The 164,913-nt window shown below is 39.6% G+C and carries 117 protein-coding genes and 2 pseudogenes; 83 read left to right on the top strand and 36 right to left on the bottom strand.

Going from position 1 to position 164,913, the window contains the following annotated elements; genetic code table 11:
- Window positions 1–118: 118 nt before the first annotated feature.
- The 4 genes from OOZ15_RS11755 to OOZ15_RS11740 form a co-directional block, all read right to left on the bottom strand.
- The gene (locus tag OOZ15_RS11755) at window positions 119–1,774 is read right to left on the bottom strand and encodes a glycerol-3-phosphate dehydrogenase/oxidase (protein ID WP_265956606.1); all 1,656 of its coding nucleotides are present in this window, start codon (window positions 1,772–1,774) and stop codon (window positions 119–121) included.
- A 48-nt stretch (window positions 1,775–1,822) separates the two neighbouring features.
- A complete protein-coding gene (gene pbpC, locus OOZ15_RS11750; protein ID WP_265956605.1) occupies window positions 1,823–4,225 on the bottom strand; it encodes a penicillin-binding protein 1C in 2,403 nt (800 codons plus the stop codon).
- Window positions 4,204–9,732, bottom strand: a complete 5,529-nt coding sequence (locus tag OOZ15_RS11745) for an alpha-2-macroglobulin family protein (protein WP_265956604.1) — start codon at window positions 9,730–9,732, stop codon at window positions 4,204–4,206. Before OOZ15_RS11745 ends, pbpC begins: the two co-directional genes overlap by 22 nt.
- Window positions 9,733–9,801: 69 nt before the next feature.
- Window positions 9,802–10,869 carry an isoaspartyl peptidase/L-asparaginase family protein gene (locus tag OOZ15_RS11740; protein ID WP_265956603.1) on the bottom strand — a complete coding sequence of 356 codons (1,068 nt, stop codon included), beginning with the start codon at window positions 10,867–10,869 and terminating at the stop codon, window positions 9,802–9,804.
- A gap of 163 nt (window positions 10,870–11,032) precedes the next feature.
- On the opposite strand from OOZ15_RS11740, the gene OOZ15_RS11735 reads away from it, so the two are divergent.
- Window positions 11,033–11,575, top strand: a complete 543-nt coding sequence (locus OOZ15_RS11735; RefSeq protein WP_265956602.1) for a 3-hydroxyanthranilate 3,4-dioxygenase — start codon at window positions 11,033–11,035, stop codon at window positions 11,573–11,575.
- A gap of 545 nt (window positions 11,576–12,120) precedes the next feature.
- Here OOZ15_RS11735 and OOZ15_RS11730 read toward each other — a convergent pair.
- Window positions 12,121–14,454, bottom strand: a complete 2,334-nt coding sequence (locus OOZ15_RS11730; RefSeq protein WP_265956601.1) for a TonB-dependent receptor — start codon at window positions 14,452–14,454, stop codon at window positions 12,121–12,123.
- Window positions 14,455–14,682: 228 nt separating this feature from the next.
- Between OOZ15_RS11730 and amaB the strand changes: the two genes are divergently transcribed.
- Complete coding sequence (amaB, locus tag OOZ15_RS11725; protein WP_265956600.1) at window positions 14,683–16,236, top strand: L-piperidine-6-carboxylate dehydrogenase; 1,554 nt, start codon at window positions 14,683–14,685, stop codon at window positions 16,234–16,236.
- 161 nt (window positions 16,237–16,397) lie between these two features.
- Here the strand turns inward: amaB and OOZ15_RS11720 are convergent, their stop codons facing one another.
- Together OOZ15_RS11720 and OOZ15_RS11715 are read right to left on the bottom strand one after the other, a co-directional pair.
- Window positions 16,398–16,982 (bottom strand): PhnA domain-containing protein, encoded by a 585-nt coding sequence (locus OOZ15_RS11720; protein WP_265956599.1) that lies wholly within the window; start codon window positions 16,980–16,982, stop codon window positions 16,398–16,400.
- Window positions 16,983–17,108: 126 nt separating this feature from the next.
- A complete protein-coding gene (locus OOZ15_RS11715; protein WP_265956598.1) occupies window positions 17,109–18,098 on the bottom strand; it encodes an acyl-ACP desaturase in 990 nt (329 codons plus the stop codon).
- A gap of 307 nt (window positions 18,099–18,405) precedes the next feature.
- On the opposite strand from OOZ15_RS11715, the gene OOZ15_RS11710 reads away from it, so the two are divergent.
- Both OOZ15_RS11710 and OOZ15_RS11705 read left to right on the top strand, forming a co-directional pair.
- Window positions 18,406–19,305: an OmpA family protein gene (locus OOZ15_RS11710; RefSeq protein WP_265956597.1), complete on the top strand. Its 900-nt coding sequence runs from the start codon at window positions 18,406–18,408 to the stop codon at window positions 19,303–19,305.
- 8 nt (window positions 19,306–19,313) lie between these two features.
- Window positions 19,314–19,859, top strand: coding sequence for a hypothetical protein (locus OOZ15_RS11705; RefSeq protein WP_265956596.1), 546 nt, complete (start codon window positions 19,314–19,316; stop codon window positions 19,857–19,859).
- A 71-nt stretch (window positions 19,860–19,930) separates the two neighbouring features.
- On the opposite strand, the gene OOZ15_RS11700 is transcribed toward OOZ15_RS11705, so the two are convergent.
- The gene (locus OOZ15_RS11700) at window positions 19,931–20,662 is read right to left on the bottom strand and encodes a metallophosphoesterase family protein (protein ID WP_265956595.1); all 732 of its coding nucleotides are present in this window, start codon (window positions 20,660–20,662) and stop codon (window positions 19,931–19,933) included.
- A gap of 53 nt (window positions 20,663–20,715) precedes the next feature.
- Here OOZ15_RS11700 and OOZ15_RS11695 point away from each other — a divergent pair, with 53 nt between their 5' ends.
- Window positions 20,716–21,000 (top strand): PfkB family carbohydrate kinase, encoded by a 285-nt coding sequence (locus OOZ15_RS11695; protein WP_265956594.1) that lies wholly within the window; start codon window positions 20,716–20,718, stop codon window positions 20,998–21,000.
- Here the strand turns inward: OOZ15_RS11695 and OOZ15_RS11690 are convergent.
- Together OOZ15_RS11690 and OOZ15_RS11685 are read right to left on the bottom strand one after the other, a co-directional pair.
- On the bottom strand, window positions 20,968–22,104 hold the full coding sequence (locus tag OOZ15_RS11690) for an ATP-binding protein (RefSeq protein ID WP_265956593.1): 1,137 nt from the start codon (window positions 22,102–22,104) through the stop codon (window positions 20,968–20,970). The two genes, OOZ15_RS11695 and OOZ15_RS11690, sit on opposite strands and share 33 nt — an antisense overlap.
- A 1-nt stretch (window position 22,105) precedes the next feature.
- Complete coding sequence (locus OOZ15_RS11685; protein WP_265956592.1) at window positions 22,106–22,861, bottom strand: SDR family NAD(P)-dependent oxidoreductase; 756 nt, start codon at window positions 22,859–22,861, stop codon at window positions 22,106–22,108.
- A gap of 254 nt (window positions 22,862–23,115) precedes the next feature.
- Here OOZ15_RS11685 and OOZ15_RS11680 point away from each other — a divergent pair, with 254 nt between their 5' ends.
- The 12 genes from OOZ15_RS11680 (at window position 23,116) to OOZ15_RS11625 (ending at window position 36,937) form a co-directional block, all read left to right on the top strand.
- Entirely contained in the window at window positions 23,116–24,237 is a 1,122-nt protein-coding gene (locus OOZ15_RS11680) for a DUF4382 domain-containing protein (RefSeq protein WP_265956591.1), read from the top strand.
- Between the two features lie 153 nt (window positions 24,238–24,390).
- Entirely contained in the window at window positions 24,391–25,392 is a 1,002-nt protein-coding gene (locus tag OOZ15_RS11675; RefSeq protein ID WP_265956590.1) for an AAA family ATPase, read from the top strand.
- Between the two features lie 90 nt (window positions 25,393–25,482).
- Window positions 25,483–26,349, top strand: coding sequence for a DUF58 domain-containing protein (locus OOZ15_RS11670; RefSeq protein ID WP_265956589.1), 867 nt, complete (start codon window positions 25,483–25,485; stop codon window positions 26,347–26,349).
- Between the two features lie 23 nt (window positions 26,350–26,372).
- On the top strand, window positions 26,373–28,019 hold the full coding sequence (locus tag OOZ15_RS11665; RefSeq protein WP_416337320.1) for a BatD family protein: 1,647 nt from the start codon (window positions 26,373–26,375) through the stop codon (window positions 28,017–28,019).
- A gap of 2 nt (window positions 28,020–28,021) precedes the next feature.
- Window positions 28,022–29,023 (top strand): vWA domain-containing protein, encoded by a 1,002-nt coding sequence (locus tag OOZ15_RS11660; protein ID WP_265956587.1) that lies wholly within the window; start codon window positions 28,022–28,024, stop codon window positions 29,021–29,023.
- Between the two features lie 3 nt (window positions 29,024–29,026).
- A complete protein-coding gene (locus tag OOZ15_RS11655) occupies window positions 29,027–30,073 on the top strand; it encodes a VWA domain-containing protein (RefSeq protein ID WP_265956586.1) in 1,047 nt (348 codons plus the stop codon).
- Complete coding sequence (locus OOZ15_RS11650) at window positions 30,063–31,007, top strand: tetratricopeptide repeat protein (RefSeq protein WP_265956585.1); 945 nt, start codon at window positions 30,063–30,065, stop codon at window positions 31,005–31,007. The genes OOZ15_RS11655 and OOZ15_RS11650 overlap by 11 nt, the downstream gene beginning before the upstream one ends.
- A gap of 3 nt (window positions 31,008–31,010) precedes the next feature.
- Entirely contained in the window at window positions 31,011–32,801 is a 1,791-nt protein-coding gene (locus OOZ15_RS11645; protein WP_265956584.1) for a BatD family protein, read from the top strand.
- The gene (locus tag OOZ15_RS11640; RefSeq protein ID WP_323053888.1) at window positions 32,798–33,637 is read left to right on the top strand and encodes a tetratricopeptide repeat protein; all 840 of its coding nucleotides are present in this window, start codon (window positions 32,798–32,800) and stop codon (window positions 33,635–33,637) included. The genes OOZ15_RS11645 and OOZ15_RS11640 overlap by 4 nt, the downstream gene beginning before the upstream one ends.
- Before the next feature lie 329 nt (window positions 33,638–33,966).
- Window positions 33,967–34,203, top strand: a complete 237-nt coding sequence (locus tag OOZ15_RS11635) for a hypothetical protein (RefSeq protein WP_265956583.1) — start codon at window positions 33,967–33,969, stop codon at window positions 34,201–34,203.
- A 217-nt stretch (window positions 34,204–34,420) separates the two neighbouring features.
- On the top strand, window positions 34,421–36,289 hold the full coding sequence (locus OOZ15_RS11630; protein WP_265956582.1) for a SulP family inorganic anion transporter: 1,869 nt from the start codon (window positions 34,421–34,423) through the stop codon (window positions 36,287–36,289).
- 12 nt (window positions 36,290–36,301) lie between these two features.
- On the top strand, window positions 36,302–36,937 hold the full coding sequence (locus OOZ15_RS11625) for a carbonic anhydrase family protein (RefSeq protein ID WP_265956581.1): 636 nt from the start codon (window positions 36,302–36,304) through the stop codon (window positions 36,935–36,937).
- Window positions 36,938–36,993: 56 nt separating this feature from the next.
- Here the strand turns inward: OOZ15_RS11625 and OOZ15_RS11620 are convergent, their stop codons facing one another.
- Window positions 36,994–37,515, bottom strand: a complete 522-nt coding sequence (locus tag OOZ15_RS11620; protein ID WP_265956580.1) for a CvpA family protein — start codon at window positions 37,513–37,515, stop codon at window positions 36,994–36,996.
- A 246-nt stretch (window positions 37,516–37,761) separates the two neighbouring features.
- On the opposite strand from OOZ15_RS11620, the gene OOZ15_RS11615 reads away from it, so the two are divergent.
- The 9 genes from OOZ15_RS11615 to OOZ15_RS11575 all read left to right on the top strand — a co-directional run bounded on the left by OOZ15_RS11615 (window position 37,762) and on the right by OOZ15_RS11575 (window position 49,118).
- Window positions 37,762–38,115 (top strand): hypothetical protein, encoded by a 354-nt coding sequence (locus tag OOZ15_RS11615; RefSeq protein ID WP_265956579.1) that lies wholly within the window; start codon window positions 37,762–37,764, stop codon window positions 38,113–38,115.
- 82 nt (window positions 38,116–38,197) lie between these two features.
- On the top strand, window positions 38,198–39,217 hold the full coding sequence (gene pheS, locus OOZ15_RS11610) for a phenylalanine--tRNA ligase subunit alpha (RefSeq protein ID WP_265956578.1): 1,020 nt from the start codon (window positions 38,198–38,200) through the stop codon (window positions 39,215–39,217).
- A gap of 2 nt (window positions 39,218–39,219) precedes the next feature.
- The gene (locus tag OOZ15_RS11605; protein ID WP_265956577.1) at window positions 39,220–39,615 is read left to right on the top strand and encodes a hypothetical protein; all 396 of its coding nucleotides are present in this window, start codon (window positions 39,220–39,222) and stop codon (window positions 39,613–39,615) included.
- Between the two features lie 442 nt (window positions 39,616–40,057).
- Window positions 40,058–40,555, top strand: coding sequence for a GbsR/MarR family transcriptional regulator (locus tag OOZ15_RS11600; protein WP_265956576.1), 498 nt, complete (start codon window positions 40,058–40,060; stop codon window positions 40,553–40,555).
- Complete coding sequence (locus tag OOZ15_RS11595; protein WP_265956575.1) at window positions 40,555–41,667, top strand: efflux RND transporter periplasmic adaptor subunit; 1,113 nt, start codon at window positions 40,555–40,557, stop codon at window positions 41,665–41,667. The genes OOZ15_RS11600 and OOZ15_RS11595 overlap by 1 nt, the downstream gene beginning before the upstream one ends.
- Window positions 41,668–41,673: 6 nt before the next feature.
- Window positions 41,674–44,832: an efflux RND transporter permease subunit gene (locus OOZ15_RS11590; RefSeq protein WP_265956574.1), complete on the top strand. Its 3,159-nt coding sequence runs from the start codon at window positions 41,674–41,676 to the stop codon at window positions 44,830–44,832.
- Window positions 44,833–44,965: 133 nt separating this feature from the next.
- Window positions 44,966–46,354, top strand: a complete 1,389-nt coding sequence (locus OOZ15_RS11585; RefSeq protein ID WP_265956573.1) for an efflux transporter outer membrane subunit — start codon at window positions 44,966–44,968, stop codon at window positions 46,352–46,354.
- Window positions 46,355–46,691: 337 nt separating this feature from the next.
- A complete protein-coding gene (locus tag OOZ15_RS11580) occupies window positions 46,692–48,551 on the top strand; it encodes a hypothetical protein (protein WP_265956572.1) in 1,860 nt (619 codons plus the stop codon).
- A 15-nt stretch (window positions 48,552–48,566) separates the two neighbouring features.
- Window positions 48,567–49,118, top strand: coding sequence for a hypothetical protein (locus tag OOZ15_RS11575; protein WP_265956571.1), 552 nt, complete (start codon window positions 48,567–48,569; stop codon window positions 49,116–49,118).
- Between the two features lie 503 nt (window positions 49,119–49,621).
- On the opposite strand, the gene OOZ15_RS11570 is transcribed toward OOZ15_RS11575, so the two are convergent.
- The 3 genes from OOZ15_RS11570 to OOZ15_RS11560 all read right to left on the bottom strand — a co-directional run bounded on the left by OOZ15_RS11570 (window position 49,622) and on the right by OOZ15_RS11560 (window position 52,168).
- Complete coding sequence (locus OOZ15_RS11570) at window positions 49,622–50,536, bottom strand: 3-keto-disaccharide hydrolase (protein WP_265956570.1); 915 nt, start codon at window positions 50,534–50,536, stop codon at window positions 49,622–49,624.
- Window positions 50,537–50,554: 18 nt separating this feature from the next.
- Window positions 50,555–51,067 carry an azurin gene (gene azu / locus OOZ15_RS11565; protein ID WP_323053886.1) on the bottom strand — a complete coding sequence of 171 codons (513 nt, stop codon included), beginning with the start codon at window positions 51,065–51,067 and terminating at the stop codon, window positions 50,555–50,557.
- A 105-nt stretch (window positions 51,068–51,172) separates the two neighbouring features.
- Window positions 51,173–52,168, bottom strand: coding sequence for a YheT family hydrolase (locus tag OOZ15_RS11560; protein ID WP_265956568.1), 996 nt, complete (start codon window positions 52,166–52,168; stop codon window positions 51,173–51,175).
- A 151-nt stretch (window positions 52,169–52,319) separates the two neighbouring features.
- Between OOZ15_RS11560 and OOZ15_RS11555 the strand changes: the two genes are divergently transcribed.
- Window positions 52,320–52,796: an acyl-CoA thioesterase gene (locus tag OOZ15_RS11555; protein ID WP_265956567.1), complete on the top strand. Its 477-nt coding sequence runs from the start codon at window positions 52,320–52,322 to the stop codon at window positions 52,794–52,796.
- A gap of 234 nt (window positions 52,797–53,030) precedes the next feature.
- Here the strand turns inward: OOZ15_RS11555 and OOZ15_RS11550 are convergent, their stop codons facing one another.
- Window positions 53,031–53,930, bottom strand: a complete 900-nt coding sequence (locus OOZ15_RS11550) for a DMT family transporter (protein ID WP_265956566.1) — start codon at window positions 53,928–53,930, stop codon at window positions 53,031–53,033.
- Window positions 53,923–54,276, bottom strand: a complete 354-nt coding sequence (locus OOZ15_RS11545) for an arsenate reductase family protein (protein ID WP_265956565.1) — start codon at window positions 54,274–54,276, stop codon at window positions 53,923–53,925. The genes OOZ15_RS11550 and OOZ15_RS11545 overlap by 8 nt, the downstream gene beginning before the upstream one ends.
- Before the next feature lie 407 nt (window positions 54,277–54,683).
- On the opposite strand from OOZ15_RS11545, the gene OOZ15_RS11540 reads away from it, so the two are divergent.
- Window positions 54,684–55,148, top strand: a complete 465-nt coding sequence (locus OOZ15_RS11540; protein ID WP_265956564.1) for a DinB family protein — start codon at window positions 54,684–54,686, stop codon at window positions 55,146–55,148.
- On the opposite strand, the gene OOZ15_RS11535 is transcribed toward OOZ15_RS11540, so the two are convergent.
- On the bottom strand, window positions 55,114–55,869 hold the full coding sequence (locus tag OOZ15_RS11535) for a DUF3298 and DUF4163 domain-containing protein (protein ID WP_265956563.1): 756 nt from the start codon (window positions 55,867–55,869) through the stop codon (window positions 55,114–55,116). The genes OOZ15_RS11540 and OOZ15_RS11535 overlap by 35 nt on opposite strands.
- A 241-nt stretch (window positions 55,870–56,110) precedes the next feature.
- Between OOZ15_RS11535 and gdhA the strand changes: the two genes are divergently transcribed.
- The 6 genes from gdhA to OOZ15_RS11505 all read left to right on the top strand — a co-directional run bounded on the left by gdhA (window position 56,111) and on the right by OOZ15_RS11505 (window position 64,376).
- Window positions 56,111–57,454 (top strand): NADP-specific glutamate dehydrogenase, encoded by a 1,344-nt coding sequence (gene gdhA / locus OOZ15_RS11530; RefSeq protein WP_265956562.1) that lies wholly within the window; start codon window positions 56,111–56,113, stop codon window positions 57,452–57,454.
- Window positions 57,455–57,635: 181 nt separating this feature from the next.
- On the top strand, window positions 57,636–58,397 hold the full coding sequence (recO, locus tag OOZ15_RS11525; RefSeq protein WP_323053883.1) for a DNA repair protein RecO: 762 nt from the start codon (window positions 57,636–57,638) through the stop codon (window positions 58,395–58,397).
- 249 nt (window positions 58,398–58,646) lie between these two features.
- Window positions 58,647–62,510: an isoleucine--tRNA ligase gene (gene ileS / locus OOZ15_RS11520; protein WP_265956561.1), complete on the top strand. Its 3,864-nt coding sequence runs from the start codon at window positions 58,647–58,649 to the stop codon at window positions 62,508–62,510.
- 4 nt (window positions 62,511–62,514) lie between these two features.
- Window positions 62,515–62,895, top strand: a complete 381-nt coding sequence (locus OOZ15_RS11515; protein WP_265956560.1) for a TraR/DksA family transcriptional regulator — start codon at window positions 62,515–62,517, stop codon at window positions 62,893–62,895.
- A 93-nt stretch (window positions 62,896–62,988) separates the two neighbouring features.
- Complete coding sequence (locus OOZ15_RS11510) at window positions 62,989–63,609, top strand: hypothetical protein (RefSeq protein WP_265956559.1); 621 nt, start codon at window positions 62,989–62,991, stop codon at window positions 63,607–63,609.
- Window positions 63,610–63,734: 125 nt separating this feature from the next.
- Complete coding sequence (locus OOZ15_RS11505; protein WP_265956558.1) at window positions 63,735–64,376, top strand: lipoprotein signal peptidase; 642 nt, start codon at window positions 63,735–63,737, stop codon at window positions 64,374–64,376.
- On the opposite strand, the gene OOZ15_RS11500 is transcribed toward OOZ15_RS11505, so the two are convergent.
- Both OOZ15_RS11500 and OOZ15_RS11495 read right to left on the bottom strand, forming a co-directional pair.
- Window positions 64,364–64,927, bottom strand: coding sequence for a 5-formyltetrahydrofolate cyclo-ligase (locus OOZ15_RS11500; protein WP_265956557.1), 564 nt, complete (start codon window positions 64,925–64,927; stop codon window positions 64,364–64,366). The genes OOZ15_RS11505 and OOZ15_RS11500 overlap by 13 nt on opposite strands.
- A 5-nt stretch (window positions 64,928–64,932) precedes the next feature.
- Entirely contained in the window at window positions 64,933–65,340 is a 408-nt protein-coding gene (locus OOZ15_RS11495; protein WP_265956556.1) for a response regulator, read from the bottom strand.
- A 401-nt stretch (window positions 65,341–65,741) separates the two neighbouring features.
- Here OOZ15_RS11495 and uvrC point away from each other — a divergent pair, with 401 nt between their 5' ends.
- Together uvrC and OOZ15_RS11485 are read left to right on the top strand one after the other, a co-directional pair.
- Window positions 65,742–67,529 carry an excinuclease ABC subunit UvrC gene (gene uvrC, locus OOZ15_RS11490; RefSeq protein ID WP_265956555.1) on the top strand — a complete coding sequence of 596 codons (1,788 nt, stop codon included), beginning with the start codon at window positions 65,742–65,744 and terminating at the stop codon, window positions 67,527–67,529.
- 19 nt (window positions 67,530–67,548) lie between these two features.
- Window positions 67,549–69,777 (top strand): patatin-like phospholipase family protein, encoded by a 2,229-nt coding sequence (locus tag OOZ15_RS11485; RefSeq protein ID WP_265956554.1) that lies wholly within the window; start codon window positions 67,549–67,551, stop codon window positions 69,775–69,777.
- A 354-nt stretch (window positions 69,778–70,131) separates the two neighbouring features.
- On the opposite strand, the pseudogene OOZ15_RS20300 reads toward OOZ15_RS11485, so the two are convergent.
- Window positions 70,132–70,388, bottom strand: a pseudogene (locus tag OOZ15_RS20300) (Txe/YoeB family addiction module toxin).
- A 1-nt stretch (window position 70,389) separates the two neighbouring features.
- Window positions 70,390–70,644, bottom strand: coding sequence for a type II toxin-antitoxin system Phd/YefM family antitoxin (locus OOZ15_RS11475; RefSeq protein WP_265956553.1), 255 nt, complete (start codon window positions 70,642–70,644; stop codon window positions 70,390–70,392).
- A gap of 274 nt (window positions 70,645–70,918) precedes the next feature.
- On the opposite strand from OOZ15_RS11475, the gene OOZ15_RS11470 reads away from it, so the two are divergent.
- The 17 genes from OOZ15_RS11470 (at window position 70,919) to OOZ15_RS11390 (ending at window position 104,677) form a co-directional block, all read left to right on the top strand.
- The gene (locus OOZ15_RS11470) at window positions 70,919–72,076 is read left to right on the top strand and encodes a homogentisate 1,2-dioxygenase (RefSeq protein WP_265956552.1); all 1,158 of its coding nucleotides are present in this window, start codon (window positions 70,919–70,921) and stop codon (window positions 72,074–72,076) included.
- Between the two features lie 139 nt (window positions 72,077–72,215).
- Entirely contained in the window at window positions 72,216–73,355 is a 1,140-nt protein-coding gene (hppD, locus tag OOZ15_RS11465) for a 4-hydroxyphenylpyruvate dioxygenase (protein WP_265956551.1), read from the top strand.
- Window positions 73,356–73,831: 476 nt separating this feature from the next.
- Window positions 73,832–74,620 carry a DUF3108 domain-containing protein gene (locus OOZ15_RS11460; RefSeq protein WP_265956550.1) on the top strand — a complete coding sequence of 263 codons (789 nt, stop codon included), beginning with the start codon at window positions 73,832–73,834 and terminating at the stop codon, window positions 74,618–74,620.
- Window positions 74,620–75,588, top strand: a complete 969-nt coding sequence (locus OOZ15_RS11455) for a tryptophan 2,3-dioxygenase family protein (RefSeq protein WP_265956549.1) — start codon at window positions 74,620–74,622, stop codon at window positions 75,586–75,588. The genes OOZ15_RS11460 and OOZ15_RS11455 overlap by 1 nt, the downstream gene beginning before the upstream one ends.
- Complete coding sequence (locus OOZ15_RS11450; RefSeq protein ID WP_265956548.1) at window positions 75,589–76,908, top strand: M23 family metallopeptidase; 1,320 nt, start codon at window positions 75,589–75,591, stop codon at window positions 76,906–76,908.
- Window positions 76,880–78,520 (top strand): glucose-6-phosphate isomerase, encoded by a 1,641-nt coding sequence (gene pgi, locus OOZ15_RS11445; RefSeq protein WP_265956547.1) that lies wholly within the window; start codon window positions 76,880–76,882, stop codon window positions 78,518–78,520. Before OOZ15_RS11450 ends, pgi begins: the two co-directional genes overlap by 29 nt.
- A 165-nt stretch (window positions 78,521–78,685) precedes the next feature.
- A complete protein-coding gene (locus OOZ15_RS11440) occupies window positions 78,686–81,319 on the top strand; it encodes a TonB-dependent receptor (protein WP_265956546.1) in 2,634 nt (877 codons plus the stop codon).
- Between the two features lie 243 nt (window positions 81,320–81,562).
- Window positions 81,563–81,997, top strand: a complete 435-nt coding sequence (locus tag OOZ15_RS11435; RefSeq protein ID WP_265956545.1) for a hypothetical protein — start codon at window positions 81,563–81,565, stop codon at window positions 81,995–81,997.
- A gap of 199 nt (window positions 81,998–82,196) precedes the next feature.
- Window positions 82,197–84,653, top strand: a complete 2,457-nt coding sequence (locus OOZ15_RS11430; protein ID WP_265956544.1) for a TonB-dependent receptor — start codon at window positions 82,197–82,199, stop codon at window positions 84,651–84,653.
- 11 nt (window positions 84,654–84,664) lie between these two features.
- Window positions 84,665–90,181, top strand: a complete 5,517-nt coding sequence (locus OOZ15_RS11425; RefSeq protein ID WP_265956543.1) for a fibronectin type III domain-containing protein — start codon at window positions 84,665–84,667, stop codon at window positions 90,179–90,181.
- Entirely contained in the window at window positions 90,178–90,537 is a 360-nt protein-coding gene (locus tag OOZ15_RS11420) for a hypothetical protein (RefSeq protein ID WP_265956542.1), read from the top strand. The genes OOZ15_RS11425 and OOZ15_RS11420 overlap by 4 nt, the downstream gene beginning before the upstream one ends.
- 403 nt (window positions 90,538–90,940) lie before the next feature.
- Complete coding sequence (locus tag OOZ15_RS11415) at window positions 90,941–91,369, top strand: hypothetical protein (protein WP_265956541.1); 429 nt, start codon at window positions 90,941–90,943, stop codon at window positions 91,367–91,369.
- Between the two features lie 152 nt (window positions 91,370–91,521).
- On the top strand, window positions 91,522–91,734 hold the full coding sequence (locus OOZ15_RS11410) for a KilA-N domain-containing protein (RefSeq protein WP_265956540.1): 213 nt from the start codon (window positions 91,522–91,524) through the stop codon (window positions 91,732–91,734).
- A gap of 38 nt (window positions 91,735–91,772) precedes the next feature.
- Window positions 91,773–92,372 (top strand): REP-associated tyrosine transposase, encoded by a 600-nt coding sequence (locus OOZ15_RS11405; RefSeq protein ID WP_265956539.1) that lies wholly within the window; start codon window positions 91,773–91,775, stop codon window positions 92,370–92,372.
- A gap of 200 nt (window positions 92,373–92,572) precedes the next feature.
- Window positions 92,573–97,579 (top strand): hypothetical protein, encoded by a 5,007-nt coding sequence (locus OOZ15_RS11400; RefSeq protein ID WP_265956538.1) that lies wholly within the window; start codon window positions 92,573–92,575, stop codon window positions 97,577–97,579.
- 11 nt (window positions 97,580–97,590) lie between these two features.
- Window positions 97,591–99,657 (top strand): fibronectin type III domain-containing protein, encoded by a 2,067-nt coding sequence (locus OOZ15_RS11395; protein WP_265956537.1) that lies wholly within the window; start codon window positions 97,591–97,593, stop codon window positions 99,655–99,657.
- A gap of 10 nt (window positions 99,658–99,667) precedes the next feature.
- Complete coding sequence (locus OOZ15_RS11390) at window positions 99,668–104,677, top strand: T9SS type A sorting domain-containing protein (RefSeq protein WP_265956536.1); 5,010 nt, start codon at window positions 99,668–99,670, stop codon at window positions 104,675–104,677.
- 129 nt (window positions 104,678–104,806) lie between these two features.
- On the opposite strand, the gene OOZ15_RS11385 is transcribed toward OOZ15_RS11390, so the two are convergent.
- Window positions 104,807–105,928 carry an endonuclease/exonuclease/phosphatase family protein gene (locus OOZ15_RS11385; RefSeq protein ID WP_265956535.1) on the bottom strand — a complete coding sequence of 374 codons (1,122 nt, stop codon included), beginning with the start codon at window positions 105,926–105,928 and terminating at the stop codon, window positions 104,807–104,809.
- Window positions 105,929–105,994: 66 nt separating this feature from the next.
- Between OOZ15_RS11385 and OOZ15_RS11380 the strand changes: the two genes are divergently transcribed.
- From OOZ15_RS11380 to OOZ15_RS11365, 5 genes are all read left to right on the top strand, one after another.
- A complete protein-coding gene (locus OOZ15_RS11380; protein ID WP_265956534.1) occupies window positions 105,995–108,739 on the top strand; it encodes a carboxypeptidase-like regulatory domain-containing protein in 2,745 nt (914 codons plus the stop codon).
- A gap of 3 nt (window positions 108,740–108,742) precedes the next feature.
- The gene (locus tag OOZ15_RS11375; RefSeq protein WP_265956533.1) at window positions 108,743–111,433 is read left to right on the top strand and encodes a DUF5689 domain-containing protein; all 2,691 of its coding nucleotides are present in this window, start codon (window positions 108,743–108,745) and stop codon (window positions 111,431–111,433) included.
- 108 nt (window positions 111,434–111,541) lie between these two features.
- Complete coding sequence (locus tag OOZ15_RS11370; protein ID WP_265956532.1) at window positions 111,542–111,787, top strand: hypothetical protein; 246 nt, start codon at window positions 111,542–111,544, stop codon at window positions 111,785–111,787.
- A 2-nt stretch (window positions 111,788–111,789) separates the two neighbouring features.
- Window positions 111,790–111,990, top strand: a complete 201-nt coding sequence (locus OOZ15_RS20440; protein ID WP_416337319.1) for a type II toxin-antitoxin system RelE/ParE family toxin — start codon at window positions 111,790–111,792, stop codon at window positions 111,988–111,990.
- Between the two features lie 367 nt (window positions 111,991–112,357).
- Window positions 112,358–113,131 carry an amidohydrolase gene (locus OOZ15_RS11365; protein ID WP_265956531.1) on the top strand — a complete coding sequence of 258 codons (774 nt, stop codon included), beginning with the start codon at window positions 112,358–112,360 and terminating at the stop codon, window positions 113,129–113,131.
- A gap of 96 nt (window positions 113,132–113,227) precedes the next feature.
- On the opposite strand, the gene OOZ15_RS11360 is transcribed toward OOZ15_RS11365, so the two are convergent.
- Both OOZ15_RS11360 and OOZ15_RS11355 read right to left on the bottom strand, forming a co-directional pair.
- Entirely contained in the window at window positions 113,228–114,841 is a 1,614-nt protein-coding gene (locus OOZ15_RS11360; protein ID WP_265956530.1) for an Ig-like domain-containing domain, read from the bottom strand.
- A gap of 66 nt (window positions 114,842–114,907) precedes the next feature.
- A complete protein-coding gene (locus OOZ15_RS11355) occupies window positions 114,908–115,606 on the bottom strand; it encodes a ComF family protein (RefSeq protein ID WP_265956529.1) in 699 nt (232 codons plus the stop codon).
- Between the two features lie 40 nt (window positions 115,607–115,646).
- Between OOZ15_RS11355 and OOZ15_RS11350 the strand changes: the two genes are divergently transcribed.
- A complete protein-coding gene (locus OOZ15_RS11350; RefSeq protein ID WP_265956528.1) occupies window positions 115,647–116,567 on the top strand; it encodes a hypothetical protein in 921 nt (306 codons plus the stop codon).
- Window positions 116,568–116,871: 304 nt separating this feature from the next.
- Complete coding sequence (locus tag OOZ15_RS11345; RefSeq protein ID WP_265956527.1) at window positions 116,872–118,416, top strand: glycine--tRNA ligase; 1,545 nt, start codon at window positions 116,872–116,874, stop codon at window positions 118,414–118,416.
- A gap of 144 nt (window positions 118,417–118,560) precedes the next feature.
- Here OOZ15_RS11345 and OOZ15_RS11340 read toward each other — a convergent pair whose 3' ends face one another.
- Window positions 118,561–120,615: a TonB-dependent receptor family protein gene (locus OOZ15_RS11340; RefSeq protein ID WP_265956526.1), complete on the bottom strand. Its 2,055-nt coding sequence runs from the start codon at window positions 120,613–120,615 to the stop codon at window positions 118,561–118,563.
- Window positions 120,616–120,744: 129 nt separating this feature from the next.
- Here OOZ15_RS11340 and OOZ15_RS11335 point away from each other — a divergent pair, with 129 nt between their 5' ends.
- The 3 genes from OOZ15_RS11335 (at window position 120,745) to OOZ15_RS11325 (ending at window position 123,922) form a co-directional block, all read left to right on the top strand.
- Entirely contained in the window at window positions 120,745–121,512 is a 768-nt protein-coding gene (locus tag OOZ15_RS11335; RefSeq protein WP_265956525.1) for an exodeoxyribonuclease III, read from the top strand.
- Window positions 121,513–121,596: 84 nt separating this feature from the next.
- Window positions 121,597–122,556 carry an OmpA/MotB family protein gene (locus OOZ15_RS11330; RefSeq protein WP_265956524.1) on the top strand — a complete coding sequence of 320 codons (960 nt, stop codon included), beginning with the start codon at window positions 121,597–121,599 and terminating at the stop codon, window positions 122,554–122,556.
- Window positions 122,557–122,878: 322 nt separating this feature from the next.
- Entirely contained in the window at window positions 122,879–123,922 is a 1,044-nt protein-coding gene (locus tag OOZ15_RS11325; protein ID WP_265956523.1) for an NADP(H)-dependent aldo-keto reductase, read from the top strand.
- A 192-nt stretch (window positions 123,923–124,114) separates the two neighbouring features.
- On the opposite strand, the gene radA is transcribed toward OOZ15_RS11325, so the two are convergent.
- From radA to panC, 6 genes are all read right to left on the bottom strand, one after another.
- A complete protein-coding gene (gene radA / locus OOZ15_RS11320; protein ID WP_265956522.1) occupies window positions 124,115–125,476 on the bottom strand; it encodes a DNA repair protein RadA in 1,362 nt (453 codons plus the stop codon).
- Between the two features lie 736 nt (window positions 125,477–126,212).
- A complete protein-coding gene (locus tag OOZ15_RS11315; RefSeq protein ID WP_265956521.1) occupies window positions 126,213–128,654 on the bottom strand; it encodes a glycoside hydrolase family 2 TIM barrel-domain containing protein in 2,442 nt (813 codons plus the stop codon).
- 73 nt (window positions 128,655–128,727) lie between these two features.
- Window positions 128,728–129,978 (bottom strand): alpha/beta hydrolase, encoded by a 1,251-nt coding sequence (locus tag OOZ15_RS11310; RefSeq protein WP_265956520.1) that lies wholly within the window; start codon window positions 129,976–129,978, stop codon window positions 128,728–128,730.
- A gap of 42 nt (window positions 129,979–130,020) precedes the next feature.
- Window positions 130,021–130,989, bottom strand: coding sequence for a lysylphosphatidylglycerol synthase transmembrane domain-containing protein (locus tag OOZ15_RS11305; RefSeq protein ID WP_265956519.1), 969 nt, complete (start codon window positions 130,987–130,989; stop codon window positions 130,021–130,023).
- 2 nt (window positions 130,990–130,991) lie between these two features.
- A complete protein-coding gene (gene panD, locus OOZ15_RS11300; RefSeq protein ID WP_265956518.1) occupies window positions 130,992–131,342 on the bottom strand; it encodes an aspartate 1-decarboxylase in 351 nt (116 codons plus the stop codon).
- Between the two features lie 12 nt (window positions 131,343–131,354).
- Window positions 131,355–132,203, bottom strand: a complete 849-nt coding sequence (panC, locus tag OOZ15_RS11295) for a pantoate--beta-alanine ligase (protein WP_265956517.1) — start codon at window positions 132,201–132,203, stop codon at window positions 131,355–131,357.
- 108 nt (window positions 132,204–132,311) lie between these two features.
- Between panC and OOZ15_RS11290 the strand changes: the two genes are divergently transcribed.
- The 7 genes from OOZ15_RS11290 (at window position 132,312) to OOZ15_RS11260 (ending at window position 143,042) form a co-directional block, all read left to right on the top strand.
- Entirely contained in the window at window positions 132,312–133,121 is an 810-nt protein-coding gene (locus OOZ15_RS11290; RefSeq protein ID WP_265956516.1) for a glycogen/starch synthase, read from the top strand.
- A 23-nt stretch (window positions 133,122–133,144) separates the two neighbouring features.
- Window positions 133,145–134,776, top strand: a complete 1,632-nt coding sequence (gene bamH / locus OOZ15_RS11285) for a BamH family beta-barrel-assembly machinery protein (protein ID WP_265956515.1) — start codon at window positions 133,145–133,147, stop codon at window positions 134,774–134,776.
- Between the two features lie 18 nt (window positions 134,777–134,794).
- Window positions 134,795–136,642 (top strand): glutamine--fructose-6-phosphate transaminase (isomerizing), encoded by a 1,848-nt coding sequence (glmS, locus tag OOZ15_RS11280; protein ID WP_265956514.1) that lies wholly within the window; start codon window positions 134,795–134,797, stop codon window positions 136,640–136,642.
- Between the two features lie 90 nt (window positions 136,643–136,732).
- On the top strand, window positions 136,733–139,480 hold the full coding sequence (locus OOZ15_RS11275) for a TonB-dependent receptor (protein ID WP_265956513.1): 2,748 nt from the start codon (window positions 136,733–136,735) through the stop codon (window positions 139,478–139,480).
- 16 nt (window positions 139,481–139,496) lie between these two features.
- A complete protein-coding gene (locus OOZ15_RS11270) occupies window positions 139,497–141,023 on the top strand; it encodes an SGNH/GDSL hydrolase family protein (protein WP_265956512.1) in 1,527 nt (508 codons plus the stop codon).
- 157 nt (window positions 141,024–141,180) lie between these two features.
- Window positions 141,181–142,689 carry a F0F1 ATP synthase subunit beta gene (gene atpD / locus OOZ15_RS11265; RefSeq protein WP_265956511.1) on the top strand — a complete coding sequence of 503 codons (1,509 nt, stop codon included), beginning with the start codon at window positions 141,181–141,183 and terminating at the stop codon, window positions 142,687–142,689.
- Window positions 142,690–142,763: 74 nt separating this feature from the next.
- Window positions 142,764–143,042 carry a F0F1 ATP synthase subunit delta/epsilon gene (locus OOZ15_RS11260; protein WP_265956510.1) on the top strand — a complete coding sequence of 93 codons (279 nt, stop codon included), beginning with the start codon at window positions 142,764–142,766 and terminating at the stop codon, window positions 143,040–143,042.
- Window positions 143,043–143,139: 97 nt separating this feature from the next.
- Here the strand turns inward: OOZ15_RS11260 and OOZ15_RS11255 are convergent, their stop codons facing one another.
- Complete coding sequence (locus tag OOZ15_RS11255) at window positions 143,140–144,552, bottom strand: LamG domain-containing protein (protein ID WP_265956509.1); 1,413 nt, start codon at window positions 144,550–144,552, stop codon at window positions 143,140–143,142.
- 106 nt (window positions 144,553–144,658) lie between these two features.
- Between OOZ15_RS11255 and OOZ15_RS11250 the strand changes: the two genes are divergently transcribed.
- A complete protein-coding gene (locus OOZ15_RS11250) occupies window positions 144,659–145,957 on the top strand; it encodes a hypothetical protein (protein WP_265956508.1) in 1,299 nt (432 codons plus the stop codon).
- Between the two features lie 60 nt (window positions 145,958–146,017).
- Here OOZ15_RS11250 and OOZ15_RS20295 read toward each other — a convergent pair whose 3' ends face one another.
- Complete coding sequence (locus tag OOZ15_RS20295) at window positions 146,018–146,200, bottom strand: helix-turn-helix domain-containing protein (RefSeq protein ID WP_265956607.1); 183 nt, start codon at window positions 146,198–146,200, stop codon at window positions 146,018–146,020.
- Between the two features lie 151 nt (window positions 146,201–146,351).
- Here OOZ15_RS20295 and OOZ15_RS11240 point away from each other — a divergent pair, with 151 nt between their 5' ends.
- Window positions 146,352–148,826: a DUF5916 domain-containing protein gene (locus OOZ15_RS11240; protein ID WP_265956507.1), complete on the top strand. Its 2,475-nt coding sequence runs from the start codon at window positions 146,352–146,354 to the stop codon at window positions 148,824–148,826.
- A gap of 59 nt (window positions 148,827–148,885) precedes the next feature.
- On the opposite strand, the gene OOZ15_RS11235 is transcribed toward OOZ15_RS11240, so the two are convergent.
- Window positions 148,886–150,670 (bottom strand): M61 family metallopeptidase, encoded by a 1,785-nt coding sequence (locus tag OOZ15_RS11235; protein ID WP_265956506.1) that lies wholly within the window; start codon window positions 150,668–150,670, stop codon window positions 148,886–148,888.
- 450 nt (window positions 150,671–151,120) lie between these two features.
- Here OOZ15_RS11235 and OOZ15_RS11230 point away from each other — a divergent pair, with 450 nt between their 5' ends.
- The 6 genes from OOZ15_RS11230 (at window position 151,121) to OOZ15_RS11205 (ending at window position 158,212) form a co-directional block, all read left to right on the top strand.
- Complete coding sequence (locus OOZ15_RS11230; protein ID WP_265956505.1) at window positions 151,121–152,347, top strand: aminotransferase class I/II-fold pyridoxal phosphate-dependent enzyme; 1,227 nt, start codon at window positions 151,121–151,123, stop codon at window positions 152,345–152,347.
- A 31-nt stretch (window positions 152,348–152,378) separates the two neighbouring features.
- On the top strand, window positions 152,379–153,014 hold the full coding sequence (bioD, locus tag OOZ15_RS11225) for a dethiobiotin synthase (protein WP_265956504.1): 636 nt from the start codon (window positions 152,379–152,381) through the stop codon (window positions 153,012–153,014).
- A 180-nt stretch (window positions 153,015–153,194) separates the two neighbouring features.
- Complete coding sequence (gene bioA, locus OOZ15_RS11220) at window positions 153,195–154,463, top strand: adenosylmethionine--8-amino-7-oxononanoate transaminase (RefSeq protein WP_265956503.1); 1,269 nt, start codon at window positions 153,195–153,197, stop codon at window positions 154,461–154,463.
- A 54-nt stretch (window positions 154,464–154,517) separates the two neighbouring features.
- The gene (locus OOZ15_RS11215; protein WP_265956502.1) at window positions 154,518–155,681 is read left to right on the top strand and encodes a beta-ketoacyl synthase N-terminal-like domain-containing protein; all 1,164 of its coding nucleotides are present in this window, start codon (window positions 154,518–154,520) and stop codon (window positions 155,679–155,681) included.
- Between the two features lie 126 nt (window positions 155,682–155,807).
- Entirely contained in the window at window positions 155,808–156,908 is a 1,101-nt protein-coding gene (gene bioB / locus OOZ15_RS11210; protein WP_265956501.1) for a biotin synthase BioB, read from the top strand.
- 443 nt (window positions 156,909–157,351) lie between these two features.
- Window positions 157,352–158,212 carry a cupin-like domain-containing protein gene (locus OOZ15_RS11205; protein WP_265956500.1) on the top strand — a complete coding sequence of 287 codons (861 nt, stop codon included), beginning with the start codon at window positions 157,352–157,354 and terminating at the stop codon, window positions 158,210–158,212.
- Here OOZ15_RS11205 and OOZ15_RS11200 read toward each other — a convergent pair whose 3' ends face one another.
- Window positions 158,213–158,722, bottom strand: coding sequence for a regulatory protein RecX (locus OOZ15_RS11200; RefSeq protein WP_416337318.1), 510 nt, complete (start codon window positions 158,720–158,722; stop codon window positions 158,213–158,215).
- A gap of 243 nt (window positions 158,723–158,965) precedes the next feature.
- On the opposite strand from OOZ15_RS11200, the gene OOZ15_RS11195 reads away from it, so the two are divergent.
- From OOZ15_RS11195 to OOZ15_RS11175, 5 genes are all read left to right on the top strand, one after another.
- The gene (locus OOZ15_RS11195; protein WP_265956498.1) at window positions 158,966–160,288 is read left to right on the top strand and encodes a gluconate:H+ symporter; all 1,323 of its coding nucleotides are present in this window, start codon (window positions 158,966–158,968) and stop codon (window positions 160,286–160,288) included.
- Entirely contained in the window at window positions 160,289–160,747 is a 459-nt protein-coding gene (locus OOZ15_RS11190; protein WP_265956497.1) for a RidA family protein, read from the top strand. It abuts the gene before it with no gap.
- Complete coding sequence (locus tag OOZ15_RS11185; RefSeq protein WP_265956496.1) at window positions 160,748–161,863, top strand: D-TA family PLP-dependent enzyme; 1,116 nt, start codon at window positions 160,748–160,750, stop codon at window positions 161,861–161,863.
- A gap of 305 nt (window positions 161,864–162,168) precedes the next feature.
- Complete coding sequence (locus tag OOZ15_RS11180) at window positions 162,169–163,239, top strand: dipeptidase (protein WP_265956495.1); 1,071 nt, start codon at window positions 162,169–162,171, stop codon at window positions 163,237–163,239.
- Between the two features lie 159 nt (window positions 163,240–163,398).
- Complete coding sequence (locus tag OOZ15_RS11175; RefSeq protein ID WP_265956494.1) at window positions 163,399–164,148, top strand: rhamnogalacturonan acetylesterase; 750 nt, start codon at window positions 163,399–163,401, stop codon at window positions 164,146–164,148.
- 436 nt (window positions 164,149–164,584) lie between these two features.
- On the opposite strand, the pseudogene OOZ15_RS11170 reads toward OOZ15_RS11175, so the two are convergent.
- A pseudogene (locus OOZ15_RS11170) lies at window positions 164,585–164,913 on the bottom strand (IS5/IS1182 family transposase); the annotation flags it as partial.

Raw genomic sequence — 164,913 nt, 5'->3', positions numbered from 1 at the left:
AGCAAGGAAACAATATTTAATAACCTTATTACCAAAATGGTCAATAGTGATGTTGTATATCAATCGAAATTGATAAGTAACTAACTACTGACCTCTAATATTTTGATTATTTACAACATCACTCTCGAATTTCTGAATGTTTACGGATAAGTTGATTGAGGGTGTTTCTGTACACCTCAACTTTAGCAGTATCTGCTTGAAAAGCTTGTTGGTATTCCTTTAGGATAACAGGGATTAACGGTTTGATACTTTCTATATCGAAATATAGCCTGCCGGTTCTTCTGACAAAGAAATCGACGGGATTTTCAATACATTCATAATCTACACTGAAACGAAATTCAGCGATGGCCATGCGTTCATAGGCCTTTTGCTCAGTCAGACTGTTGTACAATGCCAAAATAGTTTCGGTTTGTTTGCCATAAGTGGTCACTAGATACCAAGCGTCGTATTCGGCGAATCCGTCATCTTTAATCTTATTGTAAACTGAATTGATATAGGTCTGTACTTCAGCAAAATTTTTCCAAGGTCCGCCACAAAGAGGGATATCATCGGTATGGCATTTTTTGGTTTTTATTCCATAATCGTCATCGATCATTTTTGTGATCTTATCCACGGTTCTCTCTGCCATTTTTCGATAACCGGTCAATTTTCCACCTGCGATGCTGACCAATCCGCTTTGGGAAACAAAAATCTCATCTTTTCTCGATAATTCAGAAGGTGATTTTCCTTCTTCGTGGATCAAAGGTCGTAATCCGGCCCATGAAGATAGAATGTCCTCCAGCTGTAAGTGAATTTTCGGGAACATGTGATTCACAGCTTCTATCAGATAGAGAGCATCTGTGATGTTGGCATAAACATCATTTTTATCTTCGGTATAATTGGTGTCAGTCGTGCCTACATAAGTGATTTTCCCCCTCGGAATGGCAAAAATCATCCGTCCGTCGGGAACATCAAAATAAACCGATTGTTTCACCGGGAGTTTTTCATGCGGAAAAACAAGGTGTACGCCTTTGGTGAGATGCAGGGAACCGCCTTTTTTCGACTGATTCACCTCCCGAAGATCGTCCACCCACGGTCCAGTGGCATTGATAACATATTTTGTATTGATGGTATAGCCCTTGTGGGAAATCATATCGGTGACATGAACGCCTTTTACCTGTCCGTCTTCATAAACAAAATCCTTTACCTGTGTGTAGTTGATGGCTGTGGCATCAAATTGCAATGCTGTTTTGATGTTTTCCAGGGTAAGCCTCGCATCATCTGTTCTGTATTCTGCATAATAACCTGCCCCTTTCAAAATGGAAGATGGTAACAGTGGCTCCTTTTCCAAAGCCTCTTTCTTCTCCAGCATCCTTCGTTGATCGTCACCCTCTACCTGGGCGAGGATATCATAAATTTTTAAACCGATGGAAGTAAGCCATTTCCCGTAAGAACCGTTTTCTACCAGCGGGAGCAACATTTTTTCCGGGATGACCAAATGAGGTGCCAACTTATGCACAACCGACCTCTCGGTGCCCACTTCTTTCACCAACCAAAAATCAAATTGTTTTAAATAGCGTAATCCGCCATGTATAAGTTTGGTGGATTTGCTACTGGTGCCTGAAGCAAAATCTTCTTTCTCGATTAACGCTACTTTGAGCCCGCGTGAAGCGGCATCCAGTAAAATTCCAGCACCAGTGATACCGCCACCAATGACCACAAGGTCAAAAGAAGTGTTTTGTAAGGATGAAACAATTTTAACTCTATCGAGGTTGGAGAATTTCTGTATTGTCATTCATGTTTTTTGTAGATGGAAGTTACAAATTTTAGCTGAATGTCAATATTATGTTTTATCAATTTCGATGACAATACTTTTTTCATTTCCGAAGGAATCAACAACACTGATCTGATGTTTTCCGGGAGCTGGAAGTATTGCTATTTCATGAAAGGTTTTTGTATCCCCGATGTAGGTGTCGTCCAGATACCAAAATACGGTCACATCATTTTTTGGATGTGCTATTTTACAGATCAATTCGTTAGTCTTCCCTTTAAGGTTTTTAGTCAGTACAATTTTACTGTTGTTTTTGGGATATATAAAATCCAATAGATTTTCGCTGCTGCTTTGACAACCGAGTTTTACAGGTGGTAAACTCATATAATCCGCATTGGTGCTTTTGTAATAATACTCCATAAGTGGAGGCAGTTTAAACCAAGCCTGGGTAATCATCTCTTCCATAGGATAGCAAGAAGCGTTGACCCGAAATTGTTTTTGCCGGTCCAAATGCACCAATTGATGATAGGGACACACTTTAAACCGACTTCCGGAATTGGGGACACTGCGTTTTTTGCTTGGACAAATAGGGGAGGCGAGAAATCCGCTATCGGTACAAACCTCTACTTGGGTTAAAGCATCAAAGGGGGTTTGGAACCACGAAGTTTGAGGCAAGAGATCAAAAACATCAAAGAGCACCGGAGCGGCACTATTTACCCCTGTTAATTGAGGTCTTCCCTCTCCGTCGGCATTCCCGACCCAAACCCCAACTGCATATTTTTTGGTGACTCCAATGGCCCAGGCATCCCTGTTTCCATAACTTGTTCCGGTTTTCCAGGCAATTTCTTTGGAAGAATCGAAAAACTCCCAGGCTTCGTCACCTTCAGGCCTGTTGACCTCCTTTAAAGCATCTAAGGTCAAAAAGAAACTTCCCGCATCAAAGACCGGTTTTTCCAGTTGAATGTTCCCTAAGTCCGCTTTTTGTTGCTGAAGAAAAACAGGGTCTACAAACTCATTTGAATAATATTCGCTGGAGGTTTGCGTAAAATGATTTACGGTAGAGGCTATTCCGGCGTAAGCCTTGCATAGATCCCATAAATTGCTTTCGGCACCTCCAAGGATAAGCGACAAGCCATAATAATTGGCAGGTTTATCGATATCCTTTTGTTTGAAACCACCTAGTTGCTCCCTAAATTTCTCCAGTCCGTATTCCTGCAAAAGACGTACAGCAGGGACATTTAGTGATTTTGCCAGTGCTTTTTTGGCTGGTACTGCCCCTGAATATTGTTCGTCAAAGTTTTTTGGGTTATAACCTGCAATTTGGGTGGGAACATCGGCCACCAATGTGTTGGGGAGCAGTTCCCCGCCATCCAACATGGCTGCGTATAAAAAGGGTTTTAAAATGCTTCCCGTGCTACGCGGGGCTTGTATGACATCTACATCTTTTTGGTTTTTTTCAGTAGTTGGGGTGTTGCCGACATAAGCAAGCACTTCCCTACTTTCGATATCCAGTACCAAGACCCCCATATTGAAAATTTGATTTTGCTTTAACAGCCCGTAATGCCTTTTTACAATAGAATTAATTTGCCTTTGAAGGCTGTAGTCAATCGTGGATTTTAATTTTCTTCCTTTGAGTTTTGAAGAGACAAATTGTAAAAAATGGGGCGCTTCCTGAGGTAATGGATATGGTTTTAAGGGAAGCTCTTCGGCAATAGCCAAGTGATAGGTAAGGGAATCAATTTGCTGCTGTTTTAATAGTTTTTCAAGTAGTTTATTTCTTTTTTTGAGCAGTTTTGCCTTGTTTTTCCCGGGATAGATTAGCGCCGGGGTATTGGGTAAAACAGCCAAGGTTGCACTTTCTGCCCAGGAAAGTTGCTTGGGAGCTACTCCAAAATAGCGCCAAGAGGCAACCTCAAGGCCTACAACATTCCCTCCAAAAGGGGCATGTGCCGTATAAAGTTTTAGGATATCATCTTTGGAATGTCTCAGTTCCAGACGCGTGGCGAGAGTTAGTTCGATGAATTTTTCAAAATAAGTGCGCTTTTTCCCCTTTCTTGAAAGCCTGATCACTTGCTGTGTAAGGGTGCTGCCACCACGTACGATTTCTCCGGATTTTAAATTGGTATACAGTGCTTTCGCAATGGAAACCGGATTGAAACCCGGATGTTTGTAAAAATAACCGTCTTCAAACTGAAGAATACACTGCTTAAACTTTTCGGGTACAGAATCACTCACGGGAAACCGCCATTGCTCATCGTCGGCGATCCTTGCCCCTAATAATTGTCCGTCTTTACTTTCCACTACTGTTGAAGTAGGGGCGTTGAAAAGTTCACTGGGCAGGCAAAAATAATAGCCGATCAGAACAATGATAATGACAAGGCTTTTTATACGATGTTTTTTAAACAAGAATTCGCTGAGATCGCTTAAAAAGCCTCTGATGTTTGTTTTCTGATTTACTGAATCACTTCTACCCATTTACCTTGTGTTCTTACCATAAAATCATTATCATACATGGCTTCACATTGTATGCCGGGAAGATAATATTTACCCAAATAGGAAGCATTCAATAGCACCCGGAACGTCTTGCTCTCATTTTTCTTCAAATCGAAATAGAAATTGGCGCGGTCGTCCCTCAAATCGGTATAGTTTGCATCATTTTCATCAAAAGATCCAAAATCGGTAAAACGCGTGTTTACAATTTCCCATCCGCTTGGGAATATTTCAGTAAGCGCCACATCTTTGATGCTTTCAGTCTTGGTATTGGTAATGGTCACTTCAGCAATAAAATTAGTGCCTTGGGAAAGCTGGTCTATGTTGATGCTATTACCGTCACGGCCTTTATAATTTACAATGGTCTTCAGGTTGCGCTGCTCGGTTTTTTCTTCTCCAACCGGTAACTTTCCGGTGGTCATTAGCCTCACAAAGACAGTTCCGTCTTTTTTGTTTTCTATGTTGATGCTGTTATTCCCCTTGCGGATGGGAAGACTCCGATTTGCCAGTGTTTTATCGGTTTCAACGGAGTTTTCACCATTATTGATGGTATAAGAAGCCGTAATGCCTTTTCCGCCGATATAGTTGGCAAATTTAGCCATTGACAACAGGCAATAGGCGGTAGTTTGAGTGCTCATCCAACTATCGGAAGACAGGTTTTTAGCTATGGTCTTGGCCAGTTTTTGTGCTTCGTTTTTATCTTTGAGGAGCACAAGCGTTTCCAAAGCCATGGCTTCGTTTCTTTCGGGGGAACCATAGGTGTGATAATCGTATTTAACAGGATCAAAACTGATATTGGCCGCGTTAAAAACCGATGTTGCTGCTTGTTGCTGACCGATAATCGCATAGGCAGCTGCCAGACGGTGTTTGGTTTCATTGGAAATATTGGGTGTTTCCCGTAAGCGATTCATGGACGATACATCTGCATTTCCTGCCATTGCCAAGGTGTACAATCGGTAGGCTTGTACGAGTCCGGAACTTCGTCCGGAGTTTCTCCATTGTTTTGCCTTTTGTTTTTGGTATTGAATCCATTTAGACTTAAATCCGATTGGGAGTACATATCCTTTTTGTTCAGCCTCCAATAGGAAATGCCCTGCGTATGATGTTCCCCATTCACTGGCACGGTTTTGTCCCATCCAATAAGAAAAACCACCATTAGGCAATTGAAAATTACGCAATCGGTTAATCGCTTTTTCGATGTTTTCTTGGATTTTCTTTTTCTTGTCGAAAGTAAGATCAAAAACATCATCCAGATACAGTTGTGGAAATACTGCAGAAGTGGTTTGTTCCACACACCCATGGGGATATTGAATGAGGTATTGTAATCTTCCTGAAAAATTCATCGGAGGAAGTGTCGAAAACTCTATTTGGGCGCTGTTGCTTCCGTCAACCCCAAAGGTTTCCATGGTCAATTCCTGTTCTGTCCCGGCCTCAAGGGTAATTTCTTTTATTGAGGTGGTATATGGATTTGGGTTGACCACATCCAGTTCTACTTGATAGGAAGCTTTTTCTCCATTGGCTGTTGCTTGAACTTCCACTTGGCCAATTCCGGTAATCTGATTTACCTGCACATCAAAATACACCATTTGTTCATCGGGTTGATCAAAAGTGATGGTTTTGCTGCTTTCGCCAATAACCTCATATGTTTTGTCTTTTTTGAGGCTTACGGTCACATTTTTGATGTTCTTTTCCATGGCAAAAACAGTGACTGGTAGTGTAACGGTTTCTTTCGGGGTAATCTTTCTCGGCGCAGAGGCCAAAACCATCAACGGTTTTTTGACTGGTGTTGTTTTTTCGGCAATGCCGTAGGCATTTTCCTGAGTGTTCCCAGCGATGACCATAGTTCTTACCGAACCAATGTATTTTGGCACATCAATGGTATGGGTGTTTGTTTTGCCTTCCTCCAGTTGAAAAGGCCCTAGATAAACCACCATGGGTTTAAAGCGGTTTGCTTTTTTGTTCTTGGCACCTGCTGCTATACCATCTCCACCAATACTGAAAATTTGATCGATACGGCCTCCAAAAGCACCGATAATATCGTCGTAAATATCCCAGGTTTTTACGCCCAAGGCTTCACGGGCAAAAAATGTATCCCACGGATTTGGGGTTTGAAAACGGGTAAGGTCCAAAAGCCCTTCGTCTACAACGGCAACCGTATAGGTCATCGCCTTTTTATTGTTTTCCCCTACTTTAATCTGGAAACTCGACTCCGGTTTTAGGCTATTGGGCATGGCGATGGTCGGCTCTAAAATAGTCTCAGGATTGTTTACGGTAATAGGAATAACCCCATACATACGTATAGGGGCATCGTTTATGGTGGAAGCATGTGGTTGTATAAGGGAGATGTGGATATATACATTTGGGGTGTACAAGGCTTCAATGGGCAATTCGAATTTGGTTTCATCTTTTTCAGGGGTTACCCACATGGATTTAAGCACTTCGCTTCCGTTTTCTACAGTGACCAAAGCCCTTCCACTTTCACTTGAGGGAAAGGTAACAATAGCTTTCTCCCCAACGTTGTATGTGTCTTTATCCGAAGAAAAAACAAGCATAGTAGCTGCTTCGGGATCTTGATTTTTGGAATTTCCTGCCCAGCCCGGCCAATCAAAATAGATGGTCTCTCCGGTGGCGTGCTTTCCTTCCGGATCTTCAACCCGAACTAGATAACGGCCCCATTCGGGGTATTCCAATCCGAATTGAAAATGGGCTTTTCCACTACTATTGGTGTTCAATGTAGTGCTAAAGACTTTATCTTGGTAATTGCTTCCGTTGTAGGAGGAAAGGTTGTCTTCTGAAGTATCCCACCACCAGCGCCAATCTATTTTATGGATGGTCACTTTTAAGTTTTTTACCGCTTTTGGCTTTCCGTTTTCGTCAACGGTTGCCACTTCAAAGTTGTGCTTTTCATCCGTGAGGAGCATGTTTCTTCTGGCATCGCCATCGGGAACCCTAATCCCTACATAGGTATTGTATGGGGAATAGGTTTTGGAAAACACATCGGTACTGAAATCACCTCCATCCTCATAGGCTTTGGTGATAAAAGTCGTTTTGAGCATTCCCGGGGCTTTGCCTTTTAGTTGCGGACTTAAACTAAAATCGGTTTTTCCTTCAGCATTAACCTTACCGTCAAAAATGGTTTGGTCTTCCGTGGTAAATTTCCGTGTAGGGTCGTCAAAAACAAAGTTTGGAAAACCCGTAAAAGATGTTTTTGTAGATGAAAAGCGAGCCTGGATATCGCTTTTTAAATTCTTGGCTATGGCTCCGTGTAGCCAGCTAATCGCCATTTTACCTTTGATAGGTTTTTGTGCACTTAGGATTTCCTCTTCAAAATCGACTTTTATTTTAAGCCGGTTGGGTTTAATGGTTTCAATTTTTAAACTTTTGGAGAAGGAAGCTCCGCCTACATGGACTTTTGCCAGCCAATTTCCGGTAGGAGCATCGGGGTCAGTCACCACATTGAAATTGTAAAAACCGCCCATGCCGTTGGTTTTAACTTCTTTATGGACCAATTTTCCATAGGGGTCAGTGAGCTCAAATTTTATGGGATGTGAATCGGGAATATGGTTGTTTTTATCGTTTAGGACAAAATTGAGGAACAAAGTATCGCCGGGACGCCACACGCCACGTTCACCATAGATAAAGCCTTTCAATCCTTTTTGAAGCTCGGCTCCGGAAACATCAAATTTACTTACCGACAATGCGTTGGCATCGTTGAGCTTGATGTATGTTTTTTGATTGTCCTTTTCGGCAATGGCAAAATAAGCTGGGGTTTCAGCATCAAAAATAGTAGTTCCCGATGCCTCGGTGATAACATTTCCGATGGGTTGCTGTTGGTAGTTGTAAAAAGTGACCTTTGTATCAGCCAAAGCCTCGGTGGTGACAATATTGTTAGTACTTACAAAATAACTTTCGTTTACACCTTTTTTTACGGTAAGTGCAATATCACTGGCTATGATATTGGTTTTTACGGTTTTGTTGTAGTAATATGAATTGCTGCAAGGATTGTCCCTTTCGTTCCAATTGTAATCGTAATAATAATTGTTGTAGTATGAATCATCGGTTGGATCCCATTCCTTGGAAGCAATTACGTCTTCTTCAAAATTATCAAAATCGTTCAGTTCGAATGCTTCAGTATCTTCAGTATCATTGCAGGAATAGGCACTGTATTTTTTTCCGAAGGAAAACTCCACGCGGTAGATGGCACCGGGCTCCGGGGCGATAAGCTCTCGTAAATCAACAGCATAGGCTTTCCATTTCCCTGTGTTTTTAGTCAGGTTGCTTTGTAGCTGAATTGCTTTTTTGGCAATAGGTCTTGCAACCGTTCTTACGTTTCCTGTTGCGTTAAGGTCATTGTTTTGAAGAAATTGCAGGATGTTGTTTTGGTATATTTTGATTACTGAAACATCGACCGCTTTCAGGTTGACAGCTTCAAAGTTGATCTTCAAATTATTGGAAGAAGGTAAAAAAGTACCACTACTCAGCAGGCGGACTTCCGGTTTTAATTGTTCGAAAGCTATTTTTTCACTGAAAATGCTTTTCAATTTATAACCATCGCTGCTTTCTATTCCTTGAAAAACACTAAGGTTGCTGACTCCTTTTATTTGTGTGTCAGGATAGGCTTTTAGCACATTTCCATCGATAATAAACTTTAACTTTTCACTGCCTTCCAGCGTAATCAAACCATCGAGATTTTGCGATTTTTTAAGCGGATCTGAAAAATTGATTTCGAGGTATTGGTTTTCCCCTTCATGGGTGCTTACATCGACAATCGAAAAGTTGTTCTTTCCGGGGATTTTAATACTGGCACTGCCTTTATCTTCAATTCCTGCATCATTTCCATCCCAATGGATTTCTATTTCGGAATCCTCTTCAAAACGCTGAATGCTGTCGATAGTAAATGGCAGTTGATTGCCTTCTTTTGCTGTTTCATCAAATTTGATGGTCAATTTTTTGTCATTCTGATTTGCTGTCACCAGGCTTTTTGCGGTTTCAAGATCCATCACGTCGCTGCTGCGCAGACTACCGTTGAGGGATTGCCAATTTTTATCATAGGATTGCAAGTGATCTGTGGTGATGTTGAATTCTTGTTTAAGGGTTTTTACCTTAAAAACAAAAGTTTCAAATTCTGAAGGGATATCATCGATAAACGATTCCAAATCCAGTTTAAAAGTGTATTCGGTATCTTGTTCAAAACTCTTTTCGGGAATAAAAGCGATGGTTTGGTTGTTTAGGGCAACTACTTTTCCTTTGGTTTTCGGGGAGACTTTTAAAATACCATCATCCAGAGGCATGTTGTCCTTTAAATCTTCACTGGGGGTTTTCAATACCACTCGCACATTAGAGTGGGCTGAAATAATTCCCTGGGAAACATCAGAAATATAGGGTCTGAATTTAAAAAGGTTTTCTCTTTGCTGTTGTATGTCTTCACCTTTATTTTTACAGCCGATAAGGAGAATTGCTGCAATGAAGAACAGGATTTTTTTAAAACTCATTATTTAGTTTTTTGATAAGTAGATGATGATTAGACTTTATTTGATTTTTATGTTGTTGAACAATCACATTTATTCCCCATATATACCGATATACAATTCGCCTTCGCTGTTCATAGTGGCTCTGTACATCCCGGCGGTGTTGAATTCCATGGCTACGTTTCCTTTGTTGTCCATAGCGATGATACCACCACTACCACCCAATTCCGGTAATTTCTTTTGAATAACAGTTACTGCGGCTTCACTTAGGCTTTTTCCACCGTATTCCATCATGGCCGAAATATCATAAGCCACTACACCACGGATGAAGTATTCGCCCCATCCGGTAGAAGAAACCGCACAGGTTTTATTGTTGGCATAGGTCCCCGCGCCGATAATGGGTGAATCCCCCACACGTCCCCAGCGTTTGTTAGTCATTCCGCCAGTAGAGGTTCCTGCTGCAAGATTTCCGTTTTTATCGAGTGCGACGCAACCTACAGTTCCGAATTTTTCATCTTTTATAAACGGATCGTAAAAAGCGGTCTTGTCATCGTGATCCAATTCTACTTTTTCCCGTTCCTGAGCACGTTTTAAGGCTTTCATCCGGTTTTCGGTATAGAAATAGGAAGGATCCACCAGTTCAAGACCTTGTTCTTTGGCAAAAACTTCAGCCCCCTCTCGGGCAAACATAACGTGATCAGATTTTTCCATCACTGCCCTTGCCAGATCGATAGGGTTTTTTACAGTAGTTACACCGGCTACGGCACCGGCATTGAGGGTTTTTCCGTCCATGATCGAAGCGTCAAGCTCGTTTTTTCCTTCATTGGTAAAAACAGCACCTTTACCTGAATTGAAAAGAGGGGAATCTTCAAGGATATTGATCGTTTTTTCAACAGCATCTATACTGCTTCCGCCGTTTTTTAGGATTTCATAACCGGTTTTCATAGCCTCTTTCAGTTTTGTTTTGTAGGCGGCTTCGAGTGAATCACTCATGTTTTTTTTCAAAATGGTTCCTGCACCACCGTGAATAACAATACCGAAGTTCCCCAAACTGTCCTGCTCTACTTTCTTTTCATTACTATCAACAACAGTTTCTACTTTTTTTTCTACACAAGAAAAACATAGTAGAAAAGCAAAAATACAGAGGATTGGATTTCTCATAGTGCTCGGTATCGATTAAGAATTTGAGTTACTAAAATACTTTTTTTCAATTGAAAATGAACAAGAACTTATTAATATTTTCTATCATTCCGCATATTTCGAATGATTATTTCATTCTTAATGGGGAGATGTTTAATTTAGAGGAGACTTTAAATATACATAGATGGCTATTAGAAAACCTTTTAATTTGGATAAATGGATAGAAGAGAACCGAGATCTTCTAAAACCGCCTGTTGGCAATAAAAACCTTTACAAAGATGCGGACGACTATATTGTGATGGTTGTTGCAGGGCCAAATGCACGTAAGGATTATCACTATAACGAAACGGAAGAACTTTTCTATCAACTCGAAGGAAATATAGAAGTACATATACAGGAAGAGGGAGAGAAAAAAACGATGAAATTGGGTCCAGGCGATATGTATTTACATCCGGCAAAGGTGCCTCATAGCCCTGTGCGAAAAGAAGGTTCTATTGGTTTGGTGATCGAGCGTAAACGAACAGATCTTCCGGGAGAAGATGGCTTGTTGTGGTATTGCGATCACTGTAACCATAAATTGTATGATGTTTACTTTCCCTTGAATGATATTGAAAAGGATTTTTTGAAACACTTCAAACACTTTTACAACAGTGAGGAGCTGCGTACCTGTGATAACTGTGGAACCGTAATGCCGGTTGATGAGCGTTTTGTGGCCGAGGAGGATTAGCTATTTCTAACTACCATAAAAAAACCTGTAATAGATAAAAATGGGCCTGATAAACCTATGACGGAGTAGAATAGTTTCCCCAAAATACCTGCCTATTGACCAAAGTATAAGGGGCTTATCATACTGTCGAATTTAAAGGATAATGATTGGGTAGCTATTTTTATAAACTTCTCTCGCTGGCTGGTTTGGTAAAATGTGTTCTTTCGTCAATCGCCCCTATGATTTATCCGGTTTTTGGATGGATAAACACCAATTTTATGGCTTCGGGACGTCGGATATTAAAGACTATGGTCTGGCCTTTTTCAAAATGAATTATACGGGTGTTCCAATTCAGATATGTTTTTTGCAGTTCGTATACGGCCCATCGTGGTTTAAGGCATCAGGGTATTCGTTTATCTGATAGTCTTTAAACAAAGCCTTATCGATATCTTGGTTGAAGACCAAAATAGAACCGATAATTCCCAAAATAAAAAGGAAACTACCGGCTATTATTCACACTTTATAAATAGGGGTTAAAGAATTAATTACCTAAATACTTGTTGACATTACAAGTTTACAGTCAAAGAAATATTAAACTGGGTTCCATTGGCTTTAATGTAATTGGAATCCCTTGCATTCCATTGCGAAATTACATTATAATAGTCATTATTGAATAGGTTTTTGATACCTAGTCCTAATTTTGTAGAAGGGCTAAGCTGGTAATTGGTGGTCAGGTTGGTGATATTAATACTGTCCACCGGCCCTTTTCCATAGGTGTAATCAGGCTCAAAACGATCTCGGTTGCCACTGTAGATGTGGGATAATCTAATATCAAATTTATCCTGCCATTGGTAGGACAAATAGGAAACTATTTTCATAGGAGGAATTCGGTCACCTCCCATATAATTGTTGTAATCCCCATCATCGTTACTATCTATTTTTCCTTCTGTATGCGATACAGAAGTACCAAAGTTCAGGTTCCTGAGAATTTCGGTATCCATTGAGAACTCAAAACCATAAACTTTTTCCGGTTGGCGCAAGATTTCAAAAGCTCCGCTTTCCGATTCCCTGTATGTGGATCCAAGGTCTGATGTACTGATAAAATAAGCCCCACTAAAACGGGTTTCCCCTAAGTGACTGTTGAATCCTACTTCATAATTGTTTGCGATTACAGCTTCGGAGTTGATTTGACTTACAGTATTTTCTGTAGCATCTCTTAGTATTCTTCCTAAATCGGCAATAGAAAAACTCTGTGAAAAACTAACAAATGGTTTAAAAGTATTCCATTTATTATATCGCAAGCCCACATTAAAGGTAGTGGCATTATAGTCCAGTTCCCCACCTTCTATGGCAACTCCACCACTATTTGGTGTGGTTTCTCCTACACTGTACCGTTCCAGGGTCGTATAATCGGGAATTTCTATCTTAATGTTTTCAAAGCGTATTCCTGCTTTAAGGACAAAATTTCCATAGCGTGTTTTCAATTGTGCATAAGGAGCTAAATTGTTCATGTCCATTTCAGGCACCCATGATCTACCATCCATTAATTCCTGAGCCGTTTTATCATTAAGAGCATCCAATCCATAGAGCAAATCTCCAGTGAGATTACCAATATTATAGGATGTTTTAAAATTAAATCGAGCTCCTTTTTTGGATGAAATAATAGAGGATTGCCCTCCATCATAACCTAATTCAGGATTGTAGAAACTATCCGTGTAACCGTAAACCGTTCTAAAGTCCTGTGAATACAGGTTGAGTCTGAAGTCCGTGTTATGGAAAATTTGATTATAGTCATAGGTCAGCTGAACATTGTGGTTGTAGCGATTCCCTTGATCTTCACCTAAATCTTCACCGAGCACACCAATAGTAGCGGTCTCTCCATACACACCCACCTGAGGTATATATCTAGAGTCTTGGTTACTGCTGAAATAGTTGTACATGAGCTCAATCGATTGGCTGTCGGTAATGGAATAATTTACTTTTCCGAAGAGACTATATTGGCTGGTTTCTCCCAAACCGTAAAATGGAGAAATGACCTCACCATTGGCATCTTTATGAACCCCAGTTTGTCTAAAGCTTCCACTGGCTACGTATCTTAACTTGTCCAGGTGTCCTGAGAAAGTTTGTGTGATTCTGGAACCTACTGTATTGTTAATCGCTACCAAGGAACCTTCTGATCCTACTATAGTGGTGCTTTCCAGTTTTTTGTTTGCTTTGGGCTTTTTAGTGATATAATTTACAATACCTCCATCGGCTCCATTTCCGTAGATGGCGGTGGCTCCTTTTATGACTTCTATACGTTCAATAGAGCTGGGGTCGATGGTGTTGATATCCCGTCCTCCTTTTCTAAGAGGTGTAGATTGGGGAATACCGTCGATCAATATCAGCATGTTTCGACCTCTTAAAGTCTGACCAGTACTGCTGGTTCGATTTGAACTTAGGGAGATTCCGGGGATCTCGGTCAGCACATCAGCCACTGAATTACTGGTTTGTGCCAGGGTCTCTACTTGTTTTGAAGAGAGTACTGAAACCGAAGAAGGCACTTCATCGAGGGTTTCCCTAGTCCTATTGGATGTTATCACTACCTCGTTGAGTTGTTCCATGGATTCATAGAGCACTACACTCAATTCCAGTTGTTGGTTTTCTTCTATCTGAACTTTTTTAGGGAGGGTTTTAAACCCAATAGCGGAAAAATTAAGTGTATAGCTACCTGCTTGGGCAATATTGAGGGTGAAGTTCCCCTGATCGTCAGTAGTAGTCCCTTTACCGGTTTCTTGTGCCAAAACAGACACATATGGAATGGGATCATTGTTTTGGTCTGTTACTTTTCCTTTCACAGTCGGTTGTTGTGAATATGCAAAGCTACTCAATAGGAGACTTAGCATCAGAAGATATTTCATAAGTTATTCTTATTTAGATTATTTAAAAATAAAGGACAAAAATAGAACTATTTCTTACTTCAAACAAAGAGTTTATAAGTATTTTTGAAAAAAATAAAATGGAGAATCTAGCTAAGATTGTGAGCTGTAGGACCTAATAAAAAGAGTTTGTGATTTTCTTAGGTGGTTTCCTTAAAGAATTTATATATTTAGTGAAATTTAAAACAAAAAACATATAAAAAGTTATAAATGATTACTGAAGTCAAAAAATCAAGGATATCTGAATCACTGAAAAAGTTGAAAGTTGAAACACTTAACCAGGGAAGTTCAACAGGGAATAAGTGGTTTGCTGAAGGAGAGGTTTTGGTTTCTGCTTCGCCGGTAGATGGAGCAGAGATAGCCCAAGTGAAAATGACAACCGATAAGGATTTTGAAAAGGTGTTGGAGACCGCTCAAAATGCGTTCAAGGAGTGGCGAATGGTTCCCGCTCCACAGCGAGGAGAAGTGGTAAGGCAATTTGGAGATAAATTACGGGAATATAAATCTGATTTGGGGATGCTGGTTTCCTACGAAATGGGGAAATCCTACCAAGAAGGTTTGGGAGAAGTCCAGGAGATGATAGATATATGCGATTTTGCTGTGGGCATATCACGCCAATTGCACGGATTGACTATGCACTCTGAACGTCCCGGACACCGTATGTATGAACAATACCACCCGCTTGGAGTTGTCGGAATTATTTCTGCATTCAATTTTCCGGTGGCAGTTTGGGCATGGAACACTGCCCTGGCTTGGGTGTGCGGTGATGTATGTGTCTGGAAACCTTCAGAAAAAACACCATTGATTTCTATTGCCTGCCAGAAATTAATTGCTGAAGTGCTTGAGGCGAATAATATGCCGGAAGGTGTTTCTTGCTTGCTTACAGGTGATTATAGAGTAGGGGAATTGTTGACTCACGACCCGAGAGTAACTTTGGTATCGGCTACAGGATCCATCAGAATGGGAAAAATAGTAGCGCAAGCTGTAGCAGCCAGACTTGGAAAATCTTTATTGGAACTGGGAGGAAACAATGCTATTATCGTTACTCCGGATGCGGATATGAAAATGACCGTTATCGGAACGGTTTTTGGCGCAGTTGGAACTTGCGGACAGCGTTGTACGTCGACCAGAAGACTTATTGTTCATGAAGATATTTATGAAGAGGTAAAATCAGCTCTTGTACAAGCATACAAGCAATTAAGAATAGGGAACCCGCTAGATGAAAATAATCATGTAGGTCCGTTGATCGATACGGATGCTGTAAAAAAATATCTGGGCGCATTGGAGAAGGTTAAAAAGGAAGGCGGAAATGTATTAGTTGAAGGTGGTGTGCTTTCCGGAGAAGGATATGAAAGTGGTTGTTATGTAAAACCGGCCATTGCCGAGGCTGAAAATCATTTTGAGATCGTTCAGGAAGAAACATTTGCTCCTATTTTGTATTTGCTGAAATACAGCGGAGGTGTTGAAAACGCCGTTGAATTGCAAAACGGAGTTGCACAAGGATTGTCTTCAGCCATTATGACCAACAATTTACGGGAAGCGGAATACTTTTTGTCACATCGTGGATCGGATTGCGGAATTGCCAATGTGAATATAGGAACCAGTGGCGCTGAGATTGGCGGTGCCTTTGGGGGTGAAAAAGAAACGGGTGGCGGACGTGAATCAGGTTCCGATGCTTGGAAAGTTTATATGCGACGCCAGACCAATACAATTAATTATACTACGGAATTGCCTTTGGCGCAAGGAATAAAATTTGATTTGTAGAACGCGGATTTTATTTAAGGAGGCTGTCTAAAAAGCTGCAAATTCAGATGTCATGCTGAGCCTGTCGAAGCATAATTTACTAAAAATCAATATAATATGTCTTCGACAAGCTCAGACTGACAAATCAGGTTCACTCAGGGCTTTTTAGACAGCCTCTTTTTTTATTTTGTTTTCTTAACGTATTGCGTGAGTATAACAATTTGTTGTCCGTCAACACGGCCTTCAATTTGTTCGGCATTGTCCCAAACCAAAGAAATTCGGTGTACAGCGGCACCTCGTTTTGCTGTGAAATTGGCTCCCTTTACGTTGAGGTCTTTGATTAAAACAACAGAATCTCCGTCTTGTAAAATATTACCGTTGCTGTCTTTGTGAACGATTTTCTCTTCCTCATCTTCGCCTTCTCCGGTAGCTTTTGCCCATTCTAAAGCCTCCTCATCCAAATACATCATATCCAATAAATCCTGTGGCCAGCCTTTATCGCGTAATCGGGTTAACATACGCCAAGCAACAATTTGCACGGGTAAATGCTCGCTCCACATGCTGTCGTTTAGACATCGCCAGTGATTTACATCCACTTTTTCCGGGTCTTCCAGCTGTGTCACACAAACATCGCAAGCCAAAATACTATTTTCAAGGCTTCCCGTTGAGGTTGGTGGAACTTCATATACCTGCAAGTCATGTTCGTTACCACACAATTCACATTTGCTGCCGCTACGGTCTTTTAGTTTTTTTTCTACTACACTCATGCTTATAGTTATTTGCGACCAAAGGTAATATTTTCCGGGATTGACAAATTTTTAAATATGTGTAGACCCGGCAGGTTTCAAAAACCTGCCGGGTCTATGCGTTGTAATTTTTATGTGTTTTTACCCCTACAAAACCCCATTTGCCTCTACCCACTTAAAGATATGTGGGTCTTGAGGAACGGACATTCGTTCGGAGATTCGTTTTAAACGATCAGGGAGTTTCATCAAGTAATCCCTTGCTTTTTCACCCTTATCGTTAAGGGAGTTTATCTTGTCGATTTGCCAATACTGGTTTAAACGTTCAAGAATGTTGATGTAGTCGAAAGTGGTATAAACACCCAAGCGTTGTGCGGCATTGGAAAAATTTTCGAATGCACTACCAATATGGTCACCCGATTCACGGATAAATTGAGCCGGCATAACAATCTTATGTTTCATCATATCGGCAAAAGCGATGATCATTTCACTGGGATCGTATTCCAAAATGGCTTTTACAAATTCTCTGTATGCCATATGGTGCCTCATTTCATCCCCCGCAATAATGTTACACATTTTTGCCAACATGGGGTTTCCTTTTTTCTTGGCCAATTGCCCAACTCTTTTATGTGAGATATTGGTCGCCAATTCTTGAAAGGTAGTATAGACGAAGTTTTTATAAGGATCTCTGTCTGTTCCGATATCAAAACCGTCGGCAATCATGTATTGGGTTGTTTTTTCTATTTCCCTCATGTTTACACGTCCGGAAAGGTAGAGATATTTGTTCAACACATCGCCGTGCCGGTTTTCTTCGGCAGTCCATTGACGAACCCATTTTGACCATCCGTTTCTTCCGTGTTGATCAACACCTTCAACATCCATTAACCACGACTCGTATGTAGGTAGAGCCTCTTCGGTAATTGTGTCGGCTACCAAGACTACCCAGAAATCATACCCTAGTTCTTTTGCTTCCCCTCTGATCTTTCTCACATCCTCAAAAAAAGTTTCACTTTGGGAATCGGGAAGGAAATCGGTGGGTTGCCATATTTTTTCAATAGGCATAAGGTATGCCTCCAGAAAAGAATCAATCCTCTTTTCTATAGTCTGCATCACCTCCAGTCTTATATTATGTAGAGACATAGTGTTCTGATTTTAATGGGGGTAAAGGTCGTATTTCTTTGCTGTAAATACGAATACTTTCCCGTTTTTCTTTTTCTATTCATATATGAAGGATATTAAAAAAAGGGTGATTTTCATGAGCCTCCATAAATATTTTAAGTTGGCTAATATAAGAAGCAGATTAGAATGGTAAAAATGGACTTTATAAGTATATTAAAGTTACAAAAAATATAAATGACTGATTTAAAGTTTTTTATGAAATTAACGCTTAGATGTTAAAATTTAACTAAATTTGAGTGTAAAACTTAATAAATCAAAACATTAGAATATGAGGTTAGTGTATTTAACCGGTATACTGCTTGTTATTTTGTTCGGTACTTTTCTCAATTGGATCTTATGCTGTGAAGCAAGAAGTGAATCTGCAATAGATGCTAAGGAGCCGGTTGCTGTGGAAGCAGAAAGCCCTGTTATTGGTTCTTTCTTTATAAAAGACAGTGCCGGGGATTTTAGCTTCGAATCCGAAGATAATTTCAAATTCAAAGAATCCAACTTTTTTATTGTCAGGCCTGTACCCGAAAGTGTAAACCAAGGTGTAGGTGAATTAAAATCATATTTGGAAAATGGTGATAACAGATTTATAGATGTTACCGGATATTATGATGCCGGCGAAGGAAACAATTCTGCTTTTCCGAATTTAGGCTTGGCAAGGGCCAATTCCGTTAAGAATTATCTGATTACCCAAGGGCTTTCTTCAAAAAAGATAAATACCTATGGAGTGTTGGAAACCGATCTGCCCAAGAAAGATAGCATCTATCTGGGACCACTTTCATTTTCATTATCTGATAAATTATCAAGTTCGGATGATGTTGCTGATATTGTAGAGCGAATCAAAGAAGAACCGATTGTTTTATATTTTGACAGTGGAAGGAGCACGATCAACTTTACCGAAGCACAGCGAAAACAGTATATGGACATTGTTCGTGCTATGGATATTTCAGATGAAACAACGGTGATGATTACCGGACATGCCGACAATATAGGAGATTATTTTGCGAATAAAGAACTGGGAAAAAGAAGAGCGGAATTTGTAAAATCATACCTCGTTGAAAACGGAATCCCGGAAGGGAAAATAGAGACCGCTTCAAAAGGTTCCATAGAGCCCATAGCTGATAATAACACAGCAGAAGGACGAGCAAAAAATAGAAGGATTGTAATCACTTTAAAATAGTAATTCATATGAACTGGTGTTTAATAATCCCATTATTAGTAGGCGCTATTTGTGCAATTTTGGGATACTTATTAGGAAAATTTTTATCCGGCGGAGGCAGCGAGACTACAGTTGCTGATACTTCTGAGATTGATGCTTGGAAGAAAAAATATGCTAAACTGGAAGCCGATCTGGCCGATTGCATGTCAAAATTGTCGGCAAGTAGTGGTACTAAAACTACTGCTGCTAAGACTGCTATTGCAGCGGCGGCCATTCCTTTTGATGCTGATTTGGCAAAATCGGTATTTGGAAAGAAAATCAAAAAAGACGATCTAAAGATTATCGAAGGAATAGGCCCGAAAATAGAAGAACTCTTTAAAAAGAACGGCGTAAAAACATGGAGAGCACTCTCTGAGGCTTCTGAAAAAAAATGTCAGGAAATACTTGATTCAGGAGGTAAATCTTTTGGTATGCATGAACCGGGGACATGGTCAAAACAGGCTAAACTCGCTTATGAAGGGAAATGGAAAAAGCTCTTGGATTGGCAAGATGAACTCTCGGGAGGAAAAAAATAGATGAGGTAACTAACCAGCCAAATCGAAGAAAAGAGACTGTCGAAAAATCTAATTTTTAGGCAGCCTCTTTTTTAATTTCTTCCGTTTTCGTCGGGGTATAATTCGTTGACATTGTTACTTTGCCAAAATTTTTTGGTATCTATGTTCATGATGGTTAGCGGACTCTTATAAGCGGCTCCGGTGTCCATATTCCAAATTCTATCAATATTTACGGGAACGGTCTTTCCGATTCGTATAGTGGGGGTATGGCCAATGTATATTTCTTTATAATGCTTCAACCGTGGTGGATATCTAATATCACTTTCTTTTATTTTTGTGTCCATTGACAGGGCCATTTCCCAAAGTGAACGATCCCAATAAAACATTTCAGGAAAAGATTCATACTCAACACCATGCATATTGGTATATCCGGCATGGATAAAAAGACGTCCCTTATCATCCAAATAATAATCGCTAAGGGATTCTATAAAACGAATATGTGTCTTGAGTGTAGCTTCTGATAGAGAGCGGTATGCATTTATTGTAGCTTGACCTCCGTGAAAAAGCCAAGCCGGATTGTCCTTTTTCTTTGTGAGCCATTCATAAAACAAAGCATCGTGATTCCCCCGTATAAAAACACAGTCGTTGGTTTTGCTCAATTCGATTAGTTTATCAATAACACCAGGGGATTCGCTCCATCCGTCTACATAATCACCTAAAAAGATCAAGGTGTCGTTTGTAGTGACTTTTGCACGTTCCAAAACTTGTTCCAAGGCCTTCAGGGCTCCGTGAATATCACCAATTACAAACGTTCTTTTATCCATGAAAGTTTCTTTTAGAGTATAATTTGAGGTGAAATTACAACTTAAGATTGGGAATGAAAAAAGTTTATTGTATTGGCGAACTCTTAATTGATTTTGTGGCCGAAAACCAAGGAGTGGATTTAACAAAAGCTAATGAATTCACTATAAAAGCAGGTGAAGCACCAACGAATGTGGCGGTGGCGATTACAAAATTGAACGGACAGAGTGAGTTTGTGGGTTGCGTTGGGATTGATGCTTTTGTGGGGTGCTTTTTATGCCAATTATCCCGTTTAAATGATGTCAATGCAGTTTGGAGTGATTTTAAGCTAAGCGTAACGTACTTTTCTAAGAATCCTTAGAGCTTCCTTAAGGGATTGATAAAGTTCTTTGTTGTGGTCTTTTACATACCAACGATAATCTTCCAACATCTGCTTGGCACCTTCAAAGCCGTTTAAATAGCAGATAAGATGTGTAGCGGGGATATTTTTAAGGTCTTTTTCGTCCCTGTTGCTCAACGGAAGCCCTTTTTTCAGTTTTTCTAAAATGGTATTGTTAGTGTTGAAAATGTGGTACAACATCTTTCGGTCATACTGCGGCGGGTCGAAGATCAGGTCACTACTTATTTTATAAGTGCCATTGTCTTTAAATCGGATCTCCATCTTTTCCAGCGGATAAAATTTCTTGTTTTTGTTGAGTCCTAATTTTACATATTCAGTAGTAGTAAAAGTGTTTTGATCATAGGTGATTTCTACTTGATCTAAAGCGGAATAGAATAATTTTACCTGCTCGTTGATCAATTCGATATCTACCCTGGAATAATAGGTCTTATCATTCACTTTTTTAACATATCCAGCCCAACACACCACAAATTGTTCTTTAAACACCTTGTAATTGGACTTCAGATCGGCATGTTTGTTACGGATAAAGTCAACAACCCCATCCAAGGTCAATTCGATATTGTTCTGTGCGTGTTGTTCAATTTCTGCAACAATAGCAGAATTAGTGTCTTTTATTTCTATGTCGAACACTTTGGGCATGCTCATGCTTCCGTCCCTAAAAAACACACTGCCGCCCCAATATTTCCAGATATTTCTTTTAAGAGCAGCCAGTTTCCCGGTAGAGCGTATGGTCACCAAACCAACGACCTTGCCTTCGGGCAGATGCGGAAAGGGGATGTTCTCATACGATACCAAAGGCGCGTTTTCAATATAGGCATTGACCAGGTTTTGGATCTTACTGTCGTCAAAAAAGTCTACCCCGACAATTTTACTGTCCTCATCTTCAACCCCAACTACGATAAAAGAATTGTTTTTTGGGTTGGAGTTGGCTAGGGCACAGAGGTGTTTTATAAATTTTGCTTTTCCTTCCTTATCTCCAATATTGATAAAGCGCTTTTTGTCATAAAAACTGTTTTCGTCATTATGAGCTAATAAGTTTTTTACCAAGAGACGTTTGTTAACCATTTTAATTCCTGTTTACAATAGTGCTGCTGGCTTGGTCGGTCGGCATAACGATCAGGTCAGCAATATTTACATGCGGCGGACGGGAAACGGAAAAATAAATGATCTCGGCAATGTCTTCAGGTTTTAGAGGGGTGAATCCGTGATATACCGCATCTGCTTTTTCAGTATCTCCTTTAAAACGCACTTTGCTGAATTCTGTTTCCACTAGTCCCGGATTAACAGCTCCAACCCGAATTCCGTGAGCGTGCAAGTCGATTCGCATTCCCTGATTGATGGCATCCACGGCGTGTTTACTCGCGCAATACACATTGCCACCGGGATAAACTTCCTTGCCGGCTGTAGAACCGATGTTTATAATATGACCCGATTTTCTTTTGACCATCTCAGGGATGATTGCTTGAGATACATAAAGTAAACCCTTCACATTGATGTCCATCATGGCTTCCCAGTCGTCAATACTCCCTTCGTTTATGGGAGCCAGTCCATGTGCATTTCCGGCATTGTTGATAAGGATGTCGATGGGTTTGAATTCATCCGGAATAGTTGCAATAGCGTTAAACACAGCTTCTTTATTCCTTACATCAAAAGAGAGCGTATGTACATTTACCTGATCTGATAGTTGGGCTTTTAATTGCTCCAAACGATCGTTTCGCCTTCCACAGAGGATCAAATCAATGCCATGTTTGGCAAATTCTACAGCAGTAGCTTTTCCTATACCACTGGTGGCTCCGGTTATAAGTGCTATTTTGTTCTTCATTTTCAATATAATAAGTCATTATAAATATGATTGAAATTTAATGAAAAAAATCGGGGAGCTTTAGACGAAATAATAATTATTAACACACGTTAACATCTAACACACCCTAAATCGGCGTACCTATTACACGACATTTTTTCTGTAATAATATCCTTACATAAAAAAAATATTTTTTTGGGGTAGGGTTTTTTTCAGCTGAAGTGTCTTATATGTATAATGTGTAATTAATTGAGTATTAACCTATAATTTTATTTATGGAAAAAGTATTTAAAAATTTGTCGACTAAATTATTAATGGCTTTTGTAGTATTATTTGCTACAACTAGCTGTAGTGACAATGACGATAATGGAATGCCTGCAGATGGAAATGCAAGGTTGGTTGTTAAACTTGTGGATGCCCCTGGGGATTACGAGGCTGTAAATGTTGACATTCAGGATGTCATGATCAATAGAGAAGGTGAAGCTGCCGAAGGAGAGGAAACTGATACTACCGGTGGATGGGAAAGCATAGGAGAAATCAACGCAGGGGTTTATGACCTGTTAGAACTTACAGGTGGAGCCAATGTGGTTTTAGCCGATAATCAACTACCTGCCGGAGAGATTGAACAAATCCGTTTGGTACTGGGAGAAAACAACTCAGTTGTGGTTGATGGTGAAGAAATTATGCTGAAAACCCCAAGTGCACAGCAATCCGGATTGAAAATCAATTTGGAAGATGCTATGTTGGAAGAAGGGTTCACTTACGAAATCATCCTTGATTTTGATGCTGATCAATCAGTTGTAGCTAAAGGAACCGGTGAATACAATCTAAAACCTGTAATTCGTGCCAGTACAGAAGTGAATTCAGGAATCATTACCGGATCAGTAAGTCCTGTAGGAGAATTCCAGGTGATGGCTTCTGTTATTAGTGGTGAGGATACTATTTCAAGTATTGCTGATGAAAGCGGTATTTATGCTTTGTATGGTGTTCCCGGAGGAACTTACGATTTGGTTTTAACTCCTGATGAAGAATCCGGTTATGCAGAGGCTGTTGTTGAAGGCGTTGAAGTTGTAAACGGTGAAATTACTGAAGTAGAAGCTGTTGAACTTCAAATGGCTGAAGCTGAAACAGGCGGAAGCATTACGGGAACAATTGCCAATCCTGAAGAAGGTATTATCGTAACTGCATCAGTAACTGTTGGAGAAGGTGAAGCAGCAACCGAAATAACTGCAGATGCAGATGAAGCAGGTGTATTTACCCTTGAAGGTGTTGCGGCCGGAACTTATACGGTAACTCTTACACCAGGAGAAGGATCGGCTTATGGAGTCAATACTGTAGCAGATGTGACAGTAGTGGATGGAGAGACCACAGATCTAGGGGATATTACCCTCGAATAAGTTAAAAAAACATAAAAAAACATTAAGAGTAGCCTAATCTGTAGGCTACTCTTCGTTTTTTAACCAATTGTTAACAGCATCAATCTAAATTAATTTTCAATTTGCGTCCTAAGATTGATGGTGTTATATTGATGCCTGAAAAAATTGACATAAATGGAGCAAAATACTACATTGGATATTAATGCGATTAATGAAAAAATAGAAAAAGAAAGTGCTTTCATAGATGCATTGACCATGGAAATGAACAAGGTGATTGTAGGTCAAAGGCACATGATAGAAAGATTGTTGATCGGCCTTTTGGGTCAAGGTCATATTTTGTTGGAAGGAGTACCGGGACTGGCCAAGACTTTAGCGATTAACACGCTGTCTAAAGCTGTTCATGGAAGCTTTAGTAGGATTCAGTTTACACCCGATCTCTTGCCTGCAGATGTAGTGGGGACGATGATATATAATATCAAGGAAAACGACTTCTCCATTAAAAAAGGACCTATTTTTGCCAATTTCGTTTTGGCAGATGAGATCAACAGGGCACCTGCCAAAGTACAATCGGCTTTGCTGGAAGCCATGCAGGAAAAACAAGTAACTATTGGCGACGAAACCTTTGTACTTGATAAACCTTTCTTGGTGATGGCTACACAAAACCCGGTAGAGCAGGAAGGAACCTATCCGCTTCCTGAAGCACAGGTAGACCGTTTTATGCTGAAAACCGTAATCGATTATCCGAAACTGGATGAAGAACAATTGATTATCCGTGCCAACCTCAAAGGCGAGTTCAATAAGGTGAACCAAGTAGTTTCACTGGACCAAATTTTGAAGGCTCAGGAGTCTGTCAGGGAGGTCTATATGGACGAAAAAATAGAAAAATATATTCTGGATATCATTTTTGCTACGCGATATCCCGAAAAATACAACCTGTCAGAGTTGAAACCGCTAATCAGCTTTGGAGCATCCCCAAGGGGAAGTATCAATTTAGCATCTGCAGCTAAGTGTTATGCTTTTATCAGAAGACGAGGGTATGTTATTCCGGAGGATGTAAGAGCCGTGGTACACGATGTATTGCGTCATAGGGTTGGAATTACTTATGAGGCCGAAGCAGAGAATATTACTTCAGAAGAGATCATTAACAAGATTGTTAATGAAATAGAAGTGCCTTAATCAGTTCGCAGTAAAGTGTATTGCTGGCGTTAAAATGCTAAGGAACACTTCATACCTGAACAATGAATACTGTAAACTGCATACTGGACTATGGATACTAAGGAGTTACTGAAAAAGGTTCGAAAGATAGAGATTAAAACCCGGAGATTGAGCGATCATATTTTTGGGGGAGAATACCATTCTACTTTTAAAGGCCGTGGAATGACCTTTAGTGAGGTGCGTAATTATCAATATGGTGACGATGTCAGGAATATTGATTGGAATGTGACAGCGCGTTATAACGAACCCTTTATAAAGGTATTTGAAGAAGAACGGGAGTTGACCATGATGTTGATGGTGGATGTGAGTGGCTCTGAACTTTTCGGTACCACCAATCAGTTTAAAAAAGAAATTATTACCGAAATATCGGCTACCTTGGCATTTTCAGCTATGCAGAACAATGACAAGATAGGCCTGATTTTGTTTTCAGATAAAATAGAACTCTACATTCCTCCCAAAAAGGGAAGATTCCACGTGTTAAGGATCATCAGGGAGCTTATTGAATTTCATCCGGAAAATAAAAATACGGATATTGCACAAGCACTTAAATTCTTATCGAGTGTGAGCAAGAAAAAAGTAATCACCTTTGTGTTGTCAGATTTTATGGCTGATGATTATGAACATACGCTTAAGATAGTGTCTAATAAGCATGATATTACCGGAATTCGTATCTACGATGAAAAGGAAGAAAACATTCCCAATATCGGATTTGTCCAAATGGAAGACGCTGAAACCGGGGAACTGATGTTGGTCAACACCAAGTCCAAGCGTTTGCGAAATCAATATGCGACACATTACAAAGATCGGGTGGACTACTTTCAAAATACGTTCCGAAAGAGTGGAGCCGGTACCTTGAGCAGTCGGGTAGATGAGAGTTATGTAAAAAAATTATTGGGATATTTCAAAAGAAGAAATTAATCGCTATGGGTTTAGGATTTGAGATGAAATATATAAAAGGCTTTAGGAGACTTCCGGCTTTGGACTTCCGATTTCGGTTTTTTCTAACGGCATTCTTTTTGTTTTTTTCCTTGGTCTCTTATAGTCAAGTAACGGCTTCTGCAGATACTACTGCCATCAAAATCGGCGAGCAGTTCACTTATGAAATACAAGTAGAGACCGATACGACCGCTCAGGTCATATTTCCGGAAGGGCAGACTTTTATGCCTTTGGAACTTGTGGAAGCACTACCTACTGATTCGGTGATCAACCAAGACAAACTCAACCTGATAAAAAAATATGCCTTGACGCAGTTTGACTCAGGGATCTATACATTGCCTCGACAACTGGTGGACATCAACGGAAAACAGTATTTTACCGATTCAATACAAGTTGAGGTTCGCACCGTAGCTGTTGATACCACTAAACAAAAGATGTACGAGATTAAATCACTGGCCGAAGTGGAAAAGAATTTAGGTAACTGGTGGAAATGGTTATTGTTTGCCATTGTTGTTCTAGCTGTGATCGGGGGGCTGTTGTATTGGTTTGTTTTTCGGGAAAAACCGCTTACCGAAGACGAAAAAATCGCATTGCTTCCTCCATACGACAGGGCGTTGATGGAATTAAAAAAACTGGACGAATCCAAATACCTGATAAAGTCGGAATACAAGGAGTATTATTCAGAATTGACCAATATTGTTCGATCTTATTTAGAAGAGGATGTTCACGTTTCTGCTTTGGAAAGTACTACGGAAGAATTGATAGTCAAAATGGAAGCTTTAAGGGATACCGGAAGCTTGAAGATCGACGATGATACCATTAAACAGTTCAAAAACGTCTTGCAAGCGGCCGATTTGGTGAAGTTTGCAAAATCGATTCCTGAAAATTCGTTAATTGACCGTGATCGAAAAACCGTCGAACAGATTGTTGTAAAAACCAAAGAAGCTCTACCCGAACCTACTGAAGAAGAACTGATGCAGCAGGAGGAATATGTAGAAGAACTCAAACAAAAAAAGAAGCAAAAACGAATAAAATATGCTATTGCTTCAGGTGTCGCTGTATTGCTCGTGGCCGGAGGGGTTAGTACCTATCTGTTTGGTTTCAGTAATGTGAAGGATACTGTTTTTGGGCATCCTGTAAAATCTTTGTTGGAAAAAGAATGGCTAGGAAGTGCTTATGGATATCCCGCCATATATCTCGAAACACCTGAAATTTTGAAACGGGAAACAGAAGTTGAAGACGGAGCCCATATTGGAACTGATAGCCATCAGGTGTTTTCCTATGGAAACATGTACAAAGGCTTTTTTATTCAGGTAAGTGCTTCGACCTATAAAAAAGAAGCCGATTTTGACGGTAAAAAAGCAATTGATGCTGCTGTGTCCCAAATAGAAGCTGCCGGAGCCAAGAATATGATTGTGAAAGATGAAGAGTTGGTAACCCCTACCGGAAAGAAAGGGTCGAAGGTGTTCGGGACGTTGAAAATTGAAGATCCGGAAGCTAAAAAAGAAAGAAATGCAGAATATGTGATATTGAGTTTTGTTCAAAACGGAGGTTTTCAGCAGGTAATCATGGTTTTTGATGAAGGTGACCGTTATGCAGACGAAATTGTAAACCGAATTACGAATTCTATTGATTTTAAAACAGAGAGCTAATCATGTTTGAAAATATACAATTTGCCAATCCACAATTTTTCTGGCTGCTGTTATTGCTGCCAGTAGCTATTGTTTGGTATATTTTTAAACGGAAAAAAGAAACGGCCTCTTTAAAAATATCGAGTATTAAAGGGTTTAAGGCATCATCTTCTGTATTGGCTAAACTAAAACCCGGACTTTTTGTTTTAAGGCTTTTGGCATTGGCAGCTTTGATAACTGCTATGGCGAGACCGCAAACCAGTGATGTTTCTACACGAACGAAAACAACACGCGGTATCGATATCGTGATAGCTATGGATGTTTCGTCCAGTATGTTGGCCCGTGATTTGAAACCCAACCGCTTGACCGCTTTGAAGAGAGTGGCTGCAGAGTTTGTAAAAGAAAGAGTAAGCGACCGTATCGGTCTGGTGGAATATTCAGCGGAAAGTTATACCAAAACCCCGATCACGAGTGATAAAGCCATTGTTTTAAGATCGCTGAGCGATATAAAGTACGGAGAGTTGGAAGATGGAACGGCAATCGGAATGGGCTTGGCTACTTCCGTAAACCGATTGAAAGACAGTAAGGCTAAGAGCAAAGTGATTATTTTGCTGACTGACGGGGTGAACAATTCCGGTTTTATAGAACCGCAAACAGCGGCAGAATTGGCCGTAGAGTATGGAATTAAAACTTACACCATAGGGATAGGGACAAATGGCATGGCATTGACACCTATTGCCTACAATCCCGATGGAAGTTTCCGCTACGGAATGCGCGAGGTGGAAATTGATGAACAGTTGCTACAAAACATTGCTGATAAAACCGGGGGAAAATATTTTAGGGCAACCAATAACAAAAAATTATCAGAAATTTACGGGGAAATCAATAAATTGGAAAAAACAGAAATCGAAGAACTTAAATATTACAACATTCAAGAGAAATTTCGGTTTTTTGCGTTGTTTGCAGTGGGATTGTTGATGTTTGAATATTTATTGAGGTATACGGTTTTTAGAAGTTTAGTATAGTCTATGTATGAATTAGATCAAAAAATATATTTCTACGTACTGGTTTTAATCCCGGTATTGTTGCTATTTTTCCTTGGGTTTAAGTTTTGGCAAAAAAGAGCCCGAAAAAAGTTTGCAACGCCCTTGTTGATGGATAAGTTGAGTCCGAACAGGTCGAGTTTAAAACCGGTGTTGAAGCTTATTTTGGCACTTTTGGCCATTGCTTGTTTGGCTGTCGCATTGGTGAATCCGAAGATTGGCACAAAATTGGAGACGGTAAAGCGTGAAGGGGTTGATATTGTCTTTGCCATTGATGTCTCTAAAAGTATGGCTGCTGAAGATATTGCGCCCAACCGATTGGAAAAAACGAAGCGTATTGTTTCAGAAATTATCAATAATTTGGCGAGCGACAGGATTGGGATCATTGCCTATGCCGGACAGGCACATCCGCAATTGCCTATAACAACCGATTATTCTGCTGCGAAAATGTTTTTGCAGAGTATGAATACCGATATGATGTCGTCGCAGGGAACGGCGATTAACGAGGCGATTGACATGGCGATCACTTATTATGACGATCAGGAGCAAACCAACAGAGTGCTGATTTTGATTTCTGATGGGGAAGATCATTCCAATATGGCAATAGAATCAGTAGAAAAAGCCAAAAAGGAAGGGATTAAAATATACACCATTGGTGTCGGAACCACAAAAGGCGGTCCTATCCCTATCAGGATCAATGGGGTTGTCGATTCATATAAAAAAGACAGGAACGGCGATGTGGTGATTACCAAACTCAACGAACAAATGTTAAACGGAATCGCTCAAGAAGGTAATGGATCGTACATAAGCGGAACGAATACGGAAGAAGTGGTCGATTTTGTAAAAGAAGAATTGGCCAACATGGATAAAATGGAGTTTGAATCGAAGCAGTTTGCCGATTTTAAAGACCAGTTTCAATGGTTTATAGGAGGAGCTATTCTGTTGCTGTTCCTCGATATTTTCCTCTTGGAAAGAAAAACAGGGTGGATTCAGCAATTGAATTTGTTTAATGAAGGAAAAAATGAAGAATAAGAAGCACATATCGATTAAGAATTTTATAAAAGGAAAAGCAATGGGAAGAAAGAGCTCCCGACGCTTTGGGATTTTATCTATTTTGCTGCTTTTTGCGTTTTTATCGGTAAAAGCACAGGAAAGTGACGGGGATAAGCAAAAAGAGAAAGCATTGTTGGAGTCGATCGACTTTACCTATGAAGGAAATAAAGAATTGACTGAAGACAACGATATTGTGGAAGCGGAAATGGCTTATCGAAAAGCCATCTCCAAAAGTTCAGAAAACGGGAAGGCAAAATACAACCTGGGGAATGTATATTACAACAATAATAGTATGGGAGAAGCTTTTATGCGTTATAAAGAAGCCGGACTTGCTTCAATTTCCAAAGAAGATAAACATAAGGCCTTTCACAATTTGGGGAATGTCTTTATGAAAAATAAGGAATATAAAAAAGCGGTAGAGGCGTACAAGGAAGCCTTGAGAAATATTCCTTCTGATGAAGAAACTCGGTATAATCTTGCTCTGGCTAAGGAAATGCTGAAAAAACAACAGGACGAACAAAAAAATAACGAGGATAAAAACAAGGATAAAAAAGACGATAAGGGAGATAAGGATCAGAATAAAGAAAATCAGGATGATCAGGATCAAAAACAGGACGAGGATTCTGAGAATAAAAAGGATGATGAAAACAAAGAAGGCGATAAAAAAGATGACCAAGGAGAGAATTCTGAAGATAAAAAGCAGGATCAAGGTGATCAAAACAAAAATAAGCAAGATCAGCAAAAACAAGAGGGAAAACCTCAAGGGCAACAGCAGCCTCGCCCTAATCAGTTATCACCACAGCAAATAAAGAATATTCTGGAGGCGATGAATAATGAAGAGAAAAAAGTTCAAGAAAAAGTAAACGCCAGAAAAGTAAAAGGAACGCCGATAAAATCTGAAAAAGATTGGTAAAAAATGAATGTTAAACTATTAATATTTACGTTTTTTATTTGTGTTTCCGGGATAGTATGGTCTCAGGAAGATGATGAAATACGGTTTGATGCCAAAGTAAGCAAAAACAAACTCGGTGTCAATGAGCGTTTGCGTATTGAATTTAACATGAACAAGGATGGCGATAATTTTGTACCGCCTGAATTTGAAGGGTTTCGGATTTTAATGGGTCCTAATCAATCCGTGAGCCATAGTTGGATAAATGGCAAAAGATCGTTTTCAAAATCGTATTCCTATGTGCTTTCTCCTTTGTCCAAAGGAAATTTCACGATCAAACAAGCAGCCGTAGAAATCGATGGTGAGACTTATAAAACCACTCCTGTAAACATTACGGTGACAGAGGCGGTAAACGATCCAAATGCTCCTCCTTCTGCTGATGATATTGCTGGAGAAAACCTGCATTTGGTAGCTGAGGTCTCAAATTCAAACCCATACCTGAATGAAGCAGTCAGTGTGGTTTACAAACTATATGTGAGTCCGCAAATCAATGTTTCCAATTTTCTTCCAAAAGACAATCCAACCTACAACAATTTTTGGTCGCAGGATATCAAAGTTTCCAGATATCAAGTGGAAACAGGCTTGTATAAAGGAAAACAATACCGTTATGTGGTTTTAAAACGGGTGGTGTTGTATCCTCAAAAAACCGGAAAGCTCGATCTAGAACCCTTGTCTTTGGATGTAACCGTGGATGTACCCACAGACAGAAGGGATATTTTCGGAGGACGACTGTATACACAAACCCATAAGGTGGTAACGGCCGGGAAAAGGACGATTACGGTAAAACCTTTGCCGGAGGAAGGAAAACCTGCCGGATTTACCGGGGCTGTTGGTCAATTCAATTTTGATGTCGTTACGTCAAAAACCGATTTGAAAGCAAACGAATCCTTAACAGCGAAGCTGCAAGTAAGCGGAAGCGGAAACCTTAAATTGTTTGAATTACCCAAGCTCACTTTGCCAAGTTCGTTGGAGGTGTACGAACCTGAATTTGAAGAAAAAATATCTACCTCATTGAAAGGAATGAATGGAAGGGTTTCGGATAATTATACCATTGTGCCACAATTCAAAGGGAAATACCCTATTCCGAGTGTGGTGTTCTCTTATTTTGATCCTAAAGCGGAAAAATATAAAACCCTGTCGTCACATCAAATGCTCGTCAATGTGTATGAAGGTCCGACAGGAGCGTCCGATGATGTGGCTTTATCGGGAAACAATGCGGTGGCTAAGCAACCTGTTTCCATCACCGGAAATCAATTTAGGTTTATCAAATTGGATACATCTTTGGTGCCGAAATCTGCTAGTATATTTTTTGGATCTACAGGATTCTACATACTTCTGTTGGTTCCGTTACTGTTAATTCCCATCGCCATCTTTACCGGGAAAAAGAGAACAGAAAGAGCCAATGATGTGGTAGGAAATAGAGTGAGAAAAGCCAATAGATTAGCTAAGAAATACTTGTCTGAGGCAAAACGAAACTTAGGGGATAAAGAAGCGTTTTACGAATCCCTGGAACGAGCATTACACAATTATTTGAAAGCGAAATTAAAGATCGTCACCTCTGAGTTCAGTAAAGAAAAGATAAGTGAATTACTCTTGTCTAAAAGTGTAGAAAAACATGTTGTAGATGAATTTATTTTACTGCTGGGAAGCTGTGAATTGGCGCGATATTCTCCAAGTACATCAGCAGAAATGAAGGAAGATTATAATAAGGCCGCCCAGGTTATTTCTTTAATTGACAAACAATTTAGTAAATCATGAAGCAAAGAGGTAAACTGTCTTGGAGCAATTCCGTCCCGATAGTTATCGGGATCAAACCTCACTTAGTGAATAAAATAGGTGGAAAAGCTGTTTTATGGGTCATAATGTTACTTTCGTTTGTTGGTTTTTCCCAAAATGAAGAACTTTTTAAAGAAGGAAACGACCTGTACAACAACGGGGAATATCAGGAAGCAGTAGAGAAGTATCTTCAGATATCAGAAAACGGACAGCATTCCGCAGCCTTATATTACAATTTGGGGAATGGATATTATAAACTGAATCAGATTGCGCCCAGTATCTATTATTACGAAAAAGCATTGTTGCTCAAGCCAAACGATGCTGATGTGAAGAACAACCTGCAGTTTGCAAAAAATATGACCATTGATGCTATTGAGGAATTGCCGCAAACAGGGATCGATAAAATAGTGAACAATATGCTCGGCACCTTTTCGTATGCTACATGGGGAGTGTTATCCATCGCGTTTATGATCTTGTTTGTGCTGGCATTTTTACTGTATTATTTTTCGAGTTATCACACCAAAAAGCGCCTTTATTTTGCACTGAGTATTCTCTGTGTTATTATAGCGCTGACAAGTTTAGGTTTTGCTTATCATCAGTATGGTGTAGCGCAAAAAAATAATCCAGCCATTATTTTTGCAGCAGAAACATCCGTGATGTCGGAACCCAATATGGGAAGTGGTGAAATTTTTCAATTGCATGAAGGAACTAAGGTAAATGTGCTTGATCAACTTGGGGAATGGAAAAAAATAAAACTGGATGACGGTAAGGTAGGTTGGTTGCCCTCCTCTGAACTGAAAGAAATAAAAGACTTTTAAAAAATACTTAGAATTCGTTTAAGCTTTTTTGATTGAAGTGAAAATTAACTATTTTGAGCCTGGTTGAAGACTTTTTTGAGTTGCATCCGCCTCAGGCGGACGGAAGGAGAACCTGCCTGCCGGCAGGCAGGAAAGGCAAAAAGCAGGCTCAAAAGAATAATTTTTTAACCAATTGGAAAAAGTTTAAACGAGTTCTTAACAAAAAAGTTGAATAAGTTGCCTTATATTTGAGGCTTCAAAAAAGAAATTGCTGGTATTTGAATACAAAACTTAAAATAACAACTTGTTTTTTTTTATTCTCTTTCTGCGCTTTTTTAATAGCTCCGTCTGTGATTACAGTTATTGAAAAAAATGCAGATATTTCCTATTTTTATAATGTAGCAGAGGAAGAAAAAAAAGATACCAGCACAGAATATAAGGATATAAAAGAACTTCCATATCCAAAGGATGCAAGTTTTTCACTTTCTGATATTTTAAATGAAAAAGAGGAAGCCCATTATTATATTCAATATAACTATGATCAATATATAGATGTAGTTATCCCCCCTCCCGAATACCGCATTTGATTTTAGCGGGTTAAAATTTTAAAACACACTTTAAATTTATTTTCAATCTGAATGATTTCCATGAATTTACCTATGTAAATTTGGGAAATAGGGAATGAATTACACTGTTTTCTATGTGTTTAGATCTTCAGATTGATTTTGATGGTATTCCTGAGAATATCATGGATAATTATCATTTAGACTAATTGCAACTTATACCAACAAAAAAAATTAACAAATGAAGAATCTATTTTCAAATATAAAAGGGGATGCCTTTGGAGGAATTACCGCCGGAATTGTAGCATTACCTTTAGCACTTGCCTTTGGGGTAAGTTCAGGCTTAGGACCTAGCGCCGGATTGTACGGTGCTATTTTTATCTGTTTTTTTGCTTCCATGCTTGGTGGGACGAACACCCAAATTTCAGGACCAACAGCACCGATGACAGCCGTGACTATGGTGATTGTGGCAGGCATCGTGGCCGCTAACGAAGGAGACGTAAACAAGGCATTGCCATACATTTTGGCCGTCTTCCTGTTGGCCGGTCTCATGCAAGTAAGCTTGGGAGCCCTGGGCTTAGGGAAGTACATACGTTACATTCCGTACCCGGTGGTGTCGGGCTTTATGACGGCCATTGGCCTTATCATTATTATCACGCAGGTATTGCCGATATTGGGCTATTATCCTAAAGAAGACACCGAATTTGTTAACGAATTTAAACCTCAGGCCGAAGAGGTTATTCTGGAAAATATCTTAAAAGAAGAAGCTGGGGAAGACATTTTGGTCTTGGAGGATTTCAAGGAGACCATTAACCGTGCCGATCAGGTTTCTGAAGCCGATATTTTAAAAGAATCTCAAACCTTGGCAGCCAATGAAGCTTCAGGTGTTATCGGCGCAGTTAAGATGATGCCTCGGGCGTTTCAAAATATCAATTGGTTAGAGCTTATTTTAGCCTTGGCCACTATCTTTATCATTTATGGTTTTAAGCGTATCACTACAGCAGTGCCAAGTACTTTGGTGGCACTTATTGTGGTATCGGGTGTGGCTTATGGCTTTGGCATGGGGTACCGCCCCATCGAGGAAATCCCTTCGGGATTACCCCTTCCCAAAATGGAAGTTTTTACCCAATTTAGTTTAAGTAGCATTACACCTTACATTTTTACGGCTTTGACTTTGGCATTGTTGGGTGCTATCGATTCGCTGTTAACAAGTGTAGTAGCCGATAATATGACCAAAACCAAGCACAAACCGAACAAGGAATTGGTTGGTCAGGGTATTGGTAACAGTATTGCGGCGTTTTTTGGTGGTATTCCCGGAGCTGGGGCAACCATTCGTACTGTTGTCAACATCCAATCTGGAGGAAAAACAAAATTGTCCGGTATGATTGCAGGGCTTCTGCTATTGGTCATTCTTCTGGCATTGGGCCCCGTTGCTTCTAAAATTCCTGCAGCCGTATTGGCCGGTATTTTGATAACGGTGGGTATTGGTGTAATGGATTATAAAGGGATTAAAGCCATTCCTAATTTACCAAGGGATGCCAAAATAGGGCCGTTTAAGGTTAGTGCCGAGGTAATTATTATGATTGTGGTGATGCTTTTGGCCACATTTTGGAACTTGGTATATGCCGTGGGTATAGGTTTGGTAATCGCCGCTTTGATGTTTATGAAAAAGATAGGGGATGAAACTGCTAAGCGTTCGGATGTAAAAGCTTTAAAACATGAAAAATACTGGGAAGATGAAAAGAATTTCCCGGAAAGATTAAAAGAAGAAGTTTTTATAAAACACATAAAGGGGCCATTGTTCTTTGGATCTACCAGTGATTTCCATAGTTTGGCCGGACAAATTCCAAAAACAGCCTCTGCAGTGATTATTCGTTTGGACAGAATGCAGTATATGGATCAGTCCGGTTTATATGCCATGGAAGATGTCTTGCAGGAACTTCAGAAAAAGAATGGCACGATCGTGTTGTTTGTTGGACTATTGGATCAACCACGCTATATGATGGAACGTATTGACATTATTCCTGATTTAATTTCAGAGAACCAAATATTTGACACTTTTAAAGAGTGTACAGATTGGATTAAAGAGAACATTAAAGATTCACATTAAAAAATCAATATTATGGCACATATAACAAAAGCATTAAATAAAACAGACCAATCATCTTTAACACCCAAGAGTGTTTTGGACGATTTGGTACAAAGCAATAAAAGATTTACAGAGAATAAGTTGAACACAACGGATAACAAAGCATTGGTAGAGCAAACTACCGGAGGACAATTTCCGAAGGCAGTTATTCTATCTTGCATAGATTCACGTGTTCCGGTAGAAACGGTTTTTGACCAAGCCATTGGTGACGTATTTGTTGCCCGCGTTGCAGGGAACTTTGAAAACACCGATATTTTAGGTAGCATGGAATATTCCTGTAAGGTAGCGGGTAGTAAGTTGGTGCTCGTGTTGGGGCATGAAAGTTGTGGTGCCGTAAGTGCGGCCTGCGATGGTGTTGAACTAGGTAATATTACGGCTATGTTGAACAACATTCAACCTGCAGTAACAAAATCTAAGACAGAGGTTTCAGGAGAGCACAACTCCAAAAACAAAACCTTTGTTGCCAAAACAGTAGAAAACAATGTGAAATTGACCATAGAACGCATCCGTGAAAAAAGCCCTATCCTCAAGGAAATGGAGGATGCCGGTGAAATAGCCATTGTTGGTGGCGTGTATATGCTTTCTACTGGAAAAGTGGAATTGCTGTAAAGAGAATCGAAAGTAAAAACCCATTAAAAAAAGGTCGTCTTTAATAGATGGCCTTTTTACATTGTAGAATCCACCTTTGTTTCTTCGTTGTCGGCTCGTTCCTTTAAAACCCATTTAAAAACGAAACTGCCAATGTCCTTTACAGGTTCATAGGTGGCTGAGGCTTCCAGGGTTTCCTTTTCAACAAATTGAATGGTGTTGTTGGTTCTGTCGATAAAGATCAAGATAGCTCCTAGGATAACTGCCATTTTCAGTCCGCCAAATGCACCGCCCAACAATCGGTTAAGAAAACCAAGTGCTGCAAAATTGGCAATTTTAGTGAGCAGTTTACCTATAAGCGATACCGCAACGATAATGATGACAAAAGTGATGGCAAAAGCGGCAAGGTTGATGTATTTTTCTTCCCAATCTACTTTTTCCTGAAGAAAACCGCCGGCAAAATAAGAGAAATGAATAGCGCCATAAATACCTATAATCAAGGCTGCGAGTGAAGCAACTTCAACAAAAAGCCCTTTCATAAATCCGCGAATCAAACCAAAAAGTATTAATCCACCTAAAACAATATCTATAAAGTTCATATGAAAATGAATTTAGACAAATATAAATCATTTGAACTTTCTATTTTTGCAGAACTCATCTTGACTTTTTTGATTGAAGTGAAAATTAGCTATTTTGAGCCTGATTGAAGGTTTTTTTGAGTTGCATAGCCGCGCTACGGAAGGAGAACCTGCCTGCCGGCAGGCAGGAAAGGCAAAAAGCAGGCTCAAAAGAGCAATTTTTTAACCAATTGGAAAAAGCCAAGATGAGTTCTAAAACAAAAACTGATGGCAAGAGACGAAGAGTTGAAAAAGAAATGGAATGAGTTGGTAGAAAAATTGTCTGACCAATTTGCCGACGGTGAAGAACTGGAACTTGATGCCATTATCTATTTGGTAGGGGTACAAGAACTGGGGCAACTGCATAGGAAATTTAAGAAAGACGAAAAATTGAACCTGATGCATATTGCTATTTGCAGACTTTTGGAACCCTATGGCTATTATGAATTCGACTTCTACGACGATGACGGGTGGCCGCATTACAAAATAAAAGAAGAATTGCCCGCATTGAAATCCGGAGAACAATCTGTTTTGATGAAAGAGGCCTTGGTTCAATACTTCGGGGAGAACGGTTTTATCTAAGGATATAGTTGAAAAAGCTTTTGCTTAAAATATATCATATTCTGTAGAATTCTGTAAATTTGCCCTTCCAAAAGAAATGGTTATGATCGATACGCTTAAGGAACATATTGAAAAAGTAGAAAGTTTTACGGCTACCACTGTAGATGAAGTAGAGGCATTCAGAATTAAATACTTGGGTAAAAAAGGTTTGTTGAACGACTTTTTTGCCGAGTTTAAGAATGTTCCGAACGAGCAAAAGAAAGAATTCGGACAAACGATCAATCATTTAAAGACAGCGGCGCAGGATAAGGTAAATACTTTGAAGGAAACTTTGGAGAACAAAGTTGCCGATGAAAATAAGTATGGAGATTTAACTAGGCCGGCCATGCCTTTGGAAACAGGATCAAGGCATCCTATTTCCATTGTAAAAAATCAGATTATTGACATCTTTTCCCGTATCGGATTTAATGTTTCCGAAGGTCCGGAAATTGAAGACGATTGGCATAACTTTACCGCTTTAAACCTTCCGGAATACCATCCGGCAAGGGACATGCAGGACACGTTTTTTATCCAAACAGATCCTGATATTTTGCTGCGCACGCATACTTCGTCTGTTCAAGTGCGGTATATGGAAAACAACAAACCGCCTATTCGAACCATTTCTCCGGGGCGTGTGTATAGAAATGAAGCCATTTCGTCCAGATCGCATTGCTTTTTCCACCAAGTAGAAGGTCTGTATATAGACAAAGGCGTTTCTTTTGCCGATCTTAAACAAACCCTGCAATATTTTACCACAGAGATGTTCGGAAAATCCAAAATACGTTTGCGTCCGTCTTACTTTCCGTTTACAGAGCCTAGTGCAGAAGTGGACGTATATTGGGGGCTGGAAACCGAAACCGATTACAGAATGACCAAAGGAACAGGTTGGTTGGAGATCATGGGCTGTGGGATGGTAGACCCTAATGTATTAGAAAACTGCGGTATTGATTCCAAAGAATATTCTGGTTTTGCTTTTGGTATGGGAATCGACAGGATCGCCTTGTTGCTTCACCAGATCTCAGATATCAGAATGTTAAGCGAGAACGATATCCGATTCTTAAAACAATTCAAGTCGGTTTTATAGCCATGAGGAAAGATATTGAAATACCCATTGCAGAAGAAGTCTATGTAGCTGCGATATACGAATGGGATGAAAAACACCTGTCAAGATCTTGGAATGTTTATCTCATCAACAACCGCGACGAGAATATGGAAGCTACCATTGTGGTTTCAAAAGGGTATGGTGATGATATAAAAACATCGACCATGCGTCATGGTTTCGGAACGATTGAATCAAAATCGTTTATTAAGGTTGAATTACTTCAGGAAGAAGTATTGAAGCTTAAAAATGAATTTTTCCTTACTTTTTTTGCTGATGGTAAATTGTTTGAAAAGAAATTTCTCTTCGACGAACACCAGATTTCAGAAAAAAATCTTGTCAAAACCCCTGTGATGGATGTAGAGGGTGTGTTAGCTGAATAGTTTTTTTGATTTATAAATGAAACAACTTTAATCCCATTAAATGGGTTTTAATTCCCCGATGCTCTGCGTCGAAATGGGTTAAGGTTTGTTCGTTTGAATACCTCGTGGGCTTGCCCCGAGGCAGTTAATTTATAGATTCATCCCGTCACTTCGAGTGTTTTTTACGAAGTGATAACGAAGTAAAAAATGTATCGAGAAGCATTTCGGAACTCCCAACATTATCCTACCGAAAATCACACCTGGCGCTATTTTTATAAGGGAAAAAGCTTAAAGAATACTTCACTTCATATTTGACAGCAAAATTCCATAATTAACACCCACCTGTTCGAAATTAACAAACAATTAACCTCTAATTGGTTCGGTAATTACCGAACCAAACGTACTTTTGTGTTTTATAATCTAATTGGTATTAGTATTCAGAATAATGACCGAAAAAAAAATAATGCAAAAGCAGAAAAAAGAGATTATTGAAGAAATGGGGGTTTATTTTGAATGTCATGGTAACCTTTCGCCTTTGTCTTCAAGAATTTTTGCCTATCTGGTTTTATGTGGTGAAGACGGAGCTACCTTTGATAAAATGTTGGAGGAGTTGGAGATGAGCAAGAGTTCGGCATCGACCAATTTACAGCTGTTACAATCCATGGGGAGGATCGGTTACTACACAAAACCGGGTGACCGAAAGCGATATTTCAAAATTTCTATTGAAAACTCCATCAACCGATTGGATGAAAAAATCAATTCTTGGGAAAAAGAGAAGCAACTTCATCAAAAAGTATATCGTTATCGACAGGAAATGTTCAAAATGGGCGATAAGCCCGTTGAAGAGTACAATGTGGAATTATCCATGAATAAGCACTTTGTCGAATTTGCCGATGAAATGATAAAGAGTTTAGAAAAATTAAAGAATAATATTTTAACAACAATCAACAAAAAGCAGTAATGAGGTCAAAACTATTTTTAATATGTGTTGCCGTAGTTTTATCAAGTTGCAGAGGTAAACAAGAGCAACAACAAGCACAGCAACAAGCAATGCCTTTTCCAACGGTCAAGATCGAAAAGCGCGATGTGACTACACAAAAAAGCTACCCTACCAGTATTCAAGGTGTGGTGAGCAGTGAAATAAGGCCTAAAGTTACGGGCTATATTCAAGATGTACTTGTAGATGAAGGTGAGAATGTAAAAAAAGGGCAATTGTTGTTCAGGCTGGAAACACAGAGCTTAAGTCAGGATGCAGGAGCTGCCAAAGCAAGTGTTAATGTAGCACAGGTAGAGGTTGAAAAACTAAAACCTTTGGTAGCAAAAGGAATTATAAGTAATGTTCAATTGGAAACGGCCAAGGCCAATTTGGCGCAAGCCAAAAGCAATTATAATAGTATTACCGCAAACATTGGTTATGCATCGGTTAGAAGCCCTGTGGATGGCGTTGTAGGTTCTATTCCTTACCGTAAAGGGGCTTTGGTCAGTGCTACTACACAAACACCGTTGACTACAGTTTCGAGTATTGAAAGTGTCTATGCTTTTTTCTCCATGAATGAAAAGGATTTTATCACCTTAATGAAAAATGTGGAGGGGAAATCATTAGAAGAAAAAGCAAAAAACCTTCCTAAAATAAGCCTCATTCTTGCAGATGGATCAACTTATGAAGAAGAAGGGACCATAGAGACCATTTCAGGAAATATCGACCCACAAACGGGAACGGTATCCCTCAGGGCTACTTTTAAAAACCCTGTCGAAATTTTAAGAAGTGGAAGCAGCGGAACGGTTAGGGTGCCACAGCATTACGAAGGGGCTTTGATAGTGCCGTCAATTTCAACTTTTGAACAACAAGGGAAACGCTTTGTCTATAAAGTGGCAGAAAACGACAGCATTTATGAATCTGCTCTGATTCCCTTAGACGAAACAGATAAGTTCGTTGTGGTAAAAAGCGGTGTGAATGAAGGAGATGCTATTTTGGCAAAAGGAGTAAATAAAGTAAGAACAGGCGCTAAAATTGTCCCACAACCTATGTCATTAGACAGTCTTTTAAATTCTTTTGAAACCGTATTTAAATAGTAAAGCATGTTAAAGAAATTTATTGAAAGGCCGGTTCTTTCAACTGTTATATCCATTATCATTACTGTATTGGGGATATTGGGGGTTTTAAATCTGCCGGTCACACAATATCCGAATATAGCACCGCCAACTGTCCAGGTAACGGCGAGTTATCCGGGGGCAAATGCCGAAACCATTCTGGAGAGTGTTATTATCCCGATTGAAGAGCAAATTAACGGAGTAGAGGGAATGACCTACCTTACCTCTAGTGCGAGTAATAATGGTAGTGCGAGTATTACAGCCTATTTTGAACAAGGTTACGACCCAGATATTGCAGCAGTAAACGTTCAGAACAGGGTGGCCAGGGCCAACTCATCCTTGCCTTCAGAAGTAATTCGGGCAGGGGTTACTACCCAAAAAAGGGAAAATTCAGCCTTGATGTACGTTGCCTTGCTCTCTACCAATGAGGATTATGACGATGTTTTCCTTCAGAATTATTTGAACATCAACGTAAAACCGGAGATACAACGTATCAAAGGTGTTGGAGCTGTGAATGTGTTTGGTGCCAAAGATTATTCGATGCGGGTTTGGTTGGATCCCGATAAAATGGCGGCCTATTCACTAACTTCCAATGATGTTATCGGAGCGATAAACGAACAAAGTCTTGAGGCGGCAGCCGGGTCTATCGGACAAAACTCAGGGAACTCATTTGAATATGTGATTAAATATAAAGGACGCTACAAAACAGCTGAAGAATATGAAAATATCATTATAAAATCCATTGGTAATGGGAAGTTCCTTAGATTGAAAGATGTAGCCAAAATAGAATTGGATGCATTTTCATATTCCTCCTTATCGAGATCGAAGGGGTATCCGGGGGTTAACTTTGGAATCTTTCAAACTCCGGGATCCAATGCACAGGAGATTATTGAAGAATTGTATGTGAAGCTGGATGAATTGCAAGAAGATTTCCCGAGCGGAGTTGAATATTTAATTAATTACGATACCAATAAATTCTTGACAGCATCCATAAACAAGGTAAAAAACACGCTTATAGAGGCTTTTTTACTGGTATTCTTTGTGGTGTTTATCTTTCTTCAGGATGTAAAGTCAACTTTGATTCCGGCCATAGCGGTTCCTGTTGCGATTATTGGTACGTTTTTCTTTTTGCAGCTCTTCGGATATTCGATTAACCTATTAACGCTTTTCGCCTTGATCCTGGCGATTGGTATTGTGGTCGATGATGCCATTGTGGTTGTGGAAGCGGTCCATTCCAAGATGGAAGAAGGATATGACGACGCTCGCGAAGCATCGATTTCTGCCATGAGTGAAATTAGTGGAGCCATTGTTTCCATAACATTGGTAATGGCCGCGGTATTCATCCCGATTACCTTCATACAAGGGCCTTCAGGGGTTTTCTATGAGCAATTTGGGGTCACCTTGATCGTTGCGATCTTGATTTCGGCGGTAAATGCATTGACACTCAGTCCGGCTTTGTGTGCGATTTTCCTTAAACCAAATCACAATGGGAATGGCAAAAAGAAGAATCTTTTACAGCGCTTTTATGCTGCTTTTAATGCCGCTTTTAGTGCGACCACAAAAAAATATACAAAAGCCTTAGGTTTCTTGTTGAAACATAAATGGATTACGGCCGTCATCCTTTTGGTTGCGGTTATGGGAATCTTGTGGACAAACAAAACAATGCCTACCGGATTTGTTCCTACGGAAGACCGGGGGGTTATTTTTGTAAATGTTGAATTGCCGGAGGGTGCATCATTAGACAGAACATTCCAAACAACGGAAGAATTATACGATATCATTGAAGGCGTAGAAGGGATTAGAACAGCATCTTTAATCGCCGGAAATAACTTCTTTTCCGGGGCGGGAAGTTCTTATGCCCTTGGGTTTATCATTCTTGAAGATTGGGAAAAGCGTACTACAGAAGCAACTTCTGTCGATGGTATTATCGGACAGTTATTCCAAAAAACGGCAGGGCTTTCAGATGCACAGATTGTCTTTTTCCAACCACCCAGTATCCCGGGATTTGGAGCATCAGAAGGCTTTGAGGTACAATTGTTGGATAGGGAATCCAGACCGCTGACCGAATTGGATGAAGTGGCGACCAATTTTGCAGCTGCTTTAACCGCAAGGCCGGAAATAGGTCAGACTTCCAACCCTTTCAGTACAGGGTTCCCACAGTTGGAATTGGATATTGATATCGCTAAGGCAAAAGAAGCAGGTGTTGGTATAAGCGATATCATTTCGACATTGCAGGGGTATATCGGAGGTTTTTATGCGACAGATTTCAGTCGATTCGGAAAACAATACCGTGTCTTTGTTCAGGCAGAACCTGGAGATAGAACCAATATCAGCAGCCTGAACAGTATTTTTGTAAGGAATGCCAACGGACAAATGGCTCCGGTTTCAGAATTTGTAAAACTGGAAAGAGTCTACGGACCGCAAACGGTAAGCAGATTTAACTTGTTTAATTCAGTGACACTAAACGGTTCCGCAGCTCCGGGTTACAGTTCCGGGGATGCCATTAGGGTCATTGATGAAATAGCCGAGGAAAGTCTTCCGAACAATTATGAGATCGCATATTCGGGACTAACACGGGAAGAAATTGCTTCTGCGGGTCAGTCCGGATTGATCTTCGCATTGAGTATTCTGTTCGTTTATTTTTTCCTATCAGCACAATACGAAAGTTACATATTGCCATTGTCGGTATTACTTTCCCTACCGATAGGGGTTATGGGGGCCTTTATCTCAACCAAATTGGCAGGCTTGGAAAATAACATCTATTTCCAGATCGCACTGATCATGTTAATAGGGCTGTTAGCCAAAAATGCAATTTTGATTGTGGAATTTGCCTTGCAACGTAGACGGCAGGGATTGTCACTGGTCGATGCTGCGATTGAAGGAGCTCGTGTAAGGTTGCGACCTATTTTGATGACTTCCTTTGCGTTTATTTTAGGGATTATGCCGCTGGTAGTGGCAAATGGAGTAGGAGCAGAAGGAAACAATTCCATCGGAACGGGAGCAGCCGGAGGTATGTTTATCGGTACTGTCATAGGAGTATTTGTTATTCCGGTATTGTTTGTGGTTTTCCAATGGTTGCAAGAACGCATTTCAGGAGTACCGGAAGCTGTTGTTGAATCTGATGATAATTTCAAATTAAAGAAATGAAACGAACATGAATTTTATTAATCATAAAATACGCAAAAGCGCATGATTAAAAAAATTCATGTGAGAGCGAAGCGGTTCCATGTGTGCAACAAATTTTTTGCACATTTTGGATATTGCAAAAAATTTTAAACACATGAAAATAAAAGTTTTATTAGGTCTTTTTATTCCGTTGATGCTACAATCATGCTTTGTGGCTAAAAATTATGAAAGCCCCGAAGTAGAAACGGAAAATTTATATAGAACCGATCAAATTGTTCAAGACAGTACTTCTTTGGGGATGGTTTCCTGGAGGGATCTTTTTCAAGATGAAATTCTTAAAAAGCACATTGAAACAGCTTTGACGAACAACTTGGACATTCGTATTGCCGTTCAACAAATCCTTGCTTCGGAGGCGTACTTGAAACAAGGGAAGGCGGGAAATTATCCTACTTTGAATCTGAGTGCTTCCGTAACACGGCAGGAAAATTCAGAAAACAGTCAGTTTGGGAGTATTTTCAGTGGTGCTGTGGAGCAATATGATATGACGGCCAACCTTTCCTGGGAAGCCGATATCTGGGGGAAGATCAGAAGCAATAAACGTGCTTTTGAAGCTACTTATCTACAATCAGTTGAAGCGCATAAAGCAGTTAAAACCGAATTGGTAGCTGCTGTGGCTTCTATCTACTATCAATTGCTTTCTTTGGATGAACAATTAGAGATCACCAATGAAACCATTGAAAATCGGGAGAGTAGCTTGGAAACAACCAAAGCTTTAAAAACAGCCGGACTGGTCACAGAAGTGGCGGTCAAGCAAACCGAAGCACAGTTATACACCGCTCAGGCGATAAAAATTGATTTGGAGAACAGTATCAAACTGCTTGAAAACTCGTTTTCCATTTTGTTGGCTGAAGGACCACATGTAGTAGAGCGAACTGACTTGGAGGATCAAGAAATTACTTCCGATTTAACCACCGGGGTACCTTCTCTCTTGCTGCAAAACAGACCGGATGTAGCTGCGGCAGAATTTAGTTTGATCAATGCTTTTGAACTGACCAATTTGGCGAGAAGTAATTTCTACCCGTCTATAACCTTAAGTGCAAGTGCCGGTTTTCAAAGTCTGGAGTTTGATAATTGGATAGATGCAAGTTCTATTTTCAACACCCTTGTTGCCGGATTGACCCAGCCTGTCCTTAACGGAAGAAGGATACGTACACAATATGAGGTATCTAAAGCGCAACAAGAACAAGCTTTGTTGAATTACAAGAAAGCTTTGCTGACAGCGGGAAGGGAAGTTTCAGATGCGCTGTATGATTATGAAGCGGCTTCAGAAAAAATAACGATTAGGGAAAAGGAGTTTGAAGCTTATAACAAAGCTGCAGAATATTCAGCAGAACTGCTTGATCACGGAATGGCGAATTACCTTGAAGTGCTCACCGCCAGGGAAAACGCATTAAATTCAGAATTAAACCTTGTCAATACCAAATTTGAACGCTTGAACGCTATTGTAACACTGTACCAGGCACTGGGTGGGGGTTGGCAATAGGAATTACCAAATATTTTTCATGATTAGGTTATGCCCTTGCGATAGCGAGGGCTTTTTTGTCTATATTGGGAACGCTTGGATAATTATCATTTATGGGTTTTATTGGAGAAGGCCTCACCTGATTCCAGCTCCGGGAAGTGTCCCCCGACATTTTTGGGAATATATTTGTTCGAAATAAGAAGGCTTCAAGTAGCAGATTCTTTGTAAAGTTGACAGAAAATTAAACCTCCATTTCATCGAAAAGGGGAAATTTCCCCTTTTATCATAAATTATATTCACTATATTACTAGTTGATTTTCAATTTAATAGCAATCAACCATAGTAAAAGTTACGTGTCATGAAACAAAAATACACTGTACTGATCAAAGGATTTCGCTTACTTTTTTTACTGTGCATAACCCTGCTTTTTACCAATTGTGAAAAAGATGATGTTTACCATAAAGAGGCCCTTTCCGAGGAAAAACTTGATATACTTGTCAAAAATGTGTCCCTAAGTGAAATTCAGGAAGATGCCCTGTTAAGTTCTGCCATTGAAAACATTGAAACAAGGTTTGACTATGTTGGGAAAAAGGGCGCTGCTTCAAAAATCAAACCATCAGATGGTGGTTTTACCATTCTTACCGATGAGATTGTTAAAATAACAAAGAACCACAAAACCACATACACATTTCGGATTGAAACACCGACAGACCAACGATCTACTTTTGAAAACTTTGTGATCAAAAAATTAAATAGCCAAAAAATACAATTCTACATTTACCGGTACAAAGAGAATACGGGCGATTATAGTAACTACATGCCTTATATTATAACCCGGGAAAAAGTAGATAGCAACCAAATTAATGAAGGCGCTTTTGACGGATACTTAAACAAGGTGCTTTATGATTCTTCGTCTGATTGTTATTTTGATGTAAGCAAATCGGGAAACCTACTCATTTTGACCGTCTTGGCGTGTGGAGATTCCGGTTCTTCCGATATGAGTGTTGGAAGTTCAGGAGGAAGCTATAGCGATTGGGTGTACTATAACCCGGACGGTGTGGGGGACTGCCTTCGGTACCGTGGTTACCTTGATGCCAATGGTGAGCCGCAATACCAGGTTGAGCCTTTTTCATGCCCTGATGACGACACTTCCTCAAGCAATGATGGACCAGACGACCCATGGTCCGATTCAGACGGTTCCAATTCTGACCCTTTGCACGACGGTGACAGTGGCACGGGCGGTGGCGGTTCTTCCTCTAATGGTGATGGTTCCGATGACTCCACGGTAGGTGTCCTTCCCCAAAAGACCACAGCGGACGAATTGGCCATAGCATTGAATATCACCGAATTTGAGTTCCGTCAAACCCTGTATTCTGATGATGAGCTTGCAGATTTATTATTTTCTTTATGCATGGCCAATAATTTTTCAAACCAAGCAAAGGCAGCTACTTTAATGACCGTTTATACCAAATCACTCGGTAAGATACAAGGCCCTTTTGACAACACTTATTACAATAAGGTCATCCAACAGTTGTCCATAACAGGGTTTACAAGCGATATAGACCTGACCAATCCGGCGATAAGGGAAATTTGGCAATATCATTATACCACACAGAGGGACTTTTTAAAAACGAAAAACCCTTCGTGGTCCAATACATGGCTGTATTGGCAAACCACTATGGATATGCTTTCCATGCGTTCAACCTATAAACAGGTCAAAACTTTTTTGGCCAATAATGGGAATAGTCTGGAAGCGAAGGCTCTTGCTAGGGAGGCAGTTGAGTCATTGATGGACAAAGTATGTTTGAGTAGTTTTCAATTCACTAATGTTGGGAGTAATTGGCAAAATGCAGGATTAAGTAATGTTAATGTACAATTTTTAACAATTGGAAAAGTTATTGCTATACAAAATGTACATTTTCCCGAACTTCATTTTGGATTACCAAAAGAATTATCAAATGGAGAGTATATAACTAACAATAATGCTAAATATGTAGCGGAAGAGATCATGACAGAAGCTGAACAACTTACAAATTCATTTCAATCAAATAACCCCACCGCAACAGCTAATCAATTAAAATATTATTTCTTAGAGCAAATGCAAAATATTAGCGCACAACACGGTGGCACGGTTGGAACCTCTCCTCCTCTTGGTTGGATAGGGCCATTAAAACCACATAAAGCTTACATAATAAGTAGCTTTTGGGAATGTGATTAATATAAAATATTTAGAATGAAGAGTTATTTACGGAATGAAGCTTATAAATACTATCCTAAAGGTGTTAATGGACTAGATGATACCTATATGAAAAGAAAAGAAATAAAGAATCTGAAAGAACAAGTAGGGCTAACATCAAAAAAGGAATATGGAGAATGGGTAACTCTAATTAATAAATTTAATAATCAAAGTCATTTAAATGCAATTGACAAAACAAATTTCACAATAAATCAATCTAGTATGGCTTTACAAATAATTTTAAAAAGTGAAAGAAAATTTTCGTTAGTTTTTAGTTGTTATTGTAGTTTTCTAATCCCATACTTTTATTTTATAGAAACAATCCATGACAGCTCAACTAGATTGATTCTTGATTACCAAAATATTAATAGAGTTACAGATAAAGACATTAAGAGATTGATCAATAACATTAAACTTCAGTTTGGTAGAAAAATAATGAATGAGGATTATTTATTTTTTAATATTCCTAATTTATCATTCGAAACAATACCATTTGGAAAGTTTAATGTCCAAAAAGCTTTTTTTAATTCAAAACACTTAATGCTGTGAAAATAATAATCTTTCTAATACCAATAGTGTTAGCATATTTAATTACATCATTGATATATCATAATTATGCATATTTTACTACTAATTTAGGCTCATTATGGATGAATATTAGTTTCTATTATTTATTGATTTTCGGTTTACTCATCTCGTCCTTAAGTTTATTAAATAATAGAAATTTAATTAAGAAAATATACATGGCCCTAAGTATTTTAGTGCTTGTTATATTAATTGTTAATTTAATAGAATCAATAGAAAATTTAAAAAATCATTCATTTTTAGTCTTTACATTATTTCTTCTAATCTTTAATCAAATCAAGATGAAAGTAAAAAACCTTCGTTAAAAACCAGCTCTCCGAACTGTCCTCACTTCGGAGCATTACTAAGCACAAAGCCTGGATTTCGCTAGCGTAAAACTGTAAAACTCTTGAACAGTTACTTTTATCGAAAGAACCCTTTCAATTCAAAGTCAGGAGACGTCGAAGAGCAGACGATATGATTTCTTATCAGTTGCTTTCAGCTTTGGCTTGTTCTTCAGCTAGGATAGCATCGATAGTAGCACTTAGTTTTTCCTTATCGTTGTATATGGGGTCAAGGTCAACAATTTCTACTTTTCTAAATTCAATTGGGTGACTTTCGCTTTGGATGGAAATATAGCCTTCGGTAAGTGGTTTTCCGTCTTGTTTTACGTTTGGATCGTGCTTGTTAACACCTCCATCGCCAATCTGTGGTTTGGTGTATTCCAAAACGGTTTTTCCTTCGGCGATGTGCTTAATAATGGAATCTTTCAACACCAAAAAAGTAGCGCGGACCCATTGGTCGCCACGATATGTTTTTGAATCGGAATTGGTGCAATGCGGAGTAAAAAGCTCGCCGTTTATGACAACATTCGTTCCCGGAGTACATAAGTTCAGGGTCGGACGTTCATCAGAACTATCAATATCACCACCCAAGAACTGTCCTTCAATACTGATGGGGAAATCTTGGTCTTTCTGCATGGTTTCCGGGGCTTGTCCGTGTAACATAGCACCGCTGTTTCTCCATGCCCAGCCTTCACCATCGGCTATTTGTTTATCTACAAAACGGTATTCTATTGCCAAAAAGTAAGCTGAAAAGGATTTGTCATAGAACAGATGGCCGTATTGCCGGTCGAAAACGTTGTTATAACCATCATAATTCACGGTGATGTTTCCGTTTTTGACCGAAAAAGTGTTGGCATAGTTTTCGCCGACTTCGTGTTTGGATATTTTTGGAATCCAGCCGGAAAGGTCTTTTCCGTTGAAAAGTTGTTGCCATTCCGGCTGGACTACAACAGCCGTATCGTTTTTCTGTATTGGTTCTTCTTCTTTTTTCTTACTGTCTTTACAACCAATAAGTATAAACAAAAGTGTGAATGCGGAAAGTAGATACGGATGTCTCATAAATAATTTGGGTGTTGGTTATTCTACAATAAATTTACCTTGCATAGAAGCAAAATGTCCGGGGAAGCTACACAAAAAGTCGTATGTGCCGGCTTCAGGAGCTTCAAATTCGATAGTTGCGCTTTCTCCACCGCCTAACATTTTTGTGTGAGCAAGCACAGCATCGGTTCCTTCAGGGATATATTCGCTATCGACAGCCGAAGCTGCTTCGGTAGCAAAAGCAACCAAATCTACACCACTATTAAGGATGACAAGGTTGTGACCCATTACTTTTTTATCAAGTTTCCCGATGTGTTTTAATGTGATGACTACTTTTTGTCCGGCTTTTACGCGAATTTCTTTTTTGTCGAACTTCATCATATCGTTTGCAGTAATTACTACGGTGTTCTCAGATTTTTCAGAAGTGTCTGCTTTCTTTGAACTTGATGCTTCTTGTTCATACTGAAATTTCTCTTCTTTCTTTTCTTTTTTAGCATCACCACAGCTTACAATAGCAACAGCAAAAAGGCATGCAGTTATTTTACTTAACATTTTCATAGTGTTGTGAAATTTAATTTTTCCAAATAGTTATTTATTGGATGCTAATATAAGTATTTCTATGGCTATTGCGATGTGTGAGGTATAGAAATACAAGTTTTATAACGCTTTTTTTGTTTGTGGTGATGAATGGGGAACCAGTTCTTTTAGGAATTCAATAGCTCTTTTTTCGGTGTAATACACATTGTTCTTATCATAAAAACCTACATGTCCGCCATATTCAGGCACTTCCAGATAGAGGTTTTGGTTTTTTTCTACTTTCTGAAATGGATAGCATTTATCAGAAAGGAAAGAATCGTTTTTGGCGTTGATGATCAAAGTAGGAACATTAATGGCTTGCAAAAAGGGAAGCGAACTGCTTTTTTCATAATAGTCTAACGCATCTTTAAAACCATGGGCTTGGGAAGTGTAGCAATCGTCAAAATCTTTTAGGGTGACAATTTTTTTGATATCGGTTTTTGAAATTTTATTCGGAAAAGATTGTTGTTTTTGTCTAAGCTTTTCTATCAGGTTTTTTTTAAAGCGTTTTGCGTAGAGGTAATTTTTGGTTTTGTGTATTTCCAACATTGACCCATAAAGATGACACGGAACAGAAACAGCGATAGCGGCTTTTATTTCTTTGGGAATGGGGTGATGCTGTCCCAAATATTTAAGCGCAAGATTTCCGCCGAGACTAAATCCATTTAAAATCACGGTATCGTATTGATATTTTTCAATGATATGATGGGTGATGAACTCCAAATCACCCGTTTCACCCGAATGATAGCTTCGGTATTGTTTGTTAGGTTCGCCACTACAACTCCGGTAATTCACACAAACAGCATCATAACCGCTCTGATTGAATATTTTGGCACTTCCCAAAGCATAAGGTCTTTGGGCGTTACCTTCCAACCCGTGTAATACAATAGCAAGTTTACGGGTTTTGGCTTTGGCATAACTCCAATCAAGGTCGATAAAATCATCATCAGGAGTGAAAATCCGTTCGCGTTCTTGTAAAATACCGTTTACCTGTCTAAGGAGAGCAGCATAAATGGTAGAAAAGTGTCCATTTCTGAAAAAATGAGGGGGATTATAAGTAGAAGTTATAACAGGCATGGTCGTTTTTAGATAATGATGAGTTCAAAGATAGAAATCATAATCATACAATTGTTATGCGCGCATAACAATTGTTTTGTAAATTTGTTGAAAGAAAAGGAGCAAAAGGAAATGATTGCGTATCATTTATAAAATATAAAACGGGATAGTTATGTATAAAAAAGAATTTGAAATACGCTGGAATGATCTTGATGCCAACAGGCATTTGGCAAATAAGGCTTATGTAGAATTTGCTGCCCACACGCGTATGTCTTTTTTGGTGGAAGCGGGTTTTGATCTACGTTTGTTGACAAAATTGAATATAGGACCGGTAGTTTTTTATGAACATATCTACTATTTTAAGGAGGTGTTTTCAGGAAAACCGGTGACCGTGAGTTTGGAATTGAAAGGAATGAGTGAAGATGGAAAGTTTTTTGAGTTCCATCATAATTACTATGATTACAAAGGCCGTAATGTGGCGCACTGTGAAATTATGGGCGCATGGATCGACCTGAAAACCCGAAAACTGATCGGTTTATCCAGTGAAGTCTTACAGCTGTTCGACAAAGTAGAACGTGCAGAAGGTTTCAGGGTGCTTACTAAGGAAGACACCCGTAAATATGCCAAAACACCAAAAGACCTGAGTTGACCTATAAAATTGAATATCTGAAAATAAAAGATTAAAATAACCATTAAGGGAATTAAGTTGCTTAATGAAACATCCATGCTTAATTTTTAAACACAAAACGGGGATGATTATATGGATGTTCTATGTGACCTTTGAGAAAACAATAATTTTGAACACATAAAATACCTTAATTCCCTTAACTTCTTAATGGTTTTACATTTTTTCACAGTATAGTATAAATCAAACTCACGTCAGTTAAGATACCGGAGCCTTTTTGACTTTGGTCACCAGATAAACTCCGGTAAACACCAAAATAGCAGCCATAATTTTCAGAATATTCAATTGGTCTGCCCCCACAATAATTGCATAAAGAATTCCGATGAGTGGTTGCAGGTAGATAAAAGCGCCAATGGTTGAGGCTTTTAGCTGCTTTAATGCGTAAATATTAAAAAGATAGGTGAGGAAGGTCGTTCCAATAACTACAAATGCCATCCGCCAAATAGCGTCAAAAGGTAGGGAAGCCCATTCTACAGCTGTAAATTCTGAAATAGTCACCGGCAGGTTGATGATTATACCTGTCAAAAACAACCATTTCATTAAGGTAATGGCATGGTATTTTTTAGTGAGTGGTTTTACCAAGACGAGGTAGACGCCGTATGATGTCGCATTGACGATAAACAAAATATTTCCCAAAGCGATATTGGGAGCGTTGTTTTGTGCCTCCCCGTTGCTAAATAGAACAAGTCCCAAAGCTCCTGCAAATCCGAGTAAAATCCCGAATGAGCGTACAAAAGTGATTTTTTCTTTGATAAGAATAGCCGAAAGGACAAACACGATAATAGGTGAAATCGTCACAATAACAGCACTGTTTATGGGAGTAGAGAGGCTTAAACCCTTGAAGAACATTAGCATATTGATTACCATTCCAAAAAATGCGCATATCAACATTCGTCCCCAATCTTTACGCTCTATTTTTTCTTTTGGACCCCAAATACTGATAACCCAAAAGAGTAGGGCTGCTCCGAGAACCCTCAGTAAAATCAATCCGAAAGGCTCAATATAAGTGGGCATCAAGTCTTTGGCTACCGTATGGTTTATTCCGTAGATAAGGCTCGCACCAAAAGCTGCCAAAAAGGCCAAAGCTCTTTTATCCATGAATGACGTTTTTTGCAGCTTCCACAGTTTTTTTAGCGTTTCCGACAAAAATGGCATCGTCAACCAAAATAACCGGTCTTTTCAAAAAAGTATAATGTTCCAGAATTAGGTTTTTATATTCTTCTTTGGTCAGGGATTGCGCTTTCAGGTTTCGTTCTTTATACAAACGGGCACGCTTACTGAATAAAGCTTCATAAGAACCAGTTAATTGTTCCATAGCCTCAAGCTGTTCAACAGTAATAGCTTCAGTTTTAATGTCTTGTTTTGCAAAATCATCCGGGAGATCCAGTTCCTTGATAATTCTTTTACAAGTGTCGCAAGTGCTTAGGTGGTATATTTTTTTCATACGGCAAATTTAAAGATAATCGCAGAGCTATACATTCCTTTTTGTCTACTTTTCTTTGTTTTGGATACTCCATGGATAAAACATAGTTATAGTTTATTTATACCGTATATATGTTGTGTATATGCCGTGTATATGTCGTATTTATAGCGTATATATAGCGTGTTTGATATATTAGAACTACATAATATAGCCCCATTATGACTACAACCCCGTCTTTTTACATCAAAATGAACTATGGTGGGGTATTTGAATTAGTATGTAAAGCTAATTGCGGAGATACAATTTCTTTTCATCAGAATTATAACAATAAAGAAATGCACACGTAATTTTTTCAAATTATCTTTGAAATATCAATCCTGTGAATCGGATTTGATGGTAATTAAAAGACATTCAAAAACAGAAAAACAATGGATTATCAATTTGAAGTTTTGGAAAAAAGCAGACAGTCGCTTTTAAAATTGATTGAAGGACTTACCGAAGAGGAAATCAATAAGATCCCTGAAGGGTTTAACAATAATATTGCTTGGAATGTTATTCATGTGTTGATTACACAACAGCTTATTTGCTATAAATTGGCGGGAGAAGAGGGTTATGTTGACGAGCAAACGATTAAAGACTACAGAAAAGGAACGGCTCCAAATCCTGAAAAACCGGTTTCTTTAGAGGAATTTGAAAAGTATAAGGAAGAATTGATGCCTAATGTTTCCCGAATCAAAGCTGATTACCCAAAATTTACCACATACAACAGTTACACGACTAGTGTGGGGATAAGCTTAAACTCAATCGAGGATGCCATTACTTTTAATAATTATCACGAAGGCATACACTTGGGCTATGTTATGGCACTTCGTCGAGCCATTCGGGTTTTATAAATTCTTTTACTTGTTCAAGCGGGATGTCGATTGTCGTAAACCCATCTGAATAGGCAGCTATTTCATATGGACTGTAGATGAGTTCGATGCCTTTTTCGTTAAAACCGATGCTGTTGGGAAGGTGGAACTGGTCGTTTTCAAACATAAATCCGGAATTATTGATATTGGCTTCAGGTTCTATTCCTTCCTGTTTTCTGAAAATCTGTTCTGCCAGATCGGTAAAAGCACCCAAATCAGTAAAAAGGTCGCTTTGTTCAAGCACTTTTCCGGTGTTGATGTCAAAGTTCAAAAAATAAATATAGCTGTAGCCATGGGCACCGCCGGTGAACATATAATTTTCAATTCGTATTGAGACGAGATGCTTATTCCTATAAACAACATCACCTGTGATGTCAGCTTGCCATGAGACAATATCATCGGGAAAACGCTTTTTTAATGTTTGATATCCATTTTTGAACGCTTCTACAGCATCATCAATAGAAGAAATTTCATTTTCTTCAGTATAATCAAAGACCCGGATGATATAATCGTGGATTTCCTGATTGATCTTTGCTACTGCTGTATCTTCACCCTGTGCTTGTGGGACGTCAATGGTCACCTGCGGACACTCTTCACAAGAGCTTTCCACCAGGTTTTGCTGTATAAAACTGATTTTAGGTTCATCTGTGCATCCGTAAAGTAGGAAAAGGAAAAGGGCTCCAAATAAGAAAAATGACCTCATAAAATAATAACTGTTAAATGTAAAATAAAGCTAAGCTGTTTGTTATGATGCCCAAAAGTAAACACTTATTTTTGTTTAAACGAGTTTTGCGCATACTTTGGACGGATTTTTTGCGGTTGAATAGATTACGGAATAGTAAAATATTAATAAATTATAAAAATAAGCCCCTTAAATTTTAAATAAATGAATATTTTTGCCTTTAAATTAATAAATCTTTAATTATCCATTTTTTATGAACGCAATGGACAAAAAAATAAAAGCATTTATGGACGAGGTTAGAGTCCGTAATTCGCATGAGCCGGAATTTCTACAGGCGGTACAAGAAGTAGCGGAAACAGTAATTCCGTATATCGCACAGCAGGAAATTTACAGCGGTAAGAATATATTGTTGAGAATGGTAGAGCCGGAAAGAGCAATTATGTTCAGGGTGCCATGGGTTGACGATAAAGGAGAGATTCACGTCAACAGAGGTTATCGAATCCAGATGAGCTCTGTTATCGGTCCGTATAAAGGGGGGCTCCGTTTTCACCCAACGGTAAACATGAGTATTTTGAAATTCCTCGCTTTTGAACAGGTGTTTAAAAATAGTTTGACCACACTGCCTATGGGAGGTGGTAAAGGAGGATCCGATTTTGATCCTAAAGGAAAGTCGGACGATGAGGTGATGCGCTTTTGCCATAGTTTTATGAGTGAATTATTCAGACATATAGGTCCGAATACCGACGTACCGGCAGGGGACATTGGCGTAGGGAGCAGAGAAGTTGGCTTCCTTTTCGGAATGTACAGAAAGATTAAAAACGAATTTACCGGGGTCTTGACTGGAAAAGGACTTTCTTGGGGAGGTTCGTTGATTCGTCCGGAAGCAACGGGCTATGGAAATGTATATTTTGCCCAAAACATGCTTGTAAAGAAAGGCGACAGTTTTGAAGGAAAGACGGTCACCGTTTCCGGTTCTGGGAATGTGGCGCAATACGCTACAGAAAAAGCAACACAGTTGGGAGCAAAAGTGGTTACACTTTCCGATTCATCGGGAACCATATACGATAAAGACGGAATTGACGCAGAAAAACTAGCGTATGTGATGTTCATTAAAAATGAAAAACGCGGGAGGATTTCTGAATATGTAAAGAAATATCCTGATGCTGAATACCACGCAGGAAAAACGCCTTGGCATGTCTCTTGTGACATAGCCCTGCCATGTGCCACACAAAACGAATTGAATGGTGAAGATGCCAAAACTTTGGTGAAAAACGGTTGTGTCTGTGTGAGTGAAGGAGCAAATATGCCTTGTACTCCGGAGGCTGTTACTGAATTCCACAATGCGAAAATATTGTTTGCTCCAGGGAAAGCGTCCAATGCAGGAGGGGTGGCCACTTCCGGTTTGGAAATGGCACAAAACTCACTGCGTTACAGCTGGACCCGCGATGAAGTGGACGACAAATTGAAAGGAATTATGAAGAGTATCCATAGTTCTTGTATCGATCATGGAGAAGATCCCGACGGATACATCAATTATGTCAGAGGAGCCAATATCGCCGGATTTGTGAAAGTAGCCGATGCGATTTTGGCACAAGGAGTGGTGTAGGTTCTTTAAGGAAAAATTATAAAAGAGGAGGCTGTCGAAGAGTTTGTTGATTTTGTCATGCTAAGTATGTCACCCTGAGCTTGTCGAAGGGCTGTCCAAGCACTGTCGAAGACTAATTAGGTGTTAATGATATACACTTCGACAAGTTCAGTGTGACATTAACTGAGCGTAAATTCTTGGGGTGACAGCCTCTTTTTCTATTTTTGTTACATCTACGGAAATATTTATGATCGTTACCACACAAGCCATTGTCCTTTCAGCAATAAAATATGGAGACACCAGTCTTATCGTGAAGCTTTACACTTTGAGTGATGGGATAAAATCATATATGCTGAAGGGAGTGCTGTCTTCAAAAAAAGGAAAGCTCAAAAAAGGTTACTTTCAGCCTTTGACACAATTGGAGATTGTAGCAAATCACAAAAATAAAGGAACACTCGAAAGTCTGCGGGAGGTGAAAACCGTCAATTTTTACCAAAGTCTACAAACTGATGTACGCAAAAGTTCGATCGCTCTTTTCTTGTCAGAAATGTTGGTGATTTCGCTTCAGGAGGAGGAAGTCAATCAGACTTTATATCATTTTATTTCAAATTCGTTTCAGTGGTTGGACATGAACGAGGAGATTGCCAATTTTCATATCAGTTTCTTAATTGAACTCACACGACATCTCGGTTTTTATCCAGATAACTCACATGAAGATTATCCGTATTTTGACTTAGCTGAAGGCGAATTTGTTACATCGCTCTACAATGAGGTTCTTTCCGAAGAAAATTTGGTGAATTTCAAAAAATTCCTCCATAGGGATTATGATACTTCAGCTAAAATAAAAATGGGAAAAACCCATCGGGCGGAATTGCTCGATAGCATGATTCGCTATTATCAACTTCACTTATCAGACTTTAAAAAACCACGTTCACTGGAAGTATTACAACAAGTTTTTGGGTGAAAATCTTGGTCTGAAACAAACTTTTATAGTTAAATACACAATAAAGCGTATTGAAGCTGTGTTATTTTTGACATTTCAATACCATTTTTTAATGCTTTTAAGGTGGAGCAATTCGCTGGAATTTAGTATTTTTGCCAACTTTAATCCCACTAACAGGATTAGTTTCAAGGCGTTCTACTTAAGAAGAAGTTATTTTTTCGTTGGAATGTTTCAAAGGGAGTTGATTACGATAAGGAAACCGAATTATAAATGAAGTTTACAGAATACAAAGGATTGGATTTGCCTAAAACTGCTGAAGAGATTCTTAAGTTTTGGGAAGAGCAAGCTATTTTTGAAAAAAGCATCACGAGTAGGGAAGGAAAAGAACCGTTTGTGTTTTATGAAGGTCCACCGTCTGCAAATGGATTGCCCGGTATTCACCACGTAATGGCCCGTGCCATCAAGGATATTTTTTGTCGTTACAAAACCCAAAAAGGCTATCAGGTAAAACGAAAAGCAGGATGGGACACCCATGGATTGCCTGTAGAACTGGGAGTTGAAAAAGAGCTGGGAATTACCAAAGAAGATATCGGTACAAAGATTTCTGTAGAAGAATACAACGCAGCTTGTAAAAAAGCGGTAATGCGCTACACGGATATCTGGAACGATATGACCCGCAAAATCGGGTATTGGGTAGATATGGAAGATCCGTACATTACCTATAAATCCAAATACATGGAAAGTGTTTGGTGGCTTTTAAAGCAAATTTACGATAAAGGCTTAATGTATAAAGGATACACGATTCAGCCTTATTCGCCTAAAGCCGGAACGGGATTAAGTTCGCACGAGCTGAACCAGCCCGGGACTTATCAAGATGTTTCCGATACAACGGCAGTGGCTCAGTTTAAATGCCTCCCCCCAACCCCCTCCCAAGGAGGGGGAGCTGAAGGTAACTCTATTGAAAAGGCATTTAATTACACTCCCCGCCTAAGGCGGGAGACGGAGGGGGCTTTCCTTTTGGCGTGGACGACCACTCCGTGGACTTTGCCGTCAAACACTGCACTTACTGTAGGGCCTAAAATTGATTATGTTTTAGTAAAAACTTTTAATCAATATACTTTCGAACCTATTCACGTAGCGGTAGGGAAACCATTGCTTAAAAAGATATTCAGCGGAAAGTATTACGAAGCCGAAAGCGAAGAAGACTTTGGAAACTATACCGAGAAGGCTAAAAAAATACCTTATCAGGTGGTAGCGGAATGTAAAGGATCCGATTTGGTCGGAATTAAATATGAGCAGTTATTGCCTTATGCTCAACCCTGTAAAAATCCTGAAAATGCATTTCGCGTTATCAGCGGGGATTTTGTAACCACCGAAGATGGTACCGGAATTGTTCACACCGCACCTACTTTTGGTGCAGATGATGCCAAAGTGGCCAAAGAAGCTATTCCCGAAGTGCCTCCTATGTTGGTCTTGGATGAAAATGATAATCCTGTGCCTTTGGTGGACCTTCAGGGACGTTTCAGGGCAGAACTTCCAGAGATCGGTGGGAAATATGTGAAAAACGAATATTATACAGAGGGTGATGCCCCCGAGAAGTCGGTTGACGTAGAGATTGCCATCAAATTAAAACAAGAAAACAAAGCCTTTAAGGTAGAGAAGTACGTCCACAGTTATCCGCATTGTTGGCGAACCGACAAACCGGTGCTTTACTATCCGTTGGACTCTTGGTTCATTAAAGTAACTGAGGTAAAAGACAGGATGTATGACCTGAATAAAACCATCAACTGGAAGCCAAAAGCTACCGGTGAAGGTCGATTCGGGAACTGGCTGCAAAACGCAAATGATTGGAATTTATCCCGTTCGCGTTTCTGGGGAATTCCGTTACCGATATGGCGTACGGAAGATGGAAAAGAAGAGGTTGTTGTCGGCTCTGTCGAAGAATTGAAAGACGAAATGAAAAAAGCAGTGGATGCCGGCCTTATGGAGGCTGATATCTTTGCCGATTTTGAAGTGGGCAATATGAGTGAAGAGAACTATGATAAAATCGATCTTCATAAAAATATTGTCGATAAAATTACTTTGGTATCGCCTTCAGGGAAACCAATGAAGCGGGAAAGCGATTTGATCGATGTTTGGTTCGATTCTGGCTCAATGCCCTATGCTCAATGGCATTATCCGTTTGAGTCCCCCTCTGACTCCCCCCAAGGGGGAGAATTGAATTCTCCTAAATATGAAACAGCAAGGAAGTCATCTTATAATTTATTAAAACAATTAAAAGAAGAGCGTAAAAAGCGTCCTACTGAAACAGAAAAGATCCTTTGGGAAGCTTTAAGAGCTAAGAAATTGGGTGGGCACAAGTTTAGGAGAGAGCATATTATAGATGAATTTATTGTTGATTTTGTTTGCCTTTCCCAACGTTTGGTTATAGAAGTTGATGGAGGATACCACGATTTACCTGAAATTAAGGAGGCTGATGAACTCAGAACAAAAATATTGGAAGATTTAGGGTATAAAGTAATCCGTTTTGCTAACGAAGAAGTAATCGGAGATATCGATACCGTTCTTGATAAAATAGAAGAAGAATTAAAAAGCCCCCTCTTTGGGAGGGGGTTGGGGGGAGGCTTTTTCCCGGCTGATTATATTGCAGAGGGTGTTGACCAAACTAGAGGATGGTTCTACACTTTGCACGCTATCGGAACCATGGTTTTTGATTCCGTAGCCTATAAAAATGTGGTTTCCAACGGACTTGTACTGGATAAAAACGGACAAAAAATGTCGAAACGACTGGGTAATGCAGTTGATCCGTTTACAACCTTGGAAGAGTACGGTCCGGATGCTACCCGATGGTATATGATTTCGAATGCCAATCCGTGGGATAACCTGAAATTTGATTTGGACGGTGTAGCCGAAGTACGAAGAAAATTCTTCGGAACCCTTTACAACACCTATTCTTTCTTCAGTTTGTATGCCAATATCGACAACTTCACCTATGAGGAAGCCGATATTACTTTGGATGAACGTCCGGAAATAGACCGTTGGATACTTTCCGAATTGAATACTTTGATCAAGAAAGTAGATGAAGCCTATGCAGATTATGAGCCTACAAGGGCGTCAAGAGCCATTTCAGACTTTGTTCAGGAGAATTTGAGCAACTGGTATGTGCGTTTAAGCAGAAGACGTTTCTGGAAAGGGGATTACGGGAAAGATAAGATATCTGCTTATCAAACGTTATACACCTGCTTGATGACCGTAGCCAAGCTGGGGGCGCCTGTAGCACCTTTCTATATGGACCGATTGTTTAGGGATTTGACAGCGGTGACCAACAAAGAATCGTTTGAGAGTGTTCACTTGGCAGATTTCCCTCAATATGTCGAAAAATTTGTTGATAAATCCTTGGAGGGCAAAATGGAAAAAGCACAAATCATTTCATCCTTAGTGCTTTCACTGCGCAAAAAGGAAATGATCAAAGTGCGTCAACCTTTGCAAAAAATAATGATTCCCGTGCTTGACGAGAACCGGCGTAAAGAAATAAAAGAAGTTGAAGAGCTCATCAAATCTGAGGTAAATGTAAAGGAAATTGAGCTAATAGATGATGCTTCAGGCATATTAGTGAAGCAAATTAAGCCGAATTTTAAGGTTTTAGGACCTAGATTCGGGAAAGATATGAAATTGATTACCAATAAGATAGCCGAATTCGGGCAACCGGAAATCCAGAAAATAGAGAAAGACGGCGATATTCTTATGGATATTAATGGAAAAAACATTACTTTAGGAATCGATGAAGTGGAAATTTCATCACAAGACATAGAAGGATGGTTAGTAGCCTCTTCAGGCTCTATAACCGTAGCATTGGATGTAACGATCACAGAAGATCTGAGAAATGAAGGTGTAGCAAGAGAATTGATAAACAGAATTCAAAACCTTCGTAAGGATTCAGGGTTTGAAGTGACAGATAAGATAGATGTGAGGTTACAAAAAGATGGTTTAGTAGAAAAAGCTGTACAAAATAACTTGGATTATATTAAAACTGAAACCCTGACAGCACAGCTTAATTTTGAAGAACATCTTGATAATGGTATGGAAATTGCTTTTGACGAGGTAAACACCAAATTAATTATTCAAAAACACTAATCCTATGGCAACAGATGTAAAAGTGAGATACTCAGATAAAGATTTAGCAGAATTCAAAGCTTTAATTGAAGGAAAGATTAAAAAGGCCTATCAAGACCTTGAGCTTTTAAAGAGTTCTTATAAAAACGACGGTAATAATGGTACGGACGACACATCGCCTACTTTTAAAGCCTTTGAAGAAGGTTCAGAGACTATGAGCCGTGAAGCGAATACACAATTGGCGCTACGTCAGGAAAAATTTATCAGAGACCTGAAGAATGCCTTGGTGCGCATTGAAAACAAAACTTATGGTATTTGTAGGGTTACCGGAAAGCTGATCAACAAAGACAGGCTTAAACTGGTTCCGCACGCAACTTTGAGCATCGAAGCTAAAAACATGCAATAAGGCCAAAAGCCTTGACTTTTATCATAATATTGGGAAACGCTCTTGTAAAAAGGGCGTTTTTTGTTGTAAATTATATCACATAAAATTAATGGTGTGAGATTCTTGTTGTTTATTCTTTTTATAGGAGTTGGTATTACTGGCTATGCCCAAAAAGAGGTTCGTAAATCCATCAGTGTAAAAGAGATTACTTTTGTTCAGGTGGATGCGGAAAATGTTTTTGAGGTCGTTATTGATACTCATAAAGCCGATCAAATAATTGCAGAGGCCTTTATGGAGGGAGAATATCAAAACGAACTCATGATCAGTTTAAAGGAAGAGGGGACTACCTTATGGATAGGAACCGAATTTAGGCCGTCGTATGCCAACCCTAATGATAAATTAAGTGCCCATAAGGTGCTTTCAGTTGCGCTCCACATTACTTTACCTGAACACATGGAATTAAATGTGCAGGGCAAGGGTACAACTATGAAATTGTCGGGGAATTATAAGGAGTTGAAAGCTGTTACCAATAGCCAATGGGTGTTTTTAAAAGATATTACCGGGGCTATTTCTGTAAAAACTATTGATGGCGATATTTTAACTGAAAATATTAAGGGGAAAATGGTAGCCGATTCCAAATATGGGACGGTAAACAGTTCGTTTGTCAAAGACGGTCACAGTTATTTTGAGTTAAATTCGGTAAATGGTGATATATACATCAATAAAAAAGAATAATATCCTTATTTTTACCGCCGTTAAAATTATCGTTCTAAGGTAATTATGCTGAGCGCATGCGTGTCGCTGAAGCTATACCGTAAGCACAGTTGAAACCTAGCGATTTTTTATATTATTTGGGAAATATGTCATTAAAGAAAGCATCATTTATCATAGTTCTGGTCTTGTTGATCGACCAAATTTCAAAGATTTACATAAAAACACATTTCGTTCTTGGAGAGCATGTCGAAGTATTCTCCTGGTTTAAAATCCTTTTTATAGAAAACGAAGGCGCTGCATGGGGAACTAAGATCAGCGATATCATCCCTTTTATTTCTGATGAAGCTGGAAAACTTTTCTTGACAGTTTTCAGGCTTATTGCCATCTGCGGAATTGGGTATTGGCTATACGACTGTGTAAAAAAGAACAGTACACGAACATTGATAGTCTCTGTCAGTTTGATCTTTGCCGGAGCCTTGGGGAACATTATCGATTCTGTTTTCTTCGGAATTATTTTTAATGACAGTTATGGTCAAGTGGCCACTTTGTTTGCCGATGAGCCTTACGGTTCATTGTTTCACGGAAAAGTGGTAGATATGCTTCATTTTCCGATGATCGATACGGTTTGGCCGGAATGGGTGCCTGTGTTGGGGGGGCGAAGTTTTAGTTTCTTTGACCCTGTTTTTAATATTGCTGATTCTGCCATCAGTGTTGGAGTGGCTATTTTAATCCTGTTCAACAAAAAAGCATTTCCGAAAGATCCTGGACTTTTAGCTCAAAAGCGATAAGTTTTTTCCGGTGTAACACAAGCATCCAATGGAATATCCTCTTCTGTGATATCATCGATATATTCTTCGGGAGGGAAAAATGAAAGTCCTATTTTGACAACATCTTTTCCACAAGAAGCCAAAAAGCGATCGTAAAACCCTTTTCCGTAGCCAATTCGATTACCTTTTTCATCATAAGCCAGTAACGGAATGAAAACAACATCAATTTTCTGAGTGGGGATTTCTATACCGTCTATGGGCTCCGGTATACCATATTTATTCACTGATATAGCAGTATTATCTGTAAGAAGAAAGTTGGTAAGTAAGCCAGTTTTAAAATCACTTTTGGGGATGAGAACTTCTTTATCCTTTCCTTGAAGAATACTCAGGATGTATGAGGTGTCAACTTCTTTTTGAGTCTCGATGCTTAAAAAGATATGGTAAAATTTTTTATTCCATATATCGACAGCCAAAAGCTGATTGGCAATGGCGATACTCAGGTCTTCAATTTGATTATCGGTAAGGGCAGCACGCTTTTTTTTATATGTTTCGCGTAGCTGGTTCTTGTCCATAAGTCTTACACTTGTTGAAACATTTCTTCCAGTTCACCCAAGGAAATAGGTTTTATCCAATAGTCAGAAACTTCTTCAAAAGCCTTGGCGCGCTGAATGTCTTCCGGGTTGATGGAAGAGCTCACTACATATAGGGTCATCGGACGTTTCAATTTACTTTTGATCTTGACAAACTCATCGAGAAATTGCCAACCGTCCATAACAGGCATATTGAGATCCAAGAGGATTACTTGGGGAATTTTATCTTCTTCAGGCTGTTCAAACACTCCTTTAAAATAAGAAAAAGCTTCACTTCCATTCTCAAAAACTAGAAATTCTTTGCAAAGTTTCTTGATGTCCAGTAGGCGGGACAGCATCTTTACATATAATTTATCATCATCAATAATGCAGGCTAAGTCTATTTTATGGTTCATTCAGTATTTTGTTAAGTTAAGGGGTCACAATCTACAATTAGATGTGGGTAAATATAGTTTTTTTTTAAAATCTAACGTTATAAAATTAGCTTGAATCCGTCTAAATTAAAAGGAAATAATGTTTTTCAGTAAATTATATTGTGTTTATTCTACATTATTTTTGGAATTGAATGTATTTTAAACTTGATGTGGATATATTTTTATATTGAACTCATTTAAGCTTTTTTGATTGAAGCGAGAATTGATTATTTTGGCTCTGATTGAAGGCTTTTTTGAGTTGCATAGCAGCGCTACGGAAAGAAAAAAAGGCAAAAAGCAGAGCCAAAAGAACAATTTTATAGCCAATTAAGGAAAGTTTAAATGAGTTCTGAATTATCTTTGAAAAGAGAATTTAATGGCTAATGAAGAAAACCCCGATAGAAATACAACTCCAAACGCTTCCTGAAAATCCGGGAGTGTATCAATTTTATAATAAAGAGGGGAAGATTTTATATGTTGGAAAGGCCAAAAATTTAAAAAAACGGGTTTCTTCTTATTTTTATAAAAACCAAGAATACGGAAAAACCAGGGTGCTGGTAAAGAAAATTAAAACCATCAAACACGTAGTGGTGCCTACAGAAACTGACGCACTATTGTTGGAGAACAATTTGATAAAGAAATATCAGCCCCGCTATAACGTCATGCTGAAGGACGACAAGTCCTATCCCTGGTTGTGTATCAAAAACGAGCGTTTCCCGCGAGTTTTTCCGACGAGAAACCTGATAAAAGACGGCTCGGAATACTTCGGTCCCTACACCAGTATGAAAACTGTGAGGACACTCCTCGACCTTATTAAAGGTTTGTATGCTTTACGGACGTGTAATTATGACCTTTCCAAGGAAAAAATTGATGCGGGAAAATACAAAGTCTGTCTGGAATATCATTTGGGAAACTGTAAAGGTCCGTGCGAAGCGTTACATTCTGCAGAAGATTACGACAAACAGATAGCGGCCATTCGGGAAATCATCAAAGGGAATTTTAAGGATTCCTTGACCGGATTTAAAAAACAGATGAAGCAATTGGCTGCAGAAATGCGTTTTGAAGAGGCTCAGGAGATGAAAGAGAAGATCGATGTGTTGGAAAATTATCAGGCGAAATCAACGGTTGTAAATCCCAAGATAAGCAATGTAGATGTTTTTTCGATCATTACGGATGAGAGTTTTGGGTATGTGAATTTCCTGCAACTCTCCTACGGATCCATTATCAGGGCGCACACCATTGAGATCAAAAAGAAATTGGACGAGAGTGATGAAGAATTGTTGGAACTGGCTGTTACAGAATTGAGAACACGTTTCAATTCACAATCCAAAGAGATTTATGTACCTTTTCCGATAGAAGTTGCAGAAGGGGTGAAAGTAACCATTCCCAAATTGGGTGATAAAAAGAGAATTCTCGAACTTTCTGAAAGGAACGCCAAGTTTTACCGGCAAGAGCGCTTTAAGCAAATCAAGATCACCGATCCGGACAAGCATGTAAAACGGATCATGGGGCAAATGAAAAAAGATTTGCGTTTGCAGGAAGAACCACGACATATTGAATGTTTTGACAATTCAAATATCCAAGGAACCAATCCGGTGGCGGCTTGTGTTGTTTTCAAGGATGGAAAGCCGAGTAAAAAAGAGTATCGGTATTTTAACATAAAAACGGTCACCGGTCCAGACGATTTTGCTTCGATGGAAGAGGTAGTACACAGACGATATAAGCGCCTTATGGAAGAAGATGAGCCCTTACCGCAGCTCATTGTGATTGATGGAGGTAAGGGGCAACTGTCATCTTCGCTAAAAAGTTTGGACAGGTTGGGATTGAGAGGTAAAATAGCCATTATAGGTATAGCCAAACGTTTGGAGGAGATTTATTATCCCGGGGATTCCATTCCGTTATATCTTGATAAAAAATCGGAAACCCTCAAGATTATCCAACATATGAGAAATGAAGCACACAGGTTTGGAATTACATTCCACCGAAATAAAAGGAGCAAGGCAGCGATCAATTCAGAATTGGAGCAGATAGAAGGGATTGGTGAAAAGACGGCCAATGAGCTTTTAAAGACATTCAAATCGGTAAAAAGAATCAAAGAAGCTCCGATGGAACGGTTAATAGCAGTTGTGGGTAATGCAAAAGCCAAAAAGATTTACGAGGCTTTTCATTGAACTCGTTTAAATAGGTTTTATGGTTAAAAAAGGATTTTTATTAATAGCGGTGATGTTACTTTCCGTTCGCTTTTTTGCGCAAGAGGTGAGTCAACACGATCCCAAAGTCGGACTAGTTTTAAGCGGTGGCGGAGCAAAAGGCTTGGCACATATCGGAGCATTGAAAGCTATAGACGAAGCCGGAATACGGGTGGATTATATCGGTGGAACGAGTATGGGAGCCATAGTAGGAGCACTGTATGCGACCGGGTATGCACCTTCACAATTGGATTCTATCTTTAAGGAAACCAATTTTGATGTACTGTTGCAGGATAAGGTGCCGCGTACAGCTATGTCTTTTTACGAAAAACAAAGTCATGAACGATATGCCTTGACTTTGCCGTTTGATAAATTTAAAGTGTCTTTCCCAACATCGCTTTCCAAGGGACAGAATCTATACAATCTACTCTCAAGATTACTTTTTGATTACAATCATACAGAAGATTTTAACGAACTTCCCATTCCTTTTTTCTGTATGGCAACAGACGTGGAAACGGGTGAGCAGATCAAATTGGATAAAGGGTATTTGCCAAGGGCCATTGCTGCTAGTGCAGCCATTCCATCTTTTTTTGAACCCGTTCCGTATGGTGAACGCCTGTTGATAGACGGTGGAGTGAACAATAATTATCCCGTTGATGAAGTGATAGCTATGGGGACCGATATTATTATAGGTATCGATGTGCAAGACTCGTTGGCGACCAGGGAAAATCTGAATTCTGCTATAGACGTACTAACGCAAATCAATTTTTATAATACGATAAACGATATGAAGGAGAAGTTGAAGAAAACAGATCTTCATATAAGACCAGACATTAAAGGATTCAATATGATGTCTTTCAGTAAAGGGAGCGTGATCATAGAAAATGGATATGAGGCCGCAAAAATGAAAATGCCGCAATTAGACAGCATTGCCCGTTTACAGATAAAGAAGCCTGAAAAACGACTTTCCATAAAGCTCAGGGATAGTTTTTTGATTGATAAATTGGCTCTGGAAGGTAATAAAAAGTATACCCGGGCATATATTAAAGGAAAGCTGCGTTATACCACAGAAGAACTTACCGCTTTTGATGATTTGGAACAGGGGATGAGTAATTTGATGGCTACCAATAACTTTAACGGTATTAAATATGAACTTCGCCCCAATCGGAAGGGCTATGCGTTAACGCTTCCCATTTCTGAAAGTCATAATGAAATGCTGTTGAGAATGGGGGTCCATTATGACGGATTGTACAAATCTGCAGCATTGTTTGGGATCACCAAAAAACATTTGTTCTTTAATGATGATGTATTGTATTTTGATTTTATCATGGGCGATAATGTGCGCTATGATTTTGAATACTACCTCGACAAAGGCTTTTATTGGAGTTTTGGTGTAAAATCCCGGTTCAATTATTTTGAAAAAGATATTGATTACGATTTTTTACCGGAAAGTTTAGCAGAACAATTCCCGGATTTGAACAGTCTTGATGTAAAATTGTCTGATGTTACGAATCAAATATATATGCAAACTGTCTTAAGGGAAGAATTTACTTTTGGAGTAGGTTTGGAACACAAATTCTTAAAAGCCCAAACAGAAACTATTACTGATGATAATGGTGATGATATGGTGTTGGAAAGCCACGATTATTTCAGTAGTTATGGCTTTTTAAAGTTTGATTCGTTAGACGATAAGTATTTTCCTTCCAAAGGTTTCTTTTTCGATGGAGACTTTCACTTATACCTCTTCGGAAGCAATTTTGATGGTAATTTTAGTCAATTTTCCATCGCAAAAGCAAAAACGGGCTTTGCGGTTCCCATCACCCATAATATTTCTTTCGACCTTTTTACTGAAGGCGGATTTAAGTTTGGAAGTACCGAAACTAGGGCACTGGATTTTGTTCTCGGCGGATATGGAAATGATTTTATAAACAACATTTCGCCTTTTTTGGGTTACGACTATATAAGTTTTGGTGGGGATAGTTATGTAAAAGGAACTTTCAATGCCGATTGGGAATTTGTAAAGAAAAACCACCTGAATTTTACTGTCAATTACGCCAATGCCGGTGAGAATATCTTTGAACGGGGAGAGTGGTTTACATTACCCGATTATTCTGGTTATTCCATAGGTTATGGTTATGAGTCTTTCGTCGGCCCCGCTCAGGTAAAATTCAATTGGTCTCCTGAAGTGGAGGAAAGCTTCCTTACATTCAGTATAGGTTATTGGTTTTAATCTAATAGCGTCCAAAACGTTTTCATTAAATTTTTTAAACATACTGAATTTGCTGAGGTTTTGATGAAATTTCAATGTTTGTGGTTTGGTTTTGGCCTACTATAAAAACATTGAAAATCAAGGAAGCAGTGGTGGCAAGAAGATAAAAATCTGTTTGAGTTCCGCCCCCAAGGCGGAATGAGTTATTTTTATCCCTGCCGGCAGGCAGGTGTGGCGGTGGGTTCCGTAGTATTTTCTTATGTTTTTATCGTCAGCCTAGATTTTTTTGGCTTGGTTTATCCTGAGCGTAACCGAAGGGTTTTTTCATCGATGGAAAAAATGAACAGGTGAAATTTATTTAGGACATAATTGGTTTTAATCATAGTGAAATCTACATTTTGCTATTAAAATCTCACCTTCATTATATTTATAAATCAACCGGTGTTCATGGTCAATTTTTCTTGACCAAAATCCGGAATATTTGTGTTTCAAGGGTTCAGGTTTTTCAATTCTTTCAAATGGATTTTGTGCAATATCTTTCAGCAGTGCATTGATTTTTTTAGTTTCTTTTTATCTGTTTTTTGCCAATACAAATAATCCTCCCATGACTCATCTACAAAAACATACTTCATTTTAGTCTTCGATTAAGTCTTTTTCAAACGCTTTTCCGCTTTTTAATTTTTTGATAGCTGAATCTAATTTCTTTTCATTTTTTCGGGATGATAATTCGTAATTTGTCGCCATCAATGAATTGTATTCGTTTATGGACATCACAACAATTCCAGAGTCTTTTCCGCGATTTATAATCAAAGTCTCAAAGTTTTTGGTAACTCTATCCAAATATGATTTTATGTTTTTTCTGAAGTCAGATACGTTTGCTGTCAGCATAATATGTTGTATTGTATATTGTACAATATATAAGTATATTTATTGAATTCAGAAAAAGTTTAACATTATTGATATTGTTATTTCATACGATTTATAACTAGATATATTTAATAATTAGTGGAAATCTCCATTAATTATTACGATATTTGTAATAGTCAACTACCTCGGGATAGGACCATGAGGTACTCAAACGAATGAACCATAGTCTATTTCGATGCAGCCCCGACGGTTCGGGGGTAATAATACCCACTTAGTGGGATCAAACGTTTTCGTTATGCCTTTTTATCATAAACTAGGTAAAATACCGCCTAAAAGACATACCATCTTTAAAAAACCAGATGGCAGACTGTATTATGAGCAATTGTTCGGTACCATTGGTTTCGATGGGATGTATTCAAATTTGTATCACATCCACCGACCTACACAGGTTAAAGAGATCAAGGGTAAAAAAAATGTAGCACCAAAGATTTCCGTAGCGAATAATATAAAATCGTATCGCTTTCACGGATTTAAGGTCAAGCCGGAAGATGATTTTCTGGACAGTCGAAAGCCAGTTTTGACCAATTCAGACTGTACCATACAATTGGCAGCGCCCAAAAAGTCGGTAAAGGATTATTTTTACAAGAATGCCGATGCTGATGAACTGATTTTTATCCATCAGGGAAGCGGAAAACTGCGCACACATCTCGGGAATTTAGATTTTTCTTATGGTGATTATCTATTAATCCCAAGAGGAATCATTTATAAAATTGATTTTGATACAGAAGACAATAGACTTTTTATTGTTGAATCGAGACGCCCTATTTATACGCCAAAAAAATACCGAAATTGGTTTGGGCAACTTTTGGAGCATTCGCCATTTTGTGAACGCGATATCCGCAAGCCGGAAGAATTGGAGTCTGTTGATGAAAAAGGGGAGTTTTTAATGAAAATCAAAAAACAGGATGAAATCTTCGATATGGTTTATGCAACACATCCTTTTGATGTGGTGGGTTACGACGGATTTAACTATCCTTATGCGTTGAGTATCCACGATTTTGAACCCATAACGGGGAGAATACACCAGCCACCTCCCGTACATCAAACCTTCGAGACCGATGCGTTTGTAGTTTGCAGTTTTGTACCGCGTTTATACGACTACCATCCAAAGAGTATTCCTGCACCCTACAACCACAGCAATATAGATTCTGATGAGGTTTTGTATTATGTAGACGGTGATTTTATGAGTAGAAATGATGTAGACAAAGGACATATTTCCCTACATCCGGCAGGGATTCCGCACGGGCCTCATCCCGGTGCCGTAGAACGCAGCATAGGAAAAACAAAAACCGATGAGTTGGCAGTGATGGTAGATACGTTTAAACCGTTGCAACTAACGAAAGAAGCCATGAAAATTGCCGATGAATCCTATCACAAGTCGTGGCTTGAATAAGAAAAAGATATGTATTGATGCTGAATTTCAGAGTTGACATAACACCCCATTTAAGAGCGATGTGGTAAACGCTATACAAGGAGAATTTGAGGGAGTATAAAGGAGTTAAATTTATGGTAAACTTTTAAATTTTGAAAAAATGTCTTTAGATACAACATCATTAAAATTAAATAAAGAAGTAGAAGATGCCGCCGATTTTCTGCCACTTCTCGGGACAGATTATGTGGAATTATATGTTGGTAATGCAAAACAGGCGGCACATTATTATCAATCGGCTTGGGGATTTCAACCTATGGCCTATTCCGGTCTCGAAACCGGGGTAAAAGACCGGGTGTCTTATGTGTTGCAACAGGATAAAATAAGGCTTGTTTTGACTTCGCCACTTACAGAAGGAGGAGAAATCAACAGGCATATAGAAAAGCATGGCGACGGGGTAAAAGTGATTGCTTTATGGGTAGACGACGCTGTTAAAAGCTATAAAGAAACTACAAGCAGGGGAGCCAAAAGCTATATGGAGCCCAAAACCCTGAAAGATGAAAACGGTGAAGTGGTCTTGTCGGGTATACATACTTATGGCGAGACAGTTCATGTTTTTGTAGAGCGAAGCAATTATAAAGGAGCTTTTATGCCGGGGTTTAAAGCTTGGAATCCTCAATACAAAACTGCTGAAACCGGATTGAAATTCATCGACCATATGGTGGGGAATGTAGGTTGGGACGAAATGCGGAAATGGTGTGAGTTTTACGCCAAAGTAATGGGGTTTGCACAATTGGTGTCTTTTGACGATAAGGATATTTCTACAGACTATACCGCGCTGATGAGCAAGGTGATGAGTAATGGTAACGGACGCATAAAATTCCCGATTAATGAGCCGGCTGAAGGGAAAAAGAAATCCCAGATTGAAGAATATATCGAATTTTACAACGGAGCCGGGGTACAACATATCGCATTGGCTACAGATAATATCATTGAAACCGTAAAGCAATTAAAATCACGAGGCGTTGAATTCTTATACGTTCCGGAAACATACTACGATACAGTTTTGGACAGGGTAGGCGAAATTGATGAGGACTTAGCTCCTTTAAAAGAGCTGGGAATTCTGATCGATAGGGACGATGAAGGTTATTTGTTGCAACTTTTTACCAAGCCTGTATTGGACAGACCGACAATGTTTTTTGAAATTATTCAGCGAAAAGGTGCAAAATCGTTTGGAAAAGGCAACTTTAAGGCACTTTTTGAGGCCATAGAACGTGAGCAAGAAATGCGAGGTACGCTATAAAAGGTTTTATTTTTTATTAAATTATTAATTGTCAGGAGGCCAGTTTGCGTTCTCAGTTATAAAAAAGTTAAACTTACTTGTTATGCTTGCATAACATTTATTTTGACGTATATTTGCACTTGCAAAAGGGGTGGTGCCCTATTGCAGACTTTAAGTAAAGTTTTCATAATTTAAAGTTTTGGTTGGTTAATGAAAAAAACTCGGCTTCGGTCGAGTTTTTTGCTTTTATGTAGTTTTGGAATAATAATTGTTAATTCTCGTTATAGGAACGGTAATATAATTGATTTTATTATTTTTACACTGGACTCACTAAAACGGGTTCACAATTAAATTGAATGATGAAACGAACATGAATTTTTTTAATCAAAAAATACACACAGCGTGTGTGATTAAAATAAATTCATGAGAGAGCGAAGCGATTCCATGTGGCAGAAATTTTTCTGCAAATTATGGTGTCGCAGAAAAATTTCAAACACATGAAAAAGACAATTTTAGCCCTGATCGTATTTTGGTTATCGGCCTTTACAAACCAAAACGGAGAAATGGAATCGAGTGCTTATCAAGCAGGTGAATGGTTTCAATTCAGAATACACTATGGAATATTCAATGCGAGTTATGCGACACTTCACCTTAAAAATGACTATTTGGGTGGGAAAGAGGTGTATCATGTCGTAGGACACGGACGAACTACCGGTTTGGCGAGTTTGTTCTTTAAAGTAGAGGATAACTACGAGAGTTATTTTGATAAAGAAACAGGAAGACCTTATAAGTTTATCAGGCAGATAGACGAAGGAGGGCATACCAAGGATCTTGAGATAGATTTTTATCACAACAAAAATAAAGCCGTGGTGAATGACCACAAGCACGGTACGAAAAAGACATTTTCTACCCCTGATGATATACAGGACCTACTTTCAGCTTTTTATTATTTAAGGGATCATTATGATACCAACAATATCAGGGTTGGTGAAGAAGTTGTGATGGATCTTCTTTTTGATGATGATGAGACCTTTAAATTTAAATTGAAATTCTTGGGAAGACAAACCTTGAACACTAAATTCGGAAAGGTAAAGTGTTTGAAGTTCAGACCTTATGTGCAGTCCGGACGTATCTTTGAAGAAGAGGAGAGTTTAACCCTTTGGGTGTCTGATGATGAGAATAAAATTCCGATGAGGATAAAAGCAGAGATACTCGTAGGATCGATAAAAGCAGACCTTAATGCCTTTAAAGGACTTAAGCACCAATTTAAAATCCAAATGAATTAATGGCAATAAAAAAACCTGAAATCGAAGCGCAAATAGCTAAACTTGAAGAAAAGTATAAGAATTCAGGTCAGGACCTTAGCTCATATTTAGACGGACTTTTATACGAACGTTACCTTACTTATTGGGATTATATCCATTTGGATACACTTCTGAGTTTGCAGATTCCACGTACACACTTCCCCGATGAGAAAGTTTTTATCATGTATCATCAGATCACGGAGCTTTACTTTAAGCTGATTATTCATGAGCAAAAACAAATCATAGACGATAAGGTTCAAAAAGCGGATTTTATCATTTCTAAAATAGAACGCATCAATAATTATTACAAAATATTGATCAATTCTTTTAATGTGATGATCAATGGGATGGAGCGCGCACAATTCCTTAAATACAGAATGGCTTTATTGCCGGCAAGTGGTTTTCAGTCGGCCCAATTCCGTATGATCGAGTTGTATTCTACCCCCATGTACAATTTATTACCCCCTTCAGCACAAGAAAAACTCTCCCCGGAGAGCCCTTTGGAGACCTTATATGAAAATATTTATTGGAAAAAAGGAGCCGTAGATACTAAAACGGAAGAAAAAACGCTTACATTAAAGCAGTTCGAGTATAGATACACACCTCGATTTATGAGAATAGCCAGGGAAGTTGAAGGCACAACGATCTATGAAAAGTATCTGCAATTGCCCGAAGAGGTTAAAATAAACAAGATGCTTGTATCAGCGATGAAGCAACTCGATGTAAATGCGAATGTTAACTGGAATTTGATGCATATGGGGGCCGCCTATAAGCATCTAAGCAAAGAAAAAATGACCATTGATGCTACTGGAGGCACCAATTGGAAAGAATATTTGCCTCCAAGTTTTCAAAAAATCATATTTTTTCCTGAAATTTGGAGCGAAAGTGAAAAAGCCGACTGGGGAAAGCAGTGGGTAGAACATATGTTTAATCCTGAAATGAAAGAATAAATGCCCAAAAATGTTGTTGCACTATTGCTCTTGACCGTTATTGCTGTGGTGTCGTGTAAAGAGCCGAAGGAAGAAAAAGAGCCGGTAGCTGCGCTGCCGGAGAAGATTGAGCCTGTTGAAGTTAAGGAATTCGGATATAATTTAAATGATTATTTGGTGGTGAGGGATACTGTCAAAGCGGGAGACAGCTTTGGAGAGATATTGCAGCGCAACAACTTGAATTATCCTGAAATATACAATATTGTTGAAGGAGCTAAAGATTCTTTCAATATCGCAAGCCTACGGGCAGGGAAACCTTATACCTTGCTTTGCAAAAAGGAAGATACACTTCAACTTCCAAAATGTTTTATCTATCAACCCAACAGTATAGACTATGTGGTGGTCGATTTTACTGATTCCACCAAGGTCCGAAAAGGGAAAAAAGACGTAAAACTTGTAGAGCGTGAAGCTACTGGTGTTATCAACAGTTCGCTATACGTAACCTTGCAGGAAAAAGGCTTGAGTCCGATAGTTGCCTATAAAATGTCTGATATCTACGCATGGACGGTTGACTTTTTCAGGATTCAGAAAGGTGATAGGTTTAAAGTAATTTTTACTGAAAAATATATAGATGATTCCATTTATGCAGGAGTTGATAAGATAAAAGCAGCCTATTTTGAACACAAAGACGAAGCTTTTTACGCATTCCCTTTTGAAACAGATTCAACCAAACATATTGTTGATTTTTTTGATGAAAATGCTAAAAATTTAAGACGTGCCTTTTTAAAAGCACCGGTTCAGTTTAGCCGTATTTCCTCACGTTATAACTTAAAACGACGCATTGCCTATTACGGAAACAGGATACGTCCTCATAAAGGAACCGATTTTGCAGCACCAGTGGGTACTCCTATCTTGTCGACGGCCAACGGTACCGTTGTAGAGTCAGCTCGAAGGGGAGGAAACGGAAATTATGTAAAAGTAAAACACAATAGCACTTATGCTACCCAATACCTGCACATGAAGAAAAGAAAGGTGAGTGTAGGCGAATATGTGAAGCAAGGAGACGTTATCGGTTGGGTAGGAATGACCGGAAATACTAGTGGCCCTCATGTGTGTTATCGTTTTTGGAAGCATGGCAGGCAAGTAGATCCATTCAAACAAGACCTTCCAAAAGCAGAACCGATAGAAGATTCGTTAAAAGTAAAATACTTGGATTACATCCAGCCTGTTAAACATCAATTAGACGCTTTGGTGTTTCCTTCTGAAGAAACGATTAATGATGAAGAATTTTTAACCGAACTAAACGAAAAAAATGCCACTAGCAGCAATAAATCCAACTAAGACCAAAGCCTGGGAAAAACTTCAAGATCACTATAACCAATTCAGTAAAACTACAATGAAGGGCATGTTTGCCCAAGATCCGCAAAGAGCCGAAAAGTTCTCTATTCAGTGGAATGATTTTTATGTAGATTATTCAAAAAACAGGATAAACGACACCACGGTAGAACTACTGTTGGGACTGGCCAGTGAAGTAGGACTTCAGGAAGCTATCGAAAAATACTTTACGGGAGATTTAATCAACGAAACCGAAGGCAGGGCCGTTTTACATACCGCTTTACGTGCTGCATCCCATGAAAAAGTATTTGTGGAGGGTGAAGATGTGATACCTGAGGTTTTTGAAGTGAAACAAAAAATAAAAACCTTTACCGAAACTGTTATTTCCGGAGAAAAGAAAGGATATACAGGAAAGGCTTTTACCGATGTGGTAAACATTGGTATTGGAGGTTCTGACCTTGGTCCGGTTATGGTCACTGAAGCCTTGGCGTATTATAAAAACCACTTGAACGTTCACTTTGTAAGCAATGTGGATGGTGATCATGTTCAGGAAGTCATCAAGAAATTAGATCCGGAGACTACCCTGTTTGTCATTGTTTCCAAGTCGTTTACTACACAGGAAACCTTGAGCAATGCACTGACTATTAAAAAATGGTTTTTAAAATCAGCTACACAGAAAGATATAGCTGCACATTTTGTGGCCGTATCGACCAATCTTGAAAAAATTGACGAATTTGGGATCGACTCGGCCAATGTTTTTCCTATGGAAGACTGGGTAGGGGGAAGATTCTCGTTGTGGAGTGCGGTAGGACTTTCCATTGCCTTGGCTGTGGGCTATGACAATTTTGAAAAATTACTGAATGGCGCTCATGCCATGGATGTTCACTTTAGGGAAACCCCGTTTGAAAAGAATATTCCCGTATTGTTAGCCTTGTTGAGTGTATGGTACAACAACTTTTATAGAGCAGAGAGTGAAGCCATGATTCCATATACACAATACCTGCACCGACTACCTGCCTATATGCAGCAGGGAACCATGGAAAGTAACGGGAAAAGCATCGGACGTGACGGAAAAGCAGTTGGTTATGAAACCGGAACCATTATCTGGGGAGAACCTGGAACCAATTCGCAGCACGCCTTTTTTCAGTTGATCCATCAGGGAACTAAATTAATTCCGGCTGATTTTATTGGTTTTGTGGAGTCTTTACACGGCGATAAAGACCATCACGATAAATTGATGGCTAATTATTTTGCACAAACCGAAGCCTTGTTGAACGGCAAGGAAGAAAAAGAGGTTAGGGAAGAATTGGAAGCAAAATCCCTATCAGAAGAAGAAATAGAAAAATTGTTGCCGTTTAAATTGTTTGCCGGAAACAAACCTACCAATTCAATTCTTATTGATAAGCTAACACCACAAGCCTTAGGTGAGATTATCGCCATGTACGAACATAAAATATTTGTTCAAGGAGTGATATGGAATATTTTTAGTTTTGATCAATGGGGTGTTGAACTTGGAAAACAGCTAGCTTCAACGATATTGAAGGATATCAAGGCCGAAAGCGTTAGCAATCACGATAATTCTACGTTAAATCTTTTGGAATATTATAAAAATAGGTAGTATTCTTTTGTGAGAATATAAAAAATACCCTGTTAATTCAATGTGAATTAATTTGTTATGATTTTTGTTTACTTTTGTTAAGGTGTTAAATTATTTAACATTGGCTTAATGCAGGATTCTATTTAATATAAGACTTTTGCTACGTTAAATTAAATCAAACAACAAATGAAGACAATTTACAATTGGATTTTTACGGCAGTTATTGCTTTAATTACTACTACAGCCTTTTCACAAGGAACAGTAACGGGTACAGTAGTAGATGCTAGTCTGGGCGAACCTTTGCCCGGCGCTAATGTAATGGTAAGAGGTTCTTCCTCTGGAACATCAACAGATTTTGATGGAAACTTTACATTGGATGTTTCACAAGACTCAGGAACCATTATGGTTTCTTACATTGGATTCATAGCTAAGGAAGTTAGCTATACATTAAGCGGTGGCACAGCAAATATCGGTACTGTTTCACTTCAACCCGACGCTGAAGAATTGGAAGGTGTTGTGGTTGTAGGTAGTGGGGTTATTGACCTTGCTCGCGACAGGCAAACACCTATTGCGGTTTCAACTGTAAAAGCTGAAGAAATTGCATTGAAATCTGGAAATCAGGAATTTCCTGAAATTTTGAAATCAACTCCATCTATTTATACAAGTAAAGGAGGCGGTGGATTCGGAGATTCAAGAATGCAAACCAGAGGTTTTGATCAATCCAATACAGCATTTCTTATCAACGGACAGCCAATCAATGGTATGGAAGATGGTAGAATGTACTGGTCAAACTGGCAAGGTGTTATGGATGTTGCCAATGCAGTACAGGTTCAACGAGGTTTAGGGTCTTCTAAACTAGCTATTTCTTCTGTCGGAGGAACTATAAATATTGTTACCAAAACTATTGATTCAAAAGAAGGTGGGTTTTTACAAACAATGGTCGGGAATGACAACTATTTGAAAACAACAGGATATTATTCTACTGGTCTCAGTGAAAAAGGATGGTCGTTTTCAACTTTGTTAGGACATTGGCAAGGAGATGGGTATAACCACCATATGGAAGGAAATGGTCAGACATATTTTATTTCAGCAGGATATGTTCCAAATGATAAACATTCATTCAATTTCTTAATTACCGGAGCTCCTCAAAGGCACAACCAAAGAAATAGATATACTTTAGCTACTTTATTGGAAAAAGGGGCTAAATATAATGATCAGTGGGGATATCTTAATGGCGAAATTGTTAATACTTCTGGAAACTATTATCACAAGCCTATAGCCAACCTAAACTGGGATTGGAATATTAGTGATAGAGCAGAATTATCAACCGTGCTTTACGCTTCTTGGGGAAGAGGTGGCTCTATAGGGTTAAGGAATTATGGTTCTCAAAGAGAAGATAATTTTGATTTAACAGGTCAATACAATTACAATAGGTCAATAACACCAAACGCAGATGGTTTAATAGTTGGTGAGAGAAGAGCTGATGACAGAAGAGCTGATATACTAAGATCTAGTGTAAATGAGCATAGCTGGTATGGAGTAGTTTCAAACTTTAATTATGAAATTAACGATGTGTTTAGTTTTAATGTTGGTTTTGATGGCCGTTCTTATCATGGAGAACACTACAGGAGAGTCGTTGATTTCTTAGGCCTAGATGGCTGGGATGATGATACTAACAACGAACAGTTGGGAAGTGATTATGTAGTAACCGAATCTTATAGTGTGAACCCATGGAAAGCAACATTTCACGATACACCAAGAGATCAAAGAATAGCATATGATAATCCTGAAGATATAAGATATTTTGGAGGATTTGGACAATTTGAATATGCAACAGAAAAGCTTTCTGCCTTTGTGCAAGGAGCTGTTTCAACTCAATCTAACCAGAGATTTGATTATTTCAATTATGTAGAAGGTAATGAAAAGTCAGAGAAAGTAACTAATACCGGCTTTAATGTAAAAGCAGGGGTTAACTATAATATTAATAATCAACATAATGTTTTTGTAAATGCAGGGCATTATTCCCGTCAGCCCTATCAAGACAATATGTTCTTGAACTTTAGAAATGATGTTAATCCATTATTGACTAATGAGAAGATTACAGGTTTTGAAGCCGGTTATGGCTTTAGAAGTTCTGTATTTGCTGCAAATGTAAATGTATATCAAACAACATGGGATGATAGAGTGGTTAGTGGCTCGTTAAGTACAGGAGAAGGCTTTTACCAATTTCAGGGAGTTAAACAAGTCCACCAAGGAATAGAAGTAGACTTTACAGCGAGGCCAGCCCAAGGTCTTCAGTTTAAAGGTTTTACATCTATAGGTCAATGGGAGTATGATGGAAATGCATCGCAAACTGTATATGATGACAATCAGAATGTTGTAGCTGAAGGGGATCCTTTATATTTAGACGGTGTTAAGGTGGGTGATGGAGCTCAATTTACCATTGGTGTTGGTGGTCAGTATGAATTTTTAAGAGGATTAAGTGTTGATGCCAACTATTTGCACTATGACAATTTATATGCTGGTTTCTTGCCAACTGATGCTGAATTTTCAACACCAGATAACAGAGGGTCTGTTAAATTACCATCATATGGTTTGCTTGATGCCGGTTTAACCTTTGATTGGAAAGTTAAAGATAATCACAATCTTGTGCTTAGATTTAATATGAATAATGTTTTAGACGAAACATATATTGCGGAATCATTGACTAATAGACATGTTGAGGAAGGTGTTGAAACTTATAAAGGAATAAGTGTAGAAAATCAAGTTTATTTCGGTTTCGGAAGAACATGGAACTTTAGTATAAGATATAAGTTCTAATCATTTGTTAAGACAAATAAATCATAAAAACCCCGCAAATCGCGGGGTTTTTTGTGCTTAAAGATCAAAAAATCACTATTTTTGATGACGATGTCTAAAAAGTATTGAAAACCATTGTCACACTGAGCCTGTCGAAGTGTAATGTAATGAAGGTTAAATAGTCTTCGACAGGATCAGACTGACAATCTGTATAAAAACAAACTTTTTAGACACCCTCATTAAACTCACAAAACAAACACATTCATGTATTCAACAATCAACGTATTACACTCATACTGGGCTTATTTAACGGTTCTTATTTTGGTTCTAGCGGTTATTAATGCTATAGTAGGCTATGCAGGTAAAAAAGAATTTGCCATGGGAAAAGACTTACGGATTAGTCTTTTTGCACTTATTTGTACACATATTCAGTTCCTTATCGGTTTGATCCTCTATTTTGTCTCCCCTCGGTTCGCTTCCTGGCAAACAGGTGGTGTGATGGGGGATAGTCTGCTGCGATTGGTACTGGTAGAACACCCTGTTACCAATATCATTGCTATTGCTTTGATCACCATAGGCTGGAGCAAACACAAAAAAGAACAAACCTCACAGAGAAAATTTGGAAAAATAGCCCTGTTCTACGGAATTGGCCTGTTTTTGATCCTGCTTAGGATTCCTTATATGCTTTGGTTTGATTAAAAACTCAGACCTTGAAGGTTTTCCAGACGATAAATGTCCGGACAAGTAAAACCTTCAAGGTCTAACTTCAATACTTTTCGGAAGACCTCAATCCCCTTATAAACTGGGTAAATTTAAAAAAAAACATATATCCGTAGAAAAAAATAACTATTTTACTATATTTATGGTTCCTAAAATCATGTAAACGAAAACAGGGCTATTGAGAATACTACTACTCTTTTTACTGCTTTTTTCGGGCTTATGCTATGGTCAAAGCTTTGATCTGAATCAGTTTGATAAGAAAAAACCTTTCCGTTATAGTGGAGGGATTTCTGCTAATGGTGTTTACTATTCGGGGAGCTCAAACAGGCAACCTTTTACCTATTATGTAAGCGGGAATATAAATTTTAATATCATAGGCCTTTATAATATTCCACTGTCGTTTACCTATTCCAATCAAAAATTCGATTTTCCCAATCCGTTTAAATTTAACAGGTTGAGTTTACACCCATCCTACAAATGGGTGACGGCCCATATCGGGGATGTATCGATGAATTTTTCGCCCTACACCTTGAGCGGCCATCAGTTTACGGGGGGCGGGATAGAACTGTCGCCACCAAACAAACCTTTTAAGTTCAGTGCGATGTACGGACGCTTTTTAAAGGCCACCGAATACGACCCCGAAGTACCGGAAGGAATGGCAGCATACAAACGGATGGGGTATGGTCTGAAAGCATCCTATGATTTTGGTCCCGTGGGTGTTGGGGCCATCTTTTTCAGGGCAAAGGATGAAGAAAATTCCTTGTCCGAACCTTTGCCGGCCGAATCGGAGTTGTTGCCCAAAGAAAATGTGGTGGTCAGTTTTGAAACTGATGTAAAGCTTTTTGAAAGGGGTCAGTTTCATGTGGAATATGCGATGTCGGGAGTAACGGAAGATACCCGTATTGCTGAAGCCGGGGAAGAAGGTGTGCTTTCTTTTTTACTAAATGAAAATTCGAGTACCGAATACTATTCAGCTTTTAATGCAGCTTTTAATTACCCAGCCGGAAATGGATCCGTAGGGGTGGGGTATGAAAGAATCGATCCCGATTATAAGACTTTGGGAGCCTATTATTTCAACAATGACCTTGAAAACATCACCGTGAATGCCAATCAGACGGTATTTGACAACAAACTGAACGTGGGGGTCAATGCCGGTTTTCAAAGGGATAATCTCGACAAATCAAAAAGTTCGGAATTACAACGTGTCGTAGGATCGGTCAATTTGGGTTATACCCATTCAGAAAAATTATCCTTAAACGGATCCTATTCCAATTTTCAGTCCTACACCAATATACGCGATCAGTTTGATTACATCAATCAGGTTTCAGACTATGAAACCCTGGACACACTGAATTATCGACAGGTTTCCCAGAATGCAAATCTGGGGGTGAATTACGCACTATCCACTTCAGAAGAAAAAAGAAAAGATATCAATATAAACATGGTCTATCAAAATTCGGTAAACGAACAAGAAGGGGAGACCATGGAAGGGGGCGACAATAGCTTTTACAACGGATCGGCGGCTTACACTATTGGATATAAGCAGTTGGCGATGAATGTTTCTTTGGCGGGAAATGCTTCCTACAATACCGTTGGGGAAGACAAAAACTTGACATTGGGGCCAACACTTTCTGTAGGGAAACAATTTTTTGATAAAAAACTGCGCACCTCTTTTTCGAGTTCATATAACACCACCATGGCCAATGGCGAACAGCAAGGCAGTGTGTACAACTTTAGGTTGGGGGGAAATTATGTCTATCTCGAAAAGCACAACTTTAGCCTTAACCTTTTATCCCTTTTCAGAAATGGGGCGACCAGTAGTGGCAACGATTTTACGGCGACGCTTGCTTATTCCTATACCTTCGACAATTTCAAGGTGAAATTTAACCGTAATCGGAAGGTTCGCGACCCGATTTACAACGAACCCAAAGTGCGTTTCAGGTATAGGGATGTGACCTATAGCGGGACGCTCACGGAGGTAATTGAACAATTAGATAATGTGCAGACGAGTAGCCAGTTTGAAAACATTCCATTGTCAAAGACCGGTACCCTGCAATTGCTTTTTGAAACGGTAAAAGAACAGGAAAAAGCCAAGCCGTTCAAGGAAAATGCCCTGATTTTTTTAGAGGAATTATACAGATTTGGGGATTTCCTGGAAGTGTACGATCGATTGGTTTTTGAGGTGATCAACAAGCTGAAAAGGGACATGCGCAATATTGATTATCGATTGGAAAAGCGTTTTGTGAATCAAAAAACAGAATTGGATGGACATGAGCTGAAAAATAAAGATCTCAACAACCTGACCGAATCGGAAAAAGAATTATTGCCCGATTTCAGGGCCCATGAAAAAGAATTGCTGGTAAGGCAGCAAAAAATGGTCGGTCACCGCTGGATGGAAGTGCAGATCTATGGCTACAATTCCATACAGCACATAAAAGAACCAGACGCTTTACTAGAGGAGTTTAAAGAGAAGGAATCCGAAAAAGCATATAAAATATATGAAGAATATTCTGATTTAGAGGAAATTAGTGTATATTTAGAGCTGCAAATGATTGACTTTTATTACAAAAAGTCATTAAATGTAGTCGACCCTAATGATTTTGAATTGAAATATATAGAACAAACCAAGAACTAAAAACCTACTCAATGAAGGGATTTTTACGCCTTTTAATTTTATTATTTGCTACATGGACGGCCGGTGCACAGACCTATCCTGTGAGTGTGACACCACAAGTAAAGCAACCGGCGCCCATTTATTTGTCTTCCTATGCCGACGCTTCCACCATCAATAGTCCGTTACAAGTACAACTGTTGCTCAACGACCTGAGCGTAGCCAACAGGGAAATCCGTTTAAAAACCTATTTTGAAGGCAATGGCCTTTCTTTTGAGAGTAATTCCATAGTCAGCGGAGCCCCCCAATTGTTTCTGGAGGGAGGGATTCCCTTGGTGCTTACTAATGCAGAGTTGGCGCCCTATTTTGAATTTTCCAATATCAATGGGATCAGTGCGGTAGACTACGGCCGGGCCATTCCCGAAGGACTCTATAATTTCTGTTTTGAGGTTTACGATGCCGTGAGTGGTAACCGCCTTTCGCAAAAAAGCTGCGCCACGGCCTATATCTATCAAAATGAACCCCCGTTTATCATTGCTCCACAAAACAAGAGCAGCCTTGAAGAACGGAATCCACAAAACATTGTTTTTCAGTGGACACCGAGGCATATCAACGTGACCAATGTTGAATACGAATTGAGCCTTGTGGAGATCTGGGATAATTATGTAGACCCGCAAGCTGCTTTTATGGCTTCGCCACCGGTATTCCAGACCACGACCCGTAGCACCACCTATGTTTACGGGCCTTCCGATCCACTTTTGTTGCCCAACAAACGCTACGCGTGGCGCGTACAAGCCAAGGCTATGCAAGGTACAGAAGGAATAGGCTTGTTCAAGAACAACGGCTACAGCGAAATATTTTGGTTCAACCATACCGCTCCGTGTGACACCCCACAAAACGTAAGCCATGAAGTAAAAGGCATGCGGGAGGCTAATATCTATTGGGATGACGCGTCCACGGAGATTTCAGAATATACAGTGCGCTATCGTGAACGGGGAGAAGGAAACCAGTGGTTTACCTCCCGCTCTACGGCCAATTGGGTGACCCTTTGGGACCTGCGCCCGGGAACGGTCTATGAATATCAGATAGCTAAAAAATGTGAATTGGTTAATAGCGAATATTCACCTGTAAAAACCTTGACCACCTTTATCGCCGATGATGAGGCCGGACTCTATAATTGCGGAATCCCGCCGGCTATCGATATTTCGAGTCAGCAACCCTTGGAAAACCTACAAAAAGGCGATGTCTTTAAAGCCGGGGATTTCCCGGTAAAAGTACTTGAAGTAAGTGGAAGTAACGGACGCTTTACCGGAAAGGGTTATGTCACCGTTCCCTACCTGAGCAGTATAAAGGTAGCTGTAGAATTTACCAATGTCTTTGTCAATGCCGATAGGCAACTGGCCGAAGGGATGGTGGTGACAAAGTATGACCCCAGCCTGAAAAATATATTGGATGTGGATGAGGCCATTGATGATGTGGCAGATGCCGTGGAAGCCACCGGCGAAATGTTTGAAGGGGATAACGACTTGGATGAGATCCATGTGAATTTTGAGATTCCTCCCGGAAAAGAGAATGAATACATTACCATTGAAGATGGGGAAATCGTGGTAACCAATCCCGCAAACGGAGCAACGGAAACGAGTCCATTAGGGGATGATAAAGTTATCATTGATAGTGAAGGAAACACCTACCACGTCGATGCCGGAGGAGAAATAACCCAAGGCGGACAAATAGCCGAAGGTGGTGCCGTAGTAGCCGATAATGTGGAGGGCGTTGGCAATAACGGACAACTTACCTCTTTGACATCCGAAGATGTATTGGTCACTTTTGAAGACGACCAGGGTAGCAACTATGGATTTGATGCCCTGCCCGATGGGGAAAAAGACGCCCTGAAAAATGAATATACCATTATTAAGGATGCCGATGGCAACGACTATGTGTTGCCACATAAAGCTGTAGAAAATGGGCAACCGGATAACATTGTAGCCCATATTGAATTCAAGAACAGCGATTACGACCAATCCGATATCCTTTTTAAGACCCAACAAGGAGTGGAAGTGCCTGCTGAAAGTGTTTCCTCTAACATGATGCGCCTAAACCTGAAAGGACATTATACCTATGAAAACGAGATTATCTATGCCGTTGTAAAGGCTAAGGACAGCACCCAAAAACAACAAACGGCCGGAGCGTTTACCCTTTGGCATATGACGGACAGGGAAGTAAATGTAGAACTGATACGCGTTAACGATGCCGAAATAGGCGGTGATGTAACAGAGAAGGTATACAAAATCTTTAAAAAAGGAGTGACCACGGTTAATGTGAGTATTGCTCCTGACCGTTTTAATATTGACCCCGGGCAATTTGGCGCCAATGGTATCGATATAGCCGACAGCCCGTGGTTGGCCAGCTATAACGACGAACAAAAAGCATTTATAAGCCAATTTAAGAACAGCGGCCAAACCGAAAACGATAAATATTACCTCTTTGTCTTTGGCGGTGATATACAACCAAGTAAGGATATAGCCGGTTTTATGCCTTTACAAAGGCAGTTTGGCTTTGTTTTTAACGCCAGTGCAGAAGAGGAAGGGAAAGGGACCCTGACCAAAACCATAGCCCATGAAATAGGCCATGGTGTGTTTGCACTAAAACACCCATTTACCGAATACGGTACAAAACACACCCCTTGGTTGATGGACTACACCTCCGGGGACGGCCTAAGCCATATGGACTGGGCACAGATGCATAATCCTGACCTGAAATTTTATGTTTTTCAGGATGATGAGGAGGGGCAATATGAAGCCTATGAACATTTAATAGGGTATAATGTTGTGCCTGGTGTGTTCAACCAACACGATGAACAAATTGATGATAACCCTATTTCATTCATTTCAAGTGCCGGTAAAATAATTACACTACCAAACAATGTAGAAGATATAACATTTGATAGTGGAAGATTGTGGGCTTTTACCGTTTATGAAAACGGAAAGAAAGAAAGATATGTTTCAACTAAATGGACAAATGACGGCAGTTTTGCAGGTTATCTTAAACAGGTGGGTAATAGCAAGAACTGGAATGATGTAGTATACCGTGATGATATATCAAGGAATTTATCTGAAGAAGTGACGGTATATTCTGGAATATTATCAAGTGGAGATGGAGTATGTGGAATTGACCTATACAAAAGAAGTTTTCCAAACGAAGCAGATAAGAATGAATGGAACAGTGGAGGTAATAGAGAGCCTATGAGTAGTGCAAACTACGTTGCCGGATTAGAACCAATAGTTTCCAATATAAGTTCACCTCAAGCTTGTGATTTGTGTGAGAATGGGGAGGAATTCTACAACAAATATGCCTATCTAGCAGAAACCGAGCCCAGCAGGGAAGCTTTAATGAATACTAGTCGATTAGTATGCGAGGATCCACAGTATTATGAAATTCTTGTTTCTCAACTGAATAAAGATTTTTCAAATAAATTGGATGATGTTTTTTGGTTGAGTAATTCAACAGAATACGAGAATGCAAGAGATATATTTTGGGAAGCAGAAGATGCATTCGAAAAATATTATGATGCTTTAGTTGCAATAAATGATAAGATTGGTCAGTATAATACCAATTTAACAGCAGATGTTGAAAAAGAGCAATTATATGCTGCTATATACTATTTAAATAATGACTTTATTAAGTCTCTATCAGTAAGTCAAAAGGTAAATATATTAAACAAAATTTTTGAGAAAGACTTTTTTATAACTTCAAGTTTTCTTGGATTGTCCGATAAGGATGATGAGTCTATGGTAATGAAGGTGGTTAACTCAGTTAATGAAAATAAAAGTGAAGCTACAGAATTTCTTGATTCATTAAGCCAATCGACAGAACTTTTTAATGATTTATCAAGCGGCCTCGACGATCATTTAGATGCAGAAAATTACACAAACTTTATTTTAAAGCTAACAAAACTTTCCAAACTAGCATATGATCCGGGAGAGGATGGCGAGGTTATGCCTTTAATATGGGGTGCAGAAAATAAAGAATTCATACTGAAATTTACTATCCCTATTAATGACTACCGTTTTGATTATTCAGATGGAGAAGTATTAGTAACGGGAATGTGTTATAAAGAGACACAAATAACAGAATTTGGAGGTTTTGATGTAAATATTTGCAAAATAGATAAAAAGCCTCTTCATCCTTTTAAAGATTTTGCACAGGTAACAATTATAGATAAAGCAGGAATATTACCGGTTTGTAATAATAATCAAAGTCAATTTTGCGGTAGAGCAGTTATTGTACCAGCTATATTTCTTGAATATATGCAAACAAAACTGAACAACCAAAAGCTTGAAAATTTAGGTTTTAATGTCATAACTATAGCCGGAATTGTTTTGTCAGGTGGAGAGCTTGCAGCAGCTAGGGTTGGTTCTGCAGCATGGTATTGGGCTGCTGCTGATTTAACATATACATTCTCAGATCCTATTGCCCAAAACTTTAAAGATGAAGTTAAAAATTTTGTAGGAGAAGAAGCTGCGGAATATATCTATATGGGGTGGAATGGGGTAGAATTAATTTTTGCTGCAAAGGATTTAAACGATCTTTCAAAAATTAACAAACAAGATATAGCTAAAACAGTTGCTTCAAAAACCGTATTAGGAGAAGATGAGTTTTACAGGCTTTTAAGAAGGAGCATCAAAAAAGACAGACCTGATATTTCCGATGCTGATTTAGAAAAACTAATAGAAAACACCAAAAATTCTATAGGTCAGATTGAAACTGAGCTTTCACCTGAGCTTCTAGAAAGTGAGATTTCAAAAGCAGGGCAAAAGTTTGACAAATTCATAAGTAATACTTGGTCAAGTGCCATAGGAGAAAGAATTGAAGACTTGACAGAAGCACCAATAGGATATGAGTTTTATATTAGGGATGGAAAAAAATGGATAAGAAGGCAAAATGGTAATGTTGGAAACCCAGAGTATCCTCGCCTAACAGTTAAAGAAGGAAAAATAGTAAGATATTTTTCAGAATTTGATGTAGCTTATAAACAAGGGTGGTCTAAAAGTAAAGTGCTTTCATATAATAAAGGAAGTAGGCCAAACCCTTCTGAATATTTAGAAGCCGATTACATTCAAAATCATATAAATAAATTTAATGAAGAAGGAGGGGCGTTTATTGTAGTTAAAAGTTGGATAGAAAATGGTGCCCATAAAAAGTTTCCTTTAAGGAAATATGTGATGCTGAAATCTGATATGCAATCAGCGATATTGAGATATAAGCATACTAAAAATATTAATGAATTAGAAGATGCTTTAGGATATTCAAGAGGTGATCTTAGTGGTTTAGAAGAAGGTCTTTTTGTTTTTTATCCTAAAAATGAAAAATATAGGTTTGATATACCGAACGGAAATGAAATTGGTGCTAATAGTTTATGGGAGCCAGGAGGTAAAACATCGGGGGATTTTATGGAAGCTGTTTTAATTAATGAAGCTGACCCAGCTGAACAAATTTTGCATGACAAAAATATAGAAACTTTAAAAAATCAATTTGATTGGGATAAGTTATGAAAAAAGACACAAAAACAATCAGTCCAAAGGAATTGTTAGAAATGTTACCCAGTATTACAAAAAGCAAGAAGTACTTAGGATGGAGGAAACTAATAGAAGAAGATCTTGAAAAATTTAATTTGGAGGGGATTCTTAACATAATTGATGGAATAGAAAATGAATATAAGACAGAAAAAAATTATTGGGATATTGATTATCCTATTGCTTTAAATTTTTATCCCAATTGTGGAAGTGAGATTTATTTTGATGGTCATGATTATTATTTAGTTTACCGTGATTTTGGCGGACATGTTCCAGAAAAAAGATGTCGTTTAATTAGAAAAGAATTAATAGTAAATGATAAAAGAAGTACATAAACGAAGTTGGGATTACACTGTATAACGTTGATGATTATTATGTAATTACCGTAGTTTTTACTGGAATAGTAGATTGTTTTAGAAGCTTTAGGTTAGCTGAGGATGAGATTCCATCTGAAGAAAAAATGGATTTATTAAAAACCATTTCAGAAAATATAAGGCAAAACTATGAAGATTATAAGGATAGGGAAATTTTTCCAGCTATTGTAAAGGCATCATTATAGGGGTTAATGGTAGTTTTCAGTATCGGAGAGGAAGAATGAAAAATATCAAATGAGTTTTATAATTAATTATGGTAATACTTTCAAAACAGACATACTATGGAAGAAGGTGGTTAAAGTCTATTGTGTGGTTTTTATTTAGTGCCATGTTAATAGTGTACGGTATAATTGGGCTTACTAGTATGAAAGAACGAGATGAACTTAAGGTTCTTAAAGAAACCCCAATTAGCTTAAAAGCGGAAATAACAAAAGAAGACAACTTTTATATTACTATTAATACAGAAACGAAAAAAATAGGTGGGTTTGTTGCTGAAAATCGATTAAATGATTTATGGGATGAGTTTGATCCTAGCCTAAGACCTTTAAACCCATATGCTGTAAAATTGGATTATAAAAAATTAAAAGGTTTAGAGTTTAAATGCCTGTATTGGAGAGATATATTGTATGAAATGGAAGTGAATGACAAGATTATAATACCTTATCAAAAGAGAAAAGCATCTGTTGGTATAGTAATGTTGAGTATAGGTATGTTGTCATTGGCGTTTCAATCATGGATAGTATATACTTTGATAACAAAGGGGAAAAAAGGATTTTTCAAAATGTTTAAATAAAAACAAAAAACTATCAACTAGCAACGAATAAAAAAACAACACCCGCTCCGCAAAGTCTCCCGACTTTGAAAGGAAATGCAGCTAAAAAGTTAAATAAGACGTAAACAATAAAAAGTGAAGCGGGAAGAACGAAGCGAAAAATTTAAAAACAATTGAAAACAATAAAAAATAAACAAATAAGCGTTCTGGGAAAAACCATAACCATAGACAAGACCGACTATATTTCATTGACTGATATAGCAAGGCACAAAGATCCGAGCCGGACTGATTATATCATTCAGAACTGGTTGCGAACCCGCTCCGCAAAGTCTCCCGACTTCGCGGGGAAAATGCAGTTAAAAAGCTTAAATAGAAGTAAACAATAAAAAAGGAAGAATAAAGTAAAAAAGCATAAAAACAAAGCATGAAAGAAGGCTACATCATACGGGATCAAAGTAAGGCACATTTTATAACGGCTACCGTTGTGGATTGGATAGATGTGTTCACAAGGAAAGCCTACAGAGATGTGGTTATAGATTGTTTTAAGTATTGTATAAAGAACAAAGGGATGATACTGTACGGTTATGTGATAATGAGCAACCATGTACATATGGTCGTGCAATCAGAAAAAGGAGAATTGTCCGATTTGATAAGAGACTTTAAGAAATATACGGCTAGGATGATATTAGAAAAAATACAATCAGAACCGGAAAGTCGTAGGGAATGGATGTTGGAGCACTTTAAAAAAGCTACAGAAACACATGGCAGGAACAAGAACTATCAATTTTGGCAGTATGGCAACCATGCAGAAGAAATATATTCGAGTGGGTTTATGTGGTCAAAGCTGGATTATATCCATTTCAACCCGGTACAGGCCGGGATAGTGGAAAAAGCATCACATTATCTGTATTCGAGTGCGCGGGATTATGTGGGCAATGAAGGCATGGTCGATATCGAACTTATGGATAGCAAAGTTGTGAATGTTTTGAAACCATCGTCAATGAACAATTATGATAAGTACTAATGGAAGGGCATATGAACACGGGAATTCCTCAAAGTCGGGACTTTGCGGAGCAGTTTTTAATTATGGTGAATTCGCCACAATTAAAAACTGGTCGAATTCGACCAGTTTAAAAGTGATACTGCCTTTGAGTCAAGGCTTAAAGAACATACAAACATAAAACTAAGCTAAAAAAATGACAAAGAATTAAAATACTAACCAACATGAACCAAAACTACCCAACATTACTGTTTATACTACTGTTTACATGTTCGGTATTTGCCGCCCCAAACGGAAACGGCTCGAACAGTCCCGGTAAAGATAGTTTGTCATCTGCCCACTTGCCTGTAGGTAAAGAAAACCGCACACCTCCCCCCTTCGGGGGGAATGAGGGGGGATGGAAAACCTCCACCGACTCTATTTCCTCCCCCTTGGGGGGAGGTCAGGAGGGGGCTTTCTCCTCTCCGCCTCGGGCGGAAGGACGGAAGAGGGACTCCTCGTTGCAAAAACAACTACACTATTTGCAGCAAAGGGCAAACTATTCAGGGGGCATCCTGGGGACAGCACCAAGAAAGGAGGCTGAGACCAAGGTTTTTAAAAGCTTTCCCGAGTTGGATGCCACTCTTATCGAGAACGAGGGTTTCCATAAGTCTTTTCAGGATATGAGCCCGGAGTTTGATAAGGAATTCCTGGAAGCCAATTTCCCGAACAACCCCAAAGTGGACACGCTCATCAACCAAGCCAAAAAGGCCTTTGATAAAGTACAGGAGCTTCAAAATTTTGTGGACATCATCACAGGCAATGAATTGTTGGAGTTACCGGTGGGGCTTAGCAAAAAAACAGATTCCACCTCGGGTAACAGGGTAGAACTGGTGATAAGTGAAGTAAAGTTCCTGCCTGAATACGCAGAGTTTAAAGCCTGGGCACGCTTGACTATCCCGCAAAAAGAAAAGCAACTGTATTTTGGTGCCGAGGGGATTAAGCTCTCGCACGACGGTGCCCTTATCGGCGATATGCGTCTGGTGCTGTTGGGCGATGTACCTATTCCTATCAATGGGGATAACTGGCTGTTGACCCTTAAAGGGGGTATTGATCTTAAAACCGGGGCCTATGGCGAACAATCCTATGTGGATTTTGATTGTAGCGGCCTTAAAGAAATTTCATTGGAGGGCGACCTGCGGGTGTCCCGTAAAGTGTTGTTGCCCATAGATAGTGAGGGAAATTATGTTTGCGGTGATGGTACGGATAACGAAGGCCTTGATGCTAAATGTTATGTAGGGACATCCTTTAGTATCAAGGCTGAAGGCTGGAACGACTTGCTCATGGAAGTGTCCCTGCCCGATTTTGAAGTCACCGGATTTAAAGGCTGGGGCTTCCATGTGGATACGGCAGTGTTGGATCTGAGCGATTTTAAAAACTCGTCCAATTTGACCTTCCCCAAAGACTACAACGATGTTTTTTCGGCTTCTGATCCCAATTTATGGCGCGGGTTTTATGCAAAAGAAGTTTCGGTGATGCTCCCGGAAGGGATCAAACGAAAGGAAAGCGGACAAGGACGGGTCACTTTTGGAGCCCAAAATTTGATAATCGACAGCTATGGGGTCTCAGGATATTTCTACGGAAAGAATATCCTTCCCATTGAAAAAGGTGCTGCCGATAAATGGGCCTTTGGAATAGACTCTGTAAGTGTGAATTTAAGTATGAATGCCTTGCGCGGAGGTTCGCTAAAGGGTGGGATCCAAGTGCCGACTTTTGAAGAGCCAATGGGTTATCATGGTTGGATAGCACCACAAGAATACGGACTGGCAGTCACGCTGGCAGAAGATAAGGATTGGGATGTTCCCGCCTTTTCAGGGACCATGACCTTAAAAGAGAACTCCAGCGTTGGGATTAAAGTAAAAGAAAAACATGTATATCCTTTTGCAAACTTAACGGGCGGGCTTACCATTGGTGCCGATATAGGCCAGGAAGCAGCCCCTGCCGATGATGGCAAGAAAAAAATGATCGAATTTGTAGGGATAGAATTTCAGGAACTGGAATTACAGACTGAACCCGGGAAACCCATTATAAAAGTGAGACGGTTTAAGTTTGATCACGAATTCAATTTGATGAATTTCCCGGTAAGTATAGATAATTTAAACCTTGTCACCCCGGCAGATAATCAGGCCGGATTGGCCTTTGATCTTACGGTCAATTTCGCTTCGGATATCAGTGCAACCACTTCATTGGCTGTTTTGGGTGAGCTGGAACCGGGTGCAGGTGTCCATAAATGGAAATTTGAAAAAGTAAAACTGGAAGGCGCGGCAATAGATGTTGATAAAGCGGGGATGACCCTAAAAGGAGGGTTAAAAGTCATGGAAGACGACCCTACCTATGGCGACGGATTTGCCGGGGAATTGACCCTGTCGATAGACGCTTTAAGTATGACTGCCAATGCCAAGGCTATGTTTGGGGCCACCGATTTCAGGTATTGGTTTGTGGATGTTTGGACGGATAGCAATAAAGGCGGAGGAGGTAAGTTTTTGATCAAGTCGTTCTTGGGAGGACTTTCCAATAGAATGCGAAGGGAAATTGGTGCAGGGGGCAATTTCACCCCTTCGGAAGCTGTGTATTATCCCGATGAAAACTACGGACTCGGCCTGCGGGCAGGTGTGGAGATAGGAACACCCAACGGAAGTACATTTAGTGGAAAAGCCTTTTTGGAAATGCAGTTCAATAACCATGGCGGACTGAATAGAATTGGTTTTACCGGAGAAGGATCATTTATGTCAGGAGCTAGTGGAGGTGGTTCTGATTCTGGTGGTGAAGGTGGCCCGGCTGGTTTTGGTGGTTTGGAAAAAACACTGAAAAAAGTAAACGACTTCTACGAAGACAATAAAGAACGGGTAGAGAAACTCATGGGCAGCGGAAACTTTATGAATGTTAGCCAAGAGGCCATACCCCTTGCTGAAGTAGCCCAAAGTGGGATGATAGGAGTCTATGTTGGAATTGAAAAAGATTTTACGACAGATACCTTCCACGGCGAATTTGAACTGTACTTGGATTTAAAAGGAATACGCGGAGCCGGCCCTTCCAACCGTGCGGGCTATGCCGTAATCCATGACAGCCCGGAAGAATGGTACCTTTATGTGGGTACTCCGGTCAACCGTTTGGGGCTGGTGTTCTCCATTCCACCGGTGGAAATCGAAGTTGGTGGCTATTTTATGACCGGGGACAGGCTGCCAGACCAAATACCGCCCCACCCAAGGGTAATGCAGATCCTTGGGGATGATATCTTGAACAACAACAGAAAGGATAATCAATTGGCAGCCGGAAGGGGTTTTGCCTTCGGATTGAATTTTGTGTACCGCTATAATTTTGAATTTGCGATCTTTTATGCTTTTGTAGAGGCCGGTGCCGGGTTTGATGTGATGCATGCCTATTATCCCGATACAAAATGCCGTGGACGGAGCGGAGCGGTAGGGAACAACGGCTGGTATTCCATGGGACAGGTGTATGCATACCTCTATGGGGAATTTGGGGTCAAGGTCGATCTGTTCTTTATAAAAGGGAAGTTCCCGATTCTGCAAGCCGGGATAGCGGCTTTATTGCGGGGGCAGTTCCCCAACCCGGTTTATATTGAAGGCTATGTGGGGATGTATTACAGTATTCTCGGCGGTTTGGTAAAAGGAAGGTACAGGATGCATGTCGAGTTTGGGGAAGAATGTATTATGGAGAACATGGCCGAAAGTGTAGGGGTGCCCATAATCTCTGATGTGAGTCCAAAAAACAATGCTGCCAAAGTAGATGTGTTTACCGCACCACAAGCGGTGTTTAATTATGCTGTGAACCAGAATTTCACGGTAGAAAGCGAAGACGGGCCCAAAACCTTCAGGATAAAGGTGAAGGAATTCAAAGTGTCTTCCGGAGGAAAAGCTTTAGAAGGAAAATTGGAATACAACACGTCCAACGATGCCGTAACCTTTGTTTCCGAAGATGTACTGCCTTCAGAAAAACGTGTGGATGTGCTGGTGGAAGTAAGTTTTGACGAGTACAAAAATGGCTCGTATACAACCCTAACGGATAACGGGAAATTAGTGACCGAAAAAAGGGAAGTCTCTTTTACAACTGATAAAGCACCGGATTATATCCCACTAGAGAACATAGCTTATATGTATCCGATAAAAGATCAACAAAACTTTTACCCGGAAGAATACAATAAGGGCTATGTAAAATTAAAACGGGGTCAGCCTTATCTTTTCGACGGTAGTTATACCATCAAGGCTGAGATGGCTGCACAAACAGGAATGATACGCCGTACAACACTTAGTTACGACAACAGCAAGAAAATGGTTCATTTTGACCTTCCCGAAATGCTGACCAATACCAATTACCAGATGAATGTTATGGCATTTCCTCCGGGTCAAAATGTGGAAACGGAAATTGTTGTAGAAGAAACCGAGATGAATTTCGATCAGGAAGGAGGAGATACGAATTGGTACAATCCGGATACGGAAGGAACAGAGAACGTAGAAACGCAAGGGGCGACTGCTACTGTATCAAATAAAAAAGCGGCCAATGTAAAATTGGCAACAGGCAAACCAAAATCTTTGCTGGATTATAATTTCCATACCAGTAAGCATGAAACTTTCGGCAGAAAAATTAGGGCGATAAACAGCACTAGCTATGTGACCAATTATATCTATGCCAATGTACATTCATTGTCGATCGTGGTTGATAACTATGAAATCTTTGAAGAAGCTGAATTAAAAGGAGTGAAATACAGCGGGGGGCAAGCCCTTGTTTATGGTCAGGCTACTATAGGGGAATCCTATTATAGAAATAAAATAAAGCCTTTGATCTATGAAGAGTATCCTCTGGATGGAAACATAACTGTCAATAGGGACGAACAAGTGCTCGGTCTGCCACCGGTACGGGCTTTTTATTTGTCAAACAACTATATGGCAAACTATTTAAACAACCCGAATTCGTATTGGGTAAAAAACAGGATCCCTTTTGTGTACAACTTGCCTTATCAATTTAATGAAGATTTTGTGTATTTGAGGGACAGGATAGTAAACCGCTATGTTAGTGGCTCAACTGTCAACCAAGCCATGTTTGATAAATATGACTATATCATAAACGGAACATTCCCGCCATTACCTTTAGGCAAGTTCGAAGCAAAACTGATATACAGGACTCCGGGCGGCCTCTATAAAAAAGGATATGATATCGATTATAAAAATGATTAAAGATTGAATTGATGCGTATAAAACACATACATATAATAGCTTTTTTACTTCTTGGAAAATTGATGTTTTCCCAAGAGCCGGAAAAACCTGCGATAAAAGTCCTGGCCCGTTCTTTGGAAGACAAAGTGTTGCTCCGTTGGGCGCCAACCACCCCTTATGCATGGAATAAACTGAATACCATTGGGTATTATCTCGAACGGGTGACTGTTTCGAGGAATGGAGAAGCGGTTTTGCCCCTGGAAACCATTACGCTCAACCAAACCCCTATAAAACCGGCCCCATTGGAACAATGGGAAACTATTGCCAATGCGGACAATAACGCTGCGGTACTGGCACAAGCCCTTTATGGCGACAGTTTTGAAGTAACCGCACGGGTAGGGCTCGATGCCGTTATGGAAGCCAATAGCCAACAACAACAGCGTTTTACCTTTGGTTTGTTGGCTGCGGAACAGAGCTATGAAGCGGCTAAAATGGCAGGTTTGGGCTACGAAGATGCCTCCGTGACCCCCGGGGAACGCTATTTATACCGGGTAAAAGTGGCCAACCCGGAAGCTTTTCAAATAGAAGAAGGAAGCGTATATGCAGGAACAGACATGTATGAAGCTCTACCAAAACCGGTGGATTTTGCCGTGGTTTTTGGCGATAAAGAAACACAGATAAGCTGGAATTTTAGCTTGTTGAAAAACACCTATACCAGCTACCAAGTAGAACGATCGAATAATGGTAGCACTTATAAAAAACTCAACAAGCAGCCCATTTTTAATGCTGAAAAGAACATCGATGACCCTACACTGTCCCTTTTTATGGTAGATTCCATCCCAAATAATAAAACTTACCATTATCGGGTAAGGGGAATCTCTTCTTTTGGGGAAACAGGACCACCGACAGAACCCGTAAAAGGGCAGGCACGAGAGCTGTTAAAGTACAATCCGCATATTATTTTTAAGGATATTCTTGACAACAAAACAGCCATAATAGAATGGGAATTCCCCAAAGAAGGAGAAGAAAAAATCAACGGATTTGAACTGCGGAGGGCTAATACAGCTACCGGAAATTATGAAACAGTATTCGATAACATTTCACCGCAAACAAGAAAGGCCACCTATGATAAATTACGACGTATCAATTACTTCAAAGTAGTGGCCATGGGCAAAAACGGAAAAGAGAATCCTTCCTTCGCCGCCATGGTACAGCCTGTGGATTCCATTCCCCCTAAGGCTCCATTAAATCTTCAGGGGACAATCGATACCACCGGGGTCGTAAATTTAAGTTGGGACAAGAATACAGAACCCGACCTGTCCGGGTACAGGGTGTATCGCTCCAACAATATAGAGGCCGAGTTTGCCCAGATAACCAATAAAGTTTATACGGAAACCACATTTGTGGACACTATTTCGGTAAAGAACCTAAATGAAAACATTTATTATAAAATATTGGCCCAGGATCAACGCTACAATGCCTCCGGTTTTTCTGAGATATTGACATTGGAAAAGCCGGACATGTCTGCGCCTTCCCCGCCCGTCATTGAAGATTACGAAGTAACTGAAAATGGGGTCGATCTCCGTTTTATCCCGAGCTCTAGTGAAGATGTGTCAAAACATATTGTTTACAGGAAAAACTTGGGTGTTACCGATGGGTTATGGGAGCAAATAGCCATTATTGATACCCTAACGCCTAATGAATATAACGATACTGAAATAGAAAATGGAAAGCCGTACAGCTATACCGTAACGGCAATAGACGAAGCCGATCTGGAAAGCAGCCCGGCAAACCCGGTCTCGGTACGTACCCAAGCGAAAATAATTAAGGCAGGGGACATACGCTTTAGCGGATTTGCTAATAGGGAAATGCGTTTTATTACCCTGACCTGGAAGGCCAAAGCAGATGAAATCGTGGGGTATAAAATATACCGGGCACAAGACGATAAACAATTAAAGTTGTATAAAACTTTAGATGGAACCGTAAACCGTTATGAAGATAACGCGTTGGAAATAAACACCCAATACCGATATGGATTGCAAGTAATGACCAACGGAGGGGTGTTGTCTGAGATTAAAAGAATAAGTATAATATATTAAGGAGTTTGGAATGAAAAGAATATACTTTATAATAGCATTTGTATTTACTCAGTTTGCGATTGGACAGAATTACTATTATAAAATAGAGTATGATATAGTTGAGACTGGCAGCTATCCTTTTGAATTTCCTGAAATAAATCAGGTGCTTAGCTTACTGTCTGATCAGAGTGCAAGTAATGGATATTCAGATGCTTTGCTTCGTTTTACCATTCCGGGAGGAAATCAGTTAGGGAATTATAAAGAAGATTTTATATTAAGTACTAACGAAGAGGCTAATTGGAAATTGATGGGGCATAGTGCAGAGAATGTTCCTTCTGAATATACAACTTGCATGGATATACCAGAATCTGGAACGGTTACGCAAACTTGTGAACTTAGTGCATTATTTGAGTGGACTGTAGATTGTAGTAGTCCTTCGGGGGGATATTATGAAAAAAGATTCAATTATTTTAATGTAATTCAAATAATTGATTTTGCCACATTAAATAATTATTCGACAGAAACAAGCAATTTAAAAAAATGTGAGTCACATGAGTTTATGGCTTATCCAGCTTGTTTTGATAATTCTAAGATGGGTTATTCTGTAGATATAATTTATAATAATGGCAATGTTTATAATCTTTTGCCCTATGCAAGACATCCTAAGAAATTTACACTCAATTATAGTGATATTCCAAATTTGCCAGATGAAGAAGCATTTACGATACGTTTGAATTATGTGGAAAATCCAACACTTAATTATGAATACTCAACTGCTACATACGACTTTATCGCTTGCTCCCCCGAACTCTCATCTATATCAGAAAACAATTACACCACCTGTTCCGATAGTACAGATGGTACTGTAACTTTTACTTTTGCAGAAGATTTAGAGGAGGGTTATGATATGCGTTTTTACATTTATGAAGAGACTGAAGCCAATAGAGCCTTCTTTGAAGGCAATCCAAACAATTTGGAAGAAGACGGGGACAACCCGGGTTTTCCGGATGTGGCAAGAGATACCATTATAGGAGATTTTAATGCTTCCAATCAGGCAACCATCACTAATCTAGCTTCAAATATAGACCCGGATATACCGGGAAATTCCCAAGATTACTTTGTAGTCTATCAGTCTATTCAATATGATGGAAATAATGTAATAGTAAAAAGCGGGGAGATTTCAGAGACTTTTACGGTGGAATCGCCGAGTCCGGTTATCTTCTCCACTGATGTAACACAACCGATATGTGGAGATGATACAGGGACGATTACAGTAACTGCTTCCGGGGGAGATGATTTTCAGTCGGGTGAATACGAATATTCAATCGATAATGGTGTTACTTGGCAGAATTCTAGTGTGTTTACAGGATTACCCCAAGGGAGCAGTCATACCATCAATGTTCGGATTAATTTGGAAGATGGAATTCAGTGTGTTTCACTGGATATGGAAACTGTTGAGATAGAAACTGTTTCCAATCCGTTGAACATAACAAGTGTTAATATCACTCAACAACCCACCTATGAAGGGGCAACAAATGGGGAGGTTCAGGTAACTGTTAGCGGTGTAGGGCCATTTACATATCAGTTGTTGGATACCAATGGTAATTCAGTTGTGCCTGAATTTACCGATACGTCAAATTATGTGACGATAAGTGAAATTCCCGAAGGAAATCATACCCTTCGGGTAACCAATAATGGTGGTGCTTGTAGTATAGAACAGGGAGGGGTAAGTTTTTCAGCTCCAACTAAGATAAGTATTGCAAGTTCATCTGACACCCAAATCAGCTGTTATGATGTTAATGATGGTAGTATCACTGTAACTCCACAAGATGGTTATTCAGAAACAACAAATGGCCCAAATTATGGATATAGATGGATGAAAGATGGAAATCCATTTTTAGAAGAAGGAATGGGAGATAGTCATACAATAGAGGGGCTTTCCCCTGGGGAATATACAGTAACAATTACTGATGATAATAATGATTTTACTAATCCCGCAGCTACAGTTTCTCAGACTTTTGTAATAGATGAGGTAACTCAAGTAATTATAACTGATGTCACAATCAATGACATCACCTGTAATGGAGCCCGTGACGGAGAAATAAACGTAACCGTAAGTGGGGGAACAGGAGGTTATAAATACAAGCTGGATGGAATGAATGAATTTGAGGAAGTTGGACCATCTCCTTTCACTATTCCGATAGAAGTTTATACTGACAATACAACATTGATTGTGTCGGATACTAACGGTTGTGAAGTTACCTATGAAATTCCCATTACGGTAGACGAGCCTTTCGCTCTCGAAGTCTATGAAAATCCGGATGCCCATATTGACAACACCATCTACGGAGGCAATTCTGGAGCATTAGAAATACAAGCTGAAGGGGGAACATTAGCAAATGGAAGTGACTATACTTATTCTTGGGAAAAAGACGGAGCGGCTTATCCCGGAAATACCAACACATTATCAAACCTCCCTGCCGGAAGCTATCAAGTAACCGTTACCGATGAAAATGGATGTACAGGATCACTTTCAGCCCCTATCATCATCACCGAACCCGATGAACTTTTGATAACCAATATTCAGCCAATCCATATAAAATGTAACGGTTTTTCCACAGGAAGCATTACCGTTACGGCAGAGGGAGGGATAAGACCATATCATTATGAATGGGAACAAGATGGCAATGACCAATTCACTTCTGTTGATAGCCCGGTGTTAGACAATATTCCTGCAGGAAACTATCGAGTTACTGTAACAGATGAATCGGGCTCAACAGCCTCATTTACTACTGAATTCATAGAAATTACCCAACCTGAAGCGATTAGTTTGGAAGCTATAGTAGAAGACAACCTGTGCTATAGCGATAACCAAGGGAGTATTGATATTGCAGTCAGTGGAGGTGTTTCGCCCTACCGGTACAGTTGGGATAATGGTGCAGAAACAGAAGATATCATGAACTTAACATCGGGAGATTATGAGGTTACCATTACTGATTCCAATGATTGTGAATACACAGAAACCATAACTGTAGGTCAACCCGATGGTGCTCTTGTTATTGAAGATTCCTTGGTGAGTAACAGTACGGCTTATGAAAGGAATGATGGCGCCATAGAGATTACAGTTACGGGAGGAACAGCTCCATACAGTTATGAATGGTTCTCCGATAACGGATTTACTTCTACTGAAGAAGATATAGCCAATCTGGCTCCAGGGAATTATACACTGGTTGTTGAAGATGCCAATGCAGTAGAAGGGGGCAGTAATAATTGTTCGATTATTAAAGAATTCACGATTACCGAACCGGAACAATTGCTTGTCGACCTTGAAGAGACCTTCTCCCTCCTTTGCCAGGGTGATAATGACGGAGAATTGTTTGCTAATGTTAGTGGTGGAGTTGAAGCTTATCAATATGAGTGGTATGATGTGTCTGATGGAACCCTGATAGATCAAACCACAGCTACTTTGGTGGATATTAAGGCGGGAAGTTATCAAGTGATAATTACAGACGCCAACGAGGCTACTGTCACTTCAGAAATACACGAAATGACAGAACCCGATTTATTATCTGTTAGCCTTGAAAGCAAACAGGATGTATTGTGTTATGGGGACACTACCGGAAGTTTCGACATTGGTATTTTCGGGGGAACAGCCCCATACGATATTTATTGGTCGAATAATGCCACAACAGAAGATGTGGAACAGTTGGGCGCGGGGAATTATACGGTAACGGTCACCGATGCCAACGGATGTTGGGTGGAACAAGAGTATTTGATTGAAAACCTGTACGAGCCCTTGGAGTTTGCCAATGAACTGGTTACTCATGTCAGCGAATATAGGGGTACAGACGGAGCTATTTCAGTAGATATCATTGGAGGTTTAGAGCCCTATGATATCATATGGACCCGTACAGAAGATAATTCTTATGTCGGTAATACATCAACCATTAGTAACTTGATTCATGGAAATTATCATATAGAAGTCACTGATGCCAACGGATGTATGATTACAAAAACCTATGAGGTAACCCAACCCGATATTGTGGAGCCCACTATTATCCCTCCAACTTGTACAGATGGTTGTGATGGCAGTATCAGCCTTTTGGTAAACGATGGTGTAGGGAATTATACCTATCAATGGGATAGCGGAGCTACAACATCAGAAATATCAGGTCTATGTGCAGGGAGTTACAAGGTGGTTATTGAAGGTTATTACGATGAGATTATCGAGCGTACCTATGAAGTGATAAATCCGGAACCATTGATAATAGATCTTGGAGAAGACCTCACCACATTATGCGTGGATCAGGAGCGGATATTGGATGCAACTATTGATGATGCCGGAGCCACTTATCAATGGGGTTCTGATAATGGTTTTTCGAGTACGAGTTCGATGATAACCGTAAATGAAGTGGGAATTTATACCGTAACGGTAACAGACAGCAAGGGGTGTATTGGAATAGATAGTGTAGAAATCAAGGAAAGTGATAGTGTTATAAATGCTGAATTCTTTGTATCCAGTCAGGTGTTTGTAGGTGAACGCTTCACCGCTATAGATGTCACCAATCCTTTGCCCGACAGTATTGAATGGATAGTGCCCGAAGAAGCCATACTGGTAGACCAAGACCAAGATCAAATGGAGTTGTATTTTGAAGCCCCGGGTGAATATGAAGTCACAATGCTAACACATGTAGGGGAATGTGAAGCCTATCAAACAAAAAAGATCTTGGTGTTGGAGAATGACGCTTCGATCGATGGTCCTAATACCGAAACAGAGCGGGAAGAAAGTTACGAGGAATTCCTTATATACCCCAATCCGTCCAACGGTGTGTTTGATGTCAGTATTGAACTAAAAGAACGAGGGGATATCAGTTTGAAAGTGTTCAACCTAACCAGCAACACCATGATGGCTCATAAAACAGCGAGCGGACAAACGTCATATACTGTTAATTTTGATATCAGTGCTGTTGCCCCGGGAATGTATGCCGTGGTTTTGGAAACCGATCATGGTAATTCCGTTAGGAAATTGATTAAAGGGTAAAAAACTCAGACCTTGAAGGTTTTTGAACCCTTCTTTTACACGACATCCCGAAGCCTCGCCTCGGGGGTATGTCAAAATCCAGCTCTTCAAGGGTTTCAAACCCTTGAAGAGCTAATAAAACATTTAAACCTAATCACACCTTTCCTTCACCAAATACACATACACAGGAAAATGGTCGGCATAGCCATTGGTATAGACCCCGGCGGCAAAAGTTCGTAGGGGATAACCTTTGTATTTGCCGTTTTTAGTCTTTAAAAAATCGACATCATAAATTCCTGCTTTCCAAAAACGGTACGAGCTGTTGTTTTTTAACAGGTTTTCAGTAAAATAAATTTGGTCAAACAAACTCCATTCATCCCTGTATGCCAAGCTTCCTATTCCTTTTTTGTAAATCTTTTCCATGGGATTGTAGAGATCGCCCTCTTCCAGATGTTTTCGGCTTCCTTGAGTCCGCAATATTTTTTTAAACGAATTGTTGGTCGGATTGTCGTTAAAATCCCCCATACTGATGATTTTGATATCAGGATGCTTCCACTGAAGCGAATCAATAATTTTTTTATTCAACCGGGCGGCGGCTTCCCGATAAGGTCTGCTCCTCCGTTCGCCACCACTCCTTGAAGGCCAATGATTCACGATAAAGCAAAAACGTTCGTTGTTTAAATAACCATCCACGACCAGTTGATCCCGCGTGTAATCCCTATAGGCTTCATCATTATGTATGATTAACCTTCTGGAATCAATATTATTGGGGATAAAACTGTCTTTCCTGTAAAGTAATGCCACGTCGATACCGCGTTCGTCTGGCGAATCCTTATGCACGATTCCGTAATTGGCAGGGAGGAGTAGGGGGTGGCTGATGAGGTCGTTCAACACTTTTCTATTCTCTATTTCTGCCAAACCTATGATGTCGGGGAAATTGTTTTCGGGAACAGTGTCAATGGCTTTATATCCCAACTGGTTGATAACCTTGGCCATATTCGTGAGTTTCGAGCGGTATCGTTTTTCTGTCCATTGATATCTTCCGTCAGGCGTCCTGTCATCATCACGGATTAGGCTGTCGTTTTCGGTGTCGTATAAGTTTTCAAGATTGTAAAAAGCCACTGTGGTGACCGAATATTGTTTTTCCTGCGGATAGCCGTAAAAATAGGACAACAACAATAAAAGAAAAACGATCAGATTTATTTTCACCTCAGTTAGAAAAAATAATACAACAAGGTAAGATATGCTAATGATTGATGTTTTTATACTCATTTTGCTTTTAGAGTTTGCTGTAAATATAATTTATTTTTTATATATTGCATCAACCAAATTTTATAAATGAAGGATAAACTACTTAATTCTCTTTTATTCATACTCTGTGTATCTCAATTTTCCTATGCTCAAGGGGTATTTTCTGTTGAGGGTATTGTTTATGATAGTAGGACAAAACGACCTGTTGAAAATGCTGAGATAGTTATAGAAGGGACTTTTTTTCAGACAAAAACCGATTCAGAAGGAAGTTTTATCATCAGGGGAATCACCAAGGGCAAACATGTTTTATGGGTTAGCAAAGAAGGTCATTTGTCCAAAAAATTGCCATTCAGTACTTCAAGTCAATCAGAAGTGGATTTTAATGCGATTTATCTGGAGATGGACGTCACCGAACTTCAGAATGAAAACCTGGTCACCCTATCGGAAAATGATTTTGTAGATGATGTGGACATCGATTTATCCGGCGGAATGCTACAAGCCACGAGAGATGTTTTCCTCACCCGTGCCGCTTTTGATTTTAGTCAGTCGTTTTTTAAAGTTAAGGGATATGATTCGCAATACGGCGACGTACTCATCAATGGCATCCGTATGAATAAAATGTTTAACGGTAGACCGCAATGGAATAATTGGGGTGGATTGAATGACGTAACCCGAAATCAGGAATATTTCAACGGACTCGAAACTACACCTTATGGTTTTGGAGGTATGTTGGGAACAACACATATCGATATGCGTCCGTCCGGATTCAGGCCGGGATTGCGGTTGAGTACGTCGGCTTCAAACAGGACCTATCTCGGTAGACTGATGGCGACCTACAGTTCAGGTCTTGGAAAAAGCGGTTTTGCCTACACCCTTTCAGCTTCCAGACGTTGGGCGGGTGAAGGCTATAAGGATGGGACTTTATATGATTCGTATTCATTTTTTACTTCAGTAGAATATCAATTCAACAAAAAGAACAGTGTGTATTTCACCGGATTTTACACTCCCAATCGTCGGGGGAAGTCGGCACCAATTACTGCTGAAGCTTTTGATCTGGCGGGGAGAAAATACAATTCATATTGGGGAAAGCAGGATGGTGACATTCGCAATTCAAGGGTGCGGAATGTGGAGGAACCGGTCTTGATGTTCAATTACAATCACGATGGTGATAAATTCAAGCTTCGCTTTGGGGCGGCATGGCAGTTTGGGGGTATGGGAAACAGTCGGTTGGGTTATTACAACGCCCCGAGTCCAGACCCGGTTTATTACCGCTATTTGCCCAGTTTTTATATCAACAGCAGCCTGGGCGCCAATTTTGACAATGCCAATATGGCGAAAGAGGCTTTTCAGAATAATCCACAACTGGATTGGGCTTCGCTTTATGCGGTGAATCAGAATCCGGAACGTAACGGGAAAAGTTCGTATGTGCTGTATGAAGACAGCGCCGACGAGACACGAACAATGTTCAACGCCGTGGTGAACCATACCATAAGTCCGACACTGCAATTGGATTACGGATTGAACTACACCTCGTCTCAAGCGGAAAATTACGGACATCTACTCGACCTTTTGGGAGGGGATTTTCATGAGGATATCGATGCGTTTTCCGATACGCGAAATGATGTGGATGGGAATTTACAAAAGGGAGAAGGCGACCGAATGGGATACAATTACACCATGAATGCTGATGTGGTTGACGGTTTTATACAAGCGAATATCTACTTCAATGCCTTCAAATTCTACCTTTCAGCCAAGGTGGGACAAACCAATTACCAGCGGGAAGGACTTTTTCAAAATGAACGTTTTGACGATTCACAAGGGAAAAGCGAAGAATTATCGTTTACCGACACCGGTTTTAAGGCGGGTTTCTCATATAAACTGACCAACAGACATATTTTCAAAGGAAATTTTAGTCATTTGACTAAAGCGCCAACGGTTCGGAATACCTTTGTCAATGCTCGTGAAAACAATAAAGTGGTGGACAGCCTGATATCTAAAACCATTTATTCGGGTGAATTGTCATATTTCATGCGCCTGCCTAGCATGACAGCCCGACTTACGGGCTATTATTCCCGTTTTGAAGATGTAACCGATATCAATTTCTTTTATGTGAATTCAGGTGTGGGAAGTGATTTTGTGCAAGAAGTAGTTACTGGTATTGAAAAACAACATTACGGAGCTGAACTGGGTTTTTCCTATCAGGCAACATCAGAAATAAAACTAACAGCTGTTGCAGCCTATGGAGATTATAGCTATGTGGATGATGCTGAGGTTACCATCAATTTTGATACCGCAGGAGCCGAAGAAGAACTGATCAACCTCGATGGCGAATTGGATCTTGGGACAGCAGCAATAAAAGATTATAAAGTGGCCGTCGGTCCGCAAAAAGCTTACTCGGTTGGGGTGGAATACAGAGCACCCAAATATTGGTGGGTGGGGATGACCGCCAATTATCTGGATGATAATTATGTAGATATTTCTACCATAAAGCGAACTGCCAGCTTTCTGGAAAACCCCGAAGGCGGTTCTTTCCCTGAGGCTACAGGTGAATTGCTCAGCGAACTTTTGGAACAGGAAAAACTATCGCCTGTCTATTTGTTGAATCTTACCGGAGGGAAATCATGGTTACATAATGGGACATACATCAGTTTGTTTGCGAGCATCAATAATGTGTTTGACGTGACCTACAGAACCGGAGGTTTTGAGCAGAGTAGAAATGGGAATTTTGAACAGGCCTATCAGGATGTAAAACGGGGAGCGCCCATGTTCGGAAATAAATATTGGTATGGCTACGGACGCACCTTTTTTGTAAATCTGGCAATAAGTTTTTAAAAAATGACACATCAAATCTACAAATCGGGGAAAATTTTAGGGATTTTATTCACTCTGATCCTGTGTGTGCTTTCCTGTGTGAAAGATGATGAATATGATACTCCGAAAGATGTGTGTGCTGATGAAAAACTGGAAGGCAATACCACTTTTGAAGACGTAAAAGCATTATACCAAGGCGAAATCTTGCAAATTCACGATGATCTGATCCTAGAGGGTTATGTTGTTTCTGAAGACAAAACCGGGAATATTTTTGGAAGTCTGCACTTTCAAGATCATCCCACAAATCCGACACAAGGTCTTCAAATCGATTTGGACATATGGGATTTGTACCTTTCCTACGGAATCGGTCAAAAAATATTCATCAAACTAAAAGGCTTATACCTCGATAACGATAAAGGAACGTTTAAATTGGGTGGCGTTTTTTCAGCTTTTGGAAATAAAATGATTGGAAGGTTGCCGGTCGCTAAAATGAAAGAGCACCTTTTTGTCAGTTGTGAATCGCCAGTAGAGATCAAAGTAAAAAAGGTAAATATTTCTGAATTGGACAGTACGATGACAAATACTTTGGTGACTTTACAAAATGTGGAATTATCACCCGAAAGTCTTTGTAAAAACTATGCCGAACCCGAAGAAACCACAGACCATGAATTGAATGATTGTAAAGGAAACACCGTGATTTTAAGAAATAGTGGTTATGCAGATTTTTATGCTGAACCCATGCCAATTGGAAATGGAAGTATTATAGGGGTGCTCACTCGCGAAAGAGACGATTTTGTGTTGACCATCCGCGATACGGAAGATGTCAACCTGAACGGTGCCCGTTGTGGCGGTGTTGAATACACTTGTGAAACCCCGGAAGCCAATACCACGCTTCAGCAAATCAAAGAAATATATCAAGGTGAGCCGATTACAATAAATGATTGGCTGGTGGTTTCGACTTCGGTGGTGGCGAATGACGCTTCGGGTAATTTCAGCAGGGAAATCTATCTTCAGGATGAAACCGGAGGGGTAAAAGTGCTTATCGGCGAAATCCGAATCCATGAAAGAGGTTTTCAGCTGAACAGGAAAATAGTACTGGCCGCAAAAGGCTTGGTGTTGGATAAAACAGAAGACGGATTTGTCCTGAGCACAATGGAAGAAACCGAAATAAGCGGAGTAGAAGAGGAAGACTTTTACCGTTTCTTCTATATGGAAGATGAACAAGTTGAAATTACACCGGAATTGATTGAGGTTCCAGAATTGACAGAAGAACATATCGGTTCGTTGATAAGCTTTAAAGATGTTCAATTTGAAGAAGAAACCACTTTTGTAGTCGATGGAAAGGATACCTACAGTACGTTGACCGACTGTTACGCCAACGAACTTGTGCTGAAAACAAGACGTCAATTTGAAAACGGTGATCAAGCCTTGCTGGATAAAAACGGAACCATTACCGGGATTCTGACTTATGATGACGATGAATATCGCCTGATGATCAGAAATCTTGAGGATGTCAATTTAATGACTGAAGAAAAATGTAATGTCTTTGACAATGCCTCAGCAGTGACAATTGATTATTTGGCTACGACCTACGCGGAAACATCTTCAACTGTGGAAGAAAATATCAAGATCAGGGGAATAGTTACCTCTTCAGCAGTAACACAAAATATCAGGCCTGACCGTTTAGTCCTTCAGGATGAAACCGCTGGAATTGCTGTGGTTTTTGATGAAACCCATAACTTGACTTTAAATGAAGAAATTGAAGTAGCGCTGCTCGATGCGGTTTTGGAAAATACGGAAACCGGGATCATTATTTCTGATATTTCTGCGGATCATGTGATCAGTCAAAATACGGGAATTTCACCAACGCCTGTCGAAATTTCCATAGATGAAGTCTTTTCAGGGGATTTTTACAACCAACTCGTTCAGATTCCCGACCTGCAGTTTAAAGATTTGGAAGGAAGTTTTGCCACCAATACGGTTCTGACGACCTGTACGGAAGAATGTACAGTGGAATTAATAGAAACAGCGACCTTTGCCAACGATGCCATTCCCGATGGAAAAGGAACTTTAACAGGAATTCCAATAGATGGCAGGTTCTATGTACGCGATGTTTCCGATTTTGCCTCCGATCAGCCTTATGAAGATTGTTCGTTGCGATATACCAATGAATTTGTCTTTATCTCTGAAATTGCCGATCCGGATAACAGCATGAGGAATACAAACATGCGTTTTATTGAATTGTACAACAGCAGCAGCGAAGCTGTGGACTTGACCAATTGGACACTTCGTCGTTATACCAATGACAATACAGCATATACAGAAAGCAGAGTGATCGACCTTTCGGCATATGTCATCCCCCCACAATCCACTTTTGTCATTGCTGCCAGTGCAGAAGGTTTTGAAGCGACCTATGGTTTTGCCCCCGATATGCAGGGCGGTAGTGGCGGAGCAGCCGACTCCAATGGCGACGATAATATCGAACTGGTCGATGGAAACGGAATGGTAGTCGATCTCTTTGGTGTCCCCGGAGAAAAAGGAAGAGGAACCAACCACGAATTTGAAGACGGAAGAGCCCTTAGAAACCCCGAAGTGACACAAAACAACGCTGTTTATACCTTTTCTGAATGGACGATATACAACGATACCGGCGATGCAGGAACGACAAACCAACCTCAAATTGCTCCGGAAGATTTTTCACCGGGAGTATGGTAGTGGATATTGCTAGCGCGAGCGTTGCCCGTTGAAGTCCTATTCAGGCAACCTTTCAAGGCTTTACGTGTTGCTTGGTTTTTTATGCCTAAAATTTTGTAAATTAGCTTTATGGAAACCACATCAAAACGTAAGATAGATTTGACCAAACGTCTGCTGGAAGTTCAGGACAAAAATGTTTTGGATAAGATAGAAGCCATTCTTACCGAAACCGAAATCGTGGCCTATACCACAAAGGGTCGTCCGTTGACCCGCCGTCAATACATAGAGCATATTGAAGGCATTAGCCAAGGTGTGGGCGAAGGTGCGACCACCTATACTTCACAAGAAATTAAGCACTCTATATTAAAACGTTAGTTGTGTTGGTAGTCTGGTCAGAGGAAGCAAAAAATTCGTTAACAGATATTTACGATTATATTTTTTCTGACAGTCCGCAAAACGCTGAAATGGTTTTAGATACACTCTTAGAATTAGGAAATTCTTTAGGAAATCCTTCCGCTCCGCAAAGTCTCCCGACTTCGCGGAAGAACAAAGCAAAAAAGCCAAAAAACAAGAAATAAGATTGAAAGAAGGCTATATCATACGGGATCAAAGTAAGGCACATTTTATAACGGCAACCGTTGTGTATTGGATAGATGTGTTTAAAAGGTAAGCCTAAAAGAATGTAGTGAAAAGGAAAAATTATGATAAGTACTAATGGGAGGGTATGTAAACAAAAGAGTTCCGCAAAGTCGGGAGACTTTGCGGAGCGGGTGTTGATTCTTGATGTTTTTCACACAAAACAAAACCCTGATAAACTTGTTTTTGAAGATTGATTAATTATATCCGCTAGTGCGAGCCTCTTGGCTCGTGCCACGTATGACTAAAATCAGAACAAAAAAGCTAATACAAAAACAAAACAATAAAATACTTCGTTATCTTTAAGTGATGCTAGAACAACTACACATAGCTTTGATACAAACCCCTTTGGTTTGGGAAAAACCAAAGGAAAACAGAAAGGTTTTACAGCAGAAAATAGAAGCGGTAACTCCGGAAACGGACTTGATTGTCCTCCCGGAAATGTTTCCTTCCGGGTTTACGATGAATCCCGCTGCTGTTTTTGAAACCATGGATGGCAAAACGGTGTCATGGCTTCAACAATGGGCAAAAAAAAAGGATGCTGCCATAATGGGAAGTGTGGTTATCAAGGAAAATGATTGTTTTTATAACCGCTTGCTGTTTGTAAAACCCGACGGATCGGTTCTTCACTATGACAAAAGACATACGTTTACACTGGCAAAAGAAGATGAGGTTTATGCAAAAGGCAACCACAAAGTGATTATTGATTACAAAGGCTGGAAAATTTGTCCGCAAATATGCTACGACCTGCGTTTTCCCGTATGGTCCAGAAATGTGGAAGATTATGATGTGTTGATCTATGTCGCTAATTGGCCTAAAAAACGGATTCAAGCTTGGGATGTGTTGCTACAAGCCCGTGCGATCGAAAACATGAGCTATTGTATAGGAGTGAACCGGGTAGGACTCGACGGGAATGATTATGAGTACAGCGGACATTCAACAGTTTATGATGCATTGGGGAAACAACTGACCTATTCAGAAACCGAAGAGACACTTTATGCCACTCTCGATAAATCCGAATTGAAAAAATACCGGGAAAAACTTAAATTTTTATCTGACAGGGACAGTTTTACTATAAAGTGAAAATCCTTATGTTCTTTATGGAAAAAGTTAACCGCAAGGAACGCAAAGAAATACGCAAGGTTCGCTAAGTATCATTAAATGTAATTATATCGACAATCACGGCGACTGTAGGGTAAACACCTGTTCGATCTCCCAATTGGGTCTCAACTCGACCGGATCGGGATAGTAGCTAATACGTTCGGGCTGAATTTTCTTTAAAAAATTACCCGTATCCCATTTTCCATTGCCATTGGTGTCGTGTATCACCCGGATGGAATAGGTGGCCGGTTGTATGTTGAGGAATTCATAGGCATATTTTTCCTCTTCAACATAGATTTCCTCTTTTACTTCACCATTGTTGTCGGTAAGTTGTAAAATAAGCGGATATTGATCAACATTCCTCAGCGAAACACGCATACTTCCCAAATCGGCCAGGCTTTTGGTTCTGGCACTATAGTTAAGGGTATCGTTAATTTCTCCATAGAAATCTTCAAGAGCACCGGGAAGTAGCGTGATGCGATATTGTTCATCAGCTTGGGTGTCCCATTTGATACTGAAAATATTTTTTTCTTTATACAGATTGGCTGTAAATTCCACCTCGGCAGAATCTTTGTTGATCACAGTGATCAACTCTTCGTTAAACGATTCCATAGGGGTACTTGCATGAAGCCGTATAGAATCATTCAGTTTAAATCCTTTGTTCAATTGGGCAACCACCAGTGTATCGGGATATAAACTTTTCGTTCGCACGGTAAAAGTGTCGATAAAACTTTTGTTCTTTACTTCAAACACCAGCGAATCGGCTTCAAAAGGGGTAAAGAAATAATTAATGGTATCAGTTTCTATATCGGGAAAAGTACGGTATTCATAATCATCCGGTTTGTCGGAAAGCAATTTGATCTCCATTCCTTCCGGATCCCCTTCATAACCAAAAAAGATCTTGTTTTTGGCGATGATTGAAGGTCTGGTAGCTTTAAAATCGAGCACTTCCTTAAAAAGACTCAATCCGTAAATAGAATCGTTGGGGATATCAATAAAATGATCGAGATAGCCGATTTTATCGGTTTTTGGGTCAAAACGATAATTATTGGCCTCGTCTTTCATTGCGATCAACCTGTATTTTCCTTCTTTTAGGTTGGTCAATCTGTATATCACAGAACTGTCCAATGTATTGGTGATATAGGTAGGAGGTTTTTGGTAGATGACAGAATCGGTATAGGTAGAATCTACCTCATAAAGCATAACCGAAATAAACGACTCGGGTTTTTTATCAACAGCATCCATCACAAAACCTTCCAGTTGAAGGGAGTCGATATAATCCCCGGTAGAAAAAACGTAATTGAAAAACGGATAAGGATTACCTTCATTGTTGTCCACCACACTGTTTCCGAAGTTAAAAACATAGGTGGTGTTTTCTTTGAGCGTATCCATAAGTTCGATCTCCAAATATTTGCTAGCAGCAGACTGTGGATAAACCAAAGGTTGATTGTCCAAGGGCGGTGAGACGATCAGTTGTTTTTGCAGGTCTTTAAGCTTGATATATTCATCAAAATCGATACGGATTTTTTTGGCCGTAAAATTTGTGGTGTTTGTTTTCGGACTTGAAGAAGTGATAGCCGGAGGAGTCACATCCTTAGGGCCACCTGCGGGTGTTCCACGCTTAGCACAATTCAACAAGCTGAAAAATAAAACAAAAAACAGGCCGTAACTTAAGAGTCTTTTAGCTTTCATGAAACCTAATTAAAGCTGCAAAATAACGATTATTTTTAGTAAAGAAGCAATTAAATAACGATGCAATTAAGAAGTAATTGCAATAGTAACGATACTTGTTTTTATGTTTTTATCCTTCGGAAAGGCATTGATACAAGCTTCTAATGTTGTTCCGGTCGTCACAACATCATCGACGATTAAAATATGTTTGTTGACCAATAGCTCATCTTTGCTAACCAAAAAATCACCACTTGTTATTGTGGCTCTGTCTGCACTGTCTTTAAAAGCTTGTGATTTGGTATGGCGTGTGCGTTGTAACATATCGTCGTGAAACGGAATTTGTAATTCCTTGGCAAGATGTTTACCGAATTCCGACACTTGGTTATACCCCCTCTGTCGGAGTCTTTTTTTGTGTAGCGGAACGGGAATAACCATGTCGATATCGTTGAATCGATGGGATTGAGATAGTTCGCTTCCCATCCATGTTCCGAAAAAAGCACCTATTTTTTCATGACCTTTATATTTTAGGTTGTGAATAAGGTGTTGAACGACTCCTTTTTTATGAAAATGTAAAAAAGAAGCCGCATTTTCAATTTTTATCCTTCCAAAAAATATTTTTTCGGTAAGATTGTCGTTCTCATTAATGAATTGAGTAAGCGGTAACTGATGGCGGCATTCAACACAAAGTATTGTTTCGTTGGAGACTGTTATTTTGCCACACCCTAAACAAGTTGTAGGAAAAAATAAATTTTGAAGATCATTTGCTATCTTTATGGCCTTAATCAATTCTTTTGCATTAAGTTATATTCAAATCTAATTATTTTAAATGAGTGCTCAAAAAAAGCAATTGGGGCAAAAAATAATATTGGGAATCCTACTACTGTGTATCGCTGCACTAACGGGTTTTTCTTATTTCAATTATGTCGAGAGTGAGGAGAAGGTTTCTTTTTTGGAGAATGCCAAAGGGATGATCGTTGAGGATTTGGAAACAATCCAAAGTGATCTCGATGAATTGGCTAAAGAGAACGATGCTCACATTGAAGAGATAGAATACAGTAGAAGACGTATAGCCATGCTGATGGATTCCATCCGTTTTTTGGAAGTAGATTATCAGATTTTGGGTCGCTATCGCAGGGAATTGGCCGAAATAAGGAAAGAAAATAAGCAGCTACACAGAATTGCCGATTCGATCAAGCAACAAAACTTCCTTTTGTCTAAAGAAATAGACAGTACCAAATTGCGGTATATCGAGTTGGAACGCTATTCCAATGCACTAAAAAGTGCCAACGAAAATTTAACACAGTTTACCGATTCACTTATCAACGAGAACATCGAGCTTTCCCGTCAGGTTGATAATAACTACGAGCTAAATATTTCTATCCTGAGTGGAATGGCATATAAGGCGAGAGCTAACGGAAAGGTGATCGAAACCAACAGGGTTTCCAGAACCGATCGCCTCAGGGCTTGTTTTAATATTGTCCCGGGAACACTCTTAAAACCCGGCGAAAGGGAATTCTACGTTCAGTTTGTCGATCCTGAAAATAAAATATTGGGAAATTTGAATACGGTGACCTTCAATAATAAAAAGCTTGTTTACAGCAAAAAAATTGTTATCGACTACGAAAACAAACCCATGGGGATTTGTGATTATATTGTCGTAGAAGACCTCGAACTGGAAGGCGATTACCGCGTCAATGTGTTTTACAAAGAGAATTTGCTGGCCTCTTCTGCTTTTATACTGAAATAAAAAGGGTTTATCCCTCGAAACTTGTAATTCTTAATTCATTAATCCATATTCTCAAGACTAAAATGTGCTGCCCCACCTAGGGCGGGCTTAAACTCCTATGCAGTCTGTTTTTTTCCAGTCCTACGGACTTTAATCAAACCCCGTTAGGGGTGAAATATTGATAGAGAAAGGGCGTGTAAAAGGTCTTTTAAGCCCGCCACTAGGCGGGCGGTACAAATTGTTGTAAATATATCTAAACCGATTATTTTGTAGTCAATTGAAAAAAGTTTAAAGGACTTCTCTATAAAAAGTATATTTTTGCGACATGGCAAATAAAGACGATCAATTCAAGAAAGTAATATCGCATGCGAAGGAATATGGATATATTTTTCCTTCAAGCGAAATTTATGATGGATTAAGTGCAGTATACGACTATGCGCAAAATGGAGCAGAACTGAAAAAAAACATCCGTGAGTACTGGTGGAAAGCCATGGTGCAATTGCACGATAATATTGTGGGGATAGATGCCTCCATATTTATGCACCCTACCACTTGGAAAGCCTCAGGACACGTTGATGCATTCAACGACCCCATGATCGATAATAAAGATTCCAAGAAACGATACAGGGCGGATGTCTTGGTAGAAGACTATGTGGCCAAAATCGAAGCAAAAATTGATAAGGAAGTGGCCAAGGCGAAAAAACGCTTTGGTGATGATTTTGATAAAGAGCAATTTGTAAGCACACATCCCCGTGTGGTAAAATATACTGAACAGGCAAACGCTATCCTAAAACGATTGGGACAATCGTTGGAGAAAGAAGACCTGGCTGATGTAAAAGCATTGATTGAAGAGTTAGGCATAGCCGATCCTGATACCGGGAGTAAGAACTGGACGGACGTGAAGCAATTCAACTTGATGTTCGGGACCAAATTAGGAGCCTCAGCAGATACAGCGATGGATCTTTATTTAAGGCCTGAAACTGCCCAGGGGATTTTTGTAAACTTCCTAAACGTACAAAAAACGGGAAGGATGAAAATTCCTTTTGGGATTGCCCAAACCGGAAAAGCTTTCCGAAATGAGATCGTTGCCCGACAATTTATCTTCCGTATGCGGGAGTTTGAACAGATGGAAATGCAATACTTCATCAAACCGGGTTCTCAAAAAGAGTGGTACGACTATTGGAAAGAAGCCCGATTGAAGTGGCATTTGTCACTGGGAATGGGAAAAGACAATTACCGTTTTCACGACCATGAAAAATTAGCACATTATGCCGATGCGGCAGCGGATATCGAATTCAAATTCCCATTCGGATTTAAAGAATTGGAAGGGATTCACTCGAGAACGGACTTTGATTTGAGTCAGCACGAAGAATTCAGCAATAAAAAGCTGCAATATTTCGACCCGGAAGAAAACAAGAGCTATGTGCCTTATGTGTTGGAAACTTCGATTGGTTTAGACCGAATGTTCCTGGCGGTATTCTCCAACTCACTTCAGGAAGAAGAATTGGAAAACGGAACTACGCGAACCGTGTTGAAATTACCGGCGGTATTGGCGCCTACCAAAGTAGCTATTTTGCCGTTGGTGAAAAAAGCCGGTCTGCCGGAAATTGCCAAAAAAATCTACGAAGACTTAAAATGGGATTTCAATATCACCTATGATGAAAAAGATGCCGTTGGAAGAAGGTATCGCCGTCAAGATGCTGCGGGAACTCCGTTTTGTGTAACGGTAGATCACGATACGCTGGAAGATAACACAGTGACTTTAAGACATCGTGACACCATGGAGCAAAAACGGGTGAAAATCGAAGAACTTCGTGATCTTGTTGACCAGGAAGTGAATATAAAACACTGGCTAAAGAAGGTGCAATAGGATGAAATTATCTAAAAAGTATCTTTAGAAGTTAATTTGTCACCCTGAGCTTGTCGAAGGGCTGTCGAAGACGTCATTGAATTATGTTTCGACAAGCTCAGCATGACAATAGGTTTTATGCTTTTTCAAATAAGTTTCTTTTGTTTAAAAAACATAATGCAGTTTAATCCCTCCAAAGTAATTAACAGGCAGTCCCGGATAGTAATAACGAGGTTCTGCACCACCAAAACCTATAGCGTTGATCAAAACTGAAGCCGCATATTTTTTGTCGAACAGGTTGTTGATGCCGCTCGTAAATTCAATATCAAAATCAGGAAATAAGGATGTTTTATAGCCGGCTTTTAAGTTGATGAGGTTATAGGCTTTGTTAAAAATCGTATTCTCATCATTCATCGGGATGCTACCGATATGCCGATAGCTTGCTGTGGCATAAAAACCGATTTGATGTCTGAAATCAATTCCGCCATTGATGATATTTTCAGGGACTCCGGTGAGTTTATTGCCCGAAAAATCATTGTCAGCACTCACAAAATCAACAAATTCATGGCGGTTGAAAGTCGCATTTACATAGGGTTGAAGAATTCCACCGGGAAAAATTTCAGTGATATATTTGAGCTGAAATTCCAATCCTTTATGGGATGTTTCCCCGGCATTTCTACCAATATATTGATCTTCGCCAACACGGTCTGCCACTAAAAGATTTTCAACATCCATATAGTAAACAGTAGCACTTACTTTCAATTTTCGGTCGAAAAAGAAGTTTTCAGTACCCAATTCATAGTTCATCCCGGTTTCAGGACCTATTTCGGGATTGATAACACCATCCGGAGTTAAGGTTTCTTCCAGGCTTGGATATGAAAACCCGTAGCTGAAGTTCACAAAAAGCTGGTGTTGTGGCGTAAAATGATATTGCAGGTTTAAACTGGGCGCCCAAATCGCATCAAACTCACGCTTAGCATTTTTATTGGTTTCCCCCTGATTAAAATAATCCCTAAACGAATAGGAAGTGCTGTTGAAATTGAGCCCTAGTTGCATCACAAATTTGTTGAAACACAAACTGAAATCAGCAAAGGTATTCCACCGGCTTCTGTATTCCCTATTGTCGCTTAGCAGCGCACCTTCCAAACTTCCTTGTCTGTTGTTTTCTTCATATAAATTTTCGATGGTATTCCAGTTATAGGTGTCTGTATACAATTCGGTTCCTATGTTGAATTTATTTTTAAGCTTGCCGGGAATGCCTCCCGAAAACACTGATCGAAATCCGTAGCCGCCCGTAAACTCATCCAGAATATTAAAAGGCCTGGGCTCGTAATGGTCTGAATAGGAATAAAAAACAGCAGTAGTGTTTTTTAGCTTTTCTGAAAATGTGTGCGTATAACTAACACCCAGAAGTGTGGATTTATCATCTTCATAACCCTGTGCTGCCATCCAGTTGTTGGCTGCTTTTTTCGGGTTTTGTATAAAATCGGAATAGTTAATAGAACTCGCAATTTCGGCTTTGTAGTTTATTTGACTGAACAAAAACTGAATGCTGTTGTTTTCATTCCATGTAAATCCCATATCGAGCAGCAGGGCGTCGCGATCATAACGGCTGTTCTCCCGATAGCCGTCACTTAACATCTTGTCTGAAATCAAATTAAAATAAAAAGAATCGTTGCCATATCCTGCGGAAAGGCTGTTTTTCAGTAAACCGAAAGAACCAAGGGTAAAATGTTCATTTAGCTGAATTTTCCCTGACTCAGGTTGTTTGGTGTTCATCAACAAGGCACCACCCAAATTGGTTCCATAGGGAGTTGCTTTAGGTCCTTTGATGATTTCTATGCTTTCAAAACTTTCAGGGTTGAAGTTGTTAAAGGTAGTTTCCCCGGTTCCGCCGGTAATCGGGATTCCGTTAAAATAGGCTTGAATTTTATTGGTTCCGTAAGGTGTTCTGGAGCCTATACCCCGGATGGTCAGCCTGTTGGTATTAAGTGCACCCGAAAAAATATGAATCCCGGGAGTTTCGTTCAACACAGGGATAAGACTGGAAGGGGTGTGACGCTCCAGATCGCGGATATTGATCTGATCAATAGGAATAACCAATGGATTGCGGTCAAGGGCTTTTGATTCCAAAATAACCTCGGTCAAAGTGTCTTGCTCCTTTTTTTGAGCTGATAACACACAAACCGATAGCAATAATAAGAGTGTAATTCTGTTCATGGATGTAAAAATAGCAGTTTAAGCAGTAGCTGAAATATTTTAAGATGGTTTTATGAGTTGAGCTCCTTGAATGAAGGGATTAATATCCTTATTTTAGCTGATTATTCACTCTAAAACTCAGCAAAACATATGAAAATCATATCATACAACGTAAATGGAATACGGGCGGCAATCAAAAAAGGGTTTATCGACTGGTTGAAAACAGCAACCCCCGATGTAATCTGTCTACAAGAGATTAAAGCCTTGAAAGAACAATTGGATCTTTCTGTTTTTGAAGAAGCGGGCTATCCGTATCACTATTGGTTCAGCGCAGAAAAGAAAGGATATAGCGGGGTGGCGATTCTCTCCAAAACTAAACCTAAAAATGTGGCTTACGGAACAGAAATCGATTATATGGATGCTGAAGGGAGAAATCTGAGAGCAGATTTTGACGGCTGTTCAGTGATGAGCTTGTACTTGCCATCGGGGACGAATATGGCCCGCTTGGAACACAAGTTGAAGTATATGGCCGATTTTCAGGAATATGTAAATAAATTGAAAAAGGAAGTGCCCAATCTGGTGATTTGTGGCGATTATAACATCTGTCACGAAGCTATTGATATTCACGATCCGGTGCGCAATGCAAAAGTTTCAGGATTCCTTCCGGTCGAAAGGGAATGGATTGGGAATTTTATTGATAGCGGATTCGTTGATAGTTTCCGTCATTTTAATAAAGAACCGCATAATTACAGCTGGTGGAGTTACAGAGCTAATGCCCGTGCCAATAACAAAGGTTGGCGTATCGATTATAATATGGTAGCAGAACCGTTACAAGAAAAGCTGAAAAGAGCCGTTATATTACCTGAAGCTAAACACAGCGACCATTGTCCGATTTTAGTGGAATTGGAAGCCCACTAAGTAGATTTAACCTGACTGCCCTGCCTTTGCCGGTAGACAAACTTGCCCCAAGAGAGTTGACTAAACCAATAATAATAAAAAAACATGTTAAAAAAAATAACCATAGGATTGATCTTTATAGGGATTTGCAGTTCCTGTGTATCATCTAAAGTATATAACGATCTTGAAAGTAAATACAATGCCTTGAAAGAGGAAAGTAAGGGCTTGAGAGATGAAAATCAGGGGTTGGAATCTGAGAAAAACCGTTTGCAAAACGAACTCACGGCATTGGAAAAAGCCTATGAAGAAGCTACAGCCGAAAGAGATCGCTTGAGACAAGATTATGCTGCTGCAAAAAACAATCTGGAAAACCTTCGGGCTTCATACAATGCCTTGGAGGAAAACAGTAGCTCTGCCATTGAAGCGAATGCTAGAAAAAACCGGGAGCTGTTACAACAACTGGAAGATAAGGAGAAAGCATTGGCAGCAGAAAGTAGCCGACTGGAAGCATTGAAAAAACAGTTAGAAGTTCGCTCTAAAAGGGTTGACGAATTGGAAAGCATGATTGCCGCCAAAGATGCAGCGATGAAAAACCTAAAAGATGCTATTTCCAAAGCCTTGCTGGATTTTGAAGGAAAAGGACTTACCGTAGAGCAGCGCGACGGGAAAGTTTATGTTTCCATGGAAAACAAATTGCTTTTTCAAAGCGGAAGCTGGGCGGTAAACGCGAACGGAAGAAGAGCAGTACAACAATTGGGAACCGTTTTGGCGCAAAACCCGGATATCAATGTTCTTATTGAAGGACATACCGATAATGTTCCCTATCGTGGTAATGGTCCGCTACAGGATAATTGGGATCTTTCGACCAAAAGGGCGACGGCTATTGTTCAGATATTACAAGCAAACAGTAGTATAAACCCGGCAAACCTAACAGCAGCCGGTAGGGGAGAATTTGTGCCTGTAGCAACAAACACGACTACCGAAGGAAAAGCAAAAAACAGAAGGATTGAAGTTATTTTAACCCCCAAACTCGATGAGATTACAAAATTGTTAAACGATATCTAGAAAATATAAAATCACTATTTTTGAGAAGAGGTTGTTTGAAAAGTAATTCGCTGTCAGTTCGAGCATTATCGAGATTCAAAATATGTTTTGAATTGAAGATACCAAGCAAAGCTTATCGAGAACTAAATGGTTTTGAAGATCGATAGGTTTCGACTGCGCTCAACCTGACAATGTGCAATTTGAATTACTCTTTAGACAACTTCTTTTTCCTTTTAAAAAATTGCTAAACAAATGAAACCGAGCATGTCGCAATCGACACACAAAGAAATGATTATGAATGCGAGGTTCCATGTGTCCTTTAAAAAACAATAAAAATAAACACATGAAATACACTAAACTACCCAAAACTGATGTTGAAATAAGTAAGATATGCCTGGGAACCATGACTTGGGGCAAACAGAATACCGAAGCTGAAGGTCATGAACAAATGGATCATGCGGTTGATCAGGGCATCAACTTTTTTGATACGGCAGAACTTTATGCCATTCCTATCGAAAAGGAAACTCAGGGAACAACGGAAACCATTATCGGAAATTGGTTTAAAAAGACCGGAAAACGGGATGAAATTGTGTTGGCCTCCAAAGTGGCGGGTCCTAGCAACAGAAATAGGCACAGCATTCGCGATGATGAACGGTTCAACAAAAAGATGATCGACGATGCGCTGCATAATAGCTTGAAAAGGTTGCAGACCGATTATATCGATTTGTATCAACTGCATTGGCCGGATAGAAACTCCAATTTCTTCGGAAAACGGGATTATACCCACATCACAGATGATGCTTGGGAAGATAATATCAACGAGATTTTACAGATATTGGAGGGCTATATAAAGGAAGGAAAAATCCGCTATATTGGACTCTCCAACGATGTGCCGTGGAGTACGATGCGTTATTTGGAGGAAAGTAAATATTTCGACCTTCCGCGTATTCGCACAGTTCAAAATCCGTATAATTTATTGAACAGAACCTATGAAATCGGCCTGGCGGAAATATCCATGAAAGAAGAAGTGGGCTTGTTACCCTATTCCCCATTGGCTTTCGGTAGGCTGACGGATAAATATATCGACAAGAAAGGGATAGAAAATGCAAGACTTACCTTATTCCCACAGTTCGCTCGTTACAACGGTGAAAATGCCTTAAAAGCAACCAAAATGTATTACGACCTAGCAAAGGAAAACGGACTGTCCTTAGCGACATTGGCACTGGCTTTTATCAACCAACAGCCGTTTGTAAGCAGTAATATTATTGGAGCTACAAGCATGGAGCAGCTTAAAGAGAATATTGATAGTATTAATGTTGAATTGAGTCCGGAATTGTTAATGGAGATCAATAAAATACATGAATTGATTCCGAATCCTGCACCTTAATGAATGTTAAGGGTTATTGGTTAATAAAGTTAGTTTTAAGGGAAAGTATAAAAGGCACAAGCGTGGACGCTTGTGCCAGCCTCTTGGCTCATGTCGTGTTTAGTCACCTACGAATACCAAACCTCACAGGTTTTGAAAACCTGTGAGGTTTCGTTTGTTCCAATAAAAAATCATCCGTGAATTAGTGGCTTTTTACCCAAACAAAAACGCAGCTACATCTTCTATTTTGGCAACCCTTCGGATATTTATTTTCGGATTTTTAATAGAGATTTTATTCAGTTTGGAGATAAAAATGGTGGAAAACCCTAATTTTTCAGCTTCCAAAATACGTTGTTCCACACGTTGTACGGGTCTTATTTCCCCGGCAAGACCTATTTCGGCAGCAAAGCAGTAGTCTTTTTCAACAGCGATGTCTTCATTACTGGAAAGTATGGCAGTCACTACGGCGAGGTCGATAGCGGGTTCGTCTATGGAAATTCCGCCGGTGATATTTAAAAACACGTCTTTGGCACCCAGTCTGAATCCGGCTCTTTTTTCCAATACCGCCAAAAGCATATTGAGACGTTTTACGTTGTAGCCTGTGGTGGTGCGTTGCGGAGTGCCGTAAACTGCAGTGCTCACCAAAGCCTGTACTTCAATCATCAACGGACGCATACCTTCCAGCGTAGCGGCAATCGTAGTTCCGCTGAGGTCTTCTTCGGTTTTAGAGATCAATATTTCAGACGGATTCGCTACTTCCCGTAAACCATTGCCCAACATTTCGTAAATACCGAGTTCGGCCGTAGAGCCGAAACGGTTTTTTAGAGCTCTTAATATTCGATAGACATGGTTTCGGTCGCCTTCAAATTGAAGTACGGTATCTACCATATGTTCTAGTATTTTCGGCCCGGCAATATGCCCGTCTTTGGTGATATGTCCAATCAGGATCACAGGGGTGTGGGTTTCCTTGGCAAATTTTATCAGTTCTGATGTACATTCCCGGATTTGGGAAATACTTCCTGCCGAGGATTCTATAAAATCAGTATGAAGGGTTTGAATGGAATCGATAATAAGAATGTCGGGTTGGGTTTCTTCAATTTGCCTGAAAATGTTTTGTGTTTTGGTCTCTGTAAGCACCAAACAATTTTCACTATCGGGAAAAATACGTTCTGCGCGCATTTTTATTTGTTTCTGACTTTCCTCACCCGAAACATAAAGGGTTTTAAACGGAAGTTGCAAAGCAATTTGTAGTAAAAGTGTACTCTTCCCGATGCCCGGTTCACCTCCGAGCAGGGTTACGGAACCCGGAACAATCCCTCCACCCAAAACACGATCGAGCTCCATATTACCGGACGACATCCGCATTTCCTGCGAACTGTCAATTTCGTGGATTTTTAACGGCTTGGCTGTTCTTTTGGAAGCAGTATCGGTGGGTTTCCAGCCTTTTTTATCTTCTTTTTGAATAATTTCCTCTACCAGGGTGTTCCATTCTTTACACGCACTGCATTGTCCTTGCCATTTTGCATACTGGGTGCCGCAGTTTTGACAGAAAAAGGAGGTTTTTACTTTAGCCATTCCGTTTTTACAGTTTTAAAGTTGGAAAGGTACAAATTAGTTCGTTTTGTTTTTAGCCACGGATGCAGGAATGTTCTGATGAACCCTTCGAGGGTTCCAATCCCTCGAAGGGTTGTAAAAATTTTGTTGCCTTAGCGTACTTTGCGCATTTCTTTGTGCTCCTTGCAGTTAGACTGAAATACTTTCCGCCCAAGCATTATTCACTTACGGTGTTCAAATGTAAAATTACTTCGCAAAAATGTAAAGTTACCTTACGAGAATGTAAAACTACTTTAGCAAAATGTAAAACCGTTGTACTCCAAATGTAAAATGACTGTGCAAGAATGTAAAATAACTTCGGAAGAATGTAAAGTTACTTTGCCTCAATGTAAAATTACCATGCCAGAATGTGAAATTACCGTGGGAAGATGTAAAGCTACTGTGCCCGAAAGTAGAATTGCTGTGCCTTATTGTAAAACAAAGTCAGTCACGGAAGTACGAATGTTTTTTATTCTGATGTCTAAAAAGTCTTTTTGATTATTGAATGTCAGGTTGAGCGCAGTCGAAACCTATTGATAGTCAATACGATTAGTTCTCGATAAGCTTTGCTTGGTATCTTCAATTCAAAATAAATCTTAATAATGCTCGAACTGACAACTTTTACCCCTTTTTAGTCTCATAAAACCAAAAAATTATCCGTGAACCTGACTGCCGTTAGGCAGGTTCCGTGACGGTTTTTTAAACACCACATTATTTATTACTCATCTTCAGAAACAGATTTCAAAACAATCTCAGCACTTTTAAGTCCTTTTCCTTTAACCGAGAGTTCGATTTTCCCTGCTTCGGAAGAAGATTGGACAATCACGACCAGTTTCCCGCTGAACAATTTCATCGTTGGTAAATGGAAGGGCTCTAAGGAAGTGGCATCTCCATTACATACTGCTCGAAATTTCCCTTTTCCTTTTACATCAAATTTTAACTGATTGGTAGCCGTTGGACACGGGATTCCATTTTTGTCAACTACAGATACGGTAACAAACGACAAATCTTTTCCATTGGCTTTGATGGTGGTTCTGTCGGCATCCAAGACCAACTGGTGTGGAGCTCCCGAGGTTTTCATTTCTTTTTCCGCTGCGGGATTTCCGTCTTTGTCAAAAGCAATTACTTTGAGTGTTCCGGGTTCGTATTTTACATCCATCCACATCAAGCGATACCTGTTTTGAGGAGTACTGTCGTTCTTTTTTTGTACGCCGAGGCTCTTTCCGTTTAAGAAAAGTTCGGCACTATCATAACTGGTATAAACAAAAACCGGGGTGGTTTCGCCTTCACGTCCTTTCCAGTTCCAGTGGGGTAGGATGTGTAGTGTTTCATCTTCGGTATTCCATCGGCTACGGTAGAGATAAAAGCGATCTTTAGGTAAACCTGCCAAATCGTTGATCCCAAAATAAGAACTTCGGGATGGCCACATTCCGTCATAAGGTGTAGGTTCGCCCAAATAATCAAAACCCGTCCATACAAATTCCCCAATCACCCAATCTTTATCATCCTGTAATACAAAATCATCATCAGGAAGGTTGGACCAACTACAATATTCCATGTCATAAGAAGAGGATTGACGATCGTCATACTGTTTCATGGCAGCTTTTTCAACCGGAAATTTATAGATACCTCTTGAACTCACTGTTGAAGCGGTTTCAGAACCTAAAATGAATCCTTGTGGAAATTTTTCATAGGCCTCTTCATAAAGATGGAGACGGTAATTCAATCCGGGGATATCCAACAGGGCACCAAATCCTGACTCCATGGTGTTTTGTACCTGATCCATCCCAACGGTCACCGGACGTGTGGGATCTTCCCTATGGAAGATGTCTTGTAGCCACTTGGCGCGTTTAACCCCTTCTGAACCCCATTGGTCGGGGACTTCGTTACCGGAACTCCACATCACAATGCTTGGATGATTACGAGTGGCACGAACTAAATTCACCACATCTTTTTCCGCATCGGTCTCAAAAAAGCGATTGTAGCCGTTTTTTACTTTAGGCTTTGCCCATTCGTCAAAACTTTCAGCTATAAACATGAGTCCCATTTCATCACACAATTCGAGTTGTTCCATGGAAGGCATATTGTGAGCGCTACGAACAGCATCGGCTCCCATGTCTTTTAAAATACGTAATTGTCTACGCAAAGCGGTTTTGTTAACTGCTGTTCCCAAGGGGCCTAAATCGTGATGTAGGCAAACACCTTTAAATTTTCTCACTTTGCCGTTTAGGCTAAAACCCTTCCCAGCTTCATATTTGACTTCCCGAATGCCGAATCGGGTTTGTTTTTCATCTTTGAGTTCGTTACCGGAATAAAGTTGTGATACCGCGGTATACAAATAAGGTGTTTCCGGACTCCATAAATTGGGGTTGTCAACTGCAATATTTTGTTCAAATTCATTTCCGAAGAGGGTAGAAGCTTCACCACTTGCTACTTCATTTCCGTCAGCGTCCAAAATTTTGGTCTTTAGTTTGAGGTTTTCTCCTGAAACTTTGGCTTTGATGTTGACTTTAGCCATTTCAGAAGAAATAAAAGGGGTAGTGATAAAAGTTCCCCATTGGTTAAAATTTTCCTTGTTTTTTACAATGATGCGGACTTTTCGGTACAGGCCGGCACCGGGATACCAACGCGAAGATTCTCCTACGTTTGATAGTTGAACGGCCAAATTGTTTTCTTTATCTGCTGAAACATAATCGGTGATATCAAAATAGAAATAACTGTAACCGTAATTCCAACTTCCTGCTTTTTCACTGTTGATATACACCTGTGGCTGACTCATGGCACCTTCAAAAACTATCAATACTTTTTTGTTCCCGTCAAGCTGGGGTAATTTAAAGTCTTTTCTGTACCATGCTTCACCTATGTAGGGGAGTGCACCGGTTCTTCCGGTTTTTTCGGTGGCCACTTTTTCACCGTTTTGTTCGATAGCAATCTCTTGTTTGTCAATTTCTTTGTCAAATGGTCCATAGATAGCCCAATCGTGAGGAACGCTTACAGTTTCCCATCGGGAATCGTTAAAATCTTTTTGAAAAGCATTTTCCGATTTTCCCTTTTGGAATTTCCATCCGTCAGACAATTCTAAAATTGTTCTGGACTGTGAAGACGCTTCTTGAAACAAGCTAAAAAATAAAGACAGTAATAGAAGTACCCTAAGATTCATAATGATATTTTCCGTTAAGAAGTGAAAGATACAAATTTACCCGAAAATAAGTGCTGTTTTAACACAATTGGTCTTACCATCCAAAATCAGCCTTCAGTGCATCGATACGATCCAGAGCTAGATCTTTGGTAATAAAATCAATTTCTTGCATACCAAAAGCTTTTTCATAGGTACGCATGGCTTTTTTTGGTTCGCCCATTTGCTCAAAATATTCTGCTTGAAGGAAAAACCCAAGCATGGTGTCTGGATATTCTTTTTTGGCAATTTTACTCAGTTCTTCAAGGGAAGGCAAGTCTTCTTTCTTTTTGGTAGCAGCATAGATTGCCATCATATCATTGAGGCTAATGTGCTTTTTAAAACCAAAAAGTTCTTCTATGGTGTTGTATTTTTTGGTGAGATATTCCACCACAGGACCGTTGTGTTCCAAGACTTTGTTGTTGTATTCTTCAACACTGATGGGCTTATATATTTTGAAAATTTTATCGAAGGCCTTGGGGATTCCATATGAAGCTACAGAATAGTGATCGGCATTTTCAAAATTGTCATAATAATATTCGATAGACTTGTTTGTATAGCCTTTCATCTGGTTGTTAAAAACGTTGATGCGTTGGTTATTTTCCCTGTCGTTTTCTCCAGTGGCCATATAATAAAACGTCATGTTTTCAATAGTACTTAACCTTTCAGGGATTTTGCTTTCCATGACAGGTGCAAATGAAGGCGAAAGATTGACATAGGCATCAAAAAGGAGATTGTTTTTGAAGAGGTAGTAGTTGGTGAAGTTGGCGGTAATGCCATGTCCCACTACAGCTTTAAAATTGGCTAAATTGTAATTCTTTTGAACCATAGGGATGAGTTCCATACCGATAAATTCAAAGAACAGGTTTCCTTTTTTATCCGGGAAACTATTATCGTCGTTATAAAAACAATCGTCATACCGGAGTTTATCTTGATTAACTCCTATGACAATGCTTTTCGGCATTTCATCTTTATAAGCATAGAACTTTGTGTTAGCTACAACAATGTCAAAGAGATAATCGGCGTCCAAAACAACGATAAGAGGGTATGTCTTTTCAGCTGAATAATCTTCAGGGACATAAAGTTGAAGGTCTCTTTTTTCTCCCAGTTTATAGGATTCGATAGAGGTCTTTGTTACTTGTGCATTAGAAATAATGGCACACAGAAAAACGATAGAATAAAAAATTGACTCATTAATTTTAAAAGTTCTGACGCCTGTCTGCCGAACAGGCAGGCTTGCGTCAAAAGGTTTTTTGGTTTTTCCATTTAGTGCCTCACAGGCTTCCCCCGAGGTAATTGACTCATTCATGGCATTAGATTTGGTGGCTTAAAGATAGAAAAATTATTTTTTCTATGAACGTGTTCTGTTGTAAATAGGGAGAAAAAGAAAAGACAGGGCTCCAAAAATAACCACCATAATGGTTTGTGAAGACCACATGATCCATCCAAAGGCATCACCTGAAGCCTTTGAAATACCATAAATAAGGAGCATTTTGCTAACAGCGATAGGGTAGAGGCCTATGCCGCCATTGGTGGCACTCATGGCAAAAGCTCCGGCGACAAATGCTGCCAAAATAGCACTTATGGGCAAATTGGCGGTTTCAGGAAGACTGAATTTAACGATCCAAAACATGCCGATATAGAGTATCCAGATACAAAATGTATAAAAGATAAACAGCCATTTTTTCTTCATTTTGAAAATGCTGGTGACACCTTCAATAAGTCCTTGAACAAAGGTTTTGACCTTACCAAAAAAACCATTTTTAGCTTTTTTGACGAGCCATAAAAAGAATAAACCCAGAATACCGATGATACCGGTAATAATAATAAGTTTAGTAATATTGATGTCCTTGCTCATGAAGAAATCGGCTATGATTTCTGTTTGAAGCACTCCGGTGATGAAGATGATGAGCAAGAGCATGATCACATCAATGACCCGCTCAGCGATAATAGTTCCGAATGATTTTTGAAATGGAATGTCTTCATAGGTAGAAATACTGGTAGCCCTAAGGACTTCCCCCGAACGCGGAATACCCAAATTAGCCAGATATCCGACAAAAATAGCCATGAGGTTGTTGAAAATACTCGGCGTGTATCCCATGGGTTTTAGTAGTAAGTTCCATCGCAAAGCCCTAAAAAAATGACTTAAAAAGCCTAAAAACAAAGAAACGATGACCCAAAAGTAATTCGCTTCTTTGATGGCATTGATGATGCTTTCTCGATCCTCCGGGGTTGTATGTGAATAAGAATACCAAATTAAAAAAACTCCCAACAATAGTGGGAGTATGGTTTTGAGTATTTTTATCAGTTTCTTTTTCAAGTTTATGTCAGGCTATTATCCTTTTCGTTGGGGAATATCAAAGACGGTTTGAAGTTTTTGGCTTCTTCAAAATCCATGATCCCGTAGGAAATAATAATGATGATATCGCCGCGTTGTACTTTACGGGCAGCAGGGCCATTGAGTGTAATTTCCCCACTGTTTTTAGCTCCTTTTATGGCATAGGTTTCCAACCTTTCGCCATTATTGATATTTACGATCTGCACCTTTTCCCCTTCAATGATGTTTGCGGCTTCCATAAGTGCTTCGTCTATGGTAATGCTCCCAATATAATTCAGGTCGGCACCGGTGACCGTAACTCTGTGAATCTTAGACTTTACTACTTCAATTTGCATGTTACAAAGGTATTAATTTAGAGCAATATTATCTATCAGTCTTATATCATTTGCGTAAACAGCAACGAAAAGCCTGTAATCTTTGTTTTTTTCTTTTGTTTTAACAGGTTTTAATGTCTTTTCGTTAGTAATTTCAGCATATTCCAAAGAAAAATTCGGATTCAACTCAAATTGCTCTTTTATCCAATTTATTGTATCTAGTGCACTTTCTGTGCCAAACTTTTTCTTGGCATGAAGGAGGGTTTGGTATATAAAACCAGCTTCTTTTCTTAACGCATCCGGCAGGCGTTCGTTACGCGAACTCATGGCGAGTCCGTTTTTTTCCCTGCTGATGGGGCAGCCTATTATATTTACAGGAATGTGGTTCTTTTCAACTAGTTTTTTGATGATCTGTAGTTGCTGAAAATCTTTTTCACCAAAATAAGCATTGGTAGGTCCTACGATTTCGAGTAATTTTTTTACAATGGTGCCAACACCGTCAAAATGACCTGTTCTGAACTTCCCTTCCATCGCATATTCAAGTCCGTCGAAATCAAATTTTTCCGAAGTCACCTGATTGTCATAGATACCTTCAGTAGAAGGTGCGAAAACAACAATTTTGTCACTGATGGTTTTCAGTGCTTCGACATCTTTTTCGAAGGTCTTGGGGTATTTTTCAAGATCCGTTTTGTTGTCAAATTGTGTTGGGTTTACAAAAATAGTCACGACCACAAGTTCGTTTTCCTCAATAGCCTTTTGAACAAGGTTGAGGTGCCCTTGGTGCAAAGCTCCCATAGTAGGTACTAGGCCTGTGATCGGATTTTGCTCTTTTTCCTTTTTGAGGAATAAAATGAATGCTTCTTTTTGGTTAAAAATTTGCATTTTGTAAAAAATTAACAGCGTGCAAAGCTATATAAATTAAACTAATTAGGCATATTTTTTGTATTTTTGCGTGCTTTAAACCTTAGTCTAAAGAAATAAACTGATTTTATGACAGACAAAAGAGTATTATTTGTCGCTTCTGAGATGGTTCCTTACTTACCCGAAAATGAAGTGTCTTCAATGGCTTACGAGAGTCCGAGAATGGTGAACGATAGAGGTGGACAAATACGAATCTTTATGCCTCGTTTTGGAAATATTAATGAAAGAAGGCATCAACTGCACGAAGTAATCCGCTTGTCGGGAATGAATTTGGTGGTAAACGATATGGATATGCCACTTATTATTAAGGTTGCCTCTATTCCGAAAGAAAGAATTCAAGTTTATTTTATCGATAACGAAGAATATTTCAAAAGAAAAGCCACATTTACAGATGAGGATGGGAATTTATTCCCTGATAATGACGAGCGTGCCATCTTTTTTGCCAAAGGTGTTGTGGAAACTGTCAAAAAACTAAACTGGAATCCTGATATTATTCATGTTCACGGTTGGATGGCTTCACTGTTGCCACTGTATTTGAAAAAATATTATGCAGATGAGCCATTATTTGCCGAGAGTAAAATAATAACCTCTGTTTACAACAAAGGTTTTGAAGGTGCGTTAGACAAGGAGATGATGAACAAGATTAAGTTTGACGGGATTGAAGAAGAAAAAATTAAACCGTTGGGAGATCCAACATATAGTAATGTGTTAAAAGTAGCAGTAGATAATTCTGATGGCGTTGTCATCGCTTCAGAAGAAATTCCTGAAGACCTGCAAAAACACATAGATTCACTTTCCGTCCCTGTACAGCCTTATGTGTCCATTTATGAATTCGAAGAGGCGTATCATACATTTTACGAAACAAAAGTTTTAAGTTAAAAATCCAAAGACACGAGATTGAGATGAGATTAAAAGTAAGTTATGCGCTAAAAGCACTGCTCATTATTGGGAGTGTTGTGTTTTTTATGGCTTGTGAGAGGGATTATAATACCATTGGTGTCGATATGATCGACAGTGGAGATATAACGACGAATAAAAAGACATTCAACGTCGAGGCGTTCAATAAAAAATTGAAAAGTGTTAGAACAGACGGATTGTCATCCTATCAACTAGGGAATTATAGACACCCTGTTTTTGGTGTGTATAAAACCTCGTTTGCCGCCCAGTTGACATTGGGAAATGCTAACCCTGTTTTTGGAACAAAATCACCGGGAAATGAAGCGGTGTTGGATACTGAAGAAAACGAAACCGTTACTGCGGTGTATCTGAATATTCCTTTTTTTAGTGTAGTGGGTGATACAACAGATGTTGATGAAACAGAGAGCAGACCCTATCGTGTAGATTCCATCATAGGGAACAGGGATGTTACATTTACTTTGAAAGTACAGGAATTCACAAAATATTTAAGGGATTTGGATCCCAGCAGTAATTTTCAGGAGTCTCAAGAGTATTTTTCAGACGAAGACCCCAGTATGTTTGCAACAACTGTTTTGTATGAAAACCCTTCTTATACAATAAATGAAGAGGAAATCTTGTTTTTTGAAAATGAAGAGGATGATCCGGAAACAGATGTAGATGAAACAACAATACCTTCCGAAAGGCTGTCACCACGGATTCGCGTTGAGCTGGACAAAGCATTTTTTCAGGAAAATATCATCGACAATGAAGGAGGTAGTATGTTGGCAAGCCAAAACAACTTCAAAGAATTTTTGAGAGGGGTTTATACCTCTGTTGAGGTGCCCGAGAATCAATTGGCTATGTTGTTCAATCTCAACAATGCTTATATTGAAATCGAATATGACTACAACAGTGATGATGATGGAACCTTGGTTGTAGAAGAAGATACTTTCAGATTAAACCTTACCGGAAATAAAGTGAATTACATCCAGGAAGAAGCTTATTCTCAGGAAATTCAAGATGAAATGACTCCCGGGCTTAATGCTTCAAGGCTATATGCTCGCGGAGGAGCCGGAAGTTATGTAGAGATCGATGTCTTGGGAGGCCAAACCAGCGTTACTACAGCTTTTCAACAAGCCAAAGAAAATGGATGGTTGATCAACGAAGCCAATTTGATGTTTTATGTAGATGAAGCTGCTTTGCCAGAGAAAAGCGATTTGACCTTACCAAAGCGTATGTATCTCTATGATATTGGTAATGAACGTACTTTGATAGATTATAACATTGATTTGGTCGGAAATACTGGGGTGGATTCAACAAGTTATGCTATATTTAGTGGTGAATTGGATGAAGATAATGAAATAGGACCTCGTTATAAGTTCAGAATCACTCAATATGTGAATGACCTGATAAGAAATGACTCTACCAACACAAAGTTGGCATTATCGACAACCAATAGCATCTTGAACGCATTGAATGTTTCGGCTTTTAACAGTCAAGATGAAGAAATTAAAATTCCTCAAGCATCAATATCAAATCCGTTCGGAACTGTTTTTTTTGGATCAAATGTTCCTGAGAGTGAAAAGGCAAAAAAATTACAACTGGAGATTTATTATACAGAGCCGAAACAGAACTAACCGATAAAATTTTAAATTATGTGTGGAATTGTAGGATATTTAGGCCAAAGAGAGGCTTATCCCATAGTAATAAAAGGACTTGAACGATTAGAATACAGAGGTTATGACAGTGCAGGAATTGTACTTTATGACGGGGAAAAGGCAAAACTTTGTAAAACCAAAGGAAAAGTTACCGATCTAAAAGGAAAAGCCGAAAGTGAGAATATAACCACAGGAAGTATAGGCTTGGGCCATACCCGTTGGGCCACGCACGGGGAACCAAACGATGTGAATGCACATCCACATTTGTCTAATTCGGGAAATTTGGCCATTATCCACAACGGGATTATTGAAAACTATGGTTCCATCAAGAAAGAGCTTGAAAAAAGAGGATATACTTTCCATTCAGATACCGATACCGAGGTTCTGGTCAACCTTATTGAAGACATAAAAGAAAAAGAGCAAGTAAAACTTGGCAAAGCAGTACAAATAGCCCTTAACCAGGTTGTTGGTGCTTATGCGATCGCAGTTTTTGATAAAAGTAAACCGGACGAAATTGTGGTGGCTAAGTTAGGTAGCCCTCTGGCTATTGGTGTTGGTGAAGGTGAATTCTTTATCGCTTCAGATGCTTCTCCATTTATTGAATATACCAACAATGCGATCTATCTTGAAGACGAACAGATGGCGATTGTCCGTTTGGGCAGGGATGTGAAAGTGCGTCAAATAAAAGATGATAAATCTGTTGCTGCTTACGTACAAGAATTACAATTGAATTTGGATCAAATAGAAAAGAATGGGTACGACCATTTTATGTTGAAAGAGATCCACGAGCAGCCTCATGCCATAAAAGATACGTATAGAGGTCGTTTAAGAACCAACGAGGGGATTATCAAGATGGCCGGAATTGAGGACAATCTTGAAAAATTCCTCAATGCCAACCGCATTATTATTGTGGCTTGTGGTACTTCATGGCATGCAGGTTTGGTAGCCGAATATATCTTTGAAGACTTGGTTCGCATCCCTGTGGAAGTAGAATATGCTTCAGAATTTAGATACCGAAATCCGGTGATTACATCCAAGGATGTGGTGATTGCCATTTCACAATCCGGAGAAACAGCAGATACCCTTGCTGCCATTAAACTGGCTAAACAAAACGGAGCTTTCGTATTTGGAGTTTGTAATGTGGTAGGATCATCTATTGCAAGGGAATCCCATGCGGGTGCCTATACCCATGCTGGTCCTGAAATTGGGGTGGCATCAACCAAGGCGTTTACGACACAAATCACGTTACTTTCTTTGATAGCACTTAAATTGGCGCAATCTAAAGGGATGATATCTAAAACGGAATTCCATCAATATCTTGCAGAAATGGAAGCCATTCCTGATAAAGTGGAGAAAGTATTGTTGTCCGACGATCATGTAAAATATATTTCATCGGTCTATAAAGACGTTCCTAATTTCTTGTACCTCGGACGTGGATATAATTTCCCGGTTGCCTTGGAAGGCGCTTTAAAACTTAAGGAGATATCATACATTCACGCTGAAGGTTATCCGGCTGCAGAGATGAAACACGGACCTATCGCCTTGATCGATGAGCAAATGCCGGTGGTGGTTATCGCTACCAAAAAAGGACATTACGAAAAAGTAGTGAGCAATATTCAGGAAATAAAGTCGCGTAAAGGTAAGATCATAGGAATTGTTACCGAAGGAGATAAAGAGGTAAAATCCATGGCCGATTATGTGATTGAAGTCCCTGAAACCATAGAAGGGCTCACGCCGCTACTAACTACGATACCATTACAATTATTGTCATACCATATTGCCGTTATGAGGAATTGTAATGTCGATCAGCCTAGAAATTTAGCCAAGTCAGTTACCGTGGAATAGTTTTTTTGGTTTATTAATTTTTGTCCTTAAAAAAATTAAGAAATTGAAAAAATATGTATATTGTTCTTATCTAAATCTAATATTATCGAGATGAGAACAATCTTTTTTGCTTCTATTTTTCTTTTGGGTTATGCAGGTTTTTCGCAGTCAACCGTATCGGGAAAAGTAGTAGATGAGCAGAACCAGCCCATACCGGGGACCAATATCCAACTTTTGGGGCAGGCAGTGGGAACTGTAACCGATTTCAATGGTGATTTCAGTTTAACGGTCGACCAAGATCCACCTTTTAACATAGTTGTATCGAGTATTGGTTTTGCCTCACAAACAATCAATATAACAGACGGAGAGGTGTTGACGATCCAGCTGGAAGAAGAAACAACCCATTTGGGGGAAATTGTGATTTCAGCATCCAGGACACCGGAGCGGATCTTCGAATCACCTGTAACTGTGGAACGATTTGGTCTGAAAGAAATCAAAAACACAGCTTCTATCGATTTTTATGGCGGACTCGAAAACCTGAAAGGTGTTGATGTCAATGTCAATAGTTTAACGTTTAAATCAATCAACACAAGAGGGTTTGCCACATTTGCCAATAACCGTTTTGTTCAGTTGGTGGATGGAATGGATAACTCTGCACCGGCACTTAATTTTCCGCTAGGGAACTTGTTGGGAATGTCGGAGATTGACGTTCAAAGTGTGGAACTTTTGCCTGGAGCTTCTTCAGCACTTTATGGAGCCAATGCGTTTAACGGGATTTTGTTTATGAGAAGTAGAAGTCCGTTTGATGATGACGGAATAAGTGCCTATGTAAAAACTGGAATCACCTCTCAAAAAGCAGCAGGCGAAAATGAATATTGGGATTTTGGAATACGGGCTGCCAAAAAATTCTCTGATAAGTTTGCCGCAAAAGCAAATTTCTCTTATTTGAGAGGAACGGACTGGTATGCGATAAATGAGGAGAACGTTCAAAATCCTGGATTAGGAAGAAATGAAGATGTGAATTATGATGGGCTGAATGTATATGGAGATGAAGTCAGCACGAATATCCGTGGAGTGGGGATAGCCCTCGCCGAAATGGGGATCATCCCCGAAGGGGCAGTCAACATCCTACCGGATGAAAATGTAAGTAGAACAGGATATCTGGAAAGTGATCTGACCGATTATAAGGCAGAAAGTATAAAATTTGATGCAGCTTTGCATTACCGACCTTTTGCAGATGATTTTGAACTGATTTATCAAGCAAAGGTCGCTAAGGGAACTACGATATATCAGGGGGCGAACCGCTATTCCATCAGGGATTTTTTCTTGCAACAACACAGACTTGAAGTAAAGAACGATAATTTCTTCCTCAGGGGGTATATGACTGATGAAGATGCCGGAAAGTCATATGATATGCGATTCACCGGAATTAATATCAACCGCAGTTGGAAAGATGATCCCACATGGTTTGGTGAATATGCCGGAGCCTATATTCAGTCCACTTTAGCTGGAGCTCCTAGCGAACAGGCACATGCCATAGCAAGACAAACAGCAGATACAGGACGCCTGATTCCGGGAACAGCGGCTTTTGATCAGGCTTTTGATCAGGTTACTCAAGACCCTGATTTGTCGAAAGGATCTAAATTTCAGGATGGTTCACAGTTGTATCATGTCGATGCAAACTACAATTTTGCTCATTTGACCGATGCGGTTGATGTGCAGGTAGGAGGTTCGTTCCGAACGTATAGATTGAATTCCTTCGGAACTATTTTTACCGATTACGACGGGCCTATCAGCTATAACGAATTAGGAATTTACACACAACTTCAAAAGCAATTTATAGACGATCGTTTAAAGTTGACCGCCTCCATGCGTTATGACAAATCTGAATTGTTCGACGGACAGGCTACACCGCGTTTTTCGGTGGGGTATACGGCCGGAGAGGAGAGGAACCATAATATTAGGGCATCGATACAGACTGCTTTTAGAAACCCAACGACACAAGACCTTTTTATCGGACTGGATGTCGGACGTGCTATTTTGGTGGGGTCGGCAGAAACTAACTTGGACCGTTACGTAAGGACATTCCCGGTGAATAATGCTGCGGCCAATGGAGGTAATACAACAGCAACCATTAGTGGAAGGGCCGCTTATGAAAATGCTTTTACAGCAAGTTCGGTACAGGCCGGAGCCCCGGAGGCAGCCAATGTTGAATTGGTGAAACCGGAGCAAGCAGTTGTGTATGAAGCCGGTTATAGAGGGCAAATAGGAAAAGTCACGATCGATTTAAGTGGATATTATACCGATTATACCGATTTTATTGCTAATGAAAATGTGATAGCTCCCCTGTATGGTCAGGTAGGGGACAATGCGCAATCTTTATTGGCGTTGCAAAGTGGTGACTATAAGGTTTTTCAGGCCTATACCAATGCGGATTCAGGGGTGCAATCCTACGGAGCTGCTATTGCAGTAAGTGCTAAAGTTCTTAATGGCTTTGATCTCTCCGGAAACTACACCTATGCAGATATTGAACAGGATGACCCGAATTACAGAACCGGGTTCAACACGCCTAAGCACAAAACCAAATTTTCTTTTGGACATACAGAACTTGTCAAAAATTTCGGATTTAATCTGAGTTACCGCTGGAGTGACGCCTATTTTTGGCAAGCCTCGTTCGGAGATGGAGATATTCCTGCCTTTTCCGTGATCGATGCTCAGCTGAATTACAGAGTGCCTTCGATAAAATCGACCTTTAAAATAGGAGCGACCAATATCGGAGCAAAAGAATATTATACCGCTTATGGTACCGGATGGATAGGTTCGCAAGTGTATGCGTCATGGACAATCAATAATTTTTAATTAAACTTTAAAAGAAATGAAGACTATATATAGGTGGCTGTTTTCAATATTGATCATAGGTTTGGTAAGCTGTAGTTCTGATGATGATGCTACTCCAAGCGAACCAGTTATTGAGTATTCTTCCGGATCAGCCGATTTTTCAAATTATGTAGCAGTAGGGAACTCACTCACTGCAGGATATTCAGACGGAGCCCTTTTTGCGGCTTCACAAGCCAATTCTTTTCCCAATCTTTTGGCTCAGCAATTCTCTATGGCAGGTGGGGGTGAATTCACTCAGCCTATTATGAATGATAATTTAGGGGGACTACTGTTGGGTGGAATTCCCATTACTGAAAACAGATTGTATTTTAATGTAGCTGCTTCAACACCGATGAGATTACCGGGAAGTGGTACTACTGAAGTAACACAAACCTTGTCAGGACCTTTTAATAATATGGGGGTTCCCGGAGCTAAGAGTTTCCATTTGTTGGCAGAAGGCTACGGAAATGTTGCCGGGGTTCAAGCCGGGTTGGCCAATCCGTATTACGCTCGTTTTGCATCCGGAGCCAATGCTTCAGTGATTCAGGATGCTGTTTCCCAAAATCCAAGCTTTTTCACCTTGTGGATCGGAAACAACGATGTATTGGGCTATGCAATTTCAGGAGGGACAGGAGTTGACCAAACAGGAAATCCAGACCCTTCGTCATACGGAAGCAGCGATATTTCAGACCCAAATGTATTTGCGCAGGTGTACAGTAGTTTGGTTGGTGCATTGGCAGCCAACGGAGCAAAAGGAATTGTGTCCAATATCCCGAATGTGACGACTATTCCTTACCTGACAACGGTTCCATACAACCCGGTGCCTTTGGATGAAGCTACAGCCGGACAGTTGAATGCACAACTTATCGGTCCGGTAAAACAAATATTGACAGCTTTAGGGGAGGGTGACCGTCTTGTAAACTTGGTTCCCGGAGATTCAAATCCGTTGATGATACAAGATGAAGACCTTACTGATCTATCGGCTCAGTTGAATGCAGCTTTGCAAGGAGCAGGTGTTCCGGCTGATCAGGCAGGATTGATGGCTGCGTTGTACGGACAAGCAAGGCATGCTACGGAATCAGACTTGATCACTTTGCCAACATCATCTATTATCGGAGCAGAACAGGGAGGAATCCCGGCACCATTCAATACCATAGGGGTTACCTACCCGTTACGGGATAATGCAGTGCTTATCCCCAGTGAACAGGCAATTGTAACAACGGCTGTTACAGCATATAACGAAACAATATCTGCTGTGGCAGGACAAAATGACTTGGCTGTGGTGGATGCAAATACTATTTTGAATGAAGTGGCACAAAACGGAGTTGCTTTTGATGAGTTTGGCTTAAACGGGGATTTGGTGTTTGGAGGAATCTTTTCTCTTGACGGAATTCATCTTACGGCCAGAGGCAATGCTTTTGTTGCCAATAAATTCATTGATGCAATTGAAGCCAAATACAATGCAGTGTTACCTCGTTTAAAAGCAGTAGATTATAACATTATTTATCCTGAGACATTACCTTAATGAGGGCGTATATTTAAAAGAAGAAAAAAAATGTTGAATTAGGAGTGTTTTTTTAATTAAAAATATATCTTTGCAGCGCGAAAAAAAGCTTCTTTTAACGAAGTGTTTTTAGAACTTTTTTCAGCAAATAATAAGCTTAACATTAAACACTTAAGTAATGTCTGAAATTACAGGTAAAGTAGCACAGATTATTGGTCCGGTTGTTGACGTGGAATTTAATTCAGAATCGGAACTGCCTAAAATTTATGATTCATTAGAAATAACAAGAAAAGATGGTTCTATACTTGTACTCGAAGTACAGTCTCACATCGGTGAGAGTACCGTTAGAACTATTTCAATGGATTCAACAGATGGTTTGAGTAGAGGTACAGTGGTGACCGCTACCGGAAATCCGATACAAATGCCGATTGGAGATGATGTTTACGGACGTTTGTTTAATGTGATTGGTGATGCTATCGATGGATTGGGAAATTTACCTAAAGTAGGTAAAGACGGACTTCCAATACACAGGGAAGCGCCTAAATTTGAAGACTTAACAACTTCAACAGAGGTACTTTACACAGGTATTAAAGTGATCGACCTTATCGAGCCGTATGCAAAAGGAGGTAAGATTGGTTTGTTTGGTGGTGCCGGTGTAGGTAAAACAGTACTTATTCAGGAGTTGATCAACAATATTGCAAAAGGTCACGGAGGTTTATCGGTTTTTGCCGGAGTTGGTGAAAGAACACGTGAAGGAAATGACCTTTTGAGAGAGATGCTTGAATCCGGGATTATTAAATACGGAGACGATTTTACAGAATCTATGGAAGAAGGCGGCTGGGATCTTACTAAGGTAGATAAAGCTGTTATGAAAGAGTCGAAAGCAACTTTCGTATTCGGACAGATGAATGAGCCTCCTGGAGCGCGTGCTCGTGTGGCTTTATCCGGTCTTACTATTGCTGAATATTTCCGTGATGGTGCCGGAGATACACAAGGAAAAGACGTGCTGTTCTTCGTGGATAACATCTTCCGTTTTACACAAGCTGGTTCTGAGGTGTCTGCACTACTTGGGCGTATGCCTTCAGCGGTAGGATACCAACCAACATTGGCTACGGAAATGGGAGCGATGCAAGAGCGTATTACTTCAACCAAAAAAGGTTCGATTACATCTGTACAGGCAGTTTACGTACCTGCGGATGACTTGACCGACCCTGCTCCTGCAACAACCTTTGCCCACTTGGATGCAACAACAGTACTTTCAAGAAAAATTGCCGAGCTTGGTATTTACCCTGCGGTAGATCCGTTGGATTCTACTTCAAGAATTCTTACTGAGGATATCTTGGGGAAAGAGCACTACGGTTGTACACAACGTGTTAAAGAGCTTTTGCAACGCTATAAAGAGTTACAGGATATTATTGCGATTCTTGGTATGGAAGAACTTTCTGAAGAAGATAAGTTGGCCGTATCAAGAGCGAGGAGAGTACAGCGTTTCTTGTCTCAACCTTTCCACGTAGCAGAACAGTTTACAGGAATTCCGGGTGTATTGGTAGATATTAAAGATACCATCAAAGGATTTAACATGATTATGGATGGTGAGTTGGATCACCTGCCTGAAGCTGCTTTCAACTTGAAAGGAACTATAGAGGAAGCTATTGAGGCCGGAGAAAGGATGTTGGCTGAAGCGTAATTTGGTTTATGGTTGTTGGTTGATGGTTGACAGAAAAACCAACAACGAACAACAAACAACAAACAACTAAGTATATGTATTTAGAAATAGTATCACCCGAAGCTACATTATACAAAGGTGAAGTTACTTCGATAGCTGTGCCGGGAGTGGACGGTGAGTTTCAAATGTTGGACAATCACGCACCTATTGTTTCCCTTCTAGGAAAAGGAAAGGTGAAAATTTATGGTGATATTACGATTGCTAAAGAGTTTACCGATAAATTTTCAAAAGGGGAAAATGGGGAAACCGTATTGTCTATCACTAGCGGAACTGTAGAAATGAACAACAATAAAGTGATAGTTTTAGCAGATTAATTTACATAATAAAATATATTTAAAGCGCCACACTGAATGCTGTGGCGCTTTTTTTATTCACATGTATGCTAAAATATCCCCGGTTGGCAATCTAAATTTATTTTTCCTGCTCCTTCGTATATTCCAAGTCGAATCCGTTTTCTTTTAATATTACATGTTTGGTTTGGGAATCGAATTGAAGTTCTATACCTAACCCTACTTCGAAAAGATTGTTTCCCAGATGGCTTAGTAGTATTGGAGGTTGGCCCGACATCTGTACTGTCAAATCTCCATTACTTTGAGTAAAAATAAGTTTAGAGGATTTATCAGAAGTAGCATACGTACCAATATATTGCTTTATGTTTTCAATAGCGATTTTTGGAGGAGCCTTGTAGGCCGTAATTTCCTCTACCCCTTTTGTGTTTTCAAGCCTGGTAATAATACCCCAACCATAAAAATCATTTGCTACCCCAATGAGCAACTCGTTTTTGCCTTGTTTTAGGTTTAGCTCTGTACTCCCGTTTTGGACTGAGATTCTCCCATTAGGGTATTTTTTCATATTCTGTGGGAAAATATTTTTGTCTGTATACGTAATTTTATCATTTAAGTAAACCCATATTTCATCGCTAAAACCCAATTGCAGATTGGTCTTTATGGGCTTTTTGGTTATGATAGTTGCTTTCAGCCATGCCAGTCTTCGCTTATCGCTATTCCCAAAGTGGCGTGTAAGATTAACAAGACCATTTCGCTCGGCATCAATCTTTTCAGTAAATGTCTCATTTTTAGGAATTGATAATAATGTTGTAGGTTCTGTTCCTGTAGGCAATTCGCTCGCCTGTGTTATCGACCAGTTACGAATGTAGTTAGATTCATGTCTTGTAAGATCCGTCCCTTCGGATGGAGAGAGGCCTTCGGTTTCCCCGGGTTTAATTTTTAAATGGCTGATATAAGAGGACCCTGTAAACGCAATACCACCCTCTGTTTCCCGGCCTTCCAATTCGGGTATTCCCAAAACCAGTTTGTTGTTGACAAATACATTCATCTGCTTACCGGAAATCACGAGTTTAACATGGTTCCACTGTCCTTGTTTTGCATTACTCGGGGCCTGATATTGTGGGTACATATCCCACATATTCACGCCATCTAAATAAGGACAATATTGTATGCCTTCGTTGGCATAAGGATTGCCAATTTTCGGAGCTCTTAGATATACAATTTCCTGCTCTTTTTCGTCTTTTCGATGGAAATAAACCGCTAGGGCAAACGTTGGTAATATCGGCTCAATATCGTATTCGATAATACCATCTTTAAAAATAAAGTCTTTCAGTACTACATAGCCGGACTCGGAATTAATTTTCATTACATCCCGTCCTTTATATTTTAAAAAGGCTACTTTTCCTTCCTTAAAACCCCATTTTTTTGGAGTTAATTCAACTACGGTTTCAGTTGCAGACTTTGTTTGTTTCTTCTGTGGATAACTTTGAAATGCTATTCCTAGCAATAGCACAACAATTGCAATAATTTTTTTCATTTTTAAAAAGGTTTTCATCAAATTTGTTATGTTCTGGTCTTTTAACACATCCAAAATTGGTTCAAGATCGTTCATAATGAGTCCAAGGGACAATTTATAGCCGACTATGACTGACTTTAAGCAATTAAACGCATTTCGACAACTCAAACTTTTGATTGAAGAACATTTACAATGGGGCGAAAGTAGAGGTTGGAACAATTACGATTTTGACAAACTTGCAGGGATGGTACAGGACAAAACAGGCGTGATGCTTAGTGTATCTACCCTAAAACGGGTTTTTGGGCGGGTTGAATACAAAAGCACGCCTTCATTGACAACGTTAAATACATTAGCTCAATTTGTGGGTTTTGAGGACTGGCGTGTATTTATGAATTCGTTAGAAGATGAAGAATCAATTACGTCAAGAAACGAAATTCAATCTGTTACTGAAAACCAAAGACCGGCAAAAAAAGGAAGGCACTTTACGTGGGAAAAAATTATATTCTTTCTTGCTTTTCTCATACTTGTGGGATTTATCGTAGTTAATTTTTTTTCAAGGGAACCCGAGAGAGACCCTTCGGCTTACAGCTTTTCTTCTAAAACGATATTGACAGAAGGTGTGCCCAACTCTGTCGTATTTGATTATGACGCATCGGTAGCAAATGAACAAGACTCTGTTTATATCTCCCAAAGCTGGGATACACGTCGTAAAGCACTGGTTAACAAAAATAACAGGCATCATTCCAGTATTTATTATTATCCCGGATACTTTCGTGCTAAACTGATTGTCGGCAGCGATATCATTCTTGAACATGATATACATATAAAAACCGAAGGTTGGCTTGGCTTGGTAGAATCCAATAAAAGTATAGAGCCTCTGTATTTTAAACAAGCTGATATTCTCGAGCCTCGCAATACTGTTGCTGTTACGAAAGAAGTTCTCGATAAGTATCATATAAAGCCCAATCTTTCACCCCCAAAGATTAGATTTTTTAACCAGAAAGATATTAAGGGAATTATGACAAATGATTTTACCTTTGAAACTGAACTTAAGAATGACTATGTCAATGGCACAAATCCTTGCCAAAGAGTTGAAGTTTTACTTCATGCAAAAAATGATGTCCTTATCGTGCCCCTTGTTAATAAGGGTTGTATAGGCGATCTCTATTTGTTTGCTTATGGATACAATGTCCACAGCAACAAGGAAGATTTGAGCGGTTTTGGGTGCAATCCAAAAGAATGGACAAAGCTGAAAGTAATATGTAAAGATGGAGTAATGAAATTTTACATAGACGATGGACATGTGTATACGGCTCAAATATCCAACAAACCTACTGAAATAGTGGGGATACAATACCGATTTAATGGTTTGGGAGCAGTAAGAAACACATGGTTAAAAGGAGCTACAGACAAGGTAATATTTTGATTAACAATCAGTCGTAATCTGAAGAAAGTCCAGCCGCGACTGCAAAATTGACAACAGTTTTTACTTGTTATATGCTAGAATATTCCCCGATTGACAATCCGATTCTTCCAAGGTAGAAAATCGAATTCCCTTGGCATTTTCCGTTTTTAGGATTAATAAATTAGCGATTGTAATGCCTATTTTTCCAGCAAGTTCATTGCTTTTCATTTTTCGCTTTGCAAGGATGACATCCAAGTCGACAATGAATTGTTGTTTTCAGGGAGCTTTTATAAGATTATTGTAGAAAATACTTCCCAATTGCACTTGTTTATATAATATATTTTACTTCCGCTACAACTGTAACATTTTAAATTTTGCAGAGTCTTTATAAAAAAGAAATGTATATTAATACTAAATGAGGCTTACAACGATAATTATTCTCCTTGTTTGTGTGCAGTTGGTGACTGCACAGGAGACAGATACAATTCCCAGAAAAAAAATAAATGTTCTTCGTATCGATCAGGTTCCTAAAATAGATGGTGTTCTGGACGAAGCTTTTTGGTTAGATGCTCCTATAGCCGATAAATTTGTAGAACGTACACCCAATAACGGTCGCCCTATACCCGATAGTTTAAAAACCGAAGTTAAAATAGTGTATAATGATCTGGGTATTTATTTTGGTGCCATAATGAATGACCCTTCCCCTGAAAAAATTGCAAAGGAACTGACGGAACGTGACCAGATTGGGTATGATGATTTCTTTTTTGTTCTGCTTAACGGATATAATGACCGTCAACAGAGTTTTGAATTTGTGGTAACCGCTGCAGGAGTTCAATGGGACTCCAAAATGACCAGTGACAATGGTGAGGACAAATCATGGAATGCTGTTTGGGAAAGCGGTGTTAAAATCAATGAAGATCACTGGGTGGCAGAAATATTTATTCCATATTCACAGCTTAGGTTTCCGGAAAAGGAAGTGCAAACATGGGGTTTGAATATGGAGCGTGAATTTAAAAGGGCCAATACAAGATACAGCTGGAATCATGTGGATAACAGTAAAGGCTCTTACTCTATTTATGACGGAGAGATCCATAATATTAAAAATATAGACGCACCCACACGCCTTTCTTTTCAACCTTATTTTTCTACTTATGCAACCAGTTTCGACGGGGAATCAGATGTGAGCTTTAACGGAGGGATGGACCTTAAGTATGGAATTACTGATGGCTTTACTCTAGATATGATTTTGATTCCTGATTTTGGTCAGACCAAATTTGACGAACGGGTACTTAATCTTTCAGCTTTTGAGGTTCAGTATGATGAACAACGCCCTTTTTTTACCGAAGGAACGGAACTTTTCAATAAAGGAAATTTGTTTTATTCCCGAAGGGTGGGAAATGCTCCGATAAGTGAAGTTCAATTGGAGGGAAATGAAGAGCTAACCTATTATCCCCAAACGGTAGATTTGCTCAATGCAGTGAAAGTTTCGGGGCGTACCGATAAGGGTCTGGGAATTGGCTTTTTTAACGGGATTACCGAGCGTACCTATGCCGATGTAAGAGATACCGTAAGCAATGAAACCCGCGATGTTATGGTGGAGCCTTTAGCCAATTATAATGTGTTTGTACTCGATCAGCGCTTTGGCGATAATTCCTCTGTTTCTTTGGTCAATACCAATGTAACCCGCGAAGGCAATTTCCGGGATGCTAATGCTACCGGACTTTATCTGGATCTTACCAATAAAAAAAATACCATGAGATATTGGGGCAGGGCAGAAGGGAGCTGGGTAATGAACGGTGAAACCAAATTTGGGACTGAAGGAGGAGCTGGTCTATCTAAAATAAGTGGAAAACATCGCATGTCAGGAGAAATCAACCTCAGGACAAAAGACTACAATATTGACGATTTGGGCTATACCGGCAGGACAAATTACATTAACTATTATGGGTATTACGGTTATCGGTACTTAAAACCAAAGGGAAACCTTAATAACTTATTCTTGAATTTTAACCTGAATTATACAAGACGGCTGGAACCCGATTTGTATAGTTATTTTGAATTCAATTTTAATTCCAGCTTTACCACTAAAAAGTTTTTGTCTTTTGGCGGCGGGTTTGAAACTATGCCGTTTGGTGAAAATGATATTTATGAGCCCCGTCAAGAGGGGAGGTATGTAAAAGTGCCGAGTTATTATGATGGTTGGGCGTGGTTTAATACGGATTTCAGAAAAAAGTTTGCTTTTGAAATAGTTTATGATTGGTATGTGTACAGTGAAGGATGGAGGGATGAAAAAAATATTGGATTCTTCCCGCGTTATCGTTTTTCTGATAAATGGAAACTATTTTTAAGCACGGATATAATCCTGAACAATGAAGACCGCGGTTATGTTAATAATCTGGAGGATGATATCATCTTTGGACAAAGGGACCGGAACACCATCATAAACGCTATTGAATCCCAGTATATTTTTAATAATAAAGCTGCTTTGAACCTTTCTTTCCGGCATTATTATTCCGAAGTAAGTTACCAGCGGTTCTTTACCTTGGCAGATAACGGAGACCTTTTGGAAAATCCGGGTTATGATATGAATCACAATACTACTTTTAACAATTGGAATATTGATCTCCGTTTCTCTTGGTGGTTTGCTCCGGGAAGTCAATTGACTTTGTTGTATCGCAATGTTATTGAAAGTTATCAGGAAGAATCCATCCGTAGTTTTGACCGTAATTTTGATGTTCTTTTTGACCAACCACAACTACACAGCCTGTCATTGCGGGTGACTTACTTTTTGGATTATAACCGAATGAAAAACTGGTTTGGTCGAAATACCAAAAAAATTGATGAGCACTCCATGTATGGCAATTATAAAAAACACGGAAGAAGACTGTAGAAAATCCTAAATATTAGCTTTTCCAAAGTTTCAAACTTTGGAAAAGCTGTTTTAATGCATTACTCTTGATGCAACCAGGCATCCCGGTGTTTTCTCACCCTTCTTTTCGCTTTTTTATCCAATGAAATGGTATAAGTAGGATCGCTTTCAAGTGTTAGACTGGTCGTTTTTTCTTCTCCAAAACGTTTGTATTTGACTGTGATGTTGTCACCAACGTTGGTGTTTTCAAGCACTTTATCAAGAGTGTTTGTTTTGTCGATAGCTATGTCGTTTATAGCCAGAATAAGATCTCCTTTTTCCAATCCGGCTTCATAGGCCGGAGTGCCTATTTTTACATTTCGTGATATTTCGTTACCGTTAAGAACCATTCCGGTAAAGGTTTTTTCTTTGTCTTGTGTGAATTCAAAACCAACACTTTCAAATAAAGCCTTGTAATCGGGCATTTTACTTTTGTAGATATAATTATTGAAGAAATCATCAGCAAAAGCTTTTCCGGCATACATACTCAATGTAAAATGAAGGTCGTCTATGGTGTAGGGTTCTTCTTTCACGCCGTATTGCTGCCAAACTTTTTTCATATAATCATCCAAGTTCAATCCGTTTTGACGCAGCGAAAGGTCTAAAGCAAGTCCTAAAACACTTCCGTAGGAATAATAAGAAATGAATGTATTGCCCCGGTTTACCGGATCAACTGATGTAGCAGCGTCAACAAAAGGGGCTTGGTAGCTCATTTCTATCGGATTGAAAAAAGCTCTTGCAGGTGAATTCCACACATAATTGAAAGTCCCATTAAGGCTTTTTGCATAATCCTCCGGACTCATAATCCCGGCACGGCAGAGCACAAGGTTGGTGTAATAGCTGGTAAAGCCTTCTGCAAACCATAACGCACCACTCATGTTGGCATTGGCAAAATCAAAAGGCTCCAGTGTTTTCGGACGGATGCGCTCTACATTCCACGAGTGGAAAAATTCATGGGAAACAGTACCGATATTTCTTTCCAATCCTCCTTCTTCCAGACTTCTGCTGCTGGTCAAGATGGTTGAATTTCGGTGTTCCATTCCATCGCCACTTGCATTGTCGACATAACAAGCCAGAAAAGTATATTTTCCGAAGTCGTAATCGGGCAATTCGCCATATACATTCTTTTCAGCCAAAACCACTTTTTTTACTTTTTCAAAATACTGGTCGAGAAGTGTTTCCGGGCTGTTGTCGTGCAATACAAATTCTATGGTGTAGTCTTTTCCGTTGGATGTTACGGTAAATTCACGCTTTCTATAATCACTTATTTCCGTAGGGCTGTCCATAAAGTATTGGAAATCAGGTGCAGTATAGGTATTCCCTGTTTTGTGTTTAAGTTGTGTCGCTATTTTCCAATCCAGGTCTTCACGAGGGTGGAAAGTAATTTGAACGGGGTTGTCGAACAGCGCCGGGGCATACATAAAAGTAGCCGGCATGTTCAGGTGAGCATGGGTTTCGTCAATTTGGCTATAGGTACCGTCCCCACGATTGGCAAACAAGGTGTAACGCACCGTAGTTGCACCTTCGGGGGCCACAATAACCCATTCATACGGATTTTCTCTTACTATTTTCAGGGTATCGCCTTTTTCGTTCAGGGCAGTTACGCCATATACATTTTTAGCAAATTCGTGTAGGGCATACCTTCCGGGGGAACTCCTGCTCATCCGTATATGTAGCGAATCTGAGTTACTGTTCGGAAAAACAACGCTAACCTCGGCTTCGTGGTGTACGGCGTTTTCAAATTGAATATTGTAAGATACCGGTGTTTGTGCAGTTACACAGGTGAATATGAATAAGGATGTAATAAGAAATAAAGTCTTTTTCATTTGTTTGAATTTTTTGCAATAACACAAATGTGCAAAAAAATTGTTGCACATATGGAACCGCTACGCTCACACATGAATTTTATTAATCATACGTTTTTATCTATTTATGATTAATAAAATTCATGCTCGTTTCAATGTCGTTTGCTTTTAAGGTTTGTACAGTTTTATGTTCTTTGTATGATTTGTGGGGTTTAAAAACATTCCAATATACTACTTTTTCAAAAAGGGATGTTTATTTTTACTGAACTCATTTAAGCTTTTTTGATTGAAGCGAAAATTAATCATTTTGTGCTCGGTTGAAGGCTTTTTTGAGTTGCATCCGCCTCAGGCGGACGGAAGGAGAACCTGCCTGCCGGCATGCACGAAAGACAAAAAGTGAGTGCAAAAGGGTAATTTTTTAGCCAATTTAGAAAAGTATAAATTGAGTTCACTGTTACAAAGCAAGGATTAATGAGTGATTTTCCAAAGAAACTCCATAAGAAAATAACACAAAGAAAAGAAGAAAATGCATTTCGGCAATTACCGGAAGCAGGGGATATGGTTGATTTTTCGTCCAATGATTATCTCGGTTTTTCAAGGTCCTCATCTATTGCTGAACAGGCGCATGCTTTGTTAAAAGAAAAGGGAATAGTTCAAAACGGAGCTACAGGCTCGCGTTTGCTTACGGGCAATCATCAACTTTATCTGGAAGTCGAAGAAATGTTGAGCGATGTACATAAAAGTGCGTCGGCTTTGGTGTTCAACTCGGGTTATGATGCCAATATCGGTTTCTTTTCGTCCGTACCCCAGCGTGGCGATGTGATTTTATATGATGAGTTTATACATGCAAGTATCCGTGACGGATTGCAGCTGAGTCATGCTAAAGCTTATAAATTTAAACACAATGACTTGTCTGCTTTGGAGGTTAAATGTCAGGTTGAACACACTTGTCCCGACCGAAGCGTCGGGAGTCGAAGCCTCTCAGGAGGAGAATTGTTCATCGTCACTGAATCCGTTTTTTCTATGGATGGTGACTCGCCCGATCTTGAAGCGATGGCCCGGTTGGCTGAAAAACACAACGCCCGTTTGGTAGTTGATGAAGCTCATGCTATTGGAATTTATGGAGAAAACGGAACGGGTTTGGTGCAGCATTTAGGATTAACAGAACAGGTTTTTGCCAGAATTATTACCTTTGGAAAAGCTTTAGGTGCTCATGGAGCAGCTGTTTTAGGTTCAAAAGAGCTGATTTCCTATTTGGTTAATTTTGCCCGTAGTTTTATTTATACTACTGCGCTTCCGCAGCATTCATTGGCGGTTATTTTGTCTTCATATCATCAAATGACAGATGAAAATCCATCTTCGTTGAGGTCTGAAAGTATAATACAACTGAAAGAGAACATTCAGTTTTTTAAAGAAAGAATGAAGCTTGTTGTGGATCAAAACTCAAAACTGAACATTCAGTATATCGAGAGTGATTCGGCTATTCAATGTTGTGTTATCCCGGGAAATGACCGTGTTAAAACAATAGCGTTAAAATTGCAAACAGAGGGCTTTGATGTAAAACCAATTATGTCTCCAACAGTGCCAAAAGGAACTGAAAGATTGCGTTTTTGTCTTCACAGTTTTAATAATTTTGAAGAAATTTCCAAAGTTTTGGAGATACTTACTATTTTTACGAAGAAGCATTTTGTAAATTAGCTCAATCATTACATTACTAACAATACCGACTATGAATTCTAATTTTTTTGTGACCGGCATCTCAACAGAGGTTGGTAAAACTATTGCCTCAGCTATTATAGTGGAAGCTATGGAAGCAGATTATTGGAAGCCAATTCAATCAGGCGATTTGGATAATTCTGATACGCATAAAGTAAAAGCATTGGTGTCCAATGCAAAAACCAAGTTTCACCCCAACAGTTATGCGCTAAAGGTGCCTATCGGACCACATGCAGCTGCTGTGATCGACGGAGTCGAAATCGACATCAAAAAGATTGTCCTTCCCGAAACAGCTAATGGACTTGTCATAGAAGGAGCGGGTGGGCTTTTGGTTCCTCTGAATCAGAAAAATACTATAATGGACATTATAGATCCTAAGTATAAAATCATTGTCGTTTCACGGCATTATCTGGGAAGTATCAATCATACGTTACTAACGGTGAACTTGTTGAAACAAGAAGGTTTTAACGTGGCTATTATATTTAGCGGAAAAGAACACCCCACTACCGAACAGATCATTCATAAAATGACAGGTGTTCCGGTTATAGGGAGGATTGATGAAGAAAAAGAATTCGACAAAGAAGTCATCCGTAAATACGCTAAAAAATTCCAAAGCGCCTTAGAAGATTTTGGTAGGACCGAGCGTTAAAAAAATGTCCAGTGGACATTTTTAGTGAAGGGGCCGGCCGGCGCTCGGGCAAAAGGAACCCCAAGCCGGCAGGCCGACAAATTAAGCAGACTCAAAAGAGTAATTTTTCAGCCAAGTCAAAAAGTTTAAATCACTTCAACAATTAATCCCCATCTTTGTATCGCAGAGAAAGAATTAATTATGACGATATCAGAGCGAGATCAAAAACACCTGTGGCATCCGCTTACCCAGCATAAAACACACCCAACCGCTCTTGGGATTTCCAGAGCCAAAGGTGCTTTGCTGTTTGACGAAAACGGAAAGGAATACATAGACGGAATAGCGTCTTGGTACACTTCGGCTTATGGGCACTGTCACGACTTTATTGTCAAACGGGTGAAGGAGCAAGTTGAGATTTTGGATCAAGTGGTTTTTAGTGGACTCACACACGAACCGGTGGTAAAACTATCAGAAGAATTAATCAAAATACTTCCTGAAAATCAAAACAAATTGTTTTTTTCTGATAATGGATCGACCTCAGTTGAAGTGGCCATCAAAATGTCGTTACAGTATCATTTCAATCAAGGCGAAAAGAAAAATATTCTGATCGCATTTGAAGAAGGTTTCCACGGCGATACTTTTGGTGCGATGTCCGTTTCGGGTTTGTCGGTTTACAACGGACCTTTTGAAGATTTTTTCCTTGCTGTGGAACGCATTCCTGTGCCTAATGGAGAGAACAATGAAGCTGTTCTTCAACAATTACAAGCACTTATTTCCCAAGGGAATGTAGCTAGTTTTATCTTTGAGCCTTTGGTTCAGGGAGCTGCAGCTATGAAGATGCACGATGCTTTGGGATTGGAAATGTTGATTGAGGAATGTCAAAAAAACAATGTCATCACCATAGCCGATGAAGTCATGACCGGTTTTGGGAAAACAGGAAAATATTTTGCTTCACAACACTTAGAAGTTCACCCCGATATCATGTGTATGAGCAAGGCCTTGACGGCGGGAATGGTTCCTATGGCCATCACGAGCTGTACAGAGGCTGTTTATCAGGCTTTTTACAGCGATGATATGGGGAAAGGCCTCTTCCACGGACATACATATACTGCAAACCCGATTGCTTGTGCTGCGGCACTGGCGGGAATCGAACTCTTACAATCCGAAGAGATGCAGGAAAACATTCAAAGGGTGATAAACGCACACAAAAATTTTGATAAACGCATAAAAAATCATTCAAAGGTTGCCAATACCCGGCAATGCGGAATCATTTATGCATTCGATCTCGATGTGGAAATGAAACGTTATGGAGGGTTGCGGGACCGGTTACTGAATTTTTTCCTTGAAAACGGACTCTTCTTGAGGCCGTTGGGAAATACAATTTATATTTCAGCACCATACGTTATTACCGACGAACAACTTCAGAAAGTTTATGATAAGATTGAATACTTGCTGGAAGAGGTGATTTAAAAGTCAAATAATAGTAGTTTTGCCTACGGAAGAATTAATGTAAGTGAATCATAAATGAAGGAAGAACGAATTACAATTACGGCATTGTCTTCAATTTCTCCACTTGGTTGTAGCCCTGATGAAATCTGGAAGAACTATTTAAAAAGTGATCACCATCTTGTTGAAAAAGATTTTGGGGATGATAGCGCTTTGGTGGCTCCTTTATCAGATAGCAGTGCTGAAGCAGTAAAATCAATCAGGAATTCAGATCAAAAATATAAAACCCTGGACGCTTCTGTCCTTTATGCCATGCAGGCTTCCCGATTAGCAGTAAAACAAGCCGGTTGGGAAAAAGAGGATTGTTTTGGCATCAACATAGGCTCATCTCGGGGAGCAACCGGGTTGTTTGAAAAATATCACGAAGAATTTTTAAGGGAAAAGCAATCGAGTACCCTGGCATCGCCCACAACAACTTTGGGGAATATCTCATCCTGGATTGCCCACGATTTGCAATCGGAAGGTCCGGAGTTGTCACATTCCATTACCTGCTCAACAGCTTTACACGCTTTAGTGAATGGAGTGGCCTGGATCAAAAGCGGAATGAGCGATAAGTTTTTGGTAGGCGGAAGTGAAGCTTCGTTAACCCCCTTTACCATCGCCCAAATGAAAGCGTTGAAAATTTATGCTGAAAATAAGAATGATTCATTTCCATGTAAAGCATTGGACCTAAACAAAAAGCGAAACTCCATGGTTTTGGGAGAAGGAGCTGCCGTGATTTGTATGGAAATCGGAGGAGATAATGAAACTTTGGCCTATGTGGAAGGCGTTGGCTATGCTACAGAGGTGTTGAAGCACAACATATCGATTTCCGATGATGCAATTTGCTTTCAGAAGTCAATGAAAATGGCACTAAAAGACACAAATCCTGATGAGGTGGATGTTATTGTGATGCATGCCCCGGGAACCATCAAAGGGGATTCGTCTGAAGTAAAAGCCATAGAAAAAGTATTTGGAGACAAGATTCCGGCATTGACGACCAATAAATGGAAAATTGGACATACTTTTGGAGCATCGGGCTTGTTGAGCTTGGAATTGGGTGTTTTAATGATGCAAAACGAGCATTTTATTAATGTTCCGTATCTTGAGAACAAGAAATCGCCCGAAAAGATTAAAAAAATTTTGATAAATGCTGTTGGTTTTGGGGGGAATGCAGTCAGTGTATTGCTGTCAAAACCCTAACCGATTCAGCTGTTATGTTGAAGATTATTGGATAATTAAAAAAATAGAAGGAAATAGATTTGAATCTATTTGTTATTTTTGAATTTGGATACCTCATTTTCTATTGAAGAGGAATAAAATCAGCTTATGAGTGAGATAAGACACAACTGGACTAAAGAAGAAGTTTTAGCGATATACAATAAACCTTTGATGGAATTGCTTTATGAAGCGGCAACAGTACATCGCAAATTTCACGATCCGAATACGGTACAGGTATCTACTTTACTGTCGATAAAAACCGGAGGTTGCCCGGAAGATTGTGGGTATTGTCCGCAAGCAGCCCGATATCATACCGATATCGAAGGAAATGATTTAATGACCGTTCAGCATGTAAAAGCACAGGCATTGCGCGCCAAATCGGCCGGGAGTTCACGTGTTTGTATGGGTGCGGCTTGGAGAAATGTAAAGGACGGACCGGAGTTTGATCAGGTGTTGGAGATGGTACGCACTATCAACAAACTCGATATGGAAGTGTGCTGTACACTGGGGATGGTTACTGAAAATCAGGCGAAACGTTTGGCAGAAGCTGGATTGTATGCTTATAACCACAACTTGGATACTTCAGAAGAATATTATAAAGAGGTCATTTCCACCAGAGGTTATGAAGACCGTTTGCAAACGATAGACAATGTGCGTAAAACCAATGTCACGGTATGTAGCGGTGGAATTATCGGGATGGGGGAAAGTATAGAAGACCGTGCCGGAATGTTGGTGGCACTTTCTACCTTGAGTCCGCAGCCCGAATCTGTACCTATCAATGCTTTGGTTGCTGTAGAGGGAACCCCCATGGAAGAAGAAAAACCGGTGGAAATATGGGAAATGATCCGTATGGTGGCCACTACGCGAATTGTCATGCCACAAACACAGGTACGTTTATCGGCAGGACGAACACAGATGAGTAGGGAAGGGCAAGCCATGTGTTTCTTTGCTGGAGCCAATTCCATTTTTGCTGGGGATAAATTGCTTACTACCCCCAATCCGGATGTAAATGAAGACATGAAAATGTTTGAAATGCTCGGCTTAAAACCACAAGCAGCTTTTGAAAAGAAAGAACAACCTGAAACGATAGAGGCAGAAGCGTCTATATATCAGCCTTTGGGAGAAAAACCAAAATGGTCGAGACCCGGACACAAGATCGAAAAGAACGAATTGGCCAAGCAAACCGCCAAAACCACTAAAGAGGTATAGTAAAACATATTTTTTGTGCTTCGTTTTATTATCAACAAACGGGGACAATCATTAACATTGATTTAAAACTAGTAGCGTTAAAAACACTTTTATTGAATTTTTGAAATAAAGTAGGACTTGCTGAGGTTTAGATAAAATTTCAATGTTTGCGGTTTGGTTTTCGGCCTACGATAAAAACATTGAAAATCAAGGAAGCAGTGGTGGCAAGAAGATGAAAATCTGTTTGAGACTCGCCAAAAGCGAGTCGAGTTCTTTTCATCTGTGGCTGAGGGTTCCGTAGTATTTTCTTATGTTTTTATCGCCAGCCTAGACTTTTTTGGTTCTTTTTTGGGCGATGCAAAAAAGAACAGATAAACGTATGATCCTATGGAGGAGGATTGATGTTAAATATATAAATTGAAGACAATTTGTACCTTTATGGAGTTTTTTTTAAGTGATATTTTATGAGGTTGAATGAAATACCCCGCCTAAAAACAATTTCTAAAGAGGGATTTATAGCTAATTATGTAAAGCCCCAAAAACCTGTTGTTATAGAAGAGTTAACAGGGGATTGGCCTGCTTATAAAAAATGGTATTTGGATTATATCAACGAAGTTGCCGGGGATAAAATCGTGCCTTTGTATGACGATAGACCGGTGACGTATGAAGATGGTTTTAACGAACCGCATGCAGAGATGAGGATGAGCGAGTACATCCAATTATTGGAATCCAAGCCTACCAATTATCGTATTTTCCTTTATAATTTAATGAAAGAAGTGCCTGCCTTGCAAGAGGATTTCAAATGGCCTGATATTGGTTTGAAATTGGTAAAACAACTCCCCATGTTGTTCTTTGGAGGTGAGAATAGTAAGGTGTTTATGCACTTTGATATTGATTATTCCAACATCCTTCATTTTCATTTTCACGGAAAGAAACAATGTATCATTTTTCCACCGGATCAGTCAAAATATATGTATAAAGTGCCACATTCCTTGATTTCAAGAGAGGATATCGATTTTGAAAACCCCGATTTTGAAAAATGGCCGGCACTCAAACAAGCTGAAGGATACATCGCTCATTTGAACCATGGAGAAATGCTCTACATGCCCGAAGGGTATTGGCATTTTATGAAATATGAAACTCCCGGATTTTCGATGAGTTTACGATCGATCCCCAAAAAACCGAAACACCTTGCCAAAGCAGTTTATAATCTTTTTGTGATGCGTAATTATGATAATCTGATGCGGAAATGGAAAGGACAGGCATGGATTGATCAAAAAAATGAGCAGGCTATCGCCAAAACCCATGAAGAACTTGGGATTTGATCACCCAATCAATTCCTTGATCTTTTCATAAACCAAATGCGATTCCCAACCTCGGTATAGCAGGTAATCGGCCAGTTTCTTTTTCTTTTTGTAGATATTGGTTTCTGTAATTTGTGAAGCCCTCTTTTTGGCCAATTCGTCAAGGGTGTTGTAATAATCACTATCAGAAATCTCTTTTAAAGCCGATTGTATGTTGTATTTGGATATATTACGGGCTTTAAGTTCCATAACAATCCTTCTACGCCCCCACTTTTTTATGTTGAATTTTCCGCGGGCATAACTTTTTGCAAAACGCTCTTCGTTTAGGAAATTGTGCTCCAAAAGATGTGCTATAATGGTGTCTATGGCAATTGGAATCATATTCATTCCCTTCAGCTTTTTTACAACATCTTTATGGCAACGTTCCTGATAGGCACAGTAATTCTCCAGTTTGCGTTTTGCTTCTTCTACCGTATATGAAGGAGTGTGTCTCACGGTTGTAAAGAAACAAAAAACACAGCATATTAGCATTATCCAAAATAAAGGTGAATGGATTTACTATGAACAATATGGCACCCCTATAGGGCTTAAATGTATCAACCTTATATTTTATTGCGTAAATATTAGCGATAAAAAGGGATGCGTTTGCCCTGAGCTTCTTCTGTTATTTTTCTTATATTCGACAGGTTTTTGTTCTATTCATAAAAAAATAAGAGCAAATTCATTTTTTGTTAGAAAAAACCGTTAATAATTTAAAAACTACCAAAACCAACTATGCCATTACTTATAGTTTTATTAGGAATAGCCCTGCTTTTCTTCTTAATCGCCAAACTTAAACTCAACGCTTTTATTTCATTCATCATTATATCACTTTTTGTGGGGATTGCTGGTGGGATGCAACTTCTCGATGTGATAGATTCCATCCAAAATGGAATAGGGAACACATTGGGCTTTCTTGTTTTAATATTGGGCTTAGGGGCCATGTTGGGAAAACTGGTGGCCGATAGTGGGGCAGCACAACAAATCACCACCAAATTGGTAAAAAAGTTTGGAAAAAGAAATATTCAATGGGCAGTAGTGCTTACCGGGTTTATTGTGGGGATTCCCATGTTCTACTCGGTCGGGTTTGTGATTTTGATTCCACTGGTCTTTACTGTGGCGATGTCCACAGGACTGCCGTTGCTGTATGTAGGTTTGCCTATGCTGGCATCTTTGTCGGTTACCCATGGATACCTGCCTCCGCATCCAGCGCCAACAGCAATTGCCTCTATGTTTGGTGCCGATATTGGGAAGACATTGCTTTACGGAATTGTAGTTGCCGTTCCGGCTATTGTTATCGCAGGGCCCTTACTTGCCAGGACTAAAATCATAAGTAGGATAACAGCAACACCGCTTAAAGAATTTTATAATCCTGTGGAGTTGAAGGAAGAACAAATGCCGAGTATGAGCGTAAGTATTTTTACCGCATTGCTTCCTGTTATCCTTATCGGTTTTGCAACTGTAGTCAACCATTTTGTTTCTGATGATTTTGTCTTGAAAAAGATTATTGATTTTATAGGAAATCCGGTTATTGCCATGCTGATTTCCGTATTGGTTGCTATTTTTACCTTAGGGCTTTCCCGAGGAAAAAAAATGACTGAGGTGATGGAATCCCTCACAAGTTCCATTTCAAGTATCACTATGGTGCTTTTGATTATAGCCGGAGCCGGAGCTTTAAAACAAATTCTAGTGGATAGCGGAGTAAGTGATTATATCGCTGATCTGATCAAAGGAACCAATTTATCGCCTTTGTTTTTGGCCTGGCTTATCGCTACGGTTATTCGCGTGTGCGTGGGCTCTGCTACCGTAGCTGGCTTAACCACAGCAGGAATTGTGTTGCCTCTTGTTTCCGGGGATGGGGTGAGTGCCGAATTGATGGTGCTGGCCATCGGTTCAGGAAGTTTGATGCTCTCTCATGTAAACGACAGTGGATTTTGGTTGTTTAAAGAATATTTCAACCTTTCGGTTAAGGAAACACTTTCTACGTGGACGGTCATGGAAACCACAGTTGGAGTTATAGGATTAGTTGGAGTTTTAATACTTAATATTTTTGTATAGATGAAACCATCAGAAAAAATTAAAAAACTGGGATTAGTCTTGCCTCCGGCTCCAAAACCGGCGGGAGTTTATCGCCCTGTTTTGATAGTCGATAATTTCTTGTATGTATCCGGACAAGGTCCGGTAAAAACCGATGGAACACTGATGTCCGGAAGGGTAGGTGATGATATCGGTTTGGAAGAAGGATATCGGGCGGCCCGACAAGTGGGATTGACAATGCTTTCTACCATTCAGACACATTTTGGGGATATCGATAACATAAAACGGATTGTAAAAGTGTTCGGGATGGTCAATTGTACTCCTGATTTTAAAAAACATCCTTTGGTGATCAATGGGTTTAGCGAATTGATGGCCGAAATCTTCGGAAAAGAAAACGGGATCGGGACTCGAAGTGCTGTCGGAATGATGCTTCCCGAAAATATCCCTGCGGAAATTGAAGCAGTTTTTCAAATTAATTAGATGATGAAACAGTCGGATTGGTATTTAGTAGAAAATAGCGATGAAATAGCTTCGCCGGCCTTGTTGGTCTATCCCGACAGGATCGAGCAAAATATCAAAACGATGATTGCTGTTGCCGGAGATGTAAAAAGATTGCGCCCTCATATAAAAACACACAAAACAGCCGAGATCGTAAAAATGCAAATGCAGTACGGAATCAACAAATTCAAATGTGCTACCATCGCTGAAGCTGAATTATTGGCGCAATGTGAAGCACAAGATGTGTTGTTGGCCATGCAACCTGTGGGAATTAACATTCAACGTTTTTTTAAGTTGAAAGATGCTTATCCTGAAACGCAATTTTCAACTTTGGTGGACGATATCGATAATGCTAAAAGTATTGCTGAGGTTGCTTCAAAAGAACAGAAAAGAATCTCATTGTGGATAGATATTAACGTGGGGATGAACAGAACGGGAATTGAACCCGATGAGCGAGCTGAAGAATTGTTTCAATTTATTTCTGCTGATGAAAATATTGTAGCAAAAGGTTTCCATGTGTATGACGGGCATTTGCGTAACCCCGATTTTGACAAAAGAAAAAAAGATTGTGATGCTGCTTTTGAAAAAGTTGTTGCACTTAAAAATAGGTTGAAAGATATTGATGTAGAAGTTAAAGAAATTATTGCCGGAGGTTCACCTTCATTTCCTGTTCATGCCATACGAAAGGATGTAGATTTGAGCCCGGGAACCGTATTGCTTTGGGATGCCGGTTACGGAGGATTATTTCCAGAGATGAAAATGTTGACTGCAGCGGTGCTGATGACACGAATTATCAGCAAACCTTCAAAAGGAATCTTGACTTCAGATCTGGGACATAAATCCCTCGCATCAGAAATGCCTTTCCCGAGAGTTGAATTATTAAATGCGTCTGATTTAGAACAAGTAAGCCAGAGTGAAGAGCATTTCGTTTTCAAAACAGAAAATCCGGGCGATTATAAGATTGGAGATGTTCTGTACGCGATTCCTATGCATATTTGCCCGACAGTAGCCAAATATCAAGAGTTGATGGTTGTTGAAAACAACAAAGTGGTCAATCAATGGAAAGTAGCTGCCAGAGGTCAAAAAATAACGGTCTGATATAAAGTGCAAATTGTTTCTACGAGGCAATATTTTTAATGGCCTACGAGAGAAACATTGAAAATCAAGGAAGCAGGGTGGCCTAAAGATGAAAAATTGTTTGACCCAGACACACATTGAGTTGGCTGTAGCGTTGGAAAGTGTCTGGGGAGTTTTTTTCATCTGTGGCTGGGGTTTCCGTAGTATTTTCTTATGTTTTTCTCGTCAGCCTAGATTTTTTTGGTTCGTTTTTTCATCAATGGAAAAAATGAACAGTTGATAGAATAACAAAACATTATTTAAACTAATAAACTAAATAGACAAGAATGTTCATCCTCGATGCCCATCTCGACCTTTCCATGAATGCGATGGATTGGAATAGAGACCTTACCTGGTCTGTTGAAGAGATCAGAAATTATGAAAAAGGAATGACGGATCTTCCTGGTCGCGGGATGAATACCGTCTCTTTTGATGCCATGCGAAAAGGAAATATCGGTCTTTGTGTCGCTACTCAAATAGCCAGATATGTAAAAAAGGAAAATCCGTTGCCAGGATGGAACTCTCCCCGACAAGCATGGGCACATACACAAGGTCAATTGGCGTGGTATAAGGCGATGGAAGAAATAGGTGAGTTGGTTCAGATTACTAATGTTGAGGAATTGGAAAATCATCTCAAAATGTGGTATAATACTAGCAATGATCGTAAAAAACCGATAGGATATATTTTGAGTTTGGAAGGAGCAGATTCTATTGTTGATATCGATTATTTAGAGCGTTCGTATAAGCAGGGGCTGAGAGCTATCGGTCCGGCACATTACGGTCCCGGAACCTACGCATTTGGCACTGATTCCATTGGAGGAATCGGAGAAAATGGGAGGGCATTGTTAAAAGAAATCGAACGCCTTAATATGATTCTTGATGCTACGCATTTGTGTGATCAAAGTTTTTGGGAAGCCATGGATGTATACAACGGACATGTATGGGCGAGTCACAATAATTGCCGTGAGTTGTCACCCGACCACAGGCAGTTTTCCGACGAACAAATAAAAGAACTCATCAGCAGGAATGCAGTTATCGGAGTGGTACTCGATGCCTGGATGATGGTGCCGAACTGGGTTAAGGGCGAATCTACTCCTGAAAGTACTGGAGCTTCGCTAAAACATATTATTGATAACATAGACCACATTTGTCAGTTGGCCGGTAATGCCAATCATGTCGGAATTGGATCGGATCTAGATGGAGGCTTTGGAAAGGAACAATCTCCGCTTGATTTGGATACTATTGCAGACCTGCAAAAAATACCGGATATGTTGCGAGACAGGGGCTATTCAAAAAAGGATATTGATGGGATTATGCATGGGAATTTTATCAGGTTTATTAAAAATGTTTGGAGTTAAAAATAAACTAGGACTTCAATGCCAATTTTATCACTATACAGCCCATTCAATTAAGTTTTTTGTCAAGATCAGTTGTATATGACACATTTTTGGTGTTTTAAAAACACTTAAACTCACATGATTTTCTTAGATTAGACCCCCGTTAAAATATAATTCAGAATGAAAAAAATAAAATTATTTATGATCGTAATGGCTTTATTGCCATTGAGTTATTGTAGTCAGTCAAAATCAACAATAGTGTTGCATCTTGCAGGCGATTCTACCATGGCCAATAAGCCTTATACGCCTTCTAATCCTGAAAAGGGCTGGGGACAGGTACTTTCGTTGTATGTCAATGAGGGTTTACAGATAGGAAATCATGCCGTGAACGGACGCTCTACCAAGAGTTTTAGGGATGAAGGCCGCTGGCAGCAAATACTCGACGTACTTAACCCGGGGGATTATGTGTTAATACAGTTTGGCCATAACGACCAAAAGGAGAAGTCACCGGAGCGCTATGCAGAGGCGAACACAGATTATCGTGAAAACTTGATCCGTTTTGTAGAAGAAGTAAGGGAAAAGCAGGGAAATCCTATTTTGGCCACTTCAATAGTAAGGCGAAAATTTGAGGATGGCGAACTTAAAGACACTCATGGAGATTATACAAAGGTCGTTCGTGAAGTCGCCTCAGAATTGGACGTTCCCTTACTTGATTTAGAGGATCGCACTCGGGAAATGGTTAAGACGTTTGGCGAGGAACGTTCCAAGCAATTGTATTTACACTATCTTCCGGGGGAGTATGAGCGTTTTCAGCAAGGGAAAGAAGACAATACCCATTTATCACCTACTGGAGCGTTCAAAGTATGCGATTTAGCAGTAGAAGAACTCAAAAAACACGTACCGGGATTAGAAGGATATTTTAAGGAGTAGAATCAATAGGAGGCAAAACACTTTTGTTGAATTTTGAAATATATTGGATTTTCTGGGTTTTAGATAAAACCTCAATGTTTGTGGTTTGGTTTCAGCCTACGATAGGACCAAGCGTTAAAAAAACATCCAGTGGATGTTTTTAGCGATGGAGCCAGCTGGCGCGAGGGCATGATATTTCTATCGTAACACTGAAGATTTTGAGTTCCGCCCCAAGGCGGAATGAGTTCTTTTTATCCCTGCCTGCCGGCAGGCAGGTGTGGCTGGGGGTTTCGTAGTATTTTCTTATGTTTTTATCGTCAGCCTAGATTTTTTTGGCTTGGTTTATCCTGAGCGTAGCCGAAGGGTTTTTTCATCAATGAATTGCGCGACAATCATGAACACTTATAGAAAAATAAAAAGAAAGGTGAATAAAAAAAAGAACGGATAATTAATGAACTCATTTAAACTTTTTCTTTTTGAATTTTTTCAATGCTATCACCATAAATGCCAATAAGTTAAACCCTATCCAGCTAGCTATGGTGGTGTCGAGCCTGTTGAGCAATAACCGGAAACTGTCCATCCAAGCATTGGTTCGTTCTATGGCATAGCGCTCATCATAAAGTTCCTTGTCAAAATACTCGTCCCTGTCCTTGCCCCGTTGCGCTTATTGAAACAGATATTGGCATCTTCCAGTGTGCCCGTAACCACTTCAAACTCTACTTCTATATTGTGGAGGTCGTTATGGTTGCCCGCCACGGGATTGGACATGGCCAAAGAGATTCCCTG

This window comes from Galbibacter kalidii (assembly GCF_026241135.1).
GTDB lineage: Bacteria > Bacteroidota > Bacteroidia > Flavobacteriales > Flavobacteriaceae > Galbibacter.
The sequence above is the reverse complement of the archived record's forward strand: the minus strand, read 5'-3'. Positions and strand labels throughout refer to the sequence as shown.

Excerpts from the sequence above, each read along its gene's own strand:
- OOZ15_RS11695 (WP_265956594.1), top strand. The coding sequence starts at position 20,716 with ATGAAAAAAGTTTATTGTATTGGCGAACTCTTAATTGATTTTGTGGCC.
- OOZ15_RS11715 (WP_265956598.1), bottom strand. The coding sequence starts at position 18,098 with ATGTCTCTACATAATATAAGACTGGAGGTGATGCAGACTATAGAAAAG.
- panC (WP_265956517.1), bottom strand. The coding sequence starts at position 132,203 with ATGCAAATTTTTAACCAAAAAGAAGCATTCATTTTATTCCTCAAAAAG.
- bamH (WP_265956515.1), top strand. The coding sequence starts at position 133,145 with ATGAGATTAAAAGTAAGTTATGCGCTAAAAGCACTGCTCATTATTGGG.
- OOZ15_RS11275 (WP_265956513.1), top strand. The coding sequence starts at position 136,733 with ATGAGAACAATCTTTTTTGCTTCTATTTTTCTTTTGGGTTATGCAGGT.
- OOZ15_RS11335 (WP_265956525.1), top strand. The coding sequence starts at position 120,745 with ATGAAAATCATATCATACAACGTAAATGGAATACGGGCGGCAATCAAA.
- OOZ15_RS11405 (WP_265956539.1), top strand. The coding sequence starts at position 91,773 with ATGAAAGAAGGCTACATCATACGGGATCAAAGTAAGGCACATTTTATA.
- OOZ15_RS11345 (WP_265956527.1), top strand. The coding sequence starts at position 116,872 with ATGGCAAATAAAGACGATCAATTCAAGAAAGTAATATCGCATGCGAAG.
- OOZ15_RS11700 (WP_265956595.1), bottom strand. The coding sequence starts at position 20,662 with ATGGATAAAAGAACGTTTGTAATTGGTGATATTCACGGAGCCCTGAAG.
- OOZ15_RS11595 (WP_265956575.1), top strand. The coding sequence starts at position 40,555 with ATGAGGTCAAAACTATTTTTAATATGTGTTGCCGTAGTTTTATCAAGT.
- OOZ15_RS11400 (WP_265956538.1), top strand. The coding sequence starts at position 92,573 with ATGAACCAAAACTACCCAACATTACTGTTTATACTACTGTTTACATGT.
- OOZ15_RS11340 (WP_265956526.1), bottom strand. The coding sequence starts at position 120,615 with ATGAACAGAATTACACTCTTATTATTGCTATCGGTTTGTGTGTTATCA.
- OOZ15_RS11475 (WP_265956553.1), bottom strand. The coding sequence starts at position 70,644 with ATGCTGACAGCAAACGTATCTGACTTCAGAAAAAACATAAAATCATAT.
- OOZ15_RS11735 (WP_265956602.1), top strand. The coding sequence starts at position 11,033 with ATGGCTATTAGAAAACCTTTTAATTTGGATAAATGGATAGAAGAGAAC.
- OOZ15_RS11660 (WP_265956587.1), top strand. The coding sequence starts at position 28,022 with ATGTTTGAAAATATACAATTTGCCAATCCACAATTTTTCTGGCTGCTG.
- OOZ15_RS11460 (WP_265956550.1), top strand. The coding sequence starts at position 73,832 with ATGAAAAAGACAATTTTAGCCCTGATCGTATTTTGGTTATCGGCCTTT.
- OOZ15_RS11380 (WP_265956534.1), top strand. The coding sequence starts at position 105,995 with ATGAAGGATAAACTACTTAATTCTCTTTTATTCATACTCTGTGTATCT.
- gdhA (WP_265956562.1), top strand. The coding sequence starts at position 56,111 with ATGGACAAAAAAATAAAAGCATTTATGGACGAGGTTAGAGTCCGTAAT.
- OOZ15_RS11620 (WP_265956580.1), bottom strand. The coding sequence starts at position 37,515 with ATGAACTTTATAGATATTGTTTTAGGTGGATTAATACTTTTTGGTTTG.
- OOZ15_RS11485 (WP_265956554.1), top strand. The coding sequence starts at position 67,549 with ATGGTTAAAAAAGGATTTTTATTAATAGCGGTGATGTTACTTTCCGTT.
- OOZ15_RS11230 (WP_265956505.1), top strand. The coding sequence starts at position 151,121 with ATGAGTGATTTTCCAAAGAAACTCCATAAGAAAATAACACAAAGAAAA.
- pheS (WP_265956578.1), top strand. The coding sequence starts at position 38,198 with ATGATCGATACGCTTAAGGAACATATTGAAAAAGTAGAAAGTTTTACG.
- OOZ15_RS11680 (WP_265956591.1), top strand. The coding sequence starts at position 23,116 with ATGGAAAAAGTATTTAAAAATTTGTCGACTAAATTATTAATGGCTTTT.
- OOZ15_RS11570 (WP_265956570.1), bottom strand. The coding sequence starts at position 50,536 with ATGAGACATCCGTATCTACTTTCCGCATTCACACTTTTGTTTATACTT.
- radA (WP_265956522.1), bottom strand. The coding sequence starts at position 125,476 with ATGGCTAAAGTAAAAACCTCCTTTTTCTGTCAAAACTGCGGCACCCAG.
- OOZ15_RS11365 (WP_265956531.1), top strand. The coding sequence starts at position 112,358 with ATGCTAGAACAACTACACATAGCTTTGATACAAACCCCTTTGGTTTGG.
- OOZ15_RS11195 (WP_265956498.1), top strand. The coding sequence starts at position 158,966 with ATGCCATTACTTATAGTTTTATTAGGAATAGCCCTGCTTTTCTTCTTA.
- OOZ15_RS11710 (WP_265956597.1), top strand. The coding sequence starts at position 18,406 with ATGAGGTTAGTGTATTTAACCGGTATACTGCTTGTTATTTTGTTCGGT.
- OOZ15_RS11550 (WP_265956566.1), bottom strand. The coding sequence starts at position 53,930 with ATGGATAAAAGAGCTTTGGCCTTTTTGGCAGCTTTTGGTGCGAGCCTT.
- bioD (WP_265956504.1), top strand. The coding sequence starts at position 152,379 with ATGAATTCTAATTTTTTTGTGACCGGCATCTCAACAGAGGTTGGTAAA.
- bioB (WP_265956501.1), top strand. The coding sequence starts at position 155,808 with ATGAGTGAGATAAGACACAACTGGACTAAAGAAGAAGTTTTAGCGATA.
- OOZ15_RS11325 (WP_265956523.1), top strand. The coding sequence starts at position 122,879 with ATGAAATACACTAAACTACCCAAAACTGATGTTGAAATAAGTAAGATA.
- OOZ15_RS11440 (WP_265956546.1), top strand. The coding sequence starts at position 78,686 with ATGAAGACAATTTACAATTGGATTTTTACGGCAGTTATTGCTTTAATT.
- OOZ15_RS11600 (WP_265956576.1), top strand. The coding sequence starts at position 40,058 with ATGCAAAAGCAGAAAAAAGAGATTATTGAAGAAATGGGGGTTTATTTT.
- OOZ15_RS11650 (WP_265956585.1), top strand. The coding sequence starts at position 30,063 with ATGAAGAATAAGAAGCACATATCGATTAAGAATTTTATAAAAGGAAAA.
- OOZ15_RS11555 (WP_265956567.1), top strand. The coding sequence starts at position 52,320 with ATGTATAAAAAAGAATTTGAAATACGCTGGAATGATCTTGATGCCAAC.
- pbpC (WP_265956605.1), bottom strand. The coding sequence starts at position 4,225 with ATGGGTAGAAGTGATTCAGTAAATCAGAAAACAAACATCAGAGGCTTT.
- OOZ15_RS11310 (WP_265956520.1), bottom strand. The coding sequence starts at position 129,978 with ATGAATGAGTCAATTACCTCGGGGGAAGCCTGTGAGGCACTAAATGGA.
- hppD (WP_265956551.1), top strand. The coding sequence starts at position 72,216 with ATGTCTTTAGATACAACATCATTAAAATTAAATAAAGAAGTAGAAGAT.
- uvrC (WP_265956555.1), top strand. The coding sequence starts at position 65,742 with ATGAAGAAAACCCCGATAGAAATACAACTCCAAACGCTTCCTGAAAAT.
- OOZ15_RS11545 (WP_265956565.1), bottom strand. The coding sequence starts at position 54,276 with ATGAAAAAAATATACCACCTAAGCACTTGCGACACTTGTAAAAGAATT.
- OOZ15_RS11575 (WP_265956571.1), top strand. The coding sequence starts at position 48,567 with ATGAAGAGTTATTTACGGAATGAAGCTTATAAATACTATCCTAAAGGT.
- OOZ15_RS11720 (WP_265956599.1), bottom strand. The coding sequence starts at position 16,982 with ATGAGTGTAGTAGAAAAAAAACTAAAAGACCGTAGCGGCAGCAAATGT.
- OOZ15_RS11665 (WP_416337320.1), top strand. The coding sequence starts at position 26,373 with ATGAAATATATAAAAGGCTTTAGGAGACTTCCGGCTTTGGACTTCCGA.
- OOZ15_RS11375 (WP_265956533.1), top strand. The coding sequence starts at position 108,743 with ATGACACATCAAATCTACAAATCGGGGAAAATTTTAGGGATTTTATTC.
- OOZ15_RS11540 (WP_265956564.1), top strand. The coding sequence starts at position 54,684 with ATGGATTATCAATTTGAAGTTTTGGAAAAAAGCAGACAGTCGCTTTTA.
- azu (WP_323053886.1), bottom strand. The coding sequence starts at position 51,067 with ATGTTAAGTAAAATAACTGCATGCCTTTTTGCTGTTGCTATTGTAAGC.
- OOZ15_RS11655 (WP_265956586.1), top strand. The coding sequence starts at position 29,027 with ATGTATGAATTAGATCAAAAAATATATTTCTACGTACTGGTTTTAATC.
- panD (WP_265956518.1), bottom strand. The coding sequence starts at position 131,342 with ATGCAAATTGAAGTAGTAAAGTCTAAGATTCACAGAGTTACGGTCACC.
- OOZ15_RS11745 (WP_265956604.1), bottom strand. The coding sequence starts at position 9,732 with ATGAGTTTTAAAAAAATCCTGTTCTTCATTGCAGCAATTCTCCTTATC.
- ileS (WP_265956561.1), top strand. The coding sequence starts at position 58,647 with ATGAAGTTTACAGAATACAAAGGATTGGATTTGCCTAAAACTGCTGAA.
- OOZ15_RS11370 (WP_265956532.1), top strand. The coding sequence starts at position 111,542 with ATGGAAACCACATCAAAACGTAAGATAGATTTGACCAAACGTCTGCTG.
- OOZ15_RS11255 (WP_265956509.1), bottom strand. The coding sequence starts at position 144,552 with ATGAAAAAAATTATTGCAATTGTTGTGCTATTGCTAGGAATAGCATTT.
- OOZ15_RS11640 (WP_323053888.1), top strand. The coding sequence starts at position 32,798 with ATGAAGCAAAGAGGTAAACTGTCTTGGAGCAATTCCGTCCCGATAGTT.
- amaB (WP_265956600.1), top strand. The coding sequence starts at position 14,683 with ATGATTACTGAAGTCAAAAAATCAAGGATATCTGAATCACTGAAAAAG.
- OOZ15_RS11390 (WP_265956536.1), top strand. The coding sequence starts at position 99,668 with ATGAAAAGAATATACTTTATAATAGCATTTGTATTTACTCAGTTTGCG.
- OOZ15_RS11250 (WP_265956508.1), top strand. The coding sequence starts at position 144,659 with ATGACTGACTTTAAGCAATTAAACGCATTTCGACAACTCAAACTTTTG.
- OOZ15_RS11515 (WP_265956560.1), top strand. The coding sequence starts at position 62,515 with ATGGCAACAGATGTAAAAGTGAGATACTCAGATAAAGATTTAGCAGAA.
- OOZ15_RS11590 (WP_265956574.1), top strand. The coding sequence starts at position 41,674 with ATGTTAAAGAAATTTATTGAAAGGCCGGTTCTTTCAACTGTTATATCC.
- OOZ15_RS11185 (WP_265956496.1), top strand. The coding sequence starts at position 160,748 with ATGATGAAACAGTCGGATTGGTATTTAGTAGAAAATAGCGATGAAATA.
- OOZ15_RS11435 (WP_265956545.1), top strand. The coding sequence starts at position 81,563 with ATGTATTCAACAATCAACGTATTACACTCATACTGGGCTTATTTAACG.
- OOZ15_RS11395 (WP_265956537.1), top strand. The coding sequence starts at position 97,591 with ATGCGTATAAAACACATACATATAATAGCTTTTTTACTTCTTGGAAAA.
- OOZ15_RS11505 (WP_265956558.1), top strand. The coding sequence starts at position 63,735 with ATGTCATTAAAGAAAGCATCATTTATCATAGTTCTGGTCTTGTTGATC.
- OOZ15_RS11450 (WP_265956548.1), top strand. The coding sequence starts at position 75,589 with ATGCCCAAAAATGTTGTTGCACTATTGCTCTTGACCGTTATTGCTGTG.
- bioA (WP_265956503.1), top strand. The coding sequence starts at position 153,195 with ATGACGATATCAGAGCGAGATCAAAAACACCTGTGGCATCCGCTTACC.
- OOZ15_RS11330 (WP_265956524.1), top strand. The coding sequence starts at position 121,597 with ATGTTAAAAAAAATAACCATAGGATTGATCTTTATAGGGATTTGCAGT.
- OOZ15_RS11455 (WP_265956549.1), top strand. The coding sequence starts at position 74,620 with ATGGCAATAAAAAAACCTGAAATCGAAGCGCAAATAGCTAAACTTGAA.
- glmS (WP_265956514.1), top strand. The coding sequence starts at position 134,795 with ATGTGTGGAATTGTAGGATATTTAGGCCAAAGAGAGGCTTATCCCATA.
- OOZ15_RS11315 (WP_265956521.1), bottom strand. The coding sequence starts at position 128,654 with ATGAATCTTAGGGTACTTCTATTACTGTCTTTATTTTTTAGCTTGTTT.
- OOZ15_RS11580 (WP_265956572.1), top strand. The coding sequence starts at position 46,692 with ATGAAACAAAAATACACTGTACTGATCAAAGGATTTCGCTTACTTTTT.
- OOZ15_RS11180 (WP_265956495.1), top strand. The coding sequence starts at position 162,169 with ATGTTCATCCTCGATGCCCATCTCGACCTTTCCATGAATGCGATGGAT.
- OOZ15_RS11625 (WP_265956581.1), top strand. The coding sequence starts at position 36,302 with ATGGCACATATAACAAAAGCATTAAATAAAACAGACCAATCATCTTTA.
- OOZ15_RS11470 (WP_265956552.1), top strand. The coding sequence starts at position 70,919 with ATGCCTTTTTATCATAAACTAGGTAAAATACCGCCTAAAAGACATACC.
- OOZ15_RS11240 (WP_265956507.1), top strand. The coding sequence starts at position 146,352 with ATGAGGCTTACAACGATAATTATTCTCCTTGTTTGTGTGCAGTTGGTG.
- OOZ15_RS11260 (WP_265956510.1), top strand. The coding sequence starts at position 142,764 with ATGTATTTAGAAATAGTATCACCCGAAGCTACATTATACAAAGGTGAA.
- OOZ15_RS11270 (WP_265956512.1), top strand. The coding sequence starts at position 139,497 with ATGAAGACTATATATAGGTGGCTGTTTTCAATATTGATCATAGGTTTG.
- OOZ15_RS11705 (WP_265956596.1), top strand. The coding sequence starts at position 19,314 with ATGAACTGGTGTTTAATAATCCCATTATTAGTAGGCGCTATTTGTGCA.
- OOZ15_RS11560 (WP_265956568.1), bottom strand. The coding sequence starts at position 52,168 with ATGCCTGTTATAACTTCTACTTATAATCCCCCTCATTTTTTCAGAAAT.
- OOZ15_RS11615 (WP_265956579.1), top strand. The coding sequence starts at position 37,762 with ATGGCAAGAGACGAAGAGTTGAAAAAGAAATGGAATGAGTTGGTAGAA.
- OOZ15_RS11670 (WP_265956589.1), top strand. The coding sequence starts at position 25,483 with ATGGATACTAAGGAGTTACTGAAAAAGGTTCGAAAGATAGAGATTAAA.
- pgi (WP_265956547.1), top strand. The coding sequence starts at position 76,880 with ATGCCACTAGCAGCAATAAATCCAACTAAGACCAAAGCCTGGGAAAAA.
- OOZ15_RS11385 (WP_265956535.1), bottom strand. The coding sequence starts at position 105,928 with ATGAGTATAAAAACATCAATCATTAGCATATCTTACCTTGTTGTATTA.
- OOZ15_RS11360 (WP_265956530.1), bottom strand. The coding sequence starts at position 114,841 with ATGAAAGCTAAAAGACTCTTAAGTTACGGCCTGTTTTTTGTTTTATTT.
- OOZ15_RS11350 (WP_265956528.1), top strand. The coding sequence starts at position 115,647 with ATGAGTGCTCAAAAAAAGCAATTGGGGCAAAAAATAATATTGGGAATC.
- OOZ15_RS11215 (WP_265956502.1), top strand. The coding sequence starts at position 154,518 with ATGAAGGAAGAACGAATTACAATTACGGCATTGTCTTCAATTTCTCCA.
- OOZ15_RS11605 (WP_265956577.1), top strand. The coding sequence starts at position 39,220 with ATGAGGAAAGATATTGAAATACCCATTGCAGAAGAAGTCTATGTAGCT.
- OOZ15_RS11205 (WP_265956500.1), top strand. The coding sequence starts at position 157,352 with ATGAGGTTGAATGAAATACCCCGCCTAAAAACAATTTCTAAAGAGGGA.
- OOZ15_RS11675 (WP_265956590.1), top strand. The coding sequence starts at position 24,391 with ATGGAGCAAAATACTACATTGGATATTAATGCGATTAATGAAAAAATA.
- OOZ15_RS11690 (WP_265956593.1), bottom strand. The coding sequence starts at position 22,104 with ATGGTTAACAAACGTCTCTTGGTAAAAAACTTATTAGCTCATAATGAC.
- OOZ15_RS11645 (WP_265956584.1), top strand. The coding sequence starts at position 31,011 with ATGAATGTTAAACTATTAATATTTACGTTTTTTATTTGTGTTTCCGGG.
- OOZ15_RS11740 (WP_265956603.1), bottom strand. The coding sequence starts at position 10,869 with ATGAGAAATCCAATCCTCTGTATTTTTGCTTTTCTACTATGTTTTTCT.
- OOZ15_RS11420 (WP_265956542.1), top strand. The coding sequence starts at position 90,178 with ATGAAAAAAGACACAAAAACAATCAGTCCAAAGGAATTGTTAGAAATG.
- OOZ15_RS11175 (WP_265956494.1), top strand. The coding sequence starts at position 163,399 with ATGAAAAAAATAAAATTATTTATGATCGTAATGGCTTTATTGCCATTG.
- OOZ15_RS11425 (WP_265956543.1), top strand. The coding sequence starts at position 84,665 with ATGAAGGGATTTTTACGCCTTTTAATTTTATTATTTGCTACATGGACG.
- OOZ15_RS11200 (WP_416337318.1), bottom strand. The coding sequence starts at position 158,722 with ATGCTAATATGCTGTGTTTTTTGTTTCTTTACAACCGTGAGACACACT.
- atpD (WP_265956511.1), top strand. The coding sequence starts at position 141,181 with ATGTCTGAAATTACAGGTAAAGTAGCACAGATTATTGGTCCGGTTGTT.
- OOZ15_RS11755 (WP_265956606.1), bottom strand. The coding sequence starts at position 1,774 with ATGACAATACAGAAATTCTCCAACCTCGATAGAGTTAAAATTGTTTCA.
- OOZ15_RS11190 (WP_265956497.1), top strand. The coding sequence starts at position 160,289 with ATGAAACCATCAGAAAAAATTAAAAAACTGGGATTAGTCTTGCCTCCG.
- OOZ15_RS11290 (WP_265956516.1), top strand. The coding sequence starts at position 132,312 with ATGACAGACAAAAGAGTATTATTTGTCGCTTCTGAGATGGTTCCTTAC.
- OOZ15_RS11685 (WP_265956592.1), bottom strand. The coding sequence starts at position 22,861 with ATGAAGAACAAAATAGCACTTATAACCGGAGCCACCAGTGGTATAGGA.
- OOZ15_RS11495 (WP_265956556.1), bottom strand. The coding sequence starts at position 65,340 with ATGAACCATAAAATAGACTTAGCCTGCATTATTGATGATGATAAATTA.
- OOZ15_RS11730 (WP_265956601.1), bottom strand. The coding sequence starts at position 14,454 with ATGAAATATCTTCTGATGCTAAGTCTCCTATTGAGTAGCTTTGCATAT.
- OOZ15_RS11585 (WP_265956573.1), top strand. The coding sequence starts at position 44,966 with ATGAAAATAAAAGTTTTATTAGGTCTTTTTATTCCGTTGATGCTACAA.
- OOZ15_RS11500 (WP_265956557.1), bottom strand. The coding sequence starts at position 64,927 with ATGGACAAGAACCAGCTACGCGAAACATATAAAAAAAAGCGTGCTGCC.
- OOZ15_RS11415 (WP_265956541.1), top strand. The coding sequence starts at position 90,941 with ATGAAAGAACGAGATGAACTTAAGGTTCTTAAAGAAACCCCAATTAGC.
- OOZ15_RS11535 (WP_265956563.1), bottom strand. The coding sequence starts at position 55,869 with ATGAGGTCATTTTTCTTATTTGGAGCCCTTTTCCTTTTCCTACTTTAC.
- OOZ15_RS11235 (WP_265956506.1), bottom strand. The coding sequence starts at position 150,670 with ATGAAAAAGACTTTATTTCTTATTACATCCTTATTCATATTCACCTGT.
- OOZ15_RS11630 (WP_265956582.1), top strand. The coding sequence starts at position 34,421 with ATGAAGAATCTATTTTCAAATATAAAAGGGGATGCCTTTGGAGGAATT.